We start from the raw sequence: 230,686 nt of genomic DNA, 5'->3' as shown, positions 1-230,686 counted from the left end.
GAGAGTTTTCGAAGCCTGGTGACAAAGCCTGGCTAAGTGAAACCTTCTCCATTCCTTCAGACCATACCGTTATTGCTAACTTTGCTCAGCTTATATCTCGTAAAGGCCAAGCTGATATTATTCTAGCCATGGAGAAAGTGGTTCAAAATAACCCTAAAGTGAGTTGCTTACTATTCGGCAAAGGGAATCTCAAAGAAAGCTACCAAGCGCTTATCGACCGACATTTGCTTACCGAACACGTAAAGCTGTGCGGCTTTACCGAGGAAGTTAGTAAAATTCTGCCCAGTGTTGATATAGTGGTTCACCCCGCTTATGCGGAGGGTTTAGGTGTTATTCTTCTTCAAGCCGGAGCGTGTAAGCGTGCAGTGGTATCTACGCCAGTAGGCGGTATTCCTGAAATTATTGAGCACGAAGAAACAGGGCTAATGGTAACGCCAGGGAATATCGATGAAATAGCCGACGCCTTAATTACGCTGGTGAATAACAAGCAAACCCGCGATACCTTGGGCAATCAGTTGTATCAACATGTAAAAGGGCATTTCAGTACTAACGAAATGGCTGCCAGTTATAGCGAGCTGTACTTGACCGTGACCCAGCCATCATAAGTATTGCATTGTTAAATTTTAAGCAATAAAAAAGCCGCTCAAGAGCGGCTTTTTCAATCGTAAGAAAAGTTAGCGATTAAACGCCAGCTTTTTCTACAACGCTAACCAATGTCCAATTTTTACTTTTAGACAATGGACGACATTCACTAATAGTGACTACGTCGCCTTGGTTACATACGTTTTCTTCATCGTGGGCGTGAAGTTTAGTAGAACGTTTGATGAACTTCCCGTAGATAGGGTGCTTTACAAAACGCTCAACAACAACAGTAATGGTTTTATCCATCTTGTTGCTAACCACACGACCTTGCACTGTACGAACTTTTTGTTCAGTCATTACGCATCAGCCTTTTGAGTCAGAATGGTTTTAACACGCGCGATGTTACGACGTACAGTTCTCAATTGGTCAGTCTTTTCAAGTTGACCAGTTGAGTGCTGCATGCGCAAGTTGAACTGTTCGCGTAGCAGGTTAATCAACTCTGCGTTCAGCTCTTCTACGCTTTTTTCTTTCAGTTCAGTCGCTTTCATTACATCACCGTCCGAGTTACAAAGGTTGTCTTAAATGGCAGTTTAGCCGCTGCCAATTCAAACGCTTCGCGTGCTAGAGACTCAGGAACACCTTCCATCTCATAAAGTACACGTCCAGGTTGAATTTGGCATACCCAGTACTCAACGTTACCTTTACCTTTACCTTGACGCACTTCAAGAGGCTTCTCAGTAATTGGCTTGTCAGGGAAAACTCGAATCCAAATTTTACCTTGACGCTTAACGTGACGAGTCATAGCACGACGCGCTGCTTCGATTTGGCGAGCGGTCATACGACCACGGCCAACTGCTTTCAGGCCATAAGTACCGAAGCTTACCTTGCTCCCCGCAATGGCAAGACCACGGTTACGACCTTTATGCATTTTACGAAATTTCGTACGCTTTGGTTGTAACATGATTTAGCCCTCACGCTTAGAGTTGCGGCCTTTCTTCTTAGGTTGAGCAGGCGGAGCTTGCTCTTGAGTTGTAGGCAAACCGCCCAGAACTTCACCTTTGAAGATCCATACCTTCACACCAATAATACCGTAGGTAGTTGCAGCTTCTGAAGTTGCGTAATCGATATCTGCACGGAAAGTGTGCAGAGGTACGCGACCTTCACGGTACCATTCAGAACGAGCAATTTCTGCTCCGCCCAAACGGCCGCTTACTTCAACTTTAATACCCTTAGCACCAAGACGCATTGCGTTTTGTACCGCGCGCTTCATAGCACGACGGAACATTACACGACGTTCTAGCTGGCTAGAGATACTGTCGGCAACCAGTTGTCCGTCAAGCTCAGGCTTGCGAACTTCTGCAATGTTAATCTGAGCTGGCACACCGGCTAGCTTAGAAACATAGGCGCGAAGCTTCTCTACATCTTCACCTTTTTTACCGATTACAACGCCTGGACGAGCAGTGTGAATAGTCACACGGATGCTCTTAGCAGGACGCTCGATCACGATTTTAGAAAGTGAAGCGCTTTTAAGCTGTTTAGTCAGATACTTACGTACCTGATGATCGTTATACAGGTTATCCGCATAGTCACCAGTATTAGCGTACCAGGTAGAAGTCCATGGTTTACTGATACCCAGGCGTATACCTGTAGGATGTACCTTCTGTCCCATTATCTACTCCTAGTTATCCGCTACAACCACAGTGATGTGACTGCTACGCTTAAAGATACGATCTGCACGGCCTTTGGCACGTGGCTTGATACGTTTCATAGTTGGACCTTCGTCAACGAAAACTTTGGCAACGACTAATTCGTCGATGTCAGCGCCTTCATTGTGTTCTGCATTTGCAATCGCAGATTCCAAAACTTTCTTAACCAGCGCTGCGCTTTTCTTCGGGCTGTACGTAAGTAGCTCAAGCGCTTTCTCAACGTGCATACCGCGAATTTGATCCGCTACCAAGCGTGCTTTTTGAGCAGACGAGCGGGCAAAACGGTGTTTAGCTAATGCTTCCATTTATCCTACCCCTTATCGTTTGCTTTTCTTATCCGCGACATGGCCGCGGTAAGTACGCGTTGGCGCAAATTCGCCCAACTTGTGGCCGACCATTTCATCGCTGATGATGACTGGAACGTGCTGGCGACCGTTATGGACCGCAATGGTCAACCCAATCATATCTGGGATGATCATAGAACGACGAGACCAAGTCTTAATTGGTTTACGTTCGTTCTTTTCCACTGCAGCCTCTACCTTCTTCAGCAAGTGAAGGTCAATAAATGGACCCTTCTTGAGAGAACGTGGCATGGTGAATCCTCGCTGTTACTTATTACGACGACGTACGATAAGTTTATCGGTACGCTTGTTACTTCGGGTTTTCTTACCTTTAGTAGGAACACCCCAAGGAGATACTGGATGACGACCACCCGACGTGCGTCCTTCACCACCACCGTGTGGGTGGTCTACTGGGTTCATGGCAACACCACGAACTGTAGGACGAACACCACGCCAGCGGGTTGCACCGGCTTTACCCAGTGAACGCAGCATGTGCTCTGCATTGCCTACTTCACCAATGGTGGCGCGGCAATCAGATAGTACTTTACGCATTTCGCCAGAACGTAGACGCAAGGTAACGTAGTTTCCGTCACGTGCTAGGATCTGAGCATAAGCACCGGCAGAACGTGCAATTTGTGCACCTTTACCAGGCTTCATTTCAATTGCGTGTACAACAGAACCTACTGGGATATTACGCATTGGCAATGTGTTACCAGACTTGATCGGAGCATCCGAACCAGACTGGATTGCATCACCAGCTTTCATACCCTTTGGAGCCAGAATGTAACGACGCTCACCATCTGCATACAATACTAGTGCAATGTTAGCAGAACGGTTAGGATCGTATTCTAAACGCTCAACAGCGGCTGGAATGCCGTCTTTGTTGCGTTTAAAGTCAATCAAACGGTAGTGTTGTTTATGACCACCACCAATATGACGAGTTGTAATACGACCATGGTTGTTACGACCGCCAGATTTGCTGTTCTTTTCTAGCAAAGGTGCGTAAGGCGCGCCTTTGTGAAGGTCAGGGTTAGTAACCTGAACAACGTGACGACGACCGGCAGAAGTTGGCTTAGCTTTCAATAATGGCATTTCTAATCCCCTTCTTACTCAGCGCCACCGACAAAGTCGATGTCCTGACCTTCTTTAAGAACCACGTAGGCCTTTTTCCAGTCACTGCGTTTACCGAAAGACTGACCGTGACGCTTGGTTTTACCCTTAACGTTTACAGTGCGAACGCCTTCAACCTCAACTTCAAACAGTTTTTCAACTGCAGCTTTGATTTCAGCTTTGTTCGAATCTTTCGCTACTTTAAATACAACCGTGTTGCTTGCTTCAGCAGCCATAGTAGACTTTTCTGAAACATGCGGTGCTAAAAGCACCTTCAGTAGACGTTCTTCTTTCATGCTAACGCCTCCTCAAGTTGTTTAACCGCATCAGCTGTAATTAGCACTTTTTCAAATGCAATCAAACTTACTGGGTCGATGCCTGCAACATCACGTACGTCAACTTTGTACAAGTTGCGTGCCGCTAGGAACAAGTTCTCATCAACATCAGCAGTAACGATAAGAACATCATTTAGTTCATAGTCGTTAAGCTTAGCAATAAGTTCTTTTGTCTTAGGTGCTTCCACACCAAACTTCTCTACCACAACCAAACGGTCTTGACGGATTAGTTCAGACAAGATGCTTTTGATAGCACCACGATACATTTTCTTGTTAACTTTTTGATCAAAGTCACGAGGCTTGGCTGCGAATGCACGACCACCACCAACCCAAATTGGGCTGCGGATAGTACCAGCACGAGCACGACCTGTGCCTTTTTGACGCCATGGCTTCTTACCACCACCACGTACTTCAGCGCGAGTCTTCTGCGCCTTTGTACCCTGACGAGCACCTGCACCGTAAGCTACAACGACTTGGTGTACCAAGGCTTCGTTGAATTCACGTCCAAAGGTCGCTTCGGATACTTCAAGAGCGCTTTGCGCATCTTTCAATGTTAATTCCATCAGTTCACTCCCCAGACGTTACGCTTTAACAGCTGGCTTAACGATTACATCGCCGCCAGTTGCGCCAGGTACGGCACCTTTAACAAGGATTAGGCTGTTTTCTACGTCTACACGTACCACTTCCAAAGATTGGGTAGTCACTTGCTTGTTACCAAGCTGACCAGCCATTTTCTTACCTTTGAAAACTTTACCAGGTGATTGGTTTTGGCCAATCGAACCAGGTGCACGGTGAGACAAAGAGTTACCGTGAGTCATACGCTGTGAACTAAAGTTCCAACGTTTGATCGCGCCAGCAAAACCTTTACCTTTTGATGTACCAGTGACATCAATCTTTTTAGTGTCGTTAAAGATTTCAACAGTGATTTCACTGCCTACTTCAATATCGCCACCTTCGTTATCTTCCAGGCGGAATTCTACTAGAGCACGACCTGCTTCAACACCAGCTTTAGCAAAATGACCTGCTTCAGCTTTGTTAACGCGGTTCGTTTTCTTGCTTCCAGTAGTAACCTGAAGAGCGCGATAACCGTCAAGTTCTTCAGTGCGTAACTGAGTAACACGGTTTGGGGTCGCTTCAATAACAGTCACAGGGATAGACGTACCATCTTCAGTGAAGATGCGAGTCATACCCACTTTACGACCGACTAGACCAATCGCCATTGTTATTACCCTCTCTTGTTAGCCCAGGCTGATTTGAACATCAACACCGGCAGCCAAGTCCAAACGCATCAATGCGTCAACTGTTTTATCAGTTGGCTCAATGATGTCTACTAAACGCTTGTGAGTACGAATCTCATATTGATCACGTGCATCTTTATTTACGTGAGGAGATGTCAATACTGTATAGCGTTCTTTGCGAGTAGGCAGAGGAATAGGACCGCTGACCTGAGCACCAGTACGTTTCGCCGTTTCAACGATTTCAGCCGTAGACTGATCGATCAACTTGTGATCAAACGCTTTCAAACGAATACGAATTCTTTGATTTGGCATCGATTAAGCTCCAATCGAAAGAACAAAAAAATTCACCTTTTCTCTTCCACTTTATTCTGGAAAGAAAAGATGTGCGTAAACCGATGGTTCCCAATTGGAACCCTGTTCTTTTTCCTAACACGCCTGTAGCAGTCTTATCTTATCGATTTCGCTTGCTACGCTGGCAACCACCCTAAAAGCAGTGAGGTCGCGGCTAGAAACATTGCCCTATTTGGGCAGTGGGCGCGAATTATACAGAAGGCAGGATACATTGCAACCGCTAGATCGCTTTTTGTACACATTAATTGCAAATCTATGACTTAAGTACAGCTGCTTCTTTTTAACAGGTAATGTAAAGTTACGCTATTGTTGAGCTACCTTGAGGTAAGTAGTATTGCCGTTAAAGCGCTATACCTATAAGGTGGTAAAACGAATGCCACAATGTTTAATCAAATTTGGATATAGCAGCGTTACGCTGTGCTAAGAACACTATGGAAGTAGAAGACAGTCAGCATATTTTCACTCATGTTAAACGCATTCTGAATAACCACTCGTCTTTATTAGATGCTTACAGTTTGCTAGAGCCCATCATCCTTAACATGTTTGGTGCTACCCGTATGAGCATCTTTCAGCGCCGCCGACAACACCAAGACTTGGTCGCTCGCTTTAAAACGGGTAAAGAAACCCTAGAGATTAAGGTGCCTATTAGCCCCATGTCTATTGCGGGCTATGTCGCTATCTCACAACAGCCTTTACTCATAGCTGACCCTTATAACACTGCAGAGCTTAAAGCTATTCACCCGCGTTTACGGTTTGCTGATAAGTTTGATAAAGATAACGACTTTAAAACCACTAACATTTTATGTGTGCCTATTCTTAATGCCGGCGTGTTAATGGGCGTGATGCAAATTATCAATAAACAACACGGCAGTTTTGATGATAATGATTTAACCCGTGCAAATGATTTAGCATTAGTATTAGGGGCTAAATTTCGCTATGAACTTGGTGGTACAAACAATCCGTTTGATTCTCTACTCCATAAAGGCTTAATAAACGAACCTGCGTTAAAAGCACTGCTATCTACCTCTAATGACACCCGCACTATTGTACAGGGGTTGATGTCTGAGCATCGCGTACCTGAGCATGAAATTGGGCATTCACTTTCTATTCATTATCAGGTTCCCTTTATTGGCTATTTACCTGATAAATATCATCGTTATGAAGGTGAAAGTAAACTAAACCTCTCTTATCTTAAACGTAATCATGTTGCGGTTATTTCTGATGTGGAAGACAACCCTATTGTGTTAATGGCAGAGCCTAACAATGCCGCGCTGTTGATGGAAACAGAAAGCGCATTGGGTATTGAAAGCTATGAAATTGCGGTTGGCTTGCCTCATCAAATACTCCAGTATTTAGGTGAAGGTGGCGGCGGTAGCGCCCCAGGTGACATGAATGAAATTCTTGATGAAATTGGTTTATCAAGCGAGGAAAACGACGAACATGTCGATGAGCTTTCCGACGATGCGCCTGCGGTAGTACGTTTGGTTAGCCGTGTATTACACGATGCAAAACGCCTTGGCGCGTCTGATATTCATATCGATCCAGAGAAGAATGCCCCTACTCGTGTAAGAATGCGCGTTGACGGTGTATGCCGCGACATGAACAAGGTGCCTAACTCCCACCACAATGCGGTTATTGCCCGTATTAAAATTATGTCTAACCTAAACATTGCAGAGAAGCGTGTACCTCAAGACGGTAAACTTGCTTTCAAAATGAATGGGCAACTGGTAGAAGTACGTGTGGCGACTATCCCTACTGTCGCCGGCGAAGGCGTGGTAATGCGTTTGCTCGCGTCTGGTGGTGCCATGCCTATCGAGAAAATGAACTTAGCGCCTACCAATTTGAAGCGCTTAGAAGACATGATTAAAAAGCCACATGGCATCTTATTAGTGGTGGGCCCAACTGGTTCCGGTAAAACCACCACCTTGCATGCTATTTTGGGTTACCTAAACACCCCAGAAAAGAAAATATGGACAGCAGAAGACCCCGTAGAGATTACTCAACCCGGTTTACAGCAGGTGCAGGTAAGCCCCAAAATAGGCTTCACTTTTGCTAACGCCCTACGGGCATTTTTGCGTGCCGACCCCGATATTATTCTTATTGGTGAGATGCGTGACAAAGAAACAGCTCATGCTGGCATTGAAGCTTCTCTTACTGGTCACTTGGTGTTATCTACCCTGCATACCAACTCTGCCCCAGAGACCATTACACGTCTATTGGATTTAGGGTTAGATCCTGTTAACTTCTCAGATGCCTGTGTAGGTATATTAGCCCAGCGTCTTATTCGAACCCTTTGTGGTAAGTGTAAGGAAGAGTATGTAGCCAGTGATACTGACATGGCCTTCATTAAACGGCAGTACGGCGCGCAGATGCTAGATGAATTAGCGTTGCCTTCTCCACTCAAACTCTACAGGGCAAAAGGCTGCGAAGAGTGTGGTAACACGGGCTACAAAGGCAGAACAGGGGTTCATGAGCTACTAGGAATGACACCTGAGCTACGCTCTTTGGTTTACAAAGAAGCCAGTGTTGCAGAAATGAAAAAACAAGCTACCCAAGATGGTATGCGAACCTTAGTACAAGATGCTATTTGTAAAGTTATTAAGGGCGACACCGATATTCCACAGGTACAAATCGTGGGCGGCGACTAACCATGAAATATTTACTAACACTCTAATTTTGAAGATTTAGCTGTAACAGTATAAATAATACTAATACGTTTATCACTAAAGGAAAGGAAACCAATATGAAAGCAATAGTTTTTGCGTTGTTATGCACTAGCACACTAATATCAACGGCGGCAGAAGCCCAATCGAGCACCAAAGACAAAATGTGGAAGAGTGAATATCTTTCGATTGTTGAAGGTGGTTTGTATGCGCTGAAAGCTGAAAAATATGATGAAGCCTATACTAAATTATTAGAAGGCGCGAAATTAGGTAATAAATCATCTCAGTATTACTTAGCTCAAATGTATTTTCAGGGGTGGGGTATCGAGCCTAATTATGAAGAAGGTTGGTTATGGTTAAAAGTCGCTATGGAACAAAAAACAGCTGAGTGGAATCGTTCTTTTCGTTCTATTCGTGACGCTTTGCCAGAAGATTTTAAGACCTCGATGCAACCCTATGTAGATGAACACATTGCATTGTATGGCGCGAAAGCGCAAGACTTACGCTGCGAAAAACGTGCGGCAATTGGCTCTAACATTAAAGAGATAATCTGCTCTAAGCGATTCTATTAATTTATCCGTTACGCTACATAAAAGCCCGATATTTCATCGGGCTTTTTACTTTGGTTCGCCAGCATACTAAAACGCTTAACGCCGCTTTTTATCCAATCACTATTTCTTCAAGTATTGGCGAATAACATAGTGCAAAATACCGCCGTTTTCGAAATAAGTGAATTCGTTCGATGTATCGATTCGAATATCCATCGAGAACGTTTGCGACTCGCCTGCATCAGACGTTACGGTTACATCCACTTCTTTTTGATCTCGGCTTACCGGCCCAATTGAAAAGGTTTCGTTGCCATTTATACCCAAACTACTCGCACTGTCGCCGGGTTTAAACTGCAACGGTAATATGCCCATACCAATTAGGTTAGAACGATGAATACGTTCATAGCTTTCCACCATAACGGCTTTCACGCCCATCAATGAAGGCCCTTTTGCTGCCCAATCTCGGCTAGAACCAGTGCCATATTCTTTCCCGCCGACGACAACAGCGCCAACTCCTTCTTCTTTATAACGCATAGCAGCATGGTAGATAGACATTGCATCACCGCTTGGGTAATGGGTAGTTGCACTGCCCTTCGTACCCGGCGCTAATTGATTCTGCAAACGAACATTAGCAAAGGTACCTCGCATCATCACTTCGTGGTTACCTCGTCTAGAACCATAAGAATTAAAGTCTTTGGTATTTACCCCTTCTGCTTGCAAGTATTCACCTGCAGGACTGTCTGGCGCTATCGCGCCTGCCGGAGAAATATGGTCTGTGGTGATTGAATCGCCCACTTTCACCAAGCATCGCGCGTTCTCGATAGCACTCAGTGCTTCGGGTTCTTCGCCCATTGTTTGGAAAAATGGCGGATGTTTAATATAGGTAGAATCAGGCCAGTCGTATACCGATGTTGAACTTACCGTTAGGTCATTCCACACACCACTGCCTTTAAATACGTCGGCGTATTTTGCTTTGAAGATATCACTAGTGACATGTTCCGCAATATGGCTTTGAATTTCATCTTCACTAGGCCAGATATCTTTTAAATACACCGGCTCGCCATTGCTGCCTAACCCTAATGGCTCTTTAGTAATATCAATATTCATATTACCGGCTAAGGCATAGGCCACGACCAACGGCGGGGATGCTAAATAATTAGCCGCAACGTCTGAATGAATACGACCTTCGAAGTTACGGTTCCCTGACAATACAGAGGTAACAGTAAGCTTGGCCTTTTTAATGGCATCGCTGATCGCATCAGGCAAGGGGCCTGAGTTACCAATACAGGTGGTGCAACCATAACCCACAAGGTTGAAACCGAGTGCTTCTAGTGGGTCCATCAGGTTTGCATCTTCAAGGTACTGAGTCACCACCTGCGACCCAGGGGCTAAAGAGGTTTTTACCCAAGGCTTCCGGGTTAAGCCTTTTTCCGCCGCTTTTTTCGCTAGTAACCCTGCTCCAATAAGCACCGAGGGGTTTGATGTGTTGGTACAACTGGTAATAGCCGCAATAACAATGGCGCCATCTTCTAAGTTAAATTTATTTCCACGAAATTCTACATAGGAGTCGTGCTCTTCATTCACTTCTGGTACTGCGCCGCCTTCAGCGACAAACTCTGTTTCCTCGTCTAACACTTTCACATCAATTTGTGAGCGATGCCATTCATTGAATGCTTTCGCCGCATTATCTAATGCAATCCTATCTTGGGGGCGTTTTGGCCCAGCAATAGAAGGGACAACATCATTTAAGTCTAGTTCTAGCGTCTCGTGATATTCCGCATCTTTAGTGAAATCATCGTGCCATAGGGAACTTTCTTTCGCGTAGGCTTCAACAAGTTCAATCTGGGATTCGTCACGCCCGGTTAAGCGCAAATAATCTAGCGCGACTGCATCAATGGGAAATATGCCACAGGTTGCGCCATATTCCGGTGCCATATTGGCAATAGTGGCGCGATCGGCAGTGGTTAAATGCTTCAAGCCTGGGCCATAGAATTCTACGAACTTACCCACAACGCCATGTGCACGAAGTTGCTGGGTGATTGTTAACACCATATCCGTCGCGGTCACACCGGTAGGTAGCTCACCGTCTAAACGAAACCCCACAACTTTTGGAAGTAGCATGGTAACGGGTTGGCCCAACATAGCCGCTTCAGCTTCAATACCGCCTACCCCCCAGCCTAATACGCCAAGGCCATTAATCATAGTGGTGTGCGAATCGGTACCTACTAGCGTATCGGGATACACTAAGGTATCGTCCCCCTCTTGTTTCGTGAAGGCAACACGGGCAAGGTATTCAAGGTTAACTTGGTGAACAATGCCTCGACCTGGAGGGACTACTTTGAAATTATCGAAGCTAGATTGCCCCCACTTTAAAAATTGGTAACGCTCTTTATTTCGCTCAATTTCAACGTCAGTGTTTTTTTCTAACGCATTTTCTTCTGCGAAGAAATCAACCATTACTGAATGGTCAATCACTAACTCTACGGGGTTTAACGGATTAATGGATTTTGCATCGCCGCCAAGCTTGTTAACCGCATCGCGCATGGCAGCCAAATCAACAATAGCTGGCACACCAGTGAAGTCTTGCAAGATAACCCTAGCTGGAACGAAAGAGACTTCATGTTCAACATGATTTTCCGTATTCCACGTAGCGACTTGTTCAATGTCGTCACTGGTTACAAACTCTTCGTTTTCGTGACGAAGTAAGTTTTCAAGAAGGATTTTAATACAGTAGGGTAATCGGTCGAGCGCAAAGTTCTCATTTACTTTGTCAAAGCTAATTGCCTTGAAGGAATTGCCATCGACATCGATATTGGAAAAAGATTGATATTTCACGCGCTCACCATCCTTATTTGCCTGTCATAAATATAGTTTTAGGAGCAAGTCAGGAAGCGCTATCAATAGATGAATTGCAGTGCTATTTCGCACTTCTATTCCACACTGGAATGAATTAGCGCTCCTACCCACTCTCACTTATAGCTGTATACGGTAACAAAGTGAAAAAAAGTTCATGTTGATTTCATACCGTTAGCCTAGCAGTTAGGTTGTATCTAAAGGGGCTGCTGTGCTACTTGGCTAGTCTTACCTGTTAAACTTGGCTTTTCGAAACTGGATTTTTCGTTGCCGATCAACGATGATAGCGTTCATCTTTTTTCGTATCCGTCTGACGCACCATTTCATTGGCATTCGTTGGACATTTTCACTTTAACGCCGCAGGTAACCTTACTATGTATAAACTGGTACTTATTCGTCATGGAGAAAGTCAGTGGAACCTTGAAAATCGTTTCACTGGTTGGCACGACGTCGACTTAACTGACACAGGTGTAGCACAAGCTAAAACCGCTGGTCAGTTGATGAAAGAAGCAGGTTTTGAATTCGATCAGGCTTACACGTCTGTATTGCTTCGTGCTATCAAAACGTTGAATATCTCTTTGGAAGAAATGGGTCAACATTACCTACCTGTTGAACGTCACTGGCGTTTGAACGAGCGTCACTACGGTGCGCTTACAGGGTTAGACAAAGCTGAAACGGCTGCTAAGCATGGTGAAGAGCAAGTTAAAGTTTGGCGTCGTAGTTTCGATATTCCACCACCAGCAGTCGATACTGACAGCGAACACTTCCCAGGGGTTGATCGTCGTTACAATAACGTTGATGCCGAGATTCTTCCTCGCGGTGAAAGCTTGAAGATGACCATCGAGCGTGTACTTCCTTACTGGCACGATGTTATTCGCCCTGATATTCAAGCTGGCAAGCGCGTTATTATCGCGGCTCACGGCAATAGCCTTCGTGCATTAGTTAAATACTTAGATGGTATGTCTGATGAAGACGTACTAAGCCTAAATATTCCAACCGGCGTACCTTTGGTTTATGAGCTAGACGAAAACTTGAAGCCTATCTCTAAAGAATACCTAGGCGATCCAGAAGCGATTAAAGCGATGATGGATGCCGTTGCTAAGCAAGGCAAAGCTAAATAATCAAAAGCCAAGTAAACGCATTTTACTTGCTGTATATAATGTTAAAAGCCGCGGATAATATCTGCGGCTTTTTTGTACCTTTCCCTCACTAAATAAACCTCAATGCCAGAAAAATATATAACTGGCGTAATTTTCGGTTTCTTCAAAATCGGTAAACAGCATCCTTCCCTCGCCGTTATATGTTATGTTATAACATAATTAAAACATCATTAGACTTCGATGAAAAGATTCTAATCAACTCATTTTCCTAAATTTAAATTATGCAAAAACAGATAATTAAAAACGCCAAAGTAATAAACGAAGGTAATATTTTCGACGCTGATTTATCGATTGAAAATAGGCTTATCAGTAAAATTGAAAACAATATTACAGTTCAGCGCGGTGACCTAGTTCATGAAGCAGAGGGTTTGTTATTGCTCCCTGGTATGATTGACGATCAGGTGCATTTTCGTGAACCGGGCTTGGTAAATAAAGGTACCATCGCAACTGAATCGTGCGCGGCGGTAGCTGGCGGCATTACCAGCTATATGGAAATGCCCAATGTAAAACCTTCAACAACCACCCTTGAAGCGCTTAAGGCAAAACACGATATTGCTAAACAATCTTCTTTAGCAAACTATTCGTTTTACTTAGGTGCAACGCCAGACAATATTGAGCAGATAAAGCGTATCGACCCTAGCTGGGTATGTGGCATAAAGGTATTCATGGGGGCATCTACAGGCGATTTATTGGTTGAACACCCAAATGCACTTGAAAGGATTTTTAGAGATTGCCCTACCCTTATTGTGGCGCATTGTGAGAAAGGGGATGTTATAAACCAAAACCTTGCCAGAATCAGCCACCAAAAAACAACCTTAACGGCCGCCGATCACCCCTTAATACGTGATGCCGAAGCATGCTATCAGTCTTCCTCATATGCCGTAAACTTGGCAAAAAAATTTAATAGTGATCTTCATGTACTTCACCTCACCACCGAGAAGGAAATGTCGCTATTTCAACCCGGCCCCATTGAAGACAAAAAAATTACCGCTGAAGCCTGTGTGCATCATTTATGGTTTAACCAAACCGACTACGACCGATTGGGGAATCTCATTAAGTGTAATCCAGCCATTAAGGCCGAATCAGACCGCCTAGCTTTGATTAAGTCTATAAACGAAGATCGCATCGATATCATTGCCACCGATCATGCGCCACATACTTTTAAAGAGAAAAACCAAGAATTTATGGCGGCTCCGGCAGGCCTGCCTTTAGTACAGCATGCATTACTTAGTTTACTAGAACTCGCTAAAGGCGGATCTTTCAGCCTTACAACGCTAGTAGAAAAAGTATCGCATAGTCCAGCGAAGCGCTATCACATCAACAAACGGGGTTTTATTCGCGAAGGGTATTTCGCCGATTTCGTTTTAGTTGCTCCTAACCAAAGCACTGAAGTGCGTCACGATAACTGTCACTATTTATGTGGATGGACCCCCTTTAACGGTCAAACCTTCAACCACAGCATTGCCGCAACCTTCGTCAACGGTACCAAAGTATTTGATGGCAACCGTTTCAATGAATCGTCTGTTGCACTTCCTCTTTCATTTAATCGTCCGTAGTAAAAATTTATGTATCAACCCGAAACGCTTCCAGATATCACCACTCATTCGATTGACCATCCAATTGAAAACCTCAATTGGGTAGGAATGGAAAAAGTGGGTCTTCCGGTCAAGCTCAAATTATCAAGCGGAGACGTTATTGCCGCTTCTGCGTCGGTAGACATATTTGTGAGTTTAGATACCAATGTTAAAGGTATTCATATGTCTAGGCTTTACCTTCAACTTAATGAACAACTGGCGAACCAGATCATCACCGTTGAACGCTTAGCACAACTTATCGCATCAATGCTAGAGTCTCATCAAGGCATTAGCCATTCCGCCAAGGTGAAGCTATCTTTTGAAGCCCCATTAAATAAAAAAGCGCTTCTTAGTCAAAACGCTGGATATCAGGTTTACCCGATTGCCATCACCTATCAACGTATTGCCGAGCAGTCTAAACACTGGCTAGATTTAACCATTCCATACTCAAGTACCTGTCCCTGTTCTGCGGCTCTTGCCACTCAACTGATTGCCGACTCAATTGCTAATCGATTTCCAGATGAAAACATGAAAAAGGCGGAGCTGTTGCAATGGCTATCTTGCGCTAAGCCTTCGTTAGCCACGCCGCACAATCAACGTTCCTACGCCTATATCAAAATGTGTATGTCGCAAAGTCAGCTGAAAAGCCAAATTGAAAATCTAGACAAGCTCATTTTTCAGTTTGAAGACGTTATTGGAACGCCTGTGCAAACCGCCGTTAAGCGTGAGGATGAACAAGAATTTGCTCGGTTAAATGGCAGAAATTTAATGTTCTGCGAAGATGCCGCAAGACGTGTTAAAGGCTACTTAGAGTCGCTGGAGTCTATTACCGACTATTGGTTCAAGGTTGAACACCAAGAAAGTCTGCATGCTCACAATGCTGTGGTGACTGATCAAAAGAACATAAAGTAAAAGTTTCAATCAAGAGAATAATGTTAATTAGAAAAACGACAGGAGACTATTAGTATGTGCATAATAAATAAAAAACTTGAAAAGTCGTTGCTGGCATTTTCATTGGTCGTAGCACTAGGTTCTTGCTCTAAACAAATTGAAATAGAGCAAGGTACTTCAATGGAAACGGAAAGCGAGCAAGTAGACCCAAACACCGTTGTCGCCGCTGACAACCCTTTCTTTAAAGCCTATACCACTCCTTTCCAAGTGCCACCTTTTAGTAAGATAAAAGATGAGCATTACATGCCAGCATTTGAAAAAGGCATGGAGGAACATCTGACGGATATTAATAATATTGTAAACAACCCCGCATCGCCCACTTTTAAAAATACCATTGAAGAATTAGAGCGTTCTGGAAAGCTACTGTCGAAAGTGCAGCGTGTTTTTTACAACCTTGCGGGCTCTAATACGAACCCTAAAATGCAAGAGTTACAAAGAGAGCTTAGCCCTCTTATATCGGCACACTATGACAAAATCAGCCTTAACAAAGCGTTATTTGAGCGTGTTGAAAGGCTTTATCAAACACGCGATTCACTAGCGCTAACAGCTGAACAGCTGAAGCTATTGGAAGATACTCGCAAGGGGTTTGTCAGAAGTGGGGCGCTGTTATCAGAACACCAAAAAGCTGAAATTACCAATCTAAATTCTCAACTATCTCAATTAACCACCGAGTACGGTCAGAACCTGTTGGCAGAAACGAATGGCTTTGAACTCATTCTCGACGAATCAGATTTAGCAGGGTTATCTAACGGCGTTATTCAGGCGGCCTCAACCGCGGCTAAGCAAAAACTGGAATCCGCTGAAACTGATGAAGAGAAGGCCAAGTACCAAGAAAAATATGTATTTACCCCACATCGTTCCAGCATGTATCCCTTTTTAACTGAATCTTCGCGCCGCGATTTACGCGAAACCTTGTACAAAGCTTATATCGATAGAGGCAATAACGATAATGCCAACGACAACAAAACAGTAGCAGCTAAAATTGCGCAGCTAAGAGCACAACACGCTCACGTCATGGGGTATGAAACTCATGCTCATTTCGTACTTGAGGAACGTATGGTGAAGACACCGGAAGACGTGTATAACCTGCTAATGCAACTTTGGCAACCTGCGTTGGCACGGGCTAAGCAGGAAGTCGCCGACATGCAAGAAGTGGTTGATGCAGAAGGGCATGACTTTAACATAGCCGCTTGGGACTGGTGGCAATATTCAGAAAAAGTACGTAAAGCAAAATACGAAATAGACGAAGCCAGTTTAAAACCCTACTTATCTTTGGATAATGTACTGAAAGGTGTTTTCGATACGTCTAATAAACTATGGGGATTAACGTTTACTGAGTTACACGATATCGACGTATATCACCCCGATGCAAGAGTGTGGGAAGTAAAAGATAAAGACGGCAGCCATTTGGGTATCTTTATTGGTGATTACTTTACCCGTTCAAACAAACGGGGCGGCGCTTGGATGAGTAGCTTCAAGGGACAGTCGAACCTTGATGGCGTTGAGCGTCCCGTAGTCGTGAACGTGTGTAATTTCCCTGGCCCAGTGGGAGATGATCCTGCATTACTGAGTTTTGAAGACGTGACGACTTTGTTTCATGAGTTTGGACACGCATTGCATGGCTTGTTAACCAACACCACTTATCAAAGCATGTCTGGCACGTCGGGGCCTCGTGATTTTACCGAGTTCCCAGCGCAAATTTTAGAACATTGGGCAAAAGAGCCAGCCATTCTTAAGACATTCGCCACCCATTATATAACTGGTGACGTTATCCCTGATGAGCTAATCAGCAAACTGCTAAAAGCATCAAAATTCAATCAAGGTTTTTCAAACACCGAATACCTTGCTGCATCGCTACTTGATATGGATTGGCACACACTAAAAGCCGACGATGAATTGCAAGATACCGCCCAATTTGAAAAATCATCTATGGAAAAAATTGGGTTAATTGACGAAATCGCACCGCGCTATCGATCTACCTATTTCTCGCATATCTTCGCCAGTGGTTATGCTGCTGGATATTATAGTTATGTGCATTCAGCCGTATTAGATTCTGACGGTTTTGCGGCATTTAAAGAAACGGGAGATGTATTTAACCCAGAATTAGCAGAAAAACTTCGGGCTCATATTTATGAGAAAGGGTCCACGGAAGACGCGATGACGTTGTACAAAAAATTTAGAGGTCGTGAGCCTCAAATAGAGGCGCTGCTAAAAATACGTGGTTTAGACGGAAGTGTTGAATAATTCATGTTAATAGTTAATAGGCTCGATGCTGGGCCTTTTTCTGTACTTAAATCGCCTTCATGGTCTGCATGCGGTCTATTGTTTATGCTTTTGTGGTTACCGCCGTTGACCACTAACGCACATCCACAAGATGAAGATATTATTCTCGATATCGAAATGGGAGAGCTACAACTTCAATCAACATTAATCGATAAGGAATATGAAGCTGCGCTGAAACGAAAGAAAATGCGTAAATTAGTCTCAATGTCATGGCAGCAGAAATTCAGTCTGTATGTTAAGGCCGGTTTTCTGCATATTGTTCCTAAAGGGCTCGATCATATCGTGTTTGTTTTAGGACTGTTTTTCTCAAGCCTATTGCTAGCCTCTCTATTATGGCAAGTGACCGCCTTCACGCTCGCGCATTCTATTACCTTGGGTGTGGCATCACTAGGCATAATAGCGGTACCGGGCTATATAGTTGAACCTTTGATCGCCTTATCGATTGTATGGATTGCAGTAGAAAACACTATTTACAAGCACACATCAAAATGGCGTTCATTGGTAGTGTTTGGATTTGGCTTACTTCACGGGCTTGGCTTTGCTGCCGTATTGAATGAGTACGGTTTGCCCAAAGGTGCTCTTATATCATCTCTACTGGCTTTTAATATTGGTGTTGAGATAGGGCAAATCAGTGTGATTTTACTGGCTTTCGCAATGACTTTTTTCGTGCGCGAGAAAACCTGGTATCGAAGTAGAGTGCAGATCCCAGTATCTATTATGATGGGTACTGTTGGCGCTTTTTGGTTTATTGAAAGAACACTACTTTAGTCATTTTGCGCTTAGGGTAGATTCGCAGTTGTGACAAATACAGGCCGTTTCTAAATGAGGGCTGACCATTGAAAACCCTGATGCATTAACCCGCTGAGTAAGCACATCTAATGCTGTATTTGAAATGGCTACTTCCTCCACTAGCCCGCACTCGGTACAAATCATAAACTGCGACACACCATGCTCTTGGCAACAGCGAATATGAGTGCAGACAACATATTTATTAATGAGGTTTAGCTTGTGGGGATTGGTTGTTCTCAGCAGATTGGCCGTTACTTGATTTCTAAATCATTGGGCGCATCATCACGTTTACTAATTTGTAAACACATACTATTCCCACTACATTGGCATCAGGCTCAGTTTTTTCAGCAGGTGTACTATGCAGGTGTCAGTCTTCAAATCAGCCAATAAACTCATTACAGGTGAAGGTGCGTTAGCGAGCCTTGCCAATGAACTTACAAGGTTAAATATAAAAGCGCCAGCCATTATTACCGACAAAGGCGTCAGCCAATCTGGTGCACTTAGCCATGTAAACAATGTACTGAATTGCGAATGCCCTATTGTGATAGACGACATTCCTCCTGAACCTGAAATAAGCATTATTGAGCAAAGGCTTGCTCGACTAAAACAACATAAGGTAGACGGGATTATTGCCGTTGGCGGAGGTAGCGCAATCGATAGCGCCAAAGTGCTTGCGGCTACATTTGATTACACTGGCAATATTGCAGACTTGTTTGGCGAGAACTTGGTTGCAGGCCGGGCATTACCGCTTATTGCCATTCCTACCACGGCGGGCACGGGTTCAGAAGTGACCAATATTGCCATATTGGCCGACCCAATCGCGCACGTTAAGAAAGGTATTGTGAGCGACTACCTATTGCCCGATGTGGCCATTGTGACGCCTGAAATGACATTAAGCTGCCCCAAACACATTACTGCCGCCAGTGGGGTAGATGCATTTGTGCATGCGCTTGAGGCCTACTTGTCCGTGAATGCCAGCCCTATTACTGATGCACTGGCTAGCAAGGCCATGACACTTATCTTTCACTCACTTCCTTTGGCGTATGCAAACGGCCACGATGTTAAAGCACGTGAAGATATGGCAACCGGAAGCTTAATGGCAGGCTTGGCGTTTGGTAACGCAGGCGTGGGAGCGGTGCATGCGCTTGCTTATCCGCTTGGCGGTCGCTTTCATTTGTCCCACGGTATGAGCAATGCAGTTATGTTGCCACATGTTATGCGCTGGAATATAGGGGCATGCCAGCAGCGCTTTGTTGATGTGGCGGGCTTTTTACATTTACCCGTTGCCAATAAAAGTCAGTTAGACGTTGCTATTCAGGTAGTGGATGCCATTGAGGCGCTGTGCAGAAAAGTAGAGATCCCCGCCACACTGCGTGATTTTGATATTAGCGAAGATGCCATTCCCTTGTTGGCAGAAGAAGCGAGCAAAGTCACCCGTTTACTACGCAACAATCCAAGAGTACTAAGCAAACAAGATATCGCGCAGATATACAAAGAGGCGTTTTAAACGCCTCATCAATCTTACTTAAATACCTATTTAGGTATTAGCTATTTAGATGGCTTACTATAGCTTCTGCAACAGCATGAGCACTTGCTGGATTTTGACCCGTGATAACGCGCTCATCTTCTATAACATGTACATTCCACGGCTGAACTTTGCTGAATTTAGCAGCTTTACGAGCTAATGCTTCTTCAAGTAAAAACGGAATATCGTTAATGGTGCCGTAATCCACTTCTTCTTCGCGGGTAAAGCCAGTAATTGCTTTGCTCGCAATTAAATCTTCGCCATTGCTTAGCTTAATAGGTAATAGAGCCGCCGGGCCGTGGCATACCGCGCCAACAATGCCGCCATTTTCATAATGGGCAGCAGACAACTTGGCAAAGTCTTCGTTGCTTGCCAAGTCTGACAATAAACCGAAGCCCCCTGGATAGAACACCGCATCATATTCGTTAATGTTTACGTTTGACACGCGCATGCTGTTGCTGGTGCGCTGTTTGAAGTCTTCATTGTTTAACACGGCGGCATTAACATCGTCGTCTTCGATATCGGTACCGTAAATAGGGATAGCACCACCATTGATAGACGCGATATCGTAATCTATGCCGTGCTTGTTAAAAACATCGATTGCATGGGTGATCTCCGGCGAATAAGTACCGTTCGCTTGGTCAGTAGTGCCTAGTGTGGCGTGGTTTGTTACTGGGATAAGTATCTTTTTCATGGGTTCTTCCTATGCGTAAGGCACATTAGCTGCGCCGTAGTAATCATGTGCATACACTATAGAATATCCCTGATAACTTGATAATATGCGAAATAGTTAAATCACTATTGCTATATAGCAACAATTATTCAATAAAAGCATAATCCGAATTTACATCACCACGCGTTGAATTAATGGAAAGTTTCGATGGAAAGCTTTGAAGGCATTATAGAGTTTGTAGCGGTAGCCGAGCGCAAAGGCTTTTCAGCTGCGGCCAAGCAACTAGGTTGCAGTACCAGCCACATCAGCAGGCAAGTTGCGCGTCTTGAAGAGCGAGTTGGCTGTGTTTTATTGGCTCGCTCTACCCGCCAAGTGAATTTAACCGAAAACGGCGCACTTTATTACCAGCACGCTAAAGACTTGCTTATTGGCCTTCAACAAGCCAATGAGCAGGTGAGCCTTCAACAGGTAACACTCGATGGTGTTCTTCGAGTAAGCGCCGCAGGCGGATTTGCCGAACACGCCGTGGCACCCGCATTAATGCAGTTTGCGTTAGCGCACCCAGAGCTGACTGTGGATATGGATTTTAATAGTCGTATGGTTAACTTTGTGGAAGACGATGTAGACTTTGTTATTCGCTATGGAGAACTGGCCGACTCAAATTTAATAGCACGTAAACTGATTGAACGACCCATGATGGCCGTTGCCACCCGGGATTACTTATCGCAATGTGGCGAACCCTCCCACCCCAGTGAATTGAAAAAACATAGCTGCGTTATTTCTAACAACGATGTATGGAAGTTTTCAAACAATGGTGTGCAGGAAAATATAAAAGTAAAAGGCCGCTGGCGCAGTAATAACGCGAATGCAGTACTTGATGCGTGTGAACGAGGTTTGGGTATTGGCTATATGCCTAAAAGCACGTTTAGTGCATCGGTTGAGGCGGGAAGACTACAGCCTATATTGCAGCCTTACTGGGGCGACGGGGCAAGCAGTTGGATTGTATATCAGAACAAACGCTTTATGCCGCTTAGGGTACGAATGGCCATTGATTACTTGGTGCAGTACTTCGCAGATTGGGAAGACAAGGCGCTTTGAATATTTTCATAACGTAAAGCGCAACCCCTTGCGCTTGGCATAAATACATTTAGAAATAAAAAACCCAATAAAGGATGCTAATAAAAAACTGCCAGCAGGTATTGCATTAAAATATCTGCTGGCAGTATGTATTGATTGGTTATATTTAGTGCTTCGCTGTTTATCAGCTAAACCTTACGCTCTTTACTTACAGCTCTCGCACCCACATGTTTCTAAAGCTGACTAAGTTACCATGATCTTGAAGCTGAATAGGCTCACAACCATGAGCTTTATATTTAGGTGCACCAATCCATTCGGTAGTGCCCTGAATCTCAACATGGTTTTGTACCAGCACACCGTTGTGAATAACGGTTACGTACCCTGGTGATTCAAGTGCGTCGCCATCGAATACCGGCGCTTTATATATAATATCGTATTCTTGCCATTCACCAGGCGCGCGCATAGCGTTTACCAGTGGAATAGTTTGCTTATACACACTGCCCGCCTGCCCATTTGGGTAAGTGGCATTATTGTAAGAATCTAGCACCTGGATTTCATAGCGTTGCTGAAAGAAAATCCCGCTATTATTTCGCTGCTGCCCTTCCATACCAGGCTCTGGCTGCGGTACTTTCCACTCTACGTGAAGTTGCACATCACAAAAACCTTGTTTGGTTTTAATATCGCCTGTGCCCGGTTTTACCGTTAGTTCACCGTTTGCGAAATCCCAATTGGCGTTACCGCCTTTTACCGACGCCCACGCCGACATATCGCTTGCTAATAAAGGGATAGCGTCAGAAGGAACTTCGTTCTTTTTAGCACTGACCACGGCGGGTACTGGCTCCCACACTTCTGTTTTGGCCGCTTGCTTGCTGCGCTCAAGTCGCTCTGCATCATCAGCGAAAGCTAACGGTGTCAATGATGCCGCTAATAAAGCAGCTAATGTAATTTGAGCGCCCGCATTTAAAGAAAAGCCGGTGTTAGACGCCGCCACTTTGGGCGCCAATCCAGGAACCGCGTTTTTGTATAATGTCATGTATTTTCCCTGCACAATTTATCTATTATCCAACTGATATATAGCCGCTAAACTTGACCGGCTGCCCAGTGACTTGCCGTTCGCGCCCTATAAGGGTTTATTTCGCTTATCACCATCACTAACAAACGGCGTGATTCGTGAAAGCCTTAAGTCGCCCACGATTTGTCGCCTTTTTCGTAAGGCAGCTCACCATTGTAGTAACCGGGAATGGCCACATAGCGTAGCACCTTGGTGGCCCCTACCTGCGAAGTGAAAAAAGTATACAAAGTAAGTTGTTTTAGTAACGTGAAATAGTGCGGGATCGGGCCTTCACTGCCCGGCTCCCATTGGCTCGGCTTTGCTGTTGGAATACCATTGCTAATACCTTCAGCTACATTAGCGGCTTTCGCTTCTGTATCTAATGTTGTAAACAAGGTTTCGCGCTGCGTACTACTCAATAACAGGAAGTCTTTTTTAAATGCTTCATTACTACGAGCATTAATTGTCTTCATGCCCTCTTTAAACGCTTTTTGTAACTTCGGGGTATAACAATCGGCAACAATCACCGGAATAACCAAGCCAACATTGGCCGCTTTTGCTCCTGGTGTATCGGTTTGCGGAATAATAACTTCCGCCATTTCGTTAATCAGAGCCACATCTTCCTTCGAAAACCCGGTTTCAGACAAAGGCACAGGGGCAACAATGTCATAAGCAAGCGCTTTACCACCCACAAGGGCAGTACCTGTGGCGGTAGCAATGAGTTTTAATAGGTCTCTACGTTCCATTACAAGTTCCTCCGCTTTAACTCTTCTACGGCAAAGCTAGCCGCGCGAGCGGTAAGTGCCATATAGGTAAGTGATGGGTTTACACAACTTGCCGATGTCATACATGCACCGTCAGTCACAAAAACATTAGGCGCGTCCCATACTTGATTGTGACCGTTTAGCACTGAGGTTTTAGCATCTCGGCCCATACGTGCAGTACCCATTTCATGTATACCCATGCCTGGTGCGTAGTCTGCATCCCAGCCATTCACGTTTTTAAGGCCAGCGGCCTCAAACATATCTACGGCATCTTGCTGCATGTCTTTACGCATTTTCAGTTCGTTTTCTTTTATCTCAACATCCATAGCGAGTACGGGCAAACCCCACTTGTCTTTTACTTTTTTGTTCAGATAAATGCGATTTGAATGGTCAGGCAACATTTCACCGAATGCCGTCATGCCTATTGTCCAACCACCGGGTTCTGACATAGCCTCTTTTAAGCTTGCACCAACACCTAACTCAGCCACATCTTGTCGCCAGCCTGAACGGCCAGCGCCACCTTGATAGCCAAATCCACGTAAGTAGTCTCGTTTGTCATCGCCCCAGTTTCTAAAGCGCGGAACATAGAAGCCACTTGGGCGGCGACCGTAGGTATACTTGTCGTCGTAGCCTTCAACTTGTGCTGACGCACCCACTCGGAAATGGTGATCCATCACGTTATGACCTAATTCACCGCTGCTGCTACCTAAACCGCCATCCCATACATCGGTGGCAGAGTTCATTAACAACCACGATGAATTAAATGCAGAGGCATTAACAAACACGATCTTGCTTTTGAAAACGTATGTTTCGTTGGTTTCAGCATCAATAATTTCAACGCCAGTCGCGCGCTTCTTGTCTTTATCAAACAAGATTTCTTTCACAATAGAGAAAGGGCGAAGCGTTAAGTTACCGGTTTTCATTGCTGCAGGAAGCGTTGAAGACTGAGTACTGAAATAGCCACCAAATGGACAGCCCAACCAGCACTTATTACGGTACTGGCAATTTGCACGTCCGTGTTCTGGCTTCGGCTCTGTCATGTTTGAGGTGCGACCGGGAATAATATGGCGAGCACCGCTATAGGCTTTTTGTACTCGTGCAGCCACGTCTTTTTCAACGCAGTTTAGCGCCATAGCAGGCTGGTAGATGCCGTCGGGTAACACGTCTAAACCATCACGGTTTCCGCTAATCCCAGCAAACTTTTCTACGTAGTCATACCAAGGGGCTAAATCTTCGTAACGAATAGGCCAATCTACCGCTACGCCTTCTTTACCATTCGCTTCAAAGTCGGCTTTGTTTAATCGGTAACTTTGGCGCCCCCACGTTAGTGAGCGACCACCTACGTGATAACCTCGAAACCAATCAAAACGCTTATCTTCTGTGTAGGGGTTTTCTACCTCGTTAGCCCACATGCCTTTAGTAGACTCATTTAGCGGGTAATCTCGCTTAAGTACAGGGTAATCAACTTTCATCGCCTGTGTTGGCAAGTCACGATGTGGATAGTCCCACGCTTCTTTGTGTGCGTTTTTGTAGTCTTTAATGTGCTCGATGTTTTTACCGCGCTCAAGCATGAGCACTTTTAGGCCTTTCTCGGTGAGCTCTTTGGCTGCCCAGCCTCCGCTAATACCTGAACCTACTACGATTGCGTCGTACTCGTTCGTCGCCATGTTATGTCCTCTTAAACACGTACTTCATGTATGGTGTTTTCTTGTAAAGTCATACGTCGCAGATACTGATCGCTTCTTTAAGCGACTCAATTCTGCCTGCTTTTGTATCTGGTGTTGGAATAAACTCTTGCGCTAAATACCCATCGAAACCTGTTTCTAAAATGGCCTTAGCGATGGCTGGATAATACAGCTCTTGAGTACTATCAATTTCATTACGGCCTGGCACACCGGCAGTGTGGTAATGACCAAAATAGGGATGAAAATCGCGAATGGTGCGAATAATATCGCCTTCGTTAATTTGCATATGGTAAATGTCGTACAGCAATGAAAAGTGATTACTGCCAAGACGTTTACATAGCTGAACACCCCATTTTGAACTATCGGCCATGTAATCAGGGTGATCTATTTTGCTATTAAATAGCTCCATAAAGATCACCACGCCACGCTTCTGTGCATGAGGTAAAATGCGTTTTAAACCCGCCACCGCATTATCTAGCCCTTCCTCTTTGCTCATTCCGCGTGCATTGCCACTAAAACAAATTAGGTTGGTGTAACCAGCATCTGCCACTAGGTCGATATGCTTTAAGTATCGCGCTTCTAATTCGTCGTGCAGTTCACTGTGAATGAAGCCATCTTCAAGGCTAATTTCAGCGCCATTGCACATAGAAGAATCAATACCGTACTGTTTCAGTACAGGCCAATCTTCCGGCCCCACCAAATCAATAGCCGCGAAGTTAAGTTGCTTCACGGATTTACATAACTCTTCAATGGAGAGGTCGCCGTAAGTCCAGCGACTAACAGAATGATTAATATTGCCTTTTAGCGATGATTGTTTCATGCCGTGCTCTGTAGTATTGGCTGCTGTATTCCCTGCTGCATTGGCTGCATGAGCGCTGTTAAACGCAGAAGGTGCCAATACACCAGCGCCCGTTAGCGCCATTGCTTTCATTAAGCTACGTCTGCGTTCGTTATGCATCAGTACTCACCTTTTCAGATTTAAACAGTACTAAGAAAATAACCAAAACAATCGCCGCAAAGCCTGCAGGGAACAACCAGATATCCTCCCAACTGTGAGATGTGACAGTGGTGTACTCATCGGTAATTTTTCCTGCTACCGCAAAACCAATCAGCATACCTACCCCGTAAGTGGCCAAGGTTATCAGCCCTTGAGCTGCGCTTTTGATGCGGTCGCCAGCTTTGGCATCGGTATAAATTTGCCCTGACACAAAGAAAAAGTCGTAGCAAATACCATGTAAGGCGATACCCACAATCAGCATAAACAGCCCTTCGTCTGCATTACCAAAGGCGAATAAGGCATACCGTATTACCCATGCCGCCATGCCTATTAATAAGGTGGCCTTAATGCCAAACTTGTTAAGAAAAACAGGTAGAGCCAGCATGAATAACACTTCAGAAACCTGACCTAGCGTCATTTTTCCCGTGGCATTTTCAACACCAATTTCCGTTAAGAACGGATTGGCGTTTTGGTAGTAAAACGCAAGAGGAATACAAATAAGTACAGAGGATAAAAAGAAGATAAAGAAGTTCTTATCTTTAAGTAACGCTAACGCATCTAACCCCAACACATCGCGCAAGCCAGTCTTTTGGCCTGCCGCTTTTGGCGGTGTTGCAGGTAAGGTAAAGCTGAATATACCTAGGGCTAACGACGCTATTGCACATAGCATAAAGGTGTTTCTAAGCATGCCATCAGCAATAGCAGAAGTGGAATCCCAAGAAAACACGTAGCTAATAAGTAAGCCCGCAACAATCCAACCTACGGTGCCCCACACACGAATTTTGCCGAACTCTTTTGAAGGGTTTGTCATTTGGCCAAAAGCCACTGAATTCACCAATGCAAGCGTTGGCATATACGCAATCATGTAGCCTAGTACGTACGGATAAAAAGTGGTGAAATCACCCGCCTGATACATCATGTACATGAGCACCGCGCCACACAAGTGCAGCACACCCAAAATACGTTCAGCGTTAAAGAACCGGTCGGCTATTAACCCTACGATAAAAGGCGCAATGATCGCGCCCCAACTTTGGGTAGAGAATGCCATTCCCATTTGACTACCACTGGCCGATAAGGTGCTAGCTAAGTACGTTCCCAAGGTGACAAACCAGCCCCCCCAAATAAAGAACTGTAAAAACATCATGGTGCTAAGACGTAGGGTTATCATGATTCTTATTATCCTGTGTCAGCGGGGCAGCGTTATTCGCTTATGCCCAAAATGCGGTTGTTTTTCGTTTCACTAACCTCGCCACCGGCGAAATCATCGAATGCGTAGCGGGTTGGCTGAATAATATGCTCAGCAATAAAAGGCGCTCCCTCAGCGGCGCCTTGCGCTGAATCTTTTAAACAGCATTCCCATTCAAGCACGGCCCATCCGCTAAATCCGTATTGAGTCAGTTTGCTGAAAATGCCTTTGAAATCGACTTGCCCGTCGCCAAGAGAACGAAAACGTCCTGGGCGGTCTTGCCAATCTTGATAGCCGCCATAAACGCCACTTCTGCCGTTAGGGTTGAACTCGGCATCTTTCACATGGAACATTTTTATGCGGCTGTGGTATCTGTCGATGAAATCGAGATAATCGAGCTGCTGCAGTACAAAGTGACTGGGATCGAACAAAATATTGGCACGAGGATGGTTATCTACCGCAGCCAAAAACATTTCGAAGGTAGCGCCATCATGCAAATCTTCACCTGGGTGAATTTCGTAACATACATCTACCCCAGCCTCATCGAAGGCATCTAAAATAGGTAACCAACGCTTGGCTAGCTCGGCAAACCCTTGCTCAACTAAACCAGCAGGACGCTGCGGCCATGGGTACACCAAATGCCACATTAATGCACCTGAGAACGTAGCGTGCGCGTTTAGTCCTAAGCGTTTGCTGGCAATAGCTGCGCACTTAAGCTGGTTCACCGCCCATTCAGTACGTGCTTTTGGGTTGCCGTGTAAATGTGCAGGCGCGAAGTTATCAAATAGCTCATCGTACGCAGGGTGTACCGCTACCAACTGCCCCTGCAAGTGCGTTGATAACTCGGTAATTTCTACGCCCGCTGCCCTACAGGTAGAGGCAACTTCGTCACAGTATTCTTGGCTTTCTGCTGCTTTTTCTAAATCGAACAGTGCCGGATCGGTAGGCACTTGAATGCCTTTATACCCCAATGAGGCGGCCCACTTGGCCATGTTTTCAAGTGTATCGAAGGGGGCTTCTTTACCCATAAATTGGGCTAAAAAGACGGCAGGGCCTTTAATTGGTTTTGCTTCGTTTGCTTGTTGTTCTTTTGCTTGTTGTTCCATTGCCACATGCTCCACTTATTCTGTACCAACTGGGCTGACGGTTTCCCATTTAGTATCACTTTCACTACTGGCCAGCATGGCATCAATAAACGCCATTCCTCGAAGACCGGAATTAATGCCAGGCACACCACTTGCCTTACTGTTTGTGCTGCCAGTTTGGCAATGCACCGCAGCAGCAAAGTCGTTATATAAATTCGCCATGGCTTCTAGGTAACCTTCGGGATGCCCGCCTGGAATACGACAACGATTAACTGCTTCATCACACAAGCCGGGTTGCCCTAACCCTGCCCGGAATACCTGATAGGGTTGGCCAATGGGGCGATACACCACAGAGTTCGGCTCCATTTGATGCCACTCTAATCCGCCTTTATCGCCATATACTTTTATCTTTAAGGCGTTTTCTTCACCTGCGCACACTTGGCTGGCAATCAACACACCAGTAGCACCCTTCTTGGTTTTAATCAGTGCTGCGCCATCGTCATCTAACTGTCTGTCCTCGATGTGCGTGTATAGCTGACCACACAAAGCGGTGATAGAATCATCTAAAACAAATTCAGCGAGCCCAAAAGCGTGAGTACCAATGTCGCCCATGCAGCCGCTACCGCCCGCTAAACTTGGGTCGGTACGCCATTTGGCTTGTTTGTTGTGGGTTTCTTCATTTGCCGATAGCCACCCCTGTGGGTACTCAACAAACACTTTACGAATGTTACCTAGCATGCCGCTTTGAACCATGTGGCGCGCTTGCCACACCATGGGATAACCTAAATAGGTGTGCGCTAAACCGTATAATCTGTCGGTACTATGGAGTAAGTCTTGTAAGTCTTTTACTTCGCCTAAGCCAACGCCAGCGGGCTTTTCGCAGAACACGTGAAACCCCCCATTTATTGCGGCCACTGAAATAGGTACGTGTAAATGATTCGGCGTAACAATAGACACCACTTGCATGCGTTGCTGCTCTGGAAGCGCAGCCTCTTTTTCTAGCATGTCTTCCCACGAGGCATAGGTACGACTATGTTCAACGCCTAAACTATCTGCCGTGCTTTCATTGTTGTTGGGGTCGCGACTAAAGGCTCCACATACTAAATCGTACTGGCCATCTAACCCGAATGCGTTGCGATGAACCGCACCAATAAATGCGCCTTCACCACCACCAATCATTCCTAATCTTATTTTTTGCATTTTCGCCATGCTGCGTAGCTCCTGTTGTGGTGCAGTGCTTAACCGGAAAACCATACCAGTATCAAGCTTGCTCATTGCAAACTTGTTGCATTATTGTAACTATATTTAAAATGTAACGGATTACATTTTTACCTGTCAATGTATTTGAGCGTTTTTTGTTAAACTTAAGTTTAAGAAGATAAGCTAAATAGCCCTTAAACGAACGTATTTTGCTTTAGAACATCGAATGAGCGGGTTAAGATGCCAAAAGTATTTACAAAAAGTATACACTTAGTACTGGATTTTCTAAGAAAGATCCGTATTCTAAATTGAAAATGATATCGGTTACATCAATCTAACCTGTTCGCAAATGCGCGAATAAAAATAAGACACGAGTAAATGGCAAATATTAGAGACGTTGCTGATAGCGCTGGCGTTTCGGTAGCAACAGTGTCTCGGGCACTTCAACAACCCGAACGCGTTTCTCCGAAAACCCGCACCAAAGTAATGACGGCAGTAGACCTTGTGGGCTACAAGCCCAACTTAATGGCGGTAAAGTTTCGTTCGGGAAAAACCCACAACTTGGTTGTGTTGGTTCCTACTGTCGCGAATGTATTTTTTGCGCGCGTGATTAGCGGCATGCAAGAAACGGCCGCCGAATTGGGCTACTCCATTTTACTGGCAAATACCTTGGGTAACCCTGACATTGAAAGCCATTACGCAAAAATGGTTAGCACCTCGCAGGCCGATGGACTTATTCAGTTACGCGCGTTAAACCCATTCGACAACAGCATGATTAACGACAACGGCCTGTTACCCATGGTAAATGCCTGCGAAGTGATTGATGAGGGTAATTACCCTACTGTGTCGCTTGATAACCGTGCCGCGGCAAAAGCCATGACCGAACACCTGTTAGGCTTGGGTCATACTCGTATTGCTATGATAAAAGGCCCTCACTCTAGCCCGCTCACACAAGACCGATTATTAGGCTATAAAGATGCGCTAAACGACGCCAATATTGCCTTCGACGACAGCCTGCTATTTCCTGGCGACTTCACGCTTCAAGCAGGCTATAACGCCGGCGTAACCATTGCTCAGCTAGCAGACAGGCCCACTGCCGTTTTTTGTGAAAACGATGAAACGGCAATAGGTGCTATGCAAGCGTTAAAACAAGCGGGCTTACGTATACCTGAAGATATTTCAGTCGCGGGATTTGATGACATTGCCTTTTCGGCATTTTGCGACCCACCATTAACCACAATTGCCCAGCCAGCCGAAGAGTTTGGCCAAACGGCAGTTAGCTTATTGATAGATGTAATTAACGGCAAAATTCGTAAAGCACCAAAAGTTATTATGCCGTTTGAACTCATTGCTAGGGGCAGTACTGGCCCAGCCCACATTGTGTAACAGCGCATAATGGCGCGTTAAGGAGAATGCTATGATTACCACTTCCACCTTCACCCGCAGGCAGTTTATTCGAGCCGCGGCAATAGGTGCAGGTTGCGCCGCCATACCCAGCGTACTTGCACATTCACACACGGCTAAGTCTTTAAATGGTATGGCGAGCAACAGTATTGGACTGCAGCTTTATACCCTGCGCGACATTATGAAAGTTAGCGTGCCTGCCACATTAAAATTAGTGGGCGCGGTAGGCTACAACGAGGTTGAGTTTGCGGGTTACTTTGGCCATAGCGCCAAAGAAATTAGTACTATATTAGAAGGCGAAGGGTTAACGGCTCCATCTGCCCACATCCAGCTAAATGACTTTGATAAAAACTTAGAGCAAGTGCTAGAAGACGCTCAAACCGTAGGCCATAAATACCTTGTGCTGCCTTGGCTTAGCGAAGCGCAGCGTGGCGTGGGCATTGCGCCCTACAAAGCACTTGCTGAGAAGCTTAACACCATTGGCGAAGCGTGTAGCAAAGCCAATATTACCCTTGCGTACCACAATCATGACTTCGAATTTGAAGTGCGTGATGATGAGATTCCACTGGATGTACTTATTACTGAAACCGACCCGAATTTAGTGTCTATGGAGCTAGATTTATATTGGGCAGTAAAGGCCGGAAAAGACCCAGTAGATTATTTTAAACAGTACCCTGGGCGCTTTAAATTATGGCACGTAAAAGACATGGCAACAGACGGTAGTTTTGCCGATGTGGGCACAGGCGTTATCGACTTTGAAACGATTTTTGCGAATGGAAAACTGGCTGGAATTGAGCATAAATTTGTGGAACGGGATCAAACCGGCGACCGCATTGCCACCATCGAGCAAGGCTATAAAGCGGTGAGTATGCTAAACAGTACTTTGTAGCAAAGTGCTTGTAACAAAGCGCTGTGTCAAAGGGCTCTGTACCAAAGCATTTTGTAGCAAAAAGCTTTAGCAAAACCACATATATCGTTATGATAACGTCATCTTTATGATGTAGGTGTCGTTATCGTGAGTAAAGTAGTATGAACGAACTGTTCAGTGCCCTATCCCGCACGTTAAGCCCTTATTACGCTGAAATGAGTATCATGCTGATGGCCACCATTTTAGTGGTGTATGGTGATATAATTAATAGCCATATAAAGCGTATTTTAGCCCCTTATCATTTCATACTACGGGTTAGTCTTTTTGTAGTGCTATGTGCCTTTGGTTATGGCGCATTAACCCTTTATGGCGCGCCTTTTCTGCACCACATTATTGCCTACTTACCTTGGCAGTACCAAGGCGCAGGTTTTGTACTTGCGTTTATGTTTATTGGCTTCCTAGCAGAACGCAGAAAGTATATTTAACAAAAAGGCGAAGCCGAAAGCTTCGCCTGATAATGTTTACATTTTTACGGCCAGCTATTAGTCTTCGTTTCTTATATAGCCAATATTAGAGAACGTTAGCAAGCTTTCAGTGATACCTTCACTTGCGTAGAATGCAGCCCAATCGCTAGAGTCTTCAACATCTTCTCCGGTTTCCGGATCTTGTGCTTGCAAGTAGTTCCCAAATTTCAAATAAGACTCAGTGCTATCTTCAATTGTACGCGAGAAAGACTCACCAAACGCCCATACTGTAACGTAACCATGATCGTTAACCACCCTAAAATCGAAATCTTGGCCACTTATCATGGTGCCCAGCAATTGCTTGTCTTCGCCCGAACCATCTTCCCTTGCTAGCCTGACGAACACATCGAAAATACCGTTACTAGCAACACTGTCACTTTCGACACCGGCCGATGTTGGAGTGAAGCCGCTCTCACTGGTATCAGAAACGTACAACTTCATGATAGTGCCGGTATCGCTAGCATGGTGCTGGGCAACAATGGCTTTTGAACCATCCGACATTTCTACTTTTATATTGGCTTGAAAGTCCTCATAAACTGCAGTCATTGCCACACGTTTTTCTTCTTTGATTTTAAGCTCGTGACGCCAGCCATTACCATTGGGCGTAACATGCTGTTCACGAAGGGCATCAAATTCCATCGTGTCGCCAACACGTGGGTCGGCACCTTCCATATCCCAATCACTCATGTCGAAGTCGGTTGGAGTAGTTGTTGGATCAGTGGTGTCATCAATATCACCGCCGCAGCCATAAATGTTGGTTTCGACAATGCTATTCCAGGTATTCGCAGAATTCTCTAAACCGGTAATACGAACATAACGCGCATCGGAATCCGTCACGTCATGCGTTTCATAACCGGAACTTGAACCGTTTGACGCACCTGAAAGTAACACCGCGTTCCAGTTGCTGTTGTTAGTTGAAGTATGCACATTGAAAAACGAGCTACGTGTATTCCCTTTAAACCACTTTACCTGTAGTTCTTTTACCGTAGCCACTTCACCTAAATCGTAAGTAATAGTTTTGCCAGTGCCATTAGAAGACCAACGAGACTCATCAGTTAAGTCATTATCGATGGTGTTTAACGGCCCATGCCCATCGTTAGTGCCATTGTCGGTCGCGGTACTAATACTTAAGTTGTTATTTCCTGAACATGTTCCGTTATCAGTAGGCGTTGTTGAACCCGAACTTTCCAGAGTGAAATTATCAAACCGCCCTTCCCCGCCATAATAATTTGCATAGATTTTTACAGAGGTTGCAGAGCCTGAGTTAAAGCTTACCGATACTGGTTCAAAATCACTGCCGCCGCCGGTTCTATTAAACCGTGTACCGTTTACGTCGGCACCAATTTTACCCACACCTTTCACGTAGGCGCTTAGGGTGTAATCGGTGTTGGGCGTAACATCAACGTATTGTTCAACTTTACCGTTAGTACCAGAAATTTTGGCTGAACTGCTTCCTGCGTAGGCATTCCCGGAGACAGCGGAAGGATCGGTATCGGCCCAGCCATCGAACCCACTTTCAAACCCTGGGTTATCGATGGCGACTGAAGCCCCATATACAAACGAGGTGCTTGCTAAGGTAAGCGCGGTGCCCACTACAAAAGAGAGCGATGTTTTACGTGTGCTGATGTTCATGCAATTTGTCCTGTAATTAACGGTTTTAGTAAACCAATTAAAATAAGCCCAGCGAGATTTGCTGCGACTAAAAACGAAATTCAATTTTCGATATAGCCTAGAAATAAAGATTACCAAATTGGTAATACCAAAGATCCAAACCATGTGTAAAATGATTAACCAAAAAAGCAATAAGATCAACACAAGTTATTAACAACAAAACTTACCAATAGGTAACCCAACAAGTTTACAATAAGCTTCAAGTAAAAAGATAAAAATAAAATTGATATATTTCAATAGCATGGCAAGTTGTTAGAATTGCAAAATCGAAAAACAAAAATGAGAATTATTTCTGAAATTGTTAACAGATAAGCTGCCTTTGCAAAGATCATAGCTTGAATAATAGATAAAAAGGCAGAACAATAACAACCAAACACATTACCAATAGGCGCAATATTGGTTAATGAAATTAATGTATGCGGTTTAAGCTGACTTTTTATGGGAGGGATTACTGGTAGTTAAACCTGCTGTTCGGAACTGCGCGGTTCAACTAAAGTGCTGGAATACTGTTTAGGTGGTATACCCATAATACGTTTGAATGTGGTTGAGAAATAGGATGGCCCAGCAAAGCCTACGCTTAAAGCGGCCGAAATGACTGAAGCACCATCGGCTAAGCCCAAACAAATTTGGAACGCCCTACTTTGCTTGTAAACTCAAAAAAAAATGTCGTTGCTGAAAAGGCAAAAGAGACAAAGGAAGTAAAATAAAATACTTTTTCATCAAATTGATTTCGTTTTGTATTTTGAATAACTAAATTTTGTATGCTTGAAGATGTTGCAACGAGAATGAAGAAAATTGAATAAACGAACGAAAGTACGATAACTATAAAATGGTTCAATTTCATCCAAAAAATAATGACATCAGCTTGACTAAGTAGAACCGATATTCCGAAGAACGCGCTCCACAAGACCATTAGTGAGAATAACACCGACCTTTTCAAACTTAAAATCGATTCTTTTATTAGCACACATTACCTCTAGCCATTATTACTTGTTGATTGAAATCTATGTTTAGTCCTTTTTGGATATATAAAAAGAAGCATAGATAAAGGTCACAACCGTTGCTAATACAATCAATGTTGTTCTAAGCCAGTCTATTGGTATAAGTTTAACGATGGAAACTACCAATACCCATAGTACCATAGCCCCTAAAGCTTTAGGGTAATGTCTATATGCGCTTTTTCGATTCATGATGAGCCTTAAACTTATATAAATTAGAGAAAATGGGGCGTTATAAATTGGGGAGTCGTTTTCACCCAATGGTATACCTGCCTTAAAAGAACTATTCAATGAGTCTATTTCGAACGACAGTGACTTCCCAGCAAAAACCATTTAAGAAAGAAAGACATAAAAAAACCAAATGCATTATCAATTAATACAAAATTGGTTAAATAAATTAATGTATGCGCTTCAATTTCACTTTTCCTAGGAGGAATTGCTGGTAGTTAAACCTGCTGTTCGGAACTGCGCGGTTCAACTAAAGTGCTGGAATGTAGAAGTTAGAAAAAATAGTAATTAGTCACTTAAAATGATCAACCGTTTTAAAATACAATTGCATTAGCTTGCAGCATGTTAATTGTGCAGCCCCAAAGAGGTCCGCTTCTGACCAATAGCACTTTTGAAGGCGGCCACTTTACGCACAGAGCTGAAGAGCTTTAAACTTTGTACGCCGACCGCATTTTATCAATCTGCCGTTTCTCACTCGGTACAAGTTTTAATGCATACCCTCCCTTATTTCTAATGTGAAATTAATAAGAGCGCATCGGCTCTTTTTTGTGCACTTATTTTACCTGCCCAAACCCATTGTATTCGCGGCCCACTTAAGAATTCTTATTCCATTTTGTCGCATAAATAACTTATATTTATACATTTATATTGATCTTAGTGAATTTTTATTCAAGAATGGCTGATGCTTTATTGAACAACCTTTAAAAAATAGTAAAAATAAAAAGGAATTATTCACCAGATAGTCATATCACTTCACTATTTTTACCGCTTTCTCACAACAATAAAAAGAAGGATAAGCAATGTTAAAAAATGTGCAAAAATCTATAGCGAGCGTAGTATTATTAATGCTAGCTGCGGTTAACTCCGCAAGTGCCGCTATACCAAGTGGATACTATGACTTAGTAGATACCTCTAATGCAGATACCCTACGAGATTCGCTACATGAAATTATAGATGACCATCAAAGGTTCCCTTACACTTCATCTGCAACTGATACATGGGACATACTGGAAGAGGCAGACGAGGATCCAGACAACGCAAGTAACATAATTGATATCTATAAAAATGAAAGTTACAGCAAAGAAGGTGGCGGTAACAGTAATTACAACCGTGAACACACCTGGCCTAAATCTTACGGCTTTCCAGACGATGGCTCAAGTAACTACCCCTACACAGATGCCCATCACCTATTTTTAGCTAATAGTGGTTACAACTCAAGTCGTAGTAACAAGCCTTATGCCGACTGTGATTCTAGTTGCTCTGAAAAAGTTACCACCTCTAGCAATAACAGGGGGGGTAGTAGCACAGAATCGAATTGGACCACTGGATCAGGTGCCACAGGTAGCTGGCAAACGTGGAGTGAAAGAAAAGGCGACACGGCTAGAGCGTTAATGTACTTAGCAGTGCGATACGAAGGTGGGACGCATGGTGACACAGGAGCTTCTGAACCAAACTTGATTTTAACCGATGACCGAGCGTTAATTGCTAACTCAAACACGGGAGACAATTTGACCGTAGCCTACATGGGTCTCAAATCGACTTTGCTGCAATGGCATGAAGATGACCCAGTCGATGATTTCGAACGTCGGCACAACGAAGCTGTTTATGAAAACCAAGGAAATCGGAACCCATTTGTTGATTACCCCGAATATGTAACCTGTGTGTTCGAAGGTAATTGCTCCAATTCAACTGGTAATAGCTCAGGCTCAACCGATGCATGGATCAACGAAATACACTATGACAACTCAGGCTCGGACCAAAATGAATTAGTTGAAATCGCTGGTACTTCAGGAACAGATTTATCAGGTTGGAGCATAGTAGCGTACAATGGTAACGGTGGCAGTGCTTACAAAACCACCTCCTTATCTGGCACCATTAGCAACCAAGATAACGGTTTTGGTACAGTCGCATTTTATATCAGCGGTTTACAAAATGGCGCATCAGATGGTCTGGCGTTAATTGATAGTGTGGGTAGCGTAATTCAATTCTTAAGCTACGAAGGCACGCTAACGGCCACTAGTGGCGCTGCGAGTGGTGTTACATCCACGGATATTGGTGTATCAGAAACCAGCTCTACTAGCATAGGCTATTCACTGCAATTATCTGGCTCTGGTCAAAGTTATGATGACTTTACCTGGGAATCACCAGCAAGCAGTACCCCAGATTCAGTCAATAATAATCAGTCTTTTTAAAACTAACTAAGGCTTTTATTTAACTCTATAGTTGGCTACATCGACTTGGTAGCCAACTTAGTTTTACTCTAAAGCTCTTTACCTCCCACTACCAATAACTCAGTTGAGCGTACAGTATTTTTTACCTAAACCACTCCGGCTCAAGCGTAATTTGCTACGTGGAACTAACCTTAAAAAAATTTTCAAAGTAGCAAAAATCCGATTTTATTATAAGTTTTTAGACTAGCTACACGGTTTTTTGTGGTTAGGGTATTTCCAATTGCAATTAAAGAACGACTTTTTAAGTACAACTGAGAAGTATAAAAAGACGTAACAAAATGACTACTGCTTGTCGTTTAAATCCCGTCAACAACAGCTGTGTACGTGAAGCGGTCGTTAAACTCCATTAAAATCCAAGGTCAGAAATACGCGAAAAGATAACTCACCTCGAATAACTATAATGGTCCGATTTTGATGTTTTCGAAGACCAAAAAATAACTGTTTTTATCGTCAAATCAGACAATTTCCCTCATATTCAGGAAACGCCCCAATAGAGCGTTTGCCCCCTAATGTGATTAACCCTGATTTCGAACATCCAACGTCTCCTTAAGCTTTGAGAAATAGGGGTATTCTGGCATTATGGGTCAAAACGAGCACATGTTCTGTAGAAAAATGGGCTAATTGCTCGATACTAAATTGTTATGTTTTACGAAATCGAGCACGGAGTTTTTAATCAATGAAAATAAATATGCACACCTCACATCCTTCTGCTTTTATTAGTTCGACATTCATAGATCTGTATGAAGATCGGAATGAGGTGGCAAGTATTCTAAAAAAAAGAGGGCTAAATGTTAATGCCTTAGATACTAGGCCAGCTTCAACACAGTCGTCTAAAAATGAAATTCTCAACGGAATTAAAGAAAGTGATTTCGTAATCCTCCTAATAGGAGACCGATATGGTTCAATTCTAAAAAGTATGACTAGCAGCGACTCAAAAAGTATTACATGGTGGGAATATATCAATGCTTTAAAAATGGGAAAACCTGTTATAGCTTACTTTAAAAATTTTGATGCAAGTAACCCTACTAGTCACGATGATCGTTCAGATGCTATGTACAATAAAAAGCGTAACCTTTTCGACATATTTAAGAAGTTAATAACTCAAAGGCATAATCCAGCTTTTTATACAGAACCTTATGAATTGGCCAAAAAGCTTGATAACTCTCTAATCAGTATTTATAGAGCGGGTGTAAAAGAGCTGAGTTCGAGTAAACTGGAGTTGAGTAGCAAAATAACTCAACTTCAAAATGAGCTAAATCAACTTAAGTCTAAAACAACAATACAAGCTGCAAAAACAACTCAAAATCCAGTTGGTTTAAGCGGTATTGCTGACCTAATGGGTGTATCTCCACAACCTAAACCGACATTAGGTCTTATTGACATTCTCAATAAAAAGTAAAACACAACTAAAAATCAAGCAAGACTCCTAAAAATTGCCTGTTGTGTGTGCCACACTAATTATGGCCAGCTATTATCCATCTCTTATTTGAGGTTATATTTTTATTCTACTTCGGCTAAAAAAAGAGAAAGTTTAAGGGAAAAAGTAAAATTACAAATGTCGGCTTCTGTCACTTTGCATTTATGTTGGGTTTGCTCCTACAAGGATTTCAAATTTCAGGGGTTAATTCATCTTAAGTCCGAAGATATAAAACTTATCGAATATTAAAAATACACATGGGCTCATCGTGATGAGAAGGCTGATCTCGATGTGGATAAAGCAATGGTGATACATTACAAACCTTGCCTGCAAAAGACGATGACCATTACGGCCAATTAGCGCAAATAGGTGGTTTTAATATGCACGCTGGGGTGTTTGCTGACAGCCACGAAACTGTGAAACTGGAACGCCTGTGCAGATACATCGCAAGGCCAGCTATAAGCGCACAACGATTGAGTCTGAATGATTCCGGTAAGGCGAGATATGAACTCAAAACACCTTATAGCAACGGCACTACGCATGTGTTTTTCAATCCATTAGATTTCATCGCCAAGCTCGCGGCACTAGTCCCGCCTTCTAGACTAAACCTTACGAGGTTTTATGGCGTGTTTGCTCCCAATGCTAAGGTGCGTGCCGAGGTAACGGCTTCACAACGTGGAAAGAATAGTCCTCGCTTAGCAGAGCATCTGAAAGATTCAGATAAGCCATACCATGCGCGCAGTATGTCGTGGGCGCAGAGGCTAAAGCGTGTATTTAATATCGACATAACCGTGTGTGAGGCTTGTGAAAAGAGCAACGTCAAAATTATTGCTTGTATTACCGCCCCTTCTGTCACCTACAAAATATTAATGCATTTAGACAAACTAGATTCACTGATTACCGCCAATACTTGTCGAGCCCCGCCGGTTTTCGAACCTGTGCAAACCTCAGTGATTGAGACTACTCCATCCAAAGAGATTTTGACTTTGGCGCATGAATTACAAAACAAACGAGAGCTTGAACATGCAATATGTTGAGGCAAGACCTTCCACATATCTCATTTCGAATTTCAGTACCAAAGACCAGATCACTTACTTATCTTGACGACAACCAATTTCATATTTTCTTCAAAGCACCTATTGGGAAAACGTAAAACTAGACTCAAATACAGCTGTCACTATGTCTAGCCTATAGCGTTAATATTTCTTATACTCTGCTTGTAGTTTTGCAGCCCTCTCTGAGCATCACTTTTCAAAAACTAGTAATTCAGGGGTTCTCTTCTCCATCCCCAAACTATCATTCAGAAAACCGTTTTGAATATAGTAGTTGAACTTCCGTTTTTGTAAAAAAGTATTAAAAATTAGTGTTTTAGTTGGTTTTTTCTACCAAGTGGATAAGGATTATAACTAATAAACGGCATTAATGTATGTTAGATTAATGGAGTTCTCACGGTTTATTGACATACCAAGTTGTGAGAAACAATTCATAAATGCCTTGGAATTTATTATTTGTCTAGTAGGAGATTGTAGGTAGTTGCTCGGCTATAAAGTCCACTGTGCGCAAAGACCTAAATAACCTAAATAAACGATTGCTTGGTTTTATGTAGTTAGTATTACTTAACAAAATGAAGAATTTAAATTAAGAACACTCATATAAGGATTATTTATGCTTTTCCACTCAAAGGTTTGCAGAGTTATCTTACTTACTACTTGTTTAGTTTCTGCTAATACATTTGCAAAAACGTTTTATAGAATAACTGCAGAGGACAATGAGGGAGCGATGATTCGTAATCCTAGTGGTTGTGGCAGCAACATATCTGACGGTAATGGAGATTTGCTTGAGGGAGGAGATATTTATAGAGGAAAATGTGATGGCGCTGGTAATTCACCAGAAATTGGAGGAACACACGAGTATCAAAAATATCTGAAATTTTCGACCGATCCCACTGTTTCGAACAGCGGTAATGATCGATCTGAACTTGCCCTTACTGCTAGAGATTTTCCCTTCAATGAGAATCTGTATGTCGGGTTTAGAATGATGATTCCCAGCTCGGCTGATATCGCTAACAAATCATATTATTTAATGCAGCTATGGCAGTGTTCTCCTCAATCACCAATATCAGGAATTCGAGTCACTGGTGGAACTAGTCATCGTATTAACTTTATGACTCGCAGAGACAGTGGTAATGGAGCGAGTTTTGTTCATTACGATTTAGTTCCTAACGTCTGGCATGACTTTGTCTACAAAATAAATGTAAATCCTACTGGAGAAGGAAGTGTGAGTGTTTGGAAGGATGAAGACGGTCAACCGACAGGGTTCTTAGGTTCTTTTGGATATTATTCGGATGGAAAATGTGAAGGTGGTGGCGAGCCAAACCAATCGTTTAGGCTTAAGTTTGGTATATACAAAGGTAACGAGAGTGGAAAATATTTCGAAGTTCAGTACGATGACATTCGTATTGGAAACTATTATAGAGATGTTAAGCCTTGGTAATTGTTTATTCCATGCATTAGCGAGTCACGTTAACAAGCATTAACGTGACTTGAATGTCGAATTAGTTATTTAACAGCTCCCCAGCTCCAACTTTCAACAGAACCATATACATCACGTCCCCCAGTTCCTTTGGCATATATCTTTTTACCTGTTGCATGTGACGATAATGCGATGCTCATAATACTCTTGCCTCCTGGTGTATTTACGTCAAAAGCCAAATGATTTAGGTAACTACTACCACAAGCGGCAGGGCTATTTGTTAACGGGCTAGGGAAGGTGCGAATAAGTCCCGCAATTTAGGTCCTGAGCGATACTTTGCTCTAGCAGTTTAAATTTTAAGCACTAAATTTCCAATTTCGGCCAATATACTACCGTTATAGGCCGGATTTCGAACCAATTCCGGTCTGTTCCCGGGTTTCAGACAGTTCCAAGCTGTCGTCGCAACATTTGGTCGACTTGAAACAGGTTTGCCAAAGTGAATAACATAGCTAATTGGCTGTCGTTTTTCTCCAGTCCTTTGTACCGAGCTTTGATAAAACCAAATTGGCATTTGATAATGCGAAACGGATGTTCAATATTTGTTCGGGTACTGGCTTTCAGGTATTCGATGTTGATGTCTGTTTTGTTGTTGCGGGGATGTTTTTTCAATGCCCGAACTTTGCCGGGGCGCTCTGCTATCAGCCATTCCACGTCGGTCTCTTTCAGCTCTTTGCGCTTTCTGCGCCTTGATAACCCGCATCGCCGGATACGAATTCCTCATCACCGTGTAACAGATTTTTCGTACTGCTAGTGCATATTGGCGCACTAGCCACAGTTTGTGAGTCAATTTTTTTCACACACATTAAAAACCTGACCGTCTCTTGTGTACGTACCTCAGCCAGTCGGCCAGAAATGGTAATAACATGTCGTAATCAATGAAAGCGGACATTGATGATTAGATCACAGGGAAAGCTGTACTGACTCACTGAACAGTCTTAAAAAAAACCGACTAACTTCCATGATAAAAAGAAATATTTCATGGAAGAAACCTTTGCACATTAAATCTAATAAAGGGGTATACAGACGACACTGCCCTGAAACAACCTTGTTGTATCAACCAATTAAGCAATATTACCCGTCTTTCAAAGCAACGTTGGCAGCGCAATATAGATTTTTGGCTCAGCATGTAGAAAGATAATTTGAAGAGTTCCTCAGTTTCGGTCTTCTAGAAAAAGGAATTTTAAGTGTAGTTTGCGAAGATTGTAAACATGAAAAACTAGTTAGGTTTAGGTTTAAAAAATGAGTTTCTTGTCCTAGTTTCGTGGCTATCAGAGTTACTTCAGGATGTGCCACTTGCCCAAGCAAAACATGAATAAACTATTTGCCTATTTATTGAGGAGTTGCGAACAGAAAAACACTAAAAGCAACATAAAAGCAAATTTATCTGCCTTTACATTTCTCCTATGTTCTGCCAGTTTTATTCATTGACTAACTGATAATCATTTGAGTAGTCGCGGTATTTTTAAAAGGGAAAGGATAAAGACAAGATGCCAAGCACATTAACCGACGTTACCACGCTTTTGAAAAATCACGTTGCCGTATTAAAAGCTGCGCAGCCTGAAAACACCTCACCAGAGAACCTAAACAGCACCAATATTAGCAGCCTGCAACATCTCGATCAGTTTGTGGATGCGCTAGAAAACACCATTAAAACCGAGCGCAACAACATTGACGATTTAAATTTAACTCCCGGTAACGACCTAAGGTACAATATATTTGATGTCTTTGAACTGCTTACCATGGCCTCGGAATCACTCAATAGTGCCTATAAAGCCAAGCAAGCTCATCATTCGCTCCGTGATAGATGTATAAAAGCCCTGCTGCATTTAGATCGCCTGAAAAACTATACTCAGGAAAAGATATCCGCTCAGCAAACCCGCTATTCCAATCAGGGCACCACCTTAAATACTGCCGTTATTAAAAATCCTGCACCCAACTACAGAACAGCCGCGGAACAAATTACATTGGCCTTTCCTGCTGGACCTACCCATCATATGCATGCCCAGAAAGCCAACTACACTGCCGCCGCTTTAGGAAGTGACAGGTCCACAGTGCAAATTGAAGCCCAAAAGGCCTTTAGTGAATCAGTACGTGATGAATTGAGAGATGCCTACAACTATGAAGAGCAGCATCACAAAAACCTCGAAAACGCCTACAAGAAAGGGGGAGTTTTGGATATTACTGAACGTTGGCTGATGATCCGGGAGGTATTCTGTAATGACTTTAAACGGGGTTATCTGATTTTGCGCCATGCCTTAATTGGAGTGGAGTTGATGGAGCCAGTGATATTCGCCGACTACGAATCCTTTAGGCAAAACCTCAAAAATATGAGCCTAACGGATATTATTATTAATATCCGAAATATTCGGCAAGATATTCAGCTCAAACGAGCTAAAGAAACTGAAGTCACCGTCACCACCTCACTAAAAAATTTTTTTGGGGACGACATCAATGACTTTAAATCCGGCGACGCGGTTACCAAAAAACCGCAACAGAATTGGTCAAATGCCTTATTTGCAAAAGCAGTTATCAACCAGATCACTATATATGCCACCGAAGATGCCAGCAGCAATCCATTAGTTAGGATCACGCCTCCAGAATTAAGCGATGCTGCCGATGTCACTTTTCAAAACAGCAGCAGTTATATCACCGCCATGGAAACCCAATTTGCCACTATGGCAGAAACCCAAACATATGGCGGCCGCATGCCATTTAATGCCTTCTGGAAATTTGAATTGCTGGACGGGGAAGTGCCCATGAATGGCAAAAAACTGGAAATCAAATTTAACCTGCTTGTTCCATAAGCGCAATAAAAGGTAATCCAGAATGGCCCATATGCCAGAGTTTGAGGTCGAGCGCACACCGCCAGAAATAGAAAACACTTTCAGTAACGAATCAGAAAATGAAGCAGGTAAAGAGCAGGAATATGTGCTCACCGACGAAGACATGTACCGGGAATTTGGCATCATTCCCATGCAAGAAGAAGATCTCAATGAAGCTCAAAATGGCCCGGAAGGACACTATGAAGAACAGCAAATTGAGCAACTTCTACCAGAAGATAACAACGACTTTTTACTAAACAATGTCGACAGATTCTCTTTCAGCGAAAAGGAAAACTGGCAATTTACGCTGGAGCATTCATTAGAAGATTTACTTAGCAAACCAGTAGAACAAGTCAGAGAAGAACGTGAAATCGCCCAGAGAGTTAGTCATGTGCTGGTGCGTATTGGTATGCCCGTCGACTTAGGCACGGTAAAGCTCGATGTTGGAGTTGATCCGGAGACCAACGTCCCTACCGTTCACGTCACTGGAAAGCTCGGGATTTCCCCTATTACCCGCAAAATAAAACCCATATTAGATGGCATTGCCAAAGGCATGAAAGGCGCCAAAGCCGAGGCCGATATCTACATTAGTTTTAATATTCCGACTGTAGGACGTAAAGACATTCCTAACGTCATCGGTAAAATCGGCGTAAGTGCCGGAATAACTTATAAAAAAGTAGGGTTTAGCAAAGATGTTTATGTGGAATTTCGGGCCTTTGATGACCGAGTAGAAGTTGCCGGCGTGTTTGCCCAGCGCAGCGGTGTGGTACTTATTCAAATAAAAACATCAAAATGGACGTTAGATCTAGACTAACAGTGCTTATTAGTAGCAGATGTCCAACCGAAAAAATAATTTTTGAATTGCCAAATGAAAACGGCTGCAAATTATTTAAAAATACTCCTGTTGCATTGTTCAGCTATGCTGTTTATTAGTCTTTTACTTCAAAAAGTGACCAGCCACTATTAAGAATGTTTTCCCATTTAATAGTTTCCTTATTGAGTAACCTCAATGTCCGCTTGTCTCAAAGTGCCTCTAAAACTATTGGCTGCTTCGTACGTAGAGCAGCCGTTGGCATTAAGTTTTACCCGTATTTAGCTGAGCAACAGATAGATATAATATAAATAAAAATCGGGTATAAAAAACGTACTAAAATATGAATGCAGCGGGTATGCTATCTGAGGGAAATCATCTTAAATTGCCCTAGGTATCAGAGGCTCAAGGAGGGGAGCAAAATAATGTTACATCTCGTATTTGGTACGCCCACACTTCTAATTTTTATATTTTTTATAAGCTGCATTTTTTTTGTAGCTGGTCCTAGTAAGAAAATATACGTTATCACTCTATCTATTTTGTTTTTTATAATAATTTTATGCGTGTCCGCAATTTCATTTTTTTATGAAGACAAGATATTGAGTTCATCCTCAACAGTTCCTCCCGAAGCAAGTCTACTTTTGCTTGCTATTCTATTTTCTTTGTTTTGCCAGCTTGTTGTTTTTTGACATATTTTGTCCACAAATTTTTAGTTAAGTCCAAGGAGTACCAAAAGAAAGACGAGGTCGACAGAAGAAACATAAAGAAGGTTATATATAAAATCGTAACCTCAAAAGCATTTTTAATAGGCGCTATATCATCAATAGTAATGGTACTTTACCGAAACACTAGTGATACTTTATTTCCATTCGCAGTTGTTAATTTTTTATATATTTTTGGAGTCGTTTCGCTAAACCTCCTTATTTTAGGGGGCAAGAAATCAATCAAAACTCTGACTCTATTTTTTGTGTTATTTTTGATCGGAAATAGCGCATTAATAAGCTTTATATTGCTTAGTAAACATCAAGTGGTAGCCGCTCACATGCTCTTTTCTACTCTATCGGCATTGGTTGGCCTTGTATATCCACTATGGACTGTAGTGTTGCACCCTGAGCGAGTTCACTGGTTTAAGCTCCCTATCATATTCATCATCATTTTAATAACATCAGTAGGCTCTATTTATTTGCCAATGAAAATATCATTGAACGGTGCCTCACATATGCATTCAGGTGTCGAAACCATCGGTTTATTTCGAAGTGCTGGATCTTCTCAATATCAGCAATGTAGGGCCTATCAAAATACGTTTCTATTCGAAGAGGTTAACGATGAGACGGCCAAAGACGAGTTCAACACTAGTTGCTCTGTGTTTCTGAACGGTGTTTTATCTTCCATCTCAGACTCAGAAAAATATTGCTCACATATGACCTTTAGATTTTGGACCGATCAACTAATAAGCAATATATACGGGTTGCGAGACGACCTATACGGGTTAGGAGCATGTAGAGTATCTACTTTGGTAGCAAAGAAAGGAACGCCGACCGATAGAATTTCTAAATGGTATTCAATATTCATCAATATTGTATGGTTCAGCGCATTATTCTCTGTCATGGTTGAAATGTACAAAATATTAGTTAACGTTCAAGTCTCTCCTATATCTATCGAAATAAGTTTTGCAAAGCCAAAACTTTCTTATAGGTTAATTCATAAGGAATACTTTAGATATTCCTCCTCTTTATCTCTCTTTTTCGGCGTTGTACGTTTTAGGAAAAATAACCTACCCAATTCAGCTAGAAGAATAATTAAGTATATAAAATCAAACCTAGGTTTGTTAGAAAATCCTTCAAAGTTTGATATCAAGTTCTTTGTGGACCTTAGAGATATCTTTAATGATATAGAACTTGTTCTTTCCGAGCGAACTAGTTCATATCTTATAAAGTACGAAGGTTTTTATTTTGATGTAAAAGGTTTAGTTGATGAACCTACTGATTCACTAGTGAAAGTTAAAGTGAAATTTCGAAGAGAGATGAAAGCTAGATGCGTCGAGTCCTAGTGAGATTGGAAGCGGCTATAGCATATTATTCTGCTATAGCAGTAACGCTCAAATTAGATAGACAATTTACCGTTTCAATGTCCCATCAATATTAGGTAACTGACATTACCTATACCCGAACCCACAAAGGCTGGCTCTACTTTGCAGTTGTATTGGACTTATACTCTCGCGCCGTCGTTGGTTGGTCGATGGGTTCACGAATGGAATCATAGCTCGTTACTCAATCGCCGCTAAGTTTTGTTGCCTTTTATGCGTGCGTTACCGTCCGCTCCTTGTCTCAAGATGCCTCTGTCGCTGTTGGGCGGCTCCGTACGTTAAGCGGTCATTGGCACATTGACAATAGAGCAGCGACAAAGAGCGATCACCAGTCGTTCGACCTACCTCAGTCGAACGACTGCTTAGCCCAAAATTGCGGACGTAGCTATTTATTGTATATTGGTTACTTTATCGAATTTCAATTCGTCGAACCTGTAACCTTATGAAACCGTAGGCAAAGGTAAAACGATAAGACTTATAGATATCAGTATCACTCTTCAAGCAACTGCAATACCCCACATTCTTTAACTTTTCTATTATCTGTGCATGCCGAGGCCATCTCAGATAGGGTAAGCTTTAGCTCCTCAAGCTCTGCAATGCGATGCGTGACGTCAACCATATGTTGATGGATCAAATTGTTCACACTGGAACAACTTTTATTGGGATTATTTTTTGTATCCAACAGCTGTTTAATTTCTATTATGGTCAAATCTAATGAGCGACATTGTTTAATAAATCGCAGTGCCCTCAACGATGAGGCGTCGTAAATTCTGTAGTTACCTTCACTGCGATTGCAAGCTTCAAACAACCCCTGTTTTTCATAAAAACGGATCGTTTGAATAGAGCACCCACTTTTTTTTGATAGCTCACCTATTTTCATAAACGTGCCTTTGTGCTGTTGACCCTATACTAGGTATAGACTTTACACTGTAGCTATAGTTTTGGGAATAGGAGTTGAACAATGAGTGGATGCGGCTGTGAAGTGGAAATCAAAGATGCCTCACAAAAACGGGTTCTGTATTGGCTGCTCGGCATCAATGCGGTGATGTTTTTCGTTGAGATGACCGTGGGTATTTTGGCTGACTCTACTGCTTTGATAGCAGACTCTATGGACATGCTAGCGGATGCGGTTGTATACGGCATAGGTATTTATGCTGTGGGTAAATCTATACTTCATAAAGCCAAAGCTGCGCAAATCAGTGGTTACTTTCAGCTATTGCTGGGCGTAATTATTCTCATTGATATTACCAGAAGGTTATTCTTCGGCAGTGAGCCTATCTCATCATTAATGATAGGAATGGGGTTCATTGCACTAATTGCAAACGTCGCTTGCTTGATGATTATTCGTAATCATAAAAACGACGAAGTACATATGCGAGCCAGCTGGATTTTTTCGGCCAACGATGTCATCGCCAACATGGGTGTCATTATCGCCGGAGTTTTAGTGGTATGGCTTGATAGCAGAGTACCGGATCTGGTTATCGGCTGTATAGTGTCGATTGTCGTGCTGCGCGGAGCGTGGATGATCCTGAAAGACGCCAAGCAGGAAGTACTTAATAACGAAGTACAGAAAGGTAAAGTGGGTGAGCCACTATGACATACAATAAAGCCGTTAAGCCGCATATCGATTCCAAATTGACAGATTACTCAGATGCAATGTCTAACAATAATGAGAGGCAGGCATTTGCAGCGCTGGAGGATGCGCATGTAATTGGTCAGCACTCTACTTATTTCCATTGTTTAATTCATTATAAAATGCTGCGACATGGTCTTCTAAACAAAGATTGGAGAGCCGTTTTTGGACAAGCAATAAGAATAGTTGGCGCAGCAACCAAAACAGCTATCGGCCTTGTACCTAAAGGGAATACAGGCGGCACTGACATCAGCCCTTTTAAGCGACTGCCAATCAGCGCAGAAAATCAAGCGATATTGGACAAAATTAATCATGCACAATCATAATCATAATCATAATCATAGCGAGAGTAGCAGCGCATCTAAGCGGATAGGCTGGGCATTTTCATTGAACGTATTGTTCACCATCATTGAATTTATAGGCGGATGGCTGACAAACAGCACGGCTATAATGGCCGACGCAGTGCATGATTTGGGCGATAGCTTATCCATTGGTACTGCTTGGGGCTTAAATAAACTCAGTGATAAAGAAGCAAATGCTACTTTTTCCTACGGCTACAAGCGTTTTTCACTCCTTGGGGCGTTAATTAATGGAGTTGTACTAACGGCTGGTTCGATTTGGATTTTGTTCGAAGCTATTCCACGATTACTGGCCCCTGAAATGCCCCAAGTGGAAGGCATGTTAGGGTTGTCTATATTCGGGATAGCAGTCAATGGCTTTGCAGCGTATAAACTCAGGGAAGGAAACTCCTTAAATGAACGAGTATTAAACTGGCATTTGCTCGAAGATGTTCTGGGATGGGTCGCAGTACTGATCGTGTCGATTGTGCTGATGTTCAAGCCTTGGGCGATTTTAGATCCCATTTTATCTATTGGCTTCACATTATTCATTTTATTTAATGTCATTAGAAATCTAAAAGAAACCTTACTGCTATTTTTACAAGCGACACCTGACGCACAGCAAATGGAAGAGGTTCATAAAGTGCTTATGTCTAGCGATGATGTGATGGATATCCATCATTTTCACATTTGGTCTTTGGATGGAGAGCACAGCGTTATGACTGTCCATGTGGAGCTGAATGATGATATTTCTGTATCTCAACTTAAGAAACTCAAGGAACAACTTCGTCACGGCCTAGCTGGGTTCGATTTTGTGCACACTACGATAGAAATCGAATTTGCCGATGAAGATTGCCGTGATGTGTAATCCAATGATAGAAACACTTTGTATCAGTTGGTCGATTGGTCTTAGTTCGAATACCTGTTAATATGAAAAAGATGAGAGTAGATAGATATGTTTAGTGTAAGGGTGACAAGCTACCTGTTGATTTCGCTGATTTTGTTTCAGTCGTTTTCTGCTGTCGCCAAGTCCTTGGATTTTCATGCTATTGATTCGCAACATCTAAGCGAATTACATGAACATCAGGCGGGAGATAACACCGCTTCTGTGAAGACGCATGCTCAACTGCAATCTAACGAACAACTTGATACTGATAACGCCCCCGTAGATATTTCTCACAATCCTGCTGATTGCCACCATTGTGGTCACTGTCATGGAACCCATGCCCAATGGCTTGGAAATAACACCGCAATTGAACTTGCTTCGGTTGCCACCCATCACGGTTTCTATTACTTATCAAAAGTAGTAGATGCACCGGTCACGCAATTACTACGCCCACCTAAAGCATAACCCCTGAACTAATCAAACACCGTTCGCCAACAGCTTGGCGATATATATTTTTGATAATTTAGGAATAAAACAATGATGCATATTTCATTGAGCCGCCCTGTGCGTGTGCACGCTTGGGTGATTTTCACGATGCTTGTTCTTCTGACAACACACACCGTGGTAGTAGCACAAACAAACAGTATCACCAATCGCAAAATGACCTTGCAAAGCGTCATACAGCGAACATTAGCGAATTCGCCCGAATTGCATGAGTTCACATATAGGCAACAAGCAATTGAGGGAGAAATCAAAACTGCGTCTCTTAAACCAGCCCTCAACGTAGGCATTGAAGTGGAAAACTTCTTAGGAACAGGCGAGGTCTCTGGCATTAAGGACACCGAGCTGACTCTCACATTGTCGTCGGTCATTGAATTGGGCAATAAACTCAACTCGCGTAAGGCGTTTGCTAAGGCGCAATCCACCTTAGTCGAAGCGCAAAAACAAGTGCACACCTTGGATGTACTGGCTGAAGTGACACGTCGCTACATCGATGTACTGGCGCAACAAGCGTTAATTGACGCGCAAAAAGATGCAGAAACACTTGCTCGATATACCTATCAAGCTGTCACAAAACGCGTGGATGCAGGTGCTTCCCCTGCATTTGAACAGAAACGCGCTGAAGCAGCTTTAGCAAGATCCAGATTGGATGTGGTGACCGCACAGCAAACTAAGCAAGCCATGATAAATAGTCTGGCTATTATGTGGGGGGAAAAAGATCCCACTTTTACTGATGTGGAGGGAGACTTATTTGCGCTGCAATCGTCTCCTTCGTTAACCGCGCTTTTCACCACCTTATTGGACAGTCCCAATCTTGAGGTCTATACGCAAGAATCGAGATTGCAGGCTTCTCAAGTCCGTCTTACTCAAGCAGCTAATCAATCGGATTTAAGCTGGACGGCTGGTATTAGGCGCATGAATGGCATAGATGAAACAGCCTTTGTAGCAGGCGTGAGTATGCCTCTGTTTGCCGGTGACCGAAATCTTGGCGAGTACGAAAAGCAGCGAGCAATTCAGGCACAGCTAGAACAACAAAAAGAGTCAGCGACGCAAAGCCTATACCATCAGCTAAATATGGCCTTGATGATCAGAAACAATGCGCTGCTCAATGTACAGACACTGCAAAACTCTATTATCCCACCCTTAGTTCAAGCGCTGGAATTAGTAGAGCAAGCCTATATAAACGGACGATTCAGCTACCTTGAATGGGTGAGTACACGTCAAGAACTACTCAATGCCAAACAAGCCTTAATTCAATCAGCGAAGCAAGCTCATCAGCGTGGTGCAGATATCGAATCACTGACTGCACAGCCTCTTGTGGATACGATCAACACCTCTTTTTCGAGAAAAGCAAAATGAACAAAAATATATTAATTAAGAAGCAAAACACGCTGTTAGTTTTCATTGTTTGCAGTGCCTTGGGATTTTTTTCAAGCACCACAATACAAGCAGCAGAAGGCGAGCATGGTAAAGAGGAAGCCTATAAGGATGAACGCGTATTCATGTCAGATAGCTTGGCGCAAAAAATGGGCGTAATGACGCAAAGTGTGCAAACGGGTAATCTCAATATTACCACCACTGTCTACGGAAATATTGTGACCGACCCTGCTTCACTGAGTCATGTGCGTGCACGATTCGACGGTATGGTGACCAAGGTCAATGCAAATTTAGGTAACAACGTTAAAAAAGGCGAGACACTGGCGGTAGTTGAATCCAACGAAAGCCTGAAAAGCTATCCCGTTACCGCGCCGTTTTCAGGCACCGTGATTGCCAGACATGCCAATGAAGGCGAGTTATCAAATGGCCAAGTGCTATTTTCAATCGCAAACTATGATGACGTGTGGGCACAGCTTAAAGTCTTCCCACAACAGCTATCAGATATAGCAGAGCAGCAACCCGTTCAGCTTAGCCTGTCAGGGGCAGCGTTAGACACCACTATCCAACATATCTTACCCTCACCCGATGAAAAGCCTTATGTCTTGGCGTATGCCAAAATATCCAATACCTCAGGTCAATGGCCGGTTGGCGCAGCTATCAAAGGCCTTGTCACTATCAACACCATTGATGTCGCAATGATGGTGCCTAAAGCGTCGATTCAAGAGTTTGAGGATGCTTCTGTCGTGTTTGTCAAAGAAGGTGACGAATACCGTCCCGTGCCCGTTACCTTAGGTCAACAAGATAACCACAATATTGAAGTGTTATCAGGTCTGCACATTGCAGATGTGATTGTCAGCCAGAACAGCTACCTGTTTAAAGCCGATTTAGAAAAGTCGGAGGCAGGTCATGATCATTAATAACTCAATGCTATCTATTTGGTCAGGCGTCTCTGTTATTGGGGGGCGAACACATGATTGAATCCATTTTACGTTTGTCCATAGAGCGACGAGGGATAATGCTAATGTTGATCTTCCTTGTGCTGGGCATGGGGATATTCAGTTATCAAAAATTACCTATCGATGCGGTACCCGATATCACCAACGTGCAAGTGCAAATCAATACACAAGCACCGGGTTATTCGCCTTTGGAAACCGAGCAGCGGATCACATTCGTAGTAGAAACAGCACTGGCGGGATTACCTGACCTGTCCTACACCCGCTCTTTATCTCGCTACGGGCTATCTCAGGTAACAGCGGTATTTGATGAAGGCACTGATCTGTATTTTGCGCGTAATCTCATCAATACCCGATTAGGTGCAATCAAAAGTCAGCTACCTGAAGGGTTAGCGCCTGAAATGGGACCTATCGCTACTGGGTTAGGCGAAATCTACATGTACACCTTGCGAGCCAAGCAAAATGCCATGCAAAAAAACGGTGAACCGTACAATGCCATGGCGCTTCGCGAGATACACGACTGGATCGTAAAACCGCAGCTCGCACTGGTTAAGGGGATCACTGAAGTCAACGCCATTGGTGGTTACGTAAAACAATATCATGTGAATCCTGAACCACAGAAAATGCTGAATTTTGACATTGGTCTAAGTGATATCCATCGTGCGCTGGAGCGAAACAACACGAATCAGGGGGCGGGGTTTGTTGAGCGAAATGGGCGACAAATACTGGTGCGCTCACAAGGTCAACTTCAGACACTTAGCGATATAGAAAATGTGGTAATAAAACGCATTAATACTGTCCCCGTTGCGGTGAAAGACATTGGCAGTGTAGTTATTGGTAAGGAGCTGAGAACGGGTGCGGCAACGCAGGAGGGTGAAGAGACCGTTTTAGGTACAGCAATGATGCTAGTCGGCGAAAACTCACGAGCCGTTGCCCAATCCGTTGCCAAAAAGGTGAAGGACATTCAATCCAGCTTACCTGATGGAATTGTCATTGAGCCAGTCTACGACCGCACCCTACTGGTCGATAAAGCTATCGAGACGGTTCAGAAGAATTTAGTAGAAGGGGCGTTATTAGTCATAGTGATCTTGTTCATATTGCTTGGCAATATTCGCGCCGCGCTCATCACTGCGGCAATTATTCCGCTAGCGATGTTGGCGACCATCACAGGGATGGTTAATACCGGTGTGTCTGCCAATCTGATGAGCCTTGGGGCTTTGGATTTTGGATTAATTGTCGATGGTGCGGTGATCATCGTAGAGAACTGTATCAGGCGGTTATCCGAGTCTCAGAAGCGCACAGGTGGAGTCTTGCCACTAAAAGAGCGGCTAGAACTGGTTTTTCAAGCGACCAACGAAGTCATTCGTCCTAGCTTGTTCGGTATATTGATTATTACTGTGGTGTATATCCCGCTGTTCTCATTGACAGGCGTTGAGGGCAAGATGTTTCAGCCAATGGCGGCAACGGTCATCATGGCGCTGATAGCAGCGATGCTGTTCTCTATTACCATTGTACCAGCGGCAGTCGCGATGTTTATGGGCGGAAAAGTCAGTGAAAAAGAAAGCTTTATTATTGTTGCAGGCAAATCCGCCTATCGCCCCATCATTCACCTTGCACTGAAATTACGCTGGATAGTGCTTGTCGGCTCAGTCGTGCTAGTAGTAGGCAGCTTATTGCTGGCAGCGCGACTAGGCTCTGAGTTTGTTCCCCAGCTTGACGAAGGAGACATCGCACTCCACGCCATGCGAATACCGGGCACAGGTATTGAGCAAGCCGTCGAAATGCAAAAAACACTTGAATCTACCCTGATGGAATACGAACAGGTACTTACAGTTTTTGCGAAAACCGGTACCGCAGAAGTAGCTACCGATGCGATGCCGCCCAACGTAACCGATACCTTTGTGATGCTAAAACCACGAGCGCAATGGCCAGATCCAACTTTGTCAAAAGCGGATTTCGTAGAAACCCTTGAGCGAGACTTACAAGCGGTGACAGGCAATAACTATGAGTTTACCCAACCTATCCAAATGCGCTTTAACGAGTTGATAAGTGGAGTAAGGGCTGACCTTGGTATAAAAGTCTTTGGAGATGATTTAACCACGCTTGTTGCCTCTGCAAACGACATCTTAACGGTTTTGCAATCAATAGACGGCGTGGCGGATGCACGACTTGAGCAGGTCGATGATATTCCTATCTTCACTATCAACCCTAAGCCAGTCGAGTTGGCACGTTATGGATTGGACGTCGCCGATTTGCAGGAGTGGTTGGCGTCAGCTATCGGGGGTAATACCGCTGGCTTAATTTTTGAGGGAGATAGACGATTCGAGTTGCTTGTGCGATTTGATGAAGGTATGCGCACAGATTTAGATGCCATTGGCAGCACTCCTATTATTACATCCGATGGGGAATTTGTACCGTTATCAGAAGTCGCTACACTGGGTTACTCGTCTGTTCCCAATCAAATTAGTCGAGAAAACGGTAAGCGTAGAGTCGTGGTTACCGCCAATGTCAGAGAACGCGACTTAGGGAGTTTTGTTGACGAAGCAAAAATAAAAATAACCGAACAGGTTGCACTGCCCGCAGGCTATTGGCTGGATTATGGTGGCACGTTTGAGCAGCTTGAAAGTGCCAGTCAGCGACTGTCTATCGTGGTGCCTGCCACGCTTTTTCTAATACTTGTGTTACTAGTGGTGGTGTTTGGCTCATTTCGTGATGCCTTGATCATCTTCACTGGCGTGCCTTTAGCCTTAACGGGAGGTGTTTTCGCGCTCTGGATGCGTGACATGCCACTGTCTATATCTGCCGGAGTTGGGTTTATTGCGCTCTCTGGTATTGCGGTACTAAACGGCTTAGTGATGTTGTCATTTATTAAACAGCGAGTACTAGAAACAGGTGACTTAATTAACTCAATCGTTGACGGAGCTATCACAAGATTGCGTCCGGTTTTGATGACAGCACTGGTAGCAAGTTTAGGCTTTATTCCCATGGCACTTAATGTCGGAACGGGGGCTGAAGTGCAAAGACCGCTTGCAACGGTGGTGATTGGCGGGATCATCTCGTCCACTATTTTAACGTTGATCATATTACCGGTTTTATATCGGATCATGCATTCGAAACTAATCAAAGTATGATGGTTAGGCACCGTATTGCAAAAGGTACGGTGCTCTTCGTCTGGAAATTCAAAACAATTGAAAATGATTACTGAACTGTATATTCACCAATAAGAAGCTTATTCACCGGAATACTAAAATTAACACCAATTCAATCAAGGTCGAATGATGATCTGCACATTGGCACATACCGGAATCAAGAACCGTGTGGCCTGAACGTCCGCTCCTTGTCTTTAGCGGACTGACAATACAGCGATAGCCAAGGTCTGCTTTACGCCCTATCGGTCATTTTTGCACTACACCAACAACCACCGCATACCGGCATTTTCGGCGGCTAATTGGTCGTAAATAAAATCACCCACATACAGGCAGTCTTCGGGTTGTAGCTGCCAGTGTTGGGCTATGTGTAATAATGCTGTGGGGTCGGGCTTGGCGGGTGCATCTTCTCGGGTAAGTACAAACTCAATGGGTATGCGGTTGTTGGCTATTTTAATGGCCGTGGCTTCTCGGCAGTTGCGTGTAACAATAGCTATGGGCAAGTTATTCTCTAAAACCTTATCTACCATTTGCTTACCAAGGGGTAGCCATTTCGCGTTTTGTGCGTCGGTTAGTTCGTGTTGCAATATGGCGTGGTTGGCGTTCTGCTTTTCTTGTTCACACACCATATTGTCTATAAATGTAAGAATGTCTTCATCTTGCGGGCAACCTATATCGGTTCTCATGCGCGAAAAGTTAAGGCTAGACTCAACCAAAGTGCCATCTAAATCGAAAATAACACCTTTAATACCGCTTAAATCCATTCTTTATACTCTTTAATTACGTTTAAGGTAGGTAAGGCTATTTGCCCTTGTGCTATAACGTTGCCACAAACTTGGCTGTGTTTCCGTTAACTTTTAGTTAGTTAACTTATTTTCTGTACTCGGAATCTTTAATATCTACTAACATACGCATTCACTTTCATTTAGCATAGCCGCTCTTTTTTCTAAGCTTCACATTCTATAGGTTACTAATGGGCGTATTCGCAGCACTAGGTACGGCACTTTGTTGGGCAATAGCCGCCCGTTTGTTTAAGGGAACAGGCAACGCGTTTTCTCCCCTTACCATGAATTTTTGGAAGGGCCTTATCTCTATTGCTATTTTGGCTGCGGTTATTGCGGTAGTGCAGCCAAGTGCTTATGAAACCAACGCTGTACTTTGGCTGCTACTTAGCGGCTTTATTGGCATTGGTATTGGCGACACCTGCTTTTTTAAAGCGTTGAAATCTATTGGCGATAGCCAAGCGGTACTAGTGGCCGAAACCTTAGCGCCTTTATTTACTGCCCTTTTTGCCATGGCGTTTATTGGTGAATGGATAACCTGGCAGCAGTGGGTAGGTATTGCAGTAGTGTTATTGTCGGTAGACATGGTGATAAAAGCCCGCAAGCGAAATACCACGCACGTATTCGCAACCTCAGGCTATATGTATGGCGTGGGGGCAGCATTGTGTCAAGCTATAGGCGCTGTGGTTAGCCGCGACATTCTAGGTAGTGGTGATATAGACGCCGCCAGTGCAGCTTTCTTGCGCTTGGTAGGCGGTATGATTTTTGTCGTACCCTTTATTGTGATTACCCGCACTAAATGGATGCCAGTATTAGCAACCAATCAACGGGTTTGGCCTGCGTTTGTGCTTGCCACCTTATTAGGCACTACCGCCGCTATTTACCTTCAAATGTTTGCCTTTGCTTATGCTAAAGCTGCCGTGGTGCAAACCTTAATCGCCACCAGCGCGTTAATGTCGCTAGGCGTTGCTTGGGTTATGGGCGAAAAAGCCACGAAGGCTACGCTGATATGGTCGGTAATTGCGTTGGTGGGTGTGGGTATTTTGGTTAGCTTCGGTACACCCTTGTAGTACAAGAAGGCGTTTTCGCATTCAGTGTATAGCTAATGCTTTTTGGAGCCAGCGCCTTTACAGTCAGCGCTAGATGTAAACTGCGACTAGCGCCGCTAACACTGCTTCATAACTCAAAGGTAAAGGTTTGGGCGCTAGCGGCTTCTCATTCACCTTGCATGGTTTTAAAGCGTGTATAAACGCCGTTCGTCCAACCAAACCCTAGCTGAACTTCGTACTCCCCGCCACTTGCCGTTTTGTCAGGCTCGCACACGTTGTACTTTTCTAGCATTACGCCGGTTCGCGCAAAATGATCGTCAATGGTTTGCGTAAAGCGATTAATAATGTCGCTCGCTTCATCACTAAAACCATAATTTAGTAGCCCTTTCACCGCAAACCATTGCAGAGGCGCCCACCCATTGGGTGAATCCCATTGTTGAGTAGTGGTATTTGCTGTGGTCACTATTCCGCCGGGTGCTAACAAGTGCGTTTGAAGGGCAACATTTACCCCAACAGCCTGTGCATCGGTGGCAAGTTCTACGAACAAAGGTACGGTTGCCGCCGCTGAAAGCACGGTAGTTTGCGTATTACTGGGGTAATGGTAATCGTAAAAACAGGCTTTGTCTTCATTCCACAAATAGGTATTTATTGCCTGCTTTCGGTTAACAGCGGCCTCACGGTATTTGCTGGCTTTGGTGCTAACCCGCGCCAATGTACTTTCAACAAAATACAGCAGTGCATTCAAATCAATGGGGACTATTTCAGTTGTACGAATGCTACACAAGGTGCTTTCATCAGCAAGCCAACGGGAACTGAAATCCCACCCTGATTCACAAGCCGCCCTTATATGGCGGTAAAATTCTACTGACTTTGCGCCTACGAGTTCTGCCGTTTCAATATCTTCTCTGTACGATTCTGGTCGTGGTGAGGCTTCGCTGTCGTAATACCGGTTAAGTAATGCACCGTTTGGCATGCGAACGAGATGATCGCAGGCGTGGCTAACCGCTTGTGCGCTACTTAAGTTATTGGCGCCGTTCATCCAAAATGCATATTCTTTTTCAATACCGGCAATAGCGCGTTGGCGCTGGGTATTGGTTAATTTTTTTTCTACTAATGCGAACATTAACGCCAGCACGGGCGGCTGGCTTCGGGTGTAATAATAGGCTCGATTTCCGTTTGGAATACAGCCTACTTCATCCAGTATATCTAAGAAATTTTCCAACATGTTGACTGCCATGTTGGCCTTACCAGAATCGATTAAGCCTAAGGCGGTAAAGTAGCTATCCCAGTAATATATTTCTCTGAATCTGCCGCCTGGTACTATGTACGGGCGCGATAGACTAATAAGGCTATCTATATTTTCTGCATCTGGTGTACGGGTAAGTACATCCCACATATGTTGCACATAGTCTGGTACAGCACTGAATGTTAAATCTGTGCTGCTTGCCACCATGTCCGGTATGTTAAAATATGTTTCAACGAACGACGATAAACTAAAGCCTTCGTTATTTTTCTGCTGCTCGTATTGGCTTATTACGTTCTGCCAATCACTTAGTACAATGGCATCGGCAAAGGTCTTACTGTCTTCAAACAAGGCCGCGTTTTGCACATCTTTAAACAAATTGCTTTGAAAAAATGGTAAGCAAGTGCGCCAGCCACTTGTAGTTAATGCCATGTTAAGCGGTATCCTTTAACACTATTGAAGAGGTTGCTCGTTTAAAAAAGAACAGAGTGACAAGTAGTGCACCTATGGGAATAAGCGATAAGTAAAAGGCTTGTTGCCCGCCCATTGCTTCAAATACATAGCCGGTAATAATAGAACCTGTAGTTCCGCCAAGCGCGGAGAACACCACTATTAGGCCTGTCATAGGGGCGTGTTGCACCTTGGGCAACGCACTTAACATCACAGAATTAATAACAGGGTAAATAGGTGCCATCATTAACCCAATAAGCGGGATTAAGTACGCCGCTATTGGCGCGTCTACCCAGCTAGCAACGAGGTTCTCGTCTACCTTTTCGGCTAAAGGCAAACTCAATAACATGACGGCGGCCATACCTACTAGGCAGGCATTCATGAAGGGATACCAACTCACTCTTGCTAGCACTACCCCAGCCAATAAGCGGCCAACGGCAAGCGCTACGGCGAAAATACTGGTAATTTGAATACTCACTTGGGTAGGTAAACCCAGTACTTCTCGGTTAAAAGTCGGCAACCAAGACCCTATCCCCTGCTCAATTAGAACGTAGAGGAACACCGAAAGAATAAAGATGAGCACTAAGGGTTTATAGGCTAGCTTAAGCATGTCGATAAACGCACTGCCTACCCCAGTTTCCCTGTTTACTTCTGGTTTTTGAATCGGCGCGGCTAGCACCAATAAAATCGTTACGGCAACTAGAGCGGCAATAAGGTAATACACGTTCAGCCATGAAAGAGACGCTTCGTTGGTGGGATCAATAAAGGCTGCAAATACCCAATAACCAGACAGTACACCCAACATGAAAATACCTTCAACGGTATTCATCAACGAGCTATGTGCTTTGGTGCTGGAAGAGAGTTGCCCAATAATGGCGTATACCGACACTTTCACTAACGCAAAGGCTGTGCCTATACCTGCGAACAAGAGTTTTATAACCCAGAAGCTGCCAATACTAGGCGTAATAGCACATAGCGTGGCCACCAGAATTAGGCCAAATAGCATAGAAATTTTATAGCCGATACGAGGAATAAAGCTAGCGACAAGAAAGGATACTAGCGCGATGGATAAGTCTTTAAACCCTTCTAGGGTGCTGGCTTCTGGTTTCGACACGTCGAAACTGTTTATCGATTGTAAAATAACCGTGCCCACACTGTTTAGCAGTATGGCAAACACATAATAGCTAACGGCTATTGCAGCGATAATCAACAATCTGGACATGTGTAAACACTCTGTTAACTAAATTAAGCCGGAGTGTAGACGGATAAAAACAAAAATGCAAACGTTTGCATTAACCTTTTATTTTCTCTTCCCTAATCATTTTTACGTACATTAATCGTGTTTACTGGAACGGCGAACCACCAGTTGGGTATCTACCACGTAACTAGCTGTTTCTTGGCCTTCAAACTGACGAAGCAATTGATCTACCATGGCTGACGCGGCTTGCTGGGTGTTTTGGCGAATGGTTGTTAAAGCCGGATGCATAAGTTCAGCTAGCGAAATATCGTCGTAACCAACAATACCTACATCGCTTGGAATACCCACGTAGCGCTCTTTCAACGCTTTAAGTGCACCAAGCGCCACCATGTCGCTTGAACACACAATGCCGTCGAAATCTAAGCCATTCGCTTTCACCCTCTGATTTATATACTCGTATGCCGCTTTTGAGGTTATATCGATAGTGCAGGTACAGTCGCTACTTACTGAAATATTGGCATTCTGATGCGCTTGTAAATAGCCCTTATAACGCTCTTGCATCTCGGCATGCTCTGCATCACCTAAGAACAATACGCGTTTAGCGCCTTTTTGCAGCAAGTGAGTAGTAGCATCGAACCCACCTTGGTAATTGTCTCCGCCAACAATAGGATAGTTAGCTTCGCTTTTTGGATCGCCCCATACTACAAGGGGTACACCAGCTTCTGCGGCGCGGTCAATTTTCTTAGTCGACTTTCCCTGCCCAATTACAATCATTCCATCGGCGCGCTGGCTGTGAATAAAGTAGTTAGCCCAATCGTCAGATGCCATGAAGGAATTCGATAGCAGCAACTCGTAGCCTTTAGCGTTAAGCGCTTGGTTTAACTCCCCCACCAACTTCAGCAAGAAAGGATCGGTGGTGCTTTGCTCGGTATGATCAATTAAGTTTAAAATTACCGCGATAACATGCGTTTTTTGCGTACGTAGCCTGCTAGCAGCCGCATTAACACTGTAATTGTGCTCCTTTGCCAAAGCCTGCACTTTACGTCGCGTTTCCTGCTTTATCAGCGGATTGTCTTTTAACGCTCTTGAAGCTGTAGAGGTAGAAACCCCTGCTAACTTTGCTAGCTTTGCTAACGTTAATTTTGTTTCTGAACTCAAATTATTTAGCTCTCTCTTTTTTTCAAACTATACCGAGAAATACCTGAAAAGCCTATGCTCAACGCAAGGCATCCTAAGTTCCTGTATCTCAAGTTAATTGTTTAGCCATACCAAACATCATCATCAAACTTGCATGCCAACAAATGTTAACACGCTTAAACAAATATTTTGCAATCGATTGTATTTTACTCTTGCAATCGTTTGCAAAGAGATCTATTTTGTTGCTCATTCCCGAAGCGAGTGACATTTTTTTAACCTGTTTCACGCATTCGGTTAACAACGCCCAAAAATTATTTTCAGGAGCACACACCATGAAAACGTTGTTCACAAAAGGAATGCTAGCCACTGCAATTTCTTTAGCGTTAACCCAAACGGCCTTTGCACAAGAAGAAACAAAACAGGCTACCGCAGAAAATACTGAAGTTATTGTAGTGAGTGGAACGCCAGGCGGCGCAGGAATAAGAAAAATAGATGCAAGCTTTGCTGTCACCAATATTGATGCCAGCGACATTGAAAAATTTGCCCCTAAATCTACTGCTGACTTATTTAAGGCCATTCCAGGGGTTTGGGTAGAAAGCTCTGGCGGCGAGTCGGGTGCAAACGTATTTGTTCGAGGATTTCCAGGTGGCGGTGATGCACCTTTCCTTACCATTGCGTTAGAAGGTTCACCTATCTACCCCGCTTCAACATTGTCGTTCCTAGAAAACTCTCAGATGTTTAGAATAGACGACACTATTGAAATGGTAGAAGGCTTACGGGGTGGTCCTAACCCGGTAGTGAGTAACGGGCAGCCCGGTTTAACCACCAACTTTCGCTTAAAACGCGGCGGTGAAGATTCTGAAGCCAGCGTAAAATATACGGTATCTGATTATGGTTTGAATCGCGTTGATCTTGTACTTAGCGGTGCACTAGCCGACGACCTTTACTACATGGTAGGCGGTTACGTAAAAAGCTCTGATGGTATTCGCGATGCTGGGTTTAGCTCTGAAGAGGGCAACCAATTCACTGTTAACCTAACCAAAATTTTTGATAAAGGTGAGTTAAACCTTTATACCCGTCAAACTGACGATCATGGTACATGGTATTTACCTACGCCGTTGAATGTAGAAGGCATTGATGCAAACTACACCCAAATAGGCCCGTTGAATCGTCAAGCCACTATAAACTATGGCCCAGATAATACCGCTGAGTCTTTCGACTTTGGCGACGGTCGCGGCTGGGATGGTCATGTGAGCGGGGGTAGCTTAAAGCTTGAGCTAGGTGGCGGCTGGCATTTGGTTGACCGTTTTAACCTGACTAAAGGCGAAGCTAACACCTTTGGTTTAGTGCCAGATGGCTCTGCTGTTACTGTTGCCGATGTAGCTGATAACGGCGAAAGCGCGACGGGTGCAGTAACCGGAAACACCTACGATGCCGATACCCCTATTCAACAAATTGGCCGTTGGGTTGTACTGAAAGACGTTGAGTCATTCACTAACGACTTGGCCGTATCTAAATCGTGGGACAACTTCGATACCTCTTTTGGTATTTATAGCGCGACCACTAAAGCAGAAGACTGGTGGAGCATTGGAAACCAAGCCTACTATGTATTAGTGCCTGGTGGCGAAATGCTAGACGGCATAGCTTGCAATAGCAGCGAAGAAGGCTGTGGTTGGGGCTACGATATAAACTCGGTAGGCGATGCCAGCACATTCGCACTGTATGCCACAAGCACATGGTATGCCACTGAAGATTTAAGCATCGATTTAGGGCTACGTCGTGAAAACCATGAAGTAAGCTACTCAGTAGATGAGGGTCTAGATGGCGTAATAACCAAAGCATTAGAGTATGACGAAAACAAGACATCTTGGACATTAGGCGCTAACTACGCACTTAATGATTTTAGCGGTGTGTTCGTACGTATGAACCGTGGCTACAAAATGCCTTATTTTGATGACTTTCGTGATAACTGGGGCGCTTATACTGGCGGTAATGACTTAATTAAAGAAGTTACTCAGGGCGAGCTTGGCTATAAATTCATGAATGACGACATTCAATTTTTTGCCACTGCGTTTGCCAACGAAGTGCAAGGCGATACTTTTGTACGTCGTCCAGGTGCACCGGCTGAAATTTTAACGAATGAAGCTTACGGTATTGAGTTTGACGGAAAGTACAGCCACGATTCTGGTTTTTCACTTAGTTTAAATGCAACGTTTCAAGAAACCGAAATTACAGCAAGTGCTACCAATGAAGGTAATGAAGCGCAGCGTCAGCCTGGCTGGCAAGTACGTATGACCCCAAGCTATGGTTTCGATGTGGGTGACATGTATGCCACAGTTTACGGTACTTTTTCAGCCGTAGACGATCGCTTTGGTGACAACGAAAACACGGTAGTCTTAGAAGGGTATGAAAAAGTTGATGTGGGCATGACACTTGAGCCTACCGATGCCCTTCGTGTTCAATTGTCTATCGACAACCTAACAGACGAACAAGGTATAACCGAAGGCGATCCTAGAAACCCTGATTCACCTAACGGGCGCTATATCATGCCAAGAAGTATGAAACTGAGTGTGTCTTACCTGTTCTTTTAATTAACAGGATATAAGCTACTAAACCAAAGCCGATGATATTTATCATCGGCTTTTTTATTGCCCCCTCTTTGAAGCGCAATATTTCGCCACCATAATATAACTATTGTACTGGTTCTTTTACTGGGCTTTTTGCCATAGCTTTTATCGTAAATTTTACCTTAGCCTTTTACCTCAAGATAGAGACATTATATGAAACGGGTTTTCTTGTTCCTTGTTACCAACTTAGCCGTGGTGTTAGTGCTAGGTATTGTGCTGAATATTGTGTTTGCTGCTTTTGGTATTGATAACCGCAGTATGACTGGGCTATTAGTTTTCTCTGCGGTTTTTGGTTTTGGCGGTGCGCTTATTTCATTAGCCATGTCGAAATGGATTGCCAAACGAAGTACGGGAGCCCAAGTGATTGATAACCCCACCACCCCCACTGAACACTGGTTAATTAATATGGTATCTGCCCAAGCTAAAAAAGCGGGTATTGGCATGCCAGAGGTGGCTATTTACGACTCACCTGAAATAAACGCCTTTGCGACCGGCATGAATAAGAACAATGCCTTAGTTGCTGTAAGCAGTGGCTTATTAAATGGTATGAGCGAAGATGAAGCGGAAGCGGTGCTTGCTCATGAAATATCTCACATTGCCAATGGCGACATGGTTACCCTTACATTAATTCAAGGGGTTGTGAATACCTTCGTTATCTTTTTAGCGCGCGTAATTGCAGGCGCTATTTCTAATGCTGCTCGTGGCAGTAATAACGGAAGCAGTGCATTAGGCGGCTTTGCTTACTATGGCATTGTGTTTGTACTAGAAATGCTGTTTGGTATTTTGGCTAGCATTATTGTGATGTGGTTTTCCCGTCAACGTGAGTACCGGGCCGATGCAGGTTCAGCCAAATTAGTGGGCAGACAAAAAATGATAGCGGCGTTAACGCGCTTAAAATCAAACAGTGAAAGTCAGTTAGATGGCACCATGATGGCCTTTGGCATTTCGGGTAAGTCAGCATTTTCAGAATTATTTATGAGCCACCCGCCCTTAGATAAGCGTATAGATGTGCTTAGACGTCGCGCGAAAGCGCAATAATAAAGGGAGTTACTAGCATGACAGCACCTAAAGCGATTTTTTTCGACATTAACGAAACCTTGCTTGATATGGCAGAAATGAAGCATGGTTTAGCGCCATTACTCGGTGGCAATGAAGACTTAGTCGATTTGTGGTTTGCCAACCTTTTACATCACTCCCTTGTCGATATAGCTTCTAACCAGTTTCATGATTTTATCAACATTGGAGCAGCTGCTTTGGTGATGGTGGCGCATAGTAAAGGTTTTACGGTTTCTGAAGATGAAGCCCTTAACGCCATAAAAAGCCACATTACCAAGCTTCCTGCGCATGATGATGTAAAGCCAACACTTTCAAAGCTGCAATCGTTAAATGTACCCTTAGTGGCGCTATCCAACTCCTCTATTGAAGGGCTAAAAGCGCAGCTGGAATTTGCAGGTATTTGTGAACGCTTTTCGCATGTACTCAGCACGGAACAAATTAAAACGTATAAGCCTTACCCCGAAGTATACCGCTGGGCATGTAAAGAAGTTGGCGTTGAGCCCAAAGGAGCCATGATGGTAGCCGCACATGGGTGGGATGTCAGTGGTGCGAAGGCTATTGGTATGCAAACCACGTTTGTGAGCAGACCTGGCAAGATAATGTATCCGTTAGGACTTACACCCGACTTGATTGTGGAAAGTTTAACTGAGCTTGAGCAAGCAATGAAAAAGGGTGCATAGAACACCCTTGATATATAAAGTGTAGCAGGCTTTAGTTATCAGTTTTAGCAACTAATTGTCTGCCTTTAAACCCTTTTGATGAACAGTTTGAACGCTTAGTTTCTAGCGCGCCCAACTGTCGCTTTAACCAAGACTTTTGAATACCCGATTTAGCTGCATCCATTTCACCACTCACTCGTGAAATTTCTTTACCCACATTCACGCATGCTTTAGCGGTTGGTTGAAACCCGCCATTTGCCAAGGCTGCAGAAGAAAATGCTGCGGATGATAATACCATTGCGATAGATGCGATTAGCGCTTGCTGTTTCATACATGTCCCCAACGGCCTGATATCGTTCAAGCTCATTTGTTTTCGGTAGAGAAGGCTATGTGATGCCTTGATTTGTTTTGAAACTATAGCAATTATGATCTTATTTTTAGGTGTTAGGAATTATACCTAATGATAATAAATTCAGGTATACCGTAACGACCCATGCCTTTTATTTCCCCATCATGTATTCGTATTTCTCATGATTTTTTAGGGGCGTTGCTAATGTTTCTTATATTGTTATCGGCCTATTGTAAGCATTCACGATAACCATTCCGTAGTTGAGGTTACAGTAACAGCTTTCTGTAACAGCAATGTAATCGTGACAACAGATCCGCTTCATTAAAACATCAATTAAATCAGCTAACAAGCTAAGTGCAAACTTAGCGGCAACATAGATTAAACAAAAACCAATTAAAGCCGAGTACCCACGCCAATCGACTCTAATGTATCGAGTATAGCATCTGCTAGCGAAGCTAGCGGCGTAACATGGCTAGCCGCATTTAATTCTATCGCCACTTTGGGCATGCCAAATACAACACAGCTTTTTTCATCTTGGCAAAACGTAGTGGCTCCTTGCTGTCTCATTTGCCGTAATCCGTTTGCACCATCCCGTCCCATACCGGTTAGCAACACACCAACAGCATTTGCCCCTGCATTAACCGCTAATGAATTAAAAAGCACGTCTACTGAAGGCTTGTGCCCCGACTCTCTTGGGCCATCAGACAAGGCAATTCGATAATCTGCGCCGCTGCGCTCAACAACGAGGTGCTTATCACCCGGCGCTAAATAGGCATGTCCAGGTAATAAACGCTCTCCGCCTTTTGCTTCACTAACCTCCACTTCACATAAGCTATTTAATCTGCGGGCGTAGGTTGTCGTAAAACCCGGCGGCATGTGCTGGGTAATAACAGTGGCAGGCGCGTTTCTAGGGAAATGCATGAGTACATCTTTAATCGCTTCAGTGCCGCCAGTAGAAGCCCCAATTCCTATTACCTTTTCACTGCCAGTGTAACGCATGGCCGCATGTTGTGACGCCCGCGACTGTGTAGGCGCACTCAGTGTGGAATGCGCCGCCATTCTAATTTTTTCCGTTATTACTGCCCGATACTCTTCCATACCTTGCACCACACCTAACTTAGGTTTTGGAACAAAATCTACCGCCCCCAACTCTAACGAGCGAAGCGTAGCATCCGCCCCCTTTTCCGTTAACGTAGACACCATAACTACCGGTGTGGGGCATGCTTTCATCATGACCTCTAAAAAACGTAAGCCATCCACTTTAGGCATTTCAATATCTAGAGTGATCACATTAGGCTTAAACTCTTGTACCATTTTCTTTGCTACAAACGCATCGGGTGCCGCCCCAACCAAAAGCATGTCAGCTTCATTGTTAATAATTTCAGATAACAACTGCCTGATAAGTGCAGAGTCATCTACCACGAGAACTTTGATGGGCATTGTCAGGCTCCGTTAGCGAGAAATCATCGGGATTGGCTTGCTGAGATAGCAGCACTCGGTGGTTAGATTCACGCTCATACAAGCTGGTATTATTAAAGTTTCTAATTCGCTTCATATAAACATTACCTTCATCGGGTAAAAAGTATATTTTGCGGGCGTAGTCTGACATTAAGTCGCTATTTAATAGAGGTATGTTTTCCCTGGTTAAATAGTTAACAACAAACTCAGCGTTAATTCTTCCAATATCTTGTTGCACAAACCCAGCGAGCACTTTGCCACCGCCAAAGGCCTTGGCCACTAGCTTTTCTTTTCGTGCCCCTAGTGTAATGAGCTTATCAATAAGCATATCCATTGCATGCACACCGTATTTAGATGCAAGATTGCTGTCTAGCTCACTGGCTAAATTCAATTCAGGCAACATGAAATGATTCATGCCACCAATTTTCTTTTCTGGGTCGTAAATACACGCGGCAACACAGGAACCTAAAATAGTAACCAACACCTTATTTGAAGCGGTAGCAACGTATTGCCCGGGTAATAATTTAACGGCTTCTTTTCGAAATCGGTTATCGAAGTAACTGATAGGTTGTTCATCTTGGCTCATACTGCTAACCCCTTTTAATTTACTGGCCGATAAATAGTTTTACCCATAGGCCGCACCAACTCGGGGTACATAGTGAAATTTTCAGAATGACCGGCTACATACATTCCCTCAGGTGTCATTAACGTAACCATTCGGGATAGAATTTTGCGCTGAGTGTCTCGATCGAAGTAGATCATGACGTTTCGACAAAAAATAATATCTATTGGGCTTTCAATCTCCCATGTGGGCGACATCAGGTTTAGGGTTTCAAACTGCACCATACGCCTCAGTTCATCGGCCACACGCACTTTTCCTAGCTGCGTGCCCTTTCCCTTATAGAAAAACTGTTGTCGATAGTCAGCAGGTAATTGTTCAATGCCGCTAGCGCTGTAAACCCCTGACGCCGCCTTTTGCAACACTCTGCTATCAATATCAGTGGCAACAATAGACACTGGAGGGGTAAAGGTGCCAAAGACCGAGGCCACTGTCATTGCGATGGAATAAGGCTCTTCCCCCGTACTACTGGCCGAACACCAAATGCGTTTTGTGTTGGGATGCTGCTTTAAGTACGTTGAAAGCGCTTCAAAATGATGAGGCTCTCTGAAGAAGGAGGTTAAATTAGTCGTCAGCGCATTAACAAAATGCTCTTGTTCTTGGTGGTTGTGGGCCACCATTTCCAAGTAGTCATTGAAACGGGTTAATTTTAATATGCGCAAGCGCCGCGCTAAGCGGCTATACACCATGGCATCTTTAGAGTCGGCTAGCCGAATACCGGCACGCTCAAACAGTAAGCGCCTAACTCTATCAAAGTCTCGCCGACTGTAGGCAAATTCCCTTTGCGCCACTACTTGGTGTAACTCCGTCATACACTAAAAGGCCTCCCATTCTGCTTCATCCGGCGACATTGGGTTTAACGATACTCTTGGCTTAGAAGGCCCAGGCCCCGATATCGCTCTTGGAGAAGATGTAGGAAACGATGCCATGCTATTCGATGACGTAGAGACTGAACTAAAGCTCTGTTGCCCCACTTTAAATACAGCTACCCGCTGTGCTAATTGCCCAGACTGCTGCCTCATACTGTCTGCGGCGGCTGCCGCTTCTTCTACAAGTGCTGCATTTTGTTGTGTCATTTCATCCATTTGCACAACAGCGTTGTTTACCTCTTGAATACCGGTGGCTTGCTCGGAGCTTGCCGCGGCAATTTCTGACATAATATCGTTCACCCGCTTAATTGCCGTCACAATATCCGCCATGGTTTCACCAGACTTATTCACCAACACATTGCCGTTAGTAATCTTCTCTACCGAGGTTGAAATAAGCCCTTTAATATCTTTAGCCGCTTCAGCCGAGCGTTGGGCTAATGTGCGTACTTCCGATGCTACTACTGCAAACCCACGGCCTTGCTCGCCAGCTCGCGCCGCTTCTACTGCGGCGTTTAGAGCTAATATGTTGGTTTGAAATGCAATGCCGTCAATAACACCAATAATGTCAGATATGCGCTGGGCCGAATCGTTGATTTCCCCCATGGTGTGAACCACTTTTTCAATTACCTTTCCGCCTTCTGATGCCACATCAGATGCCTGACTGGCCAAGCCTTTCGCTTGGTCAGCATTTTCCGCATTCAGTTTTACCGTACCTGTGAGCTCTTCCATGGCCGATGCCGTTTCTTCTAGGCTAGACGCTTGCTGCTCGGTTCGACTTGATAGGTCGGCATTTCCTGTCGCAATTTCATTAGAAGCAGTATCAATAGTTTCCACCGCATCGTGAATTTTGATGATGGTGTCGCGTAGTTCATCCACGAATTGATTGATTGACTCGCCAAGTACTTTAAAGTCGCCATCTAGCGGCTCTTCAATGTTATGCAATAAATCGCCTTCGGTAAGCTTAGACATCACGGTTTTAATGCTGTCTACCGCAACCGTGCGCCCCGTAATATCGGTGGCGTACTTCACTACCCTAAACGGTTTGCCGTTTTGGTCTAATATGGGGTTATAAGAGGCCTGAATATAAACCGCATTGCCTAATTTGCTAATACGCTTGTATTCGCCACTGGCGTAAACCCCCTTGCGTAGTTGTTCCCAAAACGCCGCGTATTCTGGGCTATTTTTGTAAGCAGCCTCTACGAATATGCTGTGATGCTTTCCTTTCACTTCATCTAGGGTGTAACCAAGTGCCGATAAGAAATTACTGTTGGCATCTAAAATCACGCCGTCTAAATCAAATTCGATAACCGCTTGAGATTTACTAATAGCGGTTAGTTGCCCTTCGAAGTAAGCGTTCTTAGCTTTTTCTGCGGTAATATCAGTGGCGAATTTCACAACCTTAAAAGGTTGCCCGTTGCTGTCTAAAATAGGGTTATAAGAAGCTTGGATCCAAATTTCACTGCCCCCTTTGCCTAACCTTTTGAATTCACCTGTTCGATAATTACCTGCTTGCAAATCTTTCCAGAATGCAGCGTATTCAGGGCTAAGTTTTACCTCTTTTTCCACGAACGTACTGTGATGCTTTCCTTTGATTTCCTCTAAGGAATACCCCATCACACTAAGAAAGTTATTATTCGCGGTTAGAATATTGCCTTGTAAGTCGAATTCAATAACGGCTTGAGACTTACTAATCGCGTTAATTTGCCCTTCATAATCGGCGTTTTGCTTTTTCTCAGCGGTAATATCAATAGCAAATTTTACAATAGCGATAACCTCGCCATTGTGATCAAAAATAGGGTTATAAGAAGCTTGGATCCAAACGTCTTCGCCCTTGTTATTTACTCGGCAAAACTCACCGCTGTGTGCTTCACCGCTTCGCAATACTGACCAAAAATCTTTATATTCTTGGCTACTGGCGTATTCACGAGTGACAAACAGGCTGTGATGCTTACCTTTAATTTCGCTTTCTGAATACCCCATGGCAGATAGAAAGTTTTCATTTGCTTTAACAATATTGCCGTCGGGAGAAAAAAGAATAACCGCTTGGCTTCGGTTAATGGCATTAACCATACCCTCGCGCTGATCTTCCTGTTCGTTATCGCTCCATTGCACAACATACTGCGCTGGATCTGAGCTTGACGCGCTAAGCGCGGTAATATTAAGAGTAAATGCGGTCTGGGCCAATTGTGCATATAGGCTTGCTTCACGGCACTGCAAAATGTCATTCAGAAGTTGGGTATTTCCCTTTACGGTCGTCGACAAATTCTGCCCCTTCAAAGCAGCATGGCCACCGTGAGAGGATACCGTAAAATCATCAGGGTATTGTTGCGCCAACGCTAAAAAAGCGGGGTTGTGATATACAATATTACCCGCGCCATCAATTACCATAATGCTTGCGGTGCTTGCATCGAGAATTTGCGTTTTTAGCTGCGCCTCGTGCTGTGCAGCTTTAAGCTCATCATTGTTGAGAAAGTTAAACACGCCCATAACCAGTTCATCCTAAATTTGCGAAATTTTTTACCGTTACCGTCTTAGTTGTTACGCGTCTTCGTTAACGCTTTGGGGAGCAACTAAGCCCATTTCTTCGCTGGTGATAAGGCTTTCAATATTCACCAGAATAACCATCTGACCATCTACATCTGCTAACCCATGCAAGTACCGGCTGTCAAAAGCCACACCAAATTCAGGCGGAGCTAGAATTTGGTCTTCCATTAACCGAATAACATCCGATACGCCATCTACCACAATGCCCACAATGCGATCTTGTATATTGAGCATAATCACGATGGTAAATTCGGTATAAGTGGCTTCGCCAACGTTGAATTTAAGGCGTAAATCTACAATAGGTACAATGTCCCCTCGCAAATTGATTACCCCTTTGATAAACGCTGGCGCATTTGCAATTTTAGTGACTTGCTCATAGCCACGAATTTCTTTCACGGTTTTGATATCTAAAGCGTAGTGCTCATCGGCAAGCACAAAGCTTAGATATTCCTTGTCATCGCCCCCGATAACAGCCTGATGTAATGCGGTATCACTCATGCGAGCATGTCCTCTATTTGACTTGAGGTATAAGTAGTTGCGATAGAGTCGGCATCAATAATGAGTGCAACTTTTCCGTCGCCCATGATGGTAGCGCCTGCAATTCCGGCTACTTTTCGGTAGTGATCTTCTAAACTTTTTATTACCACTTGTTGCTGACCAACTAAGGCATCTACAAGTACTCCGAAGCGCTTCTTACTGCTTTCAAGTAATACAACAATGGCTTCGGTGGGTTTACGGTTGGCGTTTTCTACATCCATATAGTCGTGAAGAGGGACGAGGGGCCAGTATTGGTCGCGTATATAAAGTACCGTATCGTTGCCCAAGGTTTTAAGTTGACTGGCTGTGGGTTGAAAAGACTCCACAATGTTGAGCAACGGTATTACAAAAATCTGACTTCCCACCGACACGCACATGCCATCAACAATAGCGAGGGTGAGCGGTAAATGTATGAAAAAGCCCGAGCCCTCTCCTAATGAAGACTCTATTTCAATACGCCCACCAATAGCTTCAATATTCCGCCGTACCACATCCATACCCACACCACGGCCAGACACATCGGTTACCGCTTCGGCAGTTGAAAAACCGGCTTGAAAGATAAGCTGCCATACTTCGCTGTCTGGTATGTCATCGTTAACGGCTAATCCATTTGTGCGTGCTTTATCTAAAATACGCGCCCGGTTCAGCCCGCCGCCATCATCGATAATACTGATAATAATACTGCCGCCTTTTTGCTCAGCGCCTAATATCACGGTGCCCATTTCTGACTTACCGGCGGCACGTCGCTTTTCGGGCAACTCAATACCATGATCGATACTGTTTCTAACCAAATGCGTTAACGGGTCGACAAGCTTTTCAATCAGGCTTTTATCAATTTCTGTGTGAGCGCCCTGTAAGACTAAATCTACTTTTTTGTCTAGCTTGCCAGCCAAATCACGAACTAGCCTAGGAAAGCGATTGAATGTAGCTGTCAGCGGTAACATTCTGACCGACATTACCGACTCTTGAATTTCACGAGTGTTGCGCTGTAACTCGTCTATCGCTACTTGCAAACGCTCGCCTACCTGCCCATCCACTTCCTGCCCAATCAGGGACAACATAGACTGGGTAATAACAAGTTCACCAACGAGGTTGACCATGGCATCTATTTTACCGGTATCTACTCGAATAGAGGCACTGTCTCGTCCACCGGTTTTTCTAGCGGGTCTGGCTGGCGACTTTGAAATACTGGGCGGTGGCGAGGTGGATTTATTTGCAGCAGTATCTGGTGCGACAGAGCTCTGTATGGCATTAGTTGGAACCGGCGAGCTCTGCACAGGTGACGCAGCCGACTGTGTGCCCACGGACTCATTCGCTTTTACGTTTGGTGGGGGGATATCTGCAGTGTCGAAAAAACCAAAGCTATCGTCACTGGCTAGTGACTTAATTACGGGTACTTCTGGTTCATCGAAAAAGCCGAAGCCGTCGTCTTCCACGCTAGCCGTTGTTTCGCTGGGCGTATCATCAAAAAAGCCAAAGGCGTCGCCGTTGTCGCTATGTGTACTATCGTTGCCATTGTCGAAGCCGTTACCGCTATCGACATTCTGATGGTTGGAAGTCTCAATATTGGTATCGGGTGCTGTTGTTTCTTGGGTTTCTGTTAGCGCCTTTTCTAGTTTGGTAATACTAACTGCAATAGCCTGTTCTGGCACATCTACTTGATTGCGATAGGCCGCTAACGTCGCTTTCAATACATCTAGGGTTTCAAGCAATAGGTTAACGATATTGGTGGTAACAGATAGCTCTTGATTGCGGGCCTTATCTAACAAGTTTTCCATTACATGAGTAAGGTTCATTAAGGCGTTGAAGCCAAAAATGCCACTTCCCCCTTTAATAGAATGGGCTGCGCGGAAAATACTGTTGAGTTCTTCCGAGTCAGGCGAGTCTACATCAAGGCTAATTAGCAGTTGTTCCATGTCGTCGAGATGCTCATCGCTCTCGTCAAAGAACACGCCATGAAATTGCTCAATATCGATGCTCATTCTGAATCCTTCCAGACAGGTAAAATGTGAAAAGGATTAGCCCAAAACGCGCTTTGTCACATCTAATAACTTATTAGGATCGAAAGGTTTCACCATCCAACCCGTGGCACCCGCTGCTTTCCCCTTCGCTTTCATCTCTGGGCCCGCTTCAGTGGTCAGCATAACAATAGGCGTGCGATTGAAACCGTTTAAGCTACGCAAGTTTTTGATGAGTGTTAAACCGTCCATGCGGGGCATGTTTTGGTCGGTCAATACAAATCCAAATTGCTGAGATTTACATTTATCCAGTGCTTCTTGACCATCTTGTGCGGTGGTAACTGTATATCCAGCCCCTTTTAAGGTCATCTCGACCATTTGACGAATTGATATAGAATCGTCGACTACTAAAATATGCTTGCTCATACTTTCTATTCCCTAACAGCTTAAAAGTAATAACTTTTTGATGTAAAAATCCTTTGTACCCTAGAATAACTCTACCTCTCCCGACTGCATGGATGTTGCAGAAACTGGGTTGTGGTCGGTTTTTCCTCGTTGGGCAAGCGCTTGTTGGTAAGCCTTCAATTCAGACGCAAACGCTTCCAAATTATCAGGCTCTAGTTGTTGGAGTCGCTCGATAATAAATTTTACAATATCTTTCGTGTAATCAATGTGCTGGCCATTTATATCGCCAAACTGCATGCCTCTTATCGCGTTATTGATTGCATCATCTAGTTGTTGCCCAATACCCTCTAGTTGCTTGGTAGTAACCTGGTCTGATTCTGCTTTGCGAATAATATCTTTTAGTTCTTTACTGATATGATCTTTAGCTTCAACCACGTGGGAAATGTCTTGAGAAGCAACGAATTCGGCGGTTTCGGTGAGCTTATCAACCAAGCCTTTAATATTTTCTACCTGCTTCTTAATAACATCACTAAACTGGGTCGAGCGGGTAGACAGAGCCCTCACTTCATCGGCCACCACGGCAAAGCCTCTTCCCGCTTCACCGGCTCGCGCCGCTTCAATAGCTGCATTTAAAGCTAACAAATTGGTTTGGGCTGAAATATCGTCTATTCCACTAAGGGCATCGATAACCGTAGGCATCGCTTGTTGAATGGTTTGTACTTGGCCCATTAAATGCTGCGTTGAAGACGACATTTTTTCAGTGGAATCGATAAAACTCACAAGGGTGCTATCGGTATCTTGAGCAAAATTGCGCATTTTATCTGAGTAAGCGGTATTGTTTGAAGCATCGACGCTGAGCAAGGCATCAATACAATTAACCTGCGCTGCTACTAAGTCTTTTAAACTGGTAAATGCTTGACTAAGGGTAACAACCGCATCATCTTGGGTTGTTTTAATAGAGGCCAGATTTCCCTCACATATTGATAATGAATGGGCAATTTCTCCCCCTGCTAATGCAATATTATCTTCAACATAAGCCGTGCTGGAATGTGTTTCTTCGATAGAGGATTTGGTATCACCTGACGCTGTTTTACTTGATACATAAGCAACAAAGCCTATTAGTACTGCCGTTAGCAGAATAAAGCCAAAAAGCGCTGAGCCTAAAAAGAACAGAGCCCAAGACGCCAACAGCCCTGCCGCTACGCCAACTACATAGAGGTTAGCGCTACTTTGTGAGTGTGTAGATGAACTTTCCACGTTTGAATGCAAAAGGATCTCCTTATACCCTGCCACTACTCCTTCATCACTCAACGCTTAACCGAGTGAAATATGCATGACGTGTGTTCAATGTCATAAAGGTACTTACTCTTTATTTTGATGAAGAGTAAATAGGCAACGCGTTAGTCATTGTTGGTTACAATATGGACTAAGCGTAGTACTCAATTTGGAAAGTTGGCAAGTAACGAGATGCGAAAAACTGCTATATGTGCAAAAAAACCTATAAAAGGTGGTGAAGTGTAAATATAAACTCAAATGGCATAGTTCAATTACTTATTGCAGGAGTAAGATTGATTTTGAAGGCTAAGAACGGCTGAATTCCCTTTGTTCCAAAATTCTGTATTCATACCGATGTAACGTGCACCTGAGGCTGAACGGGCGCGCTGCAATATATGAATATTACCATTTTCAGATAGCTTTATTGTTTCTGGGCCCAAAAAGCGCACCTCGATGTTTCCAGCTGTCGCACAATTAAACTGATGCGTTCCTGTGGTAGCGGCGTCCATTTTTTCATTCTTCGCCGTTTCTTGTGCGGACATGCTAATTAACTTAAGTCTTTGCTTACCGTCGTTATCGTATATTACCAACCACGTGCCCTTTTGAATTTCATAACGGCTTGCCGTTTCTAACGCTTTCACGAAGCGCTTTTCTTGAGCTGACATGGCACCTACACAAGCGCGGCGAGTCGTTACCAATTTAGACGTTGAGAACTCACCTTCTGCTAATCCACCCGCTTTTACATTAAGTATGCCCGAAAATTGATTACAACCAGTAAAACCGGAAATTCTATTTTTTGTTACCAGCTCGACAGTCAGCATACTGCTATCGATAATGCCGCCCTTGTCGATGCTTTCCACCTGCCAGGTACCAGTTAGGGTAGTTGCAGATTCTTCTTTGCTCACTGAGGCCGCGTCTGAGGAGGTGTGACTAGCGTTATGACTACAACCAGTGATGATAAAAAGCAGACTCAATACGATAAAAAGTGAATTATAAAAATGAGAGGCCATTACTAATCCTTGCCGTTTTAAATTGAAGATAAAATAACGGGTGTACTATGTTGCGGAATGTGGGCTGAAAGTAGCAAAAATGCGCAAAGTTTGAAAGTGATACGTCAATCAACTTGCAAATAAGAACAATTATCAATAGCATATAGGCTCACAACCTTGGTACATATTATGTCTGCCGCTCGCATTTTAATAATAGAAGATGATATAACCCTTAGTGATCAGGTGGCTAGGTTGCTAAAACAAAAAGGGTTTACCACCACGCAGTGCTTAGATGGCCAGAAAGGCTTGTTGACAGCGCTGCAGGAAAGTTTCGATCTCATTTTACTCGATATCTTATTGCCTTCGCTCAATGGCTTGGCAGTTTTGAATCAAATTCGAAAAGTTAAGCATACTCCGGTAATGATGATTACCGCCAGCGGCGCTGAACAAGAGCGCATTGAAGGCTATAGAAAAGGCGCAGATGACTATTTACCCAAGCCCTTTAACTTCACAGAAATGATGCTTAGGATAGAGGCTTTGCTACGTCGGAGCCAGCGAGACACCACCCCACCGAAACAAACCTCACAGTTTATCATTGATGAGCTCAAACTTAACCGAATTAAGCAAGATGTTCGCTATTCTGAGAGCGCTGTAGAACTCACCCCAATTCAGTTTAAATTACTGTGGGTACTACTTGAAAACCACCATGAAGTCATGACCAAAGCCTTCTTATACCAAAGCGTACTTAACAGGCCATTCAGCCGTTATGATAGAAGTTTAGACATGCATATTAGTCGCGTACGTAAAAAATTAGTAGAAGCAGGTATGCCGCCAGAAAGGCTCTCTACCTTGCATGGCAAAGGCTATCGCTTCTCGTGAAATACACCCTTTTCTGGCGAATGTGTACCGTTATTGGGGTAGGGACGGTTCTACTTTTCTGGGCCATAGACTGGCTAACTAATCACACCGAATCTAGCATGAGCTTTATTGCTGATGAACATCAGCAGCAATTGTTGGATTACGGAAAAGAAGCCGATGAAATTTGGAATAATGAAGGCGAAGATGCCCTGTCGGTTTGGCTTAAGATGCTTCAAGAAAAAGAGCGTACTTGGGCAGGCGTGGTCAGTTCAGATATTACGCCACTGGCTGGCTCAACTATCTACAAACCCTTTTTCGACCGCTTTCAATATGGAAGAAGTGTGGAGTGGAAAATACATTTATATTTTCAGCAAAACCCCGTGATGGAGATCCCTTTTGCCGACGCCGACACCCACCTGTTAATTGAACTACCTCAGCGTATGCGCCCAGGTGCTATGTTGTTGTATGCCAATGCCCTCCTGCAAATTGCATTGCCGTTAATATTGCTGTGCGTATTGAGTTTGGTGTTATACCGCCACGTGATGTCACCTTTGCGTAAGCTAGAAAACGTCACCAAAGCCTTCAGTGACGGCCATCACGATGTAAGAACGAATGCCTCTTTGCTTGACCGTAACGACGAACTTACTCGCCTAGCGGTTACGTTCGATAAGATGGCCGATAGAACCAGCAAACTTATTTATAATCAACGCCAGTTGCTCGCCGACCTCTCTCATGAGTTACGTACGCCTTTAACACGTATAGATATGGCGGTTGATTTTGTAGAGCAGCAAATTAATCCACAACAAGCAATAGAGCGACTTCGCTACGAAGCCTCTACCATGCGCAGCTTGGTGGAAGATACGCTTACCCTCGCTTGGTTAAATACCGAGTCTCCACAGCTCAATGCTGAAGACTTCGATTTGGTTGAATTAATACACGTTATTTGCGAAGACGCCCGCTTTGAATACCCCGACAAAAACCTCATTAGTCGGCTACCTGAAAAAGCGCCGCTTACCCAAAGCAGCCAAATCGCGCTAGGCCAAGCGATAGAAAATATAATTCGAAACGCATTACGCCATACGCCTGAGACGTCGGAAGTAGAAGTGCTGCTCACAAGCTCCGATAAGGGCTACCAACTCTGTGTAAAAGACAATGGCCCCGGTGTGCCTGAACATATGCTTGGAGATATCTTTAAGCCGTTCTTTCGAGTAGATAAAGCCAGAGTATCCAAAGGCGAACGAATAGATACGTCGCAAAGCACTGGTTTTGGTTTAGGTTTGGCGTTAGCCCACCGGCAAATTGAAGCCGTGGGCGGCACCATTAAAGCTCAAAATTATACTGACGTCGCCAGCCAGCGCAGCGGGCTAAAAATTCAAATTGAATTACCAGCCTCATAACCGTTACAGCCCGCGAATGTTCACAAGTACCCGTATATCGGCCTATCCTTAAACTGTTAATTCAGCGTTTTGGCGCAACCGTTTGGGCTCGCTGACTAATCTGCGCCACGCCAACACAATGCCGGTATACACCAGCACACAAGCAAGCAATGACACCAGCCCTGCCACGGTTTGACCGATAACCCCAAAGTATTCACCGGTATGTAGAAAACGCGCCGTGCCCCAAGCTTGGCCACCAAGAGACCAATCTTGCTTTCTTAGCACCTTGGTTACTTTGCCTGTTCGGGTATCGAAAAACAGCGAATATGCGAGTTCTTGCCTATGCCCTATGCTTTTATCAATGAAGAAACGGGCTTCATGAATATCTTCACCTATTTCCATCCACATTGAATACCAATCTTCGTACTCATTGGCATTAGCATGTTGCTGGGCTGACTTAAACAAGGTTTCATAAGGCACTTCATCAGCCGATAAACTGGTAATTTCCTCATGCTGCTCGCGGGCAGGTACACTTTCACCGAACGCACCGTATATGGCTTTATTAGCCCAATCGAAATGAAAAATAGTGGCAGTTAACGCGATAACAAACAACGGTATTAAACACCAGATACCGAAGACGAAGTGCCACTGCCGATTTCGGTGATAAGAATTTCGGTAGGTTTTGGGTAATAAAAACTGCTGTTTTAAGGCCCTTAGGTTTAAACGCTTAGGCAACCATAAATATAGGCCACTTACGATTAGAAAGAGGAATATTAAGTTGGCATACGCTGTGATGTTTTTACCCACCGCACGATAGTCGCCCGCAAGGGATAAATAACGATGAAAGTCGGTGACCACATGGAAAAACTCCCCCACCATGCCCTCGCCTTCACGAAGAATTTCGCCGGTATAAGGGTGTAGTAAAAAGCTGTGCCGCCCAGCCCATGCCGGAATAGCCGCGCCTTCGCGGTTTACCCAGCGAACATAAATATGTGGATCATTAGGTTTAAGCGTTTGCAGTATCGACACCACTTCATCGGTGCTGATGCGACTACTGGTGCGAGGACTGGTGCCAGTGCTGACGTCAGTGCTAATGAGCGCGTTTTTTTGTTTGGTAGGTGTCGTATTTGTGTTTTCAGGATCTACATCGTGCAGCCTTTCACTGAACTCTACGATTTGCCGTTCATAAGTCAGTAATACACCCGTAAAGGACATACACAAAACAAATATGCCGGCAATTAAGCCGGCAATAAGATGGGCCCAAAAGACCCACTTTTTTATCGTTTTAGCTACCATTAAGTTAATGACCTAATACTAAAAGTCGTAGGTCACTGATAGTCTAATATCTCTACCTGCTTCATGAGGGCCTATAACAGTGCCAAATACTTCGCTGTAGTCACCCACGCTTGAATGGTCGATGTATTGCTCATCGAACAAGTTAGACACAGCTAAGTTTACAAGAATATTGCTTGTGGCCTCCCACTCACCATACAAGTCAACAAGGGTGTAGCTTGGTTTGTTTAGGCTATACAAACTGTCTGTCCAACCCAAATCAACCGCTTGATGCAAGGTATCAATATCAATAGACCTAACCTGCCTAATACTCGTACCAACGCTAATATCGGCGTTAACCGTGTAATCTACGCCAACCACTAAAGTATCGCCGCGGCTATTACCTAAACCCACAAACTCATATCCGTTCAGATCAATTGACGAGTAGTCTACGTTGTAAATACCATCTCTTGGGTCAAGTTCACTATCAGCAGTTGAGAAACCAAAGAAAAAGTCGAATGAATCTACGCGATAGGCAAGGTCGAATTCAATACCGCTGCTTTCCACGCTACCGATGTTATTGAAGACAGAGTTTCCTTCGTAACCTTCAAAAATCACATCATCTAGGGTTGAGTTATAAACGCTTAATTTCGCATTTAAGTTATTCGCACTGTATTCAATAGAAGCTTCAATGTTTTGTACTGTTTCGGGTACAAGATCATCAGCCACTACAGGAATGTCTGAGCCATCGTAAAGATAACCGTCGATAGTAAAACCATCGCCAATTTCTTTTCCTCTGGCAGCTTCAGCATAACCTAACCCTAAGGTCCATGATTCATTAAGTTGGTAAGCAACACCCACATTGAAGCTTAGTTCAGAATCGTCTAACGACGCTTCGCTGTCAGTAACCGGTGTACCGTAATACTCTTCAAGCAATATGCGTTGTTGGAAATCATAATCGTCGTAGCGCACACCGTAGCTAAGCAATAGTTCAGGAGTAACGTCGCTGTAACCCTGTGCGTATATACCCATTACGCTGCTTTCTTCTGCGTTATCTGTTGTACCACCAGCTGAACCACTTGTAACTTCATCACTACGATAATCTACCCCGTATACAAACTTATGCTTTGCCGTTTCGCTGGTATTGCGAATATCGAAACCGTAAGTATCTATTTCAGCTAACCAATTAAAACGGCCACCTTGAAATGAAGAGTCGGTTTGATAGGCTGTCGCTTCTAAATACACCATATCGCTGTGCGCGAAACGGTAGTTTGCTACATAGGTATCACGCTGTGCTTCACTTGGATAAAGTGCTGCGCCTTCTAATACTACCCAGTTCGGGCGGGCAGAGAATTCACCTTCTTCGTCACGTTGCTCAACACTTAACGACAAATAGTGATTTTCAGCAATATCGCCACTGGCTTTAAGAAACAACATGTCTTGATCGGCCGCGGTACCGTAAATTTCGTTACCGTCGCCATCTTCCATATCGTCGCGATCTACCGTGCTGTAATAACCCAACACGCCCCATGTATCGCTTAGCTTGCCGTAAAGGCTGCCGCTATAGCGCGTACCGTCGTTTGAAAAGTAGCTTGCTTTAACACGGCCACCAAATTGCTCGCCTTCAACTAAAAGGTCGTCGGCATCTTTGGTTTTAAAGCGAATTGAACCACCAATTGCGCCTGGGCCACTGGTGGCTTCACCAGCCCCTGCTTGTACATCAATTTGCTGCAGTAAATCAGGGTCAATGGTGACACGGCCAATGTGATGGAACAGTGTGGAGGTTTGCTGCGCACCATCAACGGTAACATTTAAGTAAGCATCTTCTAGCCCACGGATATATATCTTTTGTGCAACCCCTACCGAACCACCAACACTAATTGAAGGCGAGTAGCGAAATATATCAGCGAGATCATTAGCTTGGTATTGCTCGATGTCTTCAGCAGTAATGCTTAGGTTTGTTGTAGCACCTACCACCGAAATTTTTTCGACAGTGTCTGTCGCGACAGAAGTAGTTTCGTCAGTCTCTTGCGTTTGCGCATAGGAAAACGCGCTGGACAGTGTGCAAACCGCACCAATGAACACTAGTTTTTTCAAGGAAAGCTCCAGTTAAATGTTTAGTTATTCTAAATAAGAAACATTCTCATTTACTTTCTCAGGAAAGGGTAGTGTTTTTACATTTGTTACATTTTCGTCGTTGTAAATCGACTATACTCATAGGTTGGAATGATACCGGAAGCAGCAATTAAAGTAATTAAGGAAGCTTACCTGCATGATTGCCGAGCTAAACGAAAATGCGTTTAGTCGCCGCTCGATTAAGGCGTTCGAAGTTGTGCAATGCCGCATGGGCATGTTCTTTCATCAATGCTTCGGCTCTTGCCCCTTGCCCAGACAAAAGCGCCTCTGCGACGGCGTAGTGTTGCATATGAGCGTAGTATAGGCGCTGAAATTCACGCTCTGTTTCCTCTGGATTGAACACCAATGAATTAACGGATGACATCGGTAAATGCTCATTAAGTTTTAGCGCTTCCTCAATCGATGCATTTTTACTGGCTTCAATTATAGAGGCATGAAACATGCTATTCATCTCTACGTATTTCTGAATATCCATTTCATCGATATAGCCTTTATCGAAAATGCTATCGCCAATCTGTAGGCATTCTTCAAGATTGGCAATGGTTGATTCACTAAGCCCTCGTTCAGCTGCCAATCTGGCAGCTAGCCCTTCAAGTACGCCCCTCACCTCAACCGACCCAATAATTTCTTCTTTCGTAATTTTCCTCACTTTGTAGCCTCTTCGAGGCAGCTTAATTAGTAAACCTTCATTCTCTAGTGCCCGAAAAGCAATTCTGATCGGAGTGCGGGAAACCCCTAATTCCTCAGCAGTTGAAATTTCGGTTATCCTCTGTCCGGCCTCAATGTTGCCCGACAAAATCTTGTCTCGAAGTATGCTTAATACGGCATGCCTTTCTTTATTCAACGACGCTCTCCGGTTATAGGTTAGATAGCAATGTAACGAATACTACAACGTAAAGTATTCAATTGGATCCAATATTAGCCTATTCGTGACGATAGACTACTTTTTTCAAAATAAGCAACATCGTCTAAATACCTATATTCCAAATACTTAAGTTTTTCATGTATTCCCACACAGACATTATTGGATCCAAAATTGAGATATTTGCTTGTATGATCCTGACCACCTGGCTATTATTGGATCCAATTTTGAAAAAACTAAAAAGTTGAGCGTGAAATATATGGCTACATTTATCTTAAATGCTTGGTATGTCGCAGCGGTTTCAGAAGACGTTAGTAACGACGAACCTTTAGGTCGAAAAGTCTGTAATTTCGACATTGCATTTTTTCGGAATGCCGACGGCAAGATCCAAGCGGTTGAAGATTTTTGTCCCCATAGAGGCGCACCACTCTCACTTGGGAAAGTTGTCAACGGGAACTTAGTTTGCGGCTACCACGGCTTACAAATGGCCGGGAGCGGAAACACGCATTCTATGCCCAAGCAGCGGGTGGACAAATTTCCCTGTATTCGCTCTTTCCCAGTAGTAGAAAAGTTTGGCTTTATTTGGATTTGGCCTGGTGATCCACAAAAAGCCGCTGAAGAAAAACTACCCAATCTACAATGGGCTGATAATCCTGATTGGGCCTACGGGGGAGGACTATTTCACATCCAGTGTGACTATCGATTGATGATAGATAATCTTATGGATCTCACCCACGAAACCTACGTACACGCATCCAGTATTGGCCAAAAAGAAATCGATGAAGTTCCTGTACAAACCACGGTTGAAAAAGGTCAAGTGGTCACCAGTAGGCACATGGAAAATATAAGCGCCCCGCCTTTCTGGCAAGCCGCCTTGCGCGCCAATGATTTACAGGATGATGGACCTATTGACCGCTGGCAAATTTGCCGCTTCGATTTACCCAGCCACGTCATGATTGAAGTGGGTGTTGCCTATGCAGGCAAAGGTGGCTACGACGCACCAGAGAATACCAAAGTGGGAAGTTGGGTGGTCGATTTTATTACACCAGAAACCGATAGTTCCATTTGGTACTTCTGGGGAATGGCACGAAATTTCAAGGTAGACGATCCAGAACTCACTAAAAGTATTCGTGATGGGCAGGGTAAAATTTTCACTGAAGATCAAGAGATTCTAGAACGTCAGCAGCTCAATCTAGACAAGTATAAAGACAAGCGGATCCTGAAACTAGATATTGATGCTGGTGGCGTTCAAGCACGCCGAATGATTGAACGGGCGATAAAAAAAGAAGCTGAACTACATCTTACTGGAGATTTAGCGCAATGATAACGGTGGTAGTTAAAGCTAAAACAATGGTAGCTGAAAATGTGTGTCATTTGGTATTAGAACCAATGGATGGCAGTACGCTTCCACGGTGGGAGCCGGGTGCACATATCCAGCTGCAGTTAACGCCCGACATTAATCGGTCATATTCGTTATGCGGAGCGTTAAATGCGAGTCATTATGAAATTGCTGTATTAAGAGACCCTATGAGCCGAGGTGGTTCGTCATTTGTTCACGACAAACTGAACTTAAACAGCGAATTGCAGATAAGTGAGCCTAAAAACCTTTTTCCCTTAAATAGCCAGATAAACCCTTGTGTGTTTTTCGCTGCTGGAATTGGTATTACACCTATTATTCCTATGATTGAACGTTGTATGAATGAGGGACGCAGCACGGTCTTGTATTACTGTGCACGTACACCTTCTGAAGCTGCGTTTTTACACCAATTACAAGTCACAATGCCGACCGACGCACTGCACGTACACTTTACACAGGAACATGAAGGTAAGAGACTGGATATTCCAACCTGTTTTAAACACATCACTCATGAGAGCCATGTATACGTATGTGGGCCATCAAGATTCATCGACGATGTTATGGCTAACGGTAAGCGAATAGGTTTGCCAGAACCTCAGCTTCATACAGAGTATTTCGCCGCCATGCATCATGAAACATCAGCAGATCATGAATTTGAAGTTCAACTTGTCAGTAGCGGTGCAATATACACAGTATCACAAGATGAAAGTATACTATCGACATTAGAAGACAATGATATCTTTATACCCGTTTCCTGCGAAGAAGGTATTTGTGGCACGTGTGTCATTGGTTTAGTCGAAGGTGAAGCAGACCACAGAGATGTGTATCTAAGTGATGAAGAGAAAGCCAGTATGAAACATATTACTCCCTGTTGCTCAAGAGCCAGAAGCAAGCGCCTCGTACTGGATATATGAAAATCTCCTTTTACGTTTCAAATTTCTTTAGGCGATAGGCGAGTTGGGCTCTACTTATCCCTAATCGTCTTGCCGCCGCAGAAAGATTTCCACTTTCCAATTCAACCGCTTCAAAAAGTAGCGTTCTCTCTAGTTCGTCCAGTGAAAAGTTTTTTTGCTTCATAGCATCAAGTTCTTCGAGCAAAAATGCTGGCGTTTGATTTTCACTGGAAAGCTCTCCTGATTCATTTACAGAATACAGCAAGGGCTCTGGTAATGACTCATTGTGAAACATGTGGTGAAGATCGATAGGTTCATTATCTTCTGTCCATATAACCCCACGCTCTACAATATTCTGAAGCTCTCGAATATTCCCAGGAAAGTCATAACTTAAAAGCGCTCGCGACGCTTTGGTAGTAATGCCAGGAATATGCTTTTCATGTAAATGGCAAAACTTATGAAAGAAATAATCGAGTAACAGAGGAATATCGTCTCTTCGGTCGCGCAATGGCGGTAAAGTGATAGGAAATACATTTAACCTAAAATATAAGTCTTCCCTGAACTCTCCATTTTTAACCGCATCGAGCAATTGCATGTTGGTGGCAGCCACAACACGCACATCGACGTTAATGGGGTGATTTCCGCCAACACGCTCAATTTCCTTTTCTTGTAACGCTCGTAATAACTTGCTCTGACCTGCCATACTCAGGGTACCAAGTTCGTCGAGGAACAAGGTACCACCATTGGCTCTTTCAAACCGTCCTGCTCTGCTATGGCTAGCGCCAGTATAAGCCCCTTTTTCAACGCCGAACAATTCAGACTCCAAAAGGTTATCGGGAATAGCTGCGCAGTTGAACGCAACAAAAGGCTTTTCTCTTCGCTTACTTTTTTGATGTAAGCTACTTGCAAAAAGCTCCTTCCCAACCCCAGATTCGCCGGTTAGCAATACGGTAGCATCGGTTTTTGCCACTTTATCTAATGCTTGAACCGCCGAAAGAAAAGCGGATGAAACACCGATTATTTTGCTTTCATTCTTTGGCTCTAGCGGCGGAATAACATCGACATCTGCGTTTTTCGTTATTGCTTTATCAACATTAATCTCACTTAAGAAGTCGAGTTCTCGCTCGCCTTCAGGCCACTGATTTGCATTTTTGCCCACTAACTTACATTGTGAATGCCCCATACCTAGGCACTCAGATTCACGAAATATTACTAGCGTGCTAAGCAAGCAGCTCACATACCCAATGGCATAACCTACTTCCATCCAACAGACAGGTTGGGTGCTTACCCCATGGGACTTAATATGTTGCTCTGCTTCACAGCTATTGTGCCAATAAAACTCTCCGGTATAGGTACCTTTATCTTTATCAAATTCAAAATGAATAGGCTCAACTTGAACCGCGCCCTCTAACGAGTGAAGTTGGGTGCCTGCAGCAAAAATAGAGGCAGGCTCAGCATCGGGCCATTTCTGCCTTACCAAGTTTGCATCGCGTGCCCCGGACTTATAGCCAACACGCATGAACAAGCGCCTAGCACTATCATAACCAATCGAATCAATTATTTGCTGCCGCATTAACCCAAAAGACGAACCATGTAACAGCAACATACGTTGGTCGTTCATCCATATACGGCCATCGCCAGGAGAAAACGACAAACATTCGGTTAATTCTTTAAGTGTAGGACTACTTTGATCTTTAATTTGGCTAAAACTCCCCTTAGCCCCCTCGTCAGACTTCAAGTTGACAATATCGGCAAGGGTGACGCGAGGATTAGAAGGAGGAGTCTTTTTGCTCATACGCTATATTTGATTAAAGAAGAATGCTTACATTACGCTAACATCAATTAAATAAAACAGACACTTAAATGTGCCGGACTTATACCATTGGATAACTAGGGTCATACAGTCTTTGTTAGACAGGCTCGCGATACCAAAAAAGTACGGCGAGCCTTCATTGCTAGTAGCGCAATCCCAACGAAAGTGACCACATGCGAGGGGCGTTATAGACCACCTGCGTAGTACCAACATCAATGTTTTGGAAGCCTGTAACAATGACGCGCTTATCAGTTAAGTTTTCTCCCCTAAGCGCAACTTCCCAATCCCCATCGGCAGACAAGTATTTCACAGAGGCATTAAACATATGATACGCCGGCTGATTTGTACCAGGGGTGTTTTCAGATATATTCGCCGTTTCTGAACGGTAGGCCCAATCACCTAGTAAGACCCATTCAGATCCAGCATTTTGCGGTATATGATACCTAAACCCTGCACTTGCTGAATATTCGGGTGTATTAACAAATTTATCGTCTAAATCTAAAAGCGCCCCTTCCTTCAAATCTGTGTACTTAGCGTCAATATAGCCAGCGCTTGTATTTAAATATAGATTCTCAGAGAGTAAGAACTGCCCTTCCACTTCGGCCCCTGAAATTTCACCTTCCGCCGCATTCTCAAAAAAGGGCGATAAACCACGGTTTACCGTTACCTGAATGTTTTCATAAGTCGTATAGAACAAAGCGGCATTAACTTGGGCACTCCCACCCCAAAAACGCGACTTGATACCAAGCTCATAACTATCTGCTTCCTCAGGCTCGAAAGTAGGCGGCGTATTATTGGGTTCAGGTAATGTTAGTCGACTAGTCCAGCCACCAGATTTAAAGCCTTGCGAGTAAGATGCATAAGTCATGACATCGTCTGCAATATGGTATTGCGCCCCTACATGTATGGAAGTATCAGAAAAAGAAAGTGTGTTTTTCCCCACTGGGTACACTCGGGTTAAATCAGACTGGTCGGGATACAGCGCAGACGGAAAACCGACTTTAATACCAAACATGTTTAGCTCTTTTTGTTGCCCTTCAAATTCTTTATCTTCTTTTGTATAGCGGATACCAAACGTTGCACCCCACTTACTGCTAATTTTGTAATTCATATGGGCGAAGGCTGCAATCGCGTCGTTTTTCAGGTCGTTTGGCCCATATACCTGTACTAAGCCTCCAGCAAAAATCGGCGTGTCGAGAAGCGAACCTTCTTCGGTGAAGTAATACAAACCGGTTACCCAATCTAAGCGTTCTTCAAGAGACGTTCCTGTTAATTGAAGCTCTTGGGAGAATTGCTCCTGCTCCATAAAAAAGGAGGTGTCTACCATGATAAATGGACCGCCAGAGTTATCCACACCAAAACTAGATTCAAGCTCACGATATGCAGAGATAGACTTTATTGCCATATCATTCTCTAATTCCCAATCTACAGTAAGCGAGCTCCCCCACGCCGATAGTTCTGAAAAATTGCTGCCGGCAGCATAGCTTAAGTCAGGGTCGCCGGTAATGTAGCGATCATCAATGGGAAGGCGATTGTTGTTAGGGTTATCGTCAGCATTTGCACCAGCAAATGAAGTGCCCACCGTTCCGCGGGCACCACAGGCAGCAGCAAGTCCAATGCTATCGAGTGTCGCTACATCTAAACTAATGCATGTATTATAAAGCGATGCCAAACTGGCTTCGGTATTAACCGCCACTAAACTTGATGGTGCAGCGGTCTCGTCAGTTTCGGTGAAGTCGGCGGAAAAGGTAATACTGACATCGTCACTTGGAGTATATAACGCCTTAAATCGACCATTTATACTATTTTCTTGCCCCGCTTTATCGCCGTTTGAAGTTTGGTTTTTAACCGTATTAAATTTACCAATATCGTTAACAAAATTCTCGCTGCCAGGAAAACGAACGCGTTGTTGGTAACCATCACGTCGCTTCGAAGAAAAAGAAACTTGTGTAAGCAAGTCATCAGATAATGGTAAATCTGCCGATATACGCACATCTTGTCGATTGAAACTCCCCGTGGTCGCTTCTGCTTTAAAACCAAACGTTTCACTTGGATTACTTGTCACAATACTTAATGCACCACCAATTGAATTTCGGCCAAACAAGGTCCCTTGAGGCCCTTTTAATACCTCAATGCGTTCCAAGTTTAATGTATCTGCCACCGCCCCCAATGTTCTAGCATAGTAAACGCCATCAATATAAAGCCCTACGCCAGGCTCAAGGTTGAAAGCGAAATCATTCTGACCAATTCCTCGGATGAATGCACTTAGTACTGAAGAAGACCCCGCAAATGGTGATGTGGCGTCCATCTCTACATTTGGAATATAGGCTGATACTTCAGTAATGTTACCAATGTCATTATCACGAATACCATTTGCCGAAATAGCTGAAATAGTAATTGGCACCTCTTGAACGTTTTCAACACGTTTTTGAGCAGTAACACTGATGGTTTCTAATTCGCTGACATCAGGCGGAGGGTTTGTTTCTGCACTCTGTTGAGCATAAACCCCTGTTGAAATACTGATCATACTAGCAAGCATACTGGGCACCAGTACTTGCGTTCTATTTATTTGCTTAAGTTCCACGCCAAACTCCTCAATAATTATTATTTTTACATCTAGTTAACATACAACCGATTGTTTTGGCTGGAATGCAAACAAAGTGCCATAAAAAATAATAAAGGTAAGCCTCTGAATATAAATAAGAATAAAACAAATCGCATTGATATCGCTAAAATCAACTTAACCAAATAAACAAAAACTTCACAAAACAATGACAAATAGAGAATTATGAATCTGTAATCACAGATAATTTTGATAATAAAGCCTTAAGCGACTGGACTTTGCTTCAAGTTTTGCTCATTTGAGCAACTCAAAAATTGAATTCTTTTCATTTGATCAACCATTTGATCGCAAATTTCATATTCGTATTACGCATGGGCATTGGTTTAAGAAAAATATGCGTACGCAGGCCTTTATTGTTAAGCAGTTGTGCTTTTTTCGTTAATTATTGGCATGAGGTTTGAAAAGAATAGTTCATTCTTTTCAAACTGAACAATCAGGTAACGAAAACATGAATATTTCGAATTGGCTGGAAAATAGCCCTTGGGACGGCACATTCTTTAATGGGGATTGGGTCAAAGGTGAACTCGGCACTATCGATGTGATTGAGCCAGCGACACAGACAGTACTCGCACGAGTAGGTTGCGCCTCTGCTCAAGATGTAGCCCATGCAGCACGCCAAGCCGCCAGTGCACAAGCCCAATGGGCAAAAATGTCTCCTCGCGAAAAATCTGACATATTATTAAATGCCGCGTCGTTTTTAAAAACTCACTTCGATGCCTTTAGTGAAATTGTCGCGAAGGAAACAGGCGGCGCTATATTTAAAGGCCAACACGAAATTAAGGAAACCATCACCATACTGCAGCTTGCGGCAGGAATGGCAATGCAACCAAATGGCGTTACATTACCCGATCCGCAAGGGAGAATGTCTATTGCTAAGCAGCTTCCTATTGGGGTTGTAGGGGTTATTTCTCCTTTTAACTTTCCTATGGTGCTAAGTACAAGAAGTGTCGCTCCGGCCTTAGCAACAGGCAATGCGGTGATATCAAAACCCGATCCCCAAACGCCATTATCGGGTGGGCTAATATTAGCGGCTGCATTAGAAGAAGCGGGGTTGCCCAAAGGGTTGTACCACGTAATGCCTGGCTTTGTAGAAGCGGGTAGTGCCGTTTGTGAAGCCCCTGAAATTGGGGTGGTTGCATTTACTGGCTCTACCGATGCAGGTCGTAAAATTGGTGAGGTTTGTGGCCGAAACCTCAAAAAAGTATCGCTTGAACTTGGCGGTAACAGCGCGCTAATTGTATTGGAAGATGCGGATTTAGATATTGCTGCCAGTAACATTGCCTGGGGTGCTTATCTTCATCAAGGCCAAATATGTATGGCGTCAGGTCGAATACTCGTTCACGAATCTATTGCTGAAAAATTATCACAAAAGATTGTTCAGCGTGCCAATCAGTTACCCATTGGTAATCCTACAAAGGGCGCATCAATCGGGCCTTTAATTAACCAGCGCCAGCTATCGCGGGTTGAAAGCATTGTGAATGATTCTATTGATGCCGGCGCTGTCCTCCTCACCGGAGGTGAAAGTGATGGGCTGTTTTACACCCCAACAGTTTTGTCTAACGTTAAGCCTGGAATGCGTTGCTTCGAGGAAGAAATTTTTGGCCCTGTAGTGAATATTGTCACCTTTTCTACCGATGAGCAGGCAGTTGCGCTTGCAAACATGGGCGACTACGGCTTGGCAGGTAGTGTGCTTTCACCCAATCTCTCTAGAGCAATGGCAATAGGAGAGCAGCTACATGTGGGGCTACTTCATATTAACGATCAGACGGTGAACGATGAATGCATCAACCCATTCGGCGGCACACGTGCGTCTGGAAACGGCTCTTCCGTGTGCGGCCCTGCAGATTGGGCGCTGTACACACATTGGCAATGGATGACGATGAAAAGTGAGGCTACGCCAAAGCTGTTTTAGTCGATATTTAGTGTAGGTGTACATCTAACACACCCAGTATAGGAGTTTGCATGAAAATTATAGCGGCTGTTGCTCGAGAACACTCAGCACCACTGAGTATTGAAGAGTTAGAAATTGATTCGCCCAGAGACAACGAAGTACTTGTAGAATTGGTCGCAACTGGCATTTGTCATACCGACTTAGTAGTTAGAGACGGCATGCTTCCTACGCCACTTCCGGTGGTGTTAGGCCATGAAGGTGCGGGGATCGTTAGAGCTGTCGGAAGTGCGGTAAAAAAAGTCGTACCTGGCGATCATATTGTCATCACATTTGACAGCTGCGGCCATTGTGAAAGTTGTAAAGATGAGGCGCGCAGCTACTGTTTCGAGTTCTTTCCAAAAAACTTTTTTGCAACCCGAGATGACGGCTCTGTTGCGCTAAGCGATGGGAAAAACCCCGTTCATAGTCACTTCTTTGGACAATCTTCGTTTGCTTCACATGCCATTTGCCATGAAGCGAATGCCGTAAAAGTGCCAAAAACGTTACCGCTCAAATTGTTAGGCCCCTTGGCATGTGGTGTGCAAACTGGCGCTGGCGCCATCGTTAACAGCTTGGATGTTCAAGCCGGTAAATCAATCGTTATTTTCGGGGCTGGATCGGTGGGACTCTCAGCAATTATGGCGGCAAAAATACGTGGAGCAAAAACCATCATTGCCGTAGATATGCACGTATCTCGATTAGAAAAAGCAGAAGAATTGGGCGCAACACACGTCCTGAATGCCAACAATGCAAATGTGGTCAGTAATATTATGAATATAACCACAACTGGTGTGAACTACGCCCTTGATACTACGGGAATTCCTGCGGTTATTCGACAAGCTATTGAGACTCTCGCGCCACGAGGCGTATGCGGTATTTTGGGCGCATCTGGGCCCGATGCTGAAATTACGTTAAACGAAACACATTTCATGAGTGGGGGTAGAAAACTTTTCGGCATTGTCGAGGGTGAAGCTAAATCTGACGCCTTTATCCCAGAAATGATTCAATGGTTTCAAAATGGAAAATTTCCATTCGACAAACTTATTCGCTTCTACCCATACACTGAAATCAATCAAGCCATTGAAGACACCAAAAGTGGAGCAGCCATTAAACCAGTCGTTGAATGGTTAGTTTGAAAAAACCAATTAGCAATATTTTTTAACCAACGAGCGAGTTCGATATGAGCTCGCTTAGGGAATGATTATGGGGACTAATATGACTGTGATTGAAGGTGTTTCAACACGTGATGCCTACGCCAATGTCGATAATATAGCTATTCGGTACTGGGATTCGGAGGGAAATGGACCTGTTCTATTTTGTTGTGGCGGCGTGGGCAGTAGCGTTGAAATTTGGCATGAACAGTTTAAGAAGCGACCCAATAACCTCAGAATTATTGCATGGGATTACCCTAGTCATGGCTTGTCTGGTCCGTGTTTACAACGTTTAACGCTTGACGAATATGCCGGTATTGCATGGAAGTTGATAGATAAGTTGGCTATTTCAGAAGTGCATTTAATCGGTAATTCCATGGGGGGCGCCGTGTCACTACGAATGCTCGCCCAACGTAGAGACAAAGTGAAAAGTATCGGGCTACTCAATTGCGCAACGCTGGGTAAAGATACCCCAATCCCTTTTCGATTAATGACACTTCCTGGAATAGGTCGAATCATCACCAAAGCCGGAGAGACGGCATATACAAATCAAATTAATACCATTTTTCACCAACCACAAAATATTAGTGAAAGCATATTGTCAGCGATTAAGCGCAATAGCTTCAGCACAAGGGCCCAATTAGGATTTTTAAAGGGTGTTAGATGCATTAATTCAATCTTGGGGCAACGCAAGGATTTGGTTAACCAAAGTAAACACATTATAGAATTAATTACCTGCCCTATATGGGGAGTTCACGGCGAATATGACCGTGTATTACCTGTGCATCAAACAGAACAAATTTATAACTGGAATACTAACGCGAACATAAATATATTGAGAGAGTGCGGGCACACCCCTCAAGCAGAGAAACCTATTGAGATAAACGAAATGATTCTCGCCGCGGTTTTCTCATAAAATAGCGGTTAATACTTTTATCGAGCGGTAGCGATTGAGTTAGCTCTCACCACTACCTCCTTGAACCGTTTTTAGGTAAGCCCCTAAACTTTTATCTTTCTCGTCTTTATACCTGCGATCGAGTACTGAAAATTCAGATATTCGGTCGAGCCGAAAACTTCTAAATGCGCCGCGAAGCTCACACCAACCAGCCAACAGCCAAATTGGGCTAAATGAAATAAGTGCTAAAGGACGTATTACGCGAACAGTCTTTTTGTCATTAAGGTCCAGATAGTGAAATTGCACAAATTGCTTACGTCTTATGCACTCCCTGACGTCAGTAAAATTCACTTGCCAAGGTATCTTGTAGCGGCTCGGCGCTGAAAAAGTACTAATTTGATGAAGTTCATTAATTAAAGCTGCGGGCAGTGTAGCCTGTATTTTTCGATACGCGCTTTGTGCTTTTTGAGCAAACTTTTCATCTGTCCAGTTACTCACCATGCCTATTCCCAAAGCAATTGCTTCTAGTTCGTCAGCGTCAAACATAATGGGGGGAAGGTGGTACTTTTTATCAATTACATACCCCACTCCGGCCTCACCGAAAATAGGAACACCGGAGTCAATCAAGTCTTGAATATCTCTGTAAACAGTACGAAGACTGACTTCAAACGTATCTGCTAAGGTTTGCGCAGTTACAGCCTGATGCATTCTTCTTAAATGATGAACGATGTCGTTTAATCTGTCGGCTTTACGCATAAGACGCTATGTAACCTAATGAGTGAGTGGCGTTATTTTAGATAAACACTACTGACATTAACTGTCAGTAGTCAATGGCTACTATGTAGTTGCGACACTTAATCACTTAGGAGAAAGACATGATTGGATACGTAACAATTGGAACTGCCGACTTAGCGAAATCAGGTATGTACTACGACGCTTTACTAGGCACAATAGGTGCTACACGGTTTATGGAAGAACCCAACTACTTTATTGCGTGGTCACGTTCACAAAACGACGCTTCACTTGCAGTCTCACTACCCTTTAACAAAGAACCAGCCACGGTGGGAAATGGCACTATGGTTGCCATCGCATTAGAAACCCCAGAACAGGTTAAGGCCTTCTATAACAAAGCCATTGAATTAGGAGGTACAGACGAAGGTACACCCGGTTTTCGCCCTCAAGAGGCAGATTCAGGCTTCTATGCAGGTTATTTTCGAGACCTAGATGGGAATAAACTGAACGCGTTTTGCATGGTAGAAGAATCTGTATCGGGTAAGCGTATTCTATAAATAGTATTTTAGATGTTGAAGAAGCTTGGTCACTATGGCGCAGTTTCTGCTGCGCTATTTTGATTAAGGGAAATTAAGAATGCCCTTAGATAGGGATTTGAAAATGACTGCTGCCTTATGGAGTTTACCCTCTTATTGCGCGTTGCCTAGGCGGAGTGTGTCGACGGGTCTGTTCGGGCGATTCCACCTTCAAAGCCCGTCACTTTCTCGTGTGAGTTTATCCAAAAAATAGGAAAACAATTCAGAGTTAGAGCGCAAGTTCATTTTTGCATACAGTTTCGCGCGATGTACCCGTTCTGTTCCAGGCGATATACATAAAATATCCGCCGCAGACTGAGATGAGTGCCCCATAATTACCAACTTAGCAATTTGCTGCTCTCGCTTTGTTAGCAAATCTGGCTCGAAGTTATCAAGTAACGCATTCACTCTATCAAGTACCAGCGACGATAAGGGTTGCGCTCGTAGTGTCTGTTTGAGGTCGCTCATTTCCATGTGCTTTTTAAACAACCCTATCAGTATATCGCTTACGGCGTTAACTCCCTCAATATCAGCAGGTTGAAATAACGGGCTTGGCGCATATCGCCCCATACTCATTTGCACGTAACCAAGTTCGCCACAATCAACAAACAAGTAAAGTAAATCTTCGATACAACTTGGGCGGTAATAGGTCTCGTACATTTGAGATTCTTTAAAGCCTTTGGGCATCAATGAATGCCAAGGATAGACGCCGCTTTTAGCATTTTGCATATACGCCTGATAGGCAGGACTAGCCACATAAGCACCGTGTAAAAAACGAGCGTTAAAAATGGTTTGTTCCGACGATGTCAAATCTGCATACAACAGTTCAGGTACGTGGTCTTTCCTATAGTGAATTGCTGATGCGCTATCAAACTCAATAAAGCCTTGAAAGTAAGTTAGCAAACACCGGCAAAACGCTAGCTCACCAATGGCATTGATAATGTCGACAAATTTATTGCTGTCGTTGTTTTTCATTAATGTTTGCCTAGAGTTACATGTCATTTTTATGGCTCATCAGCCATTTTCTAAACTGGCGAATTGCGTAGTCTTCTTGCCTTTCCTCGTCATATAAAATGTAAAACTTTTGCTGTGGCGTAAAGCTTTGTTCGCAGGCCTCTAACAAATCGCCTTTCAATATATCTTCTTTTACCAAATATTCGGGCAAAATAGAGACACCAATGTTATTTTTTACCGCTTGCAGTAGATAGATAAAATAGTCAAAGTGTTGCCCACCTATCATAGAAATTTCTTTTTCTGTCATGCCAGCATCAAGAAACCATTGTTCGGTGGTAGAGATGGCGCTACTTTGATGGATAAAGTCGAAATTAGCTACTTCCCGCATGGTTTTGGCAGGCTTACGGCCCCGCAAATATCTGGGTGTACACACAGCAAGATAGGTTTCCGGACGAAGGGCCTCAGCATAGTAATGGGGCCAACCACCATCTCCCCATAAAATGGCAAAATCACAGCGACGTGTATTGCGTGTAACCGACTCAAAATCTGTGCCTAAATCAATCTCAATATCAGGGTAGTTAATATAAAATTCATTGAGTTTTGGCATGAGCCAGGCAATAGCAAAGGTAGGCTCTGTAACGACTTTAAGCTTTACCGCTTTTTTATATTGCGTGTTTGACGATATTTTCTGAGTAATTGCATTCAGACTGTTTAGTATCTTATGCACTTCCTCTGCATACTGCTCCCCAACTGGCGTGAGGATAAGCTGGTTATCCTGCCTGTAAAACAGTTTTCGGCCAATCATGTTTTCAAGGTTTTTCACCTGACGGCTTACTGCACTTTGCGTAAGATGCAATGCCTCGCCCGCATAGGTCATATTCAAATGATGGGCAACGGCATCAAAACACTGCAATGAAATAATGCTAGGCAGCTTACCTCTCATCGCCTTCCCTTATTTATAAAGTAGAAATAAAACAACAATTTAGACCATTATCAAGCAGATATACACAGGGTTGATGCTCTCATACCAGAGTGTGACACAAGCCATTACATTTTGGAATGGCACTAGGATTTTTCATTGTTTGCTGGTTAAAAAAACCCTCCCTAAGATGGAAGCTCATCGACAAAAGTATAAGAACAATTCTTAAAACAGGTAGATATTGAGGGAGTATTTTCATGTTTAAACCCAGTAAATTACGAACAGCGATTTGTTGTGCGTGCATCGGATTACCACTGAGTGCTATGGCTCAATCAGAATCACCTGAAACACAAGAAGAAAAAACTGCGAATACTGTAGAAACCATTTCAGTCACGGCAACACGTCGTGAAACCTCTATTCAAGAAGTGCCGTACAGCATTTCGGCTTATAGTGGCCAAGCACTAGCAGACGCTGGAGTTACTGACTTTTCAGCGCTAGCACGCTCTATTCCAGGGTTAGTACTTAGCGATGTAGGCAGAGGTAAAAATGGTATTTCCTCTGGTATAATTATGCGCGGTCTTAACTTAACAGGCGGGGCGCAAGAAGATTTCGCAATGACCACAGATCCTGTTGTATCTGTGTACTTAGGTGAAACGCCACTTTTTGCAAATCTTGAACTTCGCGATATGAATCGCGTCGAGGTATTGAAAGGCCCTCAGTCAACCTTATATGGTTCAGGTTCACTGGGTGGAACCATGCGCTACATCCCCAACAAACCTGATTTTAAAGAGTTTTCTGGCAACGTAAAAGCGGATGTATCTACTACTGATCACGCCGGTGATTTAAATCATGACATGGAACTCACGCTAAACCTTCCTATCAGTGACACATTTGCACTGCGTGGCGTCGTCACACAGCTTGAAAATTCAGGGTACATCGATAGTGATTACATTGCCGTATTAGACGACAACAACCAACCAACCGGCGAATACACCAACGCAGAAGATATTAACGACGAAAAGGTTACTATGGCACGCCTTTCAGCGCGTTGGCTACCCACCCAAAGCACTGATATCCTCCTTACTTACAATTATCAAAAAGATGACGTACATGGATCTGCCGCCACCTCTGAAGGGCTAGAAGGCTACCAAACCGCGGCAAAGCTTATTGAACAATTTGAGCGTGAAACTAGCATTACTTCGTTAGTCATTGATCATGATTTGGGCTTTGCTGATTTAACCTCAGCGACCTCTATTACCAATAATGATGCTGAAAGCCTATATGACCAAAGTTATAACTATGGATTTTCATCTTGGTGGGGACCTTATTACGTTGCGTATTACGGTTATACCGGCGGCACAGCACCTGCTGCGGAAGTGATCGGAGGTGAAAAAACCTACACAACAGATACCTTCACACAAGAGTTTCGTTTAGCGGGTACCACCGACAGCAATATCGATTGGCTAGTGGGCTTGTATTATAACTCTGTAGATTTTGACGCTGAAGCTTACGACATTGTATATGGTTTAGACGAAGCCTTTAACATCACTAACCCTCTGGATACTGATATAGGCTATGCCAATATTCAGCAAACCGAGTTTGAAGATTACGCCCTCTTTGGTGAAGTCACTTACTACCCTACAGATAACTTAAGTATCACTGCAGGTCTACGTTACTTTGAGCAAACCTTCTACGCTAAGCAAGAAGTTCTTCTGCCAGCTTGTGAAGAATTTTGGTATACCACCTTGGGTTTCTTCACCTGTGGCGATACTGAAAATGCTGGGGTTGACCCTCGGGGCTATGCCGCCGGTGAAGACGAAAAAGACTTCGACGATTTGCTTTATCGCTTTAACCTTGCCTACGATTTTGACCTAGACACTAAGTTCTACGTGAATATTTCACAAGGTTTCCGCCATGGGGGCGCCAATGGCCTTCCTACCACCGGCATATTCGCTGAAAGTGAAGAGTATTTATTTTTCGAGCCAGATAAAACCACAAACTATGAAGTGGGCATAAAAGGCAACTTGCTCGATAGTGCCGTTTACTATAGCGCAACGGCATTTTATATCGACTGGGAAGACCCTATTTTGCTGGTGCAATCCCCAGCGGGTGGTTTCCCCGCCATGATTAACGCCCAAGAAGCAGAATCAAAGGGGATAGAAGTTGAGGTCAACGCTACCTTAACCGACACCCTTAAACTAAATGTAGGTTATACCTACACCAGCGCCCAATTAACCGAAGACTTCATTGCCCCTGACGGCTCATTCGCCGGTGCAGCAGGCGAGTCATTGCCTGGTATTCCAGAGCAAACGTTAGTGAGTTCATTAATTTACGCTCAAGAGTTTGGTGCAGGTATGTTGTCGGCCCAGTTAGGCGTGTCTTATAAAGGTGAGTTTGAAACGGGCTTTGACGACCCATCATTATTTTATGAAACAGGTTTTGATGAAATCTCATCATCGACGCTTTGGAATGCAAACATTCGCTACAAGCAAGATGCATGGTCGGTTTCTCTTTATGCTGAAAACCTCTTTAACGCTGACGATGCAACCGCTTCTGATGGTGACGGAAAGTACATTATTGACGAGGCTGCTGGCGAATCTAAAGCGGGTGAACAGTATGACATTGCCCAATTAGGCGACCAACGCTACCGTGTTAGACCCCGTACAGTAGGTGTTTCGTTTAGCTATGCATTTTAGCCAACCGTCCCCTTCGGCTTCGGCCGAAGGGAAAACACATGAGACGCCAATACGTATGCAAACCGCTTCCCAGCATCTAAAAGACGTAAAACAGGCAATGATGGAAAATGACCTTGCTAAAGCCTCCCATTATTGCACTCTTGCGCTTAAGGCTTATCCTGAAAACGGCGATTTATGGGTGGCTTTGTCAGACATTAGCCTGCGGTTAGGTCAAAACAAGAGCGCAATTAATATGGCGTTAAAAGCCATTAATTGCGCCCCTCAACTATGCTGGCATTACTTCCATTTAGCGGGATGCTATATCCATGTTCACGTCTTTTCCGCCGCTAAAAAGGTGTTGGAGCAAGTTGAAAAAAACATGGCGACCACAGTATGCGAAAGCGCATGGAACAAACTGGGCGAGCTGTACTACATGACCAACGACGTTGATGGTGCCATGCGTGCGCATCAACGAGCTCTTAGCGTTGCGCCCGACAGTGTGAGTACTCGCAACCATTTAGCCGCGCTGTTACGATTTAAAGGCCAGTTAGACGACGCGCAAAAATTGTACTTAGAAGTACTTGAACGTGACCCAGCCAATTACCAAGCCTGCTATAACTTATCTCAATTACGAGTGGTGCCTAGTGATAGTCAGTTGATCACCTTCATAGACAACTGTGAGCACCAATTGGCGCAAAATCATCATGGTCACATAATGTTGAATTATGCCAAGGGCAAAGTTTTTGAAGATACGGGGCGATTTGATGATGCCTTTGCCAGTTATCAAAATGGGGCGGTTTGTAAGCGCAAGCAACGGGGCTATTCCCTTGAGCGTGATATCGCCCTTATGCAATCCGTGGTCAAAGTATGCGATAGCCTACCTGCGCCAGCTAACACCGCCAATACTCTTGCACAGTCTCCCTTTTTCGTTGTGGGTTTACCGCGCACCGGCACCACGCTGGTAGAACGTATTTTAAGTTCACATCCCGACATGGTCAGTGGCGGCGAACTCAATGCGTTTCCCATGGCATTGCTGGAAGCTGGCGGAAAATCGCTGACCGCTGGGCTAGACGGTCTAGACAGCACATTGATTAACGCATTAAACGATGCAGGCTTGGCAAAGCTCTCTAGTCGCTATTTACAACTTGCGAACAACTACGTAGAAGGCGCACCTCGATTTATCGACAAGCTGCCGTTCAACTTTTTGTATTGTGGTTTCATTCTTCATGCTATGCCACATGCGAAAATTGTTCATGTAAAGCGTAATCCCTTTGATGCCGCAATCAGTAATTTCAAAATGCTGTTTGACCGTGGTTACGAATATTCTTACGACCTTGCAGATACCGCCCATTTTATTGCCGCTTATGAAGATCTCATGCAGCTTTGGAAAGCCCGTTATCCTACGCAAATCCACACCGTGGAATATGAACAATTGGTGGCCAACCAGCATGTTGAAACCGAACAACTTTTACAGTTTTGTCAGCTTAACTGGCATGAAAACTGTCTTCACTTTCATCGTAATAGCAGCGCTAGCCACACGGCCAGTGCCAGTCAGGTACGAGAACCCATCTACCAAAAATCGGTAGATTTATGGCGCCAGTACGAACCCCATTTAGCGCCGTTAAAAACAGCGTTTGCCAGCCATGGCATTTTGCCAACTACAGCAAGGAATTATCATGAGTAGACTCGATGTTTTTCAATCTATGTGGGCAATGGAATACCGCCGCCCCGATGGATTCGAGTTAAGTCTAGAAGAAAAAATCACAAAAATTGCACAAGCAGACTTTGTAGGGGTGAGCTTCGATATTGGTTATCACAGCTTTGAAATGATTGAAGCCGCCATGCCGTTATTACAAGCACACAATCTTGACCTTGTGTACAACGCCTTTATAAAAAGCACTGAGCATTACGAAGAGGTAATTACATTCGTTGCTAGTCAACCAATTAAACCACGATTTGTTGCGCTTATCGGTCAAATAGAGCCGTGGGATGTCAACGAAGTAGCTGTACAAACTAAACAATGGATGGCCATCAGCAAACGAGAGGGTATTCCTACTCATGCTGAAATACATCGCAACTGCATGACGAATGACTTACTGTTTACTTTGCAGTTAATGGAAAAGGTACCTGATCTTCTTACAGTGGCCGATTTATCTCACGCCCTTGTGAATCAGGAATATTATCTACCGCTGCATGAGCAAGCTAACCAACGTATTTCAGAGTTTCTTACCCGTGCTGAAGCCTTTCATGGCCGCGTGGCAACCCGAGAACAAGTGCAAGTACCTATTTTGTTCGAGCAACACAAACCTTGGTTTGAATTGTTTAAGCAATGGTGGCTAGAAGGGTTTCAAAACTGGCTGTCACGCCACGGAAAAGATAGCGACGACGCCTGCGTATTTTTATGCGAACTAGGTCCGCCTGTTTACGCTATGACAGACAGTAAGGGTGAAGAATTAAGCGATCGATGGGAAGAAGCTCTCCTGTTAAGAGAAACGGCCCACGCGCTATGGCAACGAGCCATGACTGAAGGCGAATAATACAACAATAAATAAAGCCTCACCGCGCGCCTTCTTAGCAGTATAAGCACTGCACCGTGGTGAGACACAACCAGCAAGTTAGACAAGGTTATAAAACATGAAGCAACAAAGAACATGTGGTGAAGCACTTACCTCACTTTTAGAAGCCTATGGCGTTGATACTGTATTTGGCATCCCTGGCGTACATACTATTGAGCTTTATCGCGGTTTTAGAGACGCTAATATTAATCATATTACGCCACGCCATGAACAAGGCGCTGGCTTTATGGCGGATGGCTATGCCCGTGTTAAAGGCAAGCCTGGTGTTTGCTACATTATTACTGGCCCGGGCATGACAAATATTGTTACTGCCATGGGGCAAGCCATGCAAGACTCTATTCCCATGTTAGTTATATCATCGGTTAATCGCACTGCGCAGCTAGCCATGGGCGAAGGACGCTTGCACGAATTACCCGATCAGTTAGCAATAACAAAAGGCGTATCTCGTTATAATCATACCTTGTTGAGTGTGGATAATTTACCCAAGGTTATGGCACAAGCGTTTGCAGTTTTTAGCAGCCAGCGCCCTGGCCCGGTTCACATTGAAATTCCTATTGACGTATTGGCGCAAGATGCGAGTCATCTCGACATTACTCCTTGGCCTATGCCTGCTGCACCTGCAGCCAACCCGCAGAGTATTGATGCTGCAACCGCATTATTAGCTAACGCTGAGCGCCCATTAATGATTTTAGGTGGTGGTGCTCGCAATGCCTCTAAACCGGCACAAGTTTTAGCTGAAAAACTGGCCATGCCTATTGTGAATACTTGTAACGGGAAAGGTGTGGTATCTAGCAACCATCCTTTGTGTATTGGCTCTACACCTTCTCACCCTGCTATACGAGAAGAAATTGAAAAGAATGCAGATGTCGTCATTGCGGTAGGGACTGAATTGGCCGAGACCGATTATGATTTTTTCTTTTTAGGCGATCTTGCCATTAATGGCAAGCTCATTCGGGTTGACATCGACAACGGGCAATTGCTTCGTAATCACCGTCCTGATGTCCCCGTATTGTCTGATGCGAACCTAGCCCTTGCGGCAATTAATGAACAAATTTCTGATGAAAAATCATCTAAAATGGACGCAGCAGTTGGTCGCTGCAAAATCATTAAAAGTAAAACCCTAGATATGAAAAAGAGCACCTATGCTGACTTTTTTACAACCCTAACCGACACGCTTGGGGATTGCATCATTGTAGGTGACTCGACCCAGCCAGCCTATTACGCGCAGGCTTACTACGAGACACAACACACGGCGCGTTATTTTCACTCCACTACAGGTTATGGCACGCTAGGTTATGCATTCCCAGCTGCAGTAGGGGCGGCGTTAGCTAGGCCAGAAATGCCGGTTATAGGCTTAACCGGCGACGGTGGTGGCCAGTTTAGTTTAAGTGAAATTATCAGTGCGGTTGACGCACAGGTATCGGTCATTTATATCGTGTGGAACAACAGTGGTCATGGAGAAATTCGCCGTTTTATGGACGATGCCAACGTGACTCGCACTGGAGTAGATATCACGCCACCAGATTATGCAGCCCTTGCCGCAGCTATGGGGTGCGCGTCGGCTACCGCTAACAGTTTAGACGACTTAAAGACATCCTTACTCGCTGCAAAGCAACAAAAAGGCCCGTTTCTTATTCAACTTAACGAAGACGCGTTAGGTTGTGGCTATGCGTTTTAAGGAGTCTGATATGCAAGTTTTTCTATCGCGACCATTATTTAACACCCCACACTTATCTGCACGCCTCGCAGAAAAAGGCATTACGTTAACCACCACAGAGAGTAATGATATTTGCTCATTAGAGACGTTACTTGAGCATGCTAAAGACGCCGATGCCCTCATTACGCATACTGAAGACGCCATTACCGCAGAGGTCATTGCTGCATTACCGGAACGCGTGAAGTTAATTGCAAATTACGGTATTGGCTTTTCTAACATTGATGTAGACGCAGCAACGGCTAAAGGCATTCAGGTCACCAACACGCCTACAGAAGAAGCCTTTCATGCAACCGCAGAAGCGACGGTGGCGCTTATTGTGTCAATTGCGCGCCAAGTACCAGCCTTAAACACTGAACGGCGAGCCATGAAAACCGACCCCGCACCGTCATTCCAGCGCCCAACTGCGGTATCTATTCGCAATAAAGTCACCGGCGTTATTGGGTTAGGACGTATAGGCTCTAGAGTAGCCACCATGATGCATCATGGTTTTAACAATAAAATTGTCTACTTCGACCTTTTTCAAAACAGTGACATGGAAACCGCATTGGGTGCAGAAAAGGTGGCCTTAGACACGCTATGTAAAACAGCCGACTTTATCTGTGTCAATATGCCTTTGTCTGCCGACACCCATCACTTGGTATCGGCAGAAATGATTGATGCAATGCAAGACCATACGGTTTTCATTAATACTGCCCGTGCCGAACTGGTTGATGAAGAAGCGCTAATTGCCCGTGTAAATAAAGGTGAACTGCATGGTGTTGGCTTAGATGTGTATACCGATTTGGTAAATGACATTACCGCCGAAAATGTCGCGTTAACGTCTCATTTTGCTAATTTCGAAAAAGAAGCCTACCTGGCGATGACCAACTTAGTGGCCGATAACGTGATTGGCGTGTTGGTTGATGCGGCGCCAGCCACAGCGGTTAATTCAGTCTCGGGAGAGCCACATGATTAAAGCGGAAGCCCCACCGGCTAAGGTAGACACTACCCCCCTTTTGGTATGGGTTAAGTTATTGTGCTGTTCCTTATTTGGCATTAGCTTTTTTCTTGTTCCCTTCACCTATGAAGGTTCATGGACCATCATGTTGGGTGTTGCTTCAGGTATGGTTTCAGGCTGGCTAGGTGACAATATGAAATATTTCACCTGCAGCATTTTCATTGCAGGCGCCTTAATATCTGTCATTTACAACCTTACCCCTCATTCGTTTGCCATTCGCCTGCCGCTAAGTCGCAGGTTAATAGCCTCCCATTGGTCGTGGACATTGCTCACTCTCATCGGCGGTATCACGGCGGCCATGACACTATTTGAAGTAGGGCCAAGTTGGGTAATAGGTAAAGAGACTGGGATTACTGCTTATATTGATGTAGCCGGCGCCATATTTCTGCTTATTGGATTGGGCTGTTTATTTTTACCCTTTTTGACCGACTACGGCTTGTTAGATTTCATTGGAACCTTATTGCAGCGTACTTTCCAAAGGGTTTTTAATCTGCCGGGGCGTGCAACCATAGATACTCTCGCATCTTGGGTGGGTTCGTCGAGTATTGCCGTAGTGATGACGAACTACCAATACCAACAAGGGTACTATAGCGCCAGAGAGTCAGCCGTTATTGCAACTAATTTTTCGGTAGTATCAATTCCGTTTGTCCTGCTTACCTCACAGGTGGCAGGCATTGAGCAATTTTTTTTGCCGCTGTATGGCACTATGTTTGGTATTTGTATTCTGTGTGCCATTATCACACCTCGCCTGCCGCCCTTATCCTCTTTTAAAGATGAGTACTACCAAGGACAAGAAAAGCAATTAAACGAAGATGTAGAGCAAGGAGAAAGTCGGATTTCCTGCGCTTTGCAACGCGCGGTAAGTACGGCAAAAAAAGCACCTTCTCCAGCACAATCTATGAAGAAAGGCTTTTGGTCCATGTTCGACATCTTTTTAATGATGATGCCTGCCGCTATGGCCATAGAGTTTTTAACCCTAGCGATTTATTACAATACCTCGATTATGCAAACCTTGGCTTACCCTTTATTCTTGTTGCTCGACGCATTGCAAGTGCCGCAAGCAAACATGGCCGCGCCTGGCATGTTCATTGGCCTGCTAGATCAATTTGTACCAACGATTATTGCTGGCAGTATCGATAGTCCTTTCACCAAGTTTATTCTCGCTGGGCTTTCCATCACACAGCTTATCTTTTTTGCGGAAACCGCCATCTTAATTATGCGCTCGGCTATTCCATTAACCATCATGCAATTGATTGCAATTTTTGCTATTCGCACGCTAATCGCCTTCCCGATTTTATACGGCATGGCACATTTACTCTTTTAACGTGCAAAAACCACAGACAACATAACATTCTTCGTATATTCCCCACATGTTGTCTGTGGTTATATAACAACATAGAACAGGCATTAATATTTGGAGTTATATATGACCCCGTTAAACACTATTACTAGCGACAACGTAGCGAAGCATGGCCTTCCTGCTGACGTGTTTAAAGACCCTAATACATACACCGCGGAATGCGATGCACTTTTCGCAAAAGGCTGGGCGAGCATTGGATGCGGTCAACAAATCGCAAAGCCTGGCGATATTCTTCCCGTTCGCATTGCAGGACAATCACTGATTGCCATGCGCAATAAAGACGGTGAAGTTGGTGTATTTCACAACATTTGCCGTCACAAAGCTGCCCCTTTAGTGGATGAGCCTTGTAATAAGCGTTCCTTGGTATGCCCCTACCACAAGTGGAGCTTTAAAATAGACGGTTCGTTACTTAATGCCCCGCGCTATTTCGGCAAAGAAAAAAAAATAATGGCGCCGGAAGACAAAGCGGATAAAGGCCTTATTGCGGTTCGCTTTGCCATATGGTGGGACATTATTTTTGTGAACATAGGTGGCGATGCTGAGCCCTTTGAAGCATTCATCAAACCCCTTGACGAACAGCTTGCTGACTACCCGAAAGAACACATTCAAAAAATTAGTACAACGGATTACTCCGGTGAAGTTAACTGGAAGTTGGCCGTGGATAATTTCCTCGATGGCTACCATGTTCCCTTTGTTCATTCACAAGCCTGTACCGTGGAGTCGGTACTAGAGCAAGATGACTTATTTTTGTCTGACAACATTGTGGGTTTACGCCTCATGAATGGCGCCAGTGCTAAACCCGCTAAAACCAGTAAACAGCTACCTCACTGGGAAGGGCTAAAGCCCGAGCTTAAAGGAACTCAGCAATGGTTTGGCATTTTTCCTAACACGCTATTTTTCGTTGATCCATGTTGGGTACAAACCATCGTCATTAAACCCATGGGCGAAACGACCACAGATGAATCTTTAAGTATTTATGTGGTTAATGAAGATGCAGCCAGCGAAGAGTTTATGGAAGAGCGAGCACGGCTTCACGACGTGCTAAACGAAGTCAATCAACAAGACATTGAACTGCTCGATAAGCTTCAAATTACGCGGAGTAACGCCATTGCTAACCAGGGTCATCTTAATGACGCTTGGGACCAAGTGAATATGACATTCCATCAAATGTGGTTATCCAAAATGTCAGCAGCAAGCATAGAAAAATAGGAAGGTAAATGGTTTCACTTTCAGATTTATCGTTACTCACGACCCAGGCTTACCTGAACGGTGAGTGGGTAACAAAACCTTATTCCTTTGCGGTAAGTAACCCGTTCTCCAGTGAAGTAATAGCCGAGGTTAGCGATTGTGATGAACACGACGCTGCCTCGGCCATTGCTTGTGCCAAAGCGGCCTTCCCTGCTTGGGCAGCCACCCCTGCAATAGAACGCAGCAAGTTACTGAAACAATGGTATGCACTGATTATTGAGAATCAGGCTGAACTTGGCAAAATATTAACCTTGGAACAGGGTAAACCGCTAAAAGAAGCGGTGGGCGAAATTGCCTACGGCGCGTCGTTTATTGAGTGGTTCGCGGAAGAAGCTCGACGCTTATATGGAGATACCATTCCCGCGCCGAGCCAAAGTAAGCGTATTTTAGTGATAAAGCAGCCTGTGGGTGTGGTCACCGCAATTACGCCATGGAATTTCCCTAATGCCATGATTGCTCGAAAAGCCGCTGCGGCATTGGCGGCAGGTTGCACATTTGTGGTTCGCCCAGCAGCAGAAACGCCCCTTTCGGCCCTTGCGTTAGCAATACTGGCAGAAAAAGCAGGCATACCTAAAGGGGTCTTTAACGTATTGCCTAGCTCAAACGCCGCGGCCATTGGCGCAGTACTGACTCAGCACCCTGATGTGGCTAAATTCTCATTTACCGGGTCTACGCGGGTCGGCAAACTGCTCACCAAGCAGTGCGCTGACTCGGTAAAACGCGTGTCGATGGAACTGGGTGGTAATGCCCCTTTTATTGTCTTTGAAGATGCAGATTTAGACGCCGCAGCCACTGGACTGATTCAATCCAAATACCGTAATGCTGGGCAAACCTGTGTGTGCACAAATCGTATTTTAGTACACGAAGCCGTGCACGATGAATTTGTGTCTATTTACCAAGACAAAGTGGCGCGTCTGACAGTGGGTAATGGCCTTGATGAAAACACAGAGATTGGCCCTATGATCCATCCGCAAGCCAGCCAAAATGTGCACGCCATGGTGCAAGACGCGCTGGATAAAGGGGCCACACTGCTACTCGGTGGCACCCCGGCCAATGAAAATAATATTTATCCTCCCACCCTACTTAGCAATGTCACGCCTGACATGCGGGTATTTCGCGAGGAAATCTTTGGCCCCGTGTCACCCGTGGTGAAGTTCTCTAACGAAGCCGACGCTATTGCCATGGCGAACGATACCGACTATGGCTTAGCCGCTTACTTTTATGCCCGAGACATTGGCCGTGTATGGCGAGTATCAGAAGCGCTTGAATACGGCATGGTGGGTATCAACGAGGGGCTAATTTCTGATACTGCCGCCCCTTTTGGTGGAGTAAAACAATCTGGTACCGGACGTGAAGGTTCCCACTATGGTTTAAACGACTACGTCAATATCAAATATTTATGCATGGGGGGAATTGGGCAATGAAGGTAGGTGAAACAATGACAAAAAACAGTGCACTGCAAGAGAGAAAAAACGCCGTATTTGCACGGGGTCAGGGTAATGCCTATCCCGTTTATGTAAAAGAAGCCCGAAATGCTGAAGTATTCGACGTAGACGGCAACCGTTACATAGACTTTGCCACCGGCATTGCGGTATGTAACACCGGCCATAGCCACCCTGAAGTGGTGAAAGCCGTTACCGAACAAGTGAGTCAATTCAGCCATACCTGTTTAATGGTAAACCCCTATGAAAGTGCAGTTGCATTAGCAGAAAAGCTCACCGCATTAGCGCCAGGGGATAGTAACAAAAAGGCCGTGTTTGTGACGACTGGGGCTGAGGCAGTAGAAAATTGCGTTAAAATTGCCCGTTGTCATACCGGTCGTCGTGGTGTCATTGCCTTTAATGCTGGCTTTCACGGCCGTACAAATTTAACCATGGCCCTTACCGGTAAAATTGCGCCGTATAAGAAAGATTTTGGCCCCTTCCCTGCTGATATTTATCATGTCCCTTTTCCAAATGCTGTACACGATGTCAGTGAGAAAGAGGCGCTACTTAGCTTAAAAAACCTCTTTAAAGCCACCATAGCCCCAGAAGATGTCGCCGCTATTATCATCGAGCCTGTTCAAGGTGAAGGTGGCTTTTATGCTGCCCCTGCCAGCTTTTTGCAGTCGTTACGTAAGCTATGCGATGAGCATGGCATTGTCATGATTGTCGATGAAATTCAAACTGGGTTTGGTCGTACAGGAAAAATGTTCTGCTCAGAATACGCCGGTATTGAACCCGACTTAATGACAATGGCCAAAGGTATCGCGGGAGGTTTCCCTATTGCCGCCGTTGTTGGCAAAGCGGAGATTATGGATGCCCCATTGCCTGGGGGGCTAGGCGGCACTTATGGCGGCTCTCCTGTCGCCTGCGCGGCTGCCCTCGCCGTACTTGACGTCATCGAAAAAGAACAACTTATCGACAAGGCCAATGCACTAGGCGAGCGTTTTCACGCCCGTTTAACCAAGCTTAAGCAGCGCCACCCCAGCTTTATCGCTGATGTCCGCCATAAAGGCGCGATGATTGCCATCGAATTTATGTACCATGGCGACCCACATCAGCCTAATTCGGCGCTAACACAAGCCGTTATTGCTAAAGCCCAGGAATATAAACTTATTCTATTGGCCTGCGGTTTTTACGGTAACGTCATACGCTTTTTGCCTCCATTAACCATGCCTGAAGCGCTGGCAGAAGAAGGCCTCGACCAGTTTGAAGCGCTTTTGGCCAGCTTACTAGACGATGTAGACGGCGTAGACTTTGAAGGTACATCTCAATCATGAGTTGCATCATTATTGGAGCCAGCCATGCTGGCGTACAGGCGGCAGTGAACCTGCGAGGTCAAGGCTATGAAGGTGGGATAACCCTGATAAGCGCTGAAAAGGTACTGCCTTATCAACGCCCCCCGCTATCTAAAGCCTTTTTGCAGGACACGCTGCCTGAACAACGATTATGGTTAAGGCCTGAAGCTTTTTACCAACAAAAGCATATCGATCTGCGGCTCAATACACGCGTGACTGCCATAAACCGGGAACAACAAACCGTGGTCTTGGAGAATGGCGATACCTTGCCGTATAGCCAGCTAATATTAGCCACGGGTGCCTCGGTGCGAAGGTTGAACCTTCCAGGTAGCGAGCGAAAAGGTATTCACTATTTGCGTGACCATAGCGATACAAGCGGTATAAAAGCCCAATTACCTGACGTGACTAACGTGGTGGTCATTGGCGGAGGCTATATTGGTCTTGAAGCCGCGGCATCGCTGAACAAAATGGGGAAAAATGTGACGGTATTGGTCAATACCGCAAGACCGCTTCAACATCTCACAAGCCCGGTTATTAGCGATTACCTTAACCGCTTACATCAACAAAATGGCGTTACCATTGAGGTGAATACACTGGCAACGGAAATCACCGGCGGTGCGCACCTTGATGGCGTCACCTGCAACAATAAAAAGCACTACCCTGCCGACATGGTAGTGGCTGGGATAGGGGTAGAACCCTGCACTGAATTGGCCGCAATGTGTGGCTTGGCGATTTCAAATGGGGTTGGGGTTAATGCGTATATGCAAACCAGTGATGAGCACATCTACGCCATAGGCGATTGTGCTAATTTTCATCACGCTATATACAATAAGCCTTTGCGTATTGAGTCTGTGCAAAATGCAACCGATCAAGCTAAAACCGTGGCGCAAGCCATCTGCAATAAAGCCTCGGCTTATACCGCGCTTCCTTGGTTTTGGTCAGATCAGTATGACGCAAAATTACAAATTGCGGGGTTATCTACTGGCTACGATGAGGTTGTGGTTAGGCAGGAGTCAGACACCAGCCTTGCGGCTTTTTATTTTGCCAAAGAACGCCTGATTGCGGTGGATACCATTAATCAGCCTAAATCCTTTATGGTAGCCAGAAAATACCTTCCCACACAACCTAACATTGATAAAACACTTTTGGCCGACCCCGACGTTGCCGTGAGTGATATTTTTACAGGAGCAGAAGCATGCCTAACGTAACCTTTATTTTACCCGACGAAAGCGAAGTCACTGTAGAGGCATTAGCCGGCGACAGCTTAATGCAAACCGCAGTAGACAACGGCATTGAAGAGATTACTGCAGACTGTGGCGGGTGTTGCTCGTGCGCCACCTGCCATTGCTTCATTACCCCAGCGTGGCAAGGCAAAGTCAGCCCAGCCGATGACATGGAACAAGCGCTATTAGAAACTGCTATCGAAGATGTGCAAGCTAATAGTCGATTATCCTGTCAAATTACCCTTGATGACTCATTAGATGGGCTTGTGGTGAAAGTGCCACAAAGCGACTGGTGATGATTGCGATACCGCAGCCACGAAAAAGGGCAAGCAGAGGAACCTGCTTGCCCTTTTTATTGCCATCATGACACTCACACAAATTGCAGCATAAAATTATCTATTCGCTCGCACGCTTGTGCCAACTGTTCGTCATCGACCACATAGGAAATACGAATATAGTCTGACGCACACTGCCCAAATGCGGTTGCCGGCAGTACACCAATTCGCTCTTGCTCAAACAACGCTTCCGCAAACTGCTGAACGTTTAACCCTGTTTGACTCACATCCACAAGTAAAAACATGGAAGCTTCTGGTGGTATGCAGGTGAGGTTTTCGTGTTTTTCAAAACAGGCTACCAAAGTATCTCGCCTACGGCGATAACTCTCACGCATGGCTTCTGAGTCCATCAGCGCTTGGCTATCAGTGAGCGCAACATAAGCGGCTTGTTGCACAAAGCCGGGAAGGCCATACAACATACACAACGACAAATTAGACAGATGCTTTATGAGGATTTCAGGCCCAATAGCCCATCCTGCTCGCCATCCCGTCATAGCGTGAGACTTAGACAAACTGTTGAGGGTAATTGTACGCTCAGCCATTTTATCGAAGCCCGCAATACTGACATGCTCCCCCTCAAAGACAGTTCGGCTATATACTTCATCAGACACGACCCACAAATCGTGGGAAATGGCCAAATCTGCAATATATGAAAGCTCGTCTTTATTCAACATAACGCCGCTGGGGTTATTTGGGGTAGCAAAGAAAATAGCCTGAGTTTTAGGGGTAATCGCGGCGGCCAGCGCGTCTTTATCGAGTCTAAAGTTATTGTGCTTGTCCATAGCCACTGGCACAAGCTTGGCACCGGTTAATTGAATACACGCCTCATAGGTGACATACATAGGCTGCAAAACAATGGCTTCATCACCGGGTTGCAAAATGCAAAGTGCACTGGAAAACAGCGCGTTTTGTGCACCTGCCAGCAATATCACATTGTCTTTTGTTACTGGCTGACCACACTTAAGTTGGTGCTGTTTGGCAATCTCAGCCCTTAGGTTATCTCGTCCTTCTATTTCAACGTAGTGAGTGTCGCCGCCTTTAAGCCCTGCAATGGCAGCATCTATCACTGGCGTGGGCGTATCAAAGTCTGGATCGCCAATACTTAACACAATTACGCTCGGGTCTTTTTCTTTTAGCGCGGTGGCTTTAAAGTGAATATCCCAAGCATCTACGGTTTCACCCTGTATGGCCTGAGTGAGTGGCGCATAACGCATAAACTTACTTCCTACTATAGGGTTATCGCGAAGGCCACGGCAGCGATCAGTGTCACAACCGTGGTGCGAGTTTTATTGAACAATAATGGCTTTCGTTTCAGTGTATTCGTGTAGCCCTTCTGCGCCCCACTCACGTCCATTTCCAGACTGTTTATAGCCTCCAAATGGCGCATCGGTATTAAAGTACGCGCCTTGAATTAAGCACTGTCCTGCCTTTAATTTCATGCCAATAGATAACGCCTCTTCTTTGGACTTAGCATACACCGCAGACGACAGGCCATATACGGTGTCATTCGCCATCGCTATCGCTTCATCAAGGGTTTCATAAGGCATGATGCAAAGTACTGGGCCAAAAATTTCTTCTTGCGCCACCGCCATATCTGGGGTGACATTTGAAAAAATGGTGGGCATAACATACGCCCCTTTAGCCAATGCTTCGGGAAGTGAAGTGCCACCACAAAGCAATGTTGCCCCTTCACTTATGCCGGTTTCAATGTAGCTTAATACTCGGCCTTGCTGGGTTTTCGAGCTTAGCGGCCCCATCATGGTATCGGGATGTTGAGGGTCGCCAGGTAACCATTCGTTAGCGCGCGCAATCGCCAATTGCTCTATTTCTGGTAAGTCTGCTTTTGGCACTAACATGCGGGTTAACGCGCTACAGGTTTGCCCAGAATTTATCATGATGTCTTCAACGCCGTATTTAACGGCCGCCTCGAGATCCGCGCCCGGAGCAATGATATAGGGCGATTTCCCCCCTAACTCCTGACAAACTCGCTTCACCGTAGGAGCGGCTGCTTGTGCGACTTTTATCCCCGCTTGGGTTGACCCCGTAAACGACACCATATCCACACTTGGGTGGCTGCATAGCGCATGCCCAATGTCACTGCCAATACCTGTCACTACGTTGACAACCCCCGCTGGTACATCACATTCGTGAACGATGTCGGCCAGTATGAGATCTTGTAGCGGCGTTTGTTCCGCTGGCTTTAATACCACCGTACAGCCTGCCGCTAACGCTGGGCCAAGTTTGCCCACTAATTGAGACAACGGATAATTCCACGGGTTAATTAGCACGCACACGCCTATCGCTTCGTGTACGGTAATAAAGGTGTCGTGTTGTGTTTGCTGCTCTACCTGTGGCGCTAATGCGGCAAAGCTACGTAATGAATCAATGGCGCCCTGCACCTGAATGTCGTCAACGAAGGCCACGGGGCAGCCCATAGTGCTCACGATAGCGTCATTGAGTTCGCTTTTACGCGCTTCCATTACGTCACAAATTTTATGTATAACGCTAGCGCGTTCTGACGCTGATGTGGCACTCCATGCGGGAAACGCCTGCTTGGCAGCCGATACGGCGGCATCCACCTCTTTTTCACCGGCCGCTGGTACGCTAGCCACAAGATCGCCATTGGCCGGGTTTACAACGTCAATGGTTTGTTGTGATTCTGCGCTTACCCAGCGTCCACCTATATAGAGCTCGTTGTAAATTATCATTAGGTTTTCCTTTATTCGGCAATAGCTAATTGAACCATAGCGCCCAAGAGCACCTGGCAGCCAGCAGTAATGTCTTCTGGTGTCGCATTTTCTGCTTCATTGTGGCTAATTCCATTTTCACATGGAATGAATATCATAGAGGTTGGCGCCACTTTAGAGACGTATACCGAATCGTGCCCTGCGCCGGAAAACATTTCTTCATAAGGTAAACCCGCCTTTTCTGCCGCTAACCGAACAGCGTCAATACACGATGCATTAAAGGCAACCGCAGGTGAATTCCATTCATCAACAATCCTGTGCTCTACCTTGCATTGGTTGCAGATATCTTGCGCTATGCGTCTGAAAGCGGTATCCATGTTATCAAGCACCTGCTGATCGGGATGACGTAAATCGACGGTGAGGGTGACTTGCTCAGGCACCGTATTACGAGAGCCTGGGCTTGCATTAATATCGCCAAAAGTCGCTCTAGCGAGTGGGCCTGTTTCTTCCGCCAAGTGATACAATTCGCTGACGATTTTGGCGATAGCCTTCATGGGATCGCGACGTTGTTCCATCGGCGTTGGCCCGGCATGTACGGGCTGCCCAGTAATAACCAAATCATACCAGCGCATACCTTGAACACCTTGAACCACGCCAATAGGCTTTTCAATCGCTTCAAGGATAGGGCCTTGTTCAATGTGTAACTCTAACGCCGCTTTGATGTTAAAAGGCGCACAAGGTGTGCCGCCCAAGTATCCGTGTCGGTCAAGCTCTTCTTTAATGCTGACACCCGACTTATCTTTGCGACTCCACCCGTAGTCTAGGCTGAATTCTCCACTCCATACCCCTGAACCAATCATGGCGGGAGAAAAGCGCGCCCCTTCTTCGTTTGTCCACACCGCCACTTCTATCGGATGTAAGGTTTCTATGTTGGCATCATGCAATGTGCGAAGCACTTCTAACCCCGCCAGTACACCATAAACACCATCGAATTTTCCGCCGGTGGGCTGCGTGTCTAAATGGCTTCCGGTCAGCACAGGAGGTAGGCTGTTATCTCTGCCTGCCTTGCGTAGAAACAAGTTACCCATTTCATCCACGCGCAAGGTACAACCAATCTCTTCACACCAGCGAATGAATAACGCGCGTCCCTGCTTGTCTTTGTCGGTGAGTGCTTGACGATTGCCCCCCCCTTTTTCAGTGCCGCCTATGCGGGCCATTTCCATTAGGCTGCTCCATAAGCGCTCACCGTTTACTTGTAATGTCATGACTTTCTCCTAAGCATCGGCGCGGCTAAGGGGCTGGCACATGCAATGCACGCCACCACCACCTGAGGTAAACATAGACATGTCAGGGGCAAACACTTCCAGTCCATGCGCCTTGGCTTTACCAACAAGCTCTTCACTGGCCTTTGGAATCAGTACTCTGTCTTTTCCAAGCGCCACAACGTTCACACCCAACTCCAGCACAGAGCGGTAAGAAATATCGATAATCTCAATTTGTCTCGCCTTCAGCCAATCAAGTAATTCGTCTTCAACCGCCTGTGTGCATACTGCCGCCAGCTTCTCAGACAACATGGCAAATTTCACATCTAGGTGCAAAAAGTAGGGGTCGAACTGGTAGGCTTTAAATTCCCACCCTTCTTTTTCAACCCAAGACTTCATTTGATTTAACCCTGCTTCACTGGTTCGCTCGCCGGTGTAACCACATAGCACCACGCCAGGTTCTAGCACCATAAAGTCGCCCCCTTCAAATGCCCCAGCGGTTATCACATCGTATAGCGGAATGTCTTGCTGCTGATAGAAGTTAGCTACACTCACCCACTCGCCTCTTCGCCATGGGCTATACATTTGCGTAATGACAGGCCCCCACGGGGTGAGTACCGAGGAATCTCTCGCATATATTTGATAAGGTAAGTGTTCATCTGCCTCAAGAATGTGAGTTTTAACACCACAATGCTGATAAACATCAAGCATCTCTTGATACTGTTGTTGGGCAACCGATTTATCAAACTGTCGGCCTAATCGCATTGAGCGACGAGACATAGCATTGCCGCTCTTCCAACTGTAGTGATCCATTGGCCCTATTAAGACTTCTTTAAGCTCTGCATATTCAGAGTCCATACTCCAGTGGGCTAAACGCCCCGTGCCACCTTGAGGATTACGACGGTAAAAAGATTTGTTCATGGTTTTCACTCTTAAAACATTGTGAAAACCAGTTTATGGTGACATATTAAATACACAAGCATCTATTTATTACCATAATGGTCTAATAATAAGACCAACAAGCCATGAAGACAGAACAAAGCCCCTATTTAGATTTACGCCAAATTCCATTAAATGCGCTGGTGGCCTTTGAGGCTGCAGGCCGGCATTGCCATATGCGAAAAGCCGCGCAAGAAATGTTTGTGTCTCACTCGGCGTTAAGCCGCCATATTAAGCAGCTAGAGTCACGGCTAAATACCCAACTTTTCGAACGAAAAAGCAATAAACTGCAATTAACCGCCCCCGGCATGCGGTTACTTGCGTCTGTTCAAGCCGCCTTTGGTGAATTAAATAATGGGCTTCATATGCTGAATCCCACTCAAGTAGAAGGCGAGGTAGTGATTGGCACCACAGGTACAATTATGCTGAATTGGCTTTTGCCTGTGCTGGCCGACGTGCAAAAGCAATACCCGGAGATATATTTCAAGCTACGCACGTTAGATCCTCAACAAAAAGCGCTGCCGTCAGAATTGGATATTGCCCTTTGCCTAGGCTGCCCTGATGAGCCTGACAAGGAAGTGAAAAAACTTTACGACGAATATTATGTTCCTGTGTGCAACCCCGCCTTACTTAAGGGCCAAACCCTACAGACAGTAGACAGTTTATTGGCTTATCCCTTACTGCACGATGGCTTGGGGCAATGGCTTCCATGGTTTCAACATCATCAACTCGATGGACGAAAGTCGCCTCATCATACTTATTTCGATTACGCCTATCAGGCCATTGAGGCCGCCAGAGTAGGCATGGGGCTGGCGCTTGCAGATATTGTTGAAGTGGCTGAAGATATTCGCCAAGGCAAGCTTATGCAGGCCATAGACTCAGCGCATACTGAAGGGGAATCAGTTTATTTGGTGACGCATCCCACCGCGTTAATGAACTACCGTACCCAGTTAGTGCTACAAAGCGTGATTAACAATTTAAGAGAACGAGGCGCACGACTCTGTGTGTAGTGTGCGCGGTGCAACTGCAGGGACACGCGGATTTTTAATGTAATCCAAGAGTTTAATTAATTGTTTTAATTAGTTTTTTATTTTCTTTGCAAATTCTTTGCATAAGCTAGCGTTTCATGACCTACGATCAGCATGGCAAAGTAAACCAAAAATCTATTCGCAACTTTGATGCTGGGCGTTTTGAACCACTGCAACGTGTACCGGCTTCCAAATGCAGAACTCTGCACTTTAATTAATATTTATGTATCTTTACTTACTTTATTTCGCGGTTAAATCTCTAATGAGAACCCTATTAAAAAAGTACGCCCACTCAATGTAGTATTATAAGCTCGGTCGTTTGAATCGCTGTATAGCTCCTCTCTAACATCAGTTAAATTTAGACCTTCTATCGTCACTCTTAATGATTGACTAAGTTGCATGCTCGCCGATGCATCAATGTAAGTTGTTGCATGATAGCCTGATTCGTCTTGGTCTGTGTTTCCCGGCTGGACTGATAATATATAAGGACTGCGATAGACAGCTGACACGCGGGCCGACCAATGCGATTGCTCGTAATACACCGTAAAATTATAACTACGTCTAGACAGCCCCGCGAACGTTTTAACCTGATTTTCTCCCGTTCCTTGTACATCTCGGTAAAGGGTTTGTCCCTCGGCGTAAGTAAAGTTGGTATTAACCCCAAGAAGATCAAAAGGGGAAGGAAGAAATGCTAAATCACGGGAATAAGTAATTTCAAAACCTTTAAATGTGGTTGTATCGGTATTCTCGGGTGTACTGACATAAAAAACATCATCGACACTATCCCCATCTTGTAGCAAGCTAGCGGGGAGTCCCAGTTCGCGATACGGTATAGCTTCAACATCTTCCACTACGAAATTATTTATCTGCTTGAAGAAGCTAGAGAGAGCCATAATACCGCCGTCTTCGAAATACCACTCAACACCGGTTTCTACATTCAATGACTTTAGGGGCTTTAAATAAGGATTTCCTAAAAATACTTGCCCAATGTCGCCCTCATTCCGGGATGCTTGCGACACCTCGGCGGTAATAGCCAAATCTTGAATAGACGGGCGCGTGATATTCTCATCTACGCTGGCACGCCATAACCAATTGTCGTTGAGTTCAAGTACTGTATTAACGCTAAAAAGCACATCGTCATAAGTTTTGGTGACGGCTGACGGCAATCCCTTTTGAATACCTGAAGACGTAAACTGCGTATTGAAATACCGAATTCCCCCTTGCGTATAAAGAGGCTTACCCAGCCAATGTCCTACGCTATCGTACATCGCGTAGAGCGCGAGAGTGTTTTCTTTAACCTTAAAGTTGGAACTATCTACTGTATCTTCGGCGGTAAGTTGTACGTTACCCAAGTCAAAATGCGTTTGAATAGCATTAAGGTTGCCCTGCATCCATGTTTTATCTGGGTGCTGACTGAACAGAGATAAGTGCGCTTTAGACAGAGTATTATCATCAAGAGCTGGGTACACACTTCTAGCGCGATCCATCCCTGTGTTTTCAAAGGATTTATAATGTGCACCCGCCGACACGGCATCACCGTTACTAAATAAATAGCGAAGTGATGCCTTCACATTGTTGTACGAAGTACGTATTTCATTTTCCTGAAAGTAAAGATCTTTCACGGTTAGTCCGGTTAGAGATGCCGTATCCATATTAGTAGAATAGCTCTCGCCGTAAAAACGGTCTTCACGAAAGTCCGTAACAATATCCACCCCAGTTTTACGAATGTTGACTTTATTTACTTTAGGCTGCGAGTAATCACTGGCACTGCTGCCAAGGCTAACGTTAAGGCTTAGTGCAGAAGTGGGCTGCCACTGACTTTCCATACTCAATTGATAAAACGTTGACGTATTTTCATCTTCCCGAGTTTCGATACGCCATGTTGCATCGGTATATTTCGCAAACAATATTTCTTTGTCATTTTTATTTTGTTCCCATGCTAGTAGCGTAACATTGTCATTGTCTTTCACTGCAATATGATGCTCATCAAGACTATTATGTAAACGGCTGGCAATGCTGCTAAATGCAACTTGCCACTTATCGTTTGGCGCGTATTGCAGTGAGGCTGTTACCCCTAATCGACGTTGATTATTATTCCAAAGAGAATATCGATGGCCTCTGGGAAACCAGAATACGCCTTGTGCTAATTCGTGCTGCAACACACTATCTTCTTCTCCGCTGTAACGCTTTTTCTCCTGTCGCCACCGCGTAGTATTAGTACCAAACTCAGTAGTGTGTCGCTGACTGTACACAGCGGAAACAAGACCTCCGAGTTTATCATTTCGTCGGCTGACCAACCCAATAATACTTGGGTCGAGCTGTTTACTGTTTTCGTTGTAACTTTGTTTCACGGTAAAGGTATTTATGTCATCCACAAAATCGAAGGGTTTTGGCGTATACAACATAACTGTGCCACCAATACCGCCTTCATCTTGTTCCACCGAATACGATTTACTTACATCAATGCGATTAAAAATCTCTGATGCAAATAGTGTGAAATCGAAGGCTCGGGTACGACTCACACTTCCTCTGGCGTCCATCGCCGATGATGTCATTGCCATCGCTTCCATACCATTTACCTTTACGCGGGTAAAGTCAGGACCTAGTCCCCGAAGTGAAATCTGTCGCCCTTCGCCTCCTTCACGAGTGATAGTAATGCCCGGTATACGTTGTAATGAATCAGCCAAATTCAAATCGGGGAAATCAGTAATGTCTTCTGACAAAATCGATTCTTGAGTGACCATGGCAAGGCGCTTTATCTCTCTGGCACGAATAAGAGATTGGCGAAATCCTGTGACTTCTATTTCAACAGTTGGGTGAGTACGAGTAATAGCATTGCTTTCTGTTTGGGTTGTTTTGCTAGTGTTTTCGTTTTGTTGTGTGTCGCACCGATGAATAACCCAGCCATTTTGAACAGGCGCTAAACAAAGTGAAAAAGGTTGCAGTAGTGAAGATAAATCACTGGCGTTAGTCGTGCGCCATTGTGCAGGCGTTATGGTTAACCCCTTAAGCAAGATGGGGTCAAATGCAATGGTTTCGCCGGCGTCACGACTAAATTCAGTGACAAGCTGTGATAAGGGAATAGTATTGATCGTTTTGTCTGCTAACCCTTCTTGAGCAGCAAAACAAGCAGGCGATAAACCGACCGATATTAACCAAAAAACGTGACCCGCAATGACCACTGACTTTTTGCTTCTTCGGTTTATCATGCCAATTTAGTTTACTTGTCGACGTATTTCGAAACCTGAACGAGTATCAGCAACCTCCAGTTGATAGAGAGAACTAAGTACCGCTAACGTTTGCGTAGTATCTTCTAGTTTAAAGCGACCAGCCACCCGGTGTTTCCCAATAGTGCTATCTATAATCAAAATAGGCTTATCTGAATAACGGTTCAATCGTTCCAACAAATAAGTTAGAGATTCATCATCTACTTCTATCCAGCCTGTGCGCCAATCTACCACTTGTGACAAATTAACACGCTGCACCGGTTCTGCAACTCCCCTATTAATTGTTATTTTCTCGCCTGCCTTGAGCAATACAGGCGCGCTATCGACCTTACCTCGAACTTCTACAATGCCCTCGTGTACTACCACGTCAACACGCTGCCCTTGCCTATCGATGTTGAACGCCGTGCCAACAGCCGTCACTGAAGACAGCCCGGCCTTTACTACAAACGGGCGAGCCCGGTCTTTCGCCACATCAAAATACACCTGCCCCTTTTTCAAGTTCAAAGCGCGGGTATCGTCAGAAAATAGAACGATTAGCTCACTTTTGGGTTGTAGTTGCACCTCACTACCATCACTTAGTGCCTCGTGCGCGGAAGTAATTAATTGGGATGAGGTTGAGGGGGTTATGACGTGATAGCGTGAAAATACTAGCGCAATCACAAGTAATGACGCAGCAATGGCACTTCCCCATGTCACAAGTGAACGCCTTCGGTTTGCGATTTTCGACGACTTTTGGGCGTTTAAATAAGCAGCATGAACTGCTGGGTCTTCCCAAGTTGCTATCATCCTTTCTAACACTTCTTGATGTCGCTCTCTTTCATCTAACCAACGGATAAATCGACGTTTATTTAACGCATCTAAATCTCCGTCTGCGAGCCGGTCTATCCACTCACCTGCCTCTAAGTATGTCTTTTCTTGTTGGCTTGTCATTATCTACCTGCTTTTATCCAGATGCAGTTGAATATCTGCCATTGCACGCGAAATATGCTTTGTTACTGCTTCTGCCGAAATATTCAAGCTAGACGCTATGGCTTGACGGCTTTGGCCTTCAATACGGCGCATTTCAAAAACACGCCGGCGTTGGACTGGCATCGCATTAATCACTTGCGCAATGAGCTCGATTCGTTGTTGTGTTTCAAGGTGTAGCTCTGGATTTTGTCGGTAGCATTGTTGTTCATCAACATTGTCAGTGTCTAGAAGCTGGCGTTTCGAAAGCAGATTTCTCGCTACGCGAAACGCGTATGCGAGAGGGTTATCAATAACGGTTGCTTTAGATTGCTCTAAAACGCGAGCGATGGACTCTTGATAAAGATCTGCCGCCTCTTCACTGTTAACGGAATGCCTATGCAAGTATTGCTTGAGGACTTTTGAATTTATCAGCGTTTGAAGTGAAGAGCTGGGGGTTTCTTCTGGCATGTCTAACGACGATACTGCTGTATTAATATGATGGTCACTTATCATCGCACTCGCCTGTGACAAATTCATTGCAGTAACGAGAAGTGTGATGATTGGGGTGGTGTAGATATACGGGATTGCTGTAAAACCAGAGATCATCCCACGGATTTTCGCCTTTGGGATCAACCTCTGGCTCCAATTCTTCTTTTAAGTTGGTCCCGCGTACTCGTACGTAGGCATTGTTGTCAGGTGCGGGCAAAGAAAATTGCACAACATTATAGGCTCCCTGTCTTTCCCAATCTTGCTGAAAAAAACGGTGGATCACCTTCACAGGCGCTTTTTCTGTTTGGGGGTATTTGCCAACCACATCTCCATAGATTATATCTAATCGCTCAACCGCCGGATATTGACGATTGAAGTTAGCACCTTGCGGGTCGTGAAACGCGACAGTAACGGTTATAGGCGCCTTATTATTGACGTCTAAAGCTAACGTACCTCCGATGTTAACGCGCTTGGCTCCGTGTTCAACACTCACATACAGCTCGTCAATCAAATCACCGGTAACAATAAATACATTTCCTTCGCGCAGACCATCTAGTACGCTGTCGTAGTCTCGTGCCGCTCGTACATACGTTTTGGCGTATTCTCCTGGCCAAAAATCTGTACGTCCTTCGGTATAATGTGCATGGCTATCAGAAACAGCGGTGACCGTCCATTTTCTGCCTTCAGCCAGTAATTTATCCCAAACTCCTCCAACAATGGCCGACATTTGGTCAGTGCCGCCATGGGTTGGATAGCCAAAATACTCTGCGCGAGGCGCTCTCGGATTATTCGTGCCGTCTGGGTTTATTGATGCAGCTTGATGCCCGGGAATCGCGGTCATACCGGTGACCACGTCTGGCGCAATATCCTGCCACTCCCGCATTTTTTGCGGTGTAACCTTTTGGTACACATTCAAGTCAGTAGCCTTTCGCGCGGGGTGATTCACTGACAATAGCGGTTGTGGTGACATATTCTGCATAGCTTCTAACGCGGTAAGCATAGAAGCCTGCGTGTCTCTGGGAGATTCGTCAGGGTAAATTTCTCTGCGGTTGTACTGACTTTCCAACTCAAAAAGTTGGTCGGCTTCTTTCTCACTTTTTGGAATAATCAGCGTACTGTGTCGCGCGCCTGGGGTGTCGAACTCCATACCATAAAACTGCATAATTTCTGGAATGGCGGCTCTGGAGGCAACCAGTTCCGGGTACGCTGAATTTCGGTTTACTGCACTGTGATTTGGACCACCATGGTCGGTTGTTACCATCCAATCTAATTGATGAAATGCTGCCATTTTGGCGTTCAATGCAGTGAAATAATGGGCGTCACCAAATAAGAGCGGCGAAGGGGGTTGAGTCTTCCAGTTCCATCGTGCGCTATATTTACCGTGAATATGGTGGTCACCGGCTAGCCAGGTTTTTCCATCTTCAGGAACAAAAGCACGGCTTTCATTGTGTTGCTGGTTTACCGATACACACGCTGATAAGACAAGCAATCCGCTCGTAAACGTTATCATTAAAACTTTTTTCATTACTGTTTAAACGTCCATTGGAAAAAGCATACCAGGCAAGCCTGGTATGCTACTTAGTTTAAAATTGCATGGTTGCACCAAGCATATAAGTACGCCCACTGGTCGTGGTATTGTATGCACGATCGTGAGAATCGCTATATAACTCCTGACGCTCATCGGTGAGGTTAATGCCTTCAAAGCTCAGTTTAATAGTGTCGGTTAGTTGGTAGAATGAAGAGAAATCGATGAATGTTGTACCGTGATAACCTGATTCATCCTGATCGCCACTGGAAGACGCGCCAGTAAGGTATGCACTACGGTATGCCGCTGACACTCTAGCGCCCCAGCCTTCCTGCTCGTAGTACAGCGTAAAGTTATAACTATTTTTCGATAATCCCGTGAACGCTTTTTCTTGGTCATTACCCTCTTCGCCATAGATATTGCGATACAGAGCATCACCATCTGCATAGGTATAGTTTGCAATAACACCTAAATGATTAAATGGTGCAGGAAGGAAATCTAAATCGCGAGAGAAAGTTAACTCCACCCCTTTAATTTTCGATGCGTCCATATTCTCTGGACGCTGTAAATAAAAAATACTGTCGACGGTTTTATCTACAGGTAGCAACTCTGCCGGTAAGCCCAATGATGAATACACAACTTCACTGGTAGTATCGACAATGAAATTATCGATATCTTTATAAAAAATGGCAGCTGCGGCATAACCAACGTCATCGAAATACCACTCAAACGCGGTATCCAAATTGTTCGATTCAAAGGGTTCCAACATTGGATTTCCCATCGTCACGCTGGTAATCGCATCCCCCGATGTTTGCGAGACTGACGCGTTATAGCTTAGCGCCCCCAAGGACGGACGGGTTATATTTTTGCTTGCCGATGCACGCCATAACACGTTTTCTTGCAACTCATAAACGAGGTTGATAGTAGGCAAAACATCTGAGTACGAACGGGTGGTCTCTATGGCGGCACCCGATGATTTACCGGCCGCCGTAATATCTGTTTCAAAATATCGCAACCCAGCACTTACTAGCAGCGGCTTACCTGCAAACTCGTTCTCCCAGCCGTATTGCACGTACATCGCCAACGTTTCTTCTGTTACTGGCGATTTGTCATTTCGTGTAAGCTCACTGTCATCAATGTTATAGCCACTAAGCCCATAAAAGTTTAGCAATGCGTCTAAATCACCTTGAAGCCAGCTGGTGTTGGGATGTTCACTATACACTTCAACCAGAACATCATTTAGTGTGGTGACGCCGGTATTTTCAGGTGCAATATTTTGCGCATTGCTTTGGGTTAATTGGTAAGCAGAATTCTCGAATTTTTTATAGTTCACTCCAAATTGGAGTTCTCCTGTATCGCCCACGAGGTAGGTGAAATCGACTTTTGCTGTGTCAAAATCATTAGTAATGTAGTTTTCCTGCAGGTAGATATCTTTCATCTCGTAGCCATCGAGTTGCGTAGTATCGAAGTCAGACGAAGTGCTAATACCGTAGAAGCGATCTTGTCTGAAGTCTGTAGCGATATCCACGATGCCTTTGGCATGAATATTCGATTTTATAACTTCAGGCTGATCAAAGTCAGATGAACTTGTTCCAATAACGGCACTGGCATAGAACTCAGGGTTTATTGTCCAGTCCATACTAAGCGTATATTGGTTAAATTCCGACTCATTGTAACGACGAGAGTTCTCGTTACGCCACGTTGCATTCTCATACAAGGCGTAAACGACTTCTTTTTGCCCGTCGTTTTCTTCCCATATAAGATCAGATACAACCTTGTTGTCTTTCACTGCAGAGTGATGTTCATCGGTATTGTTTTCTAACTCTGCATGCATGATGTCTAACGTTAGTGAAAAAGAATCAGACAGTTTGTATTGGAATGCGGCAGTGACTCCTAAGCGATCTTGAGTATTGTTCCAGCGAGAAAAGCGATGACCACGAGGAAACCAAAGTTCACCTGAATCTAACTCAGCTTGCAGGTCGGTATCTGCTGGATCCGCAGCAGTTTTTCCACCTTCTCGGCGCCAGCGTGTAGTATTGGTTCCATACTCGGCAGTTTCACGTTCACTGTAAGCTACGGAAACCAAGGCGCCAAATTTGTTCCAGACATTCGAAATAAGCCCAGCCATACGAGGGTTAGTTTCTTCGCTATTCGTGTTGTAGCCGCCTCGTACCGACAACGCACTTTTGAACCCGTCATAATCGAATGGTTTTGCGGTAAATAGCCCGACCGTTCCGCCAATGCCGCCCTCTTCCTGATCGGCTGAGTAGGTTTTGCTAATGTCAATTCGATTGAACAACTCAGATGCGAAAACATTAAAGTCAAAGCCACGAGTGCGACTTACACCGCCGCGGGCATCCATGGGTGATGAAGACGTGCCCATGGCTTCCATACCGTTTACTTGAACACGTGTAAAATCGGGACCTAGGCCGCGTAATGAAATTTGGCGGCCTTCGCCACCTTCCCGGGTAATGGTAATCCCTGGTACTCGCTGCAGAGAGTCGGCCAAATTAAGGTCTGGAAAGTCTGCGATATCTTCTGCCAAGATTGTATCGCGGGAGATAATGGCATCTTTTTTCAAATCTTTCGCTCTAATTAGTGAGCTACGAAAAGAAGTGACTTCAATTACTTCAACGTTTTCATCGGCAACTGATGACTGCTGTGCTGTTACAGGCGTAACACCCGTTAATCCAGCCAACACACTCAATGAGAGTGTGGTTTTGGCAAATTGATTTTTCATGTGTGATCCTAGTTGTGCAAAGTTAGAGTGAGATGTTCCGGTGCGCACGGTTAACACATGTAATGAGTCAGTAGCTGAAAAAAGTAGACAGACTTTTTGATGAAACTTTTGTGACGAAACTAATAGGAAAGGCTTTTACACAAAAGTATGTGTATGCATTGTTATTGCAATAATAAATTTCGATAGCGGGATTGGTTATGTATAAGGAGACAGCTTTGTCTCGAAAATGGAGACGATTGAATAATGGTGCCTCGACCCGGGATTGTAACGCGCGGCGCAGCCGCAGGGGTACGTTAGCGTGTGCCGTTGACTTCGTAAGCCCTGGATCAAAAAAACCCTCGCATTTCTGCAAGGGCTTCTAATAATGGTGCCTCGACCCGGGATCGAACCAGGGACACGCGGATTTTCAATCCGCTGCTCTACCAACTGAGCTATCGAGGCAAAATCTTTTAGCGTTTGGGCGTTTACTGCCTGTCTCGCTGTGGGTGCGTATTAAACGGATTTCCGACTAACAAGTCAACCGTTTTTGTCGGTTTTTTTTCGGTTTTGTTACCGTTTGCACATTGTTTATGCAAAATACGCTTTTTTGATTACTTTTCAGGCGGAACATAGCCTTCAATGGTAGGCTCTACGCCGTCGAACAAGTAAGCCGACATACTTTGTTCTAAAAACTGTCTGGCGGTAGGTTCCATCATATTTAACTTATTTTCGTTAATTAGCATGGTTTGTTTCTTTTGCCAGTCGGCCCATGCTTCTTTTGAAATATTATCGTAAATACGTTTTCCTAGCTCACCAGGGTAAAGCTGAAAATCTAAGCCGTCGGCTTCTTTTTGTAAACGCTGGCAAAATACCACTCTACTCATTGTATGTCCTTAACCTATTCGATGCGCTAAAGCACATGCACTAATTGCTGAATGATTTTCTTTGTCGGGGCAGCTAAACCTACTTCAATAGGTTCGTTAAACATAAACCACTGGGCTTTTTGTTCTGCCACCTGCTTTCTGGGTACAGAGTTTACCACGGCAAACACCGGTGTTATATCCAAATGAAAATGGCTAAAGGTATGCCTAAAGGCTGTTTGGGTTTCAAATGAACTGGCTTCAATACCTCGCTTGGCAAGTTCAGCTTCAGCACTTTCTATATCTTGTGCTTCAATAAAACCATATAAACCGCCCCACAAGCCGCTAGAAGGCCGCTGTTCCAAATAAACCTGTCGTTGGAACAATGGCACTATAAGTAACGTACTTCGCTCTGGAATGGCTTTCTTGGGCTTTTTACCTGGGAATTCAGTTTGCGCCCCCTGGGCATACGCTAAGCAATCGTGCTGTAACGGGCATTCATCACACTTTGGCTTACTACGCGTACATACCATAGCACCCAAATCCATCATCACCTGAGTGTAGTTGGCACTGCGTTTTTCTGGCGTATTCTTTTCTGCCACTTCCCATAACGCATTTTCAACCGCTTTTTGGCCAGGCCAGCCACCAACAGCGTAGTAGCGAGCAAGCACACGCTTTACGTTGCCATCTAATATAGGGTGACGTTGATTGCGTGAAATAGATAATACCGCACCAGCGGTAGAGCGTCCGATTCCAGGCAATGCTATTACATCGTCTATGTTGTCAGGAAACGTACCACCGTGATCCTCTACAATTTGCTTAGCCGCTTTGTGTAAGTTTCTAGCGCGGGCGTAGTAGCCCAAACCTGTCCAATGATGCAGTACGTCATCTTGCGCTGCATTGGCTAGCTCCACCACGCTGGGGAAAGATTGCATAAACCGCTCAAAATACGGAATGACGGTGGTGACTTGCGTTTGCTGTAGCATAATCTCAGATACCCACACTTTGTAGGGGGTAATATCTTGTTGCCATGGCAGGTGCTTGCGGCCATGAATGTCGTACCAAGCAAGTACTCGCTCAGCAAAAGTGTTTGGGGTAACCGTATTTGTCATAAAAACTGCGCAGTGAATGACCGTTAGCTACATTTAATAGCCATTAGGTTTTATTGATAAATGGCCTGCTATGTTAGCATGTGAAGGTATAAATGTATTTTAGGAGTCTTTGTGACCACCAGCGCCCCTGTTCTATTTTTACCCGGAACCTTATGCGATGAACGTGTTTGGTTGCCCGTTTGGCAACGCATGAAAATTTCTCAACGTCGCTATGTACCCTTACAGTGGGCAGCCACCAAAGACGACATGCTAGCGCTCACTTCCGACCGTGTTATTCAAGATGAAAAAGTACATCTTGTGGGCTTCTCCATGGGTGGTTACATTTCCGCGCTATGGGCATCGCAGAATATGGAGCACGTGGCGTCTATTACGCTTATTGGATATGATGCCAAAGGCTTATCGAAAGAAGAGATTGCGAGGCGCAAACAGCTGGTTACTATGCTAAACAGTGGCGACTTCAAGCCAGAAAACCCTGCCTATTTTACGCGTTTTGTGCATCCAACTCATCAGGAAAGTCCTGATGTAATGGGCGTTGTACAATCTATGGCAGAAGATTTAGGCAAAAATACTTTGCTGGCTCATACGCAAGCCACATCGCCAAGGGAAGACTTTGTAAAAGCGTTGGCGAAATCGAAGGTGCCCGTCAATATTATTGCAGCAACTGACGATGAAGTTGTACCGCTTGCTTTGCTACAAGCTATGGCAGATAACATCGCCTCCGCGAACATATACAAGATTGAAAATGCAGGCCATATGATGCTTCTGGAACAACCCGAAAAGCTTGCTACACTGCTTAGCAATTGTATAGATGTTTAAAAAAACCGCATTTTATTGCGCTTTTATTAATTATAGCGTTGCATAACATGCCGCTAACTGGATAATGCGCCACCAGTAAATTGGGGCAAGAAAGGTATTGCAAATGAGGCAATTCAAAAGCCAGGCCGAGGCTGAAGCCGCTGGTGTTCACGTAAGTAAAGTTAAAAGCTTTGTAAAGCGCGAAGGCCGCTTAACAAAAGCGCAAACCCGTGCCATTGAAGAATTTTGGCCAACCATGGGTATCGACTACCAAAATGCCGAACTGGACTTATCAGTTCTATTTGGCAGAACCGCGCCTGTTGTGGTTGAAATTGGCTTTGGTATGGGTAAATCATTAGTTGAAATGGCCGCGGCTGCCCCTGAGAAAAATTTTATTGGCATTGAAGTGCATCGCCCAGGCGTTGGCGCTTGTTTAGCTGAAGCTGGCGAACAGGGCTTAACCAATTTGCGCGTGATGGATCACGATGCGGTTGAAGTGCTTAAGAATATGATCCCAGAGGGTGGATTATCTCGACTTCAATTGTTTTTCCCCGATCCTTGGCATAAAAAGCGCCATCATAAGCGACGTATTGTTCAGCCTGAGTTTGCTGCCCTTGTGCTAACCAAATTAGAAAAAGGTGGCTGTTTCCATATGGCTACCGACTGGGAACCTTACGCAGAACACATGGCCGAAGTAATGGATGCAACTTCAGGTTATGCAAATACTGCACAAGAAGGTACCTATGTGCCTCGCCCTGAATATCGACCTATCACTAAATTTGAAACCCGTGGTCAAAAGCTAGGCCACGGTGTTTGGGATCTTATTTACGAGCGAGCGCAGTAATGATTTTAACGCCTCAAAGCCAACTTTTAGAACGCAACATCAACATTTTTGAGCAAGGCGAATGGTTGTTTATCAATCCTTCTGATGCCTACTTCCTCGATGCACTTAAGCATAAAAATGTAACGGTAATGCACCAGTACTTCGACATATTTTCTGAATGTGTTCGAGTGATATCTTCATCCAGTTTTGATAGCCGAGATATCACGAAAGAGGGTTTTGAGGTGGTGCAAAAAGTGGGGCCGCACACCCATTACTTTACGCCTTTTATGCGCAATGAACACACCCATACTGACGTGCTAATTTTTCTGCCTAAATCAAAGTCGCATTTTCAAATGTTACTGCGCATGGCAGCAGGCATGGTGGGTCAAAATGGCCGCATACACGTTGTGGGCGAAAACAAAGGCGGTATAAAAAGCGCGGCTAAACTCATGCAACCTTACGGGGTTACGCATAAAGTGGACTCTGCCCGTCACTGCAGTTTAATTACCACCATTGTTGAACAGCCTCACTTAGCATTTGAACCAGAAGCTTGGCTTGAAACCGACACGTATGAAATTGGCAATACAAGCTGGCCTGTGTGCTCTTTACCTGGCGTATTTAGCCATGGCGAACTCGACAAGGGCACTAAACTACTACTAGAAAAACATACCTCGGGTATGAGCGGCAACGTATTAGACTTTGCTTGTGGTGCTGGGGTAATTGCTAGTTACTTAATGCTGACCTACCCTCACCTAAAAATGCAGCTGTCTGATATTAGCGCCCTTGCAATTTATGCCAGCGCGATGACATTAGCGGCCAATGGTCAATCAGCCACCTTGCATGCTGCGAATGGTTTGTATGGCATCGAGGGTAAAGTACAGCATATTGTCACCAACCCGCCGTTTCATACCGGACTTAAAACCGACTACACCATTACTAAGCGATTTATTGAAGATGCCCGTAAAATGCTAAGTCAAAATGGCACTTTGCAAATGGTTGCTAACCGTTTCCTGCCCTACCCGGGGCTATTATCTGAACACTTCCCACGCGTGTTAACCACTGCACAAACCACACAATTTTCGTTATATCAGGCTGCATAGTAATAGCACTTTTGCTAAAGCCTGTGCTAACGTAAATAAATTCCCCCTATATTCGATATATGGGGCTGAATATATGTCAGCCCTAATTCGCGCAACAGCTATAGAGCCCATTCAGAGGCCATAGGCGCGTTCATATAATACGAGGCGTTCGTGTGAAAATTGTATTCGCTATCTCTGAAGTAGAAGAACTGGTAAAGACAGGTGGCTTAGCAGATGTAGGCAAAGCACTTCCACTTGCATTGAAAGAGGCTGGAGAAGACGTAGCTATTGTTATGCCTTACTACAAGGTATTGGCAGACTCGTTAGACTTACCCACGGCATGTGAAACACAAACGTTGTTCACCGAATACAAAGTATATAATTTCGAAGTGCGAGTTATGGATTGGCACGGACTACCCGTATACTTTGTAGATTACCCGGAATACTTTATGCGTGAAGGCTTGTATTCCAACGCGTACGAAGCCTATGAAGATAATGGCGAGCGCTTTTGTTTCTTTAGCGGCGCAGTATTAGCTGCCCTTCAAGCTATCAATTATTCGCCAGATGTTATCCATTGCCACGATTGGCATACGGCCATGCTGCCCTACTTGACGGCTTTCGACAACACAGGCTTTTTCGATAAAACCCGTACCGTGTTCACTATTCACAATGCCGCGTTCCAAGGGGTAAACCTACTTGAAAAAGTGCCATTTCTTCGCCATCACCCCGGCATACTGGCACAGGTTCACGGCGGTTATATCAATATGCTGCAATCGGGTATCGAGTTTGCTACTAAGGTAACCACCGTTAGCCCCCATTATGCACAAGAGCTGTTAACCGACCTAGGCAGCCACGGCTTGCATGAGCGTTTGGTTAGACGCAAAACCGACCTTTCCGGCATATTAAACGGGTGTGACTATACACAATGGAACCCCGCTACAGATACGTTTTTGCCAGAACATTATGACGCAGACAACTTACTGCCTAAGCAAACGTGCAAGCACGCACTGCAAGAAAAGTCTGGCTTGCCGACGAATGTGAGCATTCCGCTTATTGGTATGGTGTGCCGCCTCACCGAGCAGAAAGGTTTTGGCTATATTCTGCCTATCCTTGATGAACTGGTTCAGCATAATGTGCAAATCGTTATCGTAGGCACCGGCGATCCTAAAATGTGTATGGATTTGGGTGAATTTGCGCAAAATAACCCTTCTCAGTTCGCCTTTATTAATGGGTTTAGCTCCGAGCACGCTCACCTTGTTGAAGCGGGCGCCGACTTTTTCTTAATGCCATCGCAGTTTGAGCCTTGTGGGCTAAATCAAATGTACAGTTTGGCCTACGGCACCATTCCTATTGTGCGAGCGGTAGGTGGTTTGAAAGACACTGTGGTGGACAACCGCCATAGCGAAGACGCTACCGGCTTTGTTTTTGAACAGCCACGCCCTGAAGCCTTGCTTGCTTGTATTCGTCGCGCTTTGCTGTTTTATTATGAACACCCAGTAAAGTTCAGAGAAATGCAGCAAAGGGGCATGAATACCCGCTTTACATGGGAACGAGCTGCAGATGAATACATTAAACTTTACGAATCTATGTTCGTTTAAGTAAGCGACCTCTATAGTCTTGTACGGCGTTTCTTTCTTTTTGTTAAAGAATGCGCCACTATTATTGAGCGTTCATTTAATTAGAAATTCTGATATTTAGCATGACAGATCGGGCTATAAAACTTTCTATACGAAGTTTATTTTTGTGGGTGGTCATGACCATCGCCGCAATTTCGCTGGTTAGCACCTCCGGTTTGTCTATCTACACCCAAATAAATGCCTATCGACACGAATTGGATAACCGCGCAAACCTGCTATCTAAGATGACTGCTAACGTGGTTGCCAACCCGCTTAAAAATTCTAGCCAGGCATTGGTGGAAGAATCTTTGCAATTCTTAGATTCTGCTGACAAAGTGTTAAACGTACATATTTATAAAAGCTTACCGGATGAGCCTAACACCTCAAGTGCCGTTGAACGTTTTGCCTCTTACAACAAAGGCGGACAACTACTTATTCCTGGAAAGCAAAAACAGCTAACCAACTTAGATCAAACCCCCCTGCTTACAGACGAAAATGATTACTTAGAAAGTAGTCGTAAAATTTTTGACCAAGAGACCAACGAAGTCTTGGGGTGGGTTTACCTTCGTATGTCTGCAGACGGGTTTGGCCAGCACATTATCAAAACGGTTCTGGTTAACCTTGGGGTTATGTTTTTCTTACTGATATTCAGCTTTTTGTTAGCACTGCGTTTTCAACGCCGTGCCACTGTTCCTATTGAAAAACTCTCTTTTTTCCTACAGCGCACCTCTAGACAGCGAGACTATTCGGCACGAGCAGAACCGTCCAATATTAAAGAAATAAACGTGCTGTCTGATGATGTGAATATTATGCTATCTCGCATACAAGAATACATGCACAAACAGCGTCAAGCCGAAGAGCAGCACAGAAAGCTGAATGCCAGCTTAGAAGAAATGGTAAGCCAACGCACTAATGCGTTGAAAGACGCTAACCAAGAATTAATTCAAACGCTTGAAAAGCTGCATGAGTTTCAACGCCAAATTGTACAAAATGAAAAAATGGCATCGTTGGGCGACATGGTTGCGGGGGTTGCCCACGAAGTTAATACCCCCATTGGCTTAGGCGTTACAGCTTCTACTATGATGCTCGACCGACTCGCGGTTATTGAAAGGGATTTTGAGAATAAAACGCTAAAGGCCAGTGCCATGAAACGCTTCATGGATGAAAGTCATGAAAATTTAAACATCATTTATCGCAATTTGAACCGCGCTGCTGAGCTAATTTCCAGTTTTAAACAGGTTGCAGTAGATCAATCGAGCGAAAGTAGCCGAACTTTTTGCTTTGCACAGCTAGTTAATGAGATACTACTGTCGTTACAGCCTCGCTTAAAAAAATTACAACACAACATCAACGTAGATTGCGACCCTACCTTATGCGTTGAAACGAAGGCTGGTCCTATTAATCAAATCATTATTAACCTTATTATGAATTCGGTTATCCATGGCTTTGAGAACATAGAAAAAGGCCAGATTGACATCTGTGCTGAATTAATTACAACAAACAAGCTAAAGTTAGTGTATCGGGATAACGGCATCGGGATCCCAACAGATATTCGTAAACGTATTTTCGACCCTTTCGTAACCACAAAACGTGGACAAGGGGGGTCTGGATTAGGCATGCACTTAGTGTACAATTTAGTCACTCAAGCGCTCAATGGCTCTATCTCAATTACCAGCGAAGTAGGTAGTGGTGTAGAATTTGTTATTGTTTTTCCTGTTTCCAGTGCGAAAACGTCATAATACCTGTATAACTATTGAACTTTGCTTGAAATTTGTTGGCTAACCCCAATACCTTGAATTTAGTAATATTCGATAGTAACTTGCATATAAGTAAACGAATATTAAAATTTAATCAGTAATTGCTTAAACCGATTTTATAAAGAGTGTAAAACACCATGCAGACGCCAAATGTGTTAATTGTTGAAGATGAAGTGGTCACACGTACCACGCTAAAGAGTTTATTCGAAGCAGAAGGGTACAATGTATTTGAAGCTGAAAATGGTGATCAAATGCATGACTTCTTTGAAAATCACGCAATTAATTTGGTTATTATGGATATTAACCTGCCAGGTAAAAATGGCCTAATTTTGGCACGTGAAGTACGTGACCGTAAAAATGTAGGTCTTATTTTCCTTACTGGCCGTGATAACGACGTTGATCGTATCTTAGGTCTGGAAATTGGCGCAGATGACTATCTAACCAAGCCTTTCAATCCTCGTGAACTAACTATTCGTGCGCGTAACTTATTATCTCGCACCACAAACTCTGCAGAAGACGATGATTTACCAAGCCGTGTAAACTTCAATGGCTGGATTTTGGATGGCGACAGCCGTTCTCTTATTTCACCAACAGGTAAAGAGTTCCGGTTACCACGCAGTGAATTCCGTGCACTACACTTATTCCTTAGCAACCCAGGTAAAATTCTTACCCGTGAACAGCTAATTATGGAAATGACAGGCCGTGAACTTCGCCCTAACGACCGCACAGTAGACGTAACTATTCGCCGTATTCGTAAGCATTTCGAATCAGATCCTTCTGACGAAGAATTGATTGTGACCATTCACGGTGAAGGTTACCGCTTCTGTGGCTCTGTCGACGGCTAATTAGCCCAAACAGAGATACCAATGGTAGTTACCGTTGTAAGTAATAGCCTGATTAAATACAAAAAAAGCCGCTCAATAGAGCGGCTTTTTTTTTACGTTCTAAATTTATAATGTAAGTTTTGAACGCACTTAAGCTTAGCTAGTTTGCGATGCTCTTATGAGCATGCAGTAAAAGATAAAAAATAACGATAGGCTTTTTTCTCTAACAAAAAGGCTTTGTGCGTACTTGGGCTCCACGAGTCATCGCCGCCTACCCCCATGTGAGCATGGTCGATGTACACGTAAGTACTGTCGGCAGTAGTTAAGTCGCAGGTGTGCTTAGCTGCATCAAGCTGCTTTTGCCCGTACGGGCTTACAGCAAAGTGAAAATCACCCGCTACTTTTATAGCGTTAAGGCTAAGCTCTCGACAGTCACTACGAAGCCCATTGTCGGTAGGAAATATATAAGGCGTATGCATACTCGCGATGCTTTCACTGTAACTACCAAACCTTGCTGCAGCTAATCGGTCGGGGTAGTTCTCAAATGGTCCTAATCCCTTCCACTGAATGTTGGCTTCAGCCTGACTTGAATAAGGCACTGCCCACTGCAAACCGATACGCGGCATAGGGGGCAATGCATCGGCTAATTTCACCTGAACATCTAATGCTAATGTGCCAGCTAAATTCACGCGGTAGCACCAACGAGTAGAGGCGACTAAAGCATTGTTGTGATGGTAGTTAAACAGTGCCGTCACACGCACATCGTGTGCACATTCAACAATATCGACACCAACACAGCTGCGCTGCCATTGCCCTATTCCAGCGCGGCGCCAGCGCGACTCCCATGCATTTGGATCGGGGTTATCCACTTCACTTACGCCAATGTCATTGTCTAATGGTGCCCTGAAAAAATTATCTTCTAGTGGCGCACTGAGCTGCTCTTCGCCATTGGCTAACCAGGAAGTAAGTAACCCAGTGTTAGCATCAAGCACGAAGTTATTACTTGCCGCGTGGATCTTCACCTTAGTTTCGCTACGCTCTACCGTTACTGTTTCTTTCGCTTTATTCTCGCCATTACTAGCACCACCAGTATTAGTACTGGCCGATGTTAAAGGAGATAAACCTGCGGTGTTAGCAATCTCGAACTGCTCTGTATCTAACACATGCCCAGCATTCGCCCAGTCACAGTCGTTTGCTAGCGCTACATCAATATTAAGGTGATATTGCGCATCGGGTACAAACTCAATATTTGGGGTTATCACAAGTGTTTGTGACGACTGGGGGCCAATACTTAATGTTTCAGTGCCGTTGGCAACGCATTCGCCGTTTTTAAGCAATTGCCACTGCAGAATTTCGTTATCGGTTGAACGAAATACATAGTCGCTGGTGATGGTTAACTGATAGCTGCTAGCTTGTTCGTTCTCTAGTGCTTTAAGCGTGAATGTCAAATGCTGTTGGCAGTACTTCGCTTCAAATAAAGCAGGGTGCGGTGTGCGATCAGGAAACAGCAAACCATTAATACAGAACTGACGGTCGTTGTCAGTATCACCAAAGTCACCACCGTAAGCCCAATAGGCCTCACCGCTGTCTGTATGCTTCACTAAGCCTTGATCGACCCAATCCCAAATGAAGCCCCCTTGCAAACGTGGATAGTCTTTAAATGCCTGCCAGTAGTCCGCAAAGCTTCCTAAACTGTTCCCCATGGCATGGGCGTACTCACACAAAATAACAGGGCGAGTTTCACCAGGTAGCGATAACCACTTTTTAATGGCCCATTTCGGCACGGCATCATCAAGTACATCGGTATCTACCCGGGCATACATGGGGGCGATAATATCGGTAGCGGTAGTATTCGCACCACCGCCTTCGTATTGCACAGGTCGTGATGGGTCAAACGCTTTAGACCAACCGTACATGGCATCTTGATTTGGCCCATGACCACATTCATTACCTAATGACCAAATAATAATAGATGCGTGGTTTTTATCTCGCTCTACCATTTGCGTATAACGAGCTAAATAAGCGCCGGCCCACAATGCATCTCTAGACAGTCGCCCCATGGGAAACATGCCGTGGGTTTCAATGTTCGCTTCATCTACCAAGTACAAACCATACTCATCACACAGTTCATACCAACGCGGATGATTAGGGTAATGGGCAGTGCGTACCGCATTGAAGTTGTTTTGCTTTAATAGCTTTATATCTTCAATCATGTCAGCTTCATTCACCGCATGACCTTTACTTTCATGATGCTCGTGTCTGTTTACGCCACGAATAAGAATAGGTTTACCGTTAACGCATAACTGGCCATCAAGCATATCGACCTGACGAAAACCTATGTTGTAGCCTTCGGCAACGACCACATCACCTGCGTCGTTAAACAAAGTGACGACTAGGCGATATAGATAGGGACTCTCTGCCGTCCATTTCTTAGGCTCAGTGACTGTTAACGATTGAAAAATCACATCATCCCAGCCGCCTTTCTCGTCTATGCGGCGGTTATTGGTGCTCGACACAGTTTGTGCGGTAACGGCGGTTTCACCATCAAATAACTGAATGCCCACCGTATAGCTTGCTGGGGCGTTAATCGCAGTGCGAACATCTAAGCGGCCATCCCGATAGCAAGCATCTAATTTTGGTGTGGCAAATACATCTTGAATATGATGCTGTGGTTTCGTTACCAGTACCACATCGCGGAAGATACCGCTTAACCACCACATGTCCTGATCTTCTAAATAGCTCCCGTCAGACCAGCGAATTACCATTACCGCTAAGCGATTTTCACCAACCTTTAAAAAAGGCGTTAAATTGAATTCGGCCGGTAAACGGCTATCTTGCGAATACCCCACATATTCACCATTACACCAAAGATGAAAGGCACTATTAACCCCTTCAAACACAATATGATTACGCAGTTGCACGGCCTCTTCATTTACCGTAAACGTGGTGCGGTAGCAGCCTGTGGGGTTATCGCTAGGCACGTCTGGCGGGGTTACCGGAAAAGGATATTTAACATTGCAGTAAATAGGCTTATCAACCCCCTGCAGTTGCCAGTTTGAAGGCACGATAATAGGCTGCCAGTTTGCAGCTTCAGACAATACCTCGCTCAGTAAGTCTTCTGTAACGGCCTCAGGTTGGGGATATAACCTAAAATCCCACTCGCCATTTAAACTTTGTTTTTGCGCATTAACGTTATGTTTAGCATCTTCTTGGGTTAAAAAACCGTTTAATGGACTATGTCCATTTACGCGATTTCTTTGAAATACGACAGGGTTCTGCCAATCATTTTGCGCAACAACTTGAGCAACATTTGCCATTACTGGCTCCTTTTACGGTAGGTTTTTTTAATAACAGGTGAAATATAGCGGAAACACGCGCAATCCTTTATGCTTGTTTCTCTCTTTAATTTATCCAAAACTCTCATTTTACAATTATGCAACCTACTAGCTTAGCTTCTTCTGGTTCCCAAAATATGCACGCGCAGAGAACCTTTCGCGATATTGTGAATATTGGGCCACACTGCCTTGAACGCTTTATAGATAGTACAAATGCGCCAGAAATTAAAGCGCTAGACATTGAGTTAGCGGGCTGCTCGAATTTATCAGGCACTTATCAAGTTGGCCGAGTTACCCCTCCTAACCACACTCTTTTTTATTCATTAAACGGCAGCGGTAAAATACTCACCCCGTCTGGCGAGTACGCACTACCAGCTTCAAGTGTGATTATTTTGCCAGCGCACCAAAGTTTTGAAGTGCAAATTGATCAATTTGATGAAACCAGCGCAACGCCGGATGCAACTGAAGTAACGAAAAGCGAAGCCAGTGAAGTACAAGATAAAATTAACGCTGGGAAAGCGCCGCGAGCCGATCAAGCGCCGCGAGCGGATCAAGAGCAGTGGGACATTATTTGGCTGAATTTATCCGATTGCCCTCGATGGCAGCATTTTTTTGATGTAGCACACCCCGTTCAGCACGACATTGAGTTGGCAGGGTTGCACCATGCGATGGAATTACTGTATTTAGAAACCAATAGCCAACATCGGCAAGCGGTTATTCCAATTATTCAGCAATATTTGCAGCATATTGCCACCCCGGTGAAAAGCACGCACCAAGTACGATTGTCGGCCCTGTTTGCTGCGGTAGAAAAACAATTGCAGTTCAATTGGGATATAGACGCCTTGGTAGACAAAGTGCACTACTCGGCCCCTCACCTACACAGGCTATGCCTTGCGCAGTTTGGTCGAAGCCCCATGCAGCATGTTATTTATCTGCGCATGGTAAGGGCTAAAAATTTACTGATAAGCACGCAATGGCCCATTGCTTATATTGCCAACTACGTGGGCTACAGCAATGTGTTTACGTTTTCGAAGCGGTTTAAAAAGTCACAAGGGATGCCGCCTAGCGAATTTCGCCAGCGGCAGTCTTTAAATTAAGTAAGTTCATTCAAGCTCGCTACATAAAACTATGTGAGATTGAACGACTTAAATCCAAACAGAGAAACTAGCTTCCTGCTATTTTCATCTGATTAATAAGGATAGAACCGGTATGCACACTACCGCGTAAATCTTTATCTTTACCAATTGCCACAATGCCAGCAAACATATCTTGTAAACAGCCTGCAATAGTCACTTCGTGAACAGGGTATTGAATAACACCATTTTCTACCCAGAACCCAGCTGCGCCGCGAGAATAATCGCCGGTAACCGTGTTCACGCCCTGCCCCATAAGCTCGGTAACGTATAAGCCAGTGCCCATTTCTTTTAGCAAGTCGCTGTCGCTATGACCTGTGTCGCCCACTAACCAGTTGTGAATGCCACCTGCGTGACCATTGGTTTGGGTGTTTAGCTTGCGAGCCGAATACGTGGTGTAAAGGTAGGTAGAAAGCTTTCCGCCATCAACTATTGTCATGTCTTTACAAGCAACGCCTTCGTTGTCGAAGCTAGAACTCGCTAAGCCCGACTTTATAAATGGGCGTTCTTCAATGTTTAACCATTCTGGAAAAATTTGTTTTCCTAAGCTATCTAACAAAAACGATGAACGACGATACAAACTACCCCCGCTGATAGCACCCACATAATGCCCAAATAAACTAGACGCTATGTCTTTGTGTAACAGAATAGGCACCTGAGCCGTATTAATCTTGCGGGCTCCTAAACGCTCTACAGTGGCTTTTGCCGCTTCTTGCCCAATAGATACTGCCGATTGCAACAAAGGCGCCTGTCGGTCGACTGTGTACGCATAATCACGCTGCATGTCGCCATCTTGCGATCCGATCACCATGCAGCTTAAGCTGTAACGGCTACTTGGATACCCTGCATTTATACCGTGGGTATTGCCGTAAACACGCATACCAAGGTTAGCGTTATACGATGCACCGTCTGAATTTGTAATGCGCGGGTCGTAACCTAATGCAGCAGATTCCGCTTCAATTGTGGTGGCAATGGCTTTTTCTGTATCAAGCTCTTGCGGGTGATATAAATCCAAATCGGGGAATTCTGTGGCCATAAGTTCAGCATCGGCAAGACCAGTACAAGGATCTTCACTGGTGTACTTAGCAATATCGACGGCTTTTTCCACGGCACGGGTAAGTGCTTCTTTGCTTAAGTCAGCCGTAGAGGCGCTGCCTTTTCGCTTACCTACGTAAACACTAATTCCCAAGCCGCCATCGTTGGTAAACTCTACGTTTTCAACTTCTTGCATACGTGAAGATACCGCAATACCTTCCACTTTTGACATGCTTGCTTCTGCTTGGGTTGCCCCATTTTTTAGGGCTAATTTCAGTACATCATCAACGACATTCTGAATTTCTGATAACTGTTGCTCAATTTGCATAGTAAGTTTCGCTGTCTAAATCCGACTGTGATAGTTACAATTTAGCTAAAGTGTAACACTTATGAGTTTGAAATGAGCGATCAGAAATCTAAATCACGACAACAATCTAAGTTAGAAAGCGCCGAGCCAGAAGAAGAGCTCATTAGTAAAAGCGAACTAAAGCGCCAATCTAAAGACTTACAAAAGCTGGGGCAAACCGTAGTAAACCTTACCCCTGCCCACTACGCCACCATTCCGCTTGATGAAGAATTGAAAGATGCGTTAGATATTGCCCGTGTCATCAATAAGAAAAAAGACGGTTACAGAAGGCAACTTCAGTTCATTGGTAAGCTACTTAGACAAAGGGATAATTCCCCTATTGAAGTCGCCTTGGCTAAAATAACCCATCAACATCAAGCAAATAACGCTGCATTTCATGAATTAGAACGTGCTCGTGAAGATGTAATCACCCGTGGTGACGACGCTATTCAAGGGCTTATTGAAGAATACCCTGAGCTAGATAGACAAAAATTAAGACAGTTCCACCGCCAAGTGAAAAAAGAACAAGAAAAGAATGCTCCCCCTAAAGCTTACAGGGAGTTATTCCAATATTTAAAAGACGTTACTCAAAAAGAGTAGCAACATAAGGAGAGGTATATGGGGCGGCTCTTAGCGGCATTTGCTTTCGTTTGGGTATTATCAGGATGTAATGGTACCTCGGGGGCAAACGGCGACGACCCCTTTGGCAGTTCGGATAGCGACGATAGCACCACCTCTCCAGTCGTAGCACTTTCTCTTGAGATTAGCGATGCTAACTGTAATACGGTTAATCAGGCTAGTTTCGAGATTGGTGATACTGCCTGCATCACTGCTACCATTACCGAAGATGGTGCGGTATTAACCGGAGAAATAATCAGTTTTACAAGCGGTATAGGCACACTCTCTGTTAGCGACAAGCTCACTGACAGTAACGGTGAAGCCATTGTGTATTTAGACTCAGATAGCGCTATTGCTGGTGCCAGCACGATTACCGCTACTTACGACAGCACATCGTCAGAAGCAAACATTGAGTTTTTGATTGCCGACACCGATACCGTGTTTTTACCCACCCTTTCACTAACCTTAAGTGACAGTGCAGGCGATCAAGTTAGTAGGATTACCGCTGATGAAACCGGCACCCTTAGTGCGTCGCTGATAAATATCGATGACACCCCAATTGCAGATGCCATTGTGAGCTTCCAAGTGTCTCGCGGTTCGGTAAGCATAGATGACGCGCTAACCACTAATGACGGCCTTGCCAATAGTCAGTTAATACCTACCGACGATAACCTAGGTGCTGGCACGGCCACTGTGTCATATGTTTATAATGAACAAACCCTAACCGCTACACTCAATTATGAAATTCAGTCTTCTGCGGTAACCGATGAAGTTATTCGAATTGGTACGTTTGATAACGGCGAATTTGTAGCCGGTTTATTAGGGGTAGACGGTTACACCACGGACGAAGACGTTGTCATCGCCGCTGGCGCAACCCTTGGTGTTAACGTAGCACTGGTTAATTCTGAAGGCGAAACCTATGCCACCAGTATTCCCGTAACCTTTAGCTCTGTTTGTGTGGCGAACGATAGTGCCGATATTGATGAAACCGTATTTACCGCAAGCGGACAAGCCCGCTCTACATTTCAAGACAATAGTTGCGCTGGAAATACCGGCTTCGACGACGAGATAAGTGCAACGGTTACTATCAATAGCAGTACGTTAAGTGTGTCCCGTTCTATAGAAATTCTGCCTGAAACCGCAGGTAGCATCGCCTTTATCGATGCGTCTCCGTCATCAATTGTAATCAGTGGTACGGGCGGCCAAGATGCAAGCTCAGTATCAAGAGTAACCTTTCAAGTTAACAGTGCGTTGGGTAATCCGCTTGCTCAACAAGAAGTGGCGTTTAGCTTAAACAGTAATATTGGTGGCCTGGCGCTTTCTCCTGCTAGTGCACTGACTAACTCTGAAGGCCAAGTCAGCACTTTTGTGACAGCAGGTAGCGTGCCTACTGCCGTTCGCGTTACCGCCGTTACCGACATTGATGATACTAGCATTCAGTCTCAGTCTGACTTGCTTAGCGTGAACACTGGGTTGCCCGATCAAAACAGTATTAGTTTGTCGCCATCGAGTTTGAACCCTGAAGCACACAACATTAACGGCAACGAATTAACCATTACCGCTAGCGCGGCTGATGCTTTTAACAATCCAGTGCCAGATGGCACCACGCTGAACTTCACCACCGAAGGCGGGTTAATTGAGCCAAGCTGCACCACCCAAAGCGGCAGGTGCAGTGTGACTTGGACGAGTGCTGAGCCAAGAGTAGCCGATCACCGAATTACGGTAATGGTAACAGCGGTAGGCCATGAAACCTTAATAGACGCTAATGGCAATAACCTATACGACGATGCTGATGGCGGCGCAATTACCGGCAGTACGGGCAATGGACTATCCATATTACTGCCTGATACCACGGGCTTTATCGATTATCCCGAGGCATGGCGTGACGATAACGAAGACGGTAGCTATGACGCCACAGAGCCCTTTTTCGATTACGACAGTTCAGGTGACTTTACCCTGGCCAATGGATTATTTGATGGCCCGCAATGCGATGCCACAACCTGCGGGAATAGCGCGCTGCATGTGAGGCGCGCCATGGTGGTTATTATGTCATCGTCATCTGCGTTGCTAACGTTTAACAGCAGTACCGATGAGCTAGCGAACAACACTAATCCGCCTGGGTTAACGCCTGTGTTGAGTATCCCAAGAGGAAGCAATGCGTTGCTATCGTTAGCCTATTCAGATACCGCTAATCAGCCATTAGCAGAAGGTACAGAAATTAGCATTACAAGCTCTGAAGGGGGGATTTCAGGTTCACTTGAAGCCACCGTGCCTTCTACCAACGCGGCAGGTAACAGACAACTATCCTTCGTACTGACTAATCTATTAGATGAGTCGGAAGCCAGCACCAGTGCGATTGTAAGTGCGCTAGTTACCTCTCCCAGTGGTGTTACTACCAGTCTTGATATGGTAGTCACTTTGGAATAGAAGGCTCTTTCGCAGCAACATGCTGCACTGATCGTATATAAACAGTCAAAAATATTGCATTAAAAAAGGCGCCAACCGGCGCCTTTTTCGAATTCTCACACTAGCGTAACGCGTAATTTACGCCGTTCCGCCCACAGTAAGCTCGTCTATTTTCAATGTAGGTTGGCCTACGCCAACAGGCACGCTTTGGCCGTCTTTACCACACACGCCAACGCCGTTGTCTAATGCCACATCGTTGCCAATCATGGAAATCTTCTGCATAACTTCAGGGCCATTTCCAATCAAAGTAGCGCCTTTAACTGGTGCGGTAATTTTACCATTTTCAATGAGGTATGCTTCTGCACTAGAAAATACGAATTTGCCTGATGTGATATCAACTTGCCCACCAGCAAAGTTAGGCGCGTAAATACCTTTATCGATAGAGGCAATAATCTCTTTAGGATCGTACTGCCCTTCTAACATGTAGGTATTGGTCATGCGCGGCATAGGTAAATGCGCATAAGACTCGCGACGACCGTTTCCAGTTGGCGCAACACCCATTAGCTTGGCGTTATGCTTATCTTGCATGTAGCCTTTTAGAATACCGTCTTCAATAAGGACATTGTGCTGCGTGGGAGTGCCTTCATCATCTACTGACAACGAACCACGACGATCAGCCAATGTGCCATCGTCTACTACTGTTACACCCTTTGCAGCTACTCGCTGACCAATCTTCCCACTAAAGGTTGACGCACCTTTACGGTTAAAGTCGCCTTCAAGACCATGACCCACCGCTTCGTGTAACAATACACCAGGCCAGCCATTACCCAATACTACCGGCATAGCACCCGCTGGTGAGGCTACCGCTTGCATGTTAACCCGGGCCATATGCAGGGCATCGTCGGCTAACTGCTCATAGTAGGGGCGACCGTCTTTATCTGACTCAAAAAAAGAATACGCGTATCTGCCGCCAGCACCCGCGCTGCCGCGCTCACGACGATCACCGTCTTCAAGCAACACAGAACAATTAAGGCGAACCAAGGGGCGGATATCGGTGGCGAATGTACCATCACTGGCAGCCACTAAAATTTCTTCGTACACACCACTAATGCTAACCACAACCTGATTGGCTGATGGCTCTTGCTGCCTAACATACGCGTCCACGGCTTTTAGCAGAGAAATTTTCTCGGCATCTTGCATGGCTAAAATAGGGTTTTTCTCACCATAGCGCGCTTGATAATCGCTACGTCCTAGGGATGATACTTTCTGAGATCCACCATCAGGGGCAATACTGCGCGCAGCGTTGCACGCCTTTACTAAGGCATCTTCGCTGATTTCATCTGAATAGGCGAAACCGGTTTTTTCACCGCTGATAGCACGAACGCCAACACCACGTTCAATGTTGTAGCTACCTTCTTTAATAATGCCATCTTCGAGCACCCAACTTTCGTGTTGGCTCGACTGAAAATAAAGATCAGCATAATCGGTATCGTGACGATGGATACCCGAAAGGGCTCTTTCTAGCGACGCTACATCTAGTCCAGAGTCAGACAGTAAATGGCGTTCAACAGATTTAGACAAAGTGACTCCTGAATCGGTTATGTTCGGCAACCGGCATATTTTGTTTAATGGCTTGTCGCGCTTCAATATTAACACTGGTTTGAATGACACCAATGTCTTGAGGTAGCTCGCTTAAGGTTTCACCCCACGGCGAAACCACTAGGCTATGACCATAGGTTTCACGGCCATTTTGGTGCTCACCGGTTTGGTTGGCAGCTACCACATAGCATTGTTTTTCAATGGCTCGCGCTTTCACTAACGTGTGCCAGTGCGCTTCACCTGTTCGTTGCGTAAAGGCAGCGGGCAACACTAAAATATCGATATCGCCCATGGCGGTAAACAAGCCTGGAAAGCGCACATCATAACATACCGCTAGCCCAATGTTGCCAATTGGGGTTTTTACCGTAACAACTTCACTGCCTGGGTTTGTAAACGTAGATTCTTTGTAGCTGCCCGTATTGTCATCCACCGACACATCAAAAAGGTGAATTTTACGATAGTCGGCCAATACCGTGCCGTCTGGGCCAAACAATAAACACGCCGCTGAAAACTTTGACGCATCAATGGTAACCATAGGAAACGTGCCCGAAACAATGTAGCACTCATGGGCTTTGGCGAGCGCCGATAAACGTTGCTGTATCAGCCCTTCATCTTTGACTTCGGCGGCATTGAGTAGCTCGCCATCTTTAGTACCAAAACAGGCAAAGCATTCTGGCAATACTACTAAGCTGTCTTTTGGAACTTGTTCACGGGAAATAGCCTGTTCTACATGATTCAAATTGTCTTCTACACTGGGCGTAGATGTCATTTGAACTGCAACTAGATTAACCATCGATAACCTCCATTTTTACTCTGCGTAAATCATCTTCGGTAAGCGGCCGATCTAATGGCGAAGTGCTTTCTGGCGACACATTCGCCGGTAAGCTTATATCTTTACTATGTCGTTCTACTTCATCGAACTGCGGATTAGTAATGGTGCCAGAAACCTTATAGTTAACGTTCGAGATAACTTTAGCTGATGTTAACACTTGATCTAACGCCAGCGCAGCCAATGCCGTTGGGGGCGTAGCTAAAAAATACACTAGAAAGGGTAAGTTCCCCGTTACATTAGGGGCAAACGTAATATTGTAATTAAGGCCACCTGTATTTAAGTTGGTATAGCCTTTAATTTCAATTTCACCTGCACCGCCGTCTATTTCGGTATCGTCGGTAAAGGCGGTACCGTCAGCAATTTGTAAGCTTCCACCCATTTTGTCGTAGAAGAATCCTGTGGCAAATACATCTCTAAAATCTAAGCTTAGCTTGCGTACTAATGAGTTTAGGCTGAATAATGTGAATATGCGCGAGCCTTTATCACTAACCTCAGTGAGATAACCGTCAGTGAGGGCCCAATCTACGTCACCACTTACTTTGTCTAACGAAAAATCAAACGGGGAAGAAGGCCAACCTAAATCAAATTTAACATCAGCTTCGGAGTCTTTAATACCCGAAGTGATCCCTCGCTGTTTGAGCATTTGTCCCACATCAGGAGAGGAAAGCGTACCGTTTAACCGGGTGGTTATATCGCCGCCTTCATGCTGCCAGTATCCGGTTGCAGTGACATCCGCACTGGAAGAACGCGTGAGAAATTGTCTTATTTGTAAGCCTTGATCAGTTTTTGCTACATCAAGCGTGATTTCGCCTAAATCAAGGCCATGGACACTACAAACACTGCAATAGAAGTAGATGGGAGGCAAATCTAGCGGGTCAACTTCCACTACGTCCGCGCGCTGCTTAGCCATCTCGATTTCTTCTTCTGGCGCCTCTGTTGAATCAGCAGCCTCAGTAGTGGGTTTATCCAGTACTAAGTAATCGGCGTTAATATCGATACCTTGGTTATTAATATCGTTATTAACCCTGATAGTCGCTCGCGCTTTCGCCGCATCAACTTGTAACAGCCAATCTTTGTCTTGTTCCCGAGCGGTTAAAGACACGTTATTTAGTGAATGCCCCCATCCGGTTAGGGTATCTGCGGTCACAAATATGCGTGATGGCACCCCGAAGATATTTTGCTTTTGGGCACGGTTTTCCGTCGATAACGTATCACTATTAGTGTTGGTACTTGTGCGTGTGTTGGCGGTTAAGCTCGCACTAGTCTCGTTCGTTTTGCTTGGCACAATGAGCGTTTGCAGGGTAGTAAACCATTCAACAATATCGGCCTGCTCTAGATTCGCGGCAATACTGAACCCGGTACCTCTATCACCCACATCTGCGTCGCCTAAGGAAAGGTGCGCTCGAGAGAACTGCATTTCTTTATGGGGCAATACGCCGTCGAAGTGAATATTGTCACCTAATCTTGCCTCTACATTAGAGGCTTGTAGGTTACCTTCACTGTTAATTTGAAGTGGCAGACTGGTACCTTGAACTGTCGCAAACGGCGCTGGCAGCAAGCTTTGGGTTGCCGTTAAATCAGCGTTAACCTGGGCATTGTAAGAAAAGTCGCTATTCGATAGGCTTAAATTCACATCGGCCTGCCAATGGGTTTCACCGTCTAAGTAATCAATGAGATCGGTTTTTACATACTTCACTAACGGATGTACATGCCACCGCCCTTTAAGGTTCACATTAACGTCGTAGCTGTCGTTCTGACGCCCCTGAATTGACATTTCCACAGGCTGGCCTAATAAGCTCGCAGTTAACCCATTAGCGTCAATTTTTGCATTGTCGAAGCTCAGCGTACCACTGGCGTCATCGAACTGCATACGCGTGCTGGTAATATACACATCGTTATTGTTTAACTGGGCTTCACCTTGAACCCGTACATCTTTGCCTTTAAAGGGTATATCTAATGTTAAGCTTGCCGATAATGGCCCCGAGACCTGCACGTCTTTATCTAACACTTTCCCTAGCGAGCTGGCAATTGAAGACTGCTTCATCAACGACGTTACCTTTTCGCCTGTACCAGAACCTTCTGCATAAATCGTCAACAATGAAGATGGGTGTAATCGTGGGATAGCAGCAGACATGCTCGCGACTTCAACACCTGCCAAAGTCGCCTTATCGCTTTCCATCACCAAGGCATCATTATGGAAATATACAGATAAGTCCAAATCGTTTAGGGCTGGCCATTTTGAGGAAAATACAAAGTCACTATCTTCAATGTCGACATAAGCTTGGAAAATGCCGCTGTTGTCGTGAAACGGATAGTTTTTGGGGCTACCGTGCCACAATATTTGCGCTTTGCTTACGTTACCTTTGCCACCAAAGGCGCGGGTAAGAAATTTATCGGTATTCACGCCCATTAACGAGGCAGGAAAGAAATCACTGACTGCGTTTAACGCTAAGGGTTTAAGATTGGCAAATATGTCTAGGTTGCCCGTGGTTAGATTGGCCCGAAATACTGGCTCTAACACTAACTGTTTGCTGTCGAACAAGAGATCTTTGCCCGTCACCACCCATTGCTTTTCATCACCTACCGCCTGAGTGTGAAAATACAGGTTAGCGTTGAAGGTATTGATATCGAGATTTTGTTTAATAATATTGTCGGCAGATAAGGTACTGTTTTCACTTTTTAAGTAAACCGCTCCAGAATCTTTATACCAGTATACGTCGGCATCTAGCGAGGTAAGGCCTGGGGCTTTTCCGGCTTGCTCCCACGACAAATCAAGGATTTTAGCGGTTAACTCTGGGCGACGATTTCTAAATTGAAGCTCCAAGGTAGCAAGTTGCCCATTGGGATTTAGCGCGCGAATTTCCTCTTCGCTGGTGTCGTCCATAAATAGCGGCAAAAGCATCAGGAATGGGTTTATCTGAACCGGTTTTACAATGCTGACTACTGCGTCACCTGAATTACTCACTTTACCTACGAAATCAGCTTCTATGGTTTCGTGGCCAGAGTCTACCACCAATTGATCTACCCTAACGCTCCATCCATCTTGTGTAGGTACAGCTTCAATACTGCCACCACGAATACCTGTCACTAGGGACGAGTATTCTTCCCCGCCCCATTCTAATAAGCTTTCTTCAAACTGAGCTTGAACGCCGGTGATACCATTACTTTGCACGTCGGCCCAAATTTCGAAATTTGCGCGGCTTTCAGTCAGCGGACGTTTGGTTTTAATTAAGTCGCTCACCCAGGGTGAAATATCTAAATCTTCAGCGCGGGCATAAAAAACCCCTTCAAAGGCATCTTTATTGCCAGTCACATCAATAATGAAAGAAGCAGAATTCGACGATACATCGGCCACCTTCATTTGCCCTAAGCCTTGGTGACGTTTACCGCTGTTATTCCACGTTAACTGGTCGATAATAAAAGACTGAGTCTCGCTATTTTTAGAGAGGAGCACTTCCCCTTCTTCTAGAGAGAAACTTTGGAGTTGTTCTAGAAATAAGCTTTTTAATGCATTAACAACAGGAAAGTTGTTATCGCCTGCACGCTCGAACCTATCGGCATCAACATCAAGCTTAAGGCCGCGAAGTTCAAAACGTGTAGATGAGATCATTTGTCGTCTCAAAGACTGCCAAAAGTCCAATTCAACGTAGACTTGACGAATATTGAGCCCAACGGGAGACGCATCGTTTTGCGCCATGGAGACCGAATTTAAGACAATACTCGGCCCAGAGCGTTGCCATACTGCATGCACGCTGTTAATAGTCAGATTTACGCCATAGCGCTGGCTGATATAGTCTTCCAGCAGGTGCTTGTTGTGTTCAATATGCGGCAGCGCATAGCGAGCGGCGCTGATTAACAGCGCGAATAGAACAAGCAGGATGGCAAGCAGCAACCATATTTTTTTAACTAAATAGGCTGCTACCGACGTTAAATTTGTCACACTTCGCCTTCGTATAGTTAATGCATTACATCATGACGACGTCGTACTTATCCTGGTTGTACAAGGTTTCGGTTTGTACTTTAATTTGCTTCGATACAAACACTTCCAGCTCTGCAAGCATATGCGATTCTTCGCCCATCAATGCTTCAACCACTTTAGGGGAAGCATAAACAACAAATTTATCGGCATCATATGCGCGGTTTACCCGAACGATTTCACGCATAATTTCAAAGCAGATGGTTTCAACGGTTTTCACCGTACCTCGGCCCTTACATACGGGGCATTCGCCACACAGTATGTGCTCAATACTTTCACGGGTGCGCTTGCGGGTCATTTCTATGAGCCCTAGCGACGTAAACCCGTGAATATTAATCTTGGCCCTGTCCTTACTTGTCGCCACTTCTAGACTATGTAAGACACGTCTTTTGTGGTCTGGTTCAATCATATCGATAAAGTCGATTAAGATCATACCGCCTAAATTACGTAACCGAAGCTGCCTAGCAATGGCTTGTGTTGCCTCGGTGTTAGTATTAAAGATAGTTTCTTCTAGGTTACGGTGCCCAACAAATGCGCCGGTATTTATATCAATGGTGGTCATGGCTTCGGTTTGATCGATAATCAAATAGCCGCCTGATTTCAAATCGACCCTGCGTTCAAGTGCTCGTTGGGTTTCATTTTCAACATCGTGCAAGTCGAATATGGGCCTGTCGCCCGTGTAATATTCCAACTTGCCGTTCATTTCGGGCACGTATTCTTTAGTGAACTGGAACAGCTCCTGAAAAGACAACTTAGAGTCTATTCGAATTCTGTCTAACTCGGTGCCGACAAAATCGCGAAGCACACGGCGCGCCAGCGGTAAATCTTCATACAACACATTGGACTTACGCTTTTTCATCCGCGATTGAATTTTGTCCCACAGTCGGCGTAAAAAGGCGGCATCTTGCTGTAATTCAGCTTTGCCTACCCCTTCAGCTGCGGTTCGTAAAATAAAACCACCGTTTTCATCGCAGAATTCTTGCACAAGTGTTTTCAAACGCTCCCGCTCAGCTTCTTCTTCAATACGCTGAGATACGCCAACATGAGTAACACTTGGCATAAACACTAAATAGCGACTTGGAATAGTAATATCGGTAGTAAGACGAGCGCCTTTGGTACCGATAGGGTCTTTCACCACTTGCACAACAATATCTTGGCCATCTCGAACAAGCTCACGAATGTCTTGTTTTTGAATATGACTGGCTGATACTTCCTCTGCTATTTCGTTGTGAATAACAATATCCGAGGCATGCAGGAAAGCCGCTTTTTCAAGGCCAATATCCACAAATGCGGCTTGCATTCCGGGTAGTACCCGACTAACTTTGCCACGATAGATATTGCCCACTAAGCCACGCTTGGTATGACGCTCTACGTGAATTTCCTGCAATATCCCATTTTCAATGAGAACAACACGAGACTCTGACGGTGTAACATTGATTAGTAGCTCTGCACTCACTACACGACTCCAAATTCTCTAAGTAGCTGCCTTGTTTCATACAAAGGCAATCCAACCACTGCACTAGCACTGCCGTATATTGCTTTTACAAATTGACCGCCAATACCTTGAATGGCGTAACTGCCTGCTTTATCTGCAGGTTCACCTGTGTCCCAGTATGCGTCAATTTCATCGTTCGTCAATGCGGCAAAAGCTACCTTGGTGGTAATAGTTTGTGTCACTTGCTTGGTAGTAGACGCCACACTAATGGCCGTCAGTACTTCATGCTCGTTGTTCGATAGCATTGAAAGAATACGTCTAGCGTCTTCTTTATTTTCTGGCTTACCCAAACTAACCCCGTTAAAGGCAATAAGCGTATCAGAAGCTAGGACCCGTGTACTTTCACTCAGTGCATCTTCACTTTTTAGCCGCGCCAAGGCTGTCTTAGCTTTTTGCTCAGCGAGTCGAGAAACTTGGGCTTCAGGCGTTTCATTAGCAAGGGCTGATTCATCAATATCCACTGGCTTTACTGAATGGGCAATGCCCATCTGATCTAACAGCATGGTACGACGAGGGGAAGCAGAGGCTAAAACCACTGAATAATTCACGATAAGGATCTCATACTTTAACTAATGGAGAACTGACGACGGGTTTTACGAAGTAGCCAAAATACCCACGGCCATAACAACATAGAAGTAAGCACAGGCCACAAGTAATCCAGTTGGAAATAGATGTCTGTGAGTAGGTGCTGCACCCAGAATGTTAGCAAGTGGTACAGCGAAGAAAGCAACCCTATAACAATAGCTTGTTGCCAAACAGAGTAGTTTCGTAGCCGTTGGTAGTTCGCGGCTAAAATATAGATTGAAATACTTAAGCTTAAACTGTGAATACCTAAGGTAGTACCCACCAATATATCTACCGCGACGCCTGTTAAGAAGGCCACGCCCACATTCACTCTGTGGGGAAGCGCCATGCTCCAGTACGCAAGCACAATCAGAACCCAATCAGGGCGGTATAAATCAACCTGAATAGGCAACGGCACGATTTGAAGGACAAGCGCAATCAAAAGCGTGGTGACGATAACCGAATGACGCTTACGAATCATCTTCAGCCTCCTCTTTACTTACCATGTTGCTCTCACTTTCCACATCGCTGTCGATAGGTTTGCCTTCATCAGACCACAAGAGTAACAAGTACTTTAGACGGTCTAATTTGGCCATAGGCATTACGGTCACAATAGAAAATGGGCGACTTTCATCCCGTCGTACTTCTTTAACCGTACCCACGGGGTACCCTTCTGGAAAAATTTTGCCTAAGCCGGAGGAAATCAAAACATCTCCCGCTTTAATATCAACACTATGAGGTACATGCTCTAAATACAGCTCGTTTAGCGCGCCACTGCCAGTGGCAATAAAGCGAATATCATTACGCTGAGAGCGAACAGGAATGGCGTGAGTCACATCGGCAAGTAGTAGCACACGGCTGTTGGTGCTGCCCACTTCCATAACCTGCCCCACTATGCCTTTTTCATCAATGATGGGTTGAGATAAATAAACCCCATCAATGGCCCCCTTGTTGATAACCACCTGCTGGCTATAGGGGTTTTTATCAACCGCCATGAGCTCGGCAACCATTTTACGTAAGTCGTTACGAACAGGCGCATCCAGCAAATGTCTTAGTTGTTTATTTTCTTGAGACAAGGCATCAAACCGCTGGAGCTTCTCGCTCATGAGTAGCAGTTGATTAGTCAGTTTGTCGTTTTCTTCGAGAAGATCTTCGTGGGAGGTCAAGCGCTGGGCGCTTTCGCTTAGCATCAACCGAGGTAAGTTAGCTAAATATTGAAGGGGGCTCATGAATGAATTCAAATAGACCCGAGTCGATTTAAACCCTTCCACTTTGTGATCCACAAAAATAAGTAACGCTGACAAAACAATTGCCAGCGCTAATCTATTATTCAGTGAGGGACCGCGAGTAAAAATAGTATCCATAATACAAAGAAGGCAACCTTAAGGTTGCCTTTCCCGTTTACTCATAGCTAAACAGGTCGCCACCGTGTAGGTCAATCATATCGAATGCCTTACCACCGCCACGCGCTACACAAGTTAGCGGATCATCAGCAATAACTACTGGAATGCCCGTTTCTTCCATCAACAACCGATCTAAATCTTTCAGTAATGCGCCACCGCCGGTTAATACCATGCCGCGCTCTGAAATATCAGAAGCGAGTTCTGGTGGAGATTGCTCAAGCGCAACCATAACAGCAGAAACAATACCCGTAAGCGGCTCTTGCAAGGCTTCTAAGATTTCATTGGAGTTCAATGTGAAGCCACGCGGTACACCTTCAGCAAGGTTACGACCACGCACTTCAATTTCACGAACTTCTTCACCCGGGTAAGCTGCACCAATTTCATGCTTAATACGCTCAGCCGTTGCTTCACCAATGAGTGAACCAAAGTTACGACGTACATAGTTAATGATAGCTTCGTCGAACTTATCACCACCGATACGTACCGATGAAGAGTACACAACACCATTAAGTGAAATGATAGCCACTTCAGTTGTACCACCACCAATATCGACCACCATTGAGCCAGTTGCTTCTGATACAGGTAAACCTGCACCAATAGCGGCGGCCATAGGTTCATCAATCAAATACACTTCACGTGCACCTGCACCTAGCGCAGACTCTTTAATGGCTCGGCGCTCTACTTGGGTAGAGCCACATGGAACGCAAACTAAAACACGAGGGCTAGGGCGAAGGAAATTGTTGTCATGCACTTGTTTAATAAAGTGCTGAAGCATTTTCTCTGTTACATAAAAGTCGGCAATAACACCGTCTTTCATAGGGCGAATAGCGCGAATGTTACCAGGTGTTCTACCTAGCATTCGTTTGGCTTCTGCACCTACAGCGGCAACGCTTTTAGGTCCAGCAGCACGCTCTTGGCGAATAGCCACTACAGAGGGTTCGTTGAGTACAATACCTTGGTCTTTAACGTAAATCAGCGTGTTAGCTGTTCCGAGGTCGATGGACAGATCGTTAGAGAACATGCCTCGAAGCTTTTTAAACATGAAAAGTGTATTCCTGTTTCTGTGTTATCGCGTGTTAGCAAGGGTGAGATGACAGCGCTTTAACGTGAAGTCGATGTTTATCCGCACACTTTAACAATGGGGGCATATTTGGGCAAGCAGAGAACCATTTTTTAAACAATTAGGTGGCGATTAAGTGGAAACCCACTGCGCCTTCTACTCACTTATTACCAACGTCTTGTTAAGTGGCTACTTTTAAACCAATATGAATAGACCATCATTTGAACCACAAGTTTCATTCTTGGGCCTATATTTATTGTTCAATCATCATTGAGTCAGTGAACGTGTGCGTTGAGATCAACTCACTAGCTGTACACTGAGCGGTGGAGGAAAAACGATAAAAGTAATAGCCTGCGCCTGCAATCGTCGTATTGGTTGTTTGACAACTGGCTTGATAGGTACACCCTTCGAGGCCGCTTACTTCAGCAAACGAAACGGGACTATTTATGGTGCTGTTACAAGATAGTGGGGTTGCACCTGCTGGGTTTGCCGTGGCCTTTATATGCTCTAAGCCCGCTTTCGTTGCTAGCTGGGCGCGAAAACCTATGTTATCCGCAACTACTTTGTTACCAGTAGAAGAAAGTGACGAGGCCAGCGTTAAACCTAACAGCGCCAGCACTATCATAATAAACAATGCCATGACTAACATACTCCCTTGCTGATGCTTTAGTGAGACAGCTGAGTGTGAAGCGTCTGACAGTGTCACTCTAAGACGTGGTTTCCCTGCTTTGTTGCTATCAAACTTCAAAATCGCTTTTTGCTCTGAAAGGCTTGAATGTTCCAAGAAGACCAATTTACGGCGCATTTTCAATTGCCACCTCTGTCGTCAGACTTAATACTTCATCGCCTTTTTGGGTTCGTAGCCTCAACATCACCATATTATTAACCCCACCGTTCACACTGCGAACCTGAAAAGGATCATCGTTTGAGGTGCCGCTAGCAGGCGAGGCAGATAATACATTAATAAAGTCCACCCCAAGCCTTGGGCTACTTGCTAAAGCCAAGGGCTGCGATGTGGTAAACCCAGACTCAATCCGGTGAAGTACCGAACTTCTTAAGCAGAAGCTCACTGCCTTTGAGGCGACATAAGCACGGTTAACTAATGATGCTTCAGCAAAGGCATCGTTTACCGTCACCTCAAGGATATCGTCTGTGCTGTCTCTTGTAGCACAATCGCCATCACCGTCATCAGTACAACTTACAATAGGTTGGCGGTAATCATTAGCGGCGTTATAAACATCTAATACGCTTCTAGGTGCGACAATCACAGATGCACTGGTGGTAAAGGGCTGAATATTATCGAGTGCATCTGCAGGAAATAATATATCGATAGTATTTTCAGTGGCTGGCTGAACGGAAATATCACTGTAACCTGTTATCACATCTGCAGGAACGAATTGTAGGCAGTGTTGAGATGATGAGCCCGTTACTCTCACACTGGCAGGCACAGCGTTTTGTAGTTCACGAGCCATACGATTTATGGCAAAAGACGTTTGGGCAACAAGTTGCTCTCTTTCACTTACACCAACAAATACAGACATGCTGCTGGTAATCACTTTTGCAATGCCGGTGGCTATCACACCCATAACCACTAGCACGATAACAAGCTCTACTAACGTAACGCCTCGAACCTTGTTCATTGGTGTGCTATTTGCCATCAGTAATTCCAACGATAACCGCTAAAGACAATGGTTTCATCGTTAGGGGTAAGTACAGACACGCGAATCAATTTGGCATTGCCTGTATAGCTACCCACGCCCGCAGCATCATCAATACCATCAAGGTTATCATCATAAAACACCACTACGTTGAGCTGGTAACCTTGATATAAACTTTGCCCGCTTTGCGTAATGGCTTGCCCTGCACTGTTTCTAATAACGCTGTAGCCGTGGTAATCATCTACATCATCAAAGGTACTGCGAGTTTCACCATTGTCAGGCCCCAAGTTTGCGCTCGTCGTACAGCTAATAGTGTCGCTACATCGCTCTCCGTCGTTATGGCCACTGCTATTTTCATCAAATGCCTTACTGAGTATTTCTCGTTGCAAACCTTGCGCTAAAACAGTAGCCCGGGCTTGAGTAACAGGCGCCACGCTTAGTTGCGCCTGCGCGCCAAGTAAATCAGTAACAATCAGCATGACGATACTGGTCACCACTAAGCCAATCACTATTTCAAGTAGCGTAAAGCCTCGCTCAGCACGCATAAATAAGCCCCTGAGCTTCAACACAAACACCTACCGTTGCTGTTCCCGTAAAACTCACTCTGCAAATATTTGACGCGCAACTTCCGGTGGCGGTTATTGGCCGACCAAGGTAATCAAAATCAATATAAGAAGGCGAGTCCCCTCCTTCTGAAAAGGTAATAGATACTCCTTTTCCGCCAATTTCGTCACCCCGCGCCGTTAAAAATGTTGGCGCATTAGCGGCAATAGTTGCGCCACAGCTGGTTGATTGATTTGCGTTCACATAGTTAACAACGGTTGGGCCGTAAGCACCGTCACCAGACGAGCTCACAATAGTGCGATAACAATAGCCTGCGCGGTTATCTTGCATGGCCTTACCTTGAATATTTCGCAAGGTAGAGAGAAAACGTGATTGGAGGGAGTATTCTGTGTAGCCAGTATCGTCTTGTATTCGCGCAGAAGCGGATACACCTATAATGCCAATAACGACGATGACAATTATGAGCTCAAGGAGCGTAAAGCCAGCGCCTCGGGCTTGACGCTGGCCAGGAACGAGATGCCTGGCCATATGCTAGGTAATATTTAGCAAGCAGTCGAGGTCAATGTGATAGTAGGTGAACCACCCGCTGCCGCATTTCTATATTCAACATAACAATTAACGTTTTCAAAACCGTCAGGGTAAATGCGAGCCCAAGTACCATTTGCACTCACATACCAATCTGTAGTGCCTTGGTCTGCAGTCGTGTTCACCGCACGAACATCCAGGTTCATGTACGAATCTAACTGCACAGTCGTTGTGTTGTTGTTGTCATCAAAATACGTGCTGTACGGGTAGCCATAACGAATGTTGATGTCAGTGCCGTTCACATTGATAGTCGTGTTGGACGATGCAGTCGCGCCAGCAATAATCGCTTTTGCATGAATAGCTTCCGAAGCACTAACCAGAGCACCTTCCACACCTTCGAGCGTGGCAATACGAGCGTCAGTTTGGAAACCTACAAACCGAGGCGCAGCAGTCACCGCTAAAATACCAAGGATAACAATAACTATGACTAGCTCAATAAGGGTAAAACCACGTTGCTGCATAAAATGTCCTTTTATTTCAATTACGTCTATTATTGCAAAAATGACGTTATTAAATATAAAACTTTAGTTTAAAAATCACTAGTTTACGTATAAAACTCAATACTTAGTTATGAGTTTGAATCGTTACTAAAAACGATAACTTGCCCTATCCGTGGGTCGTACAGAAACCCATCGCCTTGCGTATCATTGGTGGGGGTACTGTTCAGGTTTTTTATAGACTGGCTTAGGTAATAATAGCAAAGGTCATTACCACTTGCGCCGCTGCCACTACTATTTGTCGCAAAGTATCGGTAGCCGTCAAATGGTGACTCTGAAAAACTCGACGTTATGGAAGGCGCACTTTGCATTATTAGGCTAAAAATACTTTCGCAATCTAATGCGGTAATCGCCGTGTCTTGGCTGTTGCCATCACCGTTGAGCAAACCTGTTGGATAACCAGTATCCTGATCAACCGCGACATTAATGCCATCAAGTGTCACAAACGTTTGATTGGTAGACCCATTCTCTTCTGGCCGACCTTCTATTTCCCATTGGGCACGCACAAGCCCTACGCCAGTGGCGAAACCACCTGCAACCCCCTCAACAGTGGCATCTTCGGCTTGCTCAGTAATATCAAGAAAGCGGGGAATGGCCACGGCCGCAAGTAGTCCAAGTAATACGACTACAATCACCAGCTCTATTAGCGTAAAACCCGATTGTTTTCCTGCTATTTGATGCCGTTGTTTTTTCATTTGGACCACCCCAGTTTTTCTCATTATTAAAATTCGGTTTGTTTATTATTGTTCGCCTTCTGGAACCACATCACCACGAAATACAAAGTAATCAAAGTAATCCCCCGCGCTTAAGGAAAATCGGCAACGTGCATTCACGGCTTTATCGTTGACTAGCTCACCACGATAATATTCACCGCGAACATTAAAACCGTTAACTATCATAGGCACAGTTAGCAAAGCGCTCCAAAGGGACTTGCACCCCTGCGTAGACGGTGACACGGCTGGCCATCCCTCATGTCCCATTAAGACAGGCGTGCGTCCAACTTCATTACCTTGCTTATCATAGTGTGTAAGCAGGATGCGGACCGGCCGCCCTTCAGACTGCCACTTCCAATGAGCGGTTACTGCAGACTCTTCCAGCGTCAGCCCTAGCTGCCTGAGCATCTGTGCTTCAAAATTAGCTTCGCTGGTATTTAGTCGCACAATAAAAACGGCCATTAATGAAGCAAACAACGTGATCACTATGATGTTGATAAATATGGATCTGTTATTATTTTTTGCGTCTTCGCTTTTCGTCACCATGTTGCTACCCTTGCTGCTATTACTTTTTAGCAGTCATTAATTGTTCTTAACATACTGTTATAGCACATCTTTAAAATAGGCAGTTATATGCCTTTTATTGCGTTCATCATGTCCCACATGGGAGTAAAAATACCCAGCGCGAGCACCAGTACCATGGCCGCCACAACCACAATTAAAGAGGGCTCAATCTTTGCCGTCAGATTTTTAAGATCGTAGTCAACTTCGCGTTCATAGAACTCCGACGCCTCAACCAATAATTCATCTACGCGGCCTGTTTCTTCACCTACGCGAATCATCTGCATCACCAAAGGTGTAAATAATTCGCTTGCTGCACTGACTCGTGCTAGCCCCTCGCCTTTCTCAATCCGCTCGCGCATCGCAATAATTTTCTGCCCCATATACACATTTCCCACCGCGTCTGAGGTTAAGTTTAGTGCACTGGTCAAGGGGACACCCGCGCGCAACATCATTGAAAAGCTTCGACAATAGCGGCTTAGTAAAGAACGATTAAAAATACTGCCCACGATAGGTAACGACAGCTTGCGTCTATCCCAATTCAAACGTCCGACTTTCGTATTTAATGACCGTCTAACCATGTAGACAATGAATACCCCGGCGGCAATTAACACGTACCAATAGTTCATCAAGAAATCTGATGTGCCAATGAGTGCTCGGGTCATTAAAGGCAACTCGGCATTAAACTTAGAAAACATATCGGCGAATTTTGGGATAACAAAGATATTGAGCACTACAAACGCGCCAGCCAAAGCGATAAGCACAAAGATGGGATAGCGCGTGGCGGCTTTAATTTGTTTACGCGTTTCTTGTTCGCGCTCTAAATAAACCGCCAGTTGAGCAAAGGATTCTTCTAACTGACCTGTGTTTTCGCCCACATGAATAATGCTCACAAACAATTGATTAAAAATTTTAGGGTGCTGGTTTAATCCGGAAGACAAGGTGCGACCTCGCTCTAAACTCACGATAGCATCTTCAAGGGCAAGTTTGAGGCGAATAGAATTACAGGATTCAGCTAAACCAGAAACCGCTTTTAGTAACGGGATACCCGCTTTGGTTAACGAGAACATTTGTCGACAAAAAATAACTAAATCGTCCAAGGTAACTTCGGGAACAAACCAACCTTGCCAGCCAGAAACTACACTTTCTTTTTTATCGCTCATAGGGGCGATGGAAATTGGCGTTACACTACGAGCACGCAACATTGCCGCTGCACTTCCTGCATCGTTGGCGTCTAACTCTCCTTCGGTAAGGGCGCCGTTTCTTTCGCGCCCTTTGTAGCTAAACCGTGCCATCTATCATTGCCTTATTGCGCTGTTGTGTCGTCAGTGGTTTTAGAAGAGGGAGCATCTTGGGCTACCATCTCAACCAATTTTAAGACCTCTTCTACACTGGTCACGCCCATTTTTGCGTAAGTCAAGGCTGATTGGGGCAAAGAGCGATAGCCCGCGCTTTTAGACGCTGCATCACTAAACCCTTGGATATCACTGGATTTTAAATAACTCATCATGTTTTCAGTCATTTCGAGTAATTCAAAAACCCCAATTCGCCCTCTGTATCCCGTTTGGTTGCATTTCTGACAGCCACGCCCTTGTTTAAAGGCAACGTCTGCAGCATTTTCATCAATACCGTTCAACCACACCCTTTCATCATCCGTTGGCGTATAAGAGGTAGTACAATTATCACAAATTCGACGTACCAAACGTTGAGCAATAATGCCTCGAAGGGAACTTGCTACCAAGTAACCGGGCGCTCCCATATCGAGTAAGCGCACTACACTGGATATAGCATCGTTGGTATGCAGGGTGGAGAGTACTAAGTGACCGGTCAATGCGCCACGAAGCCCAATTTCTACTGTTTCTTGATCTCGCATTTCCCCCACCATAATAATATCGGGGTCTTGTCGAAGTGTGGTTCTAAGTATATTCGAAAAAGTCAGGTTTATTTTAGGGTTCACTTGCACCTGATTAATGCGGGGTAAGCGATACTCCACCGGATCTTCTACAGTAATAATTTTCGACTTCGCCGTATTTAATTCGCTCAACGCACCATACAAGGTAGTCGTTTTGCCTGAACCGGTAGGCCCGGTAACCAAAATCATCCCATGAGGACGTCGTAATAAATTTCGTAAGCGGGTTAACTGCGATGAAGGCATGCCGGTTTGTTCAAGGGTCAGTATCCCTGCAGACTGATCAAGCAAACGCATGACCACAGACTCACCACCTTGTACAGGCATGGTGGACAAGCGCACGTCTATTTTGTGCCCTTTAACTTTAATTTGAGTGCGGCCATCTTGCGGTAGACGCTTTTCGGAAATATCTAGCCCCGCCATCAGTTTTAAGCGCAGTACTAACGCCGCCGCTATGCTTTTCTCGGGAATCACTGTTTCTTGTAAAACCCCATCTACCCGCTGTCGTATTCTCAACTGACTTTCATCAGGTTCTATGTGAATATCTGACGCTTTTGCTATCACAGCATCTTCAAAGATAGATTGCAGTAAGCGAGCCACTGTTGTGTCTTGATCGCCCGCACCACCGAGATCTATATTAAAGTTATCTTCGGTATCGTATTCTTCTGCCAGTTCTTGGGCAAAACTCGCAATTTCTTGGGTTTTTCGATAGAACGTATCGTAGGCAGTAAATAGCTGTTGTTCGCTTACTACGGCAAGTTCAATTTGCCTGTTAAGCGTTTCTGAAAGGTGATCGACCGCGGTTAAATCGGCCGGATCTGACATGGCAACAAGCAGGGAATCACCCTTATCATCAATAACCAGTGCGCGATATCGTCTCGCTTGAATTTCAGGTAAAAGCAGTACGGCTTGTTGATTTACGCGGTACTGATCGATATCGATAAGCGGAACATTTAAATGCCGCGATAACAACTCAAGCATTTGGTGTTCCGTCACCAACCCCATTGAAATCAACGTGGCGCCTAACTTTCGGCCCGTACTTTTTTGCTCAGACAATGCCGTCATTAGCTCATCAGCACTGATCAAATTGTGCTGAACAAGAAGGTCGCCAAGGCGAATTCTGGGTTTATTCATTTTACTACATCCCGAAGCCGAGCTATGCGCTCTTGCACATAGTGGTGTACATCTGGTGATAGTGCCTGCTGCGTATCAATCTGAACCACTTGAGAGTAAGCACTTAACGCCAGTGCAGATTGATGCAGACTGTCAGCACTTATACCAGCACCTAGCCACCACTTGGGCTCTAAAGGTCGCCGCTTAGTTAACGCTAAATAATCATTAAGTGACTTATCGAACGCGCCATGTTGCTGCTGTAAATTCGCTCTAAAACTAAGTAGCTCAATAGACAATGGGTTGCTGGGTGAAGCAACAGCGTCACTTGCGTTTTGTATCGCTATCTTGGTTAGGCCTTGTTTTACATACAAACGCGACAACATAAGGCGAACACTGTGATCGTCCGGTGAGCTCACAAGCATCCGTTGTAATAAGGTTTGCGCTTGTTCTACTTGGCCGCTGGCAAAGAGTAACGACGCTAGCTTCTTCTTAGCCCCAGTATCGCTTGGGTCGCTTTGTACTTTCTGCTGCATCAACCCGATGGCTTCGTTGTAGTCATTATTGGCAAGGGCCAAGCGCACCTGCTCTTCTATCGCAGGCGCGTTGTTTTTGTTATCAACCTGCTTTGAAAAACGCGACTCTGTCGCCCCCTCGACTGTTTTAGAGTTATTTTCTTGCTTCGTTGTAGGCTTCACTGCAGAGGTCGTAGTAGGGGTAGTATCAGGCTTGGTATCTGGGTTAGTTGCAACAAACGATCCTGTGCTTTTTTGAGGAAAGCTAGCGCTTTGATGTTCACGCAGGGTGACTTTGGCAATTTGTGCAGACGACTGTTGCGCTATTTGTGGTGAAGTCTGCAGAGAATTATTCGTGTCGTCCTTTTGCGCCCCCCTAGCCTTACCACTTATTGGTACCGTAGTTTCAGTGCTTGATTGACTACTTTCTATCGGCAAGTTTGCCGAGCGTTGTTGTGTTGATGGAGCCTTGTCTGTATATGTAGTCGGCATTGATACCGCAGATGAAACCGATGACACGGGCTTAAGCAGCACCCACGCGACTAACGCAACGGTCACGCTAACCAACACCACCACAACAATAGTCAGCGAACTTACTGACTTTTTCTGTGGCGCCTCATATCGGGCTTGTGATTGTTCAACGCCCTCGCGAGCCTCTAAATCTTTCAGCATTTTATTCACAACACTCACGCCATGCTCCCAAACTCGAGCATACTGGCAAAGGTAACAGAAACCACCACACCGGCCGCTACCAGAGAAGGCCACAGGGCAAGAGAAGCGTACCAAGGCAGTGTAGTGGCTTCGGTGTCGGCAATAGCCAGCTTGATATGCGATACATCCACTTTGTACTTGCCTTCGCCGTACGCCAGCATCATGGCCTTATGACACAATACGTTGACCAGTCTTGGCGTCCCCTTCGTAGCCATAAACATTAGCCGGCAACATGCTAAATCGAACACCTCTTCTCCTGTGTGCCCTGCTACGACTAAGCGATGTTTTACATAATGGTATATTTGGTCGGTATCCATGTGCGACAGCGAATAACTGAATGTAATACGCTGCTTTAGCTGTCGCAGTTCCGGCATCGAAAGCTTTTGATTGAGCTCTGGCTGCCCAAATAGCACCACCTGCAATAATTTGCGGCTTTCTGTCTCCAAATTCGTCATTAAACGCAGCGCTTCAATACTTTCTACTGGTAACGCTTGCGCTTCATCAATCACCAAAACAGCGCTTCGCTGCTGGGCATTAATATCGATAAGTCGCTCTTGAATACAGTGAGTGAAACGCTGCTGATCGCAGGTTTGCCCAATATCCACTCCAAGCTCGCTTGCCACTGCACGGCGCAGTTCATCTGGGCTTAGAAGAGGGTTAGGAATATAGGCTGATTGAAAATGCGCGGGTAATTCATTAAGAAATTTCCGACAAATAAGGGTTTTACCTGTACCGACTTCGCCAGTCACTTTAATAAAACCTTCACCAGATTTAAGCGCAGTGAGTAACACCTCGCTGGCTTCAATATGGCTGGGTAGGCCGTAAAAAAAGCTGGTATTTGGCGTTAAAGTAAACGGTAGCTCTCTCATGCCAAAATGATACAAATACATACTTAATCCACATACAACCAATCCACCATGTTTTGGCGACTGGTTTCAAGTTGCTGTTCGAACGTGTCGTGTCCTACAACAGTGGGTTTGAGTAAAATAATGAGTTCTTTTTTTGTTTCGCTAACTTGGCGATTCTTGAACAATTCGCCAAACAACGGAATGTCACCCAGTATTGGCGTTTTTGATACCACATCAGTTTGACTGGTTTGCATCAAGCCGCCTATCACCACTATTTCGCCAGAGCCCGCACGTATTATAGTATCTGACTCTCGAATGGTGCTTTGTGCCAATGGTAATACAATTTGCTCATCATCCATGGTCACGACTTTCTGCTGCTCAGCAGTTTCAATAACCGATGGGTGAACATGTAATAGTACCGTGCCTTTGTCATCGATTTGTGGAGTCACATCTAGCGCAATGCCCGAGAAAAAGGGCGTAAGTTCAATATCCGGTGATATAGACGTAGTAGTGCTAGTTACCGTGCTATCGCTTGACACATCAGTGACAAAATATTCATCGTCTCCCACTTTTATAACCGCTTTTTGGTTATTAATAGCGGTCACCCGTGGGCTAGAAAGTACTTGTACATTGCCTTGAGTAGACAGTAATGACAGCACTCCAGAGAAGTCTTTGTTCAAAAATGCGAGGCTTGTCACCCCCCCCAAGGTAGCGCTGATATCATTGCCTAAAGTACCTGCAGTGGTTGAAAGTGAAAAGTCTGTATTGCCTGTGTTGGCCAATATTTCATTCCAATTAATACCTTGCTGGTAACCGTCATTCAGTTCCACTTCTAAAATACGGGCTTCCAAAATAACTTGCTTGGTTAAGTTAGCCTCTGAGATTTTCAAAAAGCGGCGTATATCAGACAATTCGTCAGGCATAGCCCGCACAGTAACTAAGCTGGCTTGCGGAGTAACAAATACAGCGCGACCGCTTTCTTTGCCTACCATAGCTTCAAGACTAACCTTCAAGTCGGCCCAGAAGTCTGTTTCGGTGCGAGTGTTTATGGTTGTGCCATTCGGGTTAGTGTTGTTTTGGCTTCCGTAACTATCGGAACTACTGAAGTTGCCGCTGTACGAGCCCGAAGAACCATTGTTGTTATTTTGATTGTTGTTTTGCGTTACACCGCCGGAGGTAATACTGGTTTGGGTTGCGCCATTTCGCTGCATGTAAAGGTAATTTACGGCAAAGGTTTCAGTACGCATACCTGCAGCCCGCACTTTGAAAACCGTTCCTGAGCGAGCAATGTCGTAGCCATATAGGTCACTTAGTAATGACATAACTTCATCTATTGTGACTTGCTTAAGTTGCAGCGATACCGCCCCAGATACTTGTGGATGAATAGCAACGCTGTAAGGCGTACCTTCGACCAAACCAGCGAAAAATGCGCTTATAGGCACGTTTTGCGCGTTTACGTCAAAACGTTGTGGGCCAAACAAACTGTTAGTTGAAGACACACTTTCGGGTTCTGCCAATGCCGCAGATACTGCAGAGGGAATGGGAGCCGGAGTATTTAACTGTGAAGATTTACGCGCTTTTTCTGCATCAATTTGTTCTTGTAAGTCTTGTTCAACCTCTGACACAAGCTGCTTTTGAGGCTCAGACGTACTCTGACAACCGGCCATCACTAACGCTATGCTTAGTAAACCAAACAGACGGGGTAACTTGCCCATTTTACAGATCCTCTGATACATTTTTTTTAATTATTGTTATTGGCGCTAAAGACAATACAGTTCGTACGGGCTTGGCATGATGCGTTTTCAAAATTACAACGGTATTCTTGGTTATGCTTTCTACTTTTCCCTCGGCGATATTATCCCCTTCTCTGACCACTTTATTGTTAATTATGGCGTGTTTACTTTGTGCAGAATACATAATTGCACTTAAAGAAAATTCCCCTTGCTGAATAGCACCAATGCCCTTCATTTTGGTATTGCCAGGGCGAGTTGGGTCTTGCTGTGCAAACAACACAAATGAGCTAAGGGTTAGTACTAACGTTAGTATTAGTTTAAACACGGATAAATGTCCTTTGCGTGCTCACGGTATAAAACTCTATCGTCACTTTTCCGTTTGGGTAATCGCTGACTTGGTAATCCATCGCTTCCCAATAAAGCTTTATATTTTCTTTTTGCGCACGTTGAAGAAAATCTCTGATATCAAAATAACTACCGCTGAAAGTAAGGGTTAGGCCATGTCGGTAAAGCGTAAGCGCCGATAAGTCTTCACGTCCAGCAAAGATATTAACAGGGGCAATAGTTGTCATAGATTCCAAGCGCACTTGTTGTGCATCTTCAAACATTCTACTAACCAAAGCCGGCATTTCATCAGGGGTGACTAAGGTTTTAAGTTCATCTCTAAATCGCTGTTCCAATACCGCATCATTTTCTTTTATTTCCGCAATGCTTGATACCAAGGCCTTATCGGGATCCTCATTTAGTGCCTCGAGGTAAATTTCCAACTGTTGGCCTAACGAAAAGGTCTGCGTTGCTTCAGACGCGAGCCTTCTTTCCAGCGATTGCGACTTTTTCCAAAGTGGCTCGATGAAAAATGTGAAACCAATGAGTACTATCACCACTAAGCCAGCGACGAAGAGCATGATGAGTTCACGGGAGCTCATGGCGGCTAATTTATTGTTCAAGCTATCTCTACTCATTCTGGTAACACCTCAGCCTCTTCTTTGGCTGGCTCACTGAGTAACTCAAAAGACAACACGCCATTTGTATTGCCATCTTCGTTGATATCTCTGCTTAATTTTATGACTTCAAATTCTTTTTCTTCAAAGTAAGTACGGTTTCCTAGTCGTTTTAACCAAGCAGGAAGTGCGCTTGGGTCATTTACCTTCCCGTATACTGACAATCCCTCACTGTGTACCACAAATCGCGTTAGCCAAAGAGAGCCATCAGCGACATCGGCAAAGCCATTCATAGCTTGGTAAAATGGCGATTGCTCTCGTGTTTCTTGCCCGCTCAATTCTTCAATAAGTAATGTTTTTTGGATTACCGAAAGGTTTAACGTCTCAAGCTGCTTAGATAAAGCATCTGATGGTTTTCTTTCGGCTAATTGAGATTTCGCCGTGGCTAAGTCTTCATCAACTTGGATAGTTCGCTCCTGGGCTTGACTCAGCGCTTCACTTTGCTTTTGAACCGTTGCGCTCAACTTCATCGTAACCAACACCACTATTAGCAATGTGAGCAACCACACTACGAGCATTGTGCCTACGTTCAACCAGCGAAACTCCGGTTTAAACTCTGGCCAATAGAGGTTAATCCGATGTCTCATTTTAGCCCTCCTGCACTACTCAGTGTAGGAGGCGCAATAGGTTGTGGTGCCAAAGCACAAAACGCAGCACTTAAGCTCACTAAGTTCAGCCGATAAATATCAATCTCTTCGCTTGCTTGAATAGGAGAAATTAACTGATCGATTTCTGCCGGAATTAACTGGCTAAGCTGCATCTTAAGCGTAGTAGAATGCGGGGAGTCTAACCGAAATAAAACCGACCGGATGGGCGGTTGGCGCAACTGACTTTCAAAGTGGTCCATTGAGCGCTGAATTTGCACACCCAAATTATCGAGCAACCCCATTTCCAACTCTTCTTTAGAGAACGAGCCTATATTTTCAAACCCTTTTAGCCGCCGAGAAGAGTAAAGGTTACCGTCCTTAACGACATTCAAAACCACTTCTTCGCCTGCTTCTTGTGTTAGCAATACGGTGGCTCCTTCCATCGATGGTACGAGCTCGCACAGTGCTAATTCAGCAGTCGTGATTTCTTTTAGGGTGACGTCAGCAGATTGAATATGGCTGACAACGTCAGCGATAACAGCTCGAGGAAGTGCGAATACGTTTACCTTATTGGTTCCTGCAAGTGGTACCGGTAAATCTACATAATCAAATACATATGATTTGTCGCTACCTAATATTTCAGCAACAGACCACTGCAGTGCACCGTGAACTTCGCCTTCCTCTACATGAGGGCGGTCTAGCTGCAACGCGTTGTACCAACTGTGTGACAAACACACGCAGGTTGAGATACCAAGGAGCTTTTTTTCCTTTAGCCAACCATGAAGCTTTTCACCCCACTTTTCTGGAGTTACCGTTTCTTCGGCCACTAAAACTATTGAATTTTGCTCACGCTTTACGATACAGAAGGATACCGACTCAGCATCAACAGAAACGCCGAGTACATGGTGCTTGGGAACACGTCTAAATTTCTGCGTTAGGTATTGGCGCCATCCAATGTGCATTGTAAAATCTTTGACCAAAAATAATAGTGTTATTACAACAAAGTAATAACAATAGCACCAGTAGACGAAAGTTGTTTATTTTTAAGAATATTTCAATTTTTTATTAGGCGAGTTACGCCCCAATATCCGTTATTTTTTTCCGTTATTTCCCAGCCTTTTTTAGCGAGAAAAACGCGAATATAACGATTACTCATACCATGTCCAAACACAACGATATGAGAATGTTTTTCTGCTTTCTTTTCGAGCTCATTTGCAGCTTTACACACCCGTTTTTTAGCTTCAACAAAAGACTCAAACCGCCCTGCTTTACCACAAAACCACATTAACCTGTTCACTAAAACCCAATGCCACGCCTTTAATCTTAGCGGTAACCTGTAATAAGGAATATCCATTTCTTTTAACTCTGGAATCACATCCACTGCGGGCTTGCCCATATAATAGTTCGCTGAAAGCTGCGCTCTTTTAAGCGGGCTAGCAATGACGTGATGCGTAGAAAAATGGCGCTTTTCATCTGGATAATAGGCATTGTCTAAAGGTGACTGATTGTATTGGCGTACCCAATTGGTAAATTCACCCGCACTTAATTTATTGTTGTGAGCAGACAACGGCTTTCCGTGCCGAATTAGAATTATTTCCTTCATTCTATCTTCCTCTTTCTTAATAACTTTAAAAACCAGTTGGCCAAATATATCGCCGTTTTTAAGTATCTTGAACATAAAAAAGCCCGCATTTTATCAACACAAAATGCGGGCTTTTAAGATTGTATAGTGAATATCTACGCAGATTGCTGCATTTCGACACTATTAGAAATACGGCTCGCAATGTAGCTTTGTAAGCTAACTTGCTCACTTTGACTCAACCGCAAACCATGTTTAGTACGGCGCCAAATGACGTCTTCAAGGGACATTGCCCACTCGTGGTTAATAAGGTAGTCAACTTCAGCTTGGTACATGTCGGCGCCAAAGTTCTCCCCCATGTTATCAAGACCGTTTTTGCCTTCAAGGAACTTAGTACACAGCATGCCGTATTGACGCGCATAGCGAACACCTACCGATTCAGGTAACCATGGGTAATCTTTTTGTAGCTGTTTAACCAAATCTGTTTTATTAGTAAAAGCGCCACCTGGAAGTGGTACATCTTTGGTCCAGGCTTTGCCTGCCTTTGGAAACAAACTAGTTAGCTTATCTACCGCATGCTCGGCCAGTTTCCTATAGGTAGTAATTTTTCCACCGAAAATATTAAGCAATATTGGCGAAGACTCAGAGCCGCTTAGCTCTACTTTGTAATCGCGAGTTAGCTCTTGCGCAGACGCATTTTTTTCTTCAAGCAACGGGCGAACGCCACTGTAACTATGAACAATATCGCTTTCGTCGACTTTCGTTTTGAAGTATGTATTAACAACATCAATAAGATATTCAGTTTCAGCTTCAGAAATAGCGGCTTGCGATGGCTCACCAACATAATTCTCATCGGTAGTGCCAACGAGGGAAAAGTCGTCTTCATAAGGAATAACGAAAACAATACGGCCATCTTTATTTTGAAGAATATAAGCCTCATCGGTGCCGTAAAGTTTAGGCACAATAAAGTGACTGCCCTTCACCATACGCATTGCATTCGGATTTTTGGTGTCGGCAAGTCTATCAAGAAAAGAAACAGCCCATGGGCCGGCAGCATTAACCACAGCCTTCGCATTAATTGTAAACGTTTTCCCTAATGAGTCTTTTAAAGTGACTTTCCATAACTTATCTTGTTTTTCTGCACTAACACATTCAGTTCGGGTATAAATGCTAGCGCCTTGATCTTGCGCCGCTAATGCATTCAATACCACTAAACGAGCATCGTCTACCCAACCATCCGAATATTCAAAACACGTTGTAATATCATTAACCAAGGGGCTTGTAGGCGACGTAGATATTTTCTTCGAGCGTGGTAATACATTACGCTTAGCTAACGAATCGTATAAGAACAAGCCGATACGAATCATCCATGCCGGACGAAGATGTTTTTGATGGGGTAAACGAAAACGCAAAGGCCACATAATATGTGGGGCTTTTTCTAATAGCACTTCACGCTCTGCGAGTGCTTCTTTTACAAGACGGAACTCATAGTGCTCTAAATAGCGTAAACCACCGTGAATTAATTTACTGCTAGATGAAGACGTTGCACCTGCAAGATCGCCTTTTTCACATAATGCTACCGAAAGTCCGCGACCGGCCGCATCTAATGCAACTCCGGCACCATTTACACCGCCGCCAACCACTAATACGTCAACGGTTTGTGTACTATTTGTATTCTGTGTCATGTTCTTGCCCCTTTCGGCATCACTAGCATGCTGGCTATTTGACAACCAAAAAGAAAACATGTCAACACAAAACGAACATTAACGAACATTGATGTGCAATTTTAACTTACGTTATTGAAGTGCTTTCATACAAAAACATCTCTTTATGGAATTATCTTTTCGCAGATGATCGGTTGTAATCATATAGACATAAGCTTACTTATCCGAAGCAGTGAATACGTAACTAACAAGGAAGTTAGCCTTTGTTACAGTGCCAAGTTTAGTGCCGAGATGTGCATGTAGGTGTTAGACCGTCAGTTAGTACAATGGAGCAAGTTGTGCGCTTACGCCTTAATGAAACTAATGTTGTTTTCGTCAATAATTTTTTGAATAGCGGGAGGGGGAGTTTGCTCGCATACCAGGCAATCTACCTGAGAGATATGCCCTTGTTCGACCATGGCTCTGCGCTCAAACTTACTATAGTCTGCCGCAAGAATGACGTGTTGGGTATGTTCCAATATCGCTTGCGATACCTTTACTTCTCTAAAGTCAAAATCGAGCAATGCACCATCGGCGCTAATACCACTTATCCCTATAATGCCGTAATCCATTCGAAATTGACTGATGAAGTCGCAGGTTGCTTCCCCAATGATACCGCCATCTCGGTAACGCACTTCGCCTGCGGCGATAATAACCGAGAAGTCTTCTTTGGCAGAAAGAATAGTCGCGACATGAATGTTATTCGTTACCACGTGCAAGTTTTTATGATTAAGCAACTTGCTTGCGATCATCTCGGTGGTAGTGCCAATATTTATAAATAAAGAAGCCCCGTCGGGGATCATGCTAGCCACTGCCTCAGCGATTCTTTCTTTTACTTCGCTGTTTTGTGTTTTGCGTTCTTGATAAGGGGTATTTTCCCAACTTCGATTGAGCCCAGCACCACCATGGTATCGACTAACAATACCGGCCTCGGCGAGCTGGTTAAGATCGCGGCGAATAGTTTGGGGGGTAACGTCACAGCGAGTGACCAAGTCGTCAATAGACATGAAGCCATTTTGTTTGATAAAGCTAACAATTTTTTCGTGTCTTTGCGTTTGGTTCATTGGGTGATTCCTTGTGGCGATTTAGCCATTATACGTGGTTCACCTTTGCCTGCCTATGGCAATTCGAACACCCAAATGTTCGTTTTCGAAAATATAGCATTGTTAAACAGGTGTAAATGGTGCAAACTCTTAGCAAATTATGTTCAGGAGACGTGTCATGGGCCAATACATTCTTGCCATAGACCAAGGAACCACGAGTTCACGTAGCATTATCTTTGCGCCAGACGGCGCCATTGTAGCCGTTGCGCAACAAGAGTTTTCTCAGAAATACCCTCAAGATGGATGGGTTGAGCATGATCCTGAAGAAATTTGGGAAAGCGTAACCACCACCATGAAGCAGGTGTTTGATAAGTGCTCGTTATCACCTGAAGATATCGCTACAGTTGGCATCACTAACCAACGCGAAACCACATTGGTTTGGAACAAAGACACAGGAAAGCCCGTGTACCCAGCCATTGTATGGCAAGACAGACGTACCGCTCAGCAATGTCGAGAGCTCGATGACGATGAAAGTTTGGTGGCGCATATCACAGAATCCACAGGTTTGTTGCTAGACCCTTATTTTTCAGCCTCTAAATTGGAGTGGATCTTAGATAATGTAGAGGGTGCTAGAGAACAAGCCGAAGCAGGCGAGCTTCTTTTTGGTACGGTGGACACCTTCTTAATTTGGCGTTTAACCAATGGCGAATCACATAAAACCGATGCCACGAATGCTTCACGCACCATGCTGTTCGATATTAATGAACAATGCTGGAACGAGCGATTACTCAGCACTTTTAATATACCCAAAACAATGCTTCCTGAAGTCATGGATTGCGCTGATGAATTCGGGACTATTAGTCAAGATATTATTGGTCAAGCTATTCCAATTCAAGGCGTTGCGGGCGATCAACAAGCTGCATTAGTAGGCCAAGCTTGCTTCGAAAAAGGCATGGCAAAAAGTACTTATGGTACGGGTTGCTTCATGATTTTGAATACAGGCGACAAGCCTCTTCAATCTAAGAACCGCCTACTAACTACGGTAGGCTATCGTTTAAGCGGGAAAACCACATACGCCTTAGAAGGCAGCATCTTCATGGCAGGCGCTACCGTACAATGGTTACGAGATGGCTTGAAGCTGATTGACGATGCTTCCGAAACCGAAGCCTTGGCGCAAAGAGCACGACAAGATAATGGTGTTTTCCTTGTTCCAGCATTTACCGGATTAGGTGCACCTTATTGGGATCCCGATGCACGAGGCGCAATTTTAGGCCTAACTCGAGACACCGGTATTAGCGAAATTGTTGCCGCGGGTTTGCAATCGGTATGCTATCAAACCAAAGACTTACAAAAGGCCATGGAAAGTGATGGTGCACGGCCAACAACTATCCGCGTAGACGGCGGGATGTCTCGAAACGATTGGGTAATGGGCTTCTTGTCTGATGTATTAGGCGCCGAAGTTGAACGCCCTGAAATTACCGAAACCACCGCGCTTGGCGCCGCATTCCTTGCTGGCCTTCAAGCTGGCATATTTTCGTCGGTAGATTCCCTTACCGAGTGCTGGAAAAGTGACAGTATTTTCACACCTCGGCTTTCAAAAGAAGAGCGTGATAAGGCCTATGACGGCTGGAAAAACGCTGTTGCTCGCATTCGCTGCAGTTAATTTACTCCTCCCTTATATGGCGCGGTAATAAACCGCGCTTTTAATATAAAAAAATATTTTTATAACATTGTCATTACAATGTAAATTTGTGTTACTATCAAAAATTAAGGAAAACGTTTACCTTTTTCCTTAATTTTTAAAAACCTTTAATTTCAATATCTTAATAAAAACAATTAGAAATTTAGGTTACGCAATGTGTAAAAAGAATGTTAATAATCTTGATCCGAACATACTTATTACGCTATTTGTACGCTAACTAAGTAGAAAATAGCCTACTCACGGAGAAAACACAGTGACACATAAAATTAACACATCATTATTAGGCCCAATGGCGAAACGCTCACTACTAGGTGTAGCTATTGCTTCTGCCTTACACGCCCCGTTGGTATTCGCTCAAGAAGAAGCGACACCTTCTGAAGAACAAGTTGAAGTTATTGAAGTTAAAGGTTTTACCAGCTCTCTAAAAGCATCAATGTTAGATAAGAAAGCATCTGATGTTGTTTACGACGGTATTACAGCTGAAGATATTGGTAAATTTCCAGATCAAAACGTTGCAGAGTCGCTACAGCGCATTACTGGTGTTGCTATCGATAGGAGTGGCGGTGAAGGACAATTCATTACAGTACGTGGTTTCGGCCCAGAATTTAACACCGTATTGGTAAATGGTCGTCAAATAGCTACTGAGAACCAAGGTCGAGCGTTCAGCTTCGACACGCTTCCTGCAGAATTAATTAGTGGTGCAAAGGTATACAAGAGCCCGCTAGCATCAATGCAAGAAGGTGGTATTGGTTCGACTGTTGAAGTTACCACTGCACGTCCTTTCGCATTTGATGGCTTTAAAGCCGTAGCAAGCGTTAAAGGCATGTATGAAGACATTTCAGAGGAAACAACACCACAATTATCTGGCCTTGTTACCAATACCTTTATGGATGGCAAGCTTGGCGTTTTAGCTGCTGCTTCCTTCCAGCAACGTAAGCTTCAAACAAACATGTTGGAAACACGCTACTGGCGTCCAGGTGTTAGCATCACAGATCGTTCAGAACTGGATAACCCAGACTATGCCGATAGTTCACAATACAATGGCGTTTACGTTCCACAGAACTTTGACCAAATTGTTGACTTGGTAGATCGTGAAAGAACATCTGGAAACTTAGTGGTTCAATATGCTCCGAATGATGACATGACTCTTACGTTAGATGGTCTTTATTCTAAATTCGAGGTTGATTCAGATGCTCACAGTGTGGGTCACTGGTTTACTGATAGCAACTTAGACAACATGACCTTCAACGAAAACGGCTCACTAACTAGCTTAGATAGCACATTAGTTGAAGGCGTGGGTGGTGCAACTGACTTTATCCGTCGTCGCTATGGTCGTGACGTTGAAATTCAGGCATTTGGCGCAAATTTTGAATGGTTAGTAAATGATAACCTAACTGCTGTTTTTGACCTTTCAACATCAACGGCAGAAGACAACAGTGGTGGTGATAACTTCTTCACCGTTGTGGGTTACAACAATGCTTACAGTGTTGACTACTCTGGCACCACACCGACACTATCGGTAGATGGCGGCGCCGATGCACTTCAAACTCCGTCTTTAGGCCGCATGCACTACAATGAGCGTAACGGTTTTGATACTGAAGATACTATTTCAGAGTACCGCGCCGACTTTACGTGGGTACCTGATTCAGATAATGCCTTCTATAAGATGGACTTCGGTGTTTACTACCAAGATCGTGAAAAAGATAACACTCGTCGTTTCGCATCAGCCTGTAACGTTTATTGTGGTTACAACTTCGATCTCCCAGATGAATTGCTAACTGTTTTCACTGCAGAGAACTACTTCGCTGGCGTACCTAACCAATGGTTAACGTACGATCCTGAAGCTTTCTTTGATTATGCAAACTCCGACGCGGCTGCACAGCAAATTGCTGATGCAACAGGTTTATCGTTTGATGATGTTCGCGCGACACTAGATGCGACCAACATTGGCGACCCACAACCAAGCGCAGACTCGTACGTAGTAGGTGAAGAGCTTCTTAGTGTTTACACACAGTTCTACTTCCAAACAGAAATTTCTGATTTACCTTTAGATATCAACTTTGGTTTCCGTTATACAGAAACTGATACTTCGGTAGATGGAACCATACAAGAAGTACAAGATCTTCAGCCTATTCCGAACGATCCGTCAGATTACAATATTGTTTACGCTACCGATGTTGGTACGCCAATTAACGAAAAGAATAGCTACTCTTCGTTGTTGCCTAATGTAAACGTTAAACTACAATTAACCGACGACTTATACCTACGTTACGCGTACTCAGAAACACTAACCCGCCCAATGATGGACGATTTAGTACCTGTATTTAACGTAACAGTATCTCGTCCTGGTAACCTTCAAGCGCAAGCCGGTAATACTGAACTTCAGCCTTACCAAGCTACCAGCTGGGACGTGTCGTTAGAATGGTATTACGATGACACTAGCTACTTCTCAGCAGCCGCTTTCAATAAAGAAGTGGAAGACTTTATATCTTCATCTACTGAAGAAGAATCTTTATTCTTAGACAGCGGAGAGTATGTATTTAGCGTACTTCGTCCACGCAACGGCGAAACGCTAAATGTAGAAGGTCTAGAGCTAGCATGGTTACATACGCTAGAAAATGGTTTCGGTATTCAAGCTAATGCCACCATCGTAAACTCAGACGCTGAATTCAGCTTACCGGGTTTAGGTAACTCTCAAAACATTACGCTTTTCTATGAAAAAGACGCGTTTCAAGCACGTGTTGCTTTGAACAACCGTGAAACTTTCATGCAAGAAGCAGTAAGTTCACTGGGTGGAACAGAGCCTCTTTTCACAGAGACTTATACCCAGGTAGATATGAGTGTTAGCTACGATGTTAACGAAACCGTTACGGTATTCTTCGAAGGTATCAATATCACAGAAGAAGAGTTAACCCGTCGTGGTCGCCTTTCTGAGCAGTTCGTTCAACAAGTGAATGATGGTGCTCGCTATGCGGTTGGTGTACGTGCTAACTTCTAATTAAACCTAGAATGAAAGGGGGCTAACCGGCCCCCTTTTTGTTGTTTCTACTGCTGAGGAGTTTTTTGTGTCAGGCAGCTTAATCCAAATCATCGTTTTCTTCGTTATTACTGCGCTTATAGGCTTACTTACCTATATTAAGTGCCGCGGACATGGACACAGTACGGCAAGTGAAACTAAAGAATATTTTCTAGCTGGCGGCGGTCTTACATGGATCTTTGTCGCGGGCTCTATTACGTTAACTAATTTAAGTACCGACCAATTGGTGGGTATGAACGGTAACCAAATGGCGTTACTGGCGTGGTGGGAATTTGCCGCTGTTGTTGGTCTTATTATTCTTGCACGTGTATTTCTTCCCGTTTATTACCATTACCAGTGTACAACTACGACCGAATTACTAGAAAAGCGATATAACAATAAGCATATTCGTGCGCTTATCGGCTTACTTTTCTTCTTAGGCAGTAGCCTTATTTTCATGCCTGCGGTTATTTATTCTGGCTCGTTATTCATGATAAATATGTTTAACTTAGATGTGCCTCTAATGTACGTGGCAACAGCCTTTGCCATTATTGGTGCCTTGTATGCCATATTCGGTGGTTTACGCGCAGTGGCAGTATCAGATACCTACTCGGGGGTGTTGTTGCTGGTTATGGCTATTGTGGTAGTGATATTAGCCATGGTGGCTATCGACTTTGATTTCTCGGGCATTCCCGCTGAGCGCCTAACGTTAATTGGCGATGCAGACTCACCGTTACCGTGGCAAACACTATTAACCGGTATGATCTTTATTCAAACGTTTTACTGGAGTACTAACCAAACCATTACACAACGTGCTATGGCTGCACCCAATATTAAGGAAGCGCAAAAAGGGGTGTACGCAGCAGCTATCATTCGCTTTATTATTGTTCCTAGCATCATTGTTGTACCTGGCATTATCTCATTCAAACTTTATGGCGACATAAACGATGCAGCCTACGGAACATTAGTAGGTGACGTACTTCCTGATTGGTTGTCGGGCGTATTCGCAGCTGCATTAGCGGCGGCGGTACTCACAACATATAACAGCAATCTAAACTCAGCCACGGCATTATACGTGTGCGATATACACGAAGCTTATGTGAACAAAAAGCCTGAAGTGGCCAAGTTAGGTGGAATTGTTACCGCAATTCTTACTGTAGTTTCACTGGTAATGGTGCCTATCTACGCGCAAGCCGAAAGTATCATTAACTTGTTACAACAACTCTATGGTTTGCTTAGCATGCCTATACTTTCTATTTTTATAGTCGGCTTGTTGTTTAATAACGTTAACCCATATGCAGGCATTACTGCTGTTATCTTTGGCGTGTTACTATATTCATTCTTTAGCTTCGTGCACGCCCCCTTTGGTTTGCATTATATTCACCTTATGTTGGTTACCTTAATTTGCTGTATTGGTGTAGCCTTGGGTGTAAATAAACTCGTATTTAGACAATCGGCGCAATGGCGCGGCAGATTGGTAGATGCAGACTAGGTAGCGCAGCGTATGACGCCGGTAAATAGTGTTGTTATTGTGGGCGGAGGCACAGCGGGTTGGCTTACTGCTGGTCTGCTGGCTGCTACCCACTCTAAACAAGGCTCCACCGGCGCACGTTTGTCTGTAAAGGTTATTGAATCTGATTCGATTCATCCTATTGGTGTGGGTGAAGGCACTTGGCCTACTATGCGCAGCACCCTAGCTAAAATAGGAATTGAAGAAGCTGCACTCGTCCAACAGGCGAGTGCGACCTTTAAACAGGCGAGTAAGTTTGTTCACTGGCACACTGAAGGGGAACGCACTGGATACTACCACCCCTTTAGCGCGCCCCAAGGCTCGGCTACTGTAGATATAACCCCTTACTGGTTGTGTAACACTGCATTACACGAATATGCCTCAGATGTGTGTTTTCAACCTAGCCTGTGTGAACATGGCCTAGCACCCAAATTAACGGCCCATTCAAAACAAAATTTCAGTGCTAATTATGGCTATCATCTTGATGCCGGTAAATTCATTAGCGTATTGCGTGAACATTGTAAGAAAGAGTTGGGCGTCGAACATATTATTGATGATGTTACCGATGTTGCTACTGATGACGCTGGCATAAAGCACGTCGTCACAAAAAATAATGACCATATTCGCGGTGATATTTTTGTTGATTGCACGGGTTTTAGTGCACATCTTATCGAAAAAGCACTAGATGTTCCCATGGAAGATGCATCCTCTGTATTGTTTTCAGATTCAGCTTTAGTGCATCAAATTGCATATTCTGATGAACATCAGCCTATTGCTTGTCACACCCTTTCTACCGCGCAAAAAGCAGGTTGGATATGGGACATTGGTTTGCAAAATCGTCGGGGCACCGGTTACGTTTATTCGTCAAAATTTCAATCAGACGACGAGGCAACTCAAACGTTTACGGCTTATCTAAAATCGATAAATCCCGACGAAGAGTTACCTTCTACTTTTAGAAAAATTAATTATAAAACTGGCTATAGAAAACGTTTCTGGGAAAAAAATTGCGTAGCTATAGGTTTATCTAGTGGCTTCTTAGAACCCCTTGAGGCCTCATCACTGATGTTAATTGAGCAAAGCGCAATTCAACTTGCAGAGCAATTACCCCCCTATACACAGGTGATGCCCCACGTGGCGAACCGCTTTAATGAAGCGCTAGCTTATAAGTGGCAAAGCACTATAGCGTTTTTAAAACTGCACTATGTACTTAGTAATCGTAACGAGGATTTTTGGTTAACAAACAGAGCACCACAGAGCATTCCACAACGGCTAGCATCTTTGCTTGAAGAGTGGCAATACCGCCCTATTCTCGATAGCGACTTTACTGATAGAGATGAAGTATTTAGCGCACAAAGCTATCGCTATATACTTTATGGAATGTCACATAAAACCGACTTGAGCCAATATGTGCGTTCAATGAGCCAATACGACGGTGCCGATAAACATTTGCAACTGAATAAAGCCCTAATCGCTCAATTGATAGCGCGCCTTCCTTCTCATCGTGGATTAATTGATACAATGCTTAATAAGTATTAAGCCTAATACACCTTAATTTAACCATCAGGTATTGTTATGTCGTCATATACGCCGTTAGATAACCAAGCACATCGCAACCTTTGTATAAAGGCAGATAAAAGGTTTAGCCACAGCGCCGAGTTTAATTTAGTGTCCTTAGGCTTCAATGAGATTGCCAGTATTAGCGGCTGTATGCCTATAGTGGTTACTGCAAATGACGCAAACCATTCTCATACGTTAGCGGCTGTGGTTGGCTGGCCCGAGTTTGGTAACGTATATTGTAGCGACACTGAATGGATGGGTCATGCCGTGCCGCTGAGCATCCAAAGCTACCCATTCAATTACGCTGTTGAACAAGACAAACTCACCGTATTGTTTGATGAAGACAGCCCTTTGATTTCTAACAATAGTAGCGAAGGTGCCAGTGCTTTATTTGCATCAGATGGCTCCCCATCTGCAAGTCTTAAACAGTATCAAAGTATGCTATCTAACTTAGCGAGCGGCTCTCAACAAGCAAGTGCTTTTATTCAGGCTTTAACCGACCTTGAGTTGCTATCTAATCTATCAATCACCTTACATTTTGAAAATGGCGAACCCCGTGAAAGCACAGGGCTTATGACTATTAATGAAGATAAGCTAGTGCAGCTAAACGCAGATATTATTCACCAATTGCATACCCAAGGGTTACTGGTAGCAATAAATGCCATGATGCTTTCACTTAGGCAATACAACCGCTTGGTACAACTCACTAAAAATGCGAACAACCCTGTGGTTAAAATCGGGCTAAAAACTACCAACTAATTATTGGTGGAGAAGTAAAGAGCATGGTATTTTACACGCAATGTAAACGTTTTACCCAATTTAGATAAACGTCTTATTCCGCATCTTTTCTATGTTATACATGCGATATAAATGGGTGTGCGGTATTCAATCATATTTAAAACCTGAGAGGTTAACATGTCATCACTCACGGCTTTTGTCCGCTTAGACAACGCAAAAACGACTTTAATTTTCGACTGCCAAGGGCGCATGCCTACTCTGATTTACTATGGCCAGCAGTTGAACAATGCAACAACGACAGACATGTTAGCGCTGCTTAACACTCGCCAAGAAGCGAAATGTGCGCCGGTTATCGAGCCACCTATCTCATTAGTTCCCACCCATGGTGAAGGTGTTACCGGTTCACCTGGTTTAGAAATTTCAGGGGATGCAGATCAATGGTCGGCAGGATTTACCTTGTCGGATATTGAGCAAACCGATACCAGCTTAACGTTTACTGCGGTTGATGCCGACAGACAAATGCAGTTAGTTACACGGGTTGTATTAGATGCTGAAACAACCGTGGCCACATTTACCTCAAGTATCGAAAACCAAGGTGAAAGCACTTTACAGCTAAATTACTTAAACGCTGCCAGCCTTGCCTTACCAACGACCATGAGCAAGATTAAAAGCTTTGAAGGAAGATGGTCTAATGAATTCCAAACTGCCGACCATGACTTGTTCTTCGGTAGTTATGTACGTGAAAACCGCCGCGGCAAAACTTCTCATGATACTTTCCCAGGCTTAATCGCGTTTGCTAATGGAACCGGTGAGCTAGTTGGTGAGTGTTTCGGCTTCCATTTAGGTGCTTCAGCTAACCATAAATTCCGTGCGGAAATGATGGCTGATGGCAGAAGCTACGTTCAATTTGGCGAGCTATTATTTCCTGGTGAAGTAACGCTTGATGCAGGTGAAAGTTATACGTCACCCGTGCTTTATGCCGGGTTTGGCGACGCTGGTTTTTCATCCCTTTCCCAGCAGTTTCATAATTTTATTCGAAGCAATGTGTTAACCCACAGCGCTGATATCACCAGTGCACAGCACAAGCCCCGCCCAGTGCACTACAACACATGGGAAGGCATTTATTTCGACCATGATGAAGCCACGCTTAAAGCCCTTGCTGACAAAGTAGCCCCCTTAGGGATAGAGCGCTTTGTACTAGATGACGGCTGGTTTAAGGGCCGAAGAAATGACAAAGCTGGCTTAGGCGACTGGACAGTAGATGAAGCTATCTACCCAGAAGGGCTAGATGGGCTTATCGACCACGTTACCGATAAAGGCATGGAATTCGGCATATGGTTTGAACCTGAAATGGTTAACCCAGATAGCGATTTGTACCGCGCACATCCTGAATGGGCGTTGCACACCAAGAATAACCCCCATGTACCCTTTCGCAATCAGTACGTACTTGATTTAACCAACCCTGAAGTGGTTGAGTACCTGTACAAGGTGATTACCGACGTACTGAGCACTTACCCTAAAATTAGTTACATTAAGTGGGACATGAACCGCGATGTAAATCATCCTGGCAACCTACAAGGCAAACCAGCTATGCATGGCCAAATGGCGGCTTTGTATACGTTAATCGATCGCGTTAAAGCGGCACATCCGGGTATTGAAATTGAAAGCTGTTGTTCAGGCGGGGGCCGTGTGGACTTAGGTATATTACCTCACACCGACCGTTTTTGGACGTCAGACTCTAACGACGCGTTAGACCGCTTGTACATACAGCGCGGCTTCTCTTACTTCTTCCCTTCTGAAGTGATGGGCGCACACGTAGGCCCTCGCGATTGCCATATTACTGGCCGTAATTTACCGATTGAGATCCGCTCTGCAGTATCGATGTTTGGCCACATGGGTATTGAGATGGACCCCCGTGAGCTTACTGAGCACGAGCAAGACACCCTGAAATCCGCCATTTCACTGTATAAAAAATACCGCCACATTACCCACGGTGGCGATTTATACCGCATGGATGATGATGGCCTTAACGTGAAGTTTGGTTATGTATCAAAAGACAAAGCCGAGGGAATTTTTGCCTACAATAGCGTGAAAGAAACCGGGCGTACTACACCATCTCGTTTCTATTTTGCCGGGCTTGATGCCGATAAGTCCTATACCCTTGAGCGGGTTTGGCCGGGTACATTGAAAGAATACTCACCGTCTATTTTGCAAAAAACAGACGGGCAAGTATTTAGCGGTGAAGCGTTAATGAAATACGGTATGCAAATGCCGGTTTTATTCCCGCAAACTTCGCTTATCTATACCGTTAAAGCAGTGTAGTGTAATAAAAAACACGCTACATAAAGCTTAAAAAAAGCGAACCACTAGGTTCGCTTTTTTATTTGTTTTTTGAGGCTTTTCATTATTTTTGCCAAACGTTTATCACCGTCTTTTGTCACTTTCTCAAGGGTGCTAGATGCCATTGAAACATCATCAGCATTTAGGAACAGCTCGGCTAAACGTAAGTTAGCCCAATTCTTACTTGGCAACTGATGAGTATCAATATCTGTCGCCTCTAATTCAGCCAAGTAGTAGTTAAGCGCATCAATTCCCGACTTAGTATATTGGCTGGTTTCTACTGCCACCCAACCTATACGATAAGTGCCATATAGTTGGGTAAACTTACTTTCAGAATACGTGTTCCATGCTTGTTCATCTGCTTTGTGAGCTTTAACTACGTTAGTGTTTAATAGAGGGGTTAGCGCTGCTATCGCGTCATCGTATTGTTCACCATCTATATGCAATCGACCAAGCTCAAAACGTGCCCGAACTTCGAATTCAGGCTTTTCGCTAAGCTCAATTAACATTGCTTTTGCTTCAGCAGCTTTATCATCTGCGGCATAAATTGTTGCTGTCGCAAATTTGCCTTCTAGTGCATCCATTTGCGTAATTTTATCAGCAAGCTTTTTAGCTTCATCTATATCGCCACCAGCGATAGACGGCGCTATTATGTAAAATTGCATTAACGCCTGATAAACCTCAATTTCATCTGGCGCCACTTCTATCGCTTTTTGTAGGCTCGCTTTGGCTTTTTTGGCATAACCTAGGGCGGAAAAAACACTATCCATTGCTTGTGCCCCCATCACGTTAGCCTGCATATGGTAAGCGCGGTAATTGTCTTTATGGTCGTCAACAAATTGAGCCGCCATATCCTCAGCATCATCTAAATCTGTATTCATTAACGCCGAAATTAACACGTTATATTGCTTCGGGGTCTTTGATGGTATGGGCTCAAGTGCGTTCACTATACTTTCATAATCCTGCGCTTGAAACATAGCGTCTAATGCGTCGTCAGAAGGTAATGCGCTGGCGTTCGCAAACGACACAAAGAATGATAAACACAGTAAAGCGACTATATTTGCACCCTTAAACGCAGTAATAGCAGGCAGACACAAACAATGGAGAACAGTTAATTTGTTTTGATTTCGCTGGAGGAACATTCCTTTGCCTTAAATGAATAAGCGTGAAGTAGTAAATTAGCATGCTTAATACGACTTCTCGAACTGAATAAGTAACAAAGCATGTCTTGCCAGAATGAACCGTTTGCCTATGGGTATGACACAACGCGAAACAAAAAAAGGCCTAACACGGTTAGGCCTTTACGGTATTTTTTCATCATTGGAGATAGTAAAGGTGACGCCTATTTCTTAGGTTTACTTTCCATAATTAAACCTAACGCATAACGATTGTCGAAGCCCTTCCAGACTTCTGGCACTTTTCCTTCTACAGCAACTTGCCCACTATCGCCCTCAACATTTAAATAGGCACAAAAATCAGCTTTTCCTTTCACATGGCATTCCATCATAGCCAATGCAAAGTGTTCGTTTATGTCATTCATGGTTTCTGAACGCCACGCTGGCTCTAAATAATGACCAATATCGAATTCGTTTCCAAATGCTTCTTTAGGGGCCGGATGGGGAGCAATATTGTGTCTGGCATTTTGGAACGTCAGTAGTTTACTGTTTTCGTTTCCTGTATTTTCAAATAGCCACTTAATACCTTGGTAACCAGAAATATCATCATGATCGCCAGAAACGTATAGCATGGGAACGCGAACATTGTTTAGTGCGTCTTCTGAAAACACTTTATGTTGACCGCCCCAAGGCGCTAACGCCATCGCCGCTTTCCAACGCGTATCTACGCTTTCAGCGTCAGCATTGCCACCGGCACAAGTATTAAGTACATTTTGTAGCGCACTGATCACCGCCGGATCTGCTACCCCAGTAAAGCTAGCAGTAGCTTCTGCTCCAAAGTTATAACAGCCGCCAACAGTATTAACCGCCCCAAACCCCCCCATAGAATAGCCAATGAGCCCAGCGTTTTGGGTGTCGGCTACACCGCTAAATAGCGCATGTTCACTCACCGCATTCAACGTTAACACTTGATCTCTCGAACGGTTCAATAAGGTACTAGGGAAGCCAGCATAAGGGGCATTGGCGAAATCTACATCTTCGTTGGTAGAGTCGGTATGATCTATCCCTGCCACAATATATCCATGAGACGCTAGGTGCTCACCAAGGTAATACATTATTGTGCGATAACCCGTATAGCCGTGCGACAACACAACAACAGGGTAACTGCCTTGCGTTTCTGCCACACTGGCATCGCGAATAGCATCAGCTTGAATGCTAAACTCGTTACCACTACGGGTTTGATTTTCATACGTTGTGGCCGCGCCGCTATCAGTGGTGGGGTACCAAACTTCTAGTTTCAACGCTCGGTCAACAACCTGCCCTTGTAGAGTAACGACGGGCTTAGGATAGTTAACGGTTAAGGTTTTAACGCCCACGTTATAGGTACCTTTTTCACTTAGTTCAGGCGTAATATCACTAGGATAGTCTTGATAAAGCGTCTGCGCTGAATATACCGGTGTCGCGGTCAGTACTACTGTGGCACAAATTAGGGATAACGTTTTCATGAATTACTAATTTTTTGTTAATTATTATGCATACCGTATATTACCTCCGTGCTCCCAACATACAAGGAGTGGCTCATTTATTAAATGAATTGTAATAAATAAGACTAGTTAATTTAATTTGCTATTTTGATAACGATGAAGGTAAACGTATAACCTAAAGGCTATTTTTGCACGCTGAATATAGCAAAACACATGATAAGAATGAGTGCGAGGGTTGCGCAAGATGTTACCAGCGGGACTGTTACCCCATGTACCAGTAAGGTTCCAGCGACTAGGGCGCCTATTGCACCTGCGCCTACCTTAGCAGCGGCAACCCACATATACGTCTGCGCCGCGCTATGTACAGGGGCAAACTCCGTTCGTGCCGCTAGGCTGGAAGTAAAGAATATGGCATTGGCTACACCACATAACCAGTAGCCCGCTGCCCCAAGAACAAAAGAAGGGCTTAGGGTTGTCGCCAGTAACGCCAACATCAAAAAGCTTCCTGCTCGTTTTAACAACGTAAGTGGCTCTTTCGATAGTGGCCTAACAATGAGAATTAGCGCACCACTTAAATTTCCTACCCCGTATGCCGTGACCAGATAAGCGCCATGATGCTCTGCGTGGTGCCAATATTCGCTAAGATAAACGGCTAACACGGGTAAGGCTGCAATACTAAATGCTGCTCCCGATGTCATCACCATCGTACGTAACAGTGCGCTCGAGTTTTTAAACGCATAAAACACGCTTTTAAACCCTATGTCTAGTGAGGCGCCAGCTTTTGGCAGTACATGCTTTTTAGGGAAAGTTAAAATGAGTATGCCAGCTAACAGAGGCGTGAACACCAGCACACTAACAGCAACCTTTGTTGAGAACAGCGCCGATAAAGAAGCAACAATAAATGGGCCCAATGTGTGCCCTACCCCATAGGTAATGGTGTCCCAGCTTTGCGCTTTTCTAAGAGACGTATTGCTTGCGCTAACTAAACTCGGCAATTGAGTACCCAAGCCCCCCATAATAAACGAACTGCAAACACCACTTATCAGCAACGAAAACGCCAACAGCCAAGCAAAATGCATTTCAAAACTGAATATAGCCAATAGAAAAAAGCAGGTATAACTCAACGCCGCTGCACTAATGAGATATTTAGGCTGCGAAACCCCATCTAACCAACGCCCGTATACTGGCCCTAACAAATGAGGCAGCGTTAAGCATGCCGCTAAAATTCCCGCTGCCTTTCCATCAAGTTCAAGGTTTCTAGCAAGCAATACGATGGCCACAATAGCGCCACCAGTTGCCGTGCGCGCGATAATGGCGGCCACAACATATTTGAGTAATGGTGAAAAACGTTCTTTATTCAACGGTGGGCTACTCTTTGGCGCTGGCCTTTGTGTTAGCGTTGGCAACAGATTAGCACTGAGTCACGTGCAACTTAATCCAGTGATAATTGCGTTAAAATCGCTTCGAGTTTTTGTTTATCTTCGGCCTGAAGGGGCTGTAATGGATGAGGTAAACAATTTGCTTCTGTGTAACCCAGTATTGCCGCAGCGGTGGCCATCACGCGCATACCGCCTTTATTGCGAGCGAACAAATCCCATAACGGCGTTAAGCGTTCAGATTGTGCTATCACTGCTTGCAACGATGATGATTGAGTTGATGCAATCATGGTTTTCACCGTATTAGGAAATAGCCCTCCCAGCACAGATAACCATAAATCGCATCCCGCTTGCATACCCAACGCGCCAAATTTATCACCACTCACACCAATGGCTACATGCTCTGGCACTAAATTTCGCAAGCTAGAAAGTCGTGCTTCCCCAGTCGCATTGCCATCAGCATCAGCAAAAGGCATTCCGGGAATTTTAATCGCGCCTACGTTTGGTAGCTGGGTAACTTGGGTATATAGCGTGTCGCTGAAACTAAACTGGGTCACTCCTGGGTTTTCGTAAATGCACAGGGGAACTGAGATTTCACAGGTGACCCTTTGGTACAGCGCAAGTACTTCAGCTTCATGCAACGGATGATACGAAACAGGGGCCAGTAACAACGCTTTCGCCCCCGCTTTTTGTGCCACCTCCGCATTTTTAAGCACATCATAAGTACGCAGTGAACCAATGCCTACCATCACAGGTGTACCGTTTGCGGTAGCAACTGAAGATTCCGTCACCTGTGCTAGCTCATCCCTCTTTAAATAGGGATAAAGGCCGGTAGATCCCATGGCGCATATTGAATCGACATTTGCTTGCTTTAGGTTGCTAATGAGCTTTTCAAACGCGTGAAAGTCTATTTTTTCGTGGCGAAATGGCGTGAGGGGAAAGGCACACAATCCGGTGAACATAAAAGCTCCTGATGCTAAAAGGTAAGCCATTATAGGTACTATACACGCTTCAGTCGCTTACTTACACGCCGTTTCTTTGCTATCAGCAGGGGCTCTCAAGTCTACTCATAAGTTGTTCATGACATTGTCTGCCCATAGCGCTGCATCTTGATGACAACGGCCATAAAGGCAGATCTCCTCATTCGATAAGCCCTCGAAAGTTTGGCTATCGAAGCGCTCTATGCCCATCACATTAGTGAGCAGTAAACCAAGAGCATTATCACGGGTTAATAAAGCTTGTTTTAAACGCGCTTCCAGCTTCAGGTTACTAACAAGTGTTTCTATTCCAACTTCAAAAATTGCATCTGCGCCTGAAAGTAAGCCCACTAAAAAGCATTCTGATGGGTTAATCGCATCTTGCTCATTCTGTTTATGCAGCGCAATACGTTCAAGGGTTTTCGCTCTTGTTAATAATGTTCGAAATAATTCGGTAGGGCTCGTTGAGACAGACATCAAAGACATGATGATTGCCCATTGCTTGACGACATTCAGCCCCAATATCACCACAGCTTCTCTAACGCTGTTAACATCACGAACAAGTTGATAAAGAGGACAGTTTATTAAAAGTAAAATCTTCGTTGTCAGGACAGGATCAAGAGAAATCATATCTGCGACGCTATCAACTTCAATATCACTTCTGCTGAGTTCAGAGACTAGGTTTAAAGCACTATGTTGCTTTGCGCTTATTTTCTTACCATCAATAATAAACGGGTTTTCAAGGAAATCTCCCTGAAAAAGATCGAACCCTAATGCTTTACAATTTTCATATACCGCTTGGTTGTCCACATGTTCTGCCAATATTAAACACTTTGATTTTTTTAATATTGGGATGCTTTTTCTAAGCTGTGCTTGAGTCACATTTAACACATCAACTTTAATCACTTTGATGTATTTAAAGAACATCGATTTAGAAGGGTCGAATGCGTATTCACTCAGCGCAAAGTTGAAACCTCTACGCCTCAATTGTCGAATTCGTTTGAGATTATAATCTGTGGGTTCTACTGTGGCGAGCATCTCGAGAATAATGTTTGGTTTTACCGGTAAAAGGCTGTCGGTTTCACTTAGAAAATCCTGATCGATATTGATGAATATAGGCACATTTAGGTGCCTATCGCTTTTCGCAATACTCTCGCATACACTTGCTAATAACTCGCTGGTCATTCCCTCTTGTAGTAGCCCCACCTGCGGGTGAGAGAGTATGTCGGAATCTGCTTCGCCCAAGCACAAAAATTCGCAAGCAAATACTTCGTGGTCTTCATTGAACACAAGCTGCCTTGCAGTTAACACATCCTTCACTGTTAGCTACTCCATAAGTCTTATAGGCTACCGCTGAAACGCCAGCCCTTAGAAATACGCTCTAATCAGGTCGCGTCAAAAACGCATTAACCACTGACGATAGCTATGTATTAGTAAGTTCACTTTCCATTCTTCATAACGTTTTCTAACCACTAATTTCGCAATTATCGCTATTGTCATCTACAGTAAAATTGTTATGAGCCAAACTGAATTCGCTAAAAATTGAGCTCAGAATTAGTTGGTGATTTCTTATTTAACAATTTTTTAATCATGGCTTTTATCACGCCTGATTGGCGTTATTTTAATAATAGACCACCTTTTCATGACTATTAAAGATATTGAAATTAATAAAGACCTTAAAAAGACTCAGAGCCTGATTAATCTGTTTTACCATCCCGTGCTTGTGGTAAATAACGACTTTGACATTCTTGCTTCAAATAATAAATTAAAGGACAGCAAGGTTCTGTCTTCTAACTTGCCGATTATTATGGACGCAATAATGCCTTTATTAAACCGCGAGCAAGAACTCGCTTTTTGTGTCATTGAAGGGGAAGAAAAACTGTGTACTGCCATGCCAATGGAGCATGGAAGAACACTGGTTAAAATTGCTCGGTCGAAGCCTTCGGCGCTAGCTAAGAGATACTATAACCTTGTAACGGCCATCGATCAGATCCCCGATGCGGCTATAATTTTTAGCGAAGGAAAAATCGACCTTGTTAATGAACAATTCCAAAAGATATTTCCTTTTAGTACGAATAAAAGTTTAAACGGTGTGCCACTAGATACCATTCTTAAAGATTTCAGCGTCTACTTCGCGCAACGGGACAAACGTCTTCAGGCATTAACCTATCGATTTTTGAGGCGCAAATTTAGCAGTAAACAGGAGCTATCTTTATCGTTCACCTCTCCTGACGGGCAATTTTATGAATATCGCGACAATTTAACCTTCACAGACGGGCGGGTAGGTCTCATCATTAATGAATCTCAGATTAAAGGCCTTAATGAGCAGCTTGAAAGCGCATTTAACGAAGCGCATGTTCTTAGCAATGCAAAAAGTAATTTTATGGCGGCAATGAGTCACGAGGTTCGCACACCATTAAACGGTATTATTGGTTTGCTAGATTTATGTGAGCATCAAAAAGATCTTAAAGGGAATGAGCTTTTAGGAAGATTATCGAAAAGTGCAAACTCTCTCCTGAACCTCATCAATGATGTATTAGACTTCACCAAGTTTGATGCCAACATGGTTCAACTTTCGCCATCAGAAATTAACTTGAGGACACTATGTGAGGAATTGATCGGTCACTTATATGGGCAAGCGAAACAACAAAATGTTGAACTTACGTTATTTATCGACCCGATTATTCCGAGCCTGATTAAAGTCGACGAATTGCGCCTCATGCAAGTTCTCACAAACTTGTTAAGCAATGGGCTTAAATTTAATCGAACGTTGAATGCCACACTACGTTTGGAAGTGTTGAAAGATGAATTAACGAATTACATTCATTTCCACGTTATCGATAATGGTATTGGTATTGAGGCCGCTAAAATACACACTATTTTTGACCGTTTCACCCAAGCGAATGAAGAAATTCATAAAACCTTCGGTGGCACAGGATTGGGGTTGAGTATTTGTCAAAAAGTTGTTCAGTTGATGGGCGGCCATATCTACGTTGAGAGTGAGTTAGGGAAAGGCTCAACGTTTGTAGTGCAATTACCGTTAGAAGCCTGTTCAGCGCCGGAAATAGAATCGGTACCAGCACATTTAGATAATTATACGTTTGTAACCAACAACGCCACTTTTTTTTATGACCTTAAACGATACGAACAACGACTACTTTTTAAAACCCAATTAATAAACACCTTGCCAGAGCAAGCACAATCAAACCATATCTATTTGCTTGATGCTACCAAGGTACACGAGTTTGCTTTGCTCGACTCTGAATTGTCTTTACAAGACAACATCTCCAATCTGCCATTGGGCCAAACTGCGCTTCTGGTAGACAATATAAACCAATATGACCCTGTTAACATTAACCAAATCCATCTAGTGCCACTTAAATTGGGTGAACTAATCAACCTAATTTCATCTACTTCGCCGCCTGCATCATCTAGCGTTAGGCACTTACAGCCTGACAATATTTCCGACCGTCTGCGTATCTTAGTGGTGGAAGATAATATCGATAATATCTATGTACTTAAAAAGCAATTTGACACTCTGAATATTAAGGCTTTCTTTGCGATGTCAGCAGAAGAGGCCATTATTTTCTTTGAGCAGCAGACATTTAACGTAGTAATTAGTGATTATCAAATGCCTGTTATTACAGGTGGGGAGCTTATCGGGATTTTGCGAGATATAGAGGAAAGTGAGCAAAGACCACCCGCGATTATGTTAATTCTGACTGCCGATAACTCAAAACAATGCCAAACGCTTTGTAATGACGTTGGGGTAGATCGCATTTTAATGAAGCCACTCACATTACAAACATTAGCAGACTTAACACGTCGCCTAGACAGTGAATTAGAACAAAAGGGACAGTTGGCAACATCTACAGCTATTACAGACGAAGCTGGTTTACATGAATGTATATTTGATGATGACTTTTTCTATGACAGTAGTGAAGTGAGTAGCAGTATTGATCCCACAAGCGTTTTCGATATTTCAGCCCTCATCGAAATGACAGGGGATATAAGCGCCGTTGAGGAGTATGACTATTTATACTCGTATCAAAGTAATCTAACACGCGATTTCCCCAAAATGTGCCGTTTAGCCAAAGCGAAGGATTGGAAAGGCTTGGCAAAATTTGCCCATAAATTGAAAAGTAGTACGAGGACAGTTGGTGCCTATCGTTTAAGCCAGAAATGCGAAATTGTTGAAAATGCAGCTAACAGCGATTCAATAGACGCGCCCAGAGTGGCAGATTGGGAAGCAATGAAAGAGGGTATTGAAGAGCTTCTAGCCCATTTAAGGAAATATTTGGAAAATCATGACTCACTCAAGTGAAGCTCAAATAGTTCTCTATATTACAGATCCTCAAAGTGATGAAATCATTATCGAGATGGTAAAAGCGCACTTTGACGATTACGCAACTTGCCATTCGCTGAAAGATTTATGCAAGCTTCTTACTGATGCTAAACCCAAAGTCATTCTGCTTACAGGCGACTCATTGGAGAAAAGCCTTTTTACCTATTACCGAACCCTTGAGGCGTTGAAGACATATCGCTTATGTAACCATAAAATTGTTAGTTTAATTCCTCGTCAGTATGAGAAAGAAGCCTATGAAGCGCATGCGGCAGGAATTATAGACGACTACATGGTCGCCAGACCTGTGTATGAATTACATCGCATTATATTAATTTGCGAACATTTATTTAGCGAACTAGGAGTGCATGTTCAAGACAGAGAAATGCTTGCTCAACAAACCTATTTCAGCAAAATCGACCATTTTGATGACAAAATAAAACATGCGTTAAAACAAGGTCTAGACTACAAAAACCAATTACAGTCGGAGTTCGAAAGCTCTATTGTAGAAATTGAAAACGCATTAGAACGAGCAGTAACACGGGTAGAAATGGAGCAATCCGTAGATCTTGATATTGCCAAGTTACAAGAAACCTTATCTAAAATGAAGGCAGACCAAATTCGCCCAGAGTTAATAAAACTTCAAGCGAGGGCGATTAGCTTATTAGAAAAAACCCTCGATTTAAAAACGGCAGAATTAACGTCAAATACTGGTGCTGAAGAAGCAACAACAGATGCGAGTACTGAAGCAAGCACAAGCACCGCAGAAAAAGACAAAGGCTACGCCTTTAACAGACTATATAACCAAGATATCGACCCCGAAAAAATACTGGAAAAAAAGAACGATGTGCCATCTATCCTCGTGGTTGAGGATGACATTATTAGCCTTCAGCTAACCAAGCGGTTGATTGATAAATATAAGATGCATTGCGATGCCGTTTCTACAGGCAGGCAAGCCTTCGCTTCTTTATCCACCAAAAAGTACGACCTTGTGCTGATGGATGTGAATTTACCAGACACTAACGGCATCTACATTGTAGGCCAAGCGGGCTCTCAGCAAAGCCTAAACGCCGATACTCCTATTATCATGCTATCAGGGGATAAGCATAAAGCTACAGTGACTAAAGCGATGCAAAAAGGGGCAAAGGGTTACATTATTAAGCCCCTGCAAAAAAGCTCGTTTGATAGATTAATTGAAAAATATATCTCTACGGTTTAAACAATCACCTAAATGGTTCTTAACCGTTTCTTTAATGATATTGGGGATACCTTGCGGGTGCCCCCTTACTTTGGTTCAAGTCGAGTACTATTATTTACTTGCTGCTTTGATTTTATTTTTTGCTACTGCAAATTCAAAAAACGTTCGTATATCAAGTTCGTAAATACGCTGCCAGTAGGTGTCTGCAAGTTCAGCGTTGTCGTTTTCTATGTGATTTAAGGCTGCAATGAATAAAGCTTCAGACTGTTCGCAGCGATCACTCGCCAGTGCCATCAATTGCGTTTCATCAATACTGCCTTTGGCAAAGTTAAGCATCCCTTTTTGCCAATCGTCCAATTCAAGTTGCTCAGAGGCAAAGTTTAATAACTCACGACTTTCTTGGCTATTACCCTGCATTCTATAGCCATACGCACCATAAAGTACCCCATAGATTCGAGCCTCATCAGCTTGACTATAACGACTAGCAAGATTACCTACTTTATCCCAATTCCCCGCCGCAATATTTGCGTAAATTTGGGTAAGTAAAATCTCTGCTTTGCTATCAACATCAGTTATCTCATAGTCGATGACTTTATCGATTTTGGTATCCCATAAATACATTTCATTTAAATAACTCTGATAGCTAGGATCTAATTTAGCCGCTTTTTGTGCGGTATAGACGGCCAACGTGGTTTTATTGCTGATACGGAATAATTCCGCGAGTAAATTAAAATGAAATGGATCATTAGGAAAAGACTGCGTCAAAAGACGGCTTTCGGTAATGATATCGTCTAATGGTTTATAAGTGCCCGTATCACACATATTATTAAGTGCGTATTCCGTTTGATAAAGCACCCAGTCCGACTTTGCATCAGGATTACTATCATCTCGCTTTCGCGCCGCCTCAACAATGTAAATGGCTAATTCGAGCTGTTCCTGATCATAATAATAATAAGCTAACTCTAAAGCCCCATTCATAAAAAATGGATTGTCACGAACCGTTTGCTTTAACGCCGCTAACATTTTTTCATCTTGGGGTTGCTCGAGTAAGTATGAGACATACACCGGCGGCGCAATGTCTAATGTACTTAAAAACGGGTGCTGTGTATAAAACGCTTGCCACTTTTGTTCGTCGTACTCTTGCTCTACAAATGCCAATTGCAAATTCAATCGATAATAGTGAAAAGCAAAATAGCGATCGTTAGGCGCTTGTTTTATGCCTTGTTGCAAATTACTTTGCAGCTTATTCAATAAGTCATAATCTGGCTCTCGGTCAAACGCTTTTAACTGGTACTCAATCAAATTACGCAATGCCTGAGAATCATTTGGGTAACGCTCAACTTGCTGCTCTAAACCGACGAGTTCAGGCGAGGCATTTGCATTCTGGGTTGAAGTAGATTCGCAGCCGCTCAGTAATATCACACTAGCAAGTAGTACAATTCGGTAAAACATCATCTAATAATCCTTTATGTACTAATACTGGTAGCCAAGAGACTCAGCACGCTCAAACGCCGCTTCAGACAGAGCGTCTTTACCATTGAAACCATGCACAATACCCAATAAATACTGCACTTCTCCATTGTCTTTATTGCTATTAGCAAGTTCGCTTACGTATTCTAACGCCTCGTCAAAGTGTCCACTATCAAGCAGGGCGCGCGAGTGCGCTATTTGCTCTTCTATAGATAACGTTGCGTGGCTTTGCGGTGATGTTGCCATGACCTTGTCGTATACGAACATACTCTCGCTGCCTTTTTGAAAGGCATCAATAGCATTAAAAAAGGCTGCGTATTCTTCAACCGGTATGGTTTGCGCATACAGTACGAATTTTGAGGTACTTATTACTTCGTTATCACTAGGCTGCGCAGTATGTGTTATTTCAAAAAATTGGTTTTGATAATTGCTGGCAGGGCCATTTTGCACTAGCTCAGCATCCGGCCATGGAGCTGGATAGGTAATAGAAAGTTCTACCGTAATGGGTATTTGTATATAAAGGTCTTGGTCGCGCTCAGATACAGGTTCCATAATGGAAAAACCGGTAAAGACTTTTAAAATTTGCGCATAGTTCATGCTGTAATGAAAACGAGAAATATCTTCAGTAATAGAGAGTAAATCTACAAACTTTCCCTCTATTTCAAAAGGTGTAGCCGAGTCTGCGGGATCCGTTGCGGTAAACGACGTTACTCGATTATCGTGAACAAATGGCGACAGAAGTTGCTCTACTACAGCGCGCTTTTCTGGCGAAAATTGATAATAATTACGAAGGTTCGTTTCTACCTGACCGTCAAAACTCATCTTTACTGATGCGCCTAATGCAGAATCATTCAGCGAATAATCAACCCCCACTTTTGCCACATTCTCTTCAGGTTGAACATGGGGAACTTCTACTAGCTCACCCGCGCTGCCCGTTACCACAAATGTACGTTTGCCCCCAAGCATGGCACTTAACCCTGGGAAAGTGCCCGTTTGGCCACTGGTATCTAGCCAATAACTACCTTCATCCGTGGTAACGTAAGTGATCATATGGTTAAAGTTAAGTGCTGGTAAATCGTCAAATACAACACTTCCATTGTAGGTATTTACGAGTGCTGGTGACGCTTTTATACCGGCTTCGTTGAGTAGCGCCACAATAAGAGTTGTTTGGTCTTTACAGTCACCATAGGCGTTCTGTAGCACTTCTTGCGCAGTATGAGGCTGATAGCCCCCACGGTTAACATGCGCACCTATATAACGAACATTTTTTTGCATGTAATCAAACACCGCTTTTACTTTATCGGTCTGGGTGTCCTGCTCACTAAACAGTTCATTCGCTAACGCGGTAACATTATCTGCTGGCATCAAGCTTGGCTTGAATAAGTCCCAGTACCAATCATCTACTGTTTTCCAATTGTTCATCGTAGAGACGTAAACGAGAGGTAAGGTTTCATCGATAGGCGGCATGCCAGACTCAATTTCTATGCCTTCTAGCTTATCCATTTTCCACTCGTACTGCGTTGTGCTTCCACTTTTTGTCACAAGCGGAGACAAATCTGTGTTTCGATTTTCGATATATAAATCAACGGTGTTTGGAATAGTGAGTGTGGTTAACGAGGACAGAATAGGATCGATTCTCACCCAGTTTTTTTGCGGTAAAAATTTTACGTGATTAAAGCGAATGCCGGTGAACCATTCACCATCTATAATCGCTTTCGTCTGCTTCTCGTCAATTTGGTACTCGATAATATTACCGACTTTTAACTGAGGTACAGCGAACTCAATACGCTTCATATCATCAAGGTAATCGTCATTATTAGCTGACACTTCAGAGATAGCATCATCTTGCATATTGAAAATTTGACCGTCGGCAGCAATTACCCGAGCAAAATCGATACTGCTAGTGTGATAATAAGCATTGAACGAGTTAACTAATTTTGAATAGTCGGATACCGCCTCTTCGCTTGCAATATAGATAGCACGGTAATATTTGGTGGACTCTAAACGTTGCTCGTCGACCGTAATTTCGGTTCTGCGACTGAGTATTACCGCCCCGCTGTCTGCATATTCTGTAGCCTCTGTTTTGAGTGCTAATAAAGTCTCGGCATCGGGACCTATACTCGTCGTTTCTGCACTTGCGTTAGTTATCGAAAAGAAACTCAAAAAGATAACGAACACTCGGATATATACTGCCATCCCATTCTTCCTTGTTGATACAAATTCCAACCAAACGCGTGCGTTCAACTGTTTATTTTTTAAGTTATGCTGCCGTATCTTGCGTTAATTGTCGATAAGAGATTTCTTATATCAGTGCCCCTTTAAATTTGTCTGATAAATATCGCGCTTCACAACGAGCTAATTAGCTACTAATCGATTAATTTAGAACAAAAAAAAGCCCTTAAAATAAGGGCTTAGTATCTATTTTTGATTTACAAAAAAGCTTTATCAGAATTTAAAACGGAATATCATCATCAAAATCAAAGTCTGGCTCTGCCATTGGAGGCTGCTTAGGCTGTGACTGACCACCGCCTTGATTAGGCGCTTGTTGTTGGTAACCGCCTTGGTTTTGACCACCTTGATTTTGGCCGCCTTGCTGCTGATAACCACCTTGGCTTTGACCACCTTGTTGCTGGTATCCACCTTGCTGGTTATTCTGAGGGCGTTGATAACCGCCACCCGCATTACCACCGCCACCTTCACCACCGCGACCACCAAGCATTTGCATTTGGTCTACAATGATTTCTGTAGTGTAACGGTCTTGGCCTGACTGATCTTGCCACTTACGCGTTTGCAATTTACCTTCAACGTAAATTTGAGAACCCTTTTTCAGATATTCTCCGGCAATTTCTGCTAAGCGACGGTACATAGTAAGGCGGTGCCACTCAGTGCGTTCCTGCATTTGGCCTTGCGGATCTTTCCAGCTTTCGCTGGTAGCCAAGCTTAGGTTCGCAACGGCGTTACCGTTAGGCATGTATCGTACTTCAGGATCATTACCTAGATTTCCCACAAGTATGACCTTGTTAACGCCTTTCGTTGCCATTGGTGTCTCCTGTAACGTATTTAGTGCCTTGCTGCTCTATCACTTTGTGACAACAACAAGTGCGAAAGTTTCATCGATATTAGCCGGTTAGTATATCTTATTTTGAACGGGAGAAATTAAGTTTTTTCTCTCCCGCGCGCTTTCAAATTTGAACGCTATCAAAATTTTCATCGCTTGTCGGCTGAACTTTCGCATGGTTTTCTTAGGCGCTTACTAGAATAAGCGCCTATACCATTACTCTTTTCCACCAATTATTTTTACCACCAAGCCCCATAGAAGGCGATAAGCAAACACACCACGGCGAAAGCGGCAATATTGAACCCTTTCGTTGTAGCGAATTCGACCTCGTCTAAATCTACCGCATTTTCATGTACACCTTTTTTCTCTGCAAGCGACACGATAATAGCCACAGAAACACAAAGTAAGAACACAATTCCAACACGGTCAATAAATGGCAGTTCAGGCCAGAATTGACGGAATACAATACTAAGTACAAACGAACCTAGTGCCGCACACAGTCCACCGGTTGCAGTGGTCTTCTTCCAGAACATGCCCAATACAAACAAGGCGCAAATACCTGGCGTAAAGAAGCCAGTAAACTCTTGGATATATTGAAAGGCTTGGTCGAAATTCCCCAGTAGCGGTTTTGCCGTAACCATGGCAATAATAAGTGATACAAAGCTCACTATACGCCCTACTTTCACATAGTGATGTTGGCTTTCATTTGGGCGTTTGTCTTTGTATAAATCCATAGTGAAAATGGTCGATACACTGTTGGTCATCGAGGCTAACGACGACACAATAGCTGCTACTAACGCGGCAAAAATAACCCCTTTCAACCCTACTGGCATCATGCTCATAAGTGAGGGATAGGCTTGGTCAGGCTTTGAAAGTTCTGGCACTAATAGCACTGCCGCAATGCCTGGTAACACCACAATCAATGGCATTAACAGTTTAAGGAATGCAGCAAACGCAATCCCTTTTTGGGCTTCTTGTAGGCTTTTCGCCGCCAATGTGCGCTGAATAATGTATTGGTTAAAGCCCCAGTACGACAGGTTCATTATCCACATACCACCAATGAGTACGGAAATGCCCGGCAAGTCCATATAATGCGGATTATCTTTCGATAAAATCATATCGAATTTTTCAGGTAGCTGGTTGCTAAGGTCGATAAAACCTTGAATGGGGCCATTACCGCCACTGATTAAATTAAGCGCGGTGTAAGACAAAAACAGGCCGCCGAATATTAATAGCACCACTTGTATAATATCGGTAAGTGCCACAGCTTTTAGCCCGCCGTATAACGAATAAGCTAGCGAGAAAGCACCTAGGAATATCATGCCGTAAACCATGTCCACACCAGCAATGGTGTTAATGGCTAAAGCGCCCAACCACAAGACTGCGGTTAAGTTTACAAATACGTAAACCCCTAACCAAAATACTGCCATGACTTTACGCACTCGATGGTCGTAACGCTGCTCTAAGAACTGCGGCATGGTATATATTTTGTGCTTTAAGAAAATAGGTAAAAAGTATTTTCCTACAATAATAAGTGTGATGGCTGCCATCCACTCATAAGAGGCAATAGCTAAACCTAGCTGATAGCCAGAGCCTGACATACCAATGATCTGCTCTGCCGATATATTTGCTGCAATTAGCGAGGCCCCTATTGCCCACCACGGCAAGCTAGAGCCTGCTAAGAAGTAGTCGTTCGTATCTTTTTCGTGCCCCTGCTTTTCCCTTGATACCCACCATGCGATGCCGATAAGCGCCACCACATAGATCACAAACACTGTGATATCTAACGATGCTAATTTCATAGTTTTTCCCAACGATTATTTTAGTTTTGCGGTGCGAATTTTCTCGATGCAGGGTCGATGAAGGCTATTGGTTTTATTATTTTTGTAAAAGTTAAAGTCCACACCATGACTTTCTTTATGACTTTGCCAAAAAGCGCATCATTAATATCACATTTCATTAACTTAGATGAACAAGAATTGTAAATTTAAGGCAAAAAAAAGCGTTGTTTTGAAATTCAAAACAACGCAAGGGGCACAATCAATTGTTAACGGGAATCTTGTGTATTACATATAATGTTTAAGCAAATGCACCTTGAGTGGCAGTGCATACATATATATCGGCTGTGTAGCCAGTCTCATCAAAGTACTTATCAGCAACCACTTGCTTAACCGCATCGACAGAATCGGTTTGAACTAACGCCACAACGCAGCCGCCAAAACCACCGCCAGTCATGCGAACGCCACCGGTTTCACCTAATACTTCACCAATAATTTCAACAAGGTAGTCAATGGGCGGTACAGTAATTTCAAAGTCGTCGCGCATAGAAACATGCGACTCTGCCATCGCCTCACTCACCGTAGTGATATCACCTACCTTCAACGCTTCACTTGCACTTAATGTACGAGCATTTTCAGTAATAATATGACGAGCTCGGCGATAAACCACTTCAGGCATATGAGGCTTAGCGGTTTCCAGCATTTCAATAGTCGCTTCACGTAACGAAGGAACGCTTAATAACGACGCGCCTTGCTCACACTGTTCACGACGCAAATTGTATTCGCTGTCTACCAAACCGCGTTTTACATTTGAGTTAATAATGACGATTTGATGTGACGACGGAAGCGGAGAATGTTCAATCGCCAGTGATTGGCAATCAAGCAACATTGCACTTCCTTCGTGCCCCATTGCCGATACCAATTGATCCATAATGCCGCACGAACAGCCCACAAAGGTGTTTTCAGCTTTCTGACCAAGTAAGGCCGCTTGAACACCGTCTAGCGGTAATTCATATAGTGCGCTAAGCGCTTTCAAAATGGCAATTTCAAAAGACGCAGATGAACTTAAGCCTGCGCCTTGTGGCACGTTGCCAGTAACGACAAGATTGGCACCAGCGAAATCAGGTAAGGCATCTTTAAGGACTTTAATCACGCCACGTACATAGTTCGCCCAGCCTTGATTATCGTCATACTGAATGTCAGCAAGTGAAAACTGGTTTTGCTGATTTTCATAATCAAGCGCTGTCACAACGATATCGTTGTCATCACGTTTGGACGCAGCTACCCAAGTACCAAAGTTAATGGCAGCTGGAAACACAAATCCTTCGTTGTAGTCGGTATGCTCACCGATTAGGTTCACTCGCCCCGGGGCGTGGGCGATGAGCGTAGGCTCAGTACCGAAACAACGTATAAATTCTGATGACAGTAACTGGTTATCCATGGGTATTCTCGCGTTTCTTATAATGCACTACAGGCAGTGCTTTTAATCGGTCTGCAGCTTGCTCTGGCGTAAGATCACGCTGAGCTTCAGCCATCATTTCGTAGCCAACCATAAATTTACGTACACTTGCTGAGCGTAAAAGTGGCGGGAAGAAATGGGCGTGTACAGTCCATTCTGGGTGCGTTTGGTTATCGAATGGCGCACTATGCCAGCCCATTGAATAAGGAAATGACGTTTCAAATAAGTTGTCGTAGCGGCTGGTGATATCACCAATAATTTGCGCCAACGAGTAAGATTGCGCATCGGTTATGTTGTGTAGAGATTGCACATTGAAACGGGGAAGCAATAGGGTTTCAAAAGGCCAAGCAGCCCAGTACGGTACAACGACAACCCAGTCATCGTTTTGACAAACCACCCGCTCTTGCTTTTCCACTTCTTGTTCGGCGTAATCGAGCAACATAGGGCGTTGGTTTTCTGCATAGTATTGACCTAGTTGAATCAGCTTTTTAGCCGGGTCTGAAGGTAAATGCTGCTGCGCCCATACTTGACCGTGAGGATGCGGGTTTGAACATCCCATTGCAGAGCCCTTATTTTCAAACACTTGAACCCAGGTAAATGCTTTGCCCAGTTCTTCGGTTTGTGCTTTCCAACAATTCACCACATCGGCACGTTCATCGTCGGTAAGTTCTGGCAACGTTTTGCTGTGATCGGGAGAGAAGCAGATAACACGGCTGCAACCTTGCTCGGTTTCAAATTGGAACAACCCACTTTTTTCACTGGCTTGTTCTGTGTCTTTTTTCAATGCGGCAAAATCATTTTCAAAAACAAATGTGCCCGTGTAGTTTGGGTTCACTTCACCGTTTACCCGCGTATTTCCTGGGCATAAATAGCAAGTGGGATCGTATGAGGGCTTTTGCTCGTTTGAAGGCTCTTCAGATTGTCCCTGCCAAGGGCGCTTAGCGCGATGTGGCGACACTAGAACCCATTCGCCTAGTAATGGGTTGTAACGGCGATGTGGATCGTCAGTTGGGTCGAAGGGCTTGCCCATAATTTCTCTCACTATTTACTTGGCTTTTGTTGCAATTTCGCCACACCTTCACTAAAAATACCTTGCGTGGAGGGGGTGTAATTAAACCAATAGGTTAAACGTTTACCCTCAATGATATAGTAAGGGCAACCGATTATCAATTATCGAATAAAGATAATGTATTGTTAAATAAATTAACAATTCACATGTACTATTTTTCGTTTAATTCAGTTTAAATTGATACCGAATTTCAGCGTTAAAGGGTTTTTCCGGATAAATGATGCAATCAGGAAACTGTGGCTTATTTGGTGCGTCAGGGAAGTGCTGAGGCTCTAAGCATAATGCGCCAAGCTGACTATCAGTTTCTAAACTTCCAGTGTAAAACTGAATACCCGGCAAGTCGGTGTATAAATCCATTTGCAGGTGTGTATCTTCAGCAAAAACTTGAGCCTGAGGTTTTCCAGCAACCGCTTCATTTAGTACGAAGTTATGATCGTATCCACCCACTAAATTATACAAATCATGTGATTTCGCGCTGTTTTCGTTCACCCGCGTTAGTGCACTAAAGTCGAACGGCGTATCTGCTACTTCTACAAGTTTGCCTGTTGGCAACAGGGTATTGTCTGCATCGGTAACCTTCTTTGCGTCTATTTGCACAAAGGTGCTTCCCACTGTTTTATCTTTACTTAGCGTAAAATAAGCATGCTGGGTGAGGCTGAAAGGGGTCGCTTTGTCGGTGGTAGCGTTTAATGAAAGCGATAACGTATTAGAATCATTTAGGGTATAAACAGCCTCAACGTTTACGTTGCCAGGAAAACCTCCCTCGCCATCGGGGCTACGCAAGCTTAAAGATAACGAAACACTGTCTGCATGCGTTTCTGCCTTAGCTTCCCACATTTTTTTGTGGAATCCTGGAATACCGCCGTGCAAGTTGTGTTCACCTCCATTTTTATCGAGATGATACTCAGTGCCTTCCAACGTGAACTTTCCATGCCCAATGCGGTTAGCAAAACGCCCTACAATTGCATTTCTATAACTGGGATCGTCTACATAGCCATCTATGGTTGAATATGACTGCACGCAAGCATGAAGCTTACCTTGGTCATCTGGCACATTTAATTCGTGAATTATGCCGCCATAATTCAAAATTTTTGCCTGCATACCTTGTGAATTACTTAACATATAAAGGGTGACTTTCTCACCATCAACGACACCAAAATTAGACGCTTCAACTTTCATAACAATGCATTAACCTTTTTTGCAAGAAATGAAGATTACCATTTTTTAATTTACAGGCTGGCACGACCTCAACAGCAAGGAGGGTATACGTTTTCTTACTCCGTTTATAGTGCTATTTCGCACAACATTTTTATGTTTTTTTGTAAATATACTGTACGCTGTACGCCATAACAGAGGATAGTTGCAGCCAATTTGGCGAAATTGAGTAGCAAAAGTGCTTACCGGCCAATCTAAACTGCGTGTCTTCACTTCTATAACCTAATAATAATTGCTAATTTTTCTGTATGGCTACGATTAAAGACATTGCTCAGGCTGCAGGTGTATCGCTTGCTACCGTTTCTCGCGTTATAAATAACGGCCCTAAAGTTGGCAAAGATACTCGTCAACGGGTAAAACTCATCATGGAAGAAATGGGTTATAGACCCAATGCGAATGCCAGAGCTTTGGTGACTAAGCGCAGTGCGTCGTTAGGCGTAGTGTTGGCTGAACTTCACGACCCTTTTTTCGCTATGCTTGCCCATGGTGTAGAAACCGTTACTCGTAAGAATAACGTTCAAATTCTATTAAGTGCGGGCTCTATAGAAAAAGAAACCGAACTTCGGGCTATCGAAATTTTGCTGGAACACCGCGTTGAAGCCATGGTGGTTCACAGCAAAGCATTGGATGATAAAAGCCTTATCGACTTTGCTAAGCAAGTACCGGGCTTTGTACTAATCAACCGCTATATCCCTGAAATTGCTAATCGTTGCGTTTGGTTAGATAACGTAACTGGTGGACGCCTGATGGCTGAACACGCGATCAACCAAGGACATAAAAGTTTGGCGGTAATAAGTAGTCAATACCGCATTGATGACCCTAATCACAGGTTAGAAGGCATCGTAACCGCTGTCGAAGCAGCCAAGCTTACCTTACCTGAAAGCATGATTGAGTATGCGACCCCAGATCAAGAAGGTGGTGAATTAGCCATGCAGAACTTACTCGCTACTGGCGCTGAATTTACTGCGGTGCTTGCCTATAATGATGCGATGGCGTCTGGTGCAATGACCATGTTACAAGACCATGGCATTGCAGTCCCCGAGCAAGTGTCGGTGATGGGCTATGATGATGTGCTATTAGCTAAATATTGCCGACCTAAATTGACAACCTTGCGTTATCCAATAGAAATGATGGCTGCTAAAGCCGCAGAGCTAGCGCTGAAATATGCTGCAGGGGCAAAACCCGAAGAAGGTCTTACCTTTAAATACACCCCTACAGTCGTTAAGCGTGATTCGGTGGTACGGGTCTAGCGTACTATTTTCTTACTCTAATACATGGCGTTGAACTTACCTTCATCAATAGATGAAAATTATGAGGGTAAGTTGTTATGTGTTAGAAAATTTCATGAATGATAGATCTTGACAACTTACCGAGCTTGATCAGTTAACGAAAACTTTTATCCCCAATGCACCGCCACTAGCGATCCTTATACCGTTAAAGATCTACTTATCAGCCGATCTAAAATAAACTTGCTACAGCCCTTGATTTAATTGAGCTAACGTGATCTGACCAGTTAGTCTAGTCAGATCATGATCTTATTTTAAATTTATAAGCTTAGGGAGTTACCAACAACTTGATCCACACTTTATCCACAGGCTTGAAAGTGCGATAAACCTTGATTCTACGGGCTTATATGGCTGATGAACCTTTGGTATTCTTCTATTGCAAAGTCGTGTTTTAGTGTAGCGTTATGCGTAGCACCTGGTACAACACTAATGTACTTTGCATCACTAGCGGCAGTAGCTAACAATTGCTTGCTGATTTTAAATGGGGTGATAACGTCTTTCTCACCCACTAATAGCCACAATGGGCCTTCGTAGTGTCTCAAAATAGGCGCTATTTGCATTAAGTGCACTTCAGGGTGAAGTTTCATGCTGGTCAAAGAGTTAGAAAACCCAGGTACCATGTTCGCGATAAGATCGGATATATCGTTAAACGCCCCATCGAGCACTAGCCCACCGATAGGTTTGTTCGCTGCCACGTAACTCGCAAAATAACTGCCTACGCCTCGACCATGCACAATAGTGGGCAGCGACTTATCGAAAATACCTTCAGCGTAATCGAATACGGTCAATGCGTCGGCTTTAATAGCGTTAATGCTAAGCTTTTCAGATTTCTCACTGGCACCCACACCTTGATAATCCATCCAAAGAATATTCGCTGGAATCTTGCCTAAGCGATGCAGCACACTGTTGTTTTCACTCACCGGCATACGGTTATCGGCGTAAAAAACAATATTAACAACAGGATCGGCGTAAGACACCGCAACGCCTCTTAACGTGAGGCCTTGCCCATTATCAATCTCTACGCGAGTAATACCGGCCGAAGTTTGGTCTTGCTCAATGGCAGCATGTAGCTTTGTGGTGGTCAGTGGCTTTGTGTGATTGTCTTGATGAAAAAAAGCGCTTGGGGTTACATTAATCGCGCAAGCGGCTAAGCCTAATGACATAACAGCCACAGTGAATATTTTCGAAAATGTCATATCACAATCCTTGTAGACTAGGTATTCGCTTAAACCAATGAATTTACTATCTTACCGTCTTTTACCATAACACATACCATTCCTGCATCTAATGCTGCCCGCTGACCCATTTCAGTATCCTCAAATACAACACAATCTTCAGGCGCAACATTCATAACCTCGGCTGCCATTAGAAAGGTTTCTGGGTGTGGCTTACCATTAGTAACGTCATCTGCAGTTACCAATGCTTTCAATTGCTCGATAATATTGTGGTGCCCTAATAACCACTCGGCATGTTGTCGGTCAGAGCCTGTGCCTATGGCAATAGGATGGCTTTTTATGTAGTGATTAAATACGGCAAGGGTATCTGGAATTAATTTAGGAATATCGGGCAACTTTTCTGAAGCGCGCTTTTTAAAGCCTGCCACTTCTGCTGTATCATTTTGTTTATTGTATCGTGCGTTCAACATTTCGACGGTTTCGAGCGTGGGTACGCCACCTAAACTGTGAATGTAATCAGCATCAAATGGGTAGCCAAACACTTCACAAGTCACTTGCCACGCATTGATATGTCTGCCCATTGAATCGACTAGGGTGCCATCCATATCAAAAATGATGCCTTTAAAAGACGATAAATCTATCACGGTCGCACTCCTTACGTTCGTTATTCTAGGCAATGAAAGCCAATATGTTTTCTACTAAGCGCTATCAATTACCGCTCTAGCTTGGGTAGCATCGAAATCTCGATTTACTTTTAAATATACCGTGCCATTTTGACTGTTTAAAGTCACCTCTAAAACGCCTGGAACCAAAGAAATATTTTTCTCTAACGCGTCTTGCTGATAAGCGTCGAAGCTACCATTCATCATGACACGCTTAACGCGACTCACTTCCTTTAGCCCCCAAATTACATAGAGCCAAAGTACCGTGCTTATTGCGCCAACCAGATACGCCACTTCAGGCGACCAGAAATTGGTCACAACGCCAGATAACATGCCGCCTAAAAAGGCACCAAAGAATTGGAAGCTTGCATAAATACCCATGGCCGTACCTTTTTGCCCCGCTGGCGCAATACTCGATACCAGGGCGGGAAAGTTAGCTTCTAGGTAATTAAATCCGGTAAAAAAGAGCACGATAGCAGCTGTGGTTACCCACCAGCTGTGGTCTTTCATGCTAAGCGCTGCAAAAGCAGCCCCCATAAGTACAGCGGCAAAGAGCAAATAAGACTTAGGTGTTCGGCCTCGGGCCATCCCCATCATAATCACCAAACCCACCACCGAAATACCTAATACCGGTAAGTACACCGTCCAGTGACTATCAAGAGCCATATCAAAATGAAGTAACGTTAAGGGCAGTTGTACGAAAAGCAAAGTGATAAGCATGTGCAAAATAAGCACGCTAACGTTTAAGCGCCAAAGCTGTGAAGAGAACACCAAGCGTTTTAGTTGACCCTTTTGCGGTAGCGTATCGCCGCTACTGAGTATTTCGCCATTAGGCACAATCCATTGAACCAAAGGCATACAAACAATGGCTAACACACCGGTGATAGCAAAAATACCAGCCAACCCCCAATTGTTCGCAATTAATGGCCCTAACAGCACAGCCAAATAAAAGGAAAAACCAATAGCAATGCCGATGACAGCCAGTACTTTTGCTCTTTGGCTTTCACGGCTAACGTCGGTGGCTAATGCCATAATGGCACCGGCGATAGCGCCTGCTCCTTGTAGTATACGACCAACGATAAGCCAGGCCATGGTATCAGCGTTGGCCGCCACGAAACTACCGAACGCAAATACAGCCAATCCGGCTAAAATTACTGGCTTGCGACCCCATTTGTCAGACATCATACCCATTGGAATTTGCAAAGCAGCTTGCGTTAAACCGTATCCACCCACCGCTAACCCCACCATGAAAGGCGAGTAGTCTGAATAATCCATAGCAGCGACGGCTAACACCGGCATCACCATAAATAAGCCCAGCATGCGAAGTACATAAACAGATGCAAGCGCTAGCGAGGCGCGCAATTCCAAAGCGTTCAAAGCTGTACCGTTCCTCTAAATCAGTCTGACAGATAGTGTGGGCGCGAAGTGTAGCATATATTGATAAGCTGCCCACGTTCGCAATAATCGATTAATGTAATCTTAAGGTGATCTCATTGATAGCCAATCAGTATAACTTGATCATGCAATGCAATATCAATTTGCTTGACGACTATGGCATACTGATTCTTTTTTTCGCACTTAGGCTTCAATGGATAAAATCGAGATACGCGGTGCTCGCACCCACAATTTGAAAAATATCGATTTAACACTGCCCCGAGACAAGCTGGTAGTGATAACTGGGCTTTCAGGCTCAGGTAAATCGTCTTTAGCATTCGATACCCTATACGCAGAAGGCCAACGTCGTTACGTTGAGTCGTTGTCTGCGTATGCTCGTCAGTTTTTGTCTATGATGGAAAAACCTGATGTTGATCATATAGAAGGTTTGTCGCCAGCTATATCCATTGAGCAAAAATCAACGTCGCATAACCCGCGTTCTACTGTGGGTACTATTACCGAAATTTACGATTACCTTCGTTTGATGTTTGCCCGTGTTGGCACGCCACGATGCCCTGACCACGATGTGCCGCTAGACGCACAAACCGTGAGCCAGATGGTAGATAAGGTGCTGGCAATGCCAGAAGGCAGCAAATTAATGTTGCTGGCGCCTATCGTGAAAGAACGTAAAGGTGAACATTTAAAAACCCTGCAAAACTTGTCTGCCCAAGGTTTTATTCGTGCGCGAATAGATGGCGATGTATGTGACCTGTCCGATCCACCGCCGTTAGATTTACATAAAAAGCATACTATCGAAGTGGTAGTAGACCGTTTTAAAGTGCGTGACGACCTTGCATTGCGCTTATCAGAATCGTTTGAAACTGCATTAGCGTTGGCTGGCGGGAATGCGCTTGTAGCCGACATGGACAATAGCGATGCTGAAGAAATTGTATTTTCAGCTAACTTCGCCTGCCCACACTGTGGTTACAGTATTAGTGAATTAGAGCCTAGATTGTTCTCGTTCAACAACCCTGCTGGGGCGTGCCCAACCTGTGATGGTTTAGGGACAAGACAGTTTTTCGACCCAACACGTGTGGTGGGTAACGACGAGTTAAGTCTTGCAGGCGGCGCGGTTCGTGGTTGGGACAAACGTAGCTATTACTATTTTCAAATGTTGCAATCGGTTGCCGACCATTACGAATTCGATCTTACTGGCCCTTTCGGCGAGTTAGACGATAAGCACAAAGACATTGTGTTGTATGGCTCTAAAGGTAAATCACTCGCATTTAAATACATAAACGAACGCGGCGACGTGATGGAGCGTAAGCATCCGTTCGAAGGCATTATTCCGAACATGGAGCGCCGCTACAGGGAAACCGAGTCTAATGCTGTGCGTGAAGAGCTTGCTAAATACTTAAGCCAACAGCACTGTAGCAGCTGTAATGGCACACGCCTGCGCGTAGAAGCGCGCAATGTGTTTATAGAAGGCACAACTCTGCCCACCATTGCTGATAAATCTATTGCCGATGCGTACGACTTTTTCGAAAATTTATCGCTAACAGGCCAAAAAGCCCAGATTGCAGAGAAAATTCTAAAAGAAATTCTCGACCGTTTACGCTTTTTGGTTAACGTTGGCTTGAACTACTTATCCCTTTCGCGCAGCGCCGATACTTTGTCAGGCGGTGAAGCACAGCGTATTCGCCTTGCTAGCCAAATTGGTGCTGGCCTAGTTGGCGTAATGTATGTTCTTGATGAACCCTCTATTGGGCTTCACCAAAGAGACAACGAACGCTTATTGAAAACCCTAAGACACTTGCGTGATTTAGGTAACACGGTATTGGTGGTTGAGCATGATGAAGACGCCATTCGTGAAGCCGATTATATCGTGGATATTGGCCCTGGAGCCGGTGTACATGGCGGAGAGATTATTGCCGAAGGTCAGCTTGAAGACATTCTAGCAAGTGAAGACTCACTTACTGGAAAGTACTTATCTGGCCGTGAAAAAATAGTTATACCTGAAGTTCGCACACCCATTAAAGATGATAAATGGTTGGAATTAAAAGGCGCCACAGGTAACAACTTGAAGTCGGTAGACTTGCGAGTGCCTATGGGCGTGATGACCTGCGTAACCGGGGTTTCTGGTTCTGGTAAATCGACCCTTATTAACGATACTTTCTATAAAATCGCCCACTGCGAATTAAACAAAGCCACCACTTCTGAGCCTGCCCCTTATACCTCAATGACAGGGTTAGATCAGCTCGATAAAGTGGTCGATATTGACCAAAGCCCTATTGGCAGAACGCCCCGTTCTAACCCTGCAACTTACGCTGGAATTTTCACGCCTATTCGTGAAATATTCGCCGGAACGCAGGAAGCACGCTCTCGCGGTTACAAGCCAGGACGCTTTAGTTTTAACGTGAAAGGCGGTCGTTGTGAAGCGTGTCAGGGCGACGGTGTGATAAAAGTAGAAATGCACTTCTTGCCTGATGTGTACGTGCCCTGCGACGTTTGTATGGGTAAACGCTACAACCGTGAAACCTTAGAAGTAAAATACAAAGACAAAAACATTCATGAAGTGCTAGAAATGACGGTAGAAGATGCTCGAGATTTCTTCGACCCCATTCCGGCCATTGCCCGCAAACTGCAAACCTTGAAAGAAGTAGGTTTGGCTTATATTCGTTTAGGGCAAGCAGCCACGACGTTATCAGGCGGTGAAGCACAGCGGGTTAAGTTAGCCAAGGAATTGTCGAAACGCGATACCGGCCAAACGCTGTATATTTTGGATGAACCCACCACTGGGCTTCACTTCCACGATATCAAACAGTTACTCGCCGTACTGCACCGACTCCGTGACCATGGCAACACAGTGGTAGTTATTGAGCACAACCTTGATGTGATTAAAACTGCCGACTGGATCATCGATTTGGGCCCAGAAGGTGGTTCAGGCGGTGGTCAAATTATTGCTGAAGGTACGCCTGAGTTGGTGGCTGAATCTACAGTGTCTCATACCGGCCGCTTCTTAAAGCCGATGCTTGAAGCACAAGCCTAAGCTGACGAGCATAAAGGCTTAGTATCAAAACAAAAAAACGCGCCATGTCGGCGCGTTTTTTTATGTAGTTTTTATGTAGTTCGGTTAAATACTTAGGTACTTAACTGACCACGCTTTAAAACTTAAATGCCTGAATAGCCAAGCCTTCGCACACCGAGTTAAACGCATCGTTCTCTAACCGAGGCAATCCGGTCAGTAACTCTTCATACAGTGCGTCGATAATAATAGGCGATAAGCTCATACCACCGGTAACCATCACTACCTCGGGTGCCGCGCTGCTTTTCTCTAAACATTCCACCACTAACGCTTTTACCTTACTTAACCACGGCTTTAATGCACTTTTTAAGTCTTCGGTACTAATGTTTACATCAAAATCATCTTCAATGTAATGTAGCGGTAAGGTGATCTTGTCTTTGCTAGAAAGCAGTTCTTTTGCCATTCTCACCGAGTTAACCACCCGCGCCGACAATTTGTTTTCTTGCACTAGCAGTAAACGCTCTAATTGTTCTGGGTTCTTGGTTACTGACATGGTTTGAGAAATCTCTAGGCCGTAATCATCAGAGAAGAACCGAGTAAGTGCGGGGATATTATCAACCGCACACATATCTGAATAATAAGTAGGTGGAATAGGCAGGCCATTAATCATTTTAAGCCCCATTCCCATTTCAGGCGCAACCACTTTCAGCAACAAACTCTTATCACAATCCATACCACCTAACCGTCTTCCGGTTACCGATAACACGTCCTGCTTTCTATCTAATTGGTTATTACGTTCTGGTGAAAGATTAATACAACAGATATCTGTAGTACCACCGCCAATATCAACAATAAGTGCGGTAGTGTCGCGGGGTAATGTCTGCTCAATTTTATACGCTGCCGCAATTGGCTCATCCAAAAAGTTAATTTTACTAAAACCAGCATTCGATGCTGCCTCAGTCATAATTTGAATGGCTTGGGTATTTCCCACTTCACCTCGAGTACCGTGAAACTTAACCGGGCGACCTATAACTACCGATGAAACAGGCTTTTCTAATTGGGTTTCGGCACACTGTTTAAAGTAGGCTAGCTGTTTGGCGATAATGCCAATAAACGCCTTTTTTTGGTCGCCATCAAGGGATGCGCCTAGAAAGTTTTTAGGTGAGTAAATAAGCCGGCCTTTATCAGGCATTTTTAAAAAGCGCTTAAATCCCTCTTCACCGAAGGCAAACTTGCCATGCTCTACTAAGCGTAATAATGGAATTTCTTCCAGCGACATTGCGTGCACAAGCTGCTGAATAGCCTTACGTTGCAACGCAGGTCGGTTATGGTATTCACCACGAAGCGATTCAATGCGGTTGCTATAGCGCGACTGCTCTTTGGGATCTTTAGCGTCGTAATAGCCCTGCTTGGCTTTGTCTATTTGCTCGTTAATTAAACGCTGCAATTGCGACACTTTAGCTTCCACCATGGCATCAGGCGGAGGCGGCAGTTCATCCTCAAAGTATATAAATACAGACGAGCGAATTTTATTGCCTTGCTCAAGTGACGGGTCGAGTTTTATATGTCTATGGGTAGCGCCATCAAAGTACACCACCTCAGAATTTGAGGTACCGTAATCAATCCCAATTGCAGTCATAATTATTGTTTAATCAGAAATTTGGCGCAGATTGTAATTTAAAATTACGCTGGGATCACTTTTCATCTTAATTTGGTTTTCTAATGTATACCCAGATTGCGCCAGATTACTGAAAAACCCGATTTAGCGTGATAAAGTGAGGACACATTACGATTAACATAAGAGGCGATATGTCAGCTGTAACTCCATCTGAAACCTTCCCTATGGAAATGTCATTCGAAGTACGGTTTTGTGAGACCGATGCCCTGCAACACGTGAGCAACACCGCGTTAGTCAGCTGGTTTGAAGCCGCTCGCGATCCTATCTTCAGAATGTTCACACCTACTATGGATTTACAGAACTGGCCGCTTATTTTAGCAACCTACAAAGTCGATTTTCTTGCGCAAATTTTTTACGGGAAAACGGTTACCGTAAAAACGTATATTAGCCGTTTAGGTAACAGTGCATTTGATGTGTACCAAGAACTTTGGCAAGACGGTAACCTGTGCTCAACGGGAGTAACGACTATGGTACATTTCGATTATCAGCAGCAGCGTTCAGCCCCGATTCCTGACAATATAAAAGCGACGTTACAAGCACACTTTAAGGCGCTACCTAATGACTGATTTAATTGACGTTGTTGATGATGTTTTATCACCGGAATTGTGTACCCAACTTATTGAGCGCTTTGAAAAAAGCCCAAACCTTACCCAAGGGAAAACGGGCGGCGGTGTCGATTTAGATAAGAAGCGTAGTGTTGATGTGTCTATATCTCAACAGCCTGAGTTTGCTGACTTATTTAAGCAGGTCATGCAGTTAACAGGCGAGCAGTTGGTTAAGTACATTGAGAAATACTATTACGCCTTGGTTGGCCCAATAGGGTTGACAGTTCGCCATCCAAAAACCGGCGAGCCCGTTAAACTAACGGGTGATAACTTTGAAGAAGTGGGCAAACCTAACCTTCATAATTTGGTTAATTACCTCTTTCGAATTGGCGATATTAATGCCCAGCGCTATACTGCGGGTAACGGCGGTTACCCTTATTGGCACTCTGAAGTTTACCCACAAGCGCCTCATAATGAAGCTTTGCATCGCGTTCTGCTGTTTATGTTTTACTTAAATGATGTGGAAGATGGCGGGGAAACCGAATTTTATTATCAAGATAGAGCAGTAAAGCCTGAAGCAGGCAGAATGGTGATTGCTCCTGCTTATTTTACCCATACTCACCGTGGGCAAATACCTAAAAGCAACGACAAGTACATTCTAACCTCGTGGCTGCTGTTCAATCGCGCAGAACAAATTTATACACCACAAGGCTAGGCTATATTTATGCCTATAAGGGGACTCTTAGCCCATGAGGAGCTTTGGCCTGCCTAAAAGGAGCTTACGCTGGCCTAAAAGGCGCTTATCGCAACCCCTTTAAGCCGATAGCCTACTGACGCAATATCACCTTTCCACCCTTCAGTGGTAAGTTCGCCAGTTACCCATATTGCGTCGTAAATATTATCAAGAGGAATACCCTCTTCAAAAGTTACGTACACTATTTGGTTAGACGCAGGCGGCGGCACGTGAATACAAGCGCCAAAATAAGGCACTAGTAAAAATTCGGTCGTGAGTTCAGGTGTGCCTTCAAGGGGCACCACAAAGCCAGGAATTTTCACCCGCTTACCATCAAATTTATCAACTACTGGCGCATCAGGCTGCAACTGCGACATTTCACCGTTGTGCTGAACGGCGGGAGGCGCTAGTTCATTAAACCCTTCAGGTACCAAATCTTCCCAATATACTTCAATAGGTTCTGGGGCGCTAAACGCAGAGAACGACGGAAGCAATACGACTAAGGCTAAGACCAATGCCTTTCCCATGACTTTCAACATAACACTCACTTAAATAAAAAAGGGTAGCTCTTTAAATAAAAAGGGCCGGTACTTACCAGCACCGACCCCTTTTTAGCATGTCTTCTAAGCAGCGTGAATTATTCTGCTTCGAAACGCTTAACGCTTGCGACAATTTCTTCTTTCGCGGCAGCTGAACCAGCCCAGCCGTCAATCTTAACCCACTTACCAGGTTCAAGATCTTTGTAATGAGAGAAGAAGTGCTCGATTTGCTGTAGCAGCAACTCAGGTGCGTCTTCAGTTTCTTGTACTTTACGGTAAATAGTAGAAAGCTTGTCGATTGGCACTGCCAATACTTTAGCGTCTTTACCTGACTCATCAGTCATGTTCAAAACACCAATTGGGCGACAACGAATTACCGAACCCGCAAGCAATGGAAAAGGCGTCATTACCAATACGTCAACTGGGTCACCGTCTTCAGACAAGGTGTTAGGCACGTAACCGTAGTTAGTTGGGTAGTGCATGCAAGTTGCCATGAAACGGTCAACAAACATAGCGCCCGAGTCTTTGTCTACTTCGTACTTTACCGGGTCAGCGTGTGCTGGAATTTCGATAACTACATTCACTTCTTCAGGCAAATTCTTGCCCGCAGGAATATCATTCAAGCTCATTCTAAGGTCCTTTCAATGATGTTTTAAAAAATTTGGCGCTAAGTATACGGTGACGGCGGCAAAATAAAAACGGTTTAGCGCTAATCACCACCAAAACCGTCCTTATTTAGCGATTTCTCTATTCACTTTTACCGTAATAGCTTAAACAGGTTTCTACTTCTTCTTTAGAACCAATAATACATGGCACGCGTTGATGTATTTCTTCAGGCATTACTTCAAGAATACGACCGGCGCCTGTTTCTGCCTTGCCGCCGGCTTGCTCCATCAAAAATGCCATAGGGTTTGCTTCATAAAGTAAACGCAATTTACCCGGTTTAGATGGGTCACGCTTGTCGTATGGGTACATGAAAATACCACCGCGGCATAACAAGCGATGAATATCGCCCACCATGGCTGCTACCCAGCGCATGTTGAAATTTTTCTCACGAGGACCGTCTTTACCCGCTATTAAGTCGGCGATATATTCCTGCATCGCAGGTTCCCAATGACGTTGATTCGATGCATTAATAGAGTACTCAGAGGTTTGCTCTGGCACTTGGATATTGGGGTGAGTAAGTAGGAAGCCACCGTGGGTTTTATCTAAGGTATAAATATGTGTGCCACGCCCAGTAGTAAGGGCAAGCATAGTAGAAGGCCCGTAAAGCACGTAACCTGCTGCAACCATTTGTGTACCCGGCTGAAGAAACGCTGATGGATCATCGGGTTCCATCCACTGAGGTGCGTGGGTAATTGAGAAGATAGTACCAATTAAGCTGTTAATTTCTGTGTTCGAAGAGCCGTCTAGTGGGTCGAAGCTAACAAGGTATTTCCCATCTGGATGGCACGGTACCACATCGTCTTCTTCTTCCGATGAAATAGCTTTTACATAGCCCGACTCGCGAAGCGTATCTTTAATAATGTGATTAGAGATAACATCTAACTTCTTTTGTGTTTCACCTTGTACGTTTTCTGACAACGTAGAACCCAATACGCCAGCAAGCGCACCTTGACTCACCCGGAATGAAATTTCTTTGCAGCTCGCCAACAAGGTTCTTATAAGCAATATGAGCTCTAGCGGGGCACCATCTTCTTGCAACTGGGAATTTAAACGTTTCATCTTAGTTAAGCCTTTTTTTAGTGTGTAGGGTATGACAATACAAGGCGCGCAGCTTTCCTTACCGGCTTTCTCTTGTATTACCAACAAGCACTGCTTTATATGCTTGTTAAATTGATTGTAACCGTGAATGCATCGAAGTGGAATAAGGCAGGTGCTGCCAATCTACACAACATACCAGTGAAAGCGGGCATTATGAGTGAAAATGCATTATTTAACCTGCAACGGTTCTGATAAAGTAGCCAGTATTCAATGCAGTAAAAAATGAGAATTCGCTATGCATGTACATATTTTAGGTATTTGCGGTAGCTTTATGGGTGGCATCGCAGCCATTGCGAAAGCCTTGGGCCATAAGGTCACTGGCTCTGATACCAACGTGTATCCACCCATGAGTACCCAACTTGAAGCTCTGGGCATCGAGCTCACCGAAGGCTTCGATACCGACCAATTCGAGCCAATTCCTGACATCGTTATTATTGGTAACGCCATGTCTCGCGGTAATTCAGCGGTTGAGTACGTACTCAACAGAAACTTACCTTATACCAGTGGCCCGCAATGGTTGCTTGATAACTTGTTAAAAGATAGATGGGTAATTGGCGTTTCGGGTACCCACGGCAAAACCACCACCAGCAGTATGGTGGCGTGGATTTTAGAGTACAGCGAATTAAACCCCGGATACCTTATTGGTGGTGTGCCTGAAAACTTTGGCGTGTCGGCCCGTATTGGAGAAAGCCCGTTTTTTGTCATTGAAGCAGACGAATACGACAGCGCCTTTTTCGACAAGCGCTCGAAGTTTGTCCATTACCGTCCTAAAACGCTGGTGATTAATAACTTAGAGTTTGATCATGCCGATATCTTTGCTGACTTAGCCGCCATTCAAACTCAGTTTCATCACCTTGTGCGCATGGTACCTGAAAATGGCCTTATTCTTACACCCAACCACACGCCCGCTATTGAGGAAACCCTTAAAAAAGGTTGTTGGACACAACGCCAATCTCTAGGCAAAGAATGGTCTGCAGCGCTTATCAATAAAGATGGTAGCCAATTCAATGTACTGTTCGACAATCAAGTTGTCGGTACAGTACATTGGGAGCTATTAGGCCAGCACAATGTAGATAATGCACTCATGGCAATTGCCGCGGCTCATCATGCAGGCGTTCCCCTTAACGACGCTGTCGCAGCACTATCAAGCTTTAAGAACGTTAAACGGCGTATGGAAGTAAAGGGCTCGGTGACACTCGCGGCTGAAGGTAAACCGGTAACCGTCTATGATGATTTCGCTCATCACCCCACCGCCATTGCCACCACTATTGACGGCCTTCGCAAGAAAGTAGGGAATGCCCGTATTCTTGCCGTACTTGAGCCTCGCTCTAACACTATGAAAATGGGGGTGCATAAAAATACACTCGCACATTCTTGGCAAGCCGCTGATGCGGTTTATGTATATGAACCTCAAGGGCTAGACTGGTCGTTGAAGGAAGCTGCGGAGAATAGCCCAGCGCCCACCACCGTATTCAATGATGTTGAAAGCATTGTAAAAGTATTGCAAAGCGAAGTGCGCCCTGGCGATCATGTACTTATCATGAGCAATGGTGGGTTTGAAGGCATCCACAGCCGTGTTTTAAGCGTACTTACCCCGTCAATCGAGGTAGAAAAATGAAACATGATAAGCAAATTACCCTAGCTATTACGGGTGCTTCCGGCACCCCATACGCACTCTCGCTATTAACGTCGTTAGTAAAAGCTGACTACCAAGTGTATGTGCTTATTTCTTCTGCCGCCAAAGTGGTGATGGCTACAGAAGAAAATATAAAAATTCCCGCTAGACCTGAAGACGCCAGTGCTTTTTTCATGGAGCATTGCGGCGGTAAGCCTGGTCAAGTGCAAGTATTTGGGAAAGAAGAATGGTTTTCTCCTGTTGCGTCAGGCTCAGCCGCACCAGCTAAAATGGTAGTATGCCCCTGCTCTACGGGCACCCTTTCATCTATTGCCATTGGCGCCAGTGATAACTTAATTGAGCGCGCCGCTGATGTTGTGCTAAAAGAAAGAGGCCAATTGATATTAGTACCTCGAGAAATGCCACTTTCTTCTATCCATTTGGAAAATATGCTTAAACTGTCACAAATGGGTGCGACAATAATGCCAGCGGCGCCTGGTTTTTATCATAACCCCAAGACCATTGAAGATTTGGTCGACTTTGTTGTAGCCCGTATTCTAGATCACCTCGGCGTTGAACAATCGCTAGTGGCACGATGGGGCTATGAAACCGCTAAACATACCCCTAAAACCTAACTACACACTTAAAAAATAGAACAAAGGAAAATTAATGACAGCGTTGAGAAATAGGACTTTCGCCGTTGCGCTAAGCTCACTTATTACGTTATTTGTTTCGTCGCCAGCTTTTGGGTGGGGCCAAACTGGCCATCGGGTTACTGGCGCCATTGCGCAGCAGTATTTAAGCCCTCTATCTCAAGCTGCTTTATCAGAGCTTCTGCCAAACAGTTCACTAGCAGAAGCTTCAACCTATGCAGATGAAATGCGCTCAAACCCAAGCGAGTTTTGGCAAAAGATATCTACCCATTGGCACTATGTAACAGTCCCTCAAGGGAAAGGTTATGCTGACGTTGGCGCACCTCGCCAAGGCGACGCAGTTACTGCACTTGAAGCCTATACAAAAACGTTAAAAAGCGACTCAGCCACTATTGAAGAAAAACGCTTAGCGCTACGTTTTGTTGTGCACATCATTGGTGATTTACACCAACCCCTGCATGCGGGTGATGGCAGCGATCGCGGCGGCAATGATGTAAAAGTAAATTTCTTTTGGCAGAACTCTAATTTACATCGGGTGTGGGACTCTCAAATGCTAGAGCAACGCAAACTGTCTTACACAGAATGGACGAAATGGCTCACAGAACACATCACACCGAGTGACATTCGTAGCTGGGCAACCACAGATCCTTTGGTATGGATTGAAGAAAGCACTAAAATTCGTGATGAAGTTTACCCTGAAGATGCCAACAATATGAGTTACGATTACTTATATCGGCATCTTCCTACGGCTAAGCAGCGTTTACAAATGGCAGGTATTCGACTTGCCATGTACTTGAACGAAACGTTTGATAAGTAAGCGCTAATTGTAAATTTTAGGCACAAAAAAAGCGGAGACACTTCATTCAGCTGTCTGCGCTTTTTGTTACCTGAATCACATGAATTCGCTATAGGTTTTAGCCAACTGAGCTACTATAAAACCTTTAGTCTATATCAAGGGGTTCTGGTGAGAGAATTACACCTGTGCTATCAGCATAAAGGTGATCTTCTGGTAGGAAAGTTACGCCACCAAAATTTACCGGTACATCAACGTCGCCAATGCTTTCGCTTTCTGCATTAACGGGAATAGCCGCTACCGCTAGCACACCAATATCCAATTCGGCTAAGTTATCCACTTCACGTACACTGCCGTAACACACGATGCCTTCCCAGTCGTTGTCTATTGCCACTTGAGCAAGGGCTGCATCGAATAAGGCACGACGTGTTGAACCACCACCATCAATCAGCAGTACTTTGCCTGCACCAGGTTGAGCCAATACACGGTCAATAAGACCACGGTCTTCGAAACACTTAATCGTGGTGATTTCGCCACCAAAAGAATAACGGCCGCCAAAGCTTGCGAAGATAGGGTCAACTACGTCGACGCTGTCTGCAAATAAATCGCACAATTCAGAAGTGTTGTAATCCATTGCTCTACCTTACTTTAATTGAGAGTAGTAGGTTATTTACCTTGTTCTAGCATAGCATTAATTCGTTAGTTGAAAACGCCTGATTTATGAAGTTTCAGGGAAACAGCAACAACCTTTCCACTAAATAGACTACCACTTTCATTAGTGAAGACATTTTCACCGACTTAGCACGTAACTTGCTTAGCTTTTTATAAAAACTGACTCGCTACCTCACTGCACTAAATAGAAGTTAATAGGTGCGGTACAGCGTGACCAACACAGCATGTCATCTGTCATAAAGGTTTCTTTTTTCTGTCACTGGTTGGTCACAGAATGCTTTTAAATTGTTCAATAATCAATCGAAAGGGGGCAAGGCTAATGCTTCTTAAATCCTTGACCAAATACGATACAAATTTGTTCTACCGCTTATACAGTCTTACCGTAAAACGAGATTGTCGCAGTATCATCTGGTTATCAAAAACCGGAGATGGATACCTTTACTTGGTTATTGGCGCCTTACTGTGGGCTTTTGAACCCGAGCATGGTGAACTTTTCCTCTATACAGCGCTGATGGCATATGCGCTGGAGTTACCTATCTATGTGCTGCTTAAGAAAATGTTCAAGCGCCCGCGCCCTTGCGATTTTCTATTGGATTTAACAGCACACGTTACGCCATCCGATAAATTCTCTCTGCCTTCTGGGCACACTGCTGCCGCTTGCTTAATGGCAAGTATTGTAGCGCATTACTATCCACCATTCGCGGTACTGGCATACAGTTGGGCAGCCCTAATCGGCCTGTCTCGCGTCTTGCTAGGCGTGCACTACCCATCAGATGTAGTTGCAGGTATGTTACTTGGTATCACTATCGCATCGTTGAGTATTTCCATCCTGGGGTAACATGAAATTATTGTATGGCGTGCAAGGCACCGGAAACGGGCACATTGCTCGTGCTCGAATTATGGCGACAGCGCTAGCTAAGCGTTCAGATGTTGAAGTAGATTTTGTTTTCACAGGCCGTGAACCCGATAAATATTTCGATATGGATGTATTTGGCGACTATCGCACCTACACGGGCTTAAGCTTTGTTACTAAAAGTGGCCGCGTAGACCGGTGGCAAACCATTAAAGAAGCCAATATCAGTCAATTTCTAAAAGACGTGAAACGTTTTGATGCGAGCGGGTACGACCTTCTCGTCAACGACTTCGAACCTGTCACCGCGTGGGCAGCGAAGCGACAGCAGATACCGTCAATTTCAATTAGTCACCAAGCAGCATTTTCTTACGATGTGCCAAAATCTGGCGACACCATTATTGATCGACTGCTAATGAAAAAGTTCGCCCCTACCGACCTTCAATTAGGGGTACATTGGTTTCACTTTAATCAACCGATCATTCCTCCTTTTGTGGCAGACAAACCGTTATCAGTGCCAGGTAAAGGTCATGTGTTAGTTTACTTACCATTTGAAGATGTCAGCGACGTTCAACAAATGCTGGAGCCTTTAAGCGATCAACAATTTCAATGCTTCCACCCCGATATTAGCGAAATTAAAGACGCAGGACACATTCAGTGGAACCCTACGTCAAAAGAGCATTTCCAACGTGCACTTCAGCATTGTAACGGCGTGATTGCGAATGGAGGTTTTGAGCTTTCTAGCGAAGCCTTGCAACTCGGCAAGAAGCTACTTATCAAACCTCTTCATGGCCAATTTGAACAGCTGTCGAATGTACTAACGCTCAATAAGCTCGACCTTTGCCACACCCTATTTCAATTGGATACGGATATTGTTGAAGAGTGGCTAGAAGCATTAGACATAGAAGCTATTCAGTTCCCCGACGACCCAAATATACTAATTGATTGGCTCAAAAAAGGTGACTTGCAAGATACACAAAGCCTATGTGATTCATTGTGGAAAGAGGTTCACTACGGTGATAAAACACAAGAACGCTTATTGTCTCTTGCATTTTAATCACGCAATGCGATGATAACGGCATTTATTGTCGTATTCGCGGGATTTTTCGTGCTTAAGAAGTGGGTTTTAGTTACATTCGCAGCCATTCTACTCAGTGGTTGTGGCTATAAAGGGGCGCTGTATATTCCACAAGCGCCAGAGCAAACGACGCCTACTGAAAAGCCAAACGAAACAGCGTCTTCACCAAACACGCAAAGCCAACCCGCCTCCACACCAGGAGAATCTCACTAGTGGATTTTTTCGCTTATAAAAACGGCCAGCTTTTCGCTGAAGATGTTGCCGTTGCAGATATTGCTGCACAGTACCAAACCCCTGTATATGTGTATTCACGGGCAACTTTAGAGCGCCATTGGCATGCCTTTAATGATGCTATTGGTGAGCACCCTCACCTTATCTGTTATGCAGTAAAGGCCAATTCAAACTTAGGTGTACTAAGTACATTAGCCAAAATTGGCTCTGGTTTTGACATTGTTTCTGGTGGTGAACTAGCACGTGTTATTGAAGCCGGTGGCGATGCCAGTAAAGTGGTATTTTCGGGTGTAGGTAAAAAAGCAGACGAAATACGCTATGCGTTAGAACAAGGCATTATGTGCTTTAACGTAGAGTCTGAGCCTGAATTGCATCGTATTAACGCGGTAGCAGAATCGCTTGGCAAAAAGGCGCCAATTTCGCTTCGCATCAACCCAGATGTAGATGCCAAAACCCATCCGTACATTTCAACAGGATTAAAAGCAAACAAGTTTGGTATTGCCCGCGAACGCGCGCTGCAAACCTACGAACTTGCCGCATCACTTCCTCACTTGAATGTAGTAGGTATGGATTGCCACATCGGTTCACAATTAACTGAAATTGGCCCATTTGTTGATGCACTAGAGCGTTTATTGCTGCTTATCGATGAATTAGCCGAGCGCGGCATAACCATTGATCACTTAGATGTTGGTGGTGGTTTAGGCGTGACTTATAACGATGAAGAACCACCGCACCCGAAAGCTTACGCTGCGGCGATGGCGGAAAAAATGGTGGGTCGTGAGAACCTTAAGCTCATTTTAGAGCCTGGCCGCGCTATTGCCGCAAACGCGGGTATTTTAGTCACTGAGGTTGAGTTTATTAAAGAAGGTGAAGAGAAAAGCTTCGCTATTGTTGATGCAGCTATGAATGACCTGCTTCGACCTGCACTTTACTCTGCATGGCAAAATATCATCCCAGTAAAACAAGAAAGCACTGCCATAGCACGCAATTATGATGTGGTAGGCCCGGTATGTGAAACCGGTGACTTCATCGGTAAAGACCGAGAACTTGCTATCGAACCAACTGACCTACTAGCAGTACGAAGCGCCGGTGCGTATGGCTTTGCAATGGCATCAAACTACAATAGCCGCTGCCGTCCAGCAGAGATTATGGTAGATGGTGATGCAACGATTGTGGTACGTGAAAGAGAAATTCTAAAAGATCTCTGGAAAGGTGAGCACAAACTTACGTAAACTAGGGTTAAACTCATAATAAAGATGCGCGGTTAATGCAGGTTCAGTTTTCAAAAATGCACGGTCTGGGAAATGACTTCATGGTGATTGATAATGTCACCCAGAACGTCTTTTTCTCGAAGGACAAAATACAGCAGCTAGCAAATCGAAACTTCGGCATAGGTTTCGATCAATTGCTTATGGTTGAACCGCCTTACGATCCTGAACAAGATTTTCACTATCGCATTTTTAACGCTGATGGCTCTGAAGTAGAACAATGTGGTAACGGTGCTCGTTGCTTTGCACGTTTCGTAAAGCAAAAGGGCTTAATTAACCGCAATAAAATTGTGGTGAGTACCAAAGCCGGAAAAATGGTGTTGTACTTAGAGAAAGACGGCCAAGTTACCGTGAATATGGGCAAGCCCGAATTCGAGCCGGCTAAAATTCCACTGAAAGCGAACAAGCAAGAAAATACCTATATATTACGCGTAAACGATAAAACCCTGTTTTACGGTGCCGTATCTATGGGTAACCCGCATTGCGTAATGGAAGTGGAAGATGTAGATACCGCTCCCGTTAAAGAAATAGGCCCCCTCGTTGAACGCAACGAACGGTTTCCAGAGGGCGTGAATGTGGGCTTTATGCAAATTATTAATGAATCACACATTCGATTGCGCGTATTCGAACGTGGCTCGGGTGAAACCTTGGCATGTGGCAGTGGTGCATGCGCAGCAGTTGCAATCGGTCAGATTCAAGGTAAATTAAGCAAAGATGTTCGGGTAGATTTGCCCGGAGGCAGTTTACGGATCCGTTGGCCAGGCCCAGATAATGTATTGAAAATGACAGGGCCCGCCGACCATGTGTACGACGGACATATAAATTTATGAGTGAATTATCAGGACAAGCTAGCGCATCGTCGGTAGTAGAAGTGTTTTCTGGCGACAGCGATGTTTCCTCAGAACAGGTTCGCGCTTTTTTGTTAGAAAACCCTGATTTTTTTGCTCAACACCCCGAACTACTCGAAAAGCTCAAAATTCCTCATTCGCATAAAGGCAGCGTCTCGCTGGTTGAGATTCAAAGTGAGCAATTGCGCAAAAAAGTTCGCCAATTGAATTATAAACTTACGCAACTGGTGAGTATTGCCAAGCAAAACGAAAAAATTTACCGCGTGTACACCGACTTAAACGTGCAGTTGCTGCGTTGCGAAAGTGTGGCAGAAGTACAGTTCACCCTTGAAGATGTGTTGCAAGAACGTTTGCAGCTATCTTCTGCGGTGATAAAAAGCTTCAAAGGCCCTCACGCTATTCCTGAGTTACAACGCAGGCTATTTACCGAAAAACGCTTTAAAACGTCGAACTTCTTTTTCGGACGATTATCGCAGCACGAACGCCAGTTATTGTTCGGAGATAGCAGCGCAGAATCTGTTGCCCTAATGCTATTAGGCGACAACCAAGATATTGGTATTTTGGGTATTAGCAGCAGTGACGCAAGCCATTTTACCCCTGATATGGACACCTTGTTGCTACAACAGCTACAGCAAGTGCTTAATATTATTTTGCCTGAGATGATGGGGTACTAGTTTTCGTGACAACGGAAACCGTACTTAGCGAACCTTGCCACCTTTGGCTTGAAAAGTTTTTACTCCACCTACAAGTTGAACGCGGTTTATCGCCGCTTACCATCAGTAACTATCGCAGACAACTTACCAGCATTGCCATTACTTTAGGGCTTTACGAGTGGTCGGGTATGACACCCTCTGATGTGAAACGCGTAATGGCAGCAGCAAAAATGGACGGGCATAAACCCCGTAGCATAGCATTGCGGTTATCTGCTCTTCGTACCTTCTGCCAATACCTTATTGATAACGAACAGCTTTTCAGTAATCCCGTGGAAGGTATTCAAGCCCCAAAACAAGGTAAGCCATTACCTAAACAGCTTAGCGTTGATGAAATGCAGCAGTTGTTGGCGAATGAACAAGCCGCCAGCGGCGATACCGATGAAGGCATTATTTGTCGCGACGTAGCCATGTTTGAATTGCTCTACGGCTGCGGACTTCGACTAAGTGAACTAACCGGCCTAAATTTAAGCGACTACCCAAAAGACGGCACCATTAAAGTGACCGGTAAGGGCAGTAAACAACGTATTTTGCCCCTTGGCCGACAAGCGCAAAAGGCGCTGAATGCTTGGCTTAACGTGCGCCCCGCATACGCTTCCCCCTATGAACCCGCTATTTTTGTAAGCAAGCGCAAAACGCGCATTTCAAATCGCCAAGTCGCAAATCGGCTTAACCAAATGGCAGAATTACAAAGCCTTAGTCAGAAAGTAAGCCCGCATAAACTGCGCCATTCTTTTGCTACGCACGTATTAGAGTCGAGCGGCGATTTACGTGCGGTGCAAGAATTATTAGGCCATGCCAATCTATCTACCACGCAAGTGTATACCCATTTAGATTTTCAGCATTTAGCCAAGGTTTACGATGCCGCGCACCCTAGAGCACACAAAAAATAATCCTCTTTTGAATATAGGCCTTTAACTATTATGCAGTTCTTCAGAGCCATTAATTCCGTGAAGGCAATGACCTTCGATCTTGATGATACCTTATACAATAACGAACCTATTATTCGCCAAGCAGAAGCGGCCTTAAATGCGCATTTAAAGCAATATCACCCCAAAGCAGCAGCATTAACTCCTACACACTGGCAACAGCTAAAGCGGGATGCTATTACGGCCAATCCTACTTATTCATCTGATATGGGAAAGCTTCGCTTAGCGGTGTTAAATGCGGCATTGATACATGATATTCCACCCCAAGACACCCACACGTTAGATGCTGCCGTGCAAGCCTGTTTCGACTGTTTTTATCATGCCAGAAGCGAGTTTGATTTGGCTGATGATGTGCATAAAACCTTATCGATTTTAAGTGAGAATATAACACTGGTAGGTATTACTAACGGCAATGTAAACGCTGACCAAATAGGTATTACGCCTTATTTCGATACCATTTTACATGCCAGTACTAGCCGACCTATGAAACCTTCACGGGCTATGTTCGATGAAGCAGCAAGCTTTATAGGAGATGCGCCGGAAAATATATTGCACGTGGGCGATAACATTATTAAAGATGTGTATGGGGCGATAAATGCGGGGTTTCAGTCTGCTTGGTTTGCATGCAACCGAGAAATGCATTTACCCCGTGAGAGAGCATCCGTACTCCCTCACGTGGCATTAGATTCGTTAGACGAGTTAGCTTACTTCTTATAAGTAAATCAGTAAGTAGCGCTTGCTCTTAAGGTACTGGCGCTTAAGGTACTTGCTCTTAAGGTATCACTACTTAAGGCTTTTGCGAATAAGGCTGATTGTCTTCTAACACGTTTTGGCGCATAGAATCGCAAGGACGCTGGCATACCGGGCGGCCCACCACTTTAGCCGGCACACCGACTACCGTAACGTGCGGCGGAACATTGTTTAACACAACACTACCCGCCCCCACTTTAGACCCTTCGCCAATTTCGATATTGCCAAGAATTTTAGCTCCCGCACCAACCAACACGCCTTGGCGAATTTTAGGGTGACGGTCACCCGACTCGTTACCGGTTCCGCCAAGCGTGACGCTTTGTAAAATAGAGACATTGTCTTCAATAACCGCTGTTTCACCTACGACAATACCGGTGGCGTGATCGAACATCACCCCTTTACCTATTTTCGCTGCAGGGTGAATATCTACGCCAAAGGTAGCCGAGTTTCGGCTTTGTAAGAACAAAGCAAGTTGATGTCTACCATGCAACCACAAGTAATGCGCCATACGGTGAACTTGCACTGCATGGAACCCTTTGAAATGCAAAAGTGGCACTAAGAAGTCATCTACTGCGGCGTCTCGCGCACGAATTGCATTAATATCTGCCATAGCCGACTCACTAATCGACGGCTCTAACAAGTAGGCCTCATCGAACACTTCACGAATGGCAATAGCAGGCATCACTTCATCAGCCATTTTGCTTGATAGAATAAAACTTAACGACGACTCAAAATTATGATGAGCTGAAATACAGGCATGAACATAGCTAGCTAATAGCGGCTCACTTTTTGCCACAGTTTGCGCTTCTTTTTTTAACGATAACCAAAAGTCAGTCGATGGAGAGAGTGCGTGCATGAGGCAGTTCCTGTAAAAGTAAAGTTCAAACCCCGCTTAACTGCGGGTAAATGGCACAAAACGCTAAAGGCCTAGATTGCAATAGGCAACATAATGGCTCGAAGTGTACATGAGCCATCATAAAAACAACACCTACAGACTACGCTTCAAGCGTGAAAATTGTTCAACTTATCGATAACCCGCTCGTGAATACGGCCGGTATCACCTTAACAGGGCTAAATTCATCGTAAAAGTTACCCACTAGCCGCTCAGCTTCATCAAACAAGCCTGTATAAATTCACAGTCAGCTGGCATAATGTTGCAGCATTGAAACTAGACAAATTAGGTTGACCATATTATGGATGTATCCCGACTGCTTGACGAGCTTAACGACAAACAACGTGAAGCGGTAGCAGCCCCTCTTTCTAACGCCCTCATATTAGCTGGCGCGGGAAGTGGTAAAACACGGGTATTAGTACATCGTATAGCATGGCTGATGGAAGTGGAAAACATTGCCCCTTTTTCCATACTAGCCGTAACCTTTACTAACAAAGCCGCGAAAGAAATGCGTGGGCGAATAGAATCGTTGATGGGTCGTGGCCTGAATAATATGTGGATTGGTACTTTCCACGGATTAGCTCACAGGCTGCTTCGCGCCCACCATGCAGAAGCTAATTTACCTGAAAACTTCCAAATTCTTGACTCAGACGACCAATACCGTTTGATTAAACGTATTTTAAAAGCCATGAATTTAGACGAAAAGCACTGGGTGCCTCGCCAAATTCAGTGGTATATCAACGGCAATAAAGACGAAGGCCTACGCCCTCAACATATTGAAACCCACAACGACCAAACCCAGCAAAAAATGCGTGAAATTTACGCCGCGTATCAAGACGCGTGCGACCGCTCTGGGCTTGTGGATTTTGCCGAGCTATTATTGCGTGCACACGAACTTTGGGCTAAAAACCCAGAAGTACTCGCTAATTACCAACGACGTTTCCGCGCCGTATTAGTTGACGAATTCCAAGATACCAACAACATCCAATACGCATGGCTACGCATGCTGTGTAGCGGCAATCAAAACAATATTATGATTGTGGGCGATGACGACCAATCTATTTACGGCTGGCGTGGTGCGAACGTTGATAATATTCAGCATTTCTTAAAAGACTTCAATAACCCCACAACGATACGATTAGAACAAAACTACCGTTCTACGGGCACCATCTTGAAAGCCGCCAATACGGTTATTGATAACAACACAGGGCGGTTAGGTAAAGAGCTTTGGACAGATGGCAACGATGGCGAGCCCATTTCTGTTTATGCGGGGTTTAATGAGTTAGATGAAGCCCGCTTTATTGTGTCGAAAATTAAAGACTGGTTGAACCAAGGCAATGCGTTAAAAGACACCGCCATTTTATATCGCAATAACGCTCAGTCACGGGTATTAGAAGAAGCCTTACTTCACCAAGGGACACCGTACCGCATTTATGGTGGTCTTCGATTCTTCGAACGCCAAGAAATTAAAGATGCACTTGGCTACCTTCGCATGATGAATCATCCTCATGACGATGCCGCCTTTGAACGTGTGGTGAACACGCCAACTCGCGGTATGGGTGAGAAGACCCTCTCACAAGTACGAGAAGCTGCCAGAGCACATAACTGCTCAATGTGGCAGGCTAGCCAACTACTCATTAATGAAAATGCGCTAAAAGGCCGTGCTCTTAACGCCCTTCAAAGTTTTGTGCTGTTAGTTACCGAGCTTGAACAAGCTACCGTAGACGAGCCATTAGAAAAACACGCCGATGTGGCAATTAGGCAGTCAGGCTTGTACGCCATGTATCAGG

General features: G+C 44.4%; 191 protein-coding genes, 1 tRNA gene and 3 pseudogenes (2 of these 195 running past the window's edge). 85 read left to right on the top strand and 110 right to left on the bottom strand.

Annotated elements, in window-relative coordinates:
* On the top strand, positions 1-605 hold the 3' portion of the coding sequence (locus FLAVO9R_RS01695) for a glycosyltransferase family 4 protein (protein ID WP_159528215.1). Its footprint begins 487 nt before the window's first position; only the last 605 of its 1,092 coding nucleotides appear in the window; its start codon lies off the left edge, out of view; it ends in the stop codon at positions 603-605.
* A 76-nt stretch (positions 606-681) separates the two neighbouring features.
* Here FLAVO9R_RS01695 and rpsQ read toward each other — a convergent pair whose 3' ends face one another.
* Genes rpsQ through rpsJ form a run of 11 tightly spaced genes read right to left on the bottom strand, consistent with a single transcriptional unit; the run spans position 682 to position 5,624 of the window.
* Positions 682-939 carry a 30S ribosomal protein S17 gene (gene rpsQ / locus FLAVO9R_RS01690; RefSeq protein ID WP_013785726.1) on the bottom strand — a complete coding sequence of 86 codons (258 nt, stop codon included), beginning with the start codon at positions 937-939 and terminating at the stop codon, positions 682-684.
* Positions 939-1,130, bottom strand: coding sequence for a 50S ribosomal protein L29 (rpmC, locus tag FLAVO9R_RS01685; protein WP_013785727.1), 192 nt, complete (start codon positions 1,128-1,130; stop codon positions 939-941). Before rpmC ends, rpsQ begins: the two co-directional genes overlap by 1 nt.
* Positions 1,130-1,543: a 50S ribosomal protein L16 gene (rplP, locus tag FLAVO9R_RS01680; protein WP_013785728.1), complete on the bottom strand. Its 414-nt coding sequence runs from the start codon at positions 1,541-1,543 to the stop codon at positions 1,130-1,132. The genes rpmC and rplP overlap by 1 nt, the downstream gene beginning before the upstream one ends.
* 3 nt (positions 1,544-1,546) lie before the next feature.
* Complete coding sequence (gene rpsC / locus FLAVO9R_RS01675) at positions 1,547-2,251, bottom strand: 30S ribosomal protein S3 (protein WP_013785729.1); 705 nt, start codon at positions 2,249-2,251, stop codon at positions 1,547-1,549.
* Between the two features lie 9 nt (positions 2,252-2,260).
* Complete coding sequence (gene rplV, locus FLAVO9R_RS01670) at positions 2,261-2,593, bottom strand: 50S ribosomal protein L22 (protein ID WP_013785730.1); 333 nt, start codon at positions 2,591-2,593, stop codon at positions 2,261-2,263.
* 12 nt (positions 2,594-2,605) lie between these two features.
* The gene (gene rpsS / locus FLAVO9R_RS01665) at positions 2,606-2,881 is read right to left on the bottom strand and encodes a 30S ribosomal protein S19 (RefSeq protein WP_013785731.1); all 276 of its coding nucleotides are present in this window, start codon (positions 2,879-2,881) and stop codon (positions 2,606-2,608) included.
* A gap of 15 nt (positions 2,882-2,896) precedes the next feature.
* Positions 2,897-3,721 (bottom strand): 50S ribosomal protein L2, encoded by an 825-nt coding sequence (rplB, locus tag FLAVO9R_RS01660; protein ID WP_013785732.1) that lies wholly within the window; start codon positions 3,719-3,721, stop codon positions 2,897-2,899.
* A gap of 14 nt (positions 3,722-3,735) precedes the next feature.
* Complete coding sequence (gene rplW, locus FLAVO9R_RS01655) at positions 3,736-4,035, bottom strand: 50S ribosomal protein L23 (RefSeq protein ID WP_013785733.1); 300 nt, start codon at positions 4,033-4,035, stop codon at positions 3,736-3,738.
* Entirely contained in the window at positions 4,032-4,637 is a 606-nt protein-coding gene (rplD, locus tag FLAVO9R_RS01650; RefSeq protein ID WP_013785734.1) for a 50S ribosomal protein L4, read from the bottom strand. The genes rplW and rplD overlap by 4 nt, the downstream gene beginning before the upstream one ends.
* A gap of 18 nt (positions 4,638-4,655) precedes the next feature.
* The gene (gene rplC / locus FLAVO9R_RS01645; protein ID WP_013785735.1) at positions 4,656-5,294 is read right to left on the bottom strand and encodes a 50S ribosomal protein L3; all 639 of its coding nucleotides are present in this window, start codon (positions 5,292-5,294) and stop codon (positions 4,656-4,658) included.
* Between the two features lie 18 nt (positions 5,295-5,312).
* A complete protein-coding gene (gene rpsJ / locus FLAVO9R_RS01640; protein WP_006012796.1) occupies positions 5,313-5,624 on the bottom strand; it encodes a 30S ribosomal protein S10 in 312 nt (103 codons plus the stop codon).
* A gap of 470 nt (positions 5,625-6,094) precedes the next feature.
* Between rpsJ and FLAVO9R_RS01635 the strand changes: the two genes are divergently transcribed.
* Positions 6,095-8,311 (top strand): GspE/PulE family protein, encoded by a 2,217-nt coding sequence (locus tag FLAVO9R_RS01635; protein ID WP_159528213.1) that lies wholly within the window; start codon positions 6,095-6,097, stop codon positions 8,309-8,311.
* A 95-nt stretch (positions 8,312-8,406) separates the two neighbouring features.
* Positions 8,407-8,898: a hypothetical protein gene (locus FLAVO9R_RS01630; RefSeq protein WP_159528211.1), complete on the top strand. Its 492-nt coding sequence runs from the start codon at positions 8,407-8,409 to the stop codon at positions 8,896-8,898.
* 99 nt (positions 8,899-8,997) lie between these two features.
* Here the strand turns inward: FLAVO9R_RS01630 and acnA are convergent, their stop codons facing one another.
* Entirely contained in the window at positions 8,998-11,709 is a 2,712-nt protein-coding gene (gene acnA, locus FLAVO9R_RS01625) for an aconitate hydratase AcnA (RefSeq protein WP_159528209.1), read from the bottom strand.
* 392 nt (positions 11,710-12,101) lie between these two features.
* Between acnA and gpmA the strand changes: the two genes are divergently transcribed.
* From gpmA to FLAVO9R_RS01600, 5 genes are all read left to right on the top strand, one after another.
* A complete protein-coding gene (gene gpmA / locus FLAVO9R_RS01620; RefSeq protein WP_159528207.1) occupies positions 12,102-12,848 on the top strand; it encodes a 2,3-diphosphoglycerate-dependent phosphoglycerate mutase in 747 nt (248 codons plus the stop codon).
* A 260-nt stretch (positions 12,849-13,108) separates the two neighbouring features.
* Complete coding sequence (locus FLAVO9R_RS01615; protein ID WP_159528205.1) at positions 13,109-14,443, top strand: dihydroorotase; 1,335 nt, start codon at positions 13,109-13,111, stop codon at positions 14,441-14,443.
* 9 nt (positions 14,444-14,452) lie between these two features.
* Positions 14,453-15,373: a GTP cyclohydrolase FolE2 gene (gene folE2, locus FLAVO9R_RS01610; protein ID WP_159528203.1), complete on the top strand. Its 921-nt coding sequence runs from the start codon at positions 14,453-14,455 to the stop codon at positions 15,371-15,373.
* Positions 15,374-15,427: 54 nt separating this feature from the next.
* Complete coding sequence (locus FLAVO9R_RS01605; RefSeq protein WP_159528201.1) at positions 15,428-17,656, top strand: M3 family metallopeptidase; 2,229 nt, start codon at positions 15,428-15,430, stop codon at positions 17,654-17,656.
* Between the two features lie 3 nt (positions 17,657-17,659).
* A complete protein-coding gene (locus FLAVO9R_RS01600; RefSeq protein ID WP_159528199.1) occupies positions 17,660-18,463 on the top strand; it encodes a HupE/UreJ family protein in 804 nt (267 codons plus the stop codon).
* Here the strand turns inward: FLAVO9R_RS01600 and FLAVO9R_RS01595 are convergent, their stop codons facing one another.
* Positions 18,464-18,640 (bottom strand): hypothetical protein, encoded by a 177-nt coding sequence (locus FLAVO9R_RS01595; RefSeq protein WP_159528197.1) that lies wholly within the window; start codon positions 18,638-18,640, stop codon positions 18,464-18,466.
* Positions 18,641-18,842: 202 nt separating this feature from the next.
* On the opposite strand from FLAVO9R_RS01595, the gene FLAVO9R_RS01590 reads away from it, so the two are divergent.
* Entirely contained in the window at positions 18,843-19,991 is a 1,149-nt protein-coding gene (locus tag FLAVO9R_RS01590; RefSeq protein WP_159528195.1) for an iron-containing alcohol dehydrogenase, read from the top strand.
* Between the two features lie 37 nt (positions 19,992-20,028).
* Here FLAVO9R_RS01590 and FLAVO9R_RS01585 read toward each other — a convergent pair whose 3' ends face one another.
* The gene (locus FLAVO9R_RS01585; protein ID WP_159528194.1) at positions 20,029-20,703 is read right to left on the bottom strand and encodes a type 1 glutamine amidotransferase domain-containing protein; all 675 of its coding nucleotides are present in this window, start codon (positions 20,701-20,703) and stop codon (positions 20,029-20,031) included.
* 186 nt (positions 20,704-20,889) lie between these two features.
* Here FLAVO9R_RS01585 and FLAVO9R_RS01580 point away from each other — a divergent pair, with 186 nt between their 5' ends.
* Positions 20,890-21,780: a LysR family transcriptional regulator gene (locus FLAVO9R_RS01580; protein WP_159528192.1), complete on the top strand. Its 891-nt coding sequence runs from the start codon at positions 20,890-20,892 to the stop codon at positions 21,778-21,780.
* Positions 21,781-21,967: 187 nt separating this feature from the next.
* On the opposite strand, the gene FLAVO9R_RS01575 is transcribed toward FLAVO9R_RS01580, so the two are convergent.
* From FLAVO9R_RS01575 to FLAVO9R_RS01545, 7 genes are all read right to left on the bottom strand, one after another.
* Complete coding sequence (locus FLAVO9R_RS01575) at positions 21,968-22,792, bottom strand: 3-keto-disaccharide hydrolase (RefSeq protein WP_232370554.1); 825 nt, start codon at positions 22,790-22,792, stop codon at positions 21,968-21,970.
* 146 nt (positions 22,793-22,938) lie between these two features.
* The gene (locus tag FLAVO9R_RS01570) at positions 22,939-23,556 is read right to left on the bottom strand and encodes a gluconate 2-dehydrogenase subunit 3 family protein (RefSeq protein WP_159528190.1); all 618 of its coding nucleotides are present in this window, start codon (positions 23,554-23,556) and stop codon (positions 22,939-22,941) included.
* Entirely contained in the window at positions 23,556-25,241 is a 1,686-nt protein-coding gene (locus FLAVO9R_RS01565; protein WP_159528188.1) for a GMC oxidoreductase, read from the bottom strand. The genes FLAVO9R_RS01570 and FLAVO9R_RS01565 overlap by 1 nt, the downstream gene beginning before the upstream one ends.
* A 49-nt stretch (positions 25,242-25,290) precedes the next feature.
* The gene (locus FLAVO9R_RS01560) at positions 25,291-26,217 is read right to left on the bottom strand and encodes a hydroxypyruvate isomerase family protein (RefSeq protein ID WP_159528186.1); all 927 of its coding nucleotides are present in this window, start codon (positions 26,215-26,217) and stop codon (positions 25,291-25,293) included.
* Positions 26,210-27,424, bottom strand: coding sequence for a nucleoside permease (locus tag FLAVO9R_RS01555; RefSeq protein WP_159528184.1), 1,215 nt, complete (start codon positions 27,422-27,424; stop codon positions 26,210-26,212). Before FLAVO9R_RS01555 ends, FLAVO9R_RS01560 begins: the two co-directional genes overlap by 8 nt.
* A 32-nt stretch (positions 27,425-27,456) precedes the next feature.
* Entirely contained in the window at positions 27,457-28,548 is a 1,092-nt protein-coding gene (locus FLAVO9R_RS01550) for a sugar phosphate isomerase/epimerase family protein (protein ID WP_159528182.1), read from the bottom strand.
* A gap of 15 nt (positions 28,549-28,563) precedes the next feature.
* Complete coding sequence (locus tag FLAVO9R_RS01545) at positions 28,564-29,727, bottom strand: Gfo/Idh/MocA family protein (RefSeq protein WP_159534331.1); 1,164 nt, start codon at positions 29,725-29,727, stop codon at positions 28,564-28,566.
* 378 nt (positions 29,728-30,105) lie between these two features.
* On the opposite strand from FLAVO9R_RS01545, the gene FLAVO9R_RS01540 reads away from it, so the two are divergent.
* The 3 genes from FLAVO9R_RS01540 (at position 30,106) to FLAVO9R_RS01530 (ending at position 32,484) form a co-directional block, all read left to right on the top strand.
* Complete coding sequence (locus FLAVO9R_RS01540; protein WP_159528181.1) at positions 30,106-31,113, top strand: LacI family DNA-binding transcriptional regulator; 1,008 nt, start codon at positions 30,106-30,108, stop codon at positions 31,111-31,113.
* A gap of 31 nt (positions 31,114-31,144) precedes the next feature.
* Complete coding sequence (locus FLAVO9R_RS01535) at positions 31,145-32,020, top strand: sugar phosphate isomerase/epimerase family protein (protein WP_159528179.1); 876 nt, start codon at positions 31,145-31,147, stop codon at positions 32,018-32,020.
* 140 nt (positions 32,021-32,160) lie between these two features.
* Entirely contained in the window at positions 32,161-32,484 is a 324-nt protein-coding gene (locus tag FLAVO9R_RS01530; protein WP_013785755.1) for a DUF3392 family protein, read from the top strand.
* Positions 32,485-32,541: 57 nt separating this feature from the next.
* Here FLAVO9R_RS01530 and FLAVO9R_RS01525 read toward each other — a convergent pair whose 3' ends face one another.
* Complete coding sequence (locus FLAVO9R_RS01525; protein ID WP_159528177.1) at positions 32,542-34,155, bottom strand: polysaccharide lyase family 7 protein; 1,614 nt, start codon at positions 34,153-34,155, stop codon at positions 32,542-32,544.
* A gap of 497 nt (positions 34,156-34,652) precedes the next feature.
* Positions 34,653-34,814 carry a helix-turn-helix domain-containing protein gene (locus tag FLAVO9R_RS01520; protein ID WP_159528175.1) on the bottom strand — a complete coding sequence of 54 codons (162 nt, stop codon included), beginning with the start codon at positions 34,812-34,814 and terminating at the stop codon, positions 34,653-34,655.
* A gap of 1,406 nt (positions 34,815-36,220) precedes the next feature.
* On the opposite strand from FLAVO9R_RS01520, the gene FLAVO9R_RS01515 reads away from it, so the two are divergent.
* The 4 genes from FLAVO9R_RS01515 to FLAVO9R_RS01500 all read left to right on the top strand — a co-directional run bounded on the left by FLAVO9R_RS01515 (position 36,221) and on the right by FLAVO9R_RS01500 (position 41,561).
* Positions 36,221-37,612, top strand: coding sequence for an endonuclease (locus FLAVO9R_RS01515; protein ID WP_159528173.1), 1,392 nt, complete (start codon positions 36,221-36,223; stop codon positions 37,610-37,612).
* Between the two features lie 715 nt (positions 37,613-38,327).
* Positions 38,328-39,050, top strand: a complete 723-nt coding sequence (locus FLAVO9R_RS01510) for a DUF4062 domain-containing protein (protein ID WP_159528171.1) — start codon at positions 38,328-38,330, stop codon at positions 39,048-39,050.
* Positions 39,051-39,391: 341 nt separating this feature from the next.
* Positions 39,392-40,105 carry a transposase gene (locus FLAVO9R_RS01505; RefSeq protein WP_232370553.1) on the top strand — a complete coding sequence of 238 codons (714 nt, stop codon included), beginning with the start codon at positions 39,392-39,394 and terminating at the stop codon, positions 40,103-40,105.
* A gap of 628 nt (positions 40,106-40,733) precedes the next feature.
* Entirely contained in the window at positions 40,734-41,561 is an 828-nt protein-coding gene (locus FLAVO9R_RS01500) for a heparin lyase I family protein (protein WP_159528169.1), read from the top strand.
* 417 nt (positions 41,562-41,978) lie between these two features.
* Here the strand turns inward: FLAVO9R_RS01500 and FLAVO9R_RS01495 are convergent.
* Positions 41,979-42,337, bottom strand: a pseudogene (locus FLAVO9R_RS01495) (transposase); the annotation flags it as partial.
* 750 nt (positions 42,338-43,087) lie between these two features.
* Here FLAVO9R_RS01495 and FLAVO9R_RS01490 point away from each other — a divergent pair.
* The 4 genes and pseudogenes from FLAVO9R_RS01490 to FLAVO9R_RS01475 form a co-directional block, all read left to right on the top strand.
* A complete protein-coding gene (locus FLAVO9R_RS01490) occupies positions 43,088-44,404 on the top strand; it encodes a hypothetical protein (RefSeq protein ID WP_159528167.1) in 1,317 nt (438 codons plus the stop codon).
* Positions 44,405-44,426: 22 nt separating this feature from the next.
* Positions 44,427-45,236, top strand: coding sequence for a hypothetical protein (locus FLAVO9R_RS01485; RefSeq protein ID WP_159528165.1), 810 nt, complete (start codon positions 44,427-44,429; stop codon positions 45,234-45,236).
* 826 nt (positions 45,237-46,062) lie between these two features.
* A complete protein-coding gene (locus FLAVO9R_RS01480) occupies positions 46,063-47,283 on the top strand; it encodes a hypothetical protein (RefSeq protein ID WP_159528163.1) in 1,221 nt (406 codons plus the stop codon).
* 95 nt (positions 47,284-47,378) lie between these two features.
* Positions 47,379-47,486 (top strand): annotated as a pseudogene (locus FLAVO9R_RS01475) (DDE-type integrase/transposase/recombinase); the annotation flags it as partial.
* A 323-nt stretch (positions 47,487-47,809) separates the two neighbouring features.
* Here the strand turns inward: FLAVO9R_RS01475 and cadR are convergent.
* Positions 47,810-48,199: a Cd(II)/Pb(II)-responsive transcriptional regulator gene (gene cadR, locus FLAVO9R_RS01470; protein WP_013755210.1), complete on the bottom strand. Its 390-nt coding sequence runs from the start codon at positions 48,197-48,199 to the stop codon at positions 47,810-47,812.
* A gap of 81 nt (positions 48,200-48,280) precedes the next feature.
* Here cadR and FLAVO9R_RS01465 point away from each other — a divergent pair, with 81 nt between their 5' ends.
* The 7 genes from FLAVO9R_RS01465 (at position 48,281) to FLAVO9R_RS01435 (ending at position 56,138) form a co-directional block, all read left to right on the top strand.
* A complete protein-coding gene (locus FLAVO9R_RS01465; protein WP_159528161.1) occupies positions 48,281-48,916 on the top strand; it encodes a cation transporter in 636 nt (211 codons plus the stop codon).
* A complete protein-coding gene (locus FLAVO9R_RS01460) occupies positions 48,913-49,278 on the top strand; it encodes a DUF3703 domain-containing protein (RefSeq protein WP_159528159.1) in 366 nt (121 codons plus the stop codon). The genes FLAVO9R_RS01465 and FLAVO9R_RS01460 overlap by 4 nt, the downstream gene beginning before the upstream one ends.
* On the top strand, positions 49,265-50,158 hold the full coding sequence (locus FLAVO9R_RS01455; RefSeq protein WP_159528157.1) for a cation diffusion facilitator family transporter: 894 nt from the start codon (positions 49,265-49,267) through the stop codon (positions 50,156-50,158). The genes FLAVO9R_RS01460 and FLAVO9R_RS01455 overlap by 14 nt, the downstream gene beginning before the upstream one ends.
* Before the next feature lie 87 nt (positions 50,159-50,245).
* A complete protein-coding gene (locus tag FLAVO9R_RS01450; protein WP_007984747.1) occupies positions 50,246-50,641 on the top strand; it encodes a hypothetical protein in 396 nt (131 codons plus the stop codon).
* A gap of 72 nt (positions 50,642-50,713) precedes the next feature.
* Entirely contained in the window at positions 50,714-52,036 is a 1,323-nt protein-coding gene (locus FLAVO9R_RS01445) for a TolC family protein (RefSeq protein WP_193362813.1), read from the top strand.
* Complete coding sequence (locus FLAVO9R_RS01440) at positions 52,033-52,971, top strand: efflux RND transporter periplasmic adaptor subunit (RefSeq protein WP_159528155.1); 939 nt, start codon at positions 52,033-52,035, stop codon at positions 52,969-52,971. Before FLAVO9R_RS01445 ends, FLAVO9R_RS01440 begins: the two co-directional genes overlap by 4 nt.
* Before the next feature lie 53 nt (positions 52,972-53,024).
* The gene (locus FLAVO9R_RS01435) at positions 53,025-56,138 is read left to right on the top strand and encodes an efflux RND transporter permease subunit (RefSeq protein WP_159528153.1); all 3,114 of its coding nucleotides are present in this window, start codon (positions 53,025-53,027) and stop codon (positions 56,136-56,138) included.
* Between the two features lie 275 nt (positions 56,139-56,413).
* Here the strand turns inward: FLAVO9R_RS01435 and FLAVO9R_RS01430 are convergent, their stop codons facing one another.
* Positions 56,414-56,917 carry an HAD family hydrolase gene (locus FLAVO9R_RS01430; RefSeq protein ID WP_159528151.1) on the bottom strand — a complete coding sequence of 168 codons (504 nt, stop codon included), beginning with the start codon at positions 56,915-56,917 and terminating at the stop codon, positions 56,414-56,416.
* 209 nt (positions 56,918-57,126) lie between these two features.
* Here FLAVO9R_RS01430 and FLAVO9R_RS01425 point away from each other — a divergent pair, with 209 nt between their 5' ends.
* On the top strand, positions 57,127-58,005 hold the full coding sequence (locus FLAVO9R_RS01425) for a DMT family transporter (protein WP_159528149.1): 879 nt from the start codon (positions 57,127-57,129) through the stop codon (positions 58,003-58,005).
* A gap of 145 nt (positions 58,006-58,150) precedes the next feature.
* Here the strand turns inward: FLAVO9R_RS01425 and treF are convergent, their stop codons facing one another.
* The 3 genes from treF to FLAVO9R_RS01410 form a co-directional block, all read right to left on the bottom strand.
* The gene (gene treF / locus FLAVO9R_RS01420) at positions 58,151-59,659 is read right to left on the bottom strand and encodes an alpha,alpha-trehalase TreF (protein ID WP_159528147.1); all 1,509 of its coding nucleotides are present in this window, start codon (positions 59,657-59,659) and stop codon (positions 58,151-58,153) included.
* A 1-nt stretch (position 59,660) separates the two neighbouring features.
* Positions 59,661-60,899, bottom strand: coding sequence for an MFS transporter (locus tag FLAVO9R_RS01415; RefSeq protein WP_201299234.1), 1,239 nt, complete (start codon positions 60,897-60,899; stop codon positions 59,661-59,663).
* A gap of 111 nt (positions 60,900-61,010) precedes the next feature.
* Positions 61,011-62,033 (bottom strand): LacI family DNA-binding transcriptional regulator, encoded by a 1,023-nt coding sequence (locus tag FLAVO9R_RS01410; RefSeq protein WP_159528145.1) that lies wholly within the window; start codon positions 62,031-62,033, stop codon positions 61,011-61,013.
* A 311-nt stretch (positions 62,034-62,344) separates the two neighbouring features.
* Between FLAVO9R_RS01410 and FLAVO9R_RS01405 the strand changes: the two genes are divergently transcribed.
* The 3 genes from FLAVO9R_RS01405 to FLAVO9R_RS01395 all read left to right on the top strand — a co-directional run bounded on the left by FLAVO9R_RS01405 (position 62,345) and on the right by FLAVO9R_RS01395 (position 66,375).
* Positions 62,345-64,603: a TonB-dependent receptor gene (locus FLAVO9R_RS01405; protein WP_159528143.1), complete on the top strand. Its 2,259-nt coding sequence runs from the start codon at positions 62,345-62,347 to the stop codon at positions 64,601-64,603.
* Between the two features lie 189 nt (positions 64,604-64,792).
* Positions 64,793-65,677 (top strand): protease HtpX, encoded by an 885-nt coding sequence (gene htpX / locus FLAVO9R_RS01400; RefSeq protein WP_159528141.1) that lies wholly within the window; start codon positions 64,793-64,795, stop codon positions 65,675-65,677.
* A 17-nt stretch (positions 65,678-65,694) separates the two neighbouring features.
* Positions 65,695-66,375 carry a haloacid dehalogenase type II gene (locus FLAVO9R_RS01395; RefSeq protein ID WP_159528139.1) on the top strand — a complete coding sequence of 227 codons (681 nt, stop codon included), beginning with the start codon at positions 65,695-65,697 and terminating at the stop codon, positions 66,373-66,375.
* A gap of 31 nt (positions 66,376-66,406) precedes the next feature.
* Here FLAVO9R_RS01395 and FLAVO9R_RS01390 read toward each other — a convergent pair whose 3' ends face one another.
* The 11 genes and pseudogenes from FLAVO9R_RS01390 to FLAVO9R_RS01345 form a co-directional block, all read right to left on the bottom strand.
* Complete coding sequence (locus FLAVO9R_RS01390; RefSeq protein WP_159528137.1) at positions 66,407-66,685, bottom strand: hypothetical protein; 279 nt, start codon at positions 66,683-66,685, stop codon at positions 66,407-66,409.
* Positions 66,686-67,096: 411 nt separating this feature from the next.
* On the bottom strand, positions 67,097-68,143 hold the full coding sequence (locus FLAVO9R_RS01385) for a protein-glutamate methylesterase/protein-glutamine glutaminase (protein ID WP_159528135.1): 1,047 nt from the start codon (positions 68,141-68,143) through the stop codon (positions 67,097-67,099).
* Complete coding sequence (gene cheD / locus FLAVO9R_RS01380; protein ID WP_159528133.1) at positions 68,115-68,747, bottom strand: chemoreceptor glutamine deamidase CheD; 633 nt, start codon at positions 68,745-68,747, stop codon at positions 68,115-68,117. Before cheD ends, FLAVO9R_RS01385 begins: the two co-directional genes overlap by 29 nt.
* A 14-nt stretch (positions 68,748-68,761) precedes the next feature.
* Positions 68,762-69,592 (bottom strand): CheR family methyltransferase, encoded by an 831-nt coding sequence (locus FLAVO9R_RS01375; protein ID WP_159528131.1) that lies wholly within the window; start codon positions 69,590-69,592, stop codon positions 68,762-68,764.
* Positions 69,593-69,595: 3 nt separating this feature from the next.
* Positions 69,596-71,719, bottom strand: coding sequence for a methyl-accepting chemotaxis protein (locus tag FLAVO9R_RS01370; protein ID WP_442858575.1), 2,124 nt, complete (start codon positions 71,717-71,719; stop codon positions 69,596-69,598).
* Between the two features lie 267 nt (positions 71,720-71,986).
* Positions 71,987-72,136, bottom strand: a pseudogene (locus FLAVO9R_RS20555) (hypothetical protein); the annotation flags it as partial.
* A gap of 51 nt (positions 72,137-72,187) precedes the next feature.
* The gene (locus FLAVO9R_RS01365; protein WP_126872400.1) at positions 72,188-72,691 is read right to left on the bottom strand and encodes a chemotaxis protein CheW; all 504 of its coding nucleotides are present in this window, start codon (positions 72,689-72,691) and stop codon (positions 72,188-72,190) included.
* Entirely contained in the window at positions 72,688-74,712 is a 2,025-nt protein-coding gene (locus FLAVO9R_RS01360; protein ID WP_159528126.1) for a chemotaxis protein CheA, read from the bottom strand. Before FLAVO9R_RS01360 ends, FLAVO9R_RS01365 begins: the two co-directional genes overlap by 4 nt.
* A gap of 36 nt (positions 74,713-74,748) precedes the next feature.
* Positions 74,749-75,114 (bottom strand): response regulator, encoded by a 366-nt coding sequence (locus FLAVO9R_RS01355; RefSeq protein ID WP_159528124.1) that lies wholly within the window; start codon positions 75,112-75,114, stop codon positions 74,749-74,751.
* A 60-nt stretch (positions 75,115-75,174) separates the two neighbouring features.
* A complete protein-coding gene (locus FLAVO9R_RS20510) occupies positions 75,175-76,362 on the bottom strand; it encodes a methyl-accepting chemotaxis protein (RefSeq protein WP_220099817.1) in 1,188 nt (395 codons plus the stop codon).
* Between the two features lie 278 nt (positions 76,363-76,640).
* Positions 76,641-77,378, bottom strand: coding sequence for an META domain-containing protein (locus FLAVO9R_RS01345; protein WP_159528122.1), 738 nt, complete (start codon positions 77,376-77,378; stop codon positions 76,641-76,643).
* Positions 77,379-77,546: 168 nt separating this feature from the next.
* Here FLAVO9R_RS01345 and FLAVO9R_RS01340 point away from each other — a divergent pair, with 168 nt between their 5' ends.
* Both FLAVO9R_RS01340 and FLAVO9R_RS01335 read left to right on the top strand, forming a co-directional pair.
* Positions 77,547-78,236 carry a response regulator transcription factor gene (locus FLAVO9R_RS01340; protein ID WP_159528120.1) on the top strand — a complete coding sequence of 230 codons (690 nt, stop codon included), beginning with the start codon at positions 77,547-77,549 and terminating at the stop codon, positions 78,234-78,236.
* On the top strand, positions 78,233-79,612 hold the full coding sequence (locus tag FLAVO9R_RS01335; RefSeq protein ID WP_159528118.1) for a sensor histidine kinase: 1,380 nt from the start codon (positions 78,233-78,235) through the stop codon (positions 79,610-79,612). The genes FLAVO9R_RS01340 and FLAVO9R_RS01335 overlap by 4 nt, the downstream gene beginning before the upstream one ends.
* Positions 79,613-79,660: 48 nt before the next feature.
* Here FLAVO9R_RS01335 and FLAVO9R_RS01330 read toward each other — a convergent pair whose 3' ends face one another.
* The 3 genes from FLAVO9R_RS01330 to FLAVO9R_RS01320 form a co-directional block, all read right to left on the bottom strand.
* Complete coding sequence (locus FLAVO9R_RS01330; RefSeq protein WP_159528116.1) at positions 79,661-80,887, bottom strand: PepSY-associated TM helix domain-containing protein; 1,227 nt, start codon at positions 80,885-80,887, stop codon at positions 79,661-79,663.
* Between the two features lie 18 nt (positions 80,888-80,905).
* Positions 80,906-82,960, bottom strand: a complete 2,055-nt coding sequence (locus FLAVO9R_RS01325; protein ID WP_159528114.1) for a TonB-dependent receptor — start codon at positions 82,958-82,960, stop codon at positions 80,906-80,908.
* 187 nt (positions 82,961-83,147) lie between these two features.
* Complete coding sequence (locus FLAVO9R_RS01320; RefSeq protein WP_159528112.1) at positions 83,148-83,843, bottom strand: GntR family transcriptional regulator; 696 nt, start codon at positions 83,841-83,843, stop codon at positions 83,148-83,150.
* A gap of 277 nt (positions 83,844-84,120) precedes the next feature.
* On the opposite strand from FLAVO9R_RS01320, the gene FLAVO9R_RS01315 reads away from it, so the two are divergent.
* Both FLAVO9R_RS01315 and FLAVO9R_RS01310 read left to right on the top strand, forming a co-directional pair.
* Positions 84,121-85,185, top strand: coding sequence for an aromatic ring-hydroxylating dioxygenase subunit alpha (locus FLAVO9R_RS01315; RefSeq protein ID WP_159528110.1), 1,065 nt, complete (start codon positions 84,121-84,123; stop codon positions 85,183-85,185).
* A complete protein-coding gene (locus FLAVO9R_RS01310; RefSeq protein ID WP_159528108.1) occupies positions 85,182-86,132 on the top strand; it encodes a PDR/VanB family oxidoreductase in 951 nt (316 codons plus the stop codon). The genes FLAVO9R_RS01315 and FLAVO9R_RS01310 overlap by 4 nt, the downstream gene beginning before the upstream one ends.
* A 10-nt stretch (positions 86,133-86,142) precedes the next feature.
* Here FLAVO9R_RS01310 and FLAVO9R_RS01305 read toward each other — a convergent pair whose 3' ends face one another.
* Complete coding sequence (locus FLAVO9R_RS01305; RefSeq protein WP_159528106.1) at positions 86,143-87,906, bottom strand: sigma-54-dependent Fis family transcriptional regulator; 1,764 nt, start codon at positions 87,904-87,906, stop codon at positions 86,143-86,145.
* A 160-nt stretch (positions 87,907-88,066) separates the two neighbouring features.
* Positions 88,067-90,508, bottom strand: coding sequence for a TonB-dependent receptor (locus tag FLAVO9R_RS01300; RefSeq protein ID WP_159528104.1), 2,442 nt, complete (start codon positions 90,506-90,508; stop codon positions 88,067-88,069).
* A 487-nt stretch (positions 90,509-90,995) separates the two neighbouring features.
* Between FLAVO9R_RS01300 and FLAVO9R_RS01295 the strand changes: the two genes are divergently transcribed.
* The 3 genes from FLAVO9R_RS01295 to FLAVO9R_RS01285 all read left to right on the top strand — a co-directional run bounded on the left by FLAVO9R_RS01295 (position 90,996) and on the right by FLAVO9R_RS01285 (position 94,544).
* Entirely contained in the window at positions 90,996-92,459 is a 1,464-nt protein-coding gene (locus FLAVO9R_RS01295) for a benzaldehyde dehydrogenase (protein ID WP_159528102.1), read from the top strand.
* 50 nt (positions 92,460-92,509) lie between these two features.
* Entirely contained in the window at positions 92,510-93,613 is a 1,104-nt protein-coding gene (locus FLAVO9R_RS01290) for an NAD(P)-dependent alcohol dehydrogenase (RefSeq protein WP_159528100.1), read from the top strand.
* Between the two features lie 79 nt (positions 93,614-93,692).
* Positions 93,693-94,544: an alpha/beta fold hydrolase gene (locus tag FLAVO9R_RS01285; protein WP_159528098.1), complete on the top strand. Its 852-nt coding sequence runs from the start codon at positions 93,693-93,695 to the stop codon at positions 94,542-94,544.
* Positions 94,545-94,583: 39 nt separating this feature from the next.
* Here FLAVO9R_RS01285 and FLAVO9R_RS01280 read toward each other — a convergent pair whose 3' ends face one another.
* Positions 94,584-95,279 (bottom strand): helix-turn-helix transcriptional regulator, encoded by a 696-nt coding sequence (locus FLAVO9R_RS01280; RefSeq protein ID WP_159528096.1) that lies wholly within the window; start codon positions 95,277-95,279, stop codon positions 94,584-94,586.
* Positions 95,280-95,398: 119 nt separating this feature from the next.
* On the opposite strand from FLAVO9R_RS01280, the gene FLAVO9R_RS01275 reads away from it, so the two are divergent.
* On the top strand, positions 95,399-95,812 hold the full coding sequence (locus FLAVO9R_RS01275) for a VOC family protein (protein WP_159528094.1): 414 nt from the start codon (positions 95,399-95,401) through the stop codon (positions 95,810-95,812).
* Positions 95,813-96,001: 189 nt separating this feature from the next.
* On the opposite strand, the gene FLAVO9R_RS01270 is transcribed toward FLAVO9R_RS01275, so the two are convergent.
* Positions 96,002-96,805, bottom strand: a complete 804-nt coding sequence (locus tag FLAVO9R_RS01270; RefSeq protein WP_159528092.1) for a helix-turn-helix domain-containing protein — start codon at positions 96,803-96,805, stop codon at positions 96,002-96,004.
* A 16-nt stretch (positions 96,806-96,821) separates the two neighbouring features.
* Positions 96,822-97,727 (bottom strand): LysR substrate-binding domain-containing protein, encoded by a 906-nt coding sequence (locus FLAVO9R_RS01265; RefSeq protein WP_159528090.1) that lies wholly within the window; start codon positions 97,725-97,727, stop codon positions 96,822-96,824.
* A 233-nt stretch (positions 97,728-97,960) separates the two neighbouring features.
* On the opposite strand from FLAVO9R_RS01265, the gene FLAVO9R_RS01260 reads away from it, so the two are divergent.
* The 11 genes from FLAVO9R_RS01260 to FLAVO9R_RS01210 all read left to right on the top strand — a co-directional run bounded on the left by FLAVO9R_RS01260 (position 97,961) and on the right by FLAVO9R_RS01210 (position 112,574).
* Positions 97,961-100,399 carry a TonB-dependent receptor gene (locus FLAVO9R_RS01260; RefSeq protein WP_159528088.1) on the top strand — a complete coding sequence of 813 codons (2,439 nt, stop codon included), beginning with the start codon at positions 97,961-97,963 and terminating at the stop codon, positions 100,397-100,399.
* Positions 100,400-100,454: 55 nt separating this feature from the next.
* On the top strand, positions 100,455-102,062 hold the full coding sequence (locus FLAVO9R_RS01255) for a tetratricopeptide repeat-containing sulfotransferase family protein (protein WP_159528087.1): 1,608 nt from the start codon (positions 100,455-100,457) through the stop codon (positions 102,060-102,062).
* Positions 102,055-102,915, top strand: a complete 861-nt coding sequence (locus FLAVO9R_RS01250; protein ID WP_159528086.1) for a sugar phosphate isomerase/epimerase — start codon at positions 102,055-102,057, stop codon at positions 102,913-102,915. Before FLAVO9R_RS01255 ends, FLAVO9R_RS01250 begins: the two co-directional genes overlap by 8 nt.
* 97 nt (positions 102,916-103,012) lie before the next feature.
* Positions 103,013-104,632 carry a 5-guanidino-2-oxopentanoate decarboxylase gene (locus FLAVO9R_RS01245; RefSeq protein WP_159528085.1) on the top strand — a complete coding sequence of 540 codons (1,620 nt, stop codon included), beginning with the start codon at positions 103,013-103,015 and terminating at the stop codon, positions 104,630-104,632.
* 10 nt (positions 104,633-104,642) lie between these two features.
* Positions 104,643-105,626 carry a 2-hydroxyacid dehydrogenase gene (locus FLAVO9R_RS01240; protein ID WP_159528084.1) on the top strand — a complete coding sequence of 328 codons (984 nt, stop codon included), beginning with the start codon at positions 104,643-104,645 and terminating at the stop codon, positions 105,624-105,626.
* Complete coding sequence (locus FLAVO9R_RS01235) at positions 105,619-106,992, top strand: YjiH family protein (protein WP_159528083.1); 1,374 nt, start codon at positions 105,619-105,621, stop codon at positions 106,990-106,992. Before FLAVO9R_RS01240 ends, FLAVO9R_RS01235 begins: the two co-directional genes overlap by 8 nt.
* A gap of 102 nt (positions 106,993-107,094) precedes the next feature.
* Positions 107,095-108,237, top strand: coding sequence for an aromatic ring-hydroxylating oxygenase subunit alpha (locus FLAVO9R_RS01230; protein ID WP_159528082.1), 1,143 nt, complete (start codon positions 107,095-107,097; stop codon positions 108,235-108,237).
* Between the two features lie 8 nt (positions 108,238-108,245).
* Positions 108,246-109,700, top strand: coding sequence for an NAD-dependent succinate-semialdehyde dehydrogenase (locus FLAVO9R_RS01225; RefSeq protein ID WP_159528081.1), 1,455 nt, complete (start codon positions 108,246-108,248; stop codon positions 109,698-109,700).
* Between the two features lie 14 nt (positions 109,701-109,714).
* Positions 109,715-111,037 (top strand): 4-aminobutyrate--2-oxoglutarate transaminase, encoded by a 1,323-nt coding sequence (gene gabT, locus FLAVO9R_RS01220; protein WP_159528080.1) that lies wholly within the window; start codon positions 109,715-109,717, stop codon positions 111,035-111,037.
* Complete coding sequence (locus FLAVO9R_RS01215) at positions 111,034-112,263, top strand: NAD(P)/FAD-dependent oxidoreductase (protein WP_159528079.1); 1,230 nt, start codon at positions 111,034-111,036, stop codon at positions 112,261-112,263. Before gabT ends, FLAVO9R_RS01215 begins: the two co-directional genes overlap by 4 nt.
* Positions 112,251-112,574 (top strand): (2Fe-2S)-binding protein, encoded by a 324-nt coding sequence (locus FLAVO9R_RS01210; protein ID WP_159528078.1) that lies wholly within the window; start codon positions 112,251-112,253, stop codon positions 112,572-112,574. The genes FLAVO9R_RS01215 and FLAVO9R_RS01210 overlap by 13 nt, the downstream gene beginning before the upstream one ends.
* A 74-nt stretch (positions 112,575-112,648) precedes the next feature.
* Here FLAVO9R_RS01210 and FLAVO9R_RS01205 read toward each other — a convergent pair whose 3' ends face one another.
* From FLAVO9R_RS01205 to FLAVO9R_RS01190, 4 genes are all read right to left on the bottom strand, one after another.
* The gene (locus FLAVO9R_RS01205; RefSeq protein WP_159528077.1) at positions 112,649-113,827 is read right to left on the bottom strand and encodes a pyridoxal phosphate-dependent aminotransferase; all 1,179 of its coding nucleotides are present in this window, start codon (positions 113,825-113,827) and stop codon (positions 112,649-112,651) included.
* A gap of 72 nt (positions 113,828-113,899) precedes the next feature.
* Positions 113,900-115,321 (bottom strand): aldehyde dehydrogenase family protein, encoded by a 1,422-nt coding sequence (locus FLAVO9R_RS01200; protein ID WP_159528076.1) that lies wholly within the window; start codon positions 115,319-115,321, stop codon positions 113,900-113,902.
* An 11-nt stretch (positions 115,322-115,332) separates the two neighbouring features.
* Complete coding sequence (locus tag FLAVO9R_RS01195; protein ID WP_159528075.1) at positions 115,333-116,565, bottom strand: Zn-dependent hydrolase; 1,233 nt, start codon at positions 116,563-116,565, stop codon at positions 115,333-115,335.
* A gap of 9 nt (positions 116,566-116,574) precedes the next feature.
* The gene (locus FLAVO9R_RS01190) at positions 116,575-117,483 is read right to left on the bottom strand and encodes a dimethylarginine dimethylaminohydrolase family protein (protein ID WP_044058407.1); all 909 of its coding nucleotides are present in this window, start codon (positions 117,481-117,483) and stop codon (positions 116,575-116,577) included.
* 104 nt (positions 117,484-117,587) lie between these two features.
* Between FLAVO9R_RS01190 and FLAVO9R_RS01185 the strand changes: the two genes are divergently transcribed.
* Entirely contained in the window at positions 117,588-118,511 is a 924-nt protein-coding gene (locus FLAVO9R_RS01185) for a LysR substrate-binding domain-containing protein (protein ID WP_159528074.1), read from the top strand.
* Positions 118,512-118,780: 269 nt separating this feature from the next.
* Here FLAVO9R_RS01185 and FLAVO9R_RS01180 read toward each other — a convergent pair whose 3' ends face one another.
* The 8 genes from FLAVO9R_RS01180 to mutY form a co-directional block, all read right to left on the bottom strand.
* On the bottom strand, positions 118,781-121,738 hold the full coding sequence (locus tag FLAVO9R_RS01180; protein ID WP_159528073.1) for a TonB-dependent receptor: 2,958 nt from the start codon (positions 121,736-121,738) through the stop codon (positions 118,781-118,783).
* Between the two features lie 6 nt (positions 121,739-121,744).
* Complete coding sequence (locus tag FLAVO9R_RS01175) at positions 121,745-122,686, bottom strand: FecR family protein (RefSeq protein WP_159528072.1); 942 nt, start codon at positions 122,684-122,686, stop codon at positions 121,745-121,747.
* Positions 122,687-122,689: 3 nt separating this feature from the next.
* A complete protein-coding gene (locus tag FLAVO9R_RS01170; protein WP_159528071.1) occupies positions 122,690-123,217 on the bottom strand; it encodes a sigma-70 family RNA polymerase sigma factor in 528 nt (175 codons plus the stop codon).
* A complete protein-coding gene (locus FLAVO9R_RS01165; protein ID WP_201299232.1) occupies positions 123,207-124,703 on the bottom strand; it encodes a phosphoesterase in 1,497 nt (498 codons plus the stop codon). Before FLAVO9R_RS01165 ends, FLAVO9R_RS01170 begins: the two co-directional genes overlap by 11 nt.
* A gap of 73 nt (positions 124,704-124,776) precedes the next feature.
* Positions 124,777-127,458: a TonB-dependent receptor gene (locus tag FLAVO9R_RS01160; protein WP_159528070.1), complete on the bottom strand. Its 2,682-nt coding sequence runs from the start codon at positions 127,456-127,458 to the stop codon at positions 124,777-124,779.
* A 365-nt stretch (positions 127,459-127,823) separates the two neighbouring features.
* A tRNA-Phe gene (locus FLAVO9R_RS01155) sits at positions 127,824-127,899 on the bottom strand.
* Between the two features lie 149 nt (positions 127,900-128,048).
* Positions 128,049-128,321, bottom strand: coding sequence for an oxidative damage protection protein (locus FLAVO9R_RS01150; protein WP_013785835.1), 273 nt, complete (start codon positions 128,319-128,321; stop codon positions 128,049-128,051).
* 26 nt (positions 128,322-128,347) lie between these two features.
* A complete protein-coding gene (mutY, locus tag FLAVO9R_RS01145; protein ID WP_159528069.1) occupies positions 128,348-129,409 on the bottom strand; it encodes an A/G-specific adenine glycosylase in 1,062 nt (353 codons plus the stop codon).
* A gap of 111 nt (positions 129,410-129,520) precedes the next feature.
* Between mutY and FLAVO9R_RS01140 the strand changes: the two genes are divergently transcribed.
* The 6 genes from FLAVO9R_RS01140 to arcA all read left to right on the top strand — a co-directional run bounded on the left by FLAVO9R_RS01140 (position 129,521) and on the right by arcA (position 136,324).
* The gene (locus FLAVO9R_RS01140; RefSeq protein ID WP_159528068.1) at positions 129,521-130,225 is read left to right on the top strand and encodes an alpha/beta fold hydrolase; all 705 of its coding nucleotides are present in this window, start codon (positions 129,521-129,523) and stop codon (positions 130,223-130,225) included.
* Positions 130,226-130,328: 103 nt separating this feature from the next.
* Complete coding sequence (gene trmB, locus FLAVO9R_RS01135) at positions 130,329-131,048, top strand: tRNA (guanosine(46)-N7)-methyltransferase TrmB (protein ID WP_159528067.1); 720 nt, start codon at positions 130,329-130,331, stop codon at positions 131,046-131,048.
* Positions 131,048-132,127 carry a methyltransferase gene (locus FLAVO9R_RS01130; RefSeq protein WP_159528066.1) on the top strand — a complete coding sequence of 360 codons (1,080 nt, stop codon included), beginning with the start codon at positions 131,048-131,050 and terminating at the stop codon, positions 132,125-132,127. The genes trmB and FLAVO9R_RS01130 overlap by 1 nt, the downstream gene beginning before the upstream one ends.
* Before the next feature lie 152 nt (positions 132,128-132,279).
* Positions 132,280-133,704: a glycogen synthase GlgA gene (glgA, locus tag FLAVO9R_RS01125; RefSeq protein WP_159528065.1), complete on the top strand. Its 1,425-nt coding sequence runs from the start codon at positions 132,280-132,282 to the stop codon at positions 133,702-133,704.
* Positions 133,705-133,805: 101 nt separating this feature from the next.
* Entirely contained in the window at positions 133,806-135,461 is a 1,656-nt protein-coding gene (locus FLAVO9R_RS01120) for a HAMP domain-containing sensor histidine kinase (RefSeq protein WP_159528064.1), read from the top strand.
* A 155-nt stretch (positions 135,462-135,616) separates the two neighbouring features.
* Positions 135,617-136,324: a two-component system response regulator ArcA gene (gene arcA / locus FLAVO9R_RS01115; protein WP_013785842.1), complete on the top strand. Its 708-nt coding sequence runs from the start codon at positions 135,617-135,619 to the stop codon at positions 136,322-136,324.
* A 155-nt stretch (positions 136,325-136,479) separates the two neighbouring features.
* On the opposite strand, the gene FLAVO9R_RS01110 is transcribed toward arcA, so the two are convergent.
* Positions 136,480-139,620 carry a beta-galactosidase gene (locus tag FLAVO9R_RS01110; RefSeq protein ID WP_159528063.1) on the bottom strand — a complete coding sequence of 1,047 codons (3,141 nt, stop codon included), beginning with the start codon at positions 139,618-139,620 and terminating at the stop codon, positions 136,480-136,482.
* 155 nt (positions 139,621-139,775) lie between these two features.
* Between FLAVO9R_RS01110 and FLAVO9R_RS01105 the strand changes: the two genes are divergently transcribed.
* Entirely contained in the window at positions 139,776-140,735 is a 960-nt protein-coding gene (locus FLAVO9R_RS01105) for a helix-turn-helix transcriptional regulator (RefSeq protein WP_232370552.1), read from the top strand.
* Positions 140,736-140,802: 67 nt separating this feature from the next.
* Here the strand turns inward: FLAVO9R_RS01105 and pmbA are convergent, their stop codons facing one another.
* A complete protein-coding gene (gene pmbA / locus FLAVO9R_RS01100) occupies positions 140,803-142,134 on the bottom strand; it encodes a metalloprotease PmbA (protein ID WP_129735835.1) in 1,332 nt (443 codons plus the stop codon).
* Positions 142,135-142,206: 72 nt separating this feature from the next.
* Here pmbA and yjgA point away from each other — a divergent pair, with 72 nt between their 5' ends.
* On the top strand, positions 142,207-142,752 hold the full coding sequence (gene yjgA, locus FLAVO9R_RS01095) for a ribosome biogenesis factor YjgA (protein WP_013785846.1): 546 nt from the start codon (positions 142,207-142,209) through the stop codon (positions 142,750-142,752).
* A gap of 18 nt (positions 142,753-142,770) precedes the next feature.
* On the top strand, positions 142,771-145,197 hold the full coding sequence (locus tag FLAVO9R_RS01090; protein ID WP_159528061.1) for an Ig-like domain-containing protein: 2,427 nt from the start codon (positions 142,771-142,773) through the stop codon (positions 145,195-145,197).
* 117 nt (positions 145,198-145,314) lie between these two features.
* Here FLAVO9R_RS01090 and tldD read toward each other — a convergent pair whose 3' ends face one another.
* The 27 genes from tldD to FLAVO9R_RS00955 form a co-directional block, all read right to left on the bottom strand.
* Positions 145,315-146,757 (bottom strand): metalloprotease TldD, encoded by a 1,443-nt coding sequence (gene tldD, locus FLAVO9R_RS01085; RefSeq protein WP_159528060.1) that lies wholly within the window; start codon positions 146,755-146,757, stop codon positions 145,315-145,317.
* Positions 146,750-147,568 (bottom strand): carbon-nitrogen hydrolase family protein, encoded by an 819-nt coding sequence (locus FLAVO9R_RS01080; RefSeq protein WP_159528059.1) that lies wholly within the window; start codon positions 147,566-147,568, stop codon positions 146,750-146,752. The genes tldD and FLAVO9R_RS01080 overlap by 8 nt, the downstream gene beginning before the upstream one ends.
* Entirely contained in the window at positions 147,561-151,547 is a 3,987-nt protein-coding gene (locus FLAVO9R_RS01075) for a YhdP family protein (RefSeq protein ID WP_159528058.1), read from the bottom strand. Before FLAVO9R_RS01075 ends, FLAVO9R_RS01080 begins: the two co-directional genes overlap by 8 nt.
* A 25-nt stretch (positions 151,548-151,572) precedes the next feature.
* Positions 151,573-153,039, bottom strand: coding sequence for a ribonuclease G (gene rng, locus FLAVO9R_RS01070; RefSeq protein WP_013785851.1), 1,467 nt, complete (start codon positions 153,037-153,039; stop codon positions 151,573-151,575).
* Positions 153,039-153,626, bottom strand: coding sequence for a Maf family protein (locus tag FLAVO9R_RS01065; protein WP_159528057.1), 588 nt, complete (start codon positions 153,624-153,626; stop codon positions 153,039-153,041). Before FLAVO9R_RS01065 ends, rng begins: the two co-directional genes overlap by 1 nt.
* Before the next feature lie 17 nt (positions 153,627-153,643).
* Positions 153,644-154,120: a rod shape-determining protein MreD gene (gene mreD / locus FLAVO9R_RS01060; RefSeq protein WP_041453083.1), complete on the bottom strand. Its 477-nt coding sequence runs from the start codon at positions 154,118-154,120 to the stop codon at positions 153,644-153,646.
* Positions 154,113-155,006, bottom strand: a complete 894-nt coding sequence (gene mreC, locus FLAVO9R_RS01055; protein WP_159528056.1) for a rod shape-determining protein MreC — start codon at positions 155,004-155,006, stop codon at positions 154,113-154,115. The genes mreD and mreC overlap by 8 nt, the downstream gene beginning before the upstream one ends.
* Positions 155,007-155,043: 37 nt before the next feature.
* The gene (locus FLAVO9R_RS01050) at positions 155,044-156,087 is read right to left on the bottom strand and encodes a rod shape-determining protein (protein WP_013785855.1); all 1,044 of its coding nucleotides are present in this window, start codon (positions 156,085-156,087) and stop codon (positions 155,044-155,046) included.
* A 271-nt stretch (positions 156,088-156,358) separates the two neighbouring features.
* Positions 156,359-156,910 (bottom strand): pilus assembly PilX family protein, encoded by a 552-nt coding sequence (locus FLAVO9R_RS01045; RefSeq protein WP_159528055.1) that lies wholly within the window; start codon positions 156,908-156,910, stop codon positions 156,359-156,361.
* On the bottom strand, positions 156,900-157,763 hold the full coding sequence (locus FLAVO9R_RS01040; RefSeq protein ID WP_159528054.1) for a prepilin-type N-terminal cleavage/methylation domain-containing protein: 864 nt from the start codon (positions 157,761-157,763) through the stop codon (positions 156,900-156,902). The genes FLAVO9R_RS01045 and FLAVO9R_RS01040 overlap by 11 nt, the downstream gene beginning before the upstream one ends.
* Complete coding sequence (locus tag FLAVO9R_RS01035) at positions 157,763-158,308, bottom strand: prepilin-type N-terminal cleavage/methylation domain-containing protein (RefSeq protein ID WP_159528053.1); 546 nt, start codon at positions 158,306-158,308, stop codon at positions 157,763-157,765. Before FLAVO9R_RS01035 ends, FLAVO9R_RS01040 begins: the two co-directional genes overlap by 1 nt.
* Positions 158,298-158,855: a prepilin-type N-terminal cleavage/methylation domain-containing protein gene (locus FLAVO9R_RS01030; protein ID WP_159528052.1), complete on the bottom strand. Its 558-nt coding sequence runs from the start codon at positions 158,853-158,855 to the stop codon at positions 158,298-158,300. The genes FLAVO9R_RS01035 and FLAVO9R_RS01030 overlap by 11 nt, the downstream gene beginning before the upstream one ends.
* A 14-nt stretch (positions 158,856-158,869) precedes the next feature.
* A complete protein-coding gene (locus FLAVO9R_RS20505) occupies positions 158,870-159,373 on the bottom strand; it encodes a type II secretion system protein (protein WP_159528051.1) in 504 nt (167 codons plus the stop codon).
* A gap of 107 nt (positions 159,374-159,480) precedes the next feature.
* Positions 159,481-160,104, bottom strand: coding sequence for a prepilin-type N-terminal cleavage/methylation domain-containing protein (locus FLAVO9R_RS01020; RefSeq protein WP_159528050.1), 624 nt, complete (start codon positions 160,102-160,104; stop codon positions 159,481-159,483).
* 45 nt (positions 160,105-160,149) lie between these two features.
* Positions 160,150-160,668, bottom strand: a complete 519-nt coding sequence (locus FLAVO9R_RS01015; protein ID WP_159528049.1) for a hypothetical protein — start codon at positions 160,666-160,668, stop codon at positions 160,150-160,152.
* A gap of 83 nt (positions 160,669-160,751) precedes the next feature.
* The gene (locus FLAVO9R_RS01010) at positions 160,752-161,978 is read right to left on the bottom strand and encodes a type II secretion system F family protein (RefSeq protein WP_159528048.1); all 1,227 of its coding nucleotides are present in this window, start codon (positions 161,976-161,978) and stop codon (positions 160,752-160,754) included.
* 11 nt (positions 161,979-161,989) lie between these two features.
* Positions 161,990-163,726 carry a GspE/PulE family protein gene (locus tag FLAVO9R_RS01005; protein WP_159528047.1) on the bottom strand — a complete coding sequence of 579 codons (1,737 nt, stop codon included), beginning with the start codon at positions 163,724-163,726 and terminating at the stop codon, positions 161,990-161,992.
* On the bottom strand, positions 163,723-164,907 hold the full coding sequence (locus FLAVO9R_RS01000) for a tetratricopeptide repeat protein (RefSeq protein WP_159528046.1): 1,185 nt from the start codon (positions 164,905-164,907) through the stop codon (positions 163,723-163,725). Before FLAVO9R_RS01000 ends, FLAVO9R_RS01005 begins: the two co-directional genes overlap by 4 nt.
* Entirely contained in the window at positions 164,904-165,818 is a 915-nt protein-coding gene (locus FLAVO9R_RS00995) for an ExeA family protein (RefSeq protein ID WP_159528045.1), read from the bottom strand. Before FLAVO9R_RS00995 ends, FLAVO9R_RS01000 begins: the two co-directional genes overlap by 4 nt.
* A gap of 2 nt (positions 165,819-165,820) precedes the next feature.
* Positions 165,821-167,491, bottom strand: a complete 1,671-nt coding sequence (gene mshL, locus FLAVO9R_RS00990) for a pilus (MSHA type) biogenesis protein MshL (protein WP_159528044.1) — start codon at positions 167,489-167,491, stop codon at positions 165,821-165,823.
* 1 nt (position 167,492) lies between these two features.
* Positions 167,493-167,834, bottom strand: a complete 342-nt coding sequence (locus FLAVO9R_RS00985) for a hypothetical protein (RefSeq protein WP_159528043.1) — start codon at positions 167,832-167,834, stop codon at positions 167,493-167,495.
* Entirely contained in the window at positions 167,827-168,471 is a 645-nt protein-coding gene (gene gspM, locus FLAVO9R_RS00980) for a type II secretion system protein GspM (RefSeq protein ID WP_159528042.1), read from the bottom strand. The genes FLAVO9R_RS00985 and gspM overlap by 8 nt, the downstream gene beginning before the upstream one ends.
* Positions 168,468-169,097: a hypothetical protein gene (locus tag FLAVO9R_RS00975; protein WP_159528041.1), complete on the bottom strand. Its 630-nt coding sequence runs from the start codon at positions 169,095-169,097 to the stop codon at positions 168,468-168,470. The genes gspM and FLAVO9R_RS00975 overlap by 4 nt, the downstream gene beginning before the upstream one ends.
* A complete protein-coding gene (locus FLAVO9R_RS00970) occupies positions 169,094-170,059 on the bottom strand; it encodes a hypothetical protein (RefSeq protein ID WP_159528040.1) in 966 nt (321 codons plus the stop codon). The genes FLAVO9R_RS00975 and FLAVO9R_RS00970 overlap by 4 nt, the downstream gene beginning before the upstream one ends.
* A gap of 92 nt (positions 170,060-170,151) precedes the next feature.
* Positions 170,152-170,700 carry a histidine phosphatase family protein gene (locus FLAVO9R_RS00965; RefSeq protein ID WP_159528039.1) on the bottom strand — a complete coding sequence of 183 codons (549 nt, stop codon included), beginning with the start codon at positions 170,698-170,700 and terminating at the stop codon, positions 170,152-170,154.
* A gap of 134 nt (positions 170,701-170,834) precedes the next feature.
* On the bottom strand, positions 170,835-172,361 hold the full coding sequence (gene glpD / locus FLAVO9R_RS00960; RefSeq protein WP_159528038.1) for a glycerol-3-phosphate dehydrogenase: 1,527 nt from the start codon (positions 172,359-172,361) through the stop codon (positions 170,835-170,837).
* 323 nt (positions 172,362-172,684) lie between these two features.
* Positions 172,685-173,443, bottom strand: a complete 759-nt coding sequence (locus FLAVO9R_RS00955; RefSeq protein ID WP_159528037.1) for a DeoR/GlpR family transcriptional regulator — start codon at positions 173,441-173,443, stop codon at positions 172,685-172,687.
* Positions 173,444-173,600: 157 nt separating this feature from the next.
* Between FLAVO9R_RS00955 and glpK the strand changes: the two genes are divergently transcribed.
* From glpK to FLAVO9R_RS00925, 6 genes are all read left to right on the top strand, one after another.
* Positions 173,601-175,085 (top strand): glycerol kinase GlpK, encoded by a 1,485-nt coding sequence (gene glpK / locus FLAVO9R_RS00950; protein WP_159528036.1) that lies wholly within the window; start codon positions 173,601-173,603, stop codon positions 175,083-175,085.
* Positions 175,086-175,377: 292 nt separating this feature from the next.
* Positions 175,378-178,122 carry a TonB-dependent receptor gene (locus tag FLAVO9R_RS00945; protein WP_159528035.1) on the top strand — a complete coding sequence of 915 codons (2,745 nt, stop codon included), beginning with the start codon at positions 175,378-175,380 and terminating at the stop codon, positions 178,120-178,122.
* 67 nt (positions 178,123-178,189) lie between these two features.
* Positions 178,190-179,632 (top strand): SLC5 family protein, encoded by a 1,443-nt coding sequence (locus FLAVO9R_RS00940; protein WP_159528034.1) that lies wholly within the window; start codon positions 178,190-178,192, stop codon positions 179,630-179,632.
* Between the two features lie 12 nt (positions 179,633-179,644).
* Entirely contained in the window at positions 179,645-181,186 is a 1,542-nt protein-coding gene (locus FLAVO9R_RS00935; protein ID WP_159528033.1) for a tryptophan halogenase family protein, read from the top strand.
* 36 nt (positions 181,187-181,222) lie between these two features.
* The gene (locus tag FLAVO9R_RS00930; RefSeq protein ID WP_159528032.1) at positions 181,223-181,966 is read left to right on the top strand and encodes a SapC family protein; all 744 of its coding nucleotides are present in this window, start codon (positions 181,223-181,225) and stop codon (positions 181,964-181,966) included.
* A 156-nt stretch (positions 181,967-182,122) separates the two neighbouring features.
* Entirely contained in the window at positions 182,123-184,267 is a 2,145-nt protein-coding gene (locus FLAVO9R_RS00925; protein ID WP_159528031.1) for an alpha-galactosidase, read from the top strand.
* Positions 184,268-184,311: 44 nt separating this feature from the next.
* On the opposite strand, the gene FLAVO9R_RS00920 is transcribed toward FLAVO9R_RS00925, so the two are convergent.
* From FLAVO9R_RS00920 to FLAVO9R_RS00900, 5 genes are all read right to left on the bottom strand, one after another.
* Complete coding sequence (locus tag FLAVO9R_RS00920) at positions 184,312-185,427, bottom strand: tetratricopeptide repeat protein (RefSeq protein ID WP_159528030.1); 1,116 nt, start codon at positions 185,425-185,427, stop codon at positions 184,312-184,314.
* A 200-nt stretch (positions 185,428-185,627) separates the two neighbouring features.
* Positions 185,628-186,905, bottom strand: coding sequence for an alpha/beta hydrolase family protein (locus FLAVO9R_RS00915; protein ID WP_159528029.1), 1,278 nt, complete (start codon positions 186,903-186,905; stop codon positions 185,628-185,630).
* A gap of 161 nt (positions 186,906-187,066) precedes the next feature.
* The gene (locus FLAVO9R_RS00910) at positions 187,067-188,245 is read right to left on the bottom strand and encodes an MFS transporter (protein ID WP_159528028.1); all 1,179 of its coding nucleotides are present in this window, start codon (positions 188,243-188,245) and stop codon (positions 187,067-187,069) included.
* Positions 188,246-188,316: 71 nt separating this feature from the next.
* The gene (locus FLAVO9R_RS00905) at positions 188,317-189,222 is read right to left on the bottom strand and encodes a dihydrodipicolinate synthase family protein (protein ID WP_159528027.1); all 906 of its coding nucleotides are present in this window, start codon (positions 189,220-189,222) and stop codon (positions 188,317-188,319) included.
* 105 nt (positions 189,223-189,327) lie between these two features.
* Positions 189,328-190,557, bottom strand: a complete 1,230-nt coding sequence (locus tag FLAVO9R_RS00900; protein WP_159528026.1) for an EAL and HDOD domain-containing protein — start codon at positions 190,555-190,557, stop codon at positions 189,328-189,330.
* Positions 190,558-190,879: 322 nt separating this feature from the next.
* On the opposite strand from FLAVO9R_RS00900, the gene FLAVO9R_RS00895 reads away from it, so the two are divergent.
* On the top strand, positions 190,880-193,561 hold the full coding sequence (locus FLAVO9R_RS00895; protein WP_159528025.1) for an ATP-binding protein: 2,682 nt from the start codon (positions 190,880-190,882) through the stop codon (positions 193,559-193,561).
* Positions 193,545-194,798 (top strand): response regulator, encoded by a 1,254-nt coding sequence (locus FLAVO9R_RS00890; protein ID WP_159528024.1) that lies wholly within the window; start codon positions 193,545-193,547, stop codon positions 194,796-194,798. The genes FLAVO9R_RS00895 and FLAVO9R_RS00890 overlap by 17 nt, the downstream gene beginning before the upstream one ends.
* Positions 194,799-194,888: 90 nt before the next feature.
* Here the strand turns inward: FLAVO9R_RS00890 and FLAVO9R_RS00885 are convergent, their stop codons facing one another.
* The 7 genes from FLAVO9R_RS00885 to FLAVO9R_RS00855 all read right to left on the bottom strand — a co-directional run bounded on the left by FLAVO9R_RS00885 (position 194,889) and on the right by FLAVO9R_RS00855 (position 204,790).
* Positions 194,889-196,232, bottom strand: coding sequence for a tetratricopeptide repeat protein (locus tag FLAVO9R_RS00885; RefSeq protein WP_159528023.1), 1,344 nt, complete (start codon positions 196,230-196,232; stop codon positions 194,889-194,891).
* 18 nt (positions 196,233-196,250) lie between these two features.
* The gene (locus tag FLAVO9R_RS00880; RefSeq protein WP_159528022.1) at positions 196,251-198,443 is read right to left on the bottom strand and encodes a DUF3857 domain-containing protein; all 2,193 of its coding nucleotides are present in this window, start codon (positions 198,441-198,443) and stop codon (positions 196,251-196,253) included.
* Positions 198,444-198,699: 256 nt separating this feature from the next.
* The gene (locus FLAVO9R_RS00875) at positions 198,700-199,287 is read right to left on the bottom strand and encodes a single-stranded DNA-binding protein (RefSeq protein WP_159528021.1); all 588 of its coding nucleotides are present in this window, start codon (positions 199,285-199,287) and stop codon (positions 198,700-198,702) included.
* A gap of 257 nt (positions 199,288-199,544) precedes the next feature.
* Entirely contained in the window at positions 199,545-201,107 is a 1,563-nt protein-coding gene (locus FLAVO9R_RS00870; protein ID WP_159528020.1) for a sodium/sugar symporter, read from the bottom strand.
* Between the two features lie 277 nt (positions 201,108-201,384).
* Positions 201,385-202,524: a galactokinase gene (gene galK / locus FLAVO9R_RS00865; RefSeq protein WP_159528019.1), complete on the bottom strand. Its 1,140-nt coding sequence runs from the start codon at positions 202,522-202,524 to the stop codon at positions 201,385-201,387.
* A complete protein-coding gene (locus FLAVO9R_RS00860; protein ID WP_159528018.1) occupies positions 202,517-203,572 on the bottom strand; it encodes a UDP-glucose--hexose-1-phosphate uridylyltransferase in 1,056 nt (351 codons plus the stop codon). Before FLAVO9R_RS00860 ends, galK begins: the two co-directional genes overlap by 8 nt.
* A gap of 201 nt (positions 203,573-203,773) precedes the next feature.
* Positions 203,774-204,790, bottom strand: coding sequence for an aldose epimerase family protein (locus tag FLAVO9R_RS00855; protein WP_159528017.1), 1,017 nt, complete (start codon positions 204,788-204,790; stop codon positions 203,774-203,776).
* A gap of 284 nt (positions 204,791-205,074) precedes the next feature.
* On the opposite strand from FLAVO9R_RS00855, the gene FLAVO9R_RS00850 reads away from it, so the two are divergent.
* On the top strand, positions 205,075-206,076 hold the full coding sequence (locus FLAVO9R_RS00850) for a LacI family DNA-binding transcriptional regulator (RefSeq protein ID WP_159528016.1): 1,002 nt from the start codon (positions 205,075-205,077) through the stop codon (positions 206,074-206,076).
* Positions 206,077-206,447: 371 nt separating this feature from the next.
* Here FLAVO9R_RS00850 and FLAVO9R_RS00845 read toward each other — a convergent pair whose 3' ends face one another.
* From FLAVO9R_RS00845 to FLAVO9R_RS00835, 3 genes are read right to left on the bottom strand one after another with little or no spacing between them, the layout of a single operon-like run.
* Positions 206,448-207,308 carry an alpha/beta hydrolase gene (locus tag FLAVO9R_RS00845; RefSeq protein WP_159528015.1) on the bottom strand — a complete coding sequence of 287 codons (861 nt, stop codon included), beginning with the start codon at positions 207,306-207,308 and terminating at the stop codon, positions 206,448-206,450.
* A gap of 29 nt (positions 207,309-207,337) precedes the next feature.
* Positions 207,338-207,931, bottom strand: coding sequence for an HAD family hydrolase (locus FLAVO9R_RS00840; RefSeq protein WP_159528014.1), 594 nt, complete (start codon positions 207,929-207,931; stop codon positions 207,338-207,340).
* A 54-nt stretch (positions 207,932-207,985) separates the two neighbouring features.
* Complete coding sequence (locus tag FLAVO9R_RS00835; protein ID WP_159528013.1) at positions 207,986-209,326, bottom strand: MFS transporter; 1,341 nt, start codon at positions 209,324-209,326, stop codon at positions 207,986-207,988.
* 211 nt (positions 209,327-209,537) lie between these two features.
* Between FLAVO9R_RS00835 and uvrA the strand changes: the two genes are divergently transcribed.
* Positions 209,538-212,372 carry an excinuclease ABC subunit UvrA gene (gene uvrA, locus FLAVO9R_RS00830; RefSeq protein ID WP_159528012.1) on the top strand — a complete coding sequence of 945 codons (2,835 nt, stop codon included), beginning with the start codon at positions 209,538-209,540 and terminating at the stop codon, positions 212,370-212,372.
* 115 nt (positions 212,373-212,487) lie between these two features.
* Here uvrA and FLAVO9R_RS00825 read toward each other — a convergent pair whose 3' ends face one another.
* Positions 212,488-213,987, bottom strand: a complete 1,500-nt coding sequence (locus FLAVO9R_RS00825) for an Hsp70 family protein (protein ID WP_159528011.1) — start codon at positions 213,985-213,987, stop codon at positions 212,488-212,490.
* A 170-nt stretch (positions 213,988-214,157) separates the two neighbouring features.
* Between FLAVO9R_RS00825 and FLAVO9R_RS00820 the strand changes: the two genes are divergently transcribed.
* On the top strand, positions 214,158-214,592 hold the full coding sequence (locus FLAVO9R_RS00820; RefSeq protein WP_201299231.1) for an acyl-CoA thioesterase: 435 nt from the start codon (positions 214,158-214,160) through the stop codon (positions 214,590-214,592).
* Complete coding sequence (locus FLAVO9R_RS00815) at positions 214,585-215,286, top strand: 2OG-Fe(II) oxygenase (protein WP_159528010.1); 702 nt, start codon at positions 214,585-214,587, stop codon at positions 215,284-215,286. Before FLAVO9R_RS00820 ends, FLAVO9R_RS00815 begins: the two co-directional genes overlap by 8 nt.
* A 74-nt stretch (positions 215,287-215,360) precedes the next feature.
* Here the strand turns inward: FLAVO9R_RS00815 and FLAVO9R_RS00810 are convergent, their stop codons facing one another.
* The 3 genes from FLAVO9R_RS00810 to FLAVO9R_RS00800 all read right to left on the bottom strand — a co-directional run bounded on the left by FLAVO9R_RS00810 (position 215,361) and on the right by FLAVO9R_RS00800 (position 217,568).
* On the bottom strand, positions 215,361-215,843 hold the full coding sequence (locus tag FLAVO9R_RS00810) for a DUF3299 domain-containing protein (RefSeq protein WP_159528009.1): 483 nt from the start codon (positions 215,841-215,843) through the stop codon (positions 215,361-215,363).
* Between the two features lie 98 nt (positions 215,844-215,941).
* The gene (ppa, locus tag FLAVO9R_RS00805; protein ID WP_013785907.1) at positions 215,942-216,472 is read right to left on the bottom strand and encodes an inorganic diphosphatase; all 531 of its coding nucleotides are present in this window, start codon (positions 216,470-216,472) and stop codon (positions 215,942-215,944) included.
* 118 nt (positions 216,473-216,590) lie between these two features.
* Positions 216,591-217,568, bottom strand: a complete 978-nt coding sequence (locus FLAVO9R_RS00800; protein WP_159528008.1) for a class 1 fructose-bisphosphatase — start codon at positions 217,566-217,568, stop codon at positions 216,591-216,593.
* A gap of 274 nt (positions 217,569-217,842) precedes the next feature.
* On the opposite strand from FLAVO9R_RS00800, the gene mpl reads away from it, so the two are divergent.
* From mpl to FLAVO9R_RS00785, 3 genes are read left to right on the top strand one after another with little or no spacing between them, the layout of a single operon-like run.
* Entirely contained in the window at positions 217,843-219,225 is a 1,383-nt protein-coding gene (gene mpl, locus FLAVO9R_RS00795) for a UDP-N-acetylmuramate:L-alanyl-gamma-D-glutamyl-meso-diaminopimelate ligase (RefSeq protein ID WP_159528007.1), read from the top strand.
* Positions 219,222-219,857, top strand: a complete 636-nt coding sequence (locus tag FLAVO9R_RS00790; protein ID WP_159528006.1) for a flavin prenyltransferase UbiX — start codon at positions 219,222-219,224, stop codon at positions 219,855-219,857. The genes mpl and FLAVO9R_RS00790 overlap by 4 nt, the downstream gene beginning before the upstream one ends.
* A 34-nt stretch (positions 219,858-219,891) precedes the next feature.
* Positions 219,892-220,692, top strand: a complete 801-nt coding sequence (locus FLAVO9R_RS00785; protein ID WP_159528005.1) for a S1/P1 nuclease — start codon at positions 219,892-219,894, stop codon at positions 220,690-220,692.
* A 124-nt stretch (positions 220,693-220,816) separates the two neighbouring features.
* Here FLAVO9R_RS00785 and rraA read toward each other — a convergent pair whose 3' ends face one another.
* The gene (gene rraA, locus FLAVO9R_RS00780) at positions 220,817-221,302 is read right to left on the bottom strand and encodes a ribonuclease E activity regulator RraA (RefSeq protein ID WP_057794700.1); all 486 of its coding nucleotides are present in this window, start codon (positions 221,300-221,302) and stop codon (positions 220,817-220,819) included.
* A 357-nt stretch (positions 221,303-221,659) separates the two neighbouring features.
* Between rraA and FLAVO9R_RS00775 the strand changes: the two genes are divergently transcribed.
* The 8 genes from FLAVO9R_RS00775 to FLAVO9R_RS00740 are packed head-to-tail and all read left to right on the top strand — an operon-like array spanning position 221,660 to position 227,971.
* Positions 221,660-222,178, top strand: a complete 519-nt coding sequence (locus FLAVO9R_RS00775) for a phosphatase PAP2 family protein (RefSeq protein WP_057794702.1) — start codon at positions 221,660-221,662, stop codon at positions 222,176-222,178.
* Position 222,179: 1 nt separating this feature from the next.
* Entirely contained in the window at positions 222,180-223,247 is a 1,068-nt protein-coding gene (locus FLAVO9R_RS00770) for an MJ1255/VC2487 family glycosyltransferase (RefSeq protein ID WP_159528004.1), read from the top strand.
* A gap of 51 nt (positions 223,248-223,298) precedes the next feature.
* Positions 223,299-223,481: an LPS translocon maturation chaperone LptM gene (gene lptM, locus FLAVO9R_RS00765; RefSeq protein WP_232370551.1), complete on the top strand. Its 183-nt coding sequence runs from the start codon at positions 223,299-223,301 to the stop codon at positions 223,479-223,481.
* On the top strand, positions 223,481-224,731 hold the full coding sequence (lysA, locus tag FLAVO9R_RS00760; protein ID WP_159528002.1) for a diaminopimelate decarboxylase: 1,251 nt from the start codon (positions 223,481-223,483) through the stop codon (positions 224,729-224,731). The genes lptM and lysA overlap by 1 nt, the downstream gene beginning before the upstream one ends.
* 35 nt (positions 224,732-224,766) lie before the next feature.
* Positions 224,767-225,597 carry a diaminopimelate epimerase gene (gene dapF, locus FLAVO9R_RS00755; RefSeq protein WP_013785917.1) on the top strand — a complete coding sequence of 277 codons (831 nt, stop codon included), beginning with the start codon at positions 224,767-224,769 and terminating at the stop codon, positions 225,595-225,597.
* Positions 225,594-226,289, top strand: coding sequence for a DUF484 family protein (locus tag FLAVO9R_RS00750; RefSeq protein ID WP_159528001.1), 696 nt, complete (start codon positions 225,594-225,596; stop codon positions 226,287-226,289). The genes dapF and FLAVO9R_RS00750 overlap by 4 nt, the downstream gene beginning before the upstream one ends.
* Before the next feature lie 5 nt (positions 226,290-226,294).
* A complete protein-coding gene (locus FLAVO9R_RS00745) occupies positions 226,295-227,218 on the top strand; it encodes a tyrosine recombinase XerC (RefSeq protein WP_159528000.1) in 924 nt (307 codons plus the stop codon).
* A 30-nt stretch (positions 227,219-227,248) separates the two neighbouring features.
* The gene (locus tag FLAVO9R_RS00740; RefSeq protein WP_159527999.1) at positions 227,249-227,971 is read left to right on the top strand and encodes an HAD-IA family hydrolase; all 723 of its coding nucleotides are present in this window, start codon (positions 227,249-227,251) and stop codon (positions 227,969-227,971) included.
* A gap of 70 nt (positions 227,972-228,041) precedes the next feature.
* Here FLAVO9R_RS00740 and cysE read toward each other — a convergent pair whose 3' ends face one another.
* Positions 228,042-228,860, bottom strand: coding sequence for a serine O-acetyltransferase (gene cysE, locus FLAVO9R_RS00735; protein ID WP_159527998.1), 819 nt, complete (start codon positions 228,858-228,860; stop codon positions 228,042-228,044).
* A gap of 337 nt (positions 228,861-229,197) precedes the next feature.
* Between cysE and uvrD the strand changes: the two genes are divergently transcribed.
* On the top strand, positions 229,198-230,686 hold the 5' portion of the coding sequence (uvrD, locus tag FLAVO9R_RS00730; protein WP_159527997.1) for a DNA helicase II. Its footprint extends 683 nt past the window's final position; the window shows 1,489 of its 2,172 coding nt (coding positions 1-1,489); the start codon lies at positions 229,198-229,200; the stop codon falls past the right edge of the window.

It is taken from the genome of Alteromonas sp. 38, from assembly GCF_902506055.1.
GTDB classification, from domain to species: domain Bacteria; phylum Pseudomonadota; class Gammaproteobacteria; order Enterobacterales; family Alteromonadaceae; genus Alteromonas; species Alteromonas lipotrueae.
The sequence above is the reverse complement of the archived record's forward strand: the minus strand, read 5'-3'. Positions and strand labels throughout refer to the sequence as shown.

Bases quoted from the DNA above. Each gene is read 5' to 3' on its own strand.
- FLAVO9R_RS01210 (WP_159528078.1), top strand. From the start codon at position 112,251: ATGCCTAACGTAACCTTTATTTTACCCGACGAAAGCGAAGTCACTGTA.
- gspM (WP_159528042.1), bottom strand. From the start codon at position 168,471: ATGAGTAGAGATAGCTTGAACAATAAATTAGCCGCCATGAGCTCCCGT.
- FLAVO9R_RS00915 (WP_159528029.1), bottom strand. From the start codon at position 186,905: ATGAAAACGTTATCCCTAATTTGTGCCACAGTAGTACTGACCGCGACA.
- FLAVO9R_RS01235 (WP_159528083.1), top strand. From the start codon at position 105,619: ATGATTAAAGCGGAAGCCCCACCGGCTAAGGTAGACACTACCCCCCTT.
- FLAVO9R_RS01170 (WP_159528071.1), bottom strand. From the start codon at position 123,217: ATGATAAGTGACCATCATATTAATACAGCAGTATCGTCGTTAGACATG.
- FLAVO9R_RS01080 (WP_159528059.1), bottom strand. From the start codon at position 147,568: ATGGTTAATCTAGTTGCAGTTCAAATGACATCTACGCCCAGTGTAGAA.
- folE2 (WP_159528203.1), top strand. From the start codon at position 14,453: ATGTATCAACCCGAAACGCTTCCAGATATCACCACTCATTCGATTGAC.
- FLAVO9R_RS01395 (WP_159528139.1), top strand. From the start codon at position 65,695: ATGACAGCACCTAAAGCGATTTTTTTCGACATTAACGAAACCTTGCTT.
- FLAVO9R_RS01570 (WP_159528190.1), bottom strand. From the start codon at position 23,556: ATGGAACGTAGAGACCTATTAAAACTCATTGCTACCGCCACAGGTACT.
- FLAVO9R_RS00930 (WP_159528032.1), top strand. From the start codon at position 181,223: ATGTCGTCATATACGCCGTTAGATAACCAAGCACATCGCAACCTTTGT.
- FLAVO9R_RS01090 (WP_159528061.1), top strand. From the start codon at position 142,771: ATGGGGCGGCTCTTAGCGGCATTTGCTTTCGTTTGGGTATTATCAGGA.
- FLAVO9R_RS01340 (WP_159528120.1), top strand. From the start codon at position 77,547: ATGTCTGCCGCTCGCATTTTAATAATAGAAGATGATATAACCCTTAGT.
- FLAVO9R_RS00855 (WP_159528017.1), bottom strand. From the start codon at position 204,790: ATGAAAGTTGAAGCGTCTAATTTTGGTGTCGTTGATGGTGAGAAAGTC.
- FLAVO9R_RS01510 (WP_159528171.1), top strand. From the start codon at position 38,328: ATGAAAATAAATATGCACACCTCACATCCTTCTGCTTTTATTAGTTCG.
- FLAVO9R_RS01605 (WP_159528201.1), top strand. From the start codon at position 15,428: ATGTGCATAATAAATAAAAAACTTGAAAAGTCGTTGCTGGCATTTTCA.
- FLAVO9R_RS00935 (WP_159528033.1), top strand. From the start codon at position 179,645: ATGACGCCGGTAAATAGTGTTGTTATTGTGGGCGGAGGCACAGCGGGT.
- rplD (WP_013785734.1), bottom strand. From the start codon at position 4,637: ATGGAATTAACATTGAAAGATGCGCAAAGCGCTCTTGAAGTATCCGAA.
- FLAVO9R_RS01280 (WP_159528096.1), bottom strand. From the start codon at position 95,279: ATGCGTAAAGCCGACAGATTAAACGACATCGTTCATCATTTAAGAAGA.
- FLAVO9R_RS00970 (WP_159528040.1), bottom strand. From the start codon at position 170,059: ATGCACATTGGATGGCGCCAATACCTAACGCAGAAATTTAGACGTGTT.
- FLAVO9R_RS01180 (WP_159528073.1), bottom strand. From the start codon at position 121,738: ATGATAAACCGAAGAAGCAAAAAGTCAGTGGTCATTGCGGGTCACGTT.
- glpD (WP_159528038.1), bottom strand. From the start codon at position 172,361: ATGACACAGAATACAAATAGTACACAAACCGTTGACGTATTAGTGGTT.
- FLAVO9R_RS01365 (WP_126872400.1), bottom strand. From the start codon at position 72,691: ATGAGTGATACCGCATTACATCAGGCTGTTATCGGGGGCGATGACAAG.
- FLAVO9R_RS01045 (WP_159528055.1), bottom strand. From the start codon at position 156,910: ATGCGCCGTAAATTGGTCTTCTTGGAACATTCAAGCCTTTCAGAGCAA.
- FLAVO9R_RS01585 (WP_159528194.1), bottom strand. From the start codon at position 20,703: ATGAAAAAGATACTTATCCCAGTAACAAACCACGCCACACTAGGCACT.
- FLAVO9R_RS00775 (WP_057794702.1), top strand. From the start codon at position 221,660: ATGCTTCTTAAATCCTTGACCAAATACGATACAAATTTGTTCTACCGC.
- FLAVO9R_RS01030 (WP_159528052.1), bottom strand. From the start codon at position 158,855: ATGGCCAGGCATCTCGTTCCTGGCCAGCGTCAAGCCCGAGGCGCTGGC.
- FLAVO9R_RS00860 (WP_159528018.1), bottom strand. From the start codon at position 203,572: ATGGGCAAGCCCTTCGACCCAACTGACGATCCACATCGCCGTTACAAC.
- FLAVO9R_RS00890 (WP_159528024.1), top strand. From the start codon at position 193,545: ATGACTCACTCAAGTGAAGCTCAAATAGTTCTCTATATTACAGATCCT.
- FLAVO9R_RS01290 (WP_159528100.1), top strand. From the start codon at position 92,510: ATGAAAATTATAGCGGCTGTTGCTCGAGAACACTCAGCACCACTGAGT.
- FLAVO9R_RS01560 (WP_159528186.1), bottom strand. From the start codon at position 26,217: ATGCATAACGAACGCAGACGTAGCTTAATGAAAGCAATGGCGCTAACG.
- FLAVO9R_RS00770 (WP_159528004.1), top strand. From the start codon at position 222,180: ATGAAATTATTGTATGGCGTGCAAGGCACCGGAAACGGGCACATTGCT.
- FLAVO9R_RS01295 (WP_159528102.1), top strand. From the start codon at position 90,996: ATGAATATTTCGAATTGGCTGGAAAATAGCCCTTGGGACGGCACATTC.
- FLAVO9R_RS01275 (WP_159528094.1), top strand. From the start codon at position 95,399: ATGATTGGATACGTAACAATTGGAACTGCCGACTTAGCGAAATCAGGT.
- rraA (WP_057794700.1), bottom strand. From the start codon at position 221,302: ATGGATTACAACACTTCTGAATTGTGCGATTTATTTGCAGACAGCGTC.
- FLAVO9R_RS00885 (WP_159528023.1), bottom strand. From the start codon at position 196,232: ATGATGTTTTACCGAATTGTACTACTTGCTAGTGTGATATTACTGAGC.
- FLAVO9R_RS01580 (WP_159528192.1), top strand. From the start codon at position 20,890: ATGGAAAGCTTTGAAGGCATTATAGAGTTTGTAGCGGTAGCCGAGCGC.
- rplP (WP_013785728.1), bottom strand. From the start codon at position 1,543: ATGTTACAACCAAAGCGTACGAAATTTCGTAAAATGCATAAAGGTCGT.
- dapF (WP_013785917.1), top strand. From the start codon at position 224,767: ATGCAGGTTCAGTTTTCAAAAATGCACGGTCTGGGAAATGACTTCATG.
- FLAVO9R_RS01105 (WP_232370552.1), top strand. From the start codon at position 139,776: ATGCACGCGCAGAGAACCTTTCGCGATATTGTGAATATTGGGCCACAC.
- FLAVO9R_RS01175 (WP_159528072.1), bottom strand. From the start codon at position 122,686: ATGACAAGCCAACAAGAAAAGACATACTTAGAGGCAGGTGAGTGGATA.
- FLAVO9R_RS01635 (WP_159528213.1), top strand. From the start codon at position 6,095: ATGGAAGTAGAAGACAGTCAGCATATTTTCACTCATGTTAAACGCATT.
- treF (WP_159528147.1), bottom strand. From the start codon at position 59,659: ATGGCATTAACTACAAGTGGCTGGCGCACTTGCTTACCATTTTTTCAA.
- FLAVO9R_RS01255 (WP_159528087.1), top strand. From the start codon at position 100,455: ATGCAAACCGCTTCCCAGCATCTAAAAGACGTAAAACAGGCAATGATG.
- FLAVO9R_RS01535 (WP_159528179.1), top strand. From the start codon at position 31,145: ATGATTACCACTTCCACCTTCACCCGCAGGCAGTTTATTCGAGCCGCG.
- FLAVO9R_RS01215 (WP_159528079.1), top strand. From the start codon at position 111,034: ATGAGTTGCATCATTATTGGAGCCAGCCATGCTGGCGTACAGGCGGCA.
- FLAVO9R_RS00895 (WP_159528025.1), top strand. From the start codon at position 190,880: ATGACTATTAAAGATATTGAAATTAATAAAGACCTTAAAAAGACTCAG.
- FLAVO9R_RS01040 (WP_159528054.1), bottom strand. From the start codon at position 157,763: ATGGCAAATAGCACACCAATGAACAAGGTTCGAGGCGTTACGTTAGTA.
- FLAVO9R_RS01370 (WP_442858575.1), bottom strand. From the start codon at position 71,719: ATGGTTAATGCCATTAACCGAAGCCAAGCGGTTATTCTTTTTTCTCCC.
- FLAVO9R_RS01330 (WP_159528116.1), bottom strand. From the start codon at position 80,887: ATGGTAGCTAAAACGATAAAAAAGTGGGTCTTTTGGGCCCATCTTATT.
- FLAVO9R_RS01385 (WP_159528135.1), bottom strand. From the start codon at position 68,143: ATGCCCATCAAAGTTCTCGTGGTAGATGACTCTGCACTTATCAGGCAG.
- FLAVO9R_RS00850 (WP_159528016.1), top strand. From the start codon at position 205,075: ATGGCTACGATTAAAGACATTGCTCAGGCTGCAGGTGTATCGCTTGCT.
- FLAVO9R_RS01195 (WP_159528075.1), bottom strand. From the start codon at position 116,565: ATGACATTACAAGTAAACGGTGAGCGCTTATGGAGCAGCCTAATGGAA.
- FLAVO9R_RS00965 (WP_159528039.1), bottom strand. From the start codon at position 170,700: ATGAAGGAAATAATTCTAATTCGGCACGGAAAGCCGTTGTCTGCTCAC.
- FLAVO9R_RS00845 (WP_159528015.1), bottom strand. From the start codon at position 207,308: ATGACATTTTCGAAAATATTCACTGTGGCTGTTATGTCATTAGGCTTA.
- FLAVO9R_RS01355 (WP_159528124.1), bottom strand. From the start codon at position 75,114: ATGAGCAAGCATATTTTAGTAGTCGACGATTCTATATCAATTCGTCAA.
- FLAVO9R_RS01005 (WP_159528047.1), bottom strand. From the start codon at position 163,726: ATGAATAAACCCAGAATTCGCCTTGGCGACCTTCTTGTTCAGCACAAT.
- FLAVO9R_RS01485 (WP_159528165.1), top strand. From the start codon at position 44,427: ATGGCCCATATGCCAGAGTTTGAGGTCGAGCGCACACCGCCAGAAATA.
- arcA (WP_013785842.1), top strand. From the start codon at position 135,617: ATGCAGACGCCAAATGTGTTAATTGTTGAAGATGAAGTGGTCACACGT.
- FLAVO9R_RS00870 (WP_159528020.1), bottom strand. From the start codon at position 201,107: ATGAAATTAGCATCGTTAGATATCACAGTGTTTGTGATCTATGTGGTG.
- rplB (WP_013785732.1), bottom strand. From the start codon at position 3,721: ATGCCATTATTGAAAGCTAAGCCAACTTCTGCCGGTCGTCGTCACGTT.
- FLAVO9R_RS00790 (WP_159528006.1), top strand. From the start codon at position 219,222: ATGAAACATGATAAGCAAATTACCCTAGCTATTACGGGTGCTTCCGGC.
- FLAVO9R_RS01260 (WP_159528088.1), top strand. From the start codon at position 97,961: ATGTTTAAACCCAGTAAATTACGAACAGCGATTTGTTGTGCGTGCATC.
- FLAVO9R_RS01630 (WP_159528211.1), top strand. From the start codon at position 8,407: ATGAAAGCAATAGTTTTTGCGTTGTTATGCACTAGCACACTAATATCA.
- FLAVO9R_RS00975 (WP_159528041.1), bottom strand. From the start codon at position 169,097: ATGAGACATCGGATTAACCTCTATTGGCCAGAGTTTAAACCGGAGTTT.
- FLAVO9R_RS01465 (WP_159528161.1), top strand. From the start codon at position 48,281: ATGAGTGGATGCGGCTGTGAAGTGGAAATCAAAGATGCCTCACAAAAA.
- FLAVO9R_RS01120 (WP_159528064.1), top strand. From the start codon at position 133,806: ATGACAGATCGGGCTATAAAACTTTCTATACGAAGTTTATTTTTGTGG.
- FLAVO9R_RS01405 (WP_159528143.1), top strand. From the start codon at position 62,345: ATGAAAACGTTGTTCACAAAAGGAATGCTAGCCACTGCAATTTCTTTA.
- FLAVO9R_RS01185 (WP_159528074.1), top strand. From the start codon at position 117,588: ATGAAGACAGAACAAAGCCCCTATTTAGATTTACGCCAAATTCCATTA.
- FLAVO9R_RS01315 (WP_159528110.1), top strand. From the start codon at position 84,121: ATGGCTACATTTATCTTAAATGCTTGGTATGTCGCAGCGGTTTCAGAA.
- rplC (WP_013785735.1), bottom strand. From the start codon at position 5,294: ATGGCGATTGGTCTAGTCGGTCGTAAAGTGGGTATGACTCGCATCTTC.
- yjgA (WP_013785846.1), top strand. From the start codon at position 142,207: ATGAGCGATCAGAAATCTAAATCACGACAACAATCTAAGTTAGAAAGC.
- FLAVO9R_RS20505 (WP_159528051.1), bottom strand. From the start codon at position 159,373: ATGCAGCAACGTGGTTTTACCCTTATTGAGCTAGTCATAGTTATTGTT.
- FLAVO9R_RS01415 (WP_201299234.1), bottom strand. From the start codon at position 60,899: ATGTCCAGATTGTTGATTATCGCTGCAATAGCCGTTAGCTATTATGTG.
- FLAVO9R_RS01615 (WP_159528205.1), top strand. From the start codon at position 13,109: ATGCAAAAACAGATAATTAAAAACGCCAAAGTAATAAACGAAGGTAAT.
- rpmC (WP_013785727.1), bottom strand. From the start codon at position 1,130: ATGAAAGCGACTGAACTGAAAGAAAAAAGCGTAGAAGAGCTGAACGCA.
- FLAVO9R_RS01480 (WP_159528163.1), top strand. From the start codon at position 46,063: ATGGTACTTTACCGAAACACTAGTGATACTTTATTTCCATTCGCAGTT.
- FLAVO9R_RS01225 (WP_159528081.1), top strand. From the start codon at position 108,246: ATGGTTTCACTTTCAGATTTATCGTTACTCACGACCCAGGCTTACCTG.
- FLAVO9R_RS00740 (WP_159527999.1), top strand. From the start codon at position 227,249: ATGCAGTTCTTCAGAGCCATTAATTCCGTGAAGGCAATGACCTTCGAT.
- FLAVO9R_RS01575 (WP_232370554.1), bottom strand. From the start codon at position 22,792: ATGACATTATACAAAAACGCGGTTCCTGGATTGGCGCCCAAAGTGGCG.
- FLAVO9R_RS01360 (WP_159528126.1), bottom strand. From the start codon at position 74,712: ATGAGCATCGATATTGAGCAATTTCATGGCGTGTTCTTTGACGAGAGC.
- FLAVO9R_RS01270 (WP_159528092.1), bottom strand. From the start codon at position 96,805: ATGAAAAACAACGACAGCAATAAATTTGTCGACATTATCAATGCCATT.
- FLAVO9R_RS01190 (WP_044058407.1), bottom strand. From the start codon at position 117,483: ATGAACAAATCTTTTTACCGTCGTAATCCTCAAGGTGGCACGGGGCGT.
- FLAVO9R_RS00825 (WP_159528011.1), bottom strand. From the start codon at position 213,987: ATGACTGCAATTGGGATTGATTACGGTACCTCAAATTCTGAGGTGGTG.
- FLAVO9R_RS01430 (WP_159528151.1), bottom strand. From the start codon at position 56,917: ATGGATTTAAGCGGTATTAAAGGTGTTATTTTCGATTTAGATGGCACT.
- FLAVO9R_RS01010 (WP_159528048.1), bottom strand. From the start codon at position 161,978: ATGGCACGGTTTAGCTACAAAGGGCGCGAAAGAAACGGCGCCCTTACC.
- mreC (WP_159528056.1), bottom strand. From the start codon at position 155,006: ATGGATACTATTTTTACTCGCGGTCCCTCACTGAATAATAGATTAGCG.
- FLAVO9R_RS00810 (WP_159528009.1), bottom strand. From the start codon at position 215,843: ATGTTGAAAGTCATGGGAAAGGCATTGGTCTTAGCCTTAGTCGTATTG.
- FLAVO9R_RS00820 (WP_201299231.1), top strand. From the start codon at position 214,158: ATGTCAGCTGTAACTCCATCTGAAACCTTCCCTATGGAAATGTCATTC.
- FLAVO9R_RS01540 (WP_159528181.1), top strand. From the start codon at position 30,106: ATGGCAAATATTAGAGACGTTGCTGATAGCGCTGGCGTTTCGGTAGCA.
- FLAVO9R_RS00785 (WP_159528005.1), top strand. From the start codon at position 219,892: ATGACAGCGTTGAGAAATAGGACTTTCGCCGTTGCGCTAAGCTCACTT.
- FLAVO9R_RS00925 (WP_159528031.1), top strand. From the start codon at position 182,123: ATGTCATCACTCACGGCTTTTGTCCGCTTAGACAACGCAAAAACGACT.
- uvrA (WP_159528012.1), top strand. From the start codon at position 209,538: ATGGATAAAATCGAGATACGCGGTGCTCGCACCCACAATTTGAAAAAT.
- FLAVO9R_RS01050 (WP_013785855.1), bottom strand. From the start codon at position 156,087: ATGTTTAAAAAGCTTCGAGGCATGTTCTCTAACGATCTGTCCATCGAC.
- FLAVO9R_RS00750 (WP_159528001.1), top strand. From the start codon at position 225,594: ATGAGTGAATTATCAGGACAAGCTAGCGCATCGTCGGTAGTAGAAGTG.
- FLAVO9R_RS01375 (WP_159528131.1), bottom strand. From the start codon at position 69,592: ATGACGGAGTTACACCAAGTAGTGGCGCAAAGGGAATTTGCCTACAGT.
- FLAVO9R_RS01590 (WP_159528195.1), top strand. From the start codon at position 18,843: ATGCAGGTGTCAGTCTTCAAATCAGCCAATAAACTCATTACAGGTGAA.
- galK (WP_159528019.1), bottom strand. From the start codon at position 202,524: ATGGATAACCAGTTACTGTCATCAGAATTTATACGTTGTTTCGGTACT.
- FLAVO9R_RS01285 (WP_159528098.1), top strand. From the start codon at position 93,693: ATGACTGTGATTGAAGGTGTTTCAACACGTGATGCCTACGCCAATGTC.
- FLAVO9R_RS01515 (WP_159528173.1), top strand. From the start codon at position 36,221: ATGTTAAAAAATGTGCAAAAATCTATAGCGAGCGTAGTATTATTAATG.
- FLAVO9R_RS00905 (WP_159528027.1), bottom strand. From the start codon at position 189,222: ATGTTCACCGGATTGTGTGCCTTTCCCCTCACGCCATTTCGCCACGAA.
- FLAVO9R_RS00800 (WP_159528008.1), bottom strand. From the start codon at position 217,568: ATGAAACGTTTAAATTCCCAGTTGCAAGAAGATGGTGCCCCGCTAGAG.
- FLAVO9R_RS00875 (WP_159528021.1), bottom strand. From the start codon at position 199,287: ATGGCAACGAAAGGCGTTAACAAGGTCATACTTGTGGGAAATCTAGGT.
- FLAVO9R_RS00995 (WP_159528045.1), bottom strand. From the start codon at position 165,818: ATGTATTTGTATCATTTTGGCATGAGAGAGCTACCGTTTACTTTAACG.
- FLAVO9R_RS01015 (WP_159528049.1), bottom strand. From the start codon at position 160,668: ATGGTGACGAAAAGCGAAGACGCAAAAAATAATAACAGATCCATATTT.
- FLAVO9R_RS01130 (WP_159528066.1), top strand. From the start codon at position 131,048: ATGATTTTAACGCCTCAAAGCCAACTTTTAGAACGCAACATCAACATT.
- mutY (WP_159528069.1), bottom strand. From the start codon at position 129,409: ATGACAAATACGGTTACCCCAAACACTTTTGCTGAGCGAGTACTTGCT.
- mpl (WP_159528007.1), top strand. From the start codon at position 217,843: ATGCATGTACATATTTTAGGTATTTGCGGTAGCTTTATGGGTGGCATC.
- mshL (WP_159528044.1), bottom strand. From the start codon at position 167,491: ATGGGCAAGTTACCCCGTCTGTTTGGTTTACTAAGCATAGCGTTAGTG.
- FLAVO9R_RS01265 (WP_159528090.1), bottom strand. From the start codon at position 97,727: ATGAGAGGTAAGCTGCCTAGCATTATTTCATTGCAGTGTTTTGATGCC.
- FLAVO9R_RS01165 (WP_201299232.1), bottom strand. From the start codon at position 124,703: ATGATAACGTTTACGAGCGGATTGCTTGTCTTATCAGCGTGTGTATCG.
- FLAVO9R_RS01555 (WP_159528184.1), bottom strand. From the start codon at position 27,424: ATGATAACCCTACGTCTTAGCACCATGATGTTTTTACAGTTCTTTATT.
- FLAVO9R_RS01240 (WP_159528084.1), top strand. From the start codon at position 104,643: ATGCAAGTTTTTCTATCGCGACCATTATTTAACACCCCACACTTATCT.
- FLAVO9R_RS01435 (WP_159528153.1), top strand. From the start codon at position 53,025: ATGATTGAATCCATTTTACGTTTGTCCATAGAGCGACGAGGGATAATG.
- FLAVO9R_RS01245 (WP_159528085.1), top strand. From the start codon at position 103,013: ATGAAGCAACAAAGAACATGTGGTGAAGCACTTACCTCACTTTTAGAA.
- FLAVO9R_RS01550 (WP_159528182.1), bottom strand. From the start codon at position 28,548: ATGGAACAACAAGCAAAAGAACAACAAGCAAACGAAGCAAAACCAATT.
- rplV (WP_013785730.1), bottom strand. From the start codon at position 2,593: ATGGAAGCATTAGCTAAACACCGTTTTGCCCGCTCGTCTGCTCAAAAA.
- FLAVO9R_RS00815 (WP_159528010.1), top strand. From the start codon at position 214,585: ATGACTGATTTAATTGACGTTGTTGATGATGTTTTATCACCGGAATTG.
- FLAVO9R_RS01530 (WP_013785755.1), top strand. From the start codon at position 32,161: ATGAACGAACTGTTCAGTGCCCTATCCCGCACGTTAAGCCCTTATTAC.
- FLAVO9R_RS01305 (WP_159528106.1), bottom strand. From the start codon at position 87,906: ATGAGCAAAAAGACTCCTCCTTCTAATCCTCGCGTCACCCTTGCCGAT.
- gpmA (WP_159528207.1), top strand. From the start codon at position 12,102: ATGTATAAACTGGTACTTATTCGTCATGGAGAAAGTCAGTGGAACCTT.
- FLAVO9R_RS01200 (WP_159528076.1), bottom strand. From the start codon at position 115,321: ATGATAATTTACAACGAGCTCTATATAGGTGGACGCTGGGTAAGCGCA.
- cadR (WP_013755210.1), bottom strand. From the start codon at position 48,199: ATGAAAATAGGTGAGCTATCAAAAAAAAGTGGGTGCTCTATTCAAACG.
- FLAVO9R_RS01565 (WP_159528188.1), bottom strand. From the start codon at position 25,241: ATGGCGACGAACGAGTACGACGCAATCGTAGTAGGTTCAGGTATTAGC.
- trmB (WP_159528067.1), top strand. From the start codon at position 130,329: ATGAGGCAATTCAAAAGCCAGGCCGAGGCTGAAGCCGCTGGTGTTCAC.
- rpsC (WP_013785729.1), bottom strand. From the start codon at position 2,251: ATGGGACAGAAGGTACATCCTACAGGTATACGCCTGGGTATCAGTAAA.
- FLAVO9R_RS01600 (WP_159528199.1), top strand. From the start codon at position 17,660: ATGTTAATAGTTAATAGGCTCGATGCTGGGCCTTTTTCTGTACTTAAA.
- rpsQ (WP_013785726.1), bottom strand. From the start codon at position 939: ATGACTGAACAAAAAGTTCGTACAGTGCAAGGTCGTGTGGTTAGCAAC.
- FLAVO9R_RS01440 (WP_159528155.1), top strand. From the start codon at position 52,033: ATGAACAAAAATATATTAATTAAGAAGCAAAACACGCTGTTAGTTTTC.
- FLAVO9R_RS01490 (WP_159528167.1), top strand. From the start codon at position 43,088: ATGCCAAGCACATTAACCGACGTTACCACGCTTTTGAAAAATCACGTT.
- FLAVO9R_RS01035 (WP_159528053.1), bottom strand. From the start codon at position 158,308: ATGCGTGCTGAGCGAGGCTTTACGCTACTTGAAATAGTGATTGGCTTA.
- FLAVO9R_RS01445 (WP_193362813.1), top strand. From the start codon at position 50,714: ATGATGCATATTTCATTGAGCCGCCCTGTGCGTGTGCACGCTTGGGTG.
- ppa (WP_013785907.1), bottom strand. From the start codon at position 216,472: ATGAGCTTGAATGATATTCCTGCGGGCAAGAATTTGCCTGAAGAAGTG.
- gabT (WP_159528080.1), top strand. From the start codon at position 109,715: ATGACAAAAAACAGTGCACTGCAAGAGAGAAAAAACGCCGTATTTGCA.
- cysE (WP_159527998.1), bottom strand. From the start codon at position 228,860: ATGCACGCACTCTCTCCATCGACTGACTTTTGGTTATCGTTAAAAAAA.
- FLAVO9R_RS01150 (WP_013785835.1), bottom strand. From the start codon at position 128,321: ATGAGTAGAGTGGTATTTTGCCAGCGTTTACAAAAAGAAGCCGACGGC.
- FLAVO9R_RS01460 (WP_159528159.1), top strand. From the start codon at position 48,913: ATGACATACAATAAAGCCGTTAAGCCGCATATCGATTCCAAATTGACA.
- FLAVO9R_RS00920 (WP_159528030.1), bottom strand. From the start codon at position 185,427: ATGTTCCTCCAGCGAAATCAAAACAAATTAACTGTTCTCCATTGTTTG.
- FLAVO9R_RS01020 (WP_159528050.1), bottom strand. From the start codon at position 160,104: ATGAAAAAACAACGGCATCAAATAGCAGGAAAACAATCGGGTTTTACG.
- FLAVO9R_RS01500 (WP_159528169.1), top strand. From the start codon at position 40,734: ATGCTTTTCCACTCAAAGGTTTGCAGAGTTATCTTACTTACTACTTGT.
- FLAVO9R_RS01160 (WP_159528070.1), bottom strand. From the start codon at position 127,458: ATGAAAAATCAATTTGCCAAAACCACACTCTCATTGAGTGTGTTGGCT.
- FLAVO9R_RS01250 (WP_159528086.1), top strand. From the start codon at position 102,055: ATGAGTAGACTCGATGTTTTTCAATCTATGTGGGCAATGGAATACCGC.
- FLAVO9R_RS01110 (WP_159528063.1), bottom strand. From the start codon at position 139,620: ATGGCAAATGTTGCTCAAGTTGTTGCGCAAAATGATTGGCAGAACCCT.
- rpsJ (WP_006012796.1), bottom strand. From the start codon at position 5,624: ATGCCAAATCAAAGAATTCGTATTCGTTTGAAAGCGTTTGATCACAAG.
- FLAVO9R_RS01230 (WP_159528082.1), top strand. From the start codon at position 107,095: ATGACCCCGTTAAACACTATTACTAGCGACAACGTAGCGAAGCATGGC.
- FLAVO9R_RS00880 (WP_159528022.1), bottom strand. From the start codon at position 198,443: ATGGCAGTATATATCCGAGTGTTCGTTATCTTTTTGAGTTTCTTTTCG.
- FLAVO9R_RS01545 (WP_159534331.1), bottom strand. From the start codon at position 29,727: ATGCAAAAAATAAGATTAGGAATGATTGGTGGTGGTGAAGGCGCATTT.
- FLAVO9R_RS00955 (WP_159528037.1), bottom strand. From the start codon at position 173,443: ATGAACCAAACGCAAAGACACGAAAAAATTGTTAGCTTTATCAAACAA.
- pmbA (WP_129735835.1), bottom strand. From the start codon at position 142,134: ATGCAAATTGAGCAACAGTTATCAGAAATTCAGAATGTCGTTGATGAT.
- rpsS (WP_013785731.1), bottom strand. From the start codon at position 2,881: ATGCCACGTTCTCTCAAGAAGGGTCCATTTATTGACCTTCACTTGCTG.
- cheD (WP_159528133.1), bottom strand. From the start codon at position 68,747: ATGAGCCAAGATGAACAACCTATCAGTTACTTCGATAACCGATTTCGA.
- FLAVO9R_RS01425 (WP_159528149.1), top strand. From the start codon at position 57,127: ATGGGCGTATTCGCAGCACTAGGTACGGCACTTTGTTGGGCAATAGCC.
- glpK (WP_159528036.1), top strand. From the start codon at position 173,601: ATGGGCCAATACATTCTTGCCATAGACCAAGGAACCACGAGTTCACGT.
- FLAVO9R_RS01390 (WP_159528137.1), bottom strand. From the start codon at position 66,685: ATGAAACAGCAAGCGCTAATCGCATCTATCGCAATGGTATTATCATCC.
- htpX (WP_159528141.1), top strand. From the start codon at position 64,793: ATGAAACGGGTTTTCTTGTTCCTTGTTACCAACTTAGCCGTGGTGTTA.
- FLAVO9R_RS01450 (WP_007984747.1), top strand. From the start codon at position 50,246: ATGTTTAGTGTAAGGGTGACAAGCTACCTGTTGATTTCGCTGATTTTG.
- FLAVO9R_RS01525 (WP_159528177.1), bottom strand. From the start codon at position 34,155: ATGAACATCAGCACACGTAAAACATCGCTCTCTTTTGTAGTGGGCACC.
- rplW (WP_013785733.1), bottom strand. From the start codon at position 4,035: ATGAAAGAAGAACGTCTACTGAAGGTGCTTTTAGCACCGCATGTTTCA.
- FLAVO9R_RS01455 (WP_159528157.1), top strand. From the start codon at position 49,265: ATGCACAATCATAATCATAATCATAATCATAGCGAGAGTAGCAGCGCA.
- FLAVO9R_RS01345 (WP_159528122.1), bottom strand. From the start codon at position 77,378: ATGGCCTCTCATTTTTATAATTCACTTTTTATCGTATTGAGTCTGCTT.
- FLAVO9R_RS01310 (WP_159528108.1), top strand. From the start codon at position 85,182: ATGATAACGGTGGTAGTTAAAGCTAAAACAATGGTAGCTGAAAATGTG.
- FLAVO9R_RS01205 (WP_159528077.1), bottom strand. From the start codon at position 113,827: ATGCGTTATGCGCCACTCACTCAGGCCATACAGGGTGAAACCGTAGAT.